Below are 230,686 nucleotides of genomic sequence, written 5' to 3' on the forward strand. Positions count from 1 at the left end.
GCGTGTCGGCGCCGGACCCCAGGCCGTTGGCCGTGGTCGCACGGCCGGCATCGTCGGGCTCCGTCCCGTCGGACGCCTTCGCCTCCGGGTCGCCTGTCGTCGTCGCGTCGGCGGAGTCGGACGACGCCGTGTCGACGGTCTGCGAGCCCGGGCCGGAGGCCTGCGCGGTCGCCCGCACCCCCGTACCGCCGGAAACCGCCGCCAGGGCCGCCATGGCCGTCGTCCCCGTCGTGCTCCCGGTCACCAGCAGCGACGACGGCACCGTCACCTCGGCCGTCACGCCGCCACCCGGTGTGCGCGACAGGACGACCGCGATCTCCCAGCGCCGGGCGAGCGTGCCGACCACGAACAGGCCGAGGACCTTGGTCGGTACGAGGTCCAGTCGCTCGCGGCGGATGAGGCGGGCGTTCTCCTCGTCGAGGCGTTCGGGGCTCATGCCCAGGCCATGGTCGGCGACGACGATCACCGCGCTGCCTTGCTCGCCGTCCGCCACCGTCACCTCGACCGGGCGGCCCTCCGGCGAGAACGACACCGCGTTCTCCAGGAGTTCGGCCACCATCAGCGTCAGGTCGCCGATGACCTCCGGCTCCACCACGACCTCGGTGCGCGCGCGCAGCTCCACCCGCTGGTAGCCCTCGATCTGGCCGAGCGAGGCGCGTACGACGTTGGTGAGCGCGAGGGGTCCAGTGTCCAGGACCGCCTCGTGGATGCCGGCGAGCAGCATCAGACTGTCGGCGTTGCGGCGCAGTCGGACCGCGATGTGGTCGATGGAGTAGAGGCGCTCCAGCAGCGCGGGGTCCGTCTCGCCCCGCTCCACCGCGTCGATCAGCGACAGCTGACGTGACGTCAGGTTGCTGACTCTGCGGCCCACGTTGCCGAACATCTCCGCCGTGTTGCGCCGGCTGAGCACCTGCCGCTCCAGCAGCGCGACCGCCGTGGTCTGCACCTGGTTGAACGCCTCGGCGAGTTCGCCGATCTCGTCGCGCGCCATGACCGGCATCTCGCCCAGCCGCGGCGGACCGTCGTCCTCGGCGTCGTCGTCGGCCACCCGGGCCAGCTCGCGCTCGGCGACCTCGGCGACCTGCCGCGCCGCACCCGTGAGGGCCTGCACCGGGCGAACCACCGAGCGGCGCACCAGCATCGCGAGGACCAGCCAGACGGCGAAGCCGAACAGGGCGAGCCCCAGCAGCGACAGCGCGCGCCACGCCGCCGTCTCGGAGGCGCTGTCCGCCTGGTCGGCGATCTGGTCGATGAGCGAGGTGGTGATCGCCAGCCGGGTCCTGGCCTGGTCGCGGTAGGCGTCGTAGGAGTCGAGCGCCTCCGCGAGCGACTCGCGGACCTCGGCGGGTGACTCGGCCTGCACCGCGCCCGGGTCGATCTGCAGCTCGGCGAACTGCCTGCTGATGGTGGTCTGCGCGCGGGTGTACTTGATCCCGTCGAGCGTGCGGGCCTGGGTCTCGGTGGCGAACCGGGCGAAGCGTTCGGCCTGGTGGGTGTACTCGTCGTAGGCGCCGATCGCGCCGATGAACTCGATGAGCGCGTTGGAGTCACCGGTCGACGCGGAGAAGACGCCGGTCTCGAAGGCGCTGTGCGCGGCGCCCGCGCGCAGCAGCGAGTCGAGCAGGTTGCCGGTGAAGGTGGTCGCCAGATCGGGGTTGCGGTCCAGCCCGAGGCCGTCGATCAGACCCTGTGAGGCATGGGTGTACGCGGGGTCGATGTTGTCGGCGGCCAGATATCCCTGCTCGACGGTGTCACGCAGGCTGCTCAGGCCCTCGACCGTCTTCAGGGCCTGCGCCTCGGTCTCGGGCAACCGGTCCCCGAAGGCGTCGCGCACCCGCCGCACCTGGGCGTTCACCAGGGACTGTGCCGTGCGGTAGGCCGCGGGGGAGGGCGCACTGCCCTTCGCGGCCTCGTGCCGCACGGAGAGCAGGACGGCCTGCTGGTGCTCGGCGGCCAACTGGTCGACGAGCCTCGCGACCTCGACGCTCTCCCGGACCAGCCGGGCGGCGTCCGCGGAGTTGCGCGACTGCGCGGTCTGGTCGGCGATGAGGTAGGCGAGGAGGGCCGCGACCACGGTCAGCGGTACGCCCACGAGAAGGTTGAGTTTGCGCCGGAATGGCCAGCGGACGGCGAACCCGCGCATACGTGCCCCCTTCATGGCGTCACACGGCGCGCGAAGGGTTCACGTGACCGGTGTTGATCAGGTCAATTTTCGGGGAGACTACAGTCTCTTGCTGGTCATGACCGAAACTGGACATCAATAATCCGTTACAACACCCGGTGTCTCAACCGTCCCGCCCGCACATCGGCCCACAACTGCCCGTTCTTCCTGGGCCAATCGTGACCGGGCTGCTCTTGACTGACCAAGACGGGGCTGGATTGGATCAGTGGAGAGCGTTCTCCGCGTACCACAATCCCCTGAATCCGGAACGGGAATCGTGACTCTCACCGCCCCACGCAGCAGGTCCCTCAGGAACCATCCCGGCGCGGCCGCCGTCGCGCTCGCCGCCACGGCGGCGCTGCTGGCGGGATGTTCCTCCTCCGATGACAAGTCCGACCCGCTCGCCGAAGACGCAGCGAGCGGCGACACCGTGGTCGTCGGCTCGAACAACTTCGCCGAGAGCATCCTGCTCGCCGACATCTACGGCGAGGCCCTGAAGGCGAAGGGCATCAAGGTCACCTACAAGCCCAACATCGGCAGCCGCGAGACGACTTACGGCCTGCTGAAGAACGGCTCCGTGACGGTCCTGCCGGAGTACAACGGCTCGCTGCTCGCCTACCTCGACCCGAAGGCGGAGCAGAAGTCGGCCGACGCCGTGAACGCCGCGGTGAAGGCCAAGCTCGATGAGAAGCTGACGCTGCTGGAGTCCTCGCCGGCCGAGGACAAGGACTCCGTCAGCATCAACGCCGAGACGGCGAAGAAGTACAAGCTGACCGCCGAGTCCAGCCTCGAGGACCTCAAGGACATCGCCCCGGAGCTGGTGATCGGCGGTTCGCCCGAGTTCCAGACCCGGCAGCAGGGTCTGAAGGGCCTGGAGTCCGAGTACGGCCTGAAGTTCAAGTCCTTCAAGGCGCTGGACGCGGGCGGCCCGCTGACCCAGGCGGCGCTGACGAAGAACACCGTGCAGGCCGCGGACATCTTCACCACGGACCCGACCATCACCAAGGAGGGCTTCGTCGTCCTCAAGGACCCGAAGAACCTCTTCGGCTTCGCCAACGTGACCCCGCTCGTCTACAAGAGCGGCGTCTCCCAGGAGGGCGTCGACGCGCTCAACGCCGTCTCGGCCAAGCTGGACACCAAGACGCTCCTGGACCTGGACTCCCAGGTCCAGCTGGAGAACAAGGACCCGCTGGACGTGGCCAAGGCCTGGCTGAAGTCGGCCGGTCTGGACTGACCTCCGGCAGGCTCACGCGGGGTTGTGACGAGCTCTCGTCACAACCCCGCTGTGCTGCTCAGTAGCCGACCTGGAAGGTGGCGTCCTGGCGCTCGGTGGCCGTGGAGATCGGGTCGATGCGCAGGGCGAAGTCGGCGTGCCTGATGTAGCGCGTCGGGTTGTTGTACGAGCGGAACGACGCCCACGAGGAGTCGGCGAGCCCGGCCGTCCGGTAGAACGTCGCGTCCGCGGCGAACGTCGACGTGCCGTCGTTCGCGTCGAGGCGCAGGGCGTAGCTGTAGTGCCGCAGATAGCGGGTCGGGTAGTTGACCGACTGGAAGGACACGCCCGAGGAGTCGGCGAGGCCCGGCACCAGCTTCCACTGGGAGTCGGGGAACGGGTCGAAGGGGTACGCGTCGATCCGGCCGGCGAAGCCGCTGTGCCGGACGTAGCGCTCCGGGTAGTTGTACGACTTGAGCCGGTTCCAGGCGGGGGCGCCCCACTTGGCGATCAGGTTGTTGTACTCGGTCGACGTGATCGGGTGGATGCCGCAGTGCTTGGAGTTGAGCGGCTGGGTGTAGAGCTTCTGGTCCAGGGCCGTCCAGGTGCCGGCGGCCAGGTTGCTCGTCTGCCAGACGTAGAAGACGCCGTTCGGCGTGTACGTGTCTCCCCAGAGGTACCAGGTGTTGCCGGTCAGGGACTTGACCACGGTGGGCGCCTCGGTGCCGCCGTGGTTCACGGCCGTGCTGAACGGGGTGAAGCTGCCGGGGTTCAGGCTCGTCGAACGGGCGCCGACCAGGGTGCCGTTCCTCTTGTAGTAGAGGTAGTTGACGCCGTTCACGCCGAGGGTGAGGTTGCCGTCGATGACGTCGTAGCCGGGGTCGAAGAAGACCTGGGGGTTCGTCGTCGTACGGAAGTCGGTCGTGTAGCTGACCATGATGACGTTGTGGCCGCTGCTGTTCACCGAAGAGTAGAGGATGCCGTACTGCCCGCGTGAGGCGTCCCAGAACGCCTCCGGTGCCCAGCTGTGCGTGTTGGTCATGTTGTGCAGCTTCAGCAGGCGGTAGCCGGTGAAGGTGCGCAGGTCGGTGGAGTCCCAGACGTGGATGTAGACGCTGTTGCGGGTCCAGTCCGTGCCGCTCAGGTCGGTCGCGAGGACGACGAACGTGCCGTCCTGCTTGCGCAGCAGGAACGGGTCGCGCAGACCGCCGGCGCCGAGGGTGGGGGTGGCGACGGGTGCGTTCTGGTTGAGCGGCGTCCACCGCAGGCCATCGGTGCTGACGGCCAGATGGAGGTTGTAGTCCGCCTCCAGCATGGTGTTGGACTCGGTGAAGTAGACCATCGCGTACGCCGAGTCGGCGGCGTGGGCGGTTCCGGCACCCAGGGTCAGGGCACCGGTCGCGGCGAGCGGGACGGTGGCGGCCATGCCGAGGAAGTGTCTGCGGGAGGGGTGCGTCATGCGGCTCTCCAGGGAGGTGCGGGGGGCCTTGCCTTACAGCTCTATGGCCGATATCTCGAACGAGGTTCGGCTAATCGACCAGAAGGTAGGAGAGAGTTGGGGGCGCGTCAATCACATGGTCATCCTTGGCGGGTTCTCGCCACCCGGATGCGACCGCTCGCGGCTCAGCTCGCCTTGCGAGCGTCCGCGATCAACTGGTCGATCAGGGCGATCAGGACGTCCCGGCACGACTCGCGCTCCCGCGCGTCGCACAGCATCACCGGCACATGCTCGGGGAGCGCGAGGGCGTCCCGGATGTCCTCGGCGGGATAGGGGTGTTCACCGTGGAAGCCGTTGACGGCGACGACGAAGGGGATGCCCCGGCGCTCGAAGAAGTCGAGCGCCGCGAAGCTGGAATCCGGCCGGCGGACGTCGACCAGGACGACGGCCCCGAGCGCGCCGATCGCCAGGTCGTTCCACATGAACCAGAACCGCTGCTGCCCGGGCGTACCGAACAGATACAGCACCAGCTCCCGGCTGATGGTGATCCGGCCGAAGTCCAGGGCCACGGTGGTGGCCCGCTTCTCCTCGATGCCGTTGAGGTCGTCGATGCCCAGACCGGCCATGGTCAGGGGCTCCTCGGTACGCAGCGGGGCGATCTCGCTGACCGACCCGACCATGGTGGTCTTGCCGACGCCGAAACCGCCGGCGATGAGGATCTTGACCGTGTCGGGCGGCGCGGCCGCCTCCACGGTGGTGTCAGAGCCGGCCAAGGCCGTCCCTCACTTTCTGCAGCAGGTCCAGGTCCGGGGTGCGAGGGGTGACGGGGTGCGGCGGGTGCACGGTGATCAGGCCCGCCTCCAGCAGATCGCAGAGCATGATGGCGACCACGCTCACCGGCAGGTCGAGATGGGCCGCGAGCTCCGCGACGGCGATCGGCCGGGCGCAGCGCCGCAGGATGCGCGCCTGCTCGGGCTGCGGACGGGGCGCCCGCTCCGGTGGCGGATCCACCGCCGTCACCGTCGTGATCAGTGTGAAGTCGGTGCGGCTGGGCCGCGTCCGGCCGCCGGTGAGGGTGAAGGGACGTACCAGCCGGGCCGCCGAATCGTCTGAGCCCACCTCACGCGCCAGGGCCGACATGGGCCCGCGGTGCCGCCGACAGATGCTCGCCGATCTTCTTCACCAGCATGTTCATCTGGTACGCCACCACGCCGACGTCCGCGCCCTGGTTGGTGAGGACGACGAGATGGGCGCCCGGCCCTGCGGAGGTCAGGATCAGAAAGCTGTTGGCCATCTCGATCAGCGCCTGGCGCACCGGCCCGCCCCTGAAGTCCATGCTGACGCCCTTGCTGAGGCTCATCAGGCCGGACGCGGTCGCCGCCAGTCGCTCGGCGTCGTCGCGCAGGAAGCCGGTGGACTTGCTGACCACCAGACCGTCCTCGGAGAGCACGACGGCGTGGTTGACGTCGGCGACCCGCTCCACGAGTCCGGTGAGCAACTGGTCGAGCTGGGTGTCCGTGGCGGGGGTGGGGCGTGTCATGGCGATGTCCTTCATGAACGGTCGGCGGTCGGGGTGGAGGACGTGGGGGAGGAGGCGGAGCGGGCCGAGCCGACCGGCGGCGGCTCCTCGGGGTCGCTTTCGTCGCGGGCCTGGAGGGTCCCCCGCTGGAAGCAGGCGAGCGAGGAGGCGGCTCGTTCCGCGGTGAAGTCGTCGGCGTACTCGTCCTCTTCGGCGGAGGTGGCCTCCTCGCGCAGCTCGGCGGCCAGGCTGGTCTGCGGCACACGCCGGGGAAGCGGGGAGAGGCGGTCACGGCCGGCGGCGGGCGCGGCGGTCCGCTCGGGCGCGGTGCGGGCCGCAACGACCGGGCGGGACTCCCGTACGGGTTCCGCCGGTTCGGCGGCCCCGGCGTGCTCCACCTCGTCCCGGTCCGGCGCGGGCACGTCCCGCACCACGATGTCGTGCGGGATCAGCACGATCGCCGTCGTGCCCCCGTACGGCGAGGAGCGCAGGGTGACGGCGATGCCGTGCCGGCGGGCGAGCTGGGCGATCACGAACATGCCGAGCCGCAGGTCGTCGGCGAGTGCCACCACGTCGAACTGCGGGGGGTCGGCCAACTGGGCGTTGAAGGAGTCGTAGTCCTCCTCGGACATGCCGAGGCCACGGTCCTCGACCTCCACGGCCAGCCCCTTGGCCACCATCGCGGCCCGCACCCCGACCGGGGCCGGCGCGGGGGAGTACAGGGTGGCGTTCTCGATCAGCTCGGCCAGCAGATGGATCACGTCCGCCACCGCGGGCGGCGCGAGATGCACCTCCTCCTCGGTGTGCACCTCCACCCGCTGGTACTCGGCGACCTCGCCGACGGCACTGCGCAGGATGTCGATCAGCGCGACCGGCTCGCTCCAGCTGCGGCCGGGCCGCTCGCCGCTGATGATGACGAGGTTCTCCTCGTAGCGGCGCAACTGGCTGGCGGTGGAGTCCAGTTCGTACAGGCCCTTGAGGATCTCCGGGTCCTGGTGCGCGCGCTCCAGCGCGTCGAGCTTGGTGAGCTGCAGGTTGACCAGGTTCTGGCTCTGCCGGGCGATGCCCAGGATGACCTTCTGGAAGCCGCGCCGAGTGTCGGCGAGTTCGACGGCGGTGTGCACGGCGGTGCGCTGCGCGGTGTTGAACGCCTTGGCCACCTGGCCGAGTTCGTCGTGGCCGTAGTCCAGCGGCGGGGTGGCGAGCTCCACGTCGACCTTCTCACCGCGGTCGAGTCGGGCGACCACGTCCGGCAGCCGCTCCTCCGCCAGGCTGAGGGTGGCCACGCGCAGACCGCGCAGGCGCCGGGACAGCGAGCGCGTGATGCGCCAGGACATCACGGCACACACGAGTACGGCGACGAGGCCACCCACGCTCAGGGAGCCGGCCTTGATGAGCAGGGAGTGCGCCTGGTCGTCGGTGCGGTCGAGCAGGGCCCGGGTCTGCTGCTGGATCAGGGCGGTGTACTGGTCGGAGAGAGTATCGATCGCTCCGGCCCACTGCTTCTGGGCGTCGGGCAGGACGACGCGGACGGCCTCGCCGCTGCCCGACGTGCGTGCCGCCAGCACCTGGTCCTCGATGACCTCCACGGTCTGCCACGCCGACCCTTGGAGAATGTGCTCGGTCTGGGTCTTCACACTGCCGCGCAGGGCGGGGACGACCTGGTCCTTGAGCAGCCACCGGCGCGCGTTGACCAGTTCCGTGAACCGGGCCCTTACGTCCGCGTCGAGCTCCCCGGACGGCCAGGCGAGGGTGAGCAGCGCGTCCTCCTGGGAGACCAGCTCCGCCGCCTGCTCCAGCATGACGAGCGGACCGGCCTGCGAGGTGAGGTTTCCGTCGTCGACCTGGGAGAGCTCCCGGAAGGCGTTGATCTGGTCGTCGATGATCGAGGTGTACTGGTCGAGTGCCTGCTGCGCGGAGATGTCGGTGAGGTCGTCGACCTGGTCCCGGTAGTACTCGAGGCTTCCGACTCCCGCGATGACGGAGTACATCCGGTCGCCGATGCGGTACGGGGCGTCCTCGATCGCCTTCGACCGGCCGACCAGCTTCGCGATCGCCGCGTCCGTCTGCCGCCGCTGTTGGTCCAGGGCGGTCCGGGCACCGCGCTGACCGGCCAGGAACGCGGCCGACAGACCGCGCTCCCGCTGCAGGGCGAGGGTCGCGTCGGTACCCATGGCGCCGCTCGACCTGCTCAGCTCGGTCTGTTCCCGCAGCCGCAGCCCCTCCGAGAACATCTGTGTGGTCGTCACCCCCCACATGGCGGCGAGGGTGATGCTGGGGATCAGTGCCAGGAGGATCAGGGAGAGACGTATGGAGCCGAGGCGGCGCCGGGCACGTGTCTGCGGAGACATCGTCGTCCTAGGGCGATCAGTGGGGGAGCGGGGAGTGAGCGGCGGAGACGGAGCGGCGGGGGGCGGGGAGGCGGGGGACGAGCGCGAGGGGTGACGACGCGTCCGGTACGGCACAAGGGGTGCGCAGGATGTTATCCGCACAAGTGACCGTACAGCCCATGAGTGACCGAATCTTTGGCGACACCGTTGTACGGACCGTCCGCTCAGCGCGTCCCATTGGCCGCGAACCTCGTCACCGAGGCCACATTGGCCTTCGAGACGAGCGCGGGACCGGTGAGCACGGGCGCCTCGCCGCCGCCGAGGGTGTTGCCGTTGGTCTTGTAGAGCCAGAGCGAGTCCACGGCCAGGTAGCCCTGGAGATAGGGCTGCTGGTCCACCGCGAACTGGACCTCGCCGTCCTTGACGGCCTTGACCAGCTCGCTGTTGAGGTCGAAGGTCGCGACCCGGGCGTCGCTGCCCGCCTTCTTGGCCGCGTCGACCGCCGTGAGTGCGAACTGCGCGCCCAGCGTGACCACTTCGTCGATGCTGGAGTCCTGCCGCAGCCGGTCCGTGATGGCGGCGGCCGCCGCGTCCATGTCGGTGCCCTCCACATAGAGCATCTCGGTCTCGCCGCCGAACCCCTTCTTCACCCCGGCGCAGCGCGCCTCCAGGGCGACGTTGCCGCGCTCGTGGATGACACAGAGGGCGTGCTTGGCCTTGAGGCCGTCGAGCCTGTTGCCGACGACCGTGCCCGCGACGCTCTCGTTCTGACCGAAGTACCCCAGCAGTCCCGCGGACTGCCACTGGTCCATACCGGAGTTGAGGCCGACCACGGGGATGCCGGCGGCCCGCGCCTCGGCGACCGGGCCCGCCATCGCCGACGGCTTGGCCAGGGTCACCGCGATGCCGTCGGCCTTCTGCCGGATCGCGTCCCGCATCAGCTCGGCCTGGCCCGCCGGGTCGTCGTCGTGCGCGTAGGTCAGGTCGACGCCGTCCTTGGCGGCCGCCACCTGGGCACCCTTGCGTACGAGTTCCCAGAAGGCGTCACCGTCGCCGCCGTGGGTGATGAGGGTGATCTTCATCCCTGAGGTGCCCGCCGCCTCCGCACCCGACGCGTCGTCGGTCCCGCCGATGGCGGAGCAACCGGCCAGCAGCAGACAGGCGACGGCCGTCAGGGCCGCGATGCGAGCGAAAGCGGAGGAGGGGGGCGGAGTCTTCATGAGGGTGCGGCACCTCGCTGTGCGGCCGAGCCGGAGGAACGAACGAGAGTACGGCCGACGCCGCACGGGAGTGCGCCGACCTGGTGAACTCTCGCTGAGCCGGAGCCAATCGCGTGTGACCACCGGTAGTCAAGTGCGCAACCACTCGGCGTGAGTCGTTGCTGCCACATCGTGATGAACCGCTGGCGGGAGGCGGACCGAGGGCCGGCCCACGCCCGCTGCTCGCGCGAGCGAACCGGGTCAACTCGGCTTGCGTGCCACCGCCCCGTACATCGCGATGTCCTCGTCCCGGATCACCTCGGTGCCCGTTCCGTCCGGTCGCCACCTGTGCACCTGCACGATGCCGGGATCGACAAGGTCCAGACCGGTGAAGAATTCCTCGGCCTCGGCGCGGGTGCGCAACCGCATCGGCATGCCCCGGGCCGCGTACTCCCGGGCGACCCGACCCACCTCCTCCGGCGCGAACTCGGCGGTGCCGATGGACATCGCGAGGCAACTGCCCGCGGGCAAGGGCTCGATCAGCCGCCGCACGATCCCCACCGCGTCGTGCTCGTCCAGCAGGAAGTGCACGATCGCGATGACGGTGAGCGCGACCGGCTCCCCGAGATCGAGGGTCTCGCGGAACGCCGGGGCGTCGAGCACGGCCGCCGGATCGAGCATGTCGGCCTCGAGGTACGCCGTCCTCCCCTCGGGCGTGCTCGACAACGACCCCTGCGACAGCGCGAGTACGAGCGGATCGTTGTCGACGTACACGACCCGCGACTGAGGGGCGACCGACTGGGCGATCTCATGAATGTTGGGCGACGTCGGAATCCCGGACCCGATGTCGAGGAACTGCCGTATCCCCGCCTCCTCGACGAGGTACCGCACGGCCCGATTCATGAAGTCCCGGTTGGCCCGCATATGAACGGGCAACGCGGGCCACTCGCGCGCCATGGCATCACCCGCTTCCCGGTCGGCCGGGTAGTGGTCCTTGCCGCCGAGGATGTAGTCGTAGATGCGGGCGGAGTGGGCGATCTCGGTGTCAATGCGTTCGGCACACATGAGGCCTCCGGGACACGGACGACGGACCGACTCAGTCTGCCAATGTGCTGGCGGGGCAGGGAAGTTGGGCGGGCATGCGTATCGCTGGGGGAGGGCTGGGAAGCTGATGGTTCGGCATGCCAACCCCGGGGGTCCTGGGAGGTCGGTGGTTCGGCACCCCAACCCAGGGCCACTCGCCGGCCGACGGCCGGCATCCCACCCCAGGGGCGCGGGGAACTGCGCGACCAGCCCCCACTCACCCGCACCCGCCAAACCCACTGGCCCCCCACGGTGCTCCGGCGACACAACCACCGCCCACTCGCCCCGGCGGCGGATCGAGAAGCCCGGTTCAGGCGGGCTCCCCAGCCTGTTGAGCGGCCGACACCGCAACGTCATCCCGGCCCCGTCCCCGGCCCCGCCGCCGACGCGGCTCCTGATCCGGCAGCCACCCAAAGGCAAGGGAACTTCCGACGACCCCCAGCAGGAGGCCTACGAAGAACCCGCCCAGATTCGACGTGGGCCAGGTCCCCAGAGCGACCAGAACCCCAGTGATCGAGTAGAAGAGCCGCTGCGCCGGATTGAACAGAATCAGCAGCCCGAGCACCACCATGAGGGCAGGCAGCAGATACCCCGCCAGCCCCTGCATCCCGACATGAAGAACGACCTTCATCGACGCCTTCATGGTCAGCAGAATCTCCGCCCCGCCCAGCGCGAGCAACAGCCCACCCCAGAACGGCCGGTCAGCCCGCCAACGACGGAAGGCCGACCGGAAACCCGCACGCTCCCTCATCAGCAACCCGTACTGCTGAAGCGAAGCTTCAGACCCGGAAGCCTGAAGACAGCCGCCGTCGTCGCATAGTTCGTCTGCCGCAGGTTGGCGATGCGCACGGTGTCCGCCTGCTGACTGAAGACCCCGATCGGCCCCTTCACCCCGGCCTTGGTCAACGTACTCGCGTCGTTGCCGATCTCGATGTTGGTGAACGCCGCGTCACCCGACAGCTCGGTGGAGTCGGTGGTCAGATCGCTCGCCGTCACCTTCTCGGAACCACCGCCCGCGGTGATGAGCAGGTTCGTACCGCCGAGGTCGACGCTCTGGCACAGCTTCGTGAGCGTCGCGTTCTTGATCGCGGACGTGACGACCAGCACCTGCCCGCCGGTGTCCCCCGCGTTGGGACTGCCCGGCGCCATGTTGTCGAGCCCGCCGAACTGCTCGAACCCGGTGCCGTTGAGCTCGGTCGCGGTGACCGTGAAGGGCATGCCGGAGATGGCGAACTGCACGCCCAGCGCGCCTTCGGCGGTGAGGACCGCGAGGGCGCCGGCGACGAGGGTGGCCGGCACCGCCATCACGGCGGCCCGGCGCGCCCGGACCCGCCCGCGTCTGGCGGGGCCGTCGGTGGTGTCGGACGCTTCGGACCCGGAACCGCTTTCCGGGTTCTCGGGGAAGTTGTCGGCGGACGAGGTGACGTCCGAGGACGAGGCCATAACTGCTCCCAGGTGCATGAAAGTGCGGGTAGGGCATCAGCGGCACGTTGTCCTGGCGCGGACAGCGCCCACGGCGCACGCCCCTCGCAACTCCCGGCGGGTGCAAGGGCTTTCTCGTACTCCGCAGTAGCCAGCCGGGAAGTTACCGGTGGTTACAGTCGAGGGTCAAGGCAGTTGTGGAAAAAGGGTGTTGGTTGTGCGTCACCTGTGACTCATGGGCAGCCGGGGACCTCGGGAAGTGTCCGCAGGAACGCCAACTCCCCCGCAACTCCTTGACGTTGACAGACACTCAGGTTTACAACTCTCCCTGAATCCCCCTGGATCCGTGGCGCCGGATCCGTCGCCGCGCGGCCTCTGCCCGCGTTCCCGGACCTGTTGTCCTTCACATTTCCTTTTCGCGAGATCACTCCACGGCGCCGCCACGGTCGCTTCCCCCCTCGGTCCGTGCCGGCCGCCCCCCGCCGTTGCCGGTCCGTGCCGTACGGAGAAGGCGTCACGGACCGGCAACGGCACACACCGACTCGCGCCCCCCACCGACTCCCCGAACCCCCTGGGCCCTCAGGCCGTCAGGGCACACCCCTGCAATGAAAGACGAGGTACACCCGCATGCGCGCACGCACCTTCCTCACCCTCGCCGGCACCGTCGCCGCCCTCACCCTCCCCATGGCCGCCCCCGCGTCCGCGGCCGACGGCACCGTTCTCACCACCGGCTCCGTCGGCGGTACGGCGGTCGCGGTCGGCGAGGTCCTCACCGCGCCGCTGGCGAGCGGCACCGCCGCCACGTTCTACTCCAGCGCGACCGGCACGAGCGGCATCTCCTGCACGTCGTCGCAGTTCACGGCCACTGTGACGGACAACCCCAGCGCGCCCGGGACGGCGACGGAGTCGGTCTCGGCGCACACCTTCGACGCCGCGAGCTGCACCACCAACGTGGTCGGCGTCCTCGGCGTCACCAGCATCACGGTCGACAATCTGCCGTACAGCGCCGCCGTGACCTCCGACGGCACCGTCACCGTCACCCCGACCGAGGGGTCCACCATCCAGACGACGGTCCGCCTGCGGACCCTGCTGGGCAGCATCAACTGCGTCTACCAGGCCCCCAGCCTGTCCGGTACGGCGAGCAACGACGACAACACGATCAACTTCGCCAGTGCGCCGTTCGCCAAGGTCTCCGGCTCGTCCCTCTGCTTCGCCAACGGCTACTTCACCGCCAAGTACGCCCCGGTGACGGGCAGCGGCGAGGCGGTGTACGTCAACTGAGGTACGCAGCGGCGGAGTTCACCTCCGACGCAACCGCAGCGCCAGGGCGGCGCCCCCGGTGAGCACCAGCACCGCGGCGGCGCCGCCCGCCAGTAGAGGCGTAGAGGGTCCCGTGCCCGTGCCGCCGGTGGACGCCACCGGCGTGCTGTCGGGCGTGGCGCCCTCCGGAGTGCCCGGGGTCGCGGGGCCGGACGGGGAGGGAGCCGTCGGGGAAGCGGTCGTACCCGCCTTGCTCGCCGACTCGGTCGCCGGTGAAGGGTCCGCGGACGTACGGCCGTTGCCGCGGTTCGCGTTCGCGGTGGCCGAAGCCGTGCCCCCGCCGCCGCTCTCCTCGCCGGCCCCGCTCTCGCCCCCGCCCCCGCTCCCGCTCTCGCTCGCCGGGAACACCACGTCCGAGCACGAGTAGTACGTGTCCGGCGTGCTGCTGTTCTGCCAGATCGTGTACAGCACATGGCGCCCGGCCCGGTCGGACGGCAGCGTCGCCCTGATCCGGTACGCCCCGTCCGTCAATGCCGGGTCCGACACCTGCGCGAACGGCTTCTCCGGGAGGTCGGACCAGGTCAGCGGCTTCGTCGGGTCGTATCCGGGCTTGGTGAGGTAGAGCTTGAAGGTGCCGGTGTGCGGGATCGTCGAGACGTACCGCATCGTCAGGGTGGTGCCGGGCGTCAGCCGGGTCGTCGGCCAGTCGGCGCGGGCGAGGTCGAGGCCCCGGTAGGCCGGCAGTCCGCCGCTGCACAGCTGCCCGTCGGGGACGACCTGCCGGTCCCGTCCGTTCACATTCGCGATCCGAAGGTTGTCCCAGGCCGTGAAGGGTTGGCCGTTCGACGCGACCGCCGCCCGGCAGGCCGCCGACCGGGACGCGCTGCCGCCGTCGGGGGAGCAGCCGTACACCCGACTGACCGGATCGGTCGGCGCACCGTGCGCATGGGCCGGGCCCGTCGCCCACACCGTGAGCAGCAAAGGTGTGACGGCGGTGGCCGCCAGGGCGGTGCGGTGCGATCTCATCCAGGGCATCCGGGGCATCCGGAACGTCTCCTCGGCCGGTGCGGGAAGGGTCCTCGTGCAGTACGGGAAACCGGCCCGGCGCGTTCACTGCGCGACGAGCCGGTCAAAGTCCGGCATTACCGGTCAGCCGTCCTACGTAGAGGGTGGGTTTCCGGCCGGATCGAGGGTTTCCCCTGTATCCCGGTGACCTTTCCTTTGCCTATTGTTCGACCACAGCTGACCCACAGGTAACCCCGAACGGGTCGTAGCTCGCGCCAGGCCGGCCGCCGCGCCCCCGCACTTCGCACCACCCCCACCTGCACTGCGCACCACCCCACCCGCCTTCCGGCGTACCCCCCGCCGCTTCGACGACGAAGCGAAATCGACCGCCGCTCCGCGCTGCCCGGAGTACGGCCGGCCACGAAAGGCAAGCCCCTTGCGTACCTCTGCATCCATGAGACGGAAGCTGATATCCGTCGCCGCCGTCTCCGCCGCGCTGTTCACGGCCGCCACCACCGTCGCCGTGGCCCAGGACACCGCAGCCCCGCAGGCCACCGCCCCCGTCCCGGCGGCCCAGACCGAGGCCGCCCCCGGCACCCCGGCCGAGCGCCTCATCGTCGGCTACAAGTCCGGCGCCAGCGAGGCCAAGTCGAACAAGGCCGCCGAGGCGGACGCCGCCGCCAAGGGCAAGGAGGCCGGCGAGGACCTCGACTTCCAGCGCCGCCTCGGCTCCGGCGCCGCCCTCGTCGACCTGGGCGAGAACCTCACCAAGGCCGATGTCGCCGACGTCGTCGCCGAGTACCGGGCCGACCCGCAGGTCGCCTACGTCGTACCGGACCGGCTGAACAAGCCGCTGGCCACCCCCAACGACACCGAGTACAGCAAGCAGTGGGACCTGTTCGAGACGACCGCGGGCATGAACGTGCCGGGAGCCTGGGACGTCGCCACCGGCAGCGGGGTCACCGTCGCCGTCATCGACACCGGTTACGTCTCCCACTCCGACCTCGGCGCCAACATCGTCGCGGGCTACGACTTCATCTCCGACGCCAAGGTCGGCAACGACGGCAACGGCCGCGACAGCAACCCGGCCGACACGGGCGACTGGACCGCCGCCAACGAGTGCCAGGCGGGCGACCCGGCCTCCGACTCCTCCTGGCACGGCACCCACGTCGCGGGCACCATCGCCGCCGTCACCAACAACAGCAAGGGCGTCGCGGGCATCGCGCACGGCGCGAAGGTCTCCCCGCTGCGTGTCCTCGGCAAGTGCGGCGGCTTCGACTCCGACATCATCGACGCCATCACCTGGGCGTCCGGCGGCACGGTCTCCGGCGTCCCGGCGAACACCAACGTCGCCAAGGTCATCAACATGAGCCTCGGCGGTGGCGGTGCCTGCACGACCGCCACCCAGAGCGCCATCAACGCGGCCGTGAACCGTGGCACGACGGTCGTCGTCGCGGCGGGCAACAGCAACGCGAACGCCGCCAACTACTCGCCGGCCAGCTGCAGCAACGTCATCAGCGTGGCCGCCTCCGACCGCCAGGGGAACCGCTCCTACTACTCCAACTTCGGAACGGTCGTGGACATCGCGGCCCCGGGCGGCGAGACCAACTCGGTGACCTCCAGTGGCATCCTGTCCACGCTGAACTCCGGCACGCAGGGCCCGTCCTCCGAGAGCTACGACTACTACCAGGGCACCAGCATGGCGGCCCCGCACATCGCGGGCCTGGCCGCAGTGATGAAGTCGGCCAACGCGTCGCTGACCCCGGCGCAGATCGAGTCCGCGATCAAGACCAACTCGCGTGCGCTGCCGGGTACCTGCTCGGGCGGCTGCGGCGCGGGTCTGGCGGACGCGGCCAAGACGGTGCAGGCGGTGAGCGGCAGCTCCGGCGGCTCCACGGGGGGCACCACCTTCACCAGCACCTCCGCCGTCTCCGTCCCGGACAACGGCTCCGCGATCGAGTCCTCCATCGCCGTCAGCGGCCGCAGCGGCAACGCCCCGTCGGCCCTCCAGGTCGGCGTGGACATCACCCACACCTACCGCGGTGACCTGGTCATCGACCTGGTGGCGCCGGACGGTACGGCCTACCGTCTGAAGTCCGCCAGCTCCTCGGACTCCGCGGACAACGTCAAGACCACCTACACGGTCAACGCCTCCAGCGAGACCGCCAACGGCACCTGGAAGCTGCGCGTCCAGGACACGGCGGCCCAGGACACGGGCACGCTCAACAGCTGGAAGCTGACCTTCTGACGACAGTCGTGACGACCGACGACTGAACGCGTGCCCTGAGCGGGCGCGTACCACAAGCGGGCGGGCCGGCCGGTGCGGATGGGGCATCGGCCGGCCCGTCGTATGTCGAGAGCTTTTCGGCCACCGGCCGGCCCGGCGGAAACCGTCGGTCCGGTCGGTGTCGTGTACTCAGCGTGCGGACAGATCCATGGCGACCGGTTCGAACTCCGCGGCGTCGAGGGCGGCCAGCACGCGCGCCCCGCGATCGGGCTCCCGGTCGATGCCGGTCAGCAGGCCGGGGAGCGCGATGCTCGGCAGGAGGTGTCCCCACAGGACCGATATCCGCTCCGCGAGATCGTCGCGGTCGTTCAGCGCCCGGGACATCAGCTGGATGCCCGCGAACGCGCCGACCACCAGCTCCACCGTCTGCCGGGGCTGCACCGTGGGCAGCAACTCGCCCTGGGCGCGGGCGCGTTCGAGTATCCCGAGCAGATGGTCCGCCCACTGCCGGAACGGCCCGGAGTGATCGACGCCGGGCGGTCCGCTCTGGTCCACCGCCAGCCGCACACTTCCCTTGAGCAGCGAGTTGCTGAGCAGCCGCTGCCCGAACACGAAGGTGATGTCGACGAGTTCCTGCAGCTTGCACGGCTGCGGTGGCACCGCGCCGAGCGACAGCTGCTCGTCCAGCACGGCCTGGGCGAGGGATTCCTTCGAGGGGAAGTGGAAATACAGGGCGCCCTTGGTCACCTCGGCCCGCTCCAGGACCATCGCGATGGTCGTCGCGGTGTACCCGTGCTCGTCGAAGACCGCGCCCGCGGCCTCCAGGATGACCTTCCGCGTTCTGATGGCGCGCTCCTGCCTCGCCATAACAGCCCCTCCGCTGCACCGAGTTGACCTCTGCGTCCGGCGTGCGCCGGAGCGGTTCGGGCACGGTCGGGCGACCCGAGGCCGCATTGAAAACAAACCGGTCGCCTCGTACTCTAACGCTCGCGGCACGGGCACCTCGCCGTCTGTTCACGCACATACGGGGGACCCAAGGAGGGGACATGCCTCATCCGCGGCAATTCGCCACGATCCCGCTCACCGAGACGCCGAGGGCGACGGACGGCCTGACCGCCACCGTACCCCGTCAGCTGGTCCACCGAGCCTCCGTCGCCGAAACGTTTCTCACCGGCGCGACCAGCACCGGCACCGACCGGTTCGCCGTCTTCGCCCAGTGGCCGCGAGCTCATCAGTTACACGTGTCGCCGGACCGGTCGGCGTATGAGCCGCTCCTGGTCGCGGAGACCGTCCGCCAGACCGCCGCGCTCCTCGCGCACACCGCCTACGACGTCCCCCTGGGCCACCAGTTCGTGCTCAGGGAACTGAGGATCAGCACCCGCCCGGAGTGTCTGGCCGTCGGCGCCGTGCCCGCCGAACCCGTCCTCCACATCGCCGTCTCCGACGTCGACCACCGCGCCGGCCGCCCGGCCGGATTCCGCTGCGACGCGGACATACGGCTCGGTGGTGAACGCGTCGCGACCGGGCACCTGGCCGTCACCTGGACGAACGAAGCGGTCTACCGCCGGCTGCGCGGCGGGCGCACCGCGACCACCGTGTCCGCGCTGCCCATCCCGCCCGGTCTGCCACCCGCCGCGGTGGACCGCGCCCTCCCCGCGGACGTCGTCCTCGCCCCGACCGGCCGACCGGGCCGCTGGCAGCTGCGAGTTGATACCGCGCATGCTGTTTTCTTCGACCATCCCCTCGATCATGTGCCCGGAATGCTGCTGCTGGAGGCCGCCCGCCAGGCCGCACGGGCCCGTACGCGGAACGGCCGACGGCGGCCCGCCTCGTTCCATGCCGTCTTCCATCAGTACGCCGAACTCGACCAGCTCACCTGGATAGAGGCGGTCGACGGGGAGAGTGCGAACGGCGACGGCGTCCAAGTCCTGGGACGGCAGGGAGAGTCGACGGTTTTCGAGTGCGAGGTGGGAACCGAGGGGTGGTGAGATATCGTGTGCGGAGAGTGAGAAACAAACGGCATGACCCGTTCCTTTCCGTCCCAGGAGAGTCCAGCCGATGGTGAGGCAGTTACGCGCCGAACAGACCCGCACCACGATCCTCACAGCCGCCGCCGAACTGTTCGACCGTCACGGCTATGAATCGACCAGCCTCAGCGACATCGTCGAGCAGGCCCAAGTCACCAAGGGCGCCCTGTACTTCCACTTCGCGGCGAAGGAGGACCTCGCCCAGGCCATCCTGGAGCTCCAGTCCAGAGCCTCCCGTCAGGTGGCGACCGAGATGGACGCCAGGGGCTACTCCTCGCTGGAGGCCCTGATACGCACGACGTTCGGCATCACGCGTCTGTCCGTAGAAGGGCCGATACCCCGGGCCGGCCTGCGCCTGGCCACAGGGGGAGTGGTGATACGGCCGCCCCTGCGGCACCCCTACACCGAGCTGCTGGACATCACCACCCGCAAACTCCTGGGCGCCGCCAAGGAGTCCGACATCCATCCGGACGTCGACGCCGAGGCCGCGGCGCACTCCCTCGTCTGCTTCTTCGTCGGCACCCGCGTCGTCGGCCGCTCCCTCGAACCCGTCGCACGCCAGCCCCGCAGGGTGGCCGAGATGTGGCACCTCATGATCCGCGGCTTGGTCCCGGTACCCCGCCGGGCCCGCTATCTCGCGCTCGCGACGCAGCTGGAGCGGGAGATCAGAGCCGTATGACAGGCGCGATACGGTGAGCCGTATGCCCGACAGGTCCGACACCCCGCTCGCACCCGTACTCCTCGGCAACGAACCCGGCTCGTTCCCGCACAGCGTGCTCGCCGAGCGGCATCCCGCGATCATCCGGCAGGTACGGGACTCGTTCCCGTACGACCCCGAGCGGCACCGCGCGCTGGACGCGCTCCTCGCGAACTGCACCAAGGGCGTGATCGAACCGCTCCCCGCCGACGCGCACGACGGGGGCCGCTGGGCGTCCTGGGGCGCCGGCACCTGCACCGGCCGGTCCTGGTTCGACGTACCGTGGCTGTGGTCGGAGAGCTACTTCTACCGCCAACTCCTCGAATCCGTCGGCTACTTCACTCCGGGCCCCTGGCAGGGCATCGACCCCTTCCGGCCCTCCAAGCTGGCCGAACTCGACGCCCCCGAGACGGACGAGGAACTCGCCGCCCTGGACACCCTCGTGGACCTGCCCGCCGACGAGCAGGACCGGGCGCTGCTGCACGGGTCGCTGTGGGGCAACCGCGCGGACCTCGGATTCCGTCTGTCGGCCGCGCAGCACCAGGCTTCCTCGGACACCCCGCCCCTGGTGGCGGACGACAGCGAGACCCTGTGGTCCCTGCTCCCGCCCTCGGGCTCGGCCACCCTGTGCCTGATCGCCGACAACGCGGGCCGTGAACTCGTCCCCGACCTGCTCCTCATCGCCCACCTCCTCACCCAGGGGCGCGTCGGACGGGCCGTCCTCCATGTCAAGCCGTACCCCTACTACGTCTCCGACGCCACCCACGCCGACGTGCTCGACGCCCTGCGCCGACTGACTCAGTCACCGGGCGCGGCCGCGACGTACGGCCGCGTACTCTGGACGGCCATGACGGACGGCCGCCTCACCGTCCGCGCCCACCCCTTCGCCGCCGCCCCCCTGCCGTACGCGGCGATGCCCGATGACCTCCGCGAGGAGCTCGCCGCGGCCACCCTCACCATCGTCAAGGGTGACCTCAACTACCGCCGCCTCGTCGGCGACCGACTGTGGCCGCCGACGACGCCGTTCACCGAGGTGACCGCCCACTTCCCGGGCCCGGTCGCCGCCCTGCGCACCCTGAAGTCCGACGTGATCACCGGCCTGGACACCCGCACGCAGGCGGCGCTGGTGGCGGCGGAGGGGCAGAAGTGGCGGACCGGCGGGACACATGCGCTGATCCAGGTACGGACGTGACGACCGCACCGGCTCACCGGGCCGCGCTCAAGTGATCCGCACGGGCAGCGACTTGAGTCCGTTGATGAAGTTCGACACCAGCCGCCTCGGCGGACCCGCCGTCCGTAGAACCGGCAGCACCCGCAGGGCCTCCCGGTAGAGCATCCGCAGCTGCAGCCGCGCGAAGTGCGCGCCCAGGCAGACGTGCGGGCCGTCACCGAACGACACGTGCGGGTTCGGGGCTCGGGACGGATCCAGCCGGTCCGGGGCGGCGAAGACCCGTTCGTCGCGGTTGGCGGAGGCGTGGAAGACGACCACCTTCTCGCCCGCGCGGATGCGTCGGCCCGCCAGTTCGGTGTCCTCGACGGTGGTGCGGCGGAAGGTGAGGACGGGCGGGTGCCAGCGGAGCAACTCATCGACGGCCGAGGGCAGTTCGGCGTGTCCGGCGCGTAGTCGCTCGTACGCCTCCGGGTGCTCGGCCAGTGCCAGCAGGCCGCCGGGGGCCGCGCTGCGGACGGTGTCGTTGCCCGCGACCGTGAGCAGGAAGAAGAACATCTCCAGCTCAGGTCGCGAGAGTTCGGCGTCGTGGGCGAGGGTGGTCATGACGTCGTCGTCGGGGTATCGCCGCTTGTGCGCGGCCAGTTGCCGGGCATACCCGAACATGTCCGCCAGCATCGCGGGCGAGCGCGGATTGACCGGCCTGCCCGCCGCGTCCAGCACCGGGGCACCCGCCTCGTCCGGGTCCTGATAGCCGATCACCCGCTGCGTCCAGTGCAGCAGCAGCTTGCGATCGGCCTCCGGCACGCCGAGCAGGTCGGCGAGGTTGAGCAGGGCGTAGTCGTCGGTGACGGCGGTGACCAGGTCGACGGTGCCGTCCGAGGCACGGGCCTCGTCCAGGGCGCGCGCGAGGAGCGATCGGGCCCGTTCCCGCGCGACCTCGGTGAAACGGTCGATGCGGCCGGGGGTGAAGGCCCGACTGACCAGCCGCCGCAGGCGCCCGTGCCCCGGCGGATCCTGATTGAGCATCATGCGGCGGATGAACGGCAGGTCGTCCGGGTCGGGGTCCCGGATCTGCGTGGCCCCGATGTACGAGGAGTACGTCGCCGAGTCCTTGAGCACGCGCACCACGTCCGCGTGCCGGGTCACCGCCCAGAACCCGGGCCCGGCCGGCCAGCCCAGCACCTCGGGCTCGTCCTGCCGGGCCACCGGATGGTGGTCGCGCAGGATGCGATAGGCGTCGTAGGGCACGCCGGTGGCGTACTGCCGGGGGTCGAAGACGTCGGGGACGGGCGCCGCGTCGTGGACGGTCACACCCGCTCGCCTTCGTCCGCGCGGTCCGAGCCGTCCGCGCCGTCGTCCGCGCGCAGGAAGTCCTCGACCACCCGGATCAGCTCCAGCGGCGTCTCGTCCATCGGATAGTGGCCCGCGGCGGGGAGTTCGTGCAGCTCGGCACGCGGATACCAGGTCATCCACGTCCGGCGGAGGAGGTCGGCGGACAAGGCCGGGTCGAGGGCGCCGGCCACGGCGAGCGCGGGTACCGGGGAGCCCTCGACCTGGGTGTGGAAGTCCTCTCCGGCCCAGGAGTCCAGCCAGGCACGGAACGCCTTCTGGTCGCTGACCGCGAGCGAACGGGCGACCATACGGTCGAGCCAGGCGGCAGGTCGGTGACCACCGGTGGTGATGTCGATGATGGCGCGCCGGTTCTCCGGCTTGTGCGCCGCGTCCGCGAACAGCCCCCACTGCTCCGGCGGCAACGCCAGTCCCGAGGCCGGCACCGGCGAGACCCCGACCAGCCTGCGCAGCCGGTGCGGGGCGACGGTGAGGAGACGCTGTCCGACCGCTCCGCCCATCGAATGACCGACCACCGAGAAGCGCTCCCAGCCGAGCCGGTCCGCGAGTTCCACCAGGTCGAGGGCGGCCTCCGCGGTCGTACACGAACCGACGGCGTCCTTGGCGCCGCCGTAGCCGCGCAGATCGACCAGGGCGTAGGTGAAGGTCGTGCGGTCGAGGTCCGGCAGGACGGGCGCGTAGGCGGACCGGTCGGCGAACCAGCCGTGCACGGCGAACACCTTGTGGGTGCCGTCGCCGTGCAGCTCGTGCGGGAGTGTGAAGGAGGTCATGGGACCAAGGTGGCGCATATCGGCGGAGACCGGCAGATTGACGGGACGTCATTCACGTGCTGTATGTGGTGATCATGACAAAAGCTTGGTAGTCATGTCGACATGCCGTTACGCCAATTGCGCTCGGGAACGAGGACAGCGGCCGCCGCTGCGGCCACCCTCATGCTGGTGGCACTCACGGCCTGTGGCGACGACGGGGACTCCTCGTCCGGGGCCGAGGGGCGGAAGACCGTCAGGGTGGCCGCCCTGCCGCTGATCGACTGCGTCGCCCTCTACATCGCGAGCGATCGCGGGCTGTTCGAGAAGGAGGGCCTCGACGTCCGCATCCAGCAGGTCCAGCAGAGCCTCCAGGCGCTGCCGGCCCTGGCCAAGGGGCAGATCGACATGGTCGCGAGCGCGAACTACGTCACCTATCTGCAGGCTCATGAGCAGGGCACCCTCGACGCCCGCATCGTCGCGGAGGCGATCAGGGCGGCCCCGCGCATGATGGAGGTCCTGGTGCCCGAGGACTCGGACATCAAGACCGTCGCCGACCTCGAGGGCAAGAAGCTCGCGGTCAACACCCTGAACAACGTCCAGTCGCTTACCTTCAACGAGATCCTGGACCAACAGGGCGTCGGGCACCCCGTCTACCGGGCGATTCCCTTCCCGCAGATGGGGGCCGCCCTCGACAAGGGGCAGGTCGACGCCGTGCACGCGGTGGAGCCCTACGACAGTTCCATCCAGGACGAGTTGAAGGCCAGGGTGCTCGTCGACGGCTCGTCCGCGCCTGTGGAGGCCCTTCCCCTCAGCGGGTACATCAGCACGAGCAAGTACGCCGAGGGGAACGGTAAGACGCTGGCCGCGTTCCAGCGGGCCATCAAGGCGGCCGTGCAGATCGCGGCCGAGGACCCGTCCGTCGTACGCGACACCTTGCCGACGTACACCAAGGTGACCGAGCAGCAGGCCGAGTCGATCGACCTGCCCGTCTTTCCGCCCACCATGGACGCCGCGCAGCTCACCCGGCTCACCGACCTCATGGAAAAGCAGGGGATGCTGAAGAAGCCGATCGATCCGGCGACGTTGATGGTCAAGTGACGTGGTGACGTGAAGGGCAGCCGTCAGGAGCAGCTTCTGCTGGGCGCTTTGGGTGTGCTGCTGGCCTTCGGTGCCTGCGAGGCCGTCTCCCGCGCCGGTCTCGTACGGCGCAGCTATCTCCCGCCCGCCTCCGAAGTCGTCGCCCGCGCGGTGGAGTTGGCGGGCGACGCGCTCTTCCTGGAGGGCATCGCCGCGACGCTCCGTGCCTGGGCGCTCGGTCTCGCCCTGGCCTGTGCCATCGCCGTCCCGGTCGGCCTGGTCCTCGGCAGTGTGCCGGTCGTCGACGCCGCCGTGCGCGCGATCGTCGAGTTCCTGCGTCCGCTGCCGTCCGTCGCGCTGATCCCCCTGGTCTCCCTCCTCCTCGGCTCGGGCACCGAGACCAAGGTCGCGCTGGTGACGTACGCGTCGGTCTGGCCGATCCTCTTCAACACCATCTACGGCCTCGGCGAGACCGACCCCCTGGCCAAGGACACCCTCCGCGCCTTCGGCTTCGGCCGCCTGGCCGTCCTCCTGCGCGTCGAACTGCCGGGCACAGCCCCCTTCATCGCGGCCGGCATCCGTATCTCGGCGGCGGTCGCTCTCATCCTCGCCGTGGCCACGGAGATCCTCTCCGGTTTCGGAGAGGGCCTCGGCATCTTCATCGCCCAGGCGGGCCTGGCCACGGACGGGACGCGGGATGTGCTGGCGGGGGTGGTGTGGGCGGGGGTACTGGGGCTGGTCATCAACGGGGTGCTGGTGTGGGGGGAGCGGAGGTTGTTTCCGTGGACGCCGGGGCGGCGGGGTGTCGGGTAGGCGAGGGGGTGGGGTGCCAGGGGGTGCGGTGCGGCGGTGGGGTGGTGATCGGCGGGCCCTGTGGGGGTGCCGTGGCCGGGAGGGGCGGTGTCGGAGGGGGTGGGGTGACGTGAGCCGGGGTGGGGTGGGTGGCCTGGGCGCGGTGGGCGTTGTTCGGGGTGGATGGCTTGGCGGGGGCGCGGGCTTGGGCGCGTGGGGTGCCGTGCGGGGTGAGCCGTTTGGCGTGGACTCGGGCGCTCGGGTTGCTGTGCCGATGGGAGCGCTCGGCACAGGCGCGAGGCGGGCGATCGCGTGCAGAACCCATGGTCTGGGCGCTCGGCCTTCGCTGCCGGGCGCGTCGAGTGAAGCGGGCGCGTGGCCTGAGCCGGCCCCGGCGGTCGCGATGCCCGGCAGCCGTCCCGGCGCCGCGCCCATGACCCGCCCGCCGGCTCCCGGACCGATGCGCACCGAGCACTCCCGGCACTCCCCGCCTCGCGCGGCGAGGAGCCCCGAGTGAACCAGCCTCGCGCCACCGCATCCGAATCCGCAGGGTCCCCCGACCGACGGCCGGCCGCCGCACGCCATTCCTTAGGCCACTCCTTGCTCCCGCCCGCCATCCGCCGCACCCTGGCCCCCGCCCCCGTACGCCACGCCCTGCTCCGCTGGCTCGTCCTCGCTCTCGCCGTGGCCGTCTGGCAGGTGGTCGCCCGGGCCCACGGCAGTGTCTACTTCCCGCCGCCCGCCGAGATCGCCCGGCACGCGCGCGACCTCTGGTTCTCCGGCCCCGTACGGCACGCCTTCCTCACCGAGGACGCCGTGGCCGACATCCTGCCCAGCCTCGGCCGGATGGCGGCCGGGTTCGGGATCGCCGCCGTCGCCGGGATCGCTCTCGGCATCGCGGTCGGCCGCTCGCGGCGCGTGTACGCCCTGTGCAACCCCGTCCTGCAGTTCGCGCGCGCCGTCCCGCCGCCCGCCCTGGTCCCCGTCTTCGTCGTGCTCCTCGACTTCGGTACGCCGATGCAGATCGCGTCGATCGTCTTCAGCGCCGTCTGGCCGGTACTGATCAACACGGCCGAAGGGGCCCGCGACACCGACCCGCTGCGCATCGAGGTCGCCGCCGTGCTGCGCCTCACCCCGACCGAACGGCTCCGCTTCCTGATCCTGCCCTCCGCGCTGCCCCGCATCTTCGCCGGCCTGCGCCTGAGCCTCTCCCTCTCTCTCATCCTCATGGTGTTCTCGGAACTGCTGCCGGGCACCGCCAACGGCATCGGCTTCACGCTCACCGACGCCCAGTCCCGCTCCGACCTGCTCACCGTCTGGGCGGCGCTGGCCCTGCTCGGCGCCCTCGGCCACCTGCTCAACACCGGTCTGCTGGCGGTCGAGAAGCGGCTCGTCGGCAGGGGGAGGACAACGACCGTATGACCCGTACGCCCGCCACCACCTCCGCCCAGGGACAGCCATGCTCCGCCTAGACGCGGTCGGTCAGCACTACGGCGACCACCAGATCCTGCACGACATCACCCTCACCGTGCCGGACGGCCAACTCCTGTGCGTCGTGGGCCCGTCCGGCTGCGGCAAGTCCACGCTCCTGCGCACCATCGCGGGCCTGCTGCCGACGTACGACGGCACGATCGCGCTGGACGGCACACCCGTGCGCGGCGTCCCCGACAACCTGGCCGTGGTCTTCCAGGACTACGCCCGCTCCCTCTACCCCTGGCTCACGGTCCGCGAGAACGTGGCGCTCCCGCTGCGCCGCCGGGGCCTGCCGAGAGCCGAACGCCGGGCCGAGGCCGACCGCATCCTGGCCCGCGTCGGCCTCACCGACGCGGCCCGCCGCCACCCCTGGCAGCTCTCCGGCGGAATGCAGCAACGGGTGGCGATCGCCCGCGCCCTGGTCTGCCGCCCCTCCCTCCTCCTCATGGACGAACCCTTCGGCTCCCTGGACGCCCAGACCCGCGAGGACCTGGAGGACCTCCTCCTGGAGGTCCACCGCACGGACGGCGCGACGATCGTCTTCGTCACCCACGACATCGACGAGAGCGTGTACCTGGGCGACCGAGTCGTCGTTCTGTCCCCGGGACCCGGCGCCAAGGTCGTCCTGGACCTGCTGGTCGAACTCCCCGGCACCCGGGACCAGATCACCACCCGGGGCCTGGCGGAGTTCGTCACCCTGAGGTCGGAGGTGGGGCGGGCGGTTCGCAACAGATAGCACGAGTCACTTCTCGTGCCAGTCCGCATCTCTTGGCGGGGTGGAAGGGACGGAGCGCCTTCAGGACGGGACGGGTAGGGGCGGCGAGGGCGAGAAACCGCCCCGCCCCTCGCCGTCGCCCCGCCGCTCAGCCCAGGCGCACGTCCTGCCACACCAGCCGGTGATCGGACGTCGGCACGGTCGTCCCGTTCCCCACCAGCCGGTACAGCGGGTCGTCGGACGTCGGCCAGAACACGCCGTTCGCTCCCGGTATCAGGCCCCTGGACGGCAGGACGTAGTCGACGCGCAGATTCCCGGGAGCGGTGTCGCCGAAGTCCGCGGTGTCGTACGCCGCGTCGCCGGTGTGCGAGGCGTTGGCGCCGCCCTGGAGCTCGGCGGCCTCTACGGCGCCCGCGCTGGCCGGGGGAGTGGCCGGGAGGTTCACCGCCGGGTGGTCGAGCAGCTGCCGTATGGCGTGGTCGTAGCTGTCGCCGTCGTACGGATCGGCGTTGTTGTCGCCCGCGATCACGAACCGCGCCCCGGGCCGCAACCCGCCGCGCACGCCCTTGTCGTCGTACAGGTAGGCGCTGCGCCCGCGCCCGCCGATGTAGTCGGCCCACAGCCGGATCTCGTCGTGGTTGCGGCGGCCGTTGCGGTCTTCGGTGCCGTCGAAGGTGGGCGGGGTCGGGTGCGAGACCAGGAAGTGCACGGTGGAGCGGCCGATGCACACCGGCACGTCCCAGTGGCTCTTCGACGACAGCCGCAGGATCGCGCGGGCCTCGTCGCTGTAGTAGCCCGGAGGCATGAGGTGGCCCGGCATGTCCTTCCACAGGAAGCGCTGGAAGGTCCGCACCGCGCGCGTGTCGATCGGGTACTTCGACAGCACGACCATGCCGTACTGCCCGGGGAACCAGCCGTAGCCGTACGCGTCCTGCCCGTACGCGTCCGAACCGGGCGTCGTGACCGCGCCGTTCTTCCCGTCGAGGTCCACGCCCGTGGCGACGCCCGTGTTCACCGGGCCGGTGAAGTGGTACGGGAAGCGGACCGGCTTCGCTCCGCCCTGGCCGACGGACAGGTAGTTGCGCAGGAACAGGCGGACCGCCCGGCCCTGGTCGTCGTAGTCGAACTCGTTGATCAGCAGGATGTCCGGGTCGACCCGCTGGATGGTCTCGGCGGCGTTGCGCGCCTGGATGTTGTCCGGCTTGGACAGGTCGGTGACCAGCGCGCCCTGGGCCGAGCGGTTCAGGGAGGCGTTGAAGGTGGCGAACCGTACGGACCGGCGGCCGTGCCGCTCGGCCGCCGATGCCGGGAACGCCGCGGTCGTGGCCAGTGCCGCCCCGGCGAGGGAGGCGAGCGCCGTGCGGCGGGAGAGAGATCCGGTGTGGTTCATCGAGGCTCCGAAGAGGGAGGGGGAGGGACACAGGGACTCAGGGGGGACACATGAGGCTCGAAAATTCTGCGCGCGTAGAGGTGAACGCCACAAGGCCCGGCGAGAGCTCCCGGATTCACCCGTGATTCACGCGATGGTGTGATCATGTCCCCTGCGGTGGATGCCCGTTGGGGCCCCGGGGTAGGGCCCGGCCATGACGCAGCAGCCCTTCGAACTCCCGCACTTCTACATGCCGTATCCCGCGCGGCTGAACCCGCACCTCGACGAGGCGCGCGCCCATTCGACCGCGTGGGCGCGCGAGATGGGCATGCTGGAGGGATCCGGGGTCTGGGAGCAGTCCGACCTGGAAGCGCACGACTACGGCCTGCTCTGCGCCTACACCCACCCCGAGTGCGACGGCCCCGCCCTCTCCCTCATCACCGACTGGTACGTGTGGGTCTTCTTCTTCGACGACCACTTCCTGGAGATCTTCAAGCGCACCCAGGACCGCGCCGGCGGCAAGGCCTACCTGGACCGGCTGCCGCTGTTCATGCCGATGGACCTGTCGACCCCGATGCCCGAGCCGCAGAACCCGGTCGAGGCGGGCCTCGCCGACCTGTGGAAGCGCACGGTGCCCTCGATGTCGGCCGGCTGGCGCCGCCGTTTCGCCGTCGCGACCGAGCACCTTCTCAACGAGTCCCTGTGGGAGCTGTCCAACATCAACGAGGGGCGCGTCGCCAACCCCGTCGAGTACATCGAGATGCGCCGCAAGGTGGGCGGCGCCCCCTGGTCCTCGGGCCTCGTGGAGTACGCGACGGCCGAAGTTCCCGCGTCCGTCGCCGAGTCGAGGCCGCTGAGGGTCCTGATGGAGACCTTCTCGGACGCCGTGCACCTGCGCAACGACCTGTTCTCCTACCAGCGCGAGGTCGAGGACGAGGGCGAACTCAGCAACGGTGTCCTGGTGCTGGAGACCTTCTTCGGCTGCACCACCCAGGAGGCCGCCGACACCGTCAACGACGTCCTCACCTCCAGGCTCCACCAGTTCGAGCACACCGCCCTCACCGAAGTCCCCGCCCTGGCACTGGAGAAGGGCCTCACTCCTGCGGAGGTCGCCGCGGTCGCGGCGTACACCCAGGGGCTGCAGGACTGGCAGTCCGGCGGCCACGAATGGCACATGCGCTCCAGCCGGTACATGAACGAGCGCGCCGAATCCACCGCGCCCTGGAAGGGCCCGACCGGCCCCGGCACCTCCGCCGCCGACATCGGCGCGCTGCTCGCGGCGGCCGGCGCCGAACGCCTGCGTGCCTACACGCACGTGCCCTTCCAGAAGGTCGGCCCGTCCCGACTGCCCGACTTCTACATGCCCTTCCAGGTGGCGCTCAGCCCGCATCTGAGCGCCACCCGACCTCGCCTCACCGAGTGGATGCACCGCATGGGCATGCTCCAGGAGGGCGTCTGGGACGAGGACAAGCTCGCCGCCTACGACCTCCCGCTGTGCTCGGCGGGCCTCGACCCGGACGCCACCCCCGAGGCCCTGAACCTCAGCGCCCAGTGGCTCGCCTGGGGCACCTACGGGGACGACTACTACCCCCTCGTCTTCGGCCACCGCCGTGACCTGGCCGCCGCCCGGCTGACCACACAACGCCTGTCGGCCTGCATGCCCCTCGACGGCGAGGAGGCCACCGTCCCGCTCAACGGCATGGAGCGCGGACTGATCGACCTGTGGGCGCGCACCACGGCGGACATGCCCCCCGAGGCACGGCGTGTCCTCAAGGACGCGGTGAACGTCATGACCGAGAGCTGGGTGTGGGAGCTGTCCAACCAGCTCCAGAACCGCATCCCCGACCCGGTCGACTACCTGGAGATGCGCCGCGCCACCTTCGGCGCCGACCTCACCCTCGGCCTCTGCCGGATGGGCAACGGCCCCGCCGTCCCGCCGGAGGTGTACCGCAGCGGCCCCGTCCGCTCGCTGGAGAACGCCGCCGTCGACTACGCGTGCCTCCTCAACGACGTCTTCTCCTACCAGAAGGAGATCGAGTACGAGGGCGAGATCCACAACGCGATCCTCGTCGTCCAGAACTTCTTCGGCATCGACTACCCGACCGCGCTCGCCGTCGTCCACGATCTGATGACCCAGCGCATGCAGCAGTTCGAGCATGTGGCCACGCACGAACTTCCCATTGTCTACGAGGACTTCGGGCTCTCGGACGAGGCGCGGGAGGCCATGGGGAACTATGTGGTCGACCTGCAGAACTGGCTGGCGGGCATCCTGAACTGGCACCGCGAGGTCGACCGCTACAAGGCCGAGTACCTGGCCCGCCGCGCCCACGGCTTCCTGCCGGACCGCCCGCCGGCCGTACCCGTCCTCAGCTGACCTCCCCGACCCGCGCGGCGGTCTCCTCGGCGAGCTCTGGTACACCGTTCGCGGCGTTCTCCGAGGGGGCGCCGACCATCGCCTCGGCGGCCGCGAGAAGCGCACGGGCCTCCTCCGGGAGCTCCGCGTCGGCCAGGGCGCGGGTGAGCCGGTAGTGCTCCTCGGCGATGAAGCGCCCGAAGTTCACCCGCTGCCAGTCACGCGGGGAGTGCCCGACACCCACCCGCTCGCCCGGCGCACGGGCCTGCGTCTCGGCGACCCGGCCGACGCCCGCCGGCTCGACGCCCCCGACGCGGGCCCTTGCCGCTCGCGCACCCCGCGGTGCGAACGGCGGCCACGGTTTCCGCTGCGCCCTGCGCCGGACCGAACTGGTGTGCGCGGGGTGGGTGCGCCCAGGGGAGCGGCGGCGGCCGCAGCCGTCGGGGAGGCCGTGCTCGAACGGTCCTGAAACGGGTCCGTGAACGCGTCGGCAACCGGGCGGTGAGCGCGTCGGCAAACGGGCGGGCAGACGGGTCGGTGGCCTTCCTGACGTCGTGCTCACGCCCTGACGCGGATGGCTTCCCGCTCCTGACCACTGGTCAGTCTCACTCGATCGTGTCTCGTTGTGCGCCGGTGCGCAGGGTAGTCACCAGCCGGAGGCGATCCGATGGAACAGACTGCGTTGCGACCCAAGCCCATGCCAGGTCAGGGGCCCGGCGACGGTGCCAAGTCCGGCCCCGGCGCACGGCGCCCGCACGCCGGGCCCGGCCGATGCGGCCGACGGCTCACGCCCCTCCTGGTCGCCCTGCTCGTCGGGACGGTCCTGGTCCTGTCCGGGGTCGGACTCGGCACGGTGGGGGCCACGGTGATCGGCATGAGCAAGCTCGCCGAGCTGCAGCGGCAGGCAGGGCAGGGCGCCCCCGGAGTCCCGTCCCTCTCGGCGGACCCGGGTGTCTCGGCCCCGCCGTCGTCGGCGCCGCCCTCGCCGCAGGCCCCCGCCGCCCTCGCGACCCTCGGGGTGGAGGCGGTGGACGCCCAGAAGGTGGGCGCCCTGGTCGTCGGCGTCCACGTGCCCGGACCGGGATACGCGGCCGGCCTGATCCGGGGCGACGTGATCCTCGCGTTCGACGAGACCCGCGTCGACTCCGCCGCCGACCTCGCGCGAGCCGTCGCCGAAGCCCGCCCGGGCAGGCAGGTCACCCTGACAGTGCGTCACCGCAGCGGCGGCTTCCAACAGCTGACGGCGGTCCCGGGCGTCGTGACCTGACCACCTCGCATCCCTCGGGGAGTAGCGAAAACCACTGGTCACCTTCCTCCGACAGGGCCACGATGACACCATGCCGACCACCCTCGTCGCCTTCCTGGGGGCGTGCACCCTCGTCGCCGCCTCGCCCGGCCCCAGCACCGTCCTGATCATCAAGCAGTCGCTGCACAGCAGGCGCTCCGGATTCCTGACCGTGCTCGGCAACGAGACCGGCGTCTTCATCTGGGGTGTGGTCGCCGCATTCGGCCTGACCGCGCTGCTGACGGCCTCCGAGATGGCCTACGACGTGATGCGGATCGTCGGCGCGGTCGTGCTCGTCGGCTTCGGCGTCCAGGCGCTGCGGCAGGCGCGCCGCGCCAAGGGGGCACCCGAGGACGCCTGGGAGGGCACGCCGAAGAGCGGCTGGGCCTCCTACCGCGGCGGACTGCTGCTCAACCTCGCCAACCCCAAGGCGGCCGTCTTCGCGATGTCCTTCCTCCCGCAGTTCGTGCCGGAGGGCGCCCCGCACCTGCCGGCCATGGTGGGGCTCGCCGCACTCTGGGCGGTCTACGAAGTCGGCTACTACGGCCTGTACGTGTGGTTCGTCGGCCGGATGAAGACCGTGCTGTCCCGCGCGGGTGTGCGCCGTCGCCTGGAGCAGGTCTCCGGAGGCGTGCTGCTGCTCCTGGGTGTCCGCATGGCACTGGACAGCTGACGCCATGGCCGACCAGCCGCGGGAAACCCCCGCCGACCGGCTCGCGCCGCCCCCTGCGTCCGGGCAGGATGCTGACCGTAGTCCTTTCACGCGCCCAGGGAGGCCCGGATGACCGGCACCGCACCCGCGCCCTTCACCGCCGACGACTACCGGGCCCGCAGGGAACGGGCCGCGCGGGCGGCCGCGGACGCCGGACTGGCCGGCCTCCTGGTGGCCCCCGGCCCGGACCTGGTGTGGCTCACCGGCTACGCGCCCACCGCGGAGACCGAGCGGCTCACCCTGCTGGTCCTCGTCCCGGGCCAGGACCCCGTCCTCGTGGTCCCCGCCCTGGAGGCCCCGGACGCCGCGAAGGCGGCCGGCGTGCCCGGCCTGGCCCTGCGCGACTGGACCGACGGCAAGGACCCCTACGCCGCCACCGCGGCCCTTCTCGACGCGAGCGGCCGGTTCGGCATCAGCGACAACGCCTGGGCGTTGCATCTGCTGGCCCTGCAGAAGGCGCTGCCCGGCACCTCCTACGCCTCCCTCACCGACGCCCTGCCGATGCTGCGGGCCGTCAAGGACACGGCCGAGCTGGAGCTGTTGGCGGCCGCGGGTGCGGCCGCGGACGCAACGTTCGAGGAGATCCGGAAGGTTCCCTTCGGCGGCCGCCGCGAGTCCGAGGTCGCCGCCGACCTCGCCCATCTGCTGCGCCGCTTCGGACACTCCCAGGTCGACTTCACCATCGTCGCCTCCGGCCCGAACGGCGCCAACCCGCACCACGAGGTGGGCGACCGCGTGATCGAACGCGGCGACATGGTCGTCCTCGACTTCGGCGGCCTGAAGGACGGCTACGGCTCCGACACCTCCCGCACCGTCCACGTCGGCGAACCCACCGACGAGGAGCGCCGGGTGCACGACCTGGTGCGCGAGGCCCAGGAGGCGGGCTACCGCGCCGTACGGCCAGGCGTTGCCTGCCAGGAGGTCGACCGGGCCGCCCGCGCGGTCATCGCGGACGCCGGCTACGGCGAGTACTTCATCCACCGCACCGGGCACGGCATCGGCGTCACCACGCACGAGCCGCCGTACATGATCGAGGGCGAGGAGCAGCCCCTGGTGCCCGGCATGTGCTTCTCCGTGGAGCCCGGCGTCTATCTGCCCGGCCGCTTCGGGGTGCGCATCGAGGACATCGTGACGGTCACCGAGGACGGCGGACGGCGGCTCAACGACACGACCCGCGAGATGGTCATAGTGGACTGATCCGGTGACCGGACCCGGCCCAAGGAGCCCCCGTAGACCCTCGAGCGACAACGGCGCGACCATGACCCAGGCACCGACACCCACCGCGGACACCGTCCGCCGACTGGTCCGTTCCCTGCTCAAGGACGGCGCGGACGACTCGGCCGGCCCCGAGGTCCGGCCCGCCGCCGAGGGCGCCGCGCCCGCCACCTGGTGGGTCGGCACCCGGCATGTGCTGCGCCTCGCCCCCGACCGGGAGGCCGCCGCCCGCCAGCGCCGCGAACTGCGTCTGCGTGACCTCGTCCGCCCGCACGTCCCGGTCGCGGTGCCGACGAGCGTCGCGCACGGGGAGTGGGCGCCGGGGCTGACCTACACCCTGGACACCAAGGTCCCCGGCGGGGCGGGTGGCCGGCACGATGTCTCCGCCCTCGGGGAGGCCGACCTGGCCGGGCTGCTCACGGGGCTGCGCGAGGTCCCGGCGCGGCAGGCCGAGACGCTCGGCGTGCCGCGCGCCGCGCCGCGCTCCCTGGAGGCCCTGCGCCGCGCCGCCGAACGGGCCACCGCGCGCCTCGCCGACGCCGACGAGTTCGACGCCGCCCGACTGCGCCAGCTCACCCAGCCGGCCGCCGTCCAGCTCGCGGCCCAGTCCGGTACCGCGGTCCTCGTCCACCACGCCCTCACCGGCGACCACCTCGTCCTCAGCGCCGACGGCCGGGTGCGCGGCATCCTCGGCTGGGCCGACACCGTCCTCGGCGACCCCGCGGAGGACATCGCCGGCCTCGCCCTCGCTGTCGGCTCCCCGGCCGCCGTCCGCGCCGCCACCCTGGCCGGCTACGGCGCCCGCCCGTGCCTGCGCGGCCTCTGGCTCGCCCGCTGCGACGCGCTCGTCCGGCTCGCGGACCGCCTCGACGGCAAGGGCGAGACGCCCCTCCCGCTGCTGAGGGCGCAGCTCCGGCAGGCGTGGGAGGCGATCCTGCTGGAGCGCGTGACGGAGTTCCGGGAGGACGAGGGGGAGGAGGGGGACGAGGAGCTGTAGGGGCGGGCATCTCCTCCGGCCAGAGGCGCATGCGCGGACGCTCACACCCCACCCCTGCTCCTCTCACCCCTGCAACAGCACCACGCCCGACTCCCCGGGCACATGCAGCACCCCGTCCGCGCCCGGCGCCTGCACGGGCTCCCACGCGGCCAGTACGGCTGCCTGGCGGGGCCCCAGGGGGATCGCCGCCGGTTCCTTGGCGAGGTTGACGACCACGCGTACGTCGCCGCGCCGGAAGGCGAGCCAGCGCTCCCGCTCGTCGTAGGCCACCTTGGTGTCGGCGAGGTCGGGATCCGTGAGGTCGGGCTGCTCGTGGCGCAGGGCGATGAGACGCCGGTACCAGGCCAGCACGCGCGCGTGGGACTCGTCGTCGAGCTCGGACCAGTCGAGGCAGGAGCGGTCCCGGGTCGCCGGGTCCTGCGGGTCGGGCACGTCCTCCTCGGCCCAGCCATGCGCCGCGAACTCTCGCCGCCGCCCGCTCCGTACCGCTTCGGCCAGCTCCGGATCGGTGTGGTCGGTGAAGAACTGCCAGGGCGTGCCCGCGGCCCACTCCTCGCCCATGAACAGCATCGGCGTGAACGGCGCGGTCAGCGTCAGCGTGGCCGCGCAGGCCAGCAGGCCGGGGGAGAGGGATGCCGCGAGCCGGTCGCCCTGGGCGCGGTTGCCGACCTGGTCGTGGGTCTGGCTGTAGCCGAGGAGGCGGTGCGCGGCCACGCGCGCGCGGTCCAGGGGGCGCCCGTGACTGCGGCCCCGGAAGCTCGAGTACGTCCCGTCGTGGAAGTAGCCGCCGGTGAGGGTCTTGGCGAGGGCCGCCATGGGGGCGCGGGCGAAGTCGGCGTAGTAGCCCTGGGACTCGCCGGTCAGCGCGGCGTGCAGGGTGTGGTGGAAGTCGTCGTTCCACTGGGCGTGCAGACCGAGACCGCCCTCCTCGCGCGAGGTGATGAGCCGAGGATCGTTGAGGTCGGATTCGGCGATCAGGCACAGCGGCCGACCGAGGTCGGCGGAGAGGGCGTCGACGGCTGTCGACAGCTCCTCCAGGAAGTGGCACGCGCGCGTGTCCACCAGCGCGTGCACCGCGTCCAGGCGCAGCCCGTCGATCCGGTAGTCCCGCAGCCAGGCCAGCGAGCTCTCCACGAGATACGCACGCACCTCGTCCGAGCCGGGCGCGTCCAGGTTGACGGCGGAACCCCAGGGCGTGTGATGCGTGTCCGTGAGGTAGGGGCCGAAGGCGGGCAGGTAGTTGCCGGACGGGCCGAAGTGGTTGTGCACGACGTCGAGGACCACGCCCAGGCCCAGCTCATGCGCCCGGTCGACGAAGCGTTTCAGCGCCTCCGGCCCGCCGTACGGCTCGTGCACGGCCCAGAGAGAGACGCCCTCGTATCCCCAGCCGTGTCGCCCGGGGAAGGGACACAGAGGCATCAACTCGACGTGGGTGACGCCCAGTTCCGCGAGGTGCCCGAGCCGCTCGGCGGCCGCGTCCAGCGTGCCCTCGCGCGTGTACGTGCCCACATGCAGCTCGTACAGGACCGCACCGGGCAGGGGCCGCCCCGCCCACTCGGTACGCCACTCGTACCGCCCGTGGTCGACGACCGCGCTCAGCCCGTCCGGGCCGTCCGGCTGCCGACGCGAGCGCGGATCGGGCAGCACGGGGCCGTCGTCGAGCGCGAAGCCGTACCGCGTGCCGTCCCGCGCCTCGGCCTCCCCCCACCACCATCCCGGGCGATCGGGATCGCGCTCCAACGCGCGCGTGGCGCCCTCGCACTGGAGCGTCACACGGTCGGCCTGCGGTGCCCACACCTCGAACTGCACGGACGGTTCCCCTTCGTCTGCTCACCGTGATGTAGCCCGTCCATGGTGCTTCAAACGAGATCAATCCGCTTTTGAATCTTCCCTTTTGCGGCAGGTGTCGTACCGTTCTCGCCGATCACGCGCGCGGGGTGGCCGTTTCCCCGTTTTCTGGACACCCGGGGTTCACTGACCGACAATCAGCACCGTGACGTCGTCCTTCGAGTTCAATACCTACCCCGCGCGGCTCTCCGACGCGGAGCGCGACAAGGCGCTGAAGGTGCTCCGTGACGGCGTCGCCATGGGCCGGCTGTCGCACGACACGTTCGTGCGGCGCATGGAACTGGCCCTCGCCGCCCGCCGCGCGGACGAGCTCGCCGTGCTCACCGCCGACCTGCCCGTCGAGAGCCGCATCTCGCGCCTGGTGTTCGGCTCGGTCGAGGCGATCTCCGGCTTCACCGTACGGCTGCGCAGGGCCTGGCAGGCCGAGCGGCTGCCCAAGCTGCTGCTGCCCCACCCCGCGGCCGGTCATCCGCTGCGCATCGGCCGTGACCCCGCCAACGGGCTGCGGCTGACCCACGAGACGGTGTCCCGGGTGCACGCCGAACTGAGCCACCAGGCCGGCCTGTGGGTCCTGCGCGACCTCGGCTCCACCAACGGCACGACGGTGAACGGCCGGCGCGTCATCGGGGCCGTCGTGGTCCGTGAGGGCGACCAGGTGGGTTTCGGTCGGATGTCGTTCCGGCTCGCCGCGCACTGACCCGAACCTCGGCTCCGGCCTTGGCTTTACGTGACGCTTGACTCAAGTCGCTTTGCCCTCTGTGGTGTTGACGTACTCGTCAACTCGTGACTGACTGTGCGTACACCATGCACACCAGGTGAATCGACGGCACCGCATTGTGGAGGTGTGCCCTGCCGCCACTCCTCCGCTACCCGACCGTCGACGAGCTGGGCGCCCGGGCGGCCGCGCTCGTCGCCCGCCGCCCCCGTGACGCACGGCTGCGCCGCGTGGGGACGTCCCGCGCGGGCACACCCCTGTGGCTGCTGTCCGTCGGCCACGGCAGCCGCCAGGCCCTCGTGGTGGCCGGCCCGCACGCCAACGAACCGGTGGGCGGCGCCACCGTGCTGCGGCTGGCCGAACGGGTGATGGCCGACCCCCGTCTGCACGAGGGCGCCGACGCCACGTGGAACCTGCTGTTGTGCCTGGACCCCGACGGCCTGCGCCGCAACGAGGGCTGGCTGCAGGGCCCGTACGCCCTCGGCGGCTACTTCCGGCACTTTTTCCGGCCCGGCTTCCTGGAGCAGCCCGAATGGCTGCCGGATGGCGCGGACGCCGCCACGCTGCCCGAGACCCGCACCCTGCTCGATCTCCAGGACGAACTGCGGCCCTTCCTCCAGTGCTCCCTGCACGGCGTCGACGTCGGCGGCGGCTTCGTCGAGCTGACCCACGACCTGCCCGGCCTCGCCCAGCGCGTCGCGCACACCGCCGCCCGCCTCGGCATCCCGCGCGAGCTCGGCCCCTACGACACCCTGTACTGGCCGGCACTGGGACCCGCCGTCTACCGGATCCCCAGGCCCCGCCGGGGCGATCTGGCCGCCGCCATCACCGAGGCGGCCGTCGAGTCGACCTGGTTCCATCCGCATCGGCACGGCACCGTCACGGCGGTCGTCGAGGCCCCCATGTGGGGTGTCGCCGCGGTGGAGGACGGTACTCCGCCCGCAGATGAGGAAACGGTCCTGCGCAGGGTGAGTCACACCTTGCGCCACGACGCTCGCCTCCTGCAGCGGCTGCTGGAGCGCCTGCGGCCCCACCTTCCCGCCGGACCGGAGACGGCCCGGCTGCTCGCCCCGGTCGACGACTATTTACTGGTCTGCCCCGGGCTCGCCGACACCTGGGACCCCGACGTCGAGGACCCTGGCGGCGCACGGCCCCTTCCGTCGCTCAGCACCGCCCACCTGGCCGCCCTGCGCATCGCCGGGCGGCGCCTCGCCCTGCGGACGGCCGGGCTGCTGCACCAGCTCGTGACCGGCGCCGGCCGCGACCCGGCCCGGGTGCTGCCGGAACTGGACCGGCTCCTCGACGAGTGGTGCGACGACTACCGCGACGGCTGCGGAGCGCGCTGGATACCGGTCGCGCGCCAGGTGGAGTACCAGGCGCGGGTGGTGCTCGCCGCGTTCGAACTCGCCACGCGGCACGCGCCCGCGTGCTCTCGTTCGGGTGAGTCGGGGTGGAATGCCGGAGCCGCCGTGCCGATGCATCAGGAATGACGCGATGCATCACAGCCGTACGAGGCACTCTGCTCACGGCAGCCGCCACCCTCGCCCTCGGCGCCGCCGCGCCCCAGGCCACGGCCCAGGCTTCCGACCCCGTCAACTGGCTCTTCGTCACGGTCACCCGTGGCGACGCCCCCCACGGTGAGGTGCCCGGCAGGCTGCTGCTGTGCGATCCGCCGCGGGGCCACGGCAAGGCGGCCGAGGCCTGCGAGCAGCTCAACAGGGTGGGCGGCGACATCGGCCGACTCCAGAGCAAGGACGCGTTCTGCCCGATGATCTACGCGCCGGTGACCGCCCAGGCGCGCGGGGAGTGGAACGGACGCCCGGTCGAGTACCGGGAGACGTTCTCGAACGGATGCGGGATGTCCGCCCGGACGGGCGCGGTGTTCGCCCTGGACGACTGACGCCGTACCGCACGGCACTGCACGCGCGCGTGCCGTCGGCGTGGCTCACACCGCCCGGTCGCGTGCGTGCAGCGCGGCCGCGACGACCGTCCGGGACTGGTGCTCGACCTGGTGCTCCAGCGGCACCCAGCGGGCGCGGAAGCGTTCGGCGAAGGCGTCGCTCCAGGTCGCCACGAGCCGTTCGAGCGGCGGTGCCGCACGGTCGCCGGTCTCCCGCAGGACCCGCAGCAGCATGGCCGCCGCCCGCAGTGGCAGCCGCCGGCCGAAGGCGTCCACGCTTCCGACGTAGGCCATGGTGTCGTCGGCGGGCGGCGTGTGCATCCAGTCGGCGGCCAGCCCCGGCACCAGCTCCAGCGACCACTTCGCGGCCCGCAACAGGGGCCCGTCGACGCCGTCGAGGCGGGGGAGCGCCTCGGCGAGCACCCGCTCCACCTCCAGCGCGTCCCGCCGCAGTCGGGCGGCCAGCCGCCGCATCGCCCCGGCCGGGTCCGGATGCGGCGCCGGATCGTCCACCAGGTCGCTCGCCCACATCGGCACCTCGACGACCGCGGTCAGGCCGCCGTACCGGTGCACGTGATACCAGGTGCTGCTGCGCGCGTCGTCCGGCATGCTCGGATACGCCGCGCCCGCGCCCGGCGCCGGCATCACGTGCACCCCGGGTCCGGCCGCGGGCCAGCCCGCCGCGTCCGAGGCGCCGGTCTCCACCGGGATGTGCAGCTGGGCCGCGGACTTCGCGAACGGCTCGGCGAGACCGGGGACGTCCTTCGTCAGCTGCACCCAGCTGCCGCCCAGGTCGGTGCCGTGCAGGGTCACCTGAAGGTAGGGGCGCAGCTCGTCGATGACCCGGGTCAGCGCGCGTGTCTCGGGCGGCAGCCGGTCGGGAGGCAGCGCGGCCGGCGCCCACTCCGGCTGCTCCGGGGCCGCGGGCCGGTAGAAGCCGAGGTGGTAGTCGAACAGGCTGCGGGGCGCCGGCGTGATGTGCAGGCTCGCCCCGTCGGGATCCGCGCACAGCAGGAAGTGCCAGGAGGTGTCGGCCCGCAACTCCCGCTCGTGCAGGACCCGTTCGGCGACCGCCAGCAGGGTGGAGCTGCCGGTCGGTTCGTTGGAGTGCGCGCCCGCCACCACCAGTACGGCGCGTCGCGCGTGACCTATGGACAGCAGATGGAGGGGTCTGCCCGCCCGGGAGGCCCCCACCTGTCTGAGTACGCACAGGTCGGGCCGGTGGGCGGCCAACGCTCGGGCGGACAGGACCAGTTCGGTCAGAGTTGGGTAGCGCAGCTCCGGCAGGAGACTCACCCCCGTCACGTCCGCCCTGCTTCGCAATCCGCAGTACCCCATGGTCTGGTTTACGTGTCAAGGAGTTCACGGGGGAGGCTCCTGGGGGCGCCCAGGAGCATTTGCCGCCGACACGTAGGTGCGGTCGGCGTCAGCGGAAGCACGAGGCCCGTCCTTGGGAGTACGAGGCCCGTCCTGCCGGAGATCGCGAGCCCCGTTTCCACCCGTTCGCGCCATGTGCGAATGCCAGGGCGGCCGTCGAGAGCCCGGGCGCGAAGAGGGCGTCGTCGCTCGTCACCACGCGCCGGTCGGCGTGCCCGAGCCCCGGGAGCGTGCGCGGGCCCGAGCCGGTCGCCGGCAGGACACCACGGCGCGCGGGACAGCCGTACGCGCCCGAGAGTGTGCTCCCTGGGCACGTCGTACGGCAGTACGTCCGCTCAGCCCGCTCACCCCGCCTCCTCCACGCCGACCCGCTCCAGCAACGCCACGGGCAGCCGCTCGAACAGCTCCGCCACGCGCGCGTGCCCGCTGAACTCCCGCTCCGGAGCCAGCGCGTCGGCCCATCGCCCCGGCGGCAGCGCCAGCACCGTGTCGCGCCAGCCACCCGACCGCGCCAGCCGCAGCGACAGCCGCGTCACGGCGGTGACCACCTCACGGGAGCGCACGAAGGCCACACAGTGCGCGGCCGACGGTCCCACGACGGTCAAGGGCGTGTACGACGCCGAGTCACCGAACACATCGGGGCGCCGCCTGCGCAGCCGTAGCACCGACGCCGTCAACGCACCCTTCTCGCCCGGATCCTCGTGCGGGAACCGTACGGCCCGCCGGTTGTCGGGGTCGACCAGGGCCCGGTACTCGCCCTCGGTTCCCTGGTAGACATCGGGGACGCCCGGCATCGTCAGCTGGGCCAGGGCCACGCCCAGCATGTTCGCCCGGATGTGCGGCTCCAAACCGTCCCGGAAGGCGGCCACGCGCGCGTACGGCGCCCCGCACGGCCCCGCCGCGACGAACTCCGCCACCGCCTCCTCGTACGGCGGCTCCTGCTCCGTCCAGCTCGTGAACAGCCCCGCCTCGCGCACATGCTTCAACAGGGCCCCCTGCACGCGGTCGACGGCCGCGTCGCCCAGCCCGAACACCGTCTGCCACGCCGCCCACGCCAGTTGCGCGTCCGGTACGCCCTCGCCGTCGCGCGTCACCTCGGCCAGCACGTCCGCCCAGCGCTCCGGGCACTCGGTGAGCACGGCCAGCGCGGCCCGTACGTCGGCACTGCGCTTGGTGTCGTGCGTCGAGGCGACCGTCCCGGTGAGGGGCCAGTCGCGCTGCACGCGCGCGCAGTACGCGTGGAACTCGTCGGGCGAGACGGCAGGACTCCCCGGATTGCCGCCCACCTCGGTCGCCGACAGCAGCGGCACATAACGGTAGAACGCCGTGTCCTCCACGGACTTGGCCCGCAACGCCGACGCCGTCTGCGCGAACCGCGTCCGGAACTCCAGGTGCTCCGGCCCGTCACCGGCCCGCCCGAGCACCAGGTCGCGCACGACGTCGACCGCGCCGGCCTCCTCGGGCACGACGAAGGCGAGCCGGGCCTCGGCAGCGGCCTCCTCGGTGACGACACGGGCCGCGTCACCGGAGACGTACGGCCGGTAGACCTCCAGCCGGACGAGGAGCTCCTGCAGCGCGGTGCGCAGCGCCCAGGGCGCGCGGTCGCGCAGGGCGGGCTCCGGGGACGTGGCGCACACGCGGTGCGCCACCCGCGTCAGCCGGTCGACCTCGGTGGCCAGCTCGTGCGTGAGCACCTTGTACGCCGCCCGCCGCACCGTCGCCTCCCAGTCGCCGCCCCGGTCCGTCTGCGGGGCCGCGAACCGCCGGTACTGGCCGAGGAGTTCCCCGAACCCCGCCGGGTCGGTGAACAGGCCGTCGATGTGCCGCAGGGCGTCGTAGCCGGTGGTGCCCGCGACGGGCCAGGAGGCCGGCAGATGCTCCCCGTCCGACAGGATCTTCTCCACCACGGTCCAGCGCCCGCCGGTCGCCTCGTGCAGGCGCTGAAGATAGCCGTCGGGATCGGCGAGGCCGTCGGGATGGTCGATGCGCAGCCCGTCGATCACGCCCTCGTGCAGGAGCTGGAGGATCTTGGCATGGGTGGCCTCGAAGACCTCCGGGTCCTCGACCCGCACCCCGATCAGCTCCGAGATGCTGAAGAACCGCCGGTAGTTGAGCTCCGTACGGGCCAGCCGCCACCACACCGGCCGGTACCACTGCGCGTCCAGGAGCTGCGGCAGCGGCAGTTCCTCGGTGCCCTCGCGCAGCGGGAACGCCTGGTCGTAGTAGCGCAGGACGTCGCCGTCCACCTCCATGCTGCCGAGCTCCTCGCCCAGCGGGTGCCCCAGCACCGGCAGCAGCACCTGGCCGCCCTGCGCCTCCCAGTCGATGTCGAACCACCGCGCGTACGGCGACTTGGGGCCCTCGCGCAGCACCTCCCACAGCGCGCGGTTGTGCCGCGGGGCCATGGCCATGTGGTTCGGCACGATGTCCACCACCAGGCCCAGGCCGTGCTCGCGCGCGGTACGCGCCAGCGCGCGCAGCCCCTCCTCGCCACCCAGTTCCTCGCGCACGCGCGCGTGGTCCACGACGTCGTAGCCGTGCCCCGACCCCGGGACCGCCTCCAGGACGGGGGACAGGTGCAGGTGCGAGACGCCGAGCGAGGCCACATACGGCACGGCCGCCGCCGCGGCCCCGAAGGGAAACGCGGGCTGCAGCTGCAGCCGGTAGGTGGCGGTGGGCACCATCGGGTCGGGTCGCTCAGGTGTCATGGAAAGCTACGTACCCGCCAGGACGCCGTTCGTGTCATCGGCGCCCCCACGTGGGCCACTGCCGGAACGACGAACCGGTACCGTCCCGACGTGAATCCGCCCCCGCGCGGACGGCGCGTCCGGCGTCGTACACCGGACGCGCCGACGCGCCGACGCACCGTCCTAGACCGGCCGCTGCAACACCGTCAGGCTCCGGTCCACCAGCGTCAACCGGTCCCCGGCCTGCACCTTCGCTCCCGTCCCCGGCGGCACCCCGTCCGTGCGGGCGGTGTCGACGACCACCTGCCACTGGCGGCCGTGGTTGACCGGCACGACGAAGTCGAGGGTCTTGGGGGAGGCGTTGAACATCAGCAGGAACGAGTCGTCGGTGATGCGCTCCCCGCGCGCCCCCGGCTCCGAGATCGCGTTGCCGTTGAGGAACACCGTCAGCGCCGACGCCTGCGCCCGGTCCCAGTCCCGCTGGGTCATCTCCTTGCCCTGCGGTGTGAACCAGGCGATGTCCGACAGGTCGTCGTGCGTGCCCTCCACGGACCGACCGTGGAAGAAGCGTCGCCTGCGGAAGACCGGATGGTCCCGCCGTAGCCACACCATCGCGCGCGTGAAGGCGAGCAGCTCACGGGGCAGCCCGTGCGCGCCCTCGCCGACCGAGCCGTCCTCATCGTGCTCGCCGCCCTCCTGCGGCCACTCGATCCACGCCAGCTCACTGTCCTGGCAGTAGGCGTTGTTGTTCCCGCGCTGCGTACGCGCGAACTCATCCCCGTGGCTGAGCATCGGCACGCCCTGGGACAGCATCAGCGTGGCGATGAAGTTGCGCATCTGGCGGGCGCGCAGCTCCAGGACGGCCGGGTCGTCGGTCTCGCCCTCCGCGCCGCAGTTCCAGGACCGGTTGTGGCTCTCGCCGTCCCGGTTGTCCTCGCCGTTGGCGTGGTTGTGCTTGTCGTTGTACGAGACGAGGTCGTGCAGCGTGAACCCGTCGTGGCAGGTCACGAAGTTGATGGAGGCCAGCGGGCGCCGCCCGTCGTCCTGGTACAGGTCCGAGGAGCCCGTCAGCCGGGACGCGAACTCCGCCAGCGTCCGCGGCTCACCGCGCCACAGGTCCCGTACGGTGTCGCGGTACTTGCCGTTCCACTCGGTCCACAGGGGCGGGAAGTTGCCCACCTGGTAGCCGCCCTCGCCGACGTCCCACGGCTCGGCGATCAGCTTCACCTGGGAGACCACCGGGTCCTGCTGTACCAGGTCGAAGAACGACGACAGCCGGTCCACCTCGTGGAACTGTCGCGCCAGGGTGGCCGCGAGGTCGAAGCGGAAGCCGTCGACGTGCATCTCGGTGACCCAGTAGCGCAGCGAGTCCATGATCAGCTGCAGGACGTGCGGGGACCGCATGAGCAGGGAGTTCCCGGTGCCCGTGGTGTCCATGTAGTAGCGCGGGTCGTCCGTCAGGCGGTAGTACTGCGGGTTGTCCAGGCCCCGGAAGGACAGCGTGGGCCCCAGGTGGTTGCCCTCGGCGGTGTGGTTGTAGACCACGTCGAGGATGACCTCGATGCCGGCCTCGTGCAGCGCCCGCACCGCCGACTTGAACTCCAGGACCTGCTGGCCGCGGTCGCCCCATGAGGCGTACGCGTTGTGCGGGGCGAAGAAGCCGATCGTGTTGTAGCCCCAGTAGTTGTTCAGGCCCATGTCGACCAGACGGTGGTCGTTCACGAACTGGTGGACCGGCATCAGCTCCAGCGCCGTCACACCCAGCTCGGTGAGGTGCTCGATGATCGCCGGGTGCGCGAGGGCGGCGTAGGTGCCGCGCAGTTCCTCGGGCAGGCCCGGGTGGCGCATCGTGAGGCCCTTCACATGAGCCTCGTAGATCACCGTGTGGTGGTACTCGGTGCGCGGCCGCCGGTCGTCGCCCCAGTCGAAGTACGGGTTGACCACGACCGACGACATCGTGTGCGGCGCCGAGTCCAGGTCGTTGCGTTTGTCGGGTTTATCGAAGTGGTAGCCGTACACCTCCTCGCCCCAGCGGATCGCGCCGCTGATCGCCTTGGCGTACGGGTCGAGCAGCAGCTTCGCGGAGTTGCAGCGCAGGCCGCGCTCGGGGGCGTACGGGCCGTGCACCCGGAACCCGTACCGCTGACCCGGCATGACGCCCGGCACGTACGCGTGCCGCACGAACGCGTCGCTCTCCCGCAGTTCCACCGCCGTCTCCGAGCCGTCGTCGTGCAGCAGACACAGCTCTACTCGGTCCGCGGCCTCCGTGAAGACCGCGAAGTTGGTGCCGGCGCCGTCGTAGGTGGCACCGAGTGGATATGCCTCTCCAGGCCAGACCTGCATGGACACGACTCTTTCAGCTCGGGCCCGCCGTCGGGGGCGCCTTGACTTCGAGTCTCCCCGAAAGTGATGGAACCACCCATGACTTACGTCCCTCTTACCGGTCGACCAGTGCATACGCGGTATGCCGAACCAGTGGGGCAATCACGTACTCCCGAGGACGTAGGGGGAGTAGGGGGAAGATGTGCGCAAGATAGTGCACCGCCATCTGGGCAAGGTGGTGGCCGGTGCGGCCATCGCGGTGGCGGGAACCGCCGTGATGGTCGGAATCACCCTGCCGGGGACGGCGGGGGCCGACACGGCGGGAGGGACCGACAGCAGCGCCCAGTCGGCCCAGCAGGCGGGCCAGGGACAGGGCCCCGGCGCGGTGGCGCCGGGCGTCGTCGAGGAGGCGCCGAGCGAGGGGGAGACGGGCAAGGGCAGCGATCCGCTGACCGACGACGAGATCGACCGGGTCGCGAGCATCGCGGCCGACCGGCAGCTGCGCAACGCCGGCGAGAACGTCGAAGGTGACCGAGGCGCGCAGCGGCTGAGTGTCGGCCTCGCCGACCCGGAGGCCGACGAACTGGACTCCTCGAACGTGCCGCGCCGGGCCGAGGTGACGTTCTACGACTACAAGAACGACTCCCTCGTGACGAAGACCGTCAATCTGGACACGGGGAAGGTCGAGAAGTCCTACACCGCGCAGGGCGTCCAGCCGCCCCCGAGTCCCGCCGAGGGCATCGAGGCGGCCAGGCTCCTGATCGCCGACCCGCTGGGCGCGGACCTGAAGGCCGACTACAAGGACGCCATCGGCAAGGAGCTCACCTCCCCGGACCAGCTCCAGCTCAGCGCCGGCATCTACCGGGCCGATCCGGGCGCCCAGTCCGCCGCGCTCGACAAGTGCGGTGAGCACCGCTGCGTGCGGCTGTTCGTGAAGGTCAAGAACGGCCCGTGGATCGACACCCGGGCTCTCGTGATCGACCTGAGCGCCCGCAAGGTCGCCAAGCTCGACTGAGCGGCTCTCCGTTCACTTTTCCAACTCGCACCCAGTACTTGCACCTCCTGTAAGGGAGTCATTTCTTCATGCGCGTGAACAGAATGAGCCGTGCCCGCAGGCGGGCGGCGGCCGTGGGCCTGACCGTGGCCACTCTGGCCGCCGGCGTGACGACCGCCGCCGGACCGGCCACCGCCCAGCCGAAAGCCGCCCCCGCGGCGGCCGCCGACTGCAGCGCCGCCTACCGCATCGAGCAGAAGCTCTCCGGCGGCACGACCTGGCGGATGTGCTGGCGCTACGACGGCAAGGCCGGACTCGTCCTGGACCACATCTCCTACCAGCCCAAGGGGGAGACCAAGCCGATCAAGGTCCTCAACAGCGCCCGGCTCGGACAGATCCACGTCCCGTACGACGACGGGAAGAACGAGTTCGACGACCTGACGGGGCAGCCCTTCGCCCAGGGCCTGATGGCACTGTCGCCGGGCGAGTGCCCCGGCGGCACCATCAAGACGGTCAAGGTCCCCGACGCCTGGACCGAGGACCCCAACGTCAAGGGCCTGTGCACCACCACCCGCTCCCGGGGCCACGCCTACCGTATGAACGACGGGAACAAGACCTACCAGGCCCAGGGCAAGGACCTGCTCGTCTACACGGTCAACCAGGTCGGCTGGTACGAGTACATCACCGAGTGGCGCTTCCAGGACGACGGCGCCATCAACATGAACGTCGGCGCGACCGGCAGCCTCTCCTACGACGACTACGACGCCGGCGACGGCCGTGGCTGGCCGATCGGCAAGGGTGCCCGGGCGAAGGCCACCAGCCACAGCCACAACGTCTTCTGGCGGCTGGACTTCGCGCTCGACGGCTCCACCAAGAACCGCGTCGAGCAGTACGACTCGGCCGTCACCACCGGGCAGGGCCGCCCGAAGACCAAGACCACCGCCACCAAGGTCACCAAGGAGCTGACGGGCGACGCCAAGAACTACCGCTGGTGGCGTGTGGTCAGCGCGACCGGCAAGAACAAGGACGGACACGCCCGGTCCTACGAGATCGTCCCCGGCATCAGCACGAAGTTCCCGGGGCGCAGCTTCACCAAGCACGACTTCTACTTCACGCAGTACAACAGCTGCGAGAAGTTCGCCAGCCACAACCCGGCGTGCGCGGGCAGCCACCCCAAGTCCGTCGACAAGTGGGTCAACGGCCAGAACCTCACGCGCCCGGTCGTCTGGGCCAACGTGGGCTTCCACCACATCGTGCGGGACGAGGACCAGCAGCCCATGCCGGTCCACTGGCAGGGATTCTCCGTCGTCCCGAGGGACGTCACGGCTATGAATCCGCTCACTCCCGCCGACGTCGCCTGGCAGAACGGCAACTGGGGATTCCCTCGTTGAGAATGACCCTGCCCATCCGGCTGCACCGCCGACCGCTCCCGGAGTACCCTTCCTTGATCGTTGGGACGGGGAGTGCTCGGGGGAGCGGAAGGCGGTGCGCGGGTGGGCTCGGGAGGGCTGGAGTTGCCCCCTGGTGACGAGGGTCACGAGGGGAACTCCACAGACGTCCCGCCCGGCACGGTGTCCCTGGCCAGGCCGATGGAGACCAACTCCATCGGCCCGGAGCTGGACTGGGACACCGACGCCTGGCGCGAGGTGCGGACACGCGCCCAGCGCGCCGGCCGGGCCTACATCTGGCTGAACCTCGTAGAACAGCGGTTGCGCGCGGTCGTGGCCGCTGTTCTGCGCCCCATCTACGAACCCGTCCACGGCCAGGACGACTGGGTGGTCGCGGCGGCCGGGCCGGCCGGCCAGGAGTGGGTTCAGCGTGCGGTCGCGGTACGCGAAGTCAGCCGCCGCAAGGGCTACTTGCTCGACCCGGCCGACGACAACGTCCTCAGCTTCCTCACGCTGCCGCAGCTGCGCGAGCTGATGGTGCAGCACTGGCCGTGCTTCGAGCCGTACGTCGACGACCGCCGGGACGTCGAACTCGCCCTGGACGAACTGGAAGTGACCCGGAACGTCGTCTCGCGCAACCGCGCCCTGTCCGAGGCGGTCCTGAACCAGGCCGAGCGGGCCTCGGCACGTCTGCTCGAGATCCTCGGCGCGGGCGGCGACGTACCCTCCGCGCGCCGGCTGCCCGTCGACGCGGTCGAGGACCTGGTCGGCGACCGGTACGCCGACGTGGTCGCCGTGCACCCCGACCGGGTACGGCTGCTGCGCCAGTTCCCGGCCGAGGACATCTTCGGCGGCGCGCGCCGGCTCGACGCCATCGGCATCGGCCTCAACCTGCTCGTCCAGAACTTCTCCGGGCGGCGCCTGGTGCGCCTGGCCGAGTCCGGCTGTCGGGTGCGGCTGCTGTTCCTGAACCCGGCCTCCAGCGCGGTGAAGCGGCGCGAGCGCGAACTCGGCATCAAGCGGGGCGAGTTGAGCCGGGCGGTCGAGATGAACATCCTGCACATGCGCCGGGTGCGGTCCCGGCTGCGGGACCCGGGCGCCTTCGAGATCCAGGTCTTCGACGAGACGCCCCGCTTCACGGCGTACCTCGTGGACGGTGACGGCACCGACGGCATCGCGGTGGTGCAGTCCTATCTGCGGCGCACACGGGGGCTGGAAGCGCCGGCCCTGGTACTGCGCAACGGCAGCAGGGTGGTCAAGTCGGACGAGATCGACCCAGGTGGGCTTTTTCCGACGTATCGCGAGGAGTTCGAGCTCATGTGGGCGGATTCGCGCCCGGTGTCCTGAACTGTCGCACTGCGGAAGCGCCGTCTCACCGCGGAAGCGCCGTCTCACACCGCATAAGCGGAATGCGGTCCTCTGATTGTCAGTGGCGCATGGGAGGGTGGAGACCACTGGGGGAAAGCACCACCAAGAAGGGGGACCGCCCATGGGCTGGCACCGGGAGCTGCTGATCGGCTTCGACCTGGAGACGACCGGGACCGATCCGCGTGAGGCGCGCATCGTCACGGGGGCCGTGATCGAGGTCAGGGACGGACAGGCCCTGGGGCACAGGGAGTGGCTGGCGGATCCGGGCGTGGAGATCCCGGCGGACGCGGTCGCGGTCCACGGCATCAGCAATGAGCGTGCGGCCGCCGAGGGCAGCCCGGCCGACCAGGTGGCGGATGCCATCGCCGACGTCCTGGTGACCTACTGGAAGACAGGCGTACCGGTCGTCGCCTACAACGCGGCCTTCGATCTGAGCCTGCTCTCCGCCGAACTGCGGCGGTACGGACTGCCGTCCCTGCGCGACCGGCTGGGCGGCCCGGATCCCGCACCGGTCATCGACCCATACACGATCGACCGCTGGGCCGACCGCTACCGCCGGGGCAAGCGCAACCTGGAAGCGGTCTGCCGGGAGTACGGCATCTCCCTCGACGCCGCGCACGACGCCTCCGCCGACGCCCTCGCCGCGGCCCGGCTGGCCTGCGCGATAGCCACCCGCCACCCCAAGATCGCGGCCCTCGGGCCGGCGGAGCTGCACCGCCGCCAGATCGAGTGGTACGCCGAGTGGGCGGCGGACTTCCAGAAGTTCCTGCGCCGCAAGGGCGACGCGACCGCGGTGGTCGACGGGACGTGGCCGCTGAGGGAGCCGGCGGGGGAGACGGTCTGAGAACAGGACGCCGCGTGCTGTCCTGATGCCTGGCGCAGCGCCCTCCGTCAGAGCTGTGGCGAGGCGACCGCCTGTGTCGCCGGCGCTGCGATGCGCTCGATGCGGGGCTTGGCCAGCCGTGCGTAGTCCGCTCCCGAGATGAGCAGGGAGCGATCGAGCCGGGCCGCGTTGAAATACAGCCTCGGCTGGGCCACCACGTCCGGGTCGGCGACCAGTTCGAGGTCGGGATCGAAGCTGAACGGCAGGACGGTGCCGGGAACGGCGCGGGCCAGCCGCTCGGCCGTCTCCGGCTCGCTGAACCCGACGTAGCGCGCGGCGAACAGCGCCTTGACGGCGTCCAGGTCGACCCGTCGGTCTCCGGGGACGACCGCGAGGACATGACGTGTGGTGCGCCGGTCCACCTTGACCCGCAGCACGATGCACTTCGCGGCCTCGGAGGCCGGGTGGCCGCGCAGCGCGCAGACGGCCTCGGTGGCGCCCTCGGGCTCGTGGTCGAGGAGGCGGTAGCCGACGGAGGAGGAGTCGAGCAGGGAGATCAGGTGGTCGTAAGTGTCGTGCTGGGTGGGGCCGTCGTGGGCGCCGTCGTAGCTGCGGTTGTCGTAGGTGGGGTCGGGCATGCGGAGTCCTTGTCTGCGGGGTCGGGGTCCCTGTCGAGGGGGTGCGTCGAGGTGTGGCGTGCGGGGTGGCGGGGTTCCGGTGCGCCGCGGTGCGCCCGTTCCACCGCCTGCCCCCAGTACGTGCCGGCGAGCATCAGGGCCGCCCCGAGACCGGTGAGCGCGGTGAGGTGCTCACCGCCGAGCGCGATGCCCACCGCGACGGCCCAGACCGGCTCCGTGCCCAGCAGCAGGCTGGCCCGGCTGGCGGAGGTGCGCTGCACGGCCCAGGTCTGCGCGAGGAAGGCGAACACACTGCAGAACAGGGCGAGATAGACCAGCTGGGCCCAGGTGGCCGGGGCCGCGTGAGCGAGCGTCGGCAGGTCGTGGGCGGCGGCCGGCAGGAACAGGGCCGTGCCGACGAGGGTCTGCACGGTCGTCAGGTGCAGTGGGCGGATCGCCCGCCCGGTGGTGAAGCGGCCGACCAGTGCGACATGCCCGGCCCGGACCAGTGCGGCGCCGAGCATCAGTAGGTCGCCGAGACGGGGCGCGTGGAAGCCGTTGCCGGACATCAGCAGCCCGACGGCCAGGACGCACACGCCGGTCGCGGCGAAGAAGGAGACGGGCAACGCGCCGCGGCGGCCGCCGCGGTCGAGGAGCGGGGTGAGGACGATGGTCAGGCTGATGATGAGCCCGGCGTTGGCGGCGCTGGTGTGGGCGACGCCGTACGTCTCCACGAGCAGCACCGCGGCCTGGGTCACCCCCAGGGGCACACCGGCCCGTAGTTCGGCACGCGTCCACCGGCGCGCCTCGCGCCCGCGGGAGGCGACGACGCCGAGGCAGGCGAGCGCGGACAGGGCGTAGCGGGCGAAGAGCACCAGCAGGACGGGGAGCGCGGCAGTGGCCGTCTGGGCCGAGAGATAGCTGGAGCCCCAGACGAGCGCGACAAGGAGGAGTACCGCATCGGTACGGCGGACGTCGGACACCCGCATACGGTGCACCGACGGCGACCCTGAAGCCCAGTACCAGTCTCTAAAACGATCTTTTAGAAGCCCTACATCGTCCCTACACTGAGGCGATGGACGAACGGCAGCTGAGGATCCTGCGGGAGCTCGGCGAACTGGGCAGTGTCACGGCGGTCGCCGAGGCGCTGCTGGTGACGCCGTCGGCGATCTCCCAGCAGCTACGGCTGCTGCAGCGCGCGATCCCGGTGCCGCTCACCGAGCGGCAGGGGCGCCGGCTGGTGCTCACCGACGCAGGACAGGCGCTGGCCGGAGCGGCCGTCGAGGTGGAGACGGCGCTCGCGCGGGCGCGGCACACGGTCGAGGAGTTCGTCGAGCGGCCGGACGGGGAGGTGTCGGTGGCGGCGTTCCACAGCGCGGCCACGGCGTTCTTCCCGCTGCTGATCCGCGCGCTGGCCGGGCCGGGCAAGCCGGTGCCGAGGCTGGCCGACGAGGATGTACCGCAGGAGGACTTCCCCCGGCTCACCCGGGAATACGACATCGTCCTGGCCCACCGCCTGGACCACGCCCCGCCGTGGCCGGACACGGTGACCGCGACGACGTTGCTGCGCGAGCCACTGGACGTGGCGATGCCCGTCGATCACCCGCTCGCCGCCAAGCGTCGCGTCACCCCACGCGACGTGGCCGAGGAGCAGTGGATCACCGTGCACGACGGCTTCCCGGTCCTGGCGGTCATCGAAGCCGTCGCCGCCGCGGCCGGACGCCGACTCCATCTGGCCCACCGCATCAACGAGTTCGCGGTGGTGGCCGAGGCCGTCGCGGCCGGCGGGGGCCTGGCCCTGATGCCCCGCTGGACGATGCGCCCACACCCGGCGCTGGTCCTGCGCCCCCTCAGCGGCGTGCAGGCGCGACGCCATATCGACGCCCTCTACCGCCCCGAGCGGACGGCCAGGTCGGCGGTCCGCACCGTATTGACCGAACTGGGCCGCGCGGCGCGCAGGATCCAGAGCCGGGACAGTGACGGCAGGGCGACGCCCTGAATGCTGCCCCGGCCCGGGCGCTCCGGCCCGGCCGCCCCGGCCGCCTGGCACGACAAGATCGATTGTCAGTGGTGGGTGAGAACATCGAAGCATCGAGTCGAAAGCATCGAGTCGAAAAGAGGGGGAGCCGTCATGTCCGTAAGCCAGAACTACATCAATCACGTCGCTCTCGTGCTGGATGCCAGTTCGTCCATGTCGCACCTGAGCCGCAAGGTCGTCGAAGTCGCCGACCAGCAGATCGCGTACCTGGCCCGCCGATCGCAGGAGTTGGACCAGGAAACCCGCGTCACGGTGTACGTCTTCGCGGACACGGTGGAGTGCGTCATCTACGACAAGGACGTGCTGCGGATGCCGTCCCTGAAGCAGCTGTACCGGGTCGGTGGAATGACGGCGTTGCTGTCGGCCACGCTCAAATCGCAGCGGGAGCTGGCGCAGACGGCTCAACTGTACGGCGACCACAGCTTCCTGACGTTCGTGCTCACCGACGGGCAGGAGAACGCAAGTCATCGCTGCCCGGACGCCCGTAGCAGGGATCCGCGTGAACTGGTCAACGGCGTGGCCAAGTTGATCGCGACACAGGAGGACAACTGGACGCTGGCCGTCCTCGTGCCGGACCAGATGGGCAAGCGCGAGGCCATGCAGTGCGGGTTCCCGAAGGACAACATCGCCATCTGGGACGCCACGAGCACCCAGGGTCTGGAGGAGGCCGGGCAGGTCATCCAGCAGGCCACCGAGAAGTTCATGATGGGCCGCGCCCAGGGCATCCGCGGATCACGGGCGGTGTTCTCCACAGGTGCGGACGTGGTCAACAAGGACACCATCAAGGCAGCCGGACTCACCCCGGTGGATCCGTCGGAGTACCAGCTGATCCCCGTGGCTCGTGACGCCGGGATCCGGGACTGGGTCATCGAATGCGGGCACACCTACCGCACCGGTGGGGCGTTCTACCAGCTGAGCAAGTCGGAGAAGATCCAGGCGCAGAAGCAGATCGCAGTGCTGGAGAAGAAGACGGACCGGGTGTACACGGGGCCCGAGGCCCGAGCCCTGCTCGGCCTGCCGGACGTGGAAGTCCGCGTCAAGCCCGACCACAACGACGACTTCACGATATTCGTGCAGAGCACCAGCGTGAACCGCAAGCTCGTACCGAACACGCGGCTGCTGCTGATGCTCGCGTAAAGCATCCGGGCGACCACCGGAACCGGGGCGAGGGTGCCGACGGTGCGGGTGGCCGTGTCCTGACGCGCTGTTTCGCGGTCAGAAACAGGCGTTCAGAACGAATGCCACCGCACCGTCTCATCGCCCTCTCTCAGCGAAGCCACCCGGCGACGGAACTCCGCCAACGCCTTCGGATTGCTCGGCGCATGCTGGGCCACCCACGCACAACTGGCCGTCTCCCGAGCCCCCCGCAACACCGAGCAGCCCTCCCACTCCCGCACATCCCAGCCGTACGTCTCGACGAACGAGTCGTAAACCGCCGCAGTCAACCCGTACCGAACCCGTGAGAGCGCCATGACCACCAGGTCGTGCTCCCGCAGATCCGCCGAGAAGGTCTCCAGGTCGACGAGAACCGGCCCGTCCGGGCCGACATGGACGTTGCGAGGGAGGGCGTCACCGTGAATCGGCCCCGGCGGCAGATGCGGCGTCAGCGCAGCCGCGGCCGCGGCGAACCCGTCCCGCCGCTCCCGCAGATACGCCGCGTCGGCCGGATCGATCGCGTCGCCTGCCAGCCGCAGCCACCGTTCCACGCCGCCCAACAACTCACGGGGCGGCAGTTCGAAGGACGGCATGGGCAACGCGTGCACGAACCGCAGCAGTTCGGCCAAATCCCGTGGCTCGGCGGGCCGTACCGGATCGGGCAGCCGGTGCCACACGGTCACCGGGTGTCCCTCCACCAGCAGCTCCTTGGGCTCGGCCGCCCGGACCGCCGGCACGCCCGCCTCGGCCAGCCACTCCGCGACGTCCAGTTCGCGCCGTGCCCGGCCCAGGAGTTCGGCGTCGCGGCCCACCTTGACGACCAGGTCACCGGCGGCGAACACCGCGTTCTCGCCCAGGGCGAGCAGTCGCGCGTCCCGCGCCGGGACGGGTCCCACCCCCGCCGCGGCCAGTACGTCCCGCGCCCGTGCCTCGTCCATCGCCCGCCTCCGTGTGGTCGTACGCCTCCAGGAACAGCGTCGGATTCCCGCCATCCCTCGCTCAGTCTCGCATTCGCACAGGTCGGAGCGCGTGCGCGCTGCCTTGACGGGGCAGAGCGCCTTCACGACCATGACGGGGCCCATCCCGAGCGGCGCAAAGGGGCTGATTCCGTGACGACGGTGACGGAGGCGGAGAGGCCGGTGAGACGCCCGCCGGGTGGCACGAGGCGGCGGCGCGTCACGGATCACGGCGCCTGGTTCCTCGTACTCCCCGCGCTGATCCCCATCCTGATCCTGAGCGTAGGGCCCCTGCTCTACGGCATCATGCTCGCCTTCACCGACGCGCAGTCCGGGCGGACCCAGCCCACCCAGTGGATCGGCGGTCTCAACTTCCGGGATCTGCTGCACGACACGCTGTTCTGGGAGTCGTTCCGGATCGGCCTGGTGTGGGCCGTCGGCGTCACCGTGCCCCAGTTCCTGCTGGCGCTCGGGCTCGCCCTCCTCCTCAACCAGGACCTGCGTCTGCGCTGGCTGGCCCGCGCTCTGGCGATCGTCCCGTGGGCCATGCCCGAGGTCGTCGTCGGTGTCATGTGGCGGCTGGTCTACAACCCCGACGCGGGCATCCTCAACGAGACGCTCCGCGACCTGGGCCTCGGCGACGGCCGCGACTGGCTCAGCGGGCTCGGCACCGCGCTCCCCGCCGTCATCGTCGTGGGCGTCTGGGCGGGCATGCCGACCACGACGGTCGCTCTGCTCGCCGGTCTGCAGAACACCCCGCGCGAGCTGCACGAGGCGGCAGCCGTGGACGGCGCCGGCGCCTGGCGCCGCTTCCGCACGGTCACCTGGCCCGCCCTCAAACCCGTCGCCCTGTCCATCACGGCACTCAACCTGATCTGGAACTTCAACTCCTTCGCCCTGGTCTACGTGCTCACCAGCGGCGGGCCCGGCGGCCGCACCCGGCTGCCCATGTTCTTCGCCTACGAAGAGGCCTTCCGCTACGGGCAGTTCGGCTATGCGGCGGCGATGGGATGCGTGATGGTCGCGGTGATCTCGGTCCTCCTCGCCATCTTCCTCGTCGGCCGGCTCAGGGGAGGTGACGAGTCATGAGGACCAGCACCACGGGCCGTATCGGCCAGTACGCCGCCCTGCTCGCCTACCTCGTCTTCCTCGCCTTCCCCTTCCTCTGGCTGATCTCCACCGCCTTCAAGCCCCCGCGCGAGCTCGGCAGCCTGCACCCCACCTGGATCCCGAAGGACCCCACCCTCGCCAACTTCCGGCAGGCCTTCGACGAACAGCCCCTGCTGCACGCCGCCCTCAACTCCCTTGTCGCCGCGCTCGGCGCGGCCCTGATCGCCGTACTGCTCGCGACCCCGATGGCCTACGTCATGGCCCGCCGCCGCACCCCGCTCGCGCGAGCGGCGACCGGCTGGGTGATCGTCAGCCAGGCGTTCCCGCTGGTGCTGTTGATCATTCCGCTGTTCCTGGTGCTGAAGAACCTGCGGCTGATCAACTCGGTGCCGGGGCTGGTCATGGTCTACGTGGTGTGGGCGCTGCCGTTCGCGCTGTGGATGCTCGTCGGGTACGTCCGCGCCGTGCCGCCCGAGTTGGAGGAGGCGGCGGCGGTCGACGGGGCCGGGCGGGTGCGGACGCTGGTGTCGGTGACCGCGCCCCTGCTCGCGCCGGGGATCGTGGCGACGGGGCTGTTCGCGTTCGTCACGGCGTGGAACGAGTTCTTCTTCGCGCTGGTGCTGCTGAAGACGCCCGAGAAGCAGACCCTCCCGGTCGTCCTCACTCACTTCATCGGCGCGGAGGGCGTAGCGGACCTCGGCCCGCTGGCGGCGGCCGCCTTCCTGGCGACCCTTCCCTCACTGGTCGTCTTCGCGATCATCCAACGCCGCATCACGGGCGGCATGCTCGCCGGGGCGGTGAAGAACTGATGCGTACGAGAGTGCTGTTGCCCCTGGTCGTCCTGGCTCTGCTGCTCGCCGGATGCAGTGGCGACGACGGTGGCGGTTCCGACGGCCGTGTCACCCTGCGCTTCCAGTCCCTGGCCTGGCAGGAGGAGTCCGTCGAGGTCAACAAGGAGCTGGTGAAGGAGTGGAACGCCCGCCATCGCGACGTCAAGGTCGAGTATGTGCAGGGGAGTTGGGACAGCGTCCACGACCAGCTCCTGACCTCCTTCGAGGGCGGTGAGGCGCCCGACATCATCCACGACGCCTCGGACGACCTCGCGGACTTCGCGTACGGCGGCTACCTCACCGATCTCACCCACCTGTTGCCCGAGCGGCTCAAGTCCGATATCCCGCAGCACAGTTGGGACACGACGACCTTCGGCGACGGGATCTACGGCGTCCCCTTCCTCCAGGAGCCGCGCGTCCTCATCGCCAACGAGAAGTGGCTGAAGGAGTCCGGCGTACGGGTCCCGACCACCCAACGCCCATGGAGCTGGCCCGAGTTCCGAAGGGTCACCGAACGGCTCAGCGGCGACGGCAAGTACGGCGTCGCCTGGCCGCTGAAGGAACCCGTCTCCGCCACGCTCAACCTGTCACTGTCGACGGGCGGACAGCTCTTCCACCGGGGCGCGGACGGCAAGGTCACCATCCGGTTCGGCGAGGGGGACGAGGTCGTGCCGCGCACGATCCACGACCAGGCCGACACCGACCGCAGCGCCTCGCCCACCACCCTCGGCAGCGGCGGCTCGGACACCCTGCCCGGCTTCTTCGGCGGCAAGTACGCGATGGTGCCGCTCGGGTTCTCGTACCGTCAGCAGATCGTCCAGCAGGCGCCGCAGGGCTTCCAGTGGCAGGTGCTGCCCGCCCCGGCCGGCGCCGACGGGCTCACCCAGGGCGTCAGCCCGCAGACCCTGTCCGTCGCCGAGGACAGCCCGCACAAGAAGGAGGCCGCCGAGTTCATCGACTTCCTGCTCCAGCCCCGGAACATGGTCCGGCTCGCCCTCGGCGACTGGATGCTGCCCACCGGCACCCAGGCGCTGAAGGACCCCGCCCTGCACACCACGGAGAACGGCTGGGCGACCGGCACCGCCCTCGCCGCCCACCTGCGCTCGGCACCCGCGCAGTCCGTGCGGGGCTACCCGGAGTGGAAGGACAAGGTCGCCACCCCCGCGTTCCAGGAGTACTACAGCGGCGCCATCGACCTCGGTGAACTGCGCGAACGCCTGGAGGAGGACGGCAACTTGGTGCTCGCCCGCTATCAGCGCTGAGCCGTCCGCCCGCTCGCCCGCCCGCAGTCCTGCACGCCCGCAGTCCTGCACGCCCGCAGTCCCGCCCGCCCGCGAGCCCGCAGGCCCGCCTGCCCTCACGGCGCGGCGGGCCCGGTGATGTACCGCCCGTCCTCGTCGTACGGCCAGACATTGGGCACGCAGCCGTGCATGCCCTCGGGCATGCCGACGCTCGCGCCGGACCCGCGAGCCACCCCGGCGGCCACCTACGGTCCCCCGCCGGAGGAGTCCTCCACGGACGGCCCCGTCGAGGTGACCACCAGCGACAAGGGTGTGTCCATCGAACTGGCCGCCGAAGCAGGTGAGTTGTCCGGCCTTGAGGTGGACCAGCTGACCTGCACGACCCTCGGGGTCCAGCGCCTCGCGGACCCGGTGCCGAGCCCTCACCGAATGACCGTCACGGGGCCGGACGGCCGACAGATGGAGGGGAGCGGCGCGAGCTGTCCCGAGCGGTGACGTCGGCGCTTCCCGGGGAACGGAGTCGCACCATCCGCGGAATCAAGGCGCACCAGCCGCGGAATCCAGTTGCACGAGACGTCTCGTCTCGCCTACGGTGGGGCCCATGACCAGTCGCCCCGCCCACATCGCCATGTTCTCCATCGCCGCCCACGGCCACGTGAACCCCAGCCTCGAAGTGATCCGCGAGCTGGTGGCGCGCGGGCACCGGGTCACCTACGCCATTCCGCCGCTGTTCGCCGAGAAGGTCGCCGAGACCGGTGCCGAGCCGAAGCTCTGGAACTCGACGCTGCCCGGACCCGACGACGACCCCGAGGCATGGGGGAGCACGCTCCTCGACAACGTGGAGCCGTTCCTCGACGACGCGATCCAGGCCCTGCCGCAGCTCATCGAGGCATACGAGGGGGACGAACCGGACCTTGTGCTGCACGACACCGCCTCCTACCCGGCCCGTATCCTCGCCCACCGCTGGGGTGTCAGGGCGATCACGCTCTCCCCGCACATGGTCGCCTGGGACGGCTACGAGGAGGAGGTCCTCGAACCCATGTGGGCCGAGCCGAAGAAGACCGAGCGCGGCCAGGCGTACTACGCCCGCTTCCAGGCCTGGCTGGACGAGAACGGGATCGACCTGGACCCTGACTCCTTCGGTGGCCGACCCGACCGCTCGCTCGTCCTCATCCCCAAGGCGCTCCAGTGGAACGCCGATCGGGTCGACGAGAGCCGCTACACCTTCGTCGGCGCCTGCCAGGGCGACCGCTCGGCGCAGGGCGACTGGCAGCGGCCGGCGGGCGCGGAGAAGGTCCTCCTCGTCTCCCTCGGCTCCGCCTTCACCAAGCAGCCCGGCTTCTACCGCGAGTGCGTCAAGGCCTTCGGTGATCTGCCCGGCTGGCACATGGTGCTCCAGATCGGCAGGCACGTCGACCCGGCCGAGCTGGGCGCTGTCCCGGCCAACGTGGAAGTGCGGGACTGGGTACCGCAGTTGGCCATCCTGAAGCAGGCCGACGCCTTCATCACGCACGCGGGCGCCGGCGGCAGCCAGGAGGGACTCGCGACCGCCACGCCGATGGTCGCCGTACCGCAGGCCGCCGACCAGTTCGGCAATGCCGATGTGCTCCAGTCCGCCGGCGTCGCCCGCCATGTCCCGACGGAGGAGGCCACCGCTGAAACCCTCCGCGAGGCCGTACTCGCGCTCGTCGACGACCCCGAGGTGGCCCGGCGTCTGAAGGACATCCAGGCCGAGATGGCCCAGGAGGGCGGTACCCGGCGAGCCGCCGACCTCATCGAGGCCGAACTGCCCGCCCGCCGGGCCGAGTAGGCGACGTACGAGGGCCCGTTGACTCCCCCGGAGTCAACGGGCCCTGCTCGTCGGGCGGGTGGGGTCAGACCGGCACCCGCTCGCCCTCGTCGTCCCGAGCCGCGCTCCGCGTCACGGCCTCGGGCGCCTCGTCGTGCGTCAGGTCGGGCAGCCGGTTCAGCCACTTCGGCAGGTACCAGTTGCGCTCGCCCAGCAGCGCCATGACCGCCGGGAGCAGTACACCCCGGATGATGGTCGCGTCGATGAGGACCGCGGCCGCGAGGCCCACACCCATCTGCTTCATGGATTGCATGGACAGCGTGCCGAAGATCGCGAACACGGCGACCATGATGACCGCGGCGCTGGTGACGACCCCGGCCGTGGTGACCACCCCGTGCTGGATCGCCTCCTTCGTCGTACGGCCGCGCAGACGAGCCTCGCGGATCCGCGAGACCACGAACACGTGGTAGTCCATCGACAGACCGAACAGGATCACGAACAGGAACAGCGGCAGCCAGGTGATGATGGCGCCGACACCCTCCGCGCCCACCAGGGACGCGCCCCAGCCGTGCTGGAAGACGGCGACGAGAATGCCGTACGCCGCGCCCACCGACAGCAGGTTCAGCACGATCGACGTGACCGCGACCGTCAGCGAGCGGAACGACAGCAGCATCAGCACGAAGGCGAAGACCACGACGAAGGCGAAGACCGGGATGACGGCTCCGGCCAGCTGGTCGTTGAAGTCCTTCGAGCCGGCGACCTGTCCGGTGATCGGTGCCTCGACGCCGTCCACCTTGCCGAGCGTGGCGGGCCGTACGTCGTCGCGCAGCTTGTCCAGGCTCGCGCCCGCCTTGTCGAGGTCGGAGCCGCCGACCAGCGGGACGTACACGAAGGCGACGTTCTGGTCGTCGTGCAGCTTGATCTCGACCGGGCCGCGCGAGGCGCCCGAACTGACCGCCCGCTCACGGAAGTCGGCGAGCGCGGACTGCACCTCGGGGGCGTTGATGTCGTCGGCCTTGACGACGACCTCGGCCGGGTCGGAACCGCCCGGGAAGGCCTCGTTGAGCCGGTTGTACGTCTGCACGATCGGCAGCGAGTCGCCGAACTCCTGGTCCAGGGTGAGGTTCTGGGTCTTCATGCCCAGCGCGGGAGCCGCTACGGCGAGCAGCGCACCGGCCGCGACGACGACCGAGATGACCGGCCGTGCGAGCACTCCCTTCAGTACGGCCGTCCAGAACCGGCTCTCGCGGTTGCCGCGTCCGCGGTTGCGGCGGAGCTTGCTCTCCGGGTGCAGGAAGGGAATCTTGCCCTTCTCGACCCGCTCGCCCAGCAGCGACAGCAGCGCGGGCAGGACCGTCACCGACCCGACCATGGCGACCGCGACGACCATCAGCGAGGCCAGGCCCATCGCCTCGAACTCGGCGAGACCGGTGAACAGCATGCCCGCCATCGCCACGCACACCGTGACACCGGAGACGATGATCGCGCGGCCACTGGTGGCGGCGGCGACCCTGAGGGCGGTCTGCGCGTCCCGGCCGGCCTCGCGCTCCTCGCGCTCACGGCGCAGGTAGAACAGGCAATAGTCGACGCCGACGGCCAGACCGACCAGCAGCATCACGGAGTTCGCGGTCTCGCTCATCGGCATCACATGGCTCACGATGCCCATCAGGCCCATCGTCGCCATGATCGCGGTGATCGCCAGCAGCACCGGCAGCAGGGCCGCCACCACCGCGCCGAAGGCGATGAGCAGAATGCCGAGGGCCACCGGCACCGCGGAGTACTCGGCCTTCTGGAAGTCGTCCCCGAACGCGTCGTCGAACGTCTTCATCATGCTGGCGCCGCCGATCTCCTCGATCCGCAGCGACTCATGGTCCTTCTGGACGTCCTCGACGGCCTTCAGCACCGGCTCCACGCGCTCGCCCGCGGTGTCCGACTCACCGCGCATGTCGAACTGCACCAGCGCGCTGCGGCCGTCCTTCGAGATCGTCTGCGTGTCGTACGGCGATGTCACGTCCGTGACCTTGCCGGTGCCCTCGACCGCCTTCACGACCGCGGTGACCGCCGACCTGAACTCGGCGTCCGTGGCCTTGAGGCCGGCTTCCTTCGCCTGGATCAGGACGGTCTCACTGGCCGGCTCCTCGATGCCCGCGTCCTCGATGATCTTGGCTGCGGTGTGCGTCTCGCCCTTCAGCTGGTCGCTGTCCTTGACGTCGACCCGGCCCGCCGCCGAACCGAGCCCCATCGCCAGGACGACGAACAGCACCCAGATGCCGACGGCAGCCCATCGATGGCGGGCGCTCCAGCCGCCGGCGCGGGCGGCGAGTCCCCGCACGCGTGTGTCTCCGTTCCCCATGACGGGCTTGCCCCCTTGATTGCGGTGGCGGCCCCCTGCCGCCCCCTTTCGTTTCGAAGGTATGGGCCGGATAAAGCCATCTCGTCGTGCTGCCCGGTGAAGTACGGCGGCCGAAAGTCATCCGCTCGGCCCCGGGCCCTCCCCACTGGGGAGGATGGGGGTCCCTTACATCTATCGGGGCGGGTCGGGGACGCGGCTCAGGGGTGGGGTCGAGGCGGGGATCGGGGAGGGGCGCGGGAAGCGGATCAGCCGAATGAGGTTGTGCTTCATGCTGACCGGTAAGTAACTTACGGATCTGCGCGGCCGTCGTGCCCACCCCCACGGGGCACGACGGCCGCGTCGGTGTCCGTGTCAGTGGGCCGCCTTATGGTGGCCGAATGACGACGACGTATGCGGCGCTGCTGCGCGGGATCAATGTGGGCGGCAGCAGAAAAGTCCCGATGGCCGACCTGCGCACCCTGATGACCGGCCTCGGTCACGACGGCGTACGCACCTACCTGCAGAGCGGTCAGGCGGTCTTCGCCGCAGACCACGGCGACGAGGAGTCCCTGGCCACGGAGCTCGCGTCGGCGATCGAGAAGCACTTCGGCTTCGCCGTGGACGTGATCGTGCGCGACCACGCCTACCTCAAGGCGATCGCCGACAACTGCCCCTTTCCCGCAGCGGAGTTGGAGCCCAAACAGCTCCATGTCACCTACTACTCCGCCCCGGTCGACGCCGAGCGCTTCGCGGAGATCGACCCGGCCGCCTACCTCCCGGAGGAGTTCCGGCTCGGCGACCGGGCGCTGTACCTGTACGCCCCGAACGGCCTCGGGCGGTCCAAGCTCGCCGAAATTCTGTCGCGGCCCCGGCTCAACAAGGGTTTGATCGCCACCAGCCGCAACTGGAACACCGTCGTGAAACTCGTGGAGATGACCGGTGACTGACGTCCGTACGCCTGCCGTGGAGGCCGCCATCGAGGGCGAACTGCGCCTTCTCCAGCCGGAGGTCCGGTCCTCACCGGAACTGCTCGGGGAGCTGCTGCACCCGGAGTTCCGGGAGTTCGGCGCGTCGGGGCGGGACTGGGACCGGACGTCGATCATCGAGTCGCTGCTCGCGGGCACCGACCCGGGGCCCCGGCCCGTCGTCGTCTCGCGGATGGAGGGCGTCCAGCTCGCGCCCGATGTCGTCCACCTCACCTTCGACACCGAGGACAACGGCCGTCGGGTACACCGCAGTTCGCTGTGGCGGCGGACGGGGGACGGGTGGCGCATGTACTTCCACCAGGGGACGCTGTTCAGCGGAGAGTGACCGCGGAGCCGGCCGCGAGGACCGCGACGACCGCGTCGACCAGCGTGAGGGTCCTCCTTCGTGAGCGACGCGGCGTCGGCGATCTCCGGACCCAGTTGGGTCGAAGGCCAGGTTGTACGAGGCGTGCAGGACCTGCGGGTCGATCAGCCGCCAACTCCCGTCCGGCAGGCGGTACTCGGTGACCCAATGGTCCTCGTACCAGTCGTCGAGGAAGTACGTGGCGAAGCCGCAGCGGATCCGTGCCGGAGTGCTGGGTGTGCGAGGCTCGGCCCATGCGTTACATCATCATCGGGGCAGGGGCGGTCGGCGGTGTCATCGGCGGACGGCTCGCGGGCTCGGGACATGAGGTCGTTCTGGTCGCGCGGGGTGCGCACTTCGAGGCACTGCGGGACCACGGACTGCGGCTCAGGGTGCCGGAGGGCGAGCTGACCCACCGACTGCCGGTCGTCGACGGGCCCGCCGCGCTCGGAGAGCTCCGCACCGACGACGTCCTCGTCCTCGCCGTCAAGACGCAGGACAGCACGGCCGCGCTCCAGACGTGGGGCCCGGCCCCGGTCGCGGGCGGCGGTACGGCCGCCGAGCGCCTGCCGTTGGTCTGCGCCCAGAACGGTGTGGAGAGCCGGCGCCTCGCCCTGCGGCTCTTCCGGCGGGTGTACGGCGTCTGCGTCTGGCTGCCGTCGACCTACGTCGAACCCGGCGTCGTCTCCGCCGCCGGCAGCCCCCTCACCGGCATGCTGCACCTCGGCCGCTACCCCCACGGCACCGACGAGACCGCCCGCCTCATCGCCGCCGACCTGGAGAAGTCGCACTTCGAGGCGCCGGTCGTGGCCGACGTGGCCCGCTGGCAGTACGCCAAGCTGTTGAGCAACCTGGGCAACTCCCTGGAGGCGGTGACCGGGCCCGTCGACACCGAGGAGGCCACGGCACTGTTCCGGCGCGTACGGGCCGAGGGCGCGGCCGTGCTCGACGCCGCCGGGATCGCGTACGTGAGCGCCGAGGAGCAGCAGGCCGTACGGGCCGACAAGATCACCCTCGTATCCCTCGACGGCACCCCGCGCGGTGGCGGCTCCTCCTGGCAGTCCCTCACCCGCGGCACCGGCACCATCGAGGCCGACTATCTCAACGGCGAGATCGTCCTCCTCGGCCGCCTGCACGGCGTACCGACCCCGCTGAACGAGCTCCTCCAACGCCTCGCCAACACCTTCGCGAGGGAGCGGCGGGCGGCGGGCTCGATGCCGGTGGCGGAGCTGGTGCGGCTGGCCGACGAAGCGGGCGGCCCCGCGGACACCGCGTAGCAGCGGACCGTCGCTCTCAGGCGCCCACGGCCGCCAGCACCGGCACCCCGGCCGCGTCGTACCGCTCCAGCAGCACCCGCGCCACCTCGGGCGCGGCCCCGAGCACGTCCGCCAGTACGTCCGCCTCGGCCGCTCCCCGCGCGATGCGGTCCGGGAGAAAGCCCGGGGCCAGGACGTACGGGGCCACGGCCACACGCGCGCAGCCGAGGGCCCGCAGTTCGCGGACGGCTTCCTCGGTGCGGGGGAACCCCGCGGGAGAACCAGCGGAGGCGAACGCAGGCCGCACGGCGCACCAACCGGTGTGCCGCCACTCCCGCGCGATTTCTGCGATCACTGCGATCGCCTCCGGGTCGGTGGACCCCGCCGAGGCCAGCACGACCCCGGTCGAGGACTTGTCGGCGGGCGTCAGTCCCGCCTCGTACAGCCGCCGCTCCAGGGCCGCCAGGAGCAGCGGCGACGGCCCCAGCACCTCGGCCTGCCGGATCCGCAGCTGCGGCGGCGCGTCCCGCAGGACCGCAGGGATGTCGGCCTTCGCGTGGAACGCCCTGGTCAGGAGCAGCGGCAGCGCCACGACGTCGCGGACGCCCTGCGCCGCCAAGGACTCCAGCACCCCTTGCACCGACGGGATGTTGAAGTCCAGGAAGCCGGTCTCCACCCGTACGTCCGGGCGCAGCGAGCGCACCCGGCGTACCAGGGCATGCACCGCCGCGGCATGCCGCGGGTCACGGCTGCCGTGGGCGATGACGAGAAGAACCGGCTTGTTGAACACAGGACTTCAGCTCCTTGCCAGCAGACCGCGGCTGCGCAGCACCCACCGCTCCAGCGGACTGAAGATCAGCAGGTCGATGGCGATGCCGACGACGAGGATGAGCAGGATCGCGAAGAACACCATGGACATGGAACTGTTGTTGCGGCCGTTCTCCAGGAGCTGGCCCAGGCCCACGCCCAGGTCGGGGTGGGAGGCGATGATCTCGGCGGCCATCAGCGAGCGCCAGGAGAAGGCCCAGCCCTGCTTCAGGCCCGCCAGATAGCCGGGCAGCGCGGCCGGCATCACGATGTGCCAGGTGCCCTTCAGACCCGTCGCGCCCAGCGTGCGGCCCGCTCGCAGGAACAGCGGCGGCACCTGGTCGACGCCGGAGACCAGGCCGTTGGCGATGGAGGGGACCGCGCCGAGCAGGATGACGGCGTACATCATCGAGTTGTTCAGGCCGAGCCAGAGCACGGCGGGTGCCACCCAGGCCACCGACGGCAGGGACTGCAGGCCGGACAGGATGGGGCCGATGGCCGCCCGGACGAACTTCACCCGGGCGACGAGCAGTCCGAGCGGGGTTCCGATGGCGAGTGCCATGAGGAAGCCGAGCAGGCCGCGTGAGACGGACGTCCAGATGTAGTCGAAGAGCGTGCCCTGGAGCCAGGACTCGCGGACCTCGCCCCAGACGTCGGACGGCGAGGGCAGCTTGTAGGCGGGGGCGACCTCGGCCCACACCAGCAGCTGCCACACCACCAGGACCAGCGCGATCGCCGTGACGGGCGGCAGCACCTTGCGGGTCAGCGTCTCACGCAGCGGCGTACGGCTCGTCTGGACCGTCTCCAGGGCGTCCAGGCCTGCCTCGACTCCGTCGAGATCCTTGCCGTCCTTGACGGCGGTCGACTCAGTGCTGGCCATGACGGCGGATCTCCCCACGCAGTTCTTCCGTGATCTCCCGGGACAGCTCCGCGACGGCGCTGTCCTCGATGCGGCGCGGCTGCGGGATGCCCACCGTCCACTCGCGCGCGACCCGGCCCGGCCGGGAGGACAGCAGGACGACGCGCTGGGCGAGGCGCACCGCCTCGCGCACGTTGTGCGTGACGAACAGGACCGATACCCCTGTCTCGCGCCAGATGCGGGTCAGCTCGTCGTGCAGCACGTCACGGGTGATGGCGTCGAGCGCCGCGAACGGCTCGTCCATCAGCAGCAGCTTGCTGTCCTGGGCGAGCGCCCGCGCCATGGCGACGCGCTGGCGCATACCGCCGGACAGCTCGTGCACCCGCTTGCCGTACGCGCCCTTCAGCCGCACCAGTTCGAGGAGCTCCTCGGCCCGCTCGCGCCGCTCGGCCTTGGGCACGCCCCTGAGCTTGAGGGCGAGTTCGATGTTCTTGCCCGCGGTCAGCCACGGGAACAGGGCGTGCTCCTGGAACATCAGCGCCGGGCGGCCGTCGGTGCTGATGCTGCCCGCGCTGGGCTCGTCCAGCCCGGCCACCAGGTTCAGCAGCGTCGACTTGCCGCAGCCGGACGCACCGAGGAGGGTGACGAACTCGCCGGGCGCGACATCGAGCGTGATGTCGTCGAGGACGAGCTGCTGCCCGGCCGGGCCGGCGAACGACTTCGAGACGTGGTCGATACGCGCGGCGTGCTCCACGGACACATCCGTGTCGGCGGCCTTGGCGAGGGCGGTTGCCATGGTCGTCACCTCCTGGGAACTCATCGGGATCAGTGCCTTGCTCACGACTTCACGCCGAGACCGGCGTCGTCGACCTCGGGTTCGCCCTCGGCCTTGAGGACCTTGTTCAGCGGCGCCAGGTCGTAGATGCCGGTCAGGTCCGGCTTCTGCAGCAGCCCCGCCTTGACCGCGTGCTCCGCCTCGGTCTCGAGCGTGGCCGCCAGCGGGTCGTCGGTGACGTGGATGGACTGCCACGCCGGGTCGAGCACGTCGGCCGGCAGCGCCTTGCCGGTGTCGGCCTTGAGCTGGGCGTTCGCCGCGGCCTTCGCCTTCTCCGGGTTGGCGTCGATCCACTTGTTGATCTTCACGGAGGCGCGCAGTACGGCTTCCACGGCCTTCGGGTGCTTTTTCAGGAAGCTCTGCGACACGATGACGTTCGTGATGACGAACTTCTTGTCCGGCCACAGGTCGGCCTCGTCGAGGAGCACCTTGCCGCCCTCGGCGACCAGCTTGGACGCGGTCGGCTCGGGCACCCAGGCACCGTCGATGGAGCCGGACCGGTAGGCGTCCGGGACGACCTTGTTGTCGGTGCGGACGACGGAGACGTCACCCTCGCCGCTCTCCGCGTCGACCTTCCAGCCCTGCTCGGAGGCCCAGTTGAGGAACGCCACGTCCTGCGTGTTGCCGAGCTGCGGCGTGGCGATCCTCTTGCCCTTGACGTCCTTCAGGGACTTGATCTTCTCCGGGTTGACGACGAACTTCACGCCGCCCGACGCCGAACCGGAGATGATGCGCAGGTTCTTGCCGTCCGCCTTGATGTAGCCGTTGACGGCGGGGGAGGGGCCGATCCAGCCGATGTCGATGGACTTGGAGTTCAGCGCCTCGATCTCCGAGGGACCCGCGTTGAACGGGACGTACTCCGCCGTCGTGCCGCCCAGTTCCTTCTGGAACAGCCCCTCCTGCCGGCCGACCAGCGCGGTGGCATGGGTGAGGTTCCCGAAGTAGCCGATCCGCACCGAGTCCAGGCCGTCGACCTTGGGCGCCCCCGCGATGGCCTGCTCGGTGTTCTCCTTGGCCTGCGAGCCGTAGCCGCAGGCCGCCAGGGCGAGCAGCGGCAGCGCGGCCAGGACCGCGAGGGTCCGGCGCAGGGCGGGGGTGGCAGGCACGGGAGGGTTTCCTCTCGGTGGCCCGGCGCTCACGCCCTTACCAGGTCGCGGCCGGGAGGTCGGCGGGTTCGTCCGGAGCGGCACGCATGTGGTGCGCGCGGGTCAGCGCACACATCGCGACACTCCGCCCTGCCCGCTGCCGAGGGCGCCGCTGCCGATGCGGCCGCCCTCCTTGGCGAACGTGGAGTAGTAGTCCAGGGCCTTCATGTCAGAAGTCCCACCCGTCGTCCTCGGCCTCGTCCTTGACCGGCTCCGGCGAGGCGAACGACTCGCCGACCATGCCCGCGGTGAGCGTGGTGCCGTCGTTCGGGTCGATCAGGATGAACGAGCCGGTGCGGCGCGAGTCGGCGTAGGAGTCGACCGGCAGCGGCTCGGCGGTGCGGATCTTCACCCGGCCGATGTCGTTGGCGACGAGCTGTCCCGGGTGCGGGTGCAGGGACAGGTCGTCGAGCGTGAGCCGGGACGGGATGTCCTTGACGATCGCCTTGACCGTGCGGGTGCCGTGCTTGAGCAGCACACGGTGGCCGACGGTCAGCGGGGCGTCTGCGACATGGCAGACCGTGGCCTCGATGTCCTGGGTGGTCGCGGGCGCGTCCTTGGTCGGCACGAGCAGGTCGCCGCGCGAGATGTCGATGTCGTCCTCCAGGAGGACCGTCACCGACTGAGTCGTCCAGGCGATGTCGACCGGCTCACCCAGCAGGTCGATGCCGGAGATCTTCGACGTACGGCCCGACGGCAGCACGGTCACCGATTCGCCGACGCGGAAGGAACCGGCGGCGATCTGACCGGCGTAACCCCGGTAGTCGGGGTGCTCGGCGGTCTGCGGACGGATCACGTACTGCACGGGCAGGCGCGCGTGGCAGTGGCTCAGGTCGTGGGTGACCGGGACCGTCTCCAGGTGCTCCAGGAAGGTCGGCCCGCCGTACCAGTCCATGTTCGCGGACGGGTCCACCACGTTGTCGCCGGCCAGCGCGGAGATCGGGATCGCGGTGATCTCCGGGACGCCCAGTTCGAGCGCGTACGCCGTGAACTCCTCGGCGATCGCGGCGAAGACGGACTCCTGGTAGTCGACCAGGTCCATCTTGTTCACGGCGAGCACGACGTGCGGCACCCGCAGCAGAGCCGCGATCGCGGCGTGCCGGCGGGTCTGCTCGACGACGCCGTTGCGGGCGTCGACCAGGATCACCGTCAGCTCGGCCGTCGACGCGCCGGTGACCATGTTGCGCGTGTACTGCACATGGCCGGGCGTGTCGGCGAGGATGAACCGGCGCCGGGGCGTGGCGAAGTAACGGTACGCCACGTCGATCGTGATGCCCTGCTCGCGCTCGGCCCGCAGGCCGTCCGTCAGCAGCGCGAGGTCCGGGGCGTCCTGGCCGCGGCTAGCGGAGGCGCGCTCGACGGCCTCCAGCTGGTCCGTGAGGATCGACTTGGAGTCGTGCAGCAGCCGCCCGACGAGGGTGGACTTGCCGTCGTCGACGGAGCCCGCGGTGGCGAACCGCAGCAGGGTCGTGGCCGAGAGCTCCTCGGTCGTCGTCGTGCTCATGCTTAGAAGTACCCCTCGCGCTTACGGTCTTCCATCGCGGCCTCGGAGAGCTTGTCGTCGGCGCGGGTGGCGCCGCGCTCGGTGAGCCGGGAGGCGGCGATCTCGGTGATGACCTGCTCCAGGCTCACCGCGTCCGAGTCGACGGCACCGGTGCAGGACATGTCGCCCACGGTCCGGTAGCGGACGAGCCGCTTCTCGACCGTCTCGCCGTCCTTCGGCCCGCCCCACTCACCGGCGGTCAGCCACATGCCGGCCCGCTTGAAGACCTCGCGCTCGTGCGCGAAGTAGATCTCCGGCAGCTCGATGCCCTCGCGGGCGATGTACTGCCAGACGTCCAGCTCGGTCCAGTTGGACAGCGGGAACACGCGGACGTGCTCGCCGGGCGCGTGGCGGCCGTTGTAGAGATTCCACAGCTCGGGCCGCTGCCGGCGCGGGTCCCACTGGGAGAACTCGTCCCGCAGCGAGAACACGCGCTCCTTGGCCCGCGCCTTCTCCTCGTCCCGGCGCCCGCCGCCGAACACCGCGTCGAACTTCTCGCTCTGGATCTTCTCCGTCAGCGGCAGCGTCTGCAGCGGGTTACGGGTGCCGTCCGGGCGCTCCTTGAGCACCCCGCGGTCGATGTAGTCCTGCACCGACGCGACATGCAGTCGCAGACCGTGCTTGGCGACCGTGCGGTCCCGGTACTCGAGGACCTCGGGGAAGTTGTGCCCGGTGTCCACGTGCAGCAGGGAGAAGGGGATCGCGGCGGGGGCGAACGCCTTCAGCGCCAGGTGCAGCATGACGATGGAGTCCTTGCCGCCGGAGAACAGGATCACCGGCCGCTCGAACTCACCCGCCACCTCGCGGAAGATGTGCACCGCCTCCGACTCCAGCGCGTCCAGGTGCGAGAGGGCGTACGGGGAGTCCGTACCCTCCTCGACCGTGGCGACGGTCGTCGTCATGCCAGTCCCCTTTCGCTGAGCAGGGCGTACACCGACGCCGCGGACTCCTGCACGGTCTGGTTCTGGGACTCGATACGCAGGTCGGGCGACTCGGGCTCCTCGTACGGGTCGTCGACGCCGGTCAGGCCCGTCAGCTCGCCCGCGGCCTGCTTGGCGTACAGACCCTTCACATCGCGTACGGAGCACACGTCGACCGGAGTGGCCACATGGATCTCCAGGTACGCCGCCCCGCTCTCCTGGTGGCGCTTGCGCACCGCGTCACGGCTGTCGGCGTAGGGCGCGATCACGGGGACGAGCGCCTTGACGCCGTTACGGGCGAGCAGTTCGGCGAGGAAGCCGATGCGCTGCACGTTGGTGTGCCGGTCCTCGCGGCTGAAGCCGAGGCCCGCCGAGATGAACTCGCGGATCTCGTCGCCGTCGAGCACCTCGACGCGGTGGCCCTCCTCGCGGAGCCGGCCGGCCAGCTCGTAGGCGATGGTGGTCTTGCCGGCGCTCGGCAGACCCGTGAGCCAGACGGTGGCTCCGCTCGTCACGTGGTTCTCCAAATTCGTAGCAAGCTCGGTCATGGTCAGCCGTGCAGCCCGCACTCGGTCTTGGCGCTGCCCGCCCAACGGCCGGCGCGCGCGTCCTCGCCCTCCAGGACCCGACGGGTGCAGGGCGCGCAGCCGACGGAGGCGTAACCGTCCATCAGCAGCGGGTTGGTGAGGACGCCGTGCTCGGTGACGTAGGCGTCCACGTCGTCCTGGGTCCAGCGGGCGATCGGGGAGATCTTGACCTTCTGCCGCTTCTCGTCCCAGCCGACGACCGGGGTGTTCGCCCGGGTCGGGGACTCGTCGCGGCGCAGCCCGGTCGCCCAGGCCACATAGTCCTTGAGGCCCCGCTCCAGCGGCTCGACCTTGCGCAGCTTGCAGCACAGGTCGGGGTCGCGGTCGTGCAGCTTGGGGCCGTACTCGGCGTCCTGCTCGGCGACGGTCTGGCGCGGGGTGAGGGTGATGACGTTGACGTCCATCACGGCCTCGACCGCGTCGCGGGTGCCGATGGTCTCCTCGAAGTGGTAGCCGGTGTCGAGGAACACGACGTCGACGCCGGGCATCGCCCGGGAGGCGAGGTGGGCGACCACCGCGTCCTCCATCGACGAGGTCACACAGAAGCGCTTGCCGAACGTGTCGGTCGCCCACTGGAGGATCTCCAGCGCGGAGGCGTCCTCCAGGTCACGGCCCGCCTGCTCGGCGAGCGCCTTGAGATCGTCTGTCGTGCGCTCTTCCTGAATCGCCGTCATATCTCGTCTCCCCCTGCGTCATGGTGCCGAAGGCCCCGGGCGAGCAGCCCGAGGAACTTCAGCTGGAATGCGCGGTTGCACGCCGCGCATTCCCACGCACCGTGGCCGCCTTCCAGGGCTTCGCTCGGCCGGAGGTCCTCGTCGCCGCAGTAGGGGCAGTAGAAGGGGGCGGCCCGCTCGCTCATGAGAGGGCCTCCTCGGAGGCGCGCGCGGCCCAGGTGGCGAACCGCTCGCCGTCCTCGCGCTCGTCCTGGAAGCGCTTGAGGACCCGCTCGACGTAGTCGGGCAGCTCGTCGGAGGTGACCTTCAGGCCACGCACCTTGCGCCCGAACCCGGCCTCCAGGCCGAGCGCGCCGCCCAGGTGTACCTGGTAGCCCTCGACCTGCTCGCCGTTGTCGTCGAGGACGAGCTGGCCCTTGAGACCGATGTCCGCGACCTGGATACGGGCGCAGGCGTTCGGGCAGCCGTTGATGTTGATGGTGATCGGCTCGTCGAAGTCCGGGATCCGGCGCTCCAGTTCGTCGATCAGCTGGGAGCCGCGCGCCTTGGTCTCGACGATGGCGAGCTTGCAGTACTCGATGCCGGTGCAGGCCATGGTGCCGCGCCGGAACGGGGAGGGCCTGGTGGTCAGGTCCAGGGCCTCCAGGGCCTCGGACAGCGACTCGACCTGCGCCTCCTCGACATCGAGGATGATCATCTTCTGTTCGACGGTGGTACGGACCCGGCCCGAGCCGTGCGCCTCGGCCAGCTCGGCGATCTTCGTGAGCGTGGCGCCGTCGACGCGGCCGACGCGCGGGGCGAAGCCGACGTAGAAGCGGCCGTCCTTCTGCCGGTGCACACCGACGTGGTCGCGCCAGCGCTCCACGGGCTGGGCGGGGGCGGGACCGTCGACGAGCGTGCGCTTGAGGTACTCGTCCTCCAGCACCTGACGGAACTTCTCCGCCCCCCAGTCGGCGACCAGGAACTTCAGCCGGGCGCGGGTGCGCAGCCGCCGGTAGCCGTAGTCGCGGAAGATCGAGATGACGCCCTCGTAGACCTCCGGCACCTCGTCCAGCGGCACCCAGGCGCCCAGCCGGACGCCGATCTTCGGGTTGGTGGACAGGCCGCCGCCGACCCACAGGTCGAAGCCGGGGCCGTGCTCGGGGTGGTTCACGCCGACGAAGGCGACGTCGTTGATCTCGTGCGCCACGTCCAGCAGCGGCGAACCGGAGATCGCGGACTTGAACTTGCGGGGCAGGTTCGAGAACGCCTTGTTGCCGATGATGCGGCGCTGGATCTCGTCGATGGCCGGGCTGCCGTCGATGATCTCGTCCGCGGCGATCCCGGCGACCGGCGAGCCGATGACGACGCGGGGCGTGTCACCGCAGGCCTCGGTGGTGGACAGGCCGACGGCCTCCAGGCGGTTCCAGATCTCGGGCACGTCCTCGATCCGGATCCAGTGGTACTGGACGTTCTGCCGGTCGGTGATGTCCGCGGTGCCGCGCGCGAACTCCTGCGAGATCTCGCCGATGACGCGCAGCTGCTGCGTGGTCAGCCGGCCGCCGTCGATCCGCACCCGCAGCATGAAGTAGGAGTCGTCGAGCTCCTCCGGCTCCAGGATGGCGGTCTTGCCGCCGTCGATCCCGGGCTTGCGCTGGGTGTACAGCCCCCACCAGCGCATACGGCCACGCAGATCGTTCGGGTCGATGGAGTCGAAGCCGCGCTTGGAGTAGATCGTCTCAATGCGTGTCCGCACATTGAGACCGTCGTCGTCCTTCTTGAACTGTTCGTTGCCGTTGAGCGGGGTGAAGTGCCCCGCGGCCCACTGACCCTCACCGCGGTGACGGCTCACCTTGCGGCGGGGAGTCGCGGCGGCAGGTTTCTGCGGGGTGGCGGCCATGGTTGTTACGTCCTTCGGGACAGGCGGGAAAGCGGCTCTGACCTGCGCGTGCGGGCGCGTGGGCATGCGTGCGCGGCATTGCGCAGGGAGGAAAGCGAAAAAGAGGGAGTGTCGGGCGCTGCGGGGCTGTCAGCGCGCCGGACAGATGGCGCTGGACATGCGGCCGAGGTCGACGTGGCGTCGACTCACCAAGGCAATTCCAGTTCCAGACATGACGGAAGCGTGGCACGGCAATCTGGACACAGTCCAGCTTCGTCCATTATGCGGACACCCTTGTCTCGGAGAGCGAGACAAGGGTGGTCTCGGTCACATGGCCCATTTGGGCCGTTTCTGGCCAGGTCAGCTGGGGTAGGCCCCCGGCCACGGGCCGGTCGGCGCGGCCTCGGCCTCCTCCTCGACCTTGGTGTCGAAGAGCTTGAAGCCACGGCGCAGGTAGTTGGCCATGGCGTGCTCCCCGTCCTTGCTGCACGTATGCAGCCACACCCGCTTCGTCGGCGCCAGCCCCGGCCAGCGCTCCGCGAGGTCCCAGGCGCGGGCGACGCCGTACGACAGCAGGTGGCCGCCGATCCGGCGTCCGCGGAAGGCCGGAATCAGGCCGAAGTGGATGATCTCCACGACCCCGTCGTCCTGCGGCTCCAGCTCCACATAGCCCGCCGGCGTCCCCCGGTCGTAGGCGACCCACGTCTCGACACCGGGACGCGCCAGATGCTCCTGCCACTGCGCGTACGTCCAGCCGAGCTGGTCCAGCCAGAGGACGTCCCCGCCCACCGACACGTACAGAAACCGGCTGAACTCGGGCGAGGGCACCTCGGCCCGCACGATCTGCACGTCGCCCTGCGGGGCTTGGGCCGGGAGGAGGTCGGTGGGTGCGGTCTGTTCCAGGGACCAGGTGGTCACGGGGATGTTGGTCATGACGGCCAGGGAATCATCCGGTCGGCCGATCTGTCGATCGGCGTCCGTGACCGCAGGGTCCCGCGACGCAGGGATGATCCAACGGCAGGTGGCTAGCCCAGCGCCCTGTCGATCGACTCCAGCGGCACGGCGAACAGCACCTGACCCGACTGGGACCAGACCTCGCCGGTCGCCTCCCAGTACGACAGGGGTCCGGCCTGGACGCCCCAGCAGCGCGGGGCGTCCGCCGAGCCGCAGCGGGTCGCCTCGGCGCCCTCGGTGTCCTGGCGCCAGAGGCTGCCCTGCCGGTCCGTGGCGCCCGGGGCGCGGCCCAGGTACCAGTCGGAGCGGTCCGCCCCGGCCGCCCGGTGCGACAGCAGGCCCCTGATGCCGGACGCCTTCGTCTCGTACGCCTCGACGGCGTGCGCGGATCCGGTGGCGTCGGTGGCCAGCAGGCCGGGGCGCGCCGGGTCCGTGCTGAAGTCGTAGCGCCACAGCCGGGCGGGCCGTTCGCTGTCGGCGGCGGTCCGTTCGCTCGCCACCAGGCTGTCGGGTGCCGTGCTGCGGTCGAGGGAGATGGCGCCGATGCGGGGAGCGGCGCTCCCGCCGGTCAGGCGGTACGAGCCGACGGCGGGCAGGACGAAGCGGTTGCCGTGCGCCGACCAGCCGCCCTCGACGCGGCCCACCGCGGCGCTGTCGACGGTGGTGCGCTGGACGCGGTTCATGTCGTAGACGTACAGGCCGTCGGCGGTCGTGATCAGCAGCTTGTCCTGGTACCAGACCATGCCGGACAGGCGGGAGGTCAGGGCGCGGTAGTCGCGCCCGCCGTCCACCGGGACGACGAGGAGGGCCGAGGCGTACCTGAGGCGGGCCAGGTCGTTCGCGTCGACGAAGGAGACCCGGGCGAGGCGCCGGTCGGCGCTGCCCTGGCTCCAGCCGGCCAGGAGCACCCGGTTGTCGTTCCACCAGCCGTCGTCGTCGGCGTCGCCCGAGGTGGTGACCGCCCCTGCCCGCCAGGCCCGGGTCTCGGCGGCGTCCCAGCAGTACGCGCGCGTGGCGGCCGGCGCGACCGGCAGCGCGGTGCGCTCGTCGGCCGTACAGCCGGACGCGGTGCGCAGGCTGCGGTCGGCGCTCTCCAGGACGGCACGGACACCGACCGGCTTGCCCATCCGGGAGGCGAGTTCGTCGAGCGTGGCCTGCGGGGCCAGTTGCTCGTGGAGGCTGAGTGCGCCGGTCTCGGCGGCCCTGGTGAGCGGCTCCAGCGCCCCGGGGTTGTCGCCGACCGTGGCCTGTGAGGCGCTGATCATCGTGGCGACCGCGGTGAGCGCGAGGGCGGTTCCGGCCAGGAACGCGCGCACGGCACGGCCCTGCTTGCGTCGACGGTGTCTGCCGCGGTGCTTCATCAAACCTCCCGAGGCGAGCCAACTGCGGCCATTGGTCTGTGTGTTGACCAAAAGAGCAGGTGGGGTGGCTCGTAGAGGGATGCTACGGCAGTGGGGCACGCTTGCGGACTAAGACCCTGCAAATATGCGGAAGATGCCACTCGGGCACACGGCTCATTCAGGGCATATCGGCCTAGACCCGCCCCCGTGCCACGGCGGGCGCCGTCGAGTGCGGCAGCAGATCGCGCGGGTCGTCCGGCAGCAGCACCTCGACCTCCGCGTCCTCGCGGAAGCGGTAGGGCCGATGCTCCAGGAACGCCCCGAGATAGCGCCGTACCCGCGACATCTCGGCGCGCACCGTCACCGTACGGCCCGCGGCGCCGAACATGTCCTCGGCCAGCCCCGCCGCGCTGCGGCCGGTGCGGTGCAGGGCCAGCAGGTACAGCAACTCGGCGTGCCGGGGGCTCAGTTCATGGCTCCAGGAGCCCGCACCGCCGGACACCGTCACCGACCAGCGGCGCGCCTGCGTCAGGTCCAGGGTGATCCGTGTCGCCCCGGGCGGCACCGGCTCATCGGAGGCCCGCAGCAGCCAACCGCCGGCCAGCGGCTCCACCGCGCACACGCCGAGCGGCGGCAGCCACCGTCGGCCCGGCGACAGGGACTTGGGCAGCGCGATCCGGTGCGCGTACGGCATCCCGGTCACCGCGGCCGTCCAGCCGTCCCGGTCCACCACCAGGGCCCGCCCCGGCAGCCGGGCCAGCACCGGCGCCGCCACCGCGCGCAGCCGCTCCAGCGAGGTCAGATGCACCTCGCGCAGCCGGGCCTCGGCGAGCTTGGCCACCGAGTCGACCCAGGCGAGCGTGGCCGGGTGCATGGTCTCCAGCGGCCCGCTGACGTCCACCACGCCGATCAGCCGGCCGTCCCGCGGATCCGTGATGGGGGCGCCGGTGCAGGTCCAGGAGGTCTGCGAGCGCTGGAAGTGCTCGGAGGCGAAGACCTGCACGGGCCTGCGCACCACCGCCGGAGTGCCGACCCCGTTCGTGCCGACGACGCTTTCCCGCCAGTCGGCGCCGAGTTCGAAGCCGAGGCCGTCGGCCTTGCGCAGCACGGACGAGTTGCCCTCCCGCCACAGCACCCGGCCCTCGTCGTCGGCGACGACCATGATGTGGTGGGCGATGTCCGCGACCGACAGCAGCCCCTCGCGCAGCACCGGCAGTACATGCTTGAGCGCGGTGGTCTCCCGGCGCCGCTGCACCTCCTCGCGGGACAGCAGCCCGGACCGGAAGTCGTGGTCGGGATCGACACCGCTGCGCAGCATGCGTTCCCAGGACCGCTCGATCACCGGGCGCGGCGCGACGGGCGCGCGCTGTCCGGAGAGCGTGGCGGAGCGGACCTCGCTGAGTACTCGCGCCGCCCGCGCCGCATCCACGGCGGCGAGTTGCGTCAGGTCCGTCGGCGAGAGCGCCACGGGTCCCTCCCGGTTCGACTCATACTGACTGTGCGTTTCATAGTGCCGTCCGATGCTCGCGGAGGGACGCACTCCGCACTCGGACGCCAACAAGTTGCAACCCCTTGCAACCCTGGTGGACCGTCCTGGCCTGATTGAAACTTGAGCAACGCCGTCCCGAGCGGCGTTCGCGGCCTCGAACGGGCCATGGCGGGGGTGGTGCCGTGTCGGCGCAGCACCACCCCTTGCCTCCGGCGGTTCAGCCGCTTCGCGACGGGGGTGCCGCTGCCTGTTGCGTTGGCGGCTGCGGGTCCGTCGTGGCTTGTCGCGCCCACGCGGCGGAGCCGCATATCAATACAGCCCCGCGCCCCTGGGTCGGCCGGTGTGCCGGACGTGTCAGGGCACCGGGCGGGCCCGGACCACGATCGACGCCAGATCCAGGCTGTGGGGCAGCGTGCCGAAGGCCATGCCTCCGTCGGCGCCCAGCCGGGAGGCGCAGAAGGCGTCCGCGACCTCCGGCGGCGCGAAGCGGACCAGCAGTGAACCCTGGAGGACGAGTGCCAGCCGCTCGGTCAGGCGGCGGGCGCGGGCCTCGATGCCCTCCAAGTCGGCCAGTTCCGTCAGTAGGCCCTTGATCGCCGTGTCCAGGCGGTGGTCGGCGCCGCGGGCCTTGCCCACCTCCTGCAGGTAGGCGTTGAGCGCCGCCGGCTCCCGTTGCAGCACCCGCAGGACGTCCAGTGCCTGGACGTTGCCCGCGCCCTCCCAGATCGAGTTCAGCGGCGACTCGCGCACCAGCCGGGGCATCCCGGACTCCTCGACGTACCCGTTGCCGCCCAGGCACTCGGACGCCTCGACCGTCACCGGCGTACACCGCTTGGTCACCCAGTACTTGGCGGCCGGCACCGCGATCCTGAGCAGCGCCCGCTCCTGCTCGCCGCCGTCGTCGTAGGCGGCCGCGAGCCGCAGCGCGAGGGTGGTCGCCGCCTCGGACTCGACGGCGAGGTCGGCGAGGACGTTGCGCATGAGCGGCTTGTCGGCGAGTTTCCCGCCGAACGCCTCGCGGTGGTCGCAGTGGTGGATCGCCTGCGCGACGGCCTGCCGCATCAGCCCCGCCGAGCCCAGCACACAGTCGAGCCGGGTCGCGGCCACCATCTCGATGATGGTGCGCACCCCGCGCCCCTCGTCACCGACCCGGCGCGCCCACGTCCCGTCGAACTCGACCTCGCCGGAGGCGTTCGAGCGGTTGCCCAGCTTGTCCTTGAGCCGCTGGATGAGGAACACGTTGTGGCTGCCGTCCTCCAGCACGCGCGGCACGAGGAAGCAGGTGAGCCCGCCCGGAGCCTGCGCCAGCACCAGGAACCCGTCCGACATGGGTGCCGAGCAGAACCACTTGTGCCCGGTCAGCTCGTACGACTCACCGTCGGGAAGCGGGCGCGCGGCCGTCGCGTTGGCGCGTACGTCGCTGCCGCCCTGCTTCTCCGTCATGCCCATCCCGAACAGGGACCCGGCCTTGAGCCGGGCGGGCCGCAGCTCACGGTCGTAGATCATGGACGTCAGCCGCGGCTCCCACTCGGCGGCGAGGTCGGGGTCCGTACGCAGCACCGGGACCGCCGCGTGGGTCATGGACAGCGGGCAGCCGTTGCCGGCCTCGACCTGCGACCACATGACGAAGGCCGCGGCCCGCCGCACATGCCCGCCCGGTCGGACCCAGGCCGCGGTCATCCCCGCCGCGACGCCCTTGCCGAGCAGCCGGTGCCAGGACGGATGGAACTCGACCTCGTCGATACGGTGGCCGTAGCGGTCATGCGTGTGCAGCCGCGGTGGATTGTCGTTGGCCAGCACCCCCCACTCCTGCACCTGGGGAGATCCACACGTCCGCCCGAGCGCCGCCAGCTCGCTGCGGACCTCGTCCAGCAGCTCCGGGGCGAGGTGGCGTTCGACGGACGCGGTCAGGGCCCGGTCGGCGGTGTAGACGTCGTATCCGACCAGGGGCGGGGGCTGGTTGGTCACGGTGTGCGTGCTGCCTGCCATACCTGTGAACCTATCCCTGAGTGGGGCGGTGGTCTCCAGCCTGACACGACACCGGCGTGGGGATCGGGCAGGTGGCGAGGGTGCGCACCCGGCGCCGTGATGAGTGCGCTCCCGTACGGCGGATACCTTTAGGTCGTGCAGCCAGCAAGTGAATCCCCCCAGCGGACCTCCGGTCGTCTCCACCGGGCGCGCGTCCTCTACCGGAACGTCTCGAAGCGCAGGACCGCCTGGCTGTTGATCAAGGACACCGTCAACTCCTGCATCGAGTACCGCATCCTGGGCCTCGCCGCCGAGGCCGCGTTCTTCACGCTGCTGTCCGTTCCGCCGCTGCTGCTCAGCATGATCGGCCTCCTCGGCTACGTCGACGACTGGACCGGCACCGACACCATCAGCAGCCTGGAGGCCAACCTCATCGAGGCTTCACGCACCGTCCTGTCCGACAAGGGCGTGCGCCAGATCGCCCAGCCGATCCTGGACGACGTGATGCACGGCGGCCGCCCCGACGTCATCTCCGTCGGCTTCCTGTTCGCCCTGTGGTCGGGGTCGCGTGCGGTGAACGTCTTCATAGACACCATCACCGTGATGTACGGCCTCGACGGCGTCCGGGGCATCGTCAAGACCCGGCTGGTGGCGTTCCTGCTGTTCATCGCGGCCCTGCTGATCGGCTCGGTGGCGCTGCCGCTGATGGTGGCGGGGCCGGACGCGGTGGTGCGGATCGTGCCGTGGTCGGAGACCGTGGTGCAGGTCCTGTACTGGCCCGTCGTGATCGTCCTGTCGATCGCGTTCCTGACGACGCTGTACCACGTGTCAGTGCCGGTCCGCTCACCCTGGATCGAGGACGTGCCCGGCGCGCTGGTCGCCCTCGGCATGTGGGTCCTGGGCAGCTTCCTGCTGCGCATCTACCTGACGAACACGATCGAGGGCGCGTCGATCTACGGGTCCCTCGCCGCCGCCGTCGCCGTGATGCTGTGGATCGGCGTGTCCGCGTTCGCCGTGCTCGTCGGGGCCGCGGTCAACGCCGCGATCGACCGGGTCTGGCCGGCCGCCGCGACGGCCGCGGCCCGCGCCGCCAACGAGCGGCTGCGCGAGGCCCAGGTCGCCGAGTACGTCGCCCGCCACGCCGCCGGCCGCGAGCCCGGGCTCGACGACCCCGACGACCCCGACATGCCGTCGGAGTTCCCCGAGCGCTGGTCCCGCTTCCTGCCGCCGGAGGACGTGTCGTCCCGGCTGCGGACCCATGTGAAGAGCACCCACACGCATCCGCCGCACAAGCCGGAGGACCAGGGCGGGGCCTGAGGGGGCTGGTCGCGCCCCCGCGGCGGAGCCGCATATCGACACAGCCCCGCGCCCCTGGAGGAGCGAGTCGTAGGCTGGCGTACGTGTATACGGAACGGGCGTCTCGGCTCTTGGGCGCCGTCGTCTGGACGAACACTCCGTCCGGCACGAGCGTGGGGCCTGTCCTGCCCGACGGGTGCATGGATCTGCTCTGGAACGAGGGGCGGCTGCTCGTCGCGGGGCCCGACACGCGTGCGTACGTCACCGAAGGCCCTCCCAGTACCTGGGTCGGCGTCCGTTTCCACCCCGGTACCGCGCCCGGCCTGCTAGGCGTGCCGGCGCATGAGCTGCGCGACCGGCGGGTCGAGCTCGCGGACCTGTGGCCGGCCGCGGAGGTACGACGGCTGTGCGGACGTGTCGGGGCCGCCACCCACCCCGTGACCGCGCTCGAAGACGTGGCGCTGGAGCGGGCCGCCGACGCCGAGCCGCCCGACCCGCTGCTGCTACGGGTCGTCACCGCCCTCGACGCGGGTCGCCCCGTCGCCGCCACCGCCGACGAACTCGGCCTCGGCGCCCGGCAGTTGCACCGACGCTGCCTGACCGCCTTCGGCTACGGCCCCAAGACGCTGGCCCGGATCCTGCGGCTGCGACGGGCCCTCGCCCTGGCACGGGACGGCGTGGCCTTCGCGGACACGGCCGTGCGGGCCGGGTTCGCCGATCAGGCCCATCTCGCGCGGGACGTCAAGGAGCTGGCGGGCATGCCGCTCGGCGAGCTACTCGGCCGGCGCGGCGGCCAGGGGCCCTTCTGACGGATCTCCGCGGAGATCCGTCAGAAGGGCCCCAGCGGCGCGAACAGGTCGACGCCGTTTCCGTCCGGGTCCTGGACGGAGGCGTACCGCTGGCCCCAGAAGGCGTCCCACGGCTTGAGCTCGCCGTGGTAGCCGGCGCCGACCAGTTCCCCGTACACCGCGTCCACCTCACCCGGGTCCGCGCACCGCAACGCCAGCGAGTGCCGACCGCCCCCCGTGGGCGGCTGCCACTCGGGGTGGAAGGAGCGCACGGTCGCCTCCGTGTCGAGCAACAACCGCAGACCGCCCGGCAGTTCAGCCTCGGCGTGCGGCTCGTTCTCGGCGCCGTCGGGGAAGGCGAAGCCGAGGCGGCGGTAGAAGACGACGGAGGCGGCCATGTCGGAGACGACGAGGCCGATGGCATCGAATCGTGGAGTCATGCGGCCACCGTAGGCAGCCCGGTGACGGCCGGTCTTGAAGGAATCGGACACACAGGCGTGGGATAAGTTGCCTGCCATGACTGAACTCGGAGCCGTCGCGTGGCCACCTGCGCCGATCAGGACCGAGCGGCTCGTGCTCCGCGAGTCCGAGGCCCGGGACCGTGCGGCGTTCATCGAACTGTTCGCCTCGCCGGAGGTGGGCACCTACCTGGGCGGCCCTCGACCGCGTGCTGAGCTCGAAGGCGCGGTGCCCGAGGTGCCCGGGCGGCGCCCCGGCCTGTTCGTGATCGATCTCGACGGAGCGATGATCGGCATGATCACGCTCGACCGGCGCGAGGCGGAGCGTCCGGGGCACATCCGTCCGGATGCCGGGGAGACCGAACTCGGCTACATGTTCCTGCCGCGGGCGTGGGGATACGGGTACGCCGCCGAGGCGTGCACGGCGGCACTCGACTGGTTCGCCGACGCGCTTCCCGGCGAGCCGGTGGTGCTCTGCACCCAGAGTGCCAACGACCGCGCGATGCGCCTCGCGGCGAAACTGGGGTTCACCGAGGTGGAGCGGTTCGAGGAGTACGGCGCCGAGCAGTGGTTCGGCGTGCGGTCGTGGGTCACGCCGTCCGGTTGAGCTCGGCCGCTGACCGCCAGAATGCCCCTCGTACCGTGTTCCCCGTGCCGTCCACCCACCTCCATCGCGTCGCCGTCCTTGTGCTCGAGGGTGCGAAGCCGCTCGACGTCGGCATTCCCGCGCAGGTGTTCACGACCCGGGCGAGCATGCCGTACGAGGTGCGGGTCTGCGGTGCGCAGACCGGTCTCGTGACCGGCGGCGACGGCCTGTCGTACCACGTCGCCCACGGCCTCGACGCGCTGGCGTGGGCCGATATCGTCTTCATCCCCGGTTACCGGTCTCCGGACCGCGACGATCCTCCGTCGGCCGTCGTCGACGCGCTGCTCGCCGCCCACGATCGGGGCGCGCGGCTCGCCGCCATCTCCACGGGCGCCTTCGCGCTCGCCGCCACGGGTCTGCTCGACGGCAGGCGCGCCACGACGCACTGGCATTACTCACAGGCGCTCAAGGCGAAGCATCCACTCGTCAGAGTCGACGAGAACGTGCTGTTCGTCGACGAGGGCAGCGTGCTCACGTCGGCCGGCGCCGCTTCCGGCATCGACCTGTGCCTGCATGTGCTGCGCCGAGACCTCGGGGTGGCCGCATCGAATCACGCGGCCCGGCGGCTGGTCGCGGCCCCCTACCGCAGCGGCGGTCAGGCACAGTACGTGCCGCGCAGCCTGCCCGAGCCGCTCGGCGAGCGGTTCGCCACCACCCGCGAGTGGGCCCTGCACCGGCTCGGCGATCCCCTCACCCTCGATGTGCTCGCCCGGCACGCGGCGGTCTCGCCGCGCACCTTCTCCAGGCGCTTCGTCGAGGACACCGGGTACACGCCGATGCAGTGGGTCATGCGCGCCCGCATCGACATGGCCCGTGAGCTGCTGGAGCGCTCGGAGCGGAGCGTCGAACAGATCGCCGCCGACGTCGGTCTGGGCACCGGCACGAATCTGCGGCTGCACTTCCACCGCATCCTCGGCACCACGCCGAGCGAGTACCGGCGTACGTTCGCCCAGGGCGAGTAGCCGGCCGCCTGGCGAGATCCTTTCGAACCGTGGCGCTCACGCCGCGGTCATGGGCGAACCCCTTACGCGACGCTGGTGACGAACCGAAGGGAGAGCTCTCATGACTCGTATCGCCATCAACGGATTCGGCCGCATCGGACGCAATGTGCTGCGCGCGCTGCTCGAACGCACCAGTGACCTCGAGGTCGTCGCCGTCAACGACCTCACGGAGCCCGCCACCCTTGCGCGGCTGCTCGCCTACGACTCGACGGCCGGTCGGCTCGGTCGCCCGGTGACCGCCGACGGGGACGCCCTCGTCGTCGACGGCCGACGCATCAGGGTGCTCGCCGAGCGCGAGCCGGCGCAGCTGCCGTGGGCCGAACTCGGCGTGGACATCGTGCTGGAGGCGACCGGCCGCTTCACCTCCGCCAAGGCCGCCCGGGCCCACCTCGACGCGGGCGCGAGGAAGGTGCTCGTCAGCGCGCCCTCGGACGGCGCCGACGTCACGCTCGCGTTCGGGGTCAACACCGACGCCTACGACCCGGCCGTGCACACGATCGTCTCGAACGCCTCCTGCACGACCAACGCGCTCGCGCCGCTGGCCTCGGTGCTGGACGAACTCGCCGGCATCGAGCACGGCTTCATGACGACGGTGCACGCCTACACGCAGGAGCAGAACCTGCAGGACGGTCCGCACCGCGACGCCCGCCGCGCCCGTGCCGCGGCCGTCAACATCGTGCCGACCACGACGGGCGCCGCCAAGGCGATCGGCCTCGTGCTGCCGAACCTCGACGGAAAGCTGTCGGGCGACTCGATCCGCGTGCCGGTTCCGGTGGGCTCGATCGTCGAACTCAACACGACCGTCGCCCGCGACGTGACGCGCGACGACGTGCTGGCGGCGTACCGCGCCGCGGCGCAGGGACCGCTCGCCGGCATCCTCGAGTACTCGGACGACCCACTCGTGTCGTCCGACATCATGGGCAATCCGGCCTCGTCCATCTTCGACTCGGCCCTCACCCGCGTCGACGGACGGCACGTCAAGGTGGTCGCCTGGTACGACAACGAGTGGGGCTTCTCGAACCGCGTGATCGACACGCTCGAACTCCTCGCCACCGGTTGATCAAATGCCGCGGCGACGGCTCGCCGCGGTGGTGGTGTCGCTCATGGTGACCACGATGAATCGCCCATGTCGTGGAATTACGATGAAGATCATGACAATGTGGTCGAGGTCTGCCAGGAGTACTTGTGAGTGAGCGGTGAGGTGGCCGGGCCGTCGTGGAGCCGAGGGCCGCCGTGCGGCGCAGGCGAACGGCACGGGTCCGCAGGTGCCTGCCCCGCCGGCATGGATGCGCTGGCTGCCGGCCTTCTACGTCGCGGGCATCCTGGTGCTCGAGCCGCTCACTCCGGTGCAGTGGCCGGTGAGCTTCCTGCTCATCGCGCTCCCCGTGGTCGCCGCCTACGCCCACCCACCTGTCGGTGTCGCAGCCATCGCGGCGTTCGCCGTCGTGTTCGAAGGCGTCCTGGCCGGCACCCCGTGTTGTGCGGGGCGCATGGTGGGGCACCTGTGGGACCGCCACTATGTGGGCGCCTACGTCTGCACCGCCCTGGTCGGCGTCCTCGGCACGATCATGGCCGCCCACCGAACGCGCCGCGAGCGCACGCTGGCGAGCGTGCGCTCCGTGGCCGAGACCGCGCAGCGCGTGCTGCTGCGCCCGGTGCCCCGCCGCCTCGGCCGGGTCTCGCTGGAGGCCCTCTACCTGTCTGCTGCCGCCGAGGCACGCATCGGCGGTGATCTGTACGAGGCGGTGCCCACCGCGCACGGAGTCCGACTGCTCATCGGCGATGTCCGGGGCAAGGGTCTGCTCGCGGTGGAAACGGCCGCCACGATGCTCGGCGCCTTCCGTGAGGCCGCCTACGACGAACCCGATCTGGCCGGGGTGGCGCATCGTGTCGAGCAGAGCATGAGCCGCAGGGCCGCACTGCTACCGGGCAGCGAAGCGGCGGAGCGCTTCGTCACCGCCGTGTTCGCCGAGGTTCCCGATGATGAACCCTTGGTCCGCATCGTCAACTGCGGCCACCCGCCACCCCTGCGGTTGGGCCCCGACGGGGTCACCGAACTGGACTCGGCCGACCCGGCTCTCCCCATCAACCTCGGCATTCTGCTCGGCGACGGCTATCGCGTGGACGTCGCGCCCTTCCACCCCGGCGACCGGCTGCTGCTGTACACCGACGGCGTGACCGAGACGCGCGACCCCACCGGATCCTTCTACCCGCTCACCGAGCGCATCCGGGCCTGGGTCACCCTCCCTCCCCGCGAACTCCTGGACCGCCTGCACCAGGACCTGCTCGCCTACAGCGGCGGGAGCCTCGACGACGACATTGCGGCCCTCGCCGCATACCGCCTTCCCGATGAGCCCTGCGGCTAGTGGAACGTCACCGGCCCCAGCGGCGTGTCCACCGTGAACGACATCCCCACCGGGCCCGCCGTGAGGTCGAGGTCCGTGCCGAGTGCCGCGAGCAGGGGCCGGATCTCGTCCGGCTCGGGGGCGCTCGCGGACAGGGACAGCAGCGGTGTGGTGGGCAGGTCCGAGGTGGTGGGGTGGACCGTGGCGCTCCAGTCGATGAGGAAGGGGACCAGGCCGGAGGGGTGGGCGTCGTCGCCGTCGGTGAGCCGCCATTCCAGCAGGGTGCCGTCGGGTCTGCGGCGGCTCATCGACTGTGCCGGGCCCGGGTCGTACCCCTGAGCCCGGGCGGCCGCGATGGCCGCGTCCAGGTCGGGCGGGCTGATCGCCCAGGTGACCGTGCGCGCTGTGGTGAGGCCGTCCACCTCGAAGGGGCGGGGCCGGCCGGGCGCGGACCGATCGGGGTCCGGGCCGATGATCTCCAGGTAGCTGGTGCCGCCCAGGGACACCAGATGGTTACGGGTGCCGAGCCCGACGTGCACGCCGCCGGGGGCCGGGGTCACGCCGGTGCGTCGGGCGAAGTCGGCGACCGTGGCGGTCAGGTCCGGGGTCGCGAGGACGAGATGGTCCAGGAGCGCGGGGATGGCGTTCATCGCAGCCGAGGCTACGCAGAGCGGCCCGCGTTATGGAACACCTGTGCGCCAGGACGGGTCGGTGGTCCGTGGTCTCACTCGTCGAAGACGACCGTGCCGTCCAGCAGCAGCGTCGGATGGATCTTCATCGGGCCGTACTCGTCGATGTCCGACGGGCGCGGGGTCTCCGGACCGTCGGGGCCCATGCGCAGCAGGCGCTCGACACGGCAGATCCGGAACACCCGGCCCGCCACCCGGGCCTCGTCGGCGCGTTCGAGCGCCCGGAACTCCTCGGCCGCCTTCTCGTACACGGCCTTCTTCTCGTCGTCGAACTTGTACAGCATGGGCCACATCTCGATCATCGCGTCGTGCAGCACGCGCCGGGCGTCGTGCGGGGTGGACTGGAGGGCGAGGGACGGCTCCCAGCCGGTCCGTTCCCGCTCGACCACGGCGAAGCAGGTGGGCAACAGCACGACCTGCGGGTGCGAGCGCACCGCCCGCTCCGAGTCCCTGCGCAGGTTCACGGGGAACCGCACGCCCCGGTAGGCGAAGTCCCGCAGCGCCCCCAGCAGAGCGCCCGTCATCGGGCCACCGTCCACGCGATCCGGATCGAGGACGAAGTCCAGGTCGGGGGAGGGGGTGTGGTCGGCGCGCAGGTCCCAGGTCCGCTCGGCGGGCTCCGGGTCGGTGGGACGAGGCGGCTCCAGCCGGTTGCTGCCGTCGCAGCGCGAGAACTCGTCCCCGCGTACGATCCGGTACCGCGCCCCGCACGCCTCCACCTCGTTGACCGGCTCCCGCTCCAACACCTCCACGGCGGCGAGCAGTTCACGCCGTACGGCCGGATCGTCGGTGTCGTCCTTGGCGCGGAACCACAGATGGGTGTTCAGCGAGTCCCGGCACATCTGCGGCATCCCGTTCACGACCGGCTTGAGCACCCGCCACTCGGGCCCCACCGCCGGATCCTGCACGGCGACCCCGAACACCGGCCCACGCAGGGCGAACCCGGGATAGAGCAGAGAGGCGTCCACCGCGTCGGCCTCCCGCACCCAGGCGGCGGGGTCGTCGCGGCGGACCAACTCGTCGTGGAGGGCGTGGATCTGTCGCTGCCAGTCATGGGTCATGTACACATTGTTTCCGGAGTGGGGCTGCACGCGCGGGTGAACCGACCCAACAACCCGGGTTGTTGGAGTGACCCGGGGAGCCGAAGATTTCGGGTCACCGGCACCGGTGGGACCGAACCGCACGGCCGTCGTCCTCCTCTCCACCAGCGGCGAGGTGCTCACCCCCGGCCTGCACCGAGTACGACCGGCCGTACTACGGCGAGCTGCTGGGCGCCCGGCTCCACCGGCACCCCGAGTACCCAGCCCGGCAAGGTGACAGGCCCAGGACGCACGACGGAGGGCCACCCCCCTAAGTGGCCCTCCGTCATTCCCCCGTCCCCAGGTTGGTCGGATGACGAGTACGCATCCCGGCTCCTTTGCCCTGGCCACCACCCTGGCCGGGCGACCCTGTCCACACCTTGAAAAGTGCTGGAATTAGCTGGTCAGAGCCGCTTGCTTCGGCCCTAGGATCCTGCCTCGGGGGTGGTTCATGTGGCCGTGGAGTTCCGTGTGCTGGGCGGGGTCGAGGTCCTGGTCGACGGCCACCGGCTGGATCAGGGTCCGGCGCGGCAGCAGTGCGTGCTCGCGGTACTGGTGTGCGAGGCCAACCACGTGGTCACGGTGGACCGACTCGTCGACCGGGTGTGGGGGGAGAGGCCGCCGCAGCGCGCCCGGGAGACGCTGTACAGCTACCTCTCCAGGCTGCGCCGGGCGTTGCGGCCCGTGGCCGAGGAGGCGCGGATCGCGCGGCGGTCGGGAGGGTACGAGCTGGTCGTCGCGCCCTCGGCCGCCGACCTGCACCGCTTCCGGGCCCTCGCCGCCCGGGCGCGCACCGCCGCGCACGCGGGGGAGGAGGACGAGGCGGCACGACTGTTCGAGGAGGCCCTCGCGCTGTGGCGGGGTGAGATGTGTCCCGGCATGGACAGCCCCTGGTTCACCGCCCAGCGCGAAACAGCGCGGGTGGAACGGCTCGCCGCCGTCCTGGACCGGGCCGACGTCCAGTTGCGTCGCGGCCACCACGGCGACCTGCTGGCCACCTTGCCGGCCCTCGCCGACAGCCACCCGCTGGACGAGCGGCTCGCCGCCCAGCTGATGCTCGCCCTCTACCGCGGCGGGCGCCCCGCCGACGCCCTCGGGCACTATCAGGTCGTACGGCGTCGTCTCGCCGACGAGCTGGGCATCGACCCGGGGCCCCCGCTGCAGGAGCTGTACCAGCGGATCCTGATCTCGGATCCGCGGCTCGCGCCGCCGGCCAGAGGCGACAAGCCGAACTCCGCCCGCGCCGCCACCGAGGCGCGCCCCCGCCAACTACCGGCGCGGCCGCCCCTGTTCACCGGACGCGGCAGCGAACTCGCCCGCCTGGACAAGCTGTTGGCCCCACAGGTCAAGCCGGACGGCGGCAGCGTCCCGACCGTCGCGATCTGCGGCACCGGCGGCGTCGGCAAGACCTGGCTGGCGCTGCGCTGGGCCCACGACCAGCAAGACCTCTTCCCCGACGGCCAGTTGTACGCCGATCTGCGCGGCTTCACCCCGTCCGGCGAGCCGACGGACCCGTACGCGGTCATGCGGGGTTTCCTGGAGGCCCTCGGCACCGACCCCGCCGGCCTGCCCACCGCCCCGCAGTCCCAGGCCGCGCTGTACCGCAGCCTCACCGCGGACCGGCGCTTACTGGTCGTGCTCGACAACGCCCGCGACAGCGACCAGGTGCTGCCCCTGCTGCCGGGCAGCCCCACCTGCACGGTCCTCATCACCAGCCGACACCAGCTGCCGGGACTCGCCGCCTCCCACGGCGTCGGCCGGCTCACCCTGGACACGCTCGACGGCACCGAGGCACGCGAGTTGCTGGTCCGCCGCATCGGCGCCGACCGGCTCGCCGCCGAACCCGAAGCGGCGGCGGAACTCCTCCACCACTGTGCCGGGCTCCCGCTGGCCGTCAGCCTCCTCGCCGCCCGCGTCACCACCAACCCGGTCCTCACCCTCACCGCCCTGGCCGCCGAACTGCGCGACACGGCAACCCGGCTCGACGCTCTGGAGACCGGCGAGACGAGCGGTGACGTACGCACCGTCTTCGCCTCCTCCTACCTGGCCCTGGACCCCGACACCGCCCGGGTCTTCCGCCGGCTCGCCCAGGCACCCGGCACCGACGTCGGCCTGCCGGCCGCCGCGAGCCTCACCGCCCTGCCGCCCGCCCGGCTCCGCACCCGGCTGCGCCGCCTCCAGGCCCACCACCTCGTGCAGGAACACATCCCCGGCCGCTTCACCTGCCACGACCTGCTGCGTGCGTACGCCCTCGAACTGGCCGAGAAGGAGACGCCCGCGACCGAAGCGGCCCTGGCACTCACCCGCGTACTCGACCACTACGCGCACACCGCATACGCCGCCGACCGTCTCCTGCTGCCCCACCGCGACCCGCTCCCGCCGGCCCCGACGGCGGACGGCACCCGCCCCGAGGAACTCACCACGCACGACCAGGCCATGGCCTGGTTCACCCGCGAGCACACCGTCCTCACGGCGGCCGTCGAGCACGCCGTACGCACCGGACACGACGCCCAGGCATGGCGGCTGGCCTGGGCTCTCACCACCTTCCTCGCCCGCCGGGGACGCTGGGCCGACGTCACCGCCGTCCACACCACCGCGCTCGCCGCCGCCGTCCGTCTCGGGGACCCGGCCGCCCGGGCCGAGTCGCACCGGGCCCTCGCCTGGGCGTGCACGGAGACCGCCCGCTTCACCGAGGCCCACCGGGAACTGGCCCACGCGCTCGCCTTGTCGGAGGCCGACGGCGACCTCCGCTCGGCCGCCCACACCCACCTCGCCCTGGGCTGGCTGTACGAACGGCAGGACGACAAGCCCGCCGCACTCAGGCACGACCAGCGCGCCGTGGACCTGTTCACCTCGCTCGGGAACCTCCCGGGACGGGCCCGCGCCCTGAACGCGGTGGCCTGGGACCACGCCCGGCTCGGCGACCACGCCGCAGCGGTACGCCACGGTCGGCAGGCCCTGGCCATCCAGCGCGAAGTGGGCGACGAACGAGGCCAGGCCGGCACCTGGGACACCCTTGGCTACGCCTACCACCAGCTCGGCGACCACCCGAACGCCGTCGACTGCTACGAGCACAGCCTGGCCCTCAACCGCGCCCTGGGCCACCGCTACAACGAGGCCGAGACCCTGGTCCACCTGAGCGAGACCCACCGCGCGACAGGCGCCGTGGAATCGGCCCGTCAGGCTCTGCAGGAGGCCCTCGGCATCTACCTCGACATCAACGCGCCCGAAGCGGACGTGGCCGAGCTGCGCACACTCCTGCGGGAACTCGACGGCCCGACGGCGGGTTAGGGCCGAGGCACAGTGCCGATCTCGGTGCCTGGTCCCGGGCCACGGCGTGACGGCGTCATGAGTCGCGGCGCAGCTTGCGCAGTGCGCGGAACTGGGGGCCGTAGGTGCCCGGGGCGTAGCGGAGCGGGGTTTCCATCAGTTCCACGGCCGGGTCCTCCAGGCCGCGCATGGCGTGGATGGCGGCGCCCAGGCTGCGGTGGCCGCCGCCCGCCCAGGCCGCGTCAAGGGTGTCGAGCACCGTGCTGTAGGTCGCGTCGAAACGGAACAGGAGCCGTCCGACGTGGACCGGCGGGTGGGGCCAGCCGCCGACCGGGATCCGGGCCATGGGACGCACCTCGGGGAAGGGGACGGGCCCGCCCACGTACTTCCAGCCGTCGTCGGTCTCGCGCAGCTCCCGGCCGTAGTAGATCTCGCCGAAGGCGTAGTAGTGCGCCGGGTGGTCGTCCTCGAAGGAATCGGACGGGGAACTGGAGGTGCCCTCGCCCTGCTCCCTGATGATCCCGATGGCGCTCTCGACATCGTCGAGGGTCTCGATCGGATACAGGTCGTCGGAGAAGACGTACTGGGACAACTGCCCCCGCACCGACAGTTCCGGCTGCACCACCCGGAACGCATTCAGCACGTCGGCGTAGAACTCACCGACGGTGGGCGAGGGGCGCGCGCTGCGGACGAGCGACTCTTCGGGGGCCTCGATCGCCATCATCACGTCACGCACGAACGGCTTGGTCAGGCCCGACAGATAGACCGTCACGCCGGCCCGCACACCGCCGGGCAGCGGGCCGGGGAAGACGGGCGCGGCGGCCTTGATCTGCGGCCGCCCGCCCACGGCCACGAGCAGGTTGCAGACGATGCCCAGGTGGTACATCTCGTCGCCGACGATGCGCTGGATGAGCCGCGCGACCTCGCTGCCGCGGTCCTTGACGGACCACAAGCCGCACAAGTAGGGCGGGATGGTGGCGAGTTCGAGTCCCACGGCGACCTGAAGGGCCGACCTGAGCCAGGCGACCCCGCGGCCCTCCTGGGGCACGGCCAGCAGACGCGCCACGGACCCGAGGCCGGGCGCGGCGAGCGGCCCGCTCTCCGGCAGCCCGGCAGCCTGCGCGGAACCGGCGACCGCCCCCGGCGCGCCTGCCGCCAGAGCGGCCGATGCCAGGAAACTCCTGCGCCTGAACGGAGAAACCGCCGGCTCGTCCGGCTCTTCGCCCATACCCGTCACCCTCGCCTCGCCTCAGCTCATGGCCATGGTCCCGCTCTGCTCGACGCACTCGGGACCCCCTTGACAGCTCGCGAAGCTAGCAGCCATCACCGCCGCCACCAGGGCAGACGAGCCGTGCGGCGCATCGACCACCCTGTCGGTCCAACGCGCGCGGTCCTGCTGCGGACGCCCGCCGCAGTCGAGGGCAGCGGGGAGGACACCGAGCGCAACAGGGTGCTGGACATCGCCCGCGGCTCACGGTGGCCGGCGCGGTACACCGCACGCACCCTGGGCCATCCCTTCCTCGACGAGTGGCGGGACCGCGAGGAAGAACTCACCGCCGACCCGCGTGTCCGGCAGGAGTACCAGGGCGCCGTGGCACGGGGCAGGATCCCCGCACTGCCGCGCTGGGGCCGGCGAGGGCATCGACCTCATCGACGACGTGCCGTCCGCAGCCGACCTGGTCGGCAGCCTGGCAGCCCAGGCCGAGGAGGCACTGAACCGGGCCGGCGGGCGCTGATCCCCGGCGGTGGGGGGCGTATCCGGCAAGCCGCGTAAGGCGGCCCAACTCACGGACTCAGCAAGGAGATCGATCGCGCGGTCCGGCCGTGCTCGACCGCTGCACCAACCGCGTCGACAACTCCGTCCGCGTACTCTCCGGCCGGTCCCCGTCCATTATCCGCACCAGCAGCCGCAGCGCCGTCGCCGCCATCTCCGACAGCGGCTGGCGGACCGTGGTGAGGGCCGGGGCGATCCAGCGGGCCTCCGGCAGGTCGTCGAAGCCAACGACGCTCAGGTCGTCCGGCACGCTCAACCCCCGTTCCGCCAGCGCCTCGTAGACCCCGAGGGCCATCCGGTCCGAGCAGACGAAGACGGCCGTCGGCGGTTCGGGCAGGTCGAGGAGGTCCAGCATCCGGCGGCGGGCGACACCCTCGTCGAAGCCTGCGTGCCGGACGTACTCGGGGCGGTGCCGTACCCCGGCCGAGGCGAGCGCGGAGCGGTAGCCGGCCACCCGGGCGGTGCTGCACATCTTGCGCTGGTGACCGGCGATGACGGCGATGCGCTCATGGCCGAGCGCCAGGAGGTGCTCGGTCGCGATGACGCCGCCGTGCCAGTTCGCCGCGCCCACCGACACCACGCCCGGCGGCGGTTCCAGCACCGGGTCGATCATCACGAACGGGATGCGGTGCTGCTCCAGCCACGCGTACTGCGACGCCGTCAGCTCGGCCAGGTTGAACAGCACCCCCGACGAGCCGCGCGCGATGAGCTTGTCCAGCCAGCCGCGCTCCGGGCGGCCGCCCCGCGTGCGGGTCAGCCCGGCCGAGACCACCACCTCCAGGCCCGCGTCATGGGCCGCCGCCTCCACACCGTGCAGCACCGCGCCCGACCACGAGGTGTCCAGGGAGTGCACGACGAGGTCGACCAGGCCCGGTGTCTTCGCCGCGTCGAAGCGGGGTCTGCGGACATAGCCGAGCCGGTCCAGCGCCTCGGTGACCCGGCGGCGGGTCTCGGGGGCCACGTCCTCCCGGCCGTTGACCACCTTGGACGCGGTCGGCACGGACACCCCGGCCTCGCGGGCCACGACGGCCAGGGTCGGCCCGGCCGCCATGCTCGCGCTGCCCGTACGGACCATCGGGAACCACCTCTCCGGCCCGCCCGAGGGCCTTGAAAAGTTTCGACCAGCCGGAAACAGTAAGCGCTTCCTACCCTAGATACGCCGCGAGGACTCCGAAAGAGGCCGGAGTTCGCAGGAATGCATGCGGTCACGGCTTTCGAAACTTCGAACAGGCTCAACGGCGGCCCGGGGCTACCAGCAGGTGAGGCGGAATCCCGTGAAGTCGGCCGTGAAGGCCGAGTCGACCAGGTCCACGGCGTGGACGCCGGCCAGCGCACCGGTGAAGCGCAACTTGGAGCCGTAGTCGTCGGAGAGCTTGGTGAAGTCCAGCGGCGGGCCGACCGGCGTGCGGACGCCCCCGCGGACGTACCAGAACCGTGCTTCGCCCCCATCCACCGTCACCCCCAGGGTCAACGGCGCGCTCGCGTCCACCTCCACGACGGCCGCCTGCCGGGTGCCGAACTCCTCACGCTCCACCAGGCTGAGCACCGTACGGCCCTCACCTCGCCACTGCTGCCCGTGCTGTCCCTCACCCTCGGGCTCCGTCCAGGTGAGGTCGAGGCTCAGATACGCCTCCGCGCTGTATCGCAGGACCAGCCCGGCGGCCTGCGTGAACGTGCGCGGCCGCGCCTCGACGGTGACCTCGGCCTCCGCACGGTGCTCGGTGATGCGCTGCGCCAGCAGACTGTGCGCCCACCGCGACTCGGGACCGTGCCGGCCGCGCAGCCGGATCCAGCCGGGGCGGGTGGTCGCGTCGGCCCAGCTCGGGTCGGCGTAGCCGCGCAGGGTGCTCCAGGGCCAGCCCAACGGGTCGCCGGTGTCGGTGGGTCGGGGCTCCGGCTCGGCGGGAGATGTCGGTACGTCGACCTCGACCGCCGGGTGCCAGCCCCCGTGCCGCAGCCGGGGCCAGCCCGCGTCGTCCCAGGTCAGCGCCTGGATCGCGGTCTCCCGGCCGAGGGGGCAGCGCGGGCCGTCCGGCGTCTGCAAGGGCCGTGCGGTGAGGTGGCTCATCACCCACTCGCCGTCCGGCGTCTCGACCAGCTCGGCGTGCCCGGCCTTCTGCAGCGGCACCGACGGATCGTCGCGTGTCGTCAACAGCGGTTGGCTGTCGAGCTCGTACGGGCCGGTGATCGCCCGACTGCGCGCCACCAGCACTCCGTGCTCGACCCCCGTGCCGCCCTCGGCGAGCACGAGGTGGAACCAGCCGTCGCGCTTGAGCAACTTCGGTCCCTCGATGAGCCGTTCGTGCTGAAGCAGCAGGTGCGTGTCACCGACCGGGGCCAGGGTCTCGCGGTCCAGTTCCGTCAGGACGATCCCGGCGAAACGCTGCCCGCTCGGGCGGTGGTCGCTCTGCATGTTGAGCAGCCACAGCCGGCCCTCGTGAGGGAAGAGCGCGGGGTCGAAGCCGTGGCTCGCGATGCGACGCGGGGCGCTCCACTTGCCGTCGACGTCCGTGGCCGTGGAGACGTACGTGTCCAGGTCGAAGTACGGCGTCCCCACCGAGCGCACGACCGAGTACACCACCCAGAACCGCTCCCCGTCCCAGCTCAGCGACGGCGCCCAGATGCCACCCGAGTCGGGTACACCGGCCAGGGAGTCACCGGGGGCCGCGCCCCGGACATGGCCCGCGTACTCCCAGTGGGCCAGGTCCCGGGAACGGTGGATCGGGATCGTCGGGAACCACTCGAAGGAGCTCGTGGCCACGTAGTACCAGTCGCCGACCCGGACCAGGGAGGGGTCGGGGGCGAAACCGCGGATGACGGGGTTGTGCAGGAGGGTCACGGGAGGACTCCAGGGGCGTCGGTCACCTGGGGGCCGCGGGGAGTCAGGGTTACCCGCGGCCCCCAGGGAGTCATGTGCGGATCCCGGGCAGTGGGCTCACTTCAGGGCGCCGAGCGTCACGCCGGTCCGCCAGTAGCGCCGCATCGCGACCATCATGATCGCCATCGGGATGATGGACAGCAGTGCGCCGGTCAGGACGAGGCTGGTGACGTCGATGCCCGACTCCAGGCGTTTGCCGGTCCAGTTGTACAGACCCAGGTTGAGCGTCCAGTTCTCCTCCCCGCGCAGCACGGTGAGGGGGAGGAAGAAGGCGTTCCAGGTGTTGACGAAGGCGAGCAGGAAGACGGTCGCACCGCCCGTCGTCATCATCCGCAGCACGATGCTGAAGAAGATCCGCAGCTCACCGGCGCCGTCGATCCGGGCCGCCTCGAGGAGCTCGAACGGGATCGTGGCCTCGGTGTACACCTTGGCCAGATACACGCTGAACGGGTTGATCAGGCAGGGGATCAGCATCGCCCAGGGGGTGTCGACCAGCCCGATCGCCGAGAACAGCAGGTACAGCGGCAGCGTGAGCAGCGCGAGCGGGATCAGGAACGAGCCCACCACGCACGCGAACACCGCGCCCCGCCCGGGAAAGTCGAAGCGGGCGAGGCCGTAGCCCGTGGCCAGCGCGATGAGGGTGCCGCCGAGCGAGCCGACGCCCGCGTACAGGAACGAGTTGGCGGTCCAGCGCAGGAAGATGCCGTCGTCGTAGGTGAAGACCTGCTGGATGTTGTCCCACAGGTGCCAGCCGGAGAACCACAGCCCGTTGCTCTGGTACAGCCCCACGCGGTCCTTCGTCGAGGCGATCATCAGCCAGTACACGGGGAAGAGGCTGTAGACGCTGGCCAGGACCAGACCGAGCAGCATGAAGCGCTGGCCGCCCTTGGAACGCGAGGCCGCGTCCGGGCTGGTGAGTCGTCGCACGGTGCGCCGGCGGGGTGGCACGGCGGCCGTTTCCGCGCCGCTTTCCTTGCGGTCTTCCGTCAGCGCCATCAGTCCGCCTCCCTCGAGGTCAGCCGGTAGAAGAGGAAGGACGCCACACCGAGGATCAGGGCGAGCAGCACCGACAGGGCCGCGGCGTAGTGGTAGTTGGCGGCGTTGAACGCCTGGTTGTAGATGATCATGATCGGCGTGAAGCTGTCGCTGACCGTCTCCGGAGTCACGTTCCGGAACAGCGCGGGCTCGTTGAAGATCTGCAGCATCTGGATGATCGACAGCAGCGCGGTCAGCACGAGCGCCCCGCGCACGAACGGGATCTTGATGCTCAGCGCGATCCGCAGCTCCGAGGCGCCGTCCAGCCGTGCCGCCTCGAACAGCTCACGGGGCACGCCCTGGAGCGCGGCGTAGATGATCACCATGTTGTAGCCGATGCCGTGCCAGGTCAGCAGGTTGCCGATGGCCGGCCACACCATCGAGGGCGCGAAGAAGTTCCAGTCGAAGCCGAACAGCTCGCCGAGCGGCGTGAGCGGGCCCACCTCGGGGCTGTACAGGTTGACCCACACGACGGCCGCGACCACGCCGGGAATCATGTACGGCACCAGCAGCAGGATCCGGAACCGGCCGGCCGCCTTCGCCGTGACCGCGTCCAGGAAGAGCGCCAGCAGCAGGCTGATGAGCAGCATGAACGGGATCTGGACGCAGGCGAACAGCACCACCCGGAGGATGGAGGTCATGAACGCCGAGTCGGTCAGGCCCTTGGCGTAGTTGTCCAGGCCGACGAACTCCGTGGTCGCGCCGCCGAGTCCGAGCCCGGACTGCTTCTCCAGGAACAGGGACTGGTAGACGGCGTAGCCGATCGGAAGCAGATAGAGGAAGACGAAGCCGAGCTGGAAGGGCACCGTGAAGGCGGCACCCTTCCAGCGCTGGGAGCGAATCATCGAGTCTGCCTCAGCCCTTGACGCTGATGCCGCGCTGCTTCAGGTCGTTGACCGTCCACTCCTGCATGTGCGCCAGGAGGTCGGTGACCTTCTGCTCCTTGCTGACGACCTTGGCCCACTCGGCCTGCATCTCGGTGAACATCGCGGTCCAGTTCGGGCCGAAGGTCCAGCCGGTCCGGACGGTTCCCAGGCTGTCCGTGACGATCTTCTTGGCCGGCTCGTAGTTCTTGCCGAGCAGCTTCTCGGAGATCGCCTCGGAGACGTACGACTCGCTGTCGGCCAGCGCCGGCATCACACCGCTGCCGGTCTCCGGGCTCGCCATGGACTTGACCGCACCGGTGTCGGTGGACATCCACAGCGCCGCCTCGGCGGCCTGCTCCTGGTTCTTGCACTGCTCGCTGACCAGCGTCAGGTTGCCGCTCTGGTTGGTGCCGGCCGGCGTCTGGGCCGCCTCGCCCTTGAAGGTCGGCCACGGGGCGAGCGCCCAGTCGCCGAAGGACTTGGTGAAGTTCTGCACCATGCCGGACATCTGCCAGGTGGAGATCTGCCGGGTCGCGGTGGCGCCGGTGTCGAAGCTGCGCTGCACGGCCGCGTAGTCGGCGAAGGACAGCTTGGCGTTCAGGTCGTTGTCGATGATCTCCTGGATCACCTTGGCGGCCTTCAGGGTGCCCGCGTCCTGGAAGTCGACCTTCCAGGAGTCGCCGTCGATGCTGTACCAGTTCGCCCCGGCCTGCATGGCGAGCACCTCCAGGGTGCTCGGGTCCTCACCGGCGTAGTTTGTGATCTTGATGTCGTGCTTCTTCAGCACCTTGCCCGCGGCGATGAAGTCGTCCCAGGTCGCCGGGGCCTTCAGGCCGTACTTCTCGAAGATGTCGGTGCGGTAGATGGTGAACGCGGGGGCCGAGGCGGTCGGGACGCCGTAGACCTTGCCCTGGACCTGGCCGACCGCCCATGAGCCGGGGTTGAACTTGTCCTTGTCGGCCTCGACATACTTCGTGATGTCGGCGAGCGCACCCTGCGAGACCCAGCTGGTCACGTACTCACCGGTGTTCTGCAGCAGACAGGGCGCGTTGCCCGCCTTGACGGCGTTGGTCAGCTGCTTCTGCATGGTCAGCTGGTCGGTGACCTTCGTGTACTTGAGCTGGACGTCCTTGTGGCTGGCGTTGAACGCCTTGACGACGGCCTCCTGGCCGTTGGCCCAGCCCCAGAAGTCGAGGGTGACGGGGCCGGAGGCCTTGGAACCGGAGTCCGAGTCTCCGGAGCCGGATCCGCCACAGGCGGCGAGCAGACCTGTCAGAGCGATTCCCGCGACGGCGGTGGAGGCGAACCTTCTCCGGGGGCTGGTGAAGTTCATCTGACCGTGATCCTTCGGAATGAGAGCGTTCTATCGGAACGCGGCGGCTCGGTGGTGCCGGCCAGAACGGCGGCCGGAAGTCGTCGGCTCGCGGTTGCGGGGGGTCGGCCAAGCGGAAGCTGTAGTAAGCGGTTGCAGGGACGGTAGGCCGACGTCTCCGCTCATAGCAAGAGGTGCGCGGAAATTTGTTACGCCGGGTTGTCCGCCCGGTCATCTGTGGGCGCGCGTCGGCCACGCCCCTGCTGGAGTGCGTAAGCGCAGGTAGGAGGCTGTTCGGTGAGGGGTTCCGCGCGGATGGGGAGCGCTCCCGAGGGGCCTGGCGAGGACCGGCGAGGCAGCGGGAAAACGCTTACGAAACATTTGCTGGGCGTTACTTCCGTCCGCCCCGCCGGGCAGGCGGCTGCACGGAGTTGCGTACGACGACATGGGTGCCCAGCACGAGGTGGTCGCCGTCACCGCCCTTGCGGCGGCCGGTACCGCCCTCGCGCCGATCCGCCACCGCGCGCAGCGCGACACGGCCCATCTCCTCGTACGGCACGTGGACGGTGGTGAGTTGGGGGGTGAGCTGGGAGGCGAGCGGAATGTCGTCGTAGCCGACGATCGACACGTCCTCCGGCACCCGCAGCCCGGCCGCGCGCAACGCCTGCATGGCACCGGCGGCGACCACGTCGGTCCCGGCGAGCACGGCGGTGAAGTCCAGCCCTTGCCCGAGGGCGTCCTCGACGGCCTCGTATCCGTGCTCGTAGTCGTACGGCCCGTGCCGCACCATGCCCGGATCGAACGGCACACCGTACGCGTCGAAAGCCCGCCGGGCGCCCTTCAGCCGGCCCTGGGCGGTCGTGAGTTCGGCATGCCCCGGCAGCACGAGGACCTTGCGATGCCCGGCGGACAACAGATGGCTGGCCATGGCGTAGGCGCCGCCCTCGTTGTCGTAGTCGACCGTCGTGGCCGGCACGTCGCCCTCCAGCGGCGGCCTGCCCACGAGCACGAGATGGGAGCCGGCCGCGTCGAGGGAACGGGCGAAGCGGGCCATGCGCAGCTGGTACTCGTCGTAGTCGTAGGCGCCGCCCAGCAGCACCACGGCGGCGACGCCCTGCTGTCGCATGAGGTTGACCAGCGCGAGCTCCCGCTCGGGGTCGTCCCCCGTGGTCCCCACCAGCGAAAGCCAGCCGCGCAGCGTGGCGGCGCCCTCAACCCCCTTCGCCACATGGGCGAACGCGGCGCCGGTGATGTTGTTGATGAGGATCGCCACCGTCGGCGTTCCGCCGCCGGCCAGCGAGCGGGCGTGGGCGTTGGTGACGTAGTCCAGATCCCCGACGACCTTCATCACCCGTCGGCGCAGATCGTCCGACACCGGGTAGTTGCCGGACAGGACGCGCGACACGCTGGCGACGGAGACGCCCGCGCGTTCCGCCACGTCCCTGATGGTGGCCCGACCGGCGTCGTTCGACGCCTTGCGCTGACTCACCCTTGCGGCTCCTTCACCGTCGCGCCTGCCTTGCCGGACGCCCGGGCGTCGCGCCCCGCGCCGGATGGCCAGAGGCCTCGTCTCTCGCCGTACGACAGGGAAACCGGCCCCCCGCCGATGCGGAAACCGTATCCCATGGTTTCCGCGCGGGCGCCTCGTGCGCCGGCCGCCGCCTCATGCGACCCGGGCCAGGTCCGCGTGGTGCACCTCGTGGACCGGCGGCAGGCCCGCGACCATGCGTTCCAGCTCCTCCACGACGGTGCGGCCGAGGCGCTCCAGCTCGTTGCCGAGCGATCCGGCGATGTGCGGGGTGAGGAAGACGTTGGACAGGTGGTAGAGCGGGGAGCCGGCGGGCAGCGGTTCGGGCTCGGTGACGTCGAGGATCGCGTGCAGCCGTCCGGAGACCAGCTCGTCGGTGAGCGCGTCGGGGTCGATCAGGGCACCGCGCGAGGTGTTGATCAGTACGCCGCCGTCCCGGATGAGGGCGAGGCGGTCGCCGTCGAGCATGCGGTAGGTCTCGGGGATGTCGGGGGCGTGCAGGCTGACGATGTCGCTGTGCCGGAGCAGGTCCTCCAAGGACATCGACTCGGCACCGAGTTCGGCGGCCTCGGCGGGGCTGACGTACGGGTCGTGCAGCAGCACCGTGAAGTCGAAGGGCCGCAGCAGCTCCAGCAGCCGTCTGCCCACGCGCGAGGCGCCGATGACGCCGACACGGCGGCCGACGTTGCCCGTGGGGGCGGTCTCGGCGGGGGTCGGATAGGCGCGGGTGGTGCGGAAGCGCTCGCGGTGGGTGAAGGTGTCCTTTCCGGCGAGCAGGATCATGGCCAGCGTGTACTCCGCGACCGGCAGCGCGTTGGCGGTCACCGCGCTGGAGACGGTGACGCCGTGCTTCCAGAGGGCCTCGCCGACCAGCGAGCGGACCGAGCCCGCGGCGTGCAGGACGGCGCGCAGCTTGGGGGCGGCGGCGAGGACGTCGGCGTCCAGGTGGGGGCAGCCCCAGCCGGTGATGAGCACCTCGGCCTCGGCCAGGGCGGCCGCGGACGCCGGGTCGGCGAAGTTACGCACGACGACCTCTGGGTCGATGTCGGAGGCCTTCCTCAGCCTGGCCATGAGCGGCGAGGGGAAGAGCAGCGGGAGGTGCACCGGGTCCATGGCGAACACGGCCCTCGGTGGCTGGGGGCTGGGCATGAGTCTCCTGACGGACTGTGATGGAAACATTTTCAGAAAGCGCCTTCTACCGTAGATCTGCCAAGAAGGGCCGGTCAATCAATTGGGCTGAGAGTGAGTGCGCGGGTTTCTTCGAACTCATTTGCACCGCGTACAGGCTTGCTTGGGGGAGAGAGGTGTCAGGAGCGACACATGAGGCCACGGCAAGGCTGTCCCGGCAGGGTTGAGCCGCTGGTCGGCCCGGGACGTTCGGTTCCGTGCTGTCGCGAAATCGGTTACTTCGTTTTCTCCGGTGCCAGTGCGATGCGGACGGCCGTGAACGAGTGCGGCGGCAGAGGGCAGTCGAAGGCGTCGGACGCGGGGAGCGGCGAACTGTGCGGGACGGCCTGTTCGGCGGCGGACTCGCCGGCCAGGACGGTCCGCGTGGCCCGGACGGCGGGTTGCCGCGCCCCGAGGAGGCGGATGTCCGCTTTGATCTCGTCCGGCGTCAGGTTCACGACCTTGACGATGACGTCACCCGTCGCCGAGTCCCGGACGGTGGAGACCGAGAACGTCCGCAGCGGACGCCGGTCGTCCTCGACGTCGTGGATCACGGCGCCGTCCAGCAGACAGCGGATCAGGGAGCCGGTGACCTCGACCCGGATGTCGTACCACCGCCCGGTCTCGACGGTGCCGGGCACCCACTCCACGTCCTCGGTCCATCCGTCGCAGACACGCTGCAGCGGCATCCCCTTGTTCTGCCATCCGCCGATCGTCCAGAGGTAGTGGTCATCGGTGGTCACCGCTCCGAAGGCGAGGCGGAAGCCCTCCTCGCCGCCGGTCTTCCGCGCCCGCACATCGATCGTGTAGTCGGCCTCCCCGCAGCTCACGCGCAGGTCCGCGTACTCCGCCACCGTGTTCACGGTGTCGAGCCGGACCCCTCCGCCCCGCAGGCCGTCCGGCGGGTCGGCCGCGGCCGGGGCGCCGGTCAGCGTGTGCGGCAGGCACAGGTCCCCGTGGTGCACGGAGTGCATGCGGTGCGCGTGGTAGTTCACCGTGAGCCGGACGGAGGTGTTGTCGAAGTGGATCAGGTCCGGCGTCCACTGCGTATGACCCGACTTGGCGAGCAGCGGGGCGTAGGAGGACAGGGCGACGATGTCCCCGTTGCGCTCAAGGGCGTTCATGTACGCCGCCTCGGCGAGCGCGTTGTACAGCGTGCTGCCCATCGACGCCCACTCGCCGAGGTACACCTTCGGGCCGGTGCGGTCGTAGCCGTCGTAGCGGTCGGTGTTCTGCAGGAACCAGCGCGGTGAGAGATACCCGTGCTCGTCGACCATCGCGAGGCCGGTCTTGCGGGCGAACTCCCAGCCCGCCTCGAAGTCCCGTCCCCTGGGGGCGGGCCCCGAGGTGCCGATGACCGTGATCTCGGGGTGCCGCTCGGCCAGCGCCTGGTGGATGAGGGCGAACCGCTCCCGGAACGCCGGGGTGATCTCGTCCTCGTTGCCCACGCCGAGGTACTCCAGGCCGAACGGCTCCGGGTGCCCGGCCTCGGCCCGCCGGGCACCCCAGGGTGAGTCGGCGGGGCCGTTGGCGTACTCGACGAGGTCCAGGATCTCCTGGATGTAGGCGGGCATCTCGTCGAGGGGGACGGCGTGCTGGCCGCCCGGGGTGTTCTGGCAGCAGACCCCGGCGGCCACCACGGGCAGCGGTTTGGCCCCGATGTCCGCGCAGAACTGGAAGTACTCGAAGTAGCCCAGGCCGGCGGACTGGTGGTAGCCCCACAGGTTGCGCTGCGGGCGGCGGCCTTCGAGTGGTCCGATGGTGTCCTTCCAGCGGTACATGTTGCCGAGCCCGAGGCCGTGGGCGACACAACCGCCGGGAAAGCGCAGGAACTTGGGCTTCAGATCGGCGATCGCCTGGGCCAGGTCCGCGCGCAGGCCGCCCGGCCGGCCGCGGAAGGTGGCTGTGGGGAAGAGGGACACCAGGTCCAGGTGGACGGTGCCGGGGGTGGTGGCGAGGACGAGCAGCCGGGCGTCGGGGTCGGTCGCGGCGGAGACCAGCACCGTTTCGTGCCGGGTCCAGGAGCCCGTCACCTCGTCGAGCACGGCTTCGGCGTACGTGCCTCGCGATCCGGCCAACCGGACGGTCAGCGGGGCGTGTTCACCCTCCGGGCGGCGGGCGTACAGGCTCAGCCGGTACGACGCCCCCGCCTCGACCGGAATGCCGTCGAACCCGTGGTTCACCAGGCCCACGCCCTCGCCCGGAGCCGTCACCTCCAGCACCGCGTGGCGCGGGTTGGCCGGGTGCAGCGGGGCGGCGGTGTCCGTGCGCAGGCCGCCGCGTCCGCCGCCCAGCTCCACCAGCTCCCAGGCGGTGAGCGCGTGCCACTCGGGACGGTCGTCACGGCTGTAGGCGAAGGAGCGGTTCTGGACGAGTTCGGCGTACAGCCCGCCGTCGGCCGCGTGGTTGATGTCCTCGAAGAAGGCGCCGAAGACGTCCGGGCTGATCGGGTGCCCCGCGTCGGCGCTCATGTCGACGCGGATCGTCGTACGGCGGGTGGGGCGTGTGGGGTGGGGAGGACGGGGCATGCTGGGCTCCGTTCACGGTCGTGTGGTCGAGGGCTTGCGACGACTGGGCCACGCGGCGCGATGGGCGGCAACCGGTTTCCGGCCAGGCCGTCAAGATGGCCTGCTGTCCGCTCCTCGACGGTGATGATCAAGCCGGTCTCGTCGTGCTGCCCCCGGTCGGCGTCGGAGCGCGCGGCGCGGGACGCTCCCGTTCGTCGTGCCAACTCGGTCGGAATGGCGGTGCGCATGGGAAGCAGGCCTCTGACCTGCAATTTCCTGAGCTTTCGTGGGTTCCGCGGCGAGCCTGGAGCCGACTTGCTCATGTCGCCGAGGTTACACAGTCTTTTCGAAAATTCGTCAAGGCTCTTGACGTGGTTTCCGGACAGGAAGAAGCTCTGCCCCACTGCTCGACAACCGGTTGTCTAAATCGGGCTGGTCGTGCATTCGATCTACGGTCGAAATATCGAACGAGCAAGCAAAGGGGTGGTGGGTTCATGCGCCCACATGCCGGTGCCTCGCTGAGCCGCCGCCGATTCCTCAGCCTCTCCGCGGGCGGCGCCGCGGCCGGCGCGGCGGCGCTGAGCGGCTGCGCGATGCAGGTCTCCACAGGGGTCAGCAGTGGCTCGGGCGAGACCATCACGATGATGGTCAAGGGCGACGACATCAGTCCGGAGCTGGTCAAGCAGGCTCAGAAGGACACCGGCATCACGATCAGGCGAGTGGAATACGACATCACCAAGCTGATCGCGATGCTCACCAGCGGTAACCCGCCGGACCTGGTTCGCGCCGTCGGAGCCACGGACGCCGCGTACTTCGCGGCACGGGACGTGATGCAGGAGCTCGACCCCTACTTCGCTAGGAGCAGCGTCCTCAGGCTCGACGACCTGGACCCGGTCAACGACCTGTGGCGCTACGACGGCAAGACCCAGGGCAAGGGCCCCCGCTACGGGATGGCCAAGGACTTCTCCCAGGACTCCATGTACTGGTACAACACGGCGGCCTTCGACAAGAAGGGCGTCGACTACCCGTCGGAGACCGAGCCCGTCACGTACGAGCAGTGGCTGGAGAACGCCCAGCGCCTCGCGCAGCGCTCGAAGGGCCAGACGACCGTCTTCGGCGGCAGCTACAACGGACTGACGAAGCTCACGCTCATGGCGACCATGACGGCCTCGGCCGGCGGCAGCCTGTTCAACGACGACTTCTCCCGCGTCGACTTCACCACCCCCGAGGCCCGCAAGGCGCTGGCCTGGTACATCGACTACTGCAAGCTCAAGGTCGGGCCGAGCCCGATCCTGCCCGACCCCAATGGCTGGGACGGGCCGACCTATCAGGCCGGACGGCTGGCCATGTCGAACGCCGGCTACTGGATGGGCGGCATGATCGGCAGCGACAAGAAGCTGGCGGAGGTCTCGCGCCTCGCTCCCGCCCCGGTCTTCGCGGGCGGCCCGCGTATCAGCGCCTGCCAGGGCGGCACCGGCCTGTGGATGCCGCGGAAGGCGAAGAACAAGGACGCCGCGTGGCGGATCTTCGAGTGGTACTTCGGTGAGGCACCGGCCAAGGCGCGCGCCTCCGGCGGCTGGGGCATCCCCACCCTGAAGTCGCTGCGGCAGCTGATGCCCCAGCAGGAGGATTACCAGAAGCGGACGTTGAAGGCGCAGGAGAACGAGCTCGAGCACTTCTCGGTGGTCTCCCTCACCCCCTACATCACGGGGGACGCCTTCGAGTCCCTCTACAACCAGGTCACCCCGGCCGCGATGAAGGGCGAGATGTCCGTCGACACCCTCGCGGGACGCCTGAACTCGGTCATCAACGAGCAGCTGAACCGCGGTAAGGAGCAGGTGGGATGACGGTCGATCAGGTCACATCCGTCGCGGACCGGTCCGACTCGACCGCGCACACCGGCCGGACCCGGTCGACAGAGCGCACCGGGCCCTCGATGACCGCGCGCAGGCACCGCGCCTTCTACATGTTCGCCTCGCCGTGGATCATCGGGTTCGCCCTGCTGACGATCGCGCCGATGGCGTACGCGCTGTGGCTGAGCTTCACCACGTACGACGGCATCTCACCGAACTGGCACTACGTGGGCCTCGGCAACTACCGCGAGCTGCTGAACGACTCGCAGACCTGGGACTCCCTGGGTCGCGCGGGCCTGTTCGCGGTGCTCTCGGTGCCGCTGTCGATCATCGCCGGGCTCGCGCTCGCCGTGCTGATCAACCGGCCGGTCAAAGGGCGCGGTCTCTTCCGTACCCTGCTCTATCTGCCGGCCGTGGTGCCGCCGGTCGGCGCGGGCATCGCCTTCAAGAACCTCTTCGACCAGAACTCCGGTGCCGCCAACGGCGCCCTGACGTTCTTCGGCTTCGACGCGATCGGCTGGCTGGCCGACCCCTACGCCCGCTACGTGCTCATCATGACGGTGCTCTGGGCCGCCGGAAACGTCATGATCATCTCGCTGGCCGGGCTCCAGGACGTGCCCCGTGAACTCCACGAGGCCGCCCGGATCGACGGCGCGAGCGCCTGGCGGACCTTCCGCAGCATCACCGTGCCGCTGCTGTCGCCGGTGCTGCTGTTCCAGACCGTGACCGGGGTGATCGCCTCGGTGCAGACCATCATGCCGATGCTGCTGGCCCCCCTCAACACCACGGGCGGCCTCACCACGATTCCGCAGTCCAACTACACGTACATGATCCACGTGTTCTCGGAGTACTTCGCGCTCGGCCGCTACGGATACGCCTCCGCACTGTTGTGGGTGCTCTTCGTCCTGATCCTCATCGCGACCGGACTCATCTTCAAGTTCACGTCCGGCGTGGTGTTCTACAACGTCGACCCGGAGGCGAAGAAGTGACTGCCACCAGCCTGAATCCCAAGTCTCCGGTCCGCGTGCGGATACGCGTCAACCGCCTCGTCCTCTACACCGTGCTCGTCGCCGTCACCGGTCTCTTCCTCGGCCCCTTCGGATGGCTGATCCTCACCGGCCTGAAGACCCCGGCCGAAGTGGCCGCCGCGCCCGTGCACTGGCTGCCTACCGACTTCCAGTGGCACAACTTCGCCGACGCCTTCAACCTCATCGACTTCCTCGGCTACGCCCGCAACTCCCTGATCGTCGCGACCATCTACGCCGCGCTGGTCACCCTCAGCTCCGCCTGGGTCGGGTTCGGCTTCGCCCGGCTGACCGCACCCGGCAAGAAGACGCTGTTCGGCATCCTCATCGGCTCGATGATGCTGCCCCAGATGATCACCCTGCTGCCGACGTACCTGATCTTCGCCAAGCTCGGCATGGTCGACACGTACTGGCCGTGGGTGCTGTGGGGCCTGTCGTCCGCGCCGTACCTGGTCTTCCTCTTCCGGCAGTTCTTCGCGGGTCTGCCCCGCGAGCTGGAGGAGGCGGCGATCGTCGACGGCTGCGGATACGGCGCGATCTTCTGGCGGATCTTCCTGCCGCAGTCCTGGCCGGTGATGTCGGCGAGCTTCATCATCGCCTTCACCTGGACCTGGGGTGACTACATCGCCCCGCAGCTGCTGCTGTCCACGGACAAGAGCACGCTCGCCGTCGCCGTGATGACCACCTATGTCACGTCCGCGGGCCAACCGCTCACCACCCTCCAGGCCGCCGCCTCCGTGATGTACGTCGTCCCCATCCTGCTGATCTTCCTCATCGCCCAGCGCGGCTTCGTCGCCGGGATGTCGACCTCCGGTCTCAAGTGACCAGCGCCCCCTGACCTTCCGTATCTCTCCTCCCCCTTCTACTGAAGGACCTGCTCCATGAACGACACAGAGAGCACTGGCCTGTCCCGGCGCACCCTTCTCCAGGCCGCGGGTGCCGCCGGCGCCGCGTACTCACTGATCGGTGCCGCGGCCGGTACCGCGAGAGCGGACGACACGCCCGCATCCGCCGACAAGCTGCTGGTGTACCCCATCCCGAGCGGGGTCCCGACCAACTCGAGCTTCTCCGTCAAGGCCCGTACGCCGGGCGGCGAATGGCAGACGGTGCCCGTCCACCGCGCCCGGGCGAAGCAGATCGACGCGAACACGGGCAGCGGCCCGGTCTTCAACTCCTCCGTCGCCACCTTCGACTTCAGCGGCACCGTCGAGGTCGCCGTCACCTCGTCCAAGGGCGCCATCGGCTCCGCGCGGATCCGCCCCCTGTCGTACGACACCCAGTTCACGGTGGACGGCGCCACGGTGAGCTTCACCCTCACCGAGCCGCGCAACCTCTCCCTCGAGATCGACGGGGAGATCTTCAACAACCTGCAGCTGCACGCCAACCCGATCGAGACGAACGTCCCCGACCCGGACGACCCCGACGTCATCTACTTCGGCCCCGGCCTGCACAAGACCACCGACAACGTGGTGAAGGTGCCCAGCGGCAAGACGCTGTACCTGGCGGGCGGCGCCGTGCTGACCTCCCGGGTGGAGTTCCAGAACGTCGAGAACTCCCGGCTGATCGGCCGCGGTGTGCTGTACAACTCGCAGAACGGCGTCCTGGTGAACTACTCCAGGAACATCGAGATCGACGGCGTCATGGTGCTCAACCCGAGCAGCGGCTACTCGGTCACCGTCGGCCAGTCGAAGCAGGTCACCGTCCGCAACCTGCACTCCTACAGCCACGGCCAGTGGGGCGACGGCATCGACGTCTTCTCCAGCGAGGACGTCCTCATCGAGGGCGTCTGGATGCGCAACTCCGACGACTGCATCGCGATCTACGCCCACCGCTGGGACTACTACGGCGACTGCCGCAACATCACCGTCCGCGACTCCACCCTCTGGGCGGACGTCGCGCACCCGATCAACGTCGGCACGCACGGCAACACCGACAAGCCGGAGACCATCGAGAACCTCGTCTTCAGCAACATCGACATCCTCGACCACCGCGAACCGCAGATGGACTACCAGGGCTGCATCGCGCTCAACCCCGGCGACAGCAACCTGCTGCGCAACGTCCGCGCCCAGGACATCCGGGTGGAGGACTTCCGCTGGGGCCAGCTGATCAACATGCGGGTCATGTACAACAAGAGTTACAACACTTCCGTCGGACGGGGCATCGACGGAGTGTTCATACGGAACCTGACGTACACCGGCACGCACGCCAACCCGTCCGTCATGGTCGGCTACGACGCGGACCACGCCATCAAGAACGTGACGTTCCAGAACCTCGTCATCAACGGCAAGTTCATCGGCAACGGGATGAAGAAGCCCGGCTGGTACAAGTTCACGGACATGATGCCGGCGTACGCCAACGAGCATGTGATCAACCCGCGGTTCCTGAACTCCACCGAGGCCACGTCGAGCGACGCGCCCAAGGTCACCAGCCCGGAAACGGCCACGGCCACCAAGAACCAGGTCTTCAACCACCTCATCACGGCCAGCGGACTGCCGACGAAGTTCGGCGCCGAGGGCCTGCCGAAGGGCCTGGACATCGACACCGACACCGGCCTCATCTCCGGAACCGCCGAGGACAACGTCGGGACCTTCACGGTCACCGTCTCGGCCACCAACAGCGTGGGCACCGCGACGCAGACCGTCACGTTCACCATCGAGCACGCGTGATGCGGCCCCACTGAACCAGGAGACACCCGTGCATTCCCTCAGCCGACGGTCGTTCCTCGGCGCGGCGGGGCTCACGGCCGTGGCAGGAGCCGGACTGCTGTCCGCCTCCGCCACAGCCGCCTGGGCCCAGACCGCCGAAGCGGCGTTCACATTCAGACACCCCGGTCTCCTCCACTCCCGGGAGGACCTGGCCCGTATGAAGGCCGCGGTCGCCGCGAAGGAGTCCCCGGTCTACGACGGCTACCTCGCGTTCGCGGCCCACGCCCGCTCGAAGTCGACGTACACCGTCCAGAACACCGGCCAGATCACCTCCTGGGGCCGTGGTCCCGCGAACTTCCAGAACCAGGCTCCCGCCGACGCGGCCGCCGCCTACCAGAACGCCCTGATGTGGTGCGTCACCGGCAACCGCGCCCACGCCGACAAGGCCCGCGACATCCTCAACGCCTGGTCGGCCTCCCTGACGATGGTCACGGGTGCCGACGGGCCGCTCGGCGCGGGCCTGCAGGCCTTCAAGTTCGTCAACGCGGCCGAACTGCTGCGCCACAGCGACTACGACGGCTGGACGGCGCAGGACATCGCCCGCTGTGAGCGGTCCTTCCTGGACGTCTGGTATCCGGCGATCTCCGGCTACATGCTCTATGCCAACGGCAACTGGGACCTGACGGCCATTCAGTCCATCCTGGCCATCGGCGTGTTCTGCGAGGAGCGCACCCTCTTCGAGGACGCCCTGCGCTTCGCCGCGGCCGGCGCCGGCAACGGCAGCGTCCGCAACCGGGTCGTCACCGATGCCGGCCAGGGGCAGGAGAGCGGCCGCGACCAGGGGCACGAGCAGCTCGCCGTCGGCCTGATGGGCGACGCGGCGCAGGTCGCCTGGAACCAGGGCGTCGACCTGTGGGGTTACGATGCCCACCGCATCCTCGCCAATGCCGAATACGCCGCCCGGTACAACCTCGGCGGCGACGTCCCCTTCACCCCCGACCTCGACCGCACCGGCAAGTACATCAAGACGACCGTCTCCGACAAGGTCCGCGGCACGCTGCCGCCGATCTACGAGATGTACTACGCCCACTACGCCGGCGTCCGAGGCCTCGACACCCCGTACACCAAGGCGGCCGTCTTCCGCGGCACCGGCGGGACCCGCATCGTCGAGGGCAGCAATGACGACCTGCCGAGCTTCGGCACCTTCACCTACGCCGGGACGAAGGCACCGTCGCCGACCGCACCGACCGCCCCGGCGGGCGTGACCGCCCTCGGCGACTCCGATGCCGTGACCGTGGCCTGGCTGCCGTCCGCGTGGGCGACGACGTACACCGTCCGCCGGGCGAGCAGCCCCGAGGGGCCGTACGAGGAGATCGCCTCCGCCATCGACAAGCCGACGTACACGGACGGCGACGTACGCGCCGGACGGACGTACCACTACACCGTCATCGCCACCAACTCACAAGGCAGCAGCGGGAGTTCGAGCCCGGCCACCGCCACGGCCGGTCTCCCCGAGCCCTGGTCGGGCCAGGACATCGGCCAGGTGCGCATCCCCGGCTCCGCCGCCTTCGACGGCGAGCGGTTCGTGCTGGAGGCGTCCGGCACCGCCGACACCTACCGCTGCGTCCACCTCCCGCTGACCGGCGACGGCACGATCACCGCACGGATCGTGTTCCCGCTCAGCTCCCAGTACGCCAAGATCGGCGTCACACTGCGCGACTCCCTCGACGCGGACGCCGCGCACGCCTCGATGCTGATCCAGGGGCTGCCGCTGCACACCTGGAGCGGCGTGTGGACCGTACGCCCCGAGGCGGGCGCCGAGATCTCGGCGACCGGCAGCACCCCCGTGCCGCCCACCCAGCAGCAGGCGATCACCACCTCCGCCGCTTTCCCGATCTCCGGCCTCGGCACCCTTCCCGAGTCGGCGACACCGCTTCAGGCCCCGTACGTCGAGGGCGCGGGCGACGGCTACCGGCTGCGGGCGCCCTACTGGGTACGGGTCACCCGCAGGGGCCGCCGCTGCACCGGGGCGATCTCCCCGGACGGCATCCGCTGGACCGAAGTCGGCTCCAGCGAGGTCGAGTTGGGCCGCACCGCCTACGCCGGCCTGGTCCTCACCTCCTGCCTCGGTGTCGACGCGGAGTACGCCGAGACCGGCACCGGCGCCTTCGACAACGTCACCGTCACCTCGGCCACGCTCGGCGAGGTCTGGTCCGTGCCCCGCCCCGCCCGCACCGCCACCGGTCTGACGGCGTCCACCGGCGCCGACGCCGTGGAGCTGGCCTGGACCGACCCGGACCTCTCCGCCCGCTACAAGGTGCTGCGCTCCACCGGCGCCGACGGCCGCTACGAGTCGATCGCGAACGGCATCGGCCCCGTCGGCTTCGGCACCCGCATCCGGTACGCGGACGCCACCGGCACGCCAGGGACGACGTACCACTACGTCGTCGCGAAGACGAGCCACGGCGGCCGAGGCCCGCTCTCCGAGCCGGTCTCCGCACCGATGCCGACCCCGACCGTGCCCCAACTCGTCTCCGCCGACCGGGCGTTCGGCAACCAGGGCGTCCCCTTCCGGCACCTCCTGCGTGGCTCGCACGAGCCCGTACGCTTCACCGCGGCCGGACTCCCCGACGGACTCCGCCTCGACCGGTGCACCGGCCTGGTCTCCGGAACGCCCACCGAGAGCGGCGAGTTCACCGTCACCACCACCGCGGGCAACGCGGCGGGCGACGGCACCGGCACGCTGACCCTCACCGTCGGCACACCCCCGCCCGCTCCCTGGACATACGGCGACCTGGGGGACCCGGTGCTCGACGAGCGCGCCTTCGGGACGCTGGGTGTGGTCGCGATCCGCACCCCGGGCAGTACGTCGTACGCCGACGGCACCTTCACCGTGCGCGGTGCGGGCGTCGATCTGAGCACCAACAACCAGGGAATGACCGGGCAATTCGTGCGACGCCCCGTCACCGGCGACTGCGAGATCACCGCCCGGCTCGGCTCCCGCACGGGCGCGAGCGCCGACCAGGTGGGACTGCTGATGGCCAAGTCGCTGTCGCCGTTCGACCAGGCCGCCGGGGCCGTCGTCACCGGCGGGACCACCGCGCAGCTCATGCTGCGCACGACCGTGGCCGGAAAGTCGGCCTTCACCGGGAACACACCCGCCACCCTCCCCGCCCTGCTGCGGCTGAAGCGCGTCGGGACCGCCTTCACCGCAGCCCTGTCCACCGATGACGGCGCCACCTGGACCACCCTCGCCACCGGCGAGATCCCCGGGTTCGGTGACGCCCCCTACTACGTGGGCCTCGTGGTCTGCTCCCGCAGCCAACTGGCCCGCTGCACCACCGAGTTCGACGAGGTGAGCATTACCACCGACTGATCCCCCCACGGATTGGAGTGCACCACAATGAGCCGCACTTCCCCCCACCAGCCCCAACCCACAGGTGAGTTGAGCCGTCGCGGTCTGCTCAAGACCGCGGGCGGTCTCACCGCCGCCCTCGCTCTGGGCAGCGCGTCCGTCGCCACCACGGCGGACGCGGCCCCCGCGACCTTCACCCACCCCGGCATGCTGCACAATGCCGGCGACATCAACCGGGCCAAGGTCAGGGTCGCCGCGGGCACCGACCCCTGGCTGTCCGGCTGGAACCGGCTGACCGCCAACTCCCACTCGCAGTCCACCTGGACGCCCCGCCCCACGGCCACGATCATCCGCGGCGGCGACGGCCAGAACTACCCCCAGCTCTACAACGACATCCACGCCGCCTACCAGAACGCGCTGCGCTGGCACGTGTCCGGCACCGCCGCGCACGGCGACTGCGCCGTGCGCATCCTCAACGCCTGGTCGTCCACGCTCACCGAGATCACCGGCAATGCCGACCGGTACCTCGCCGCCGGCCTCTACGGCTGGCAGTTCGCGAACGCCGCCGAGCTGATGCGCGGGTACGCCGGGTTCGACCTCAACCGGTTCAAGACGATGATGCTCAACGTCTTCTACCCGCTCAACGACCGGTTCCTCCGCGAGCACAACGACGCCTGCATCACCAACTACTGGGCCAACTGGGACCTGTGCAACATGGCCTCGATCATGGCCATCGGGATCCTGTGCGACGACGGCGCCAAGTACGACCAGGCCGTCAACTACTTCAAGAACGGCGGCGGCAACGGCCAGATCCGGCGCGCGGTGCCGTTCCTGTACCCCGGCGTCGAGGGCTACGACCTCGGCCAGTGGCAGGAGTCCGGCCGCGACCAGGGCCACACCGTCATGGGCATGGGCCAGATGGGCGCCCTCTGCGAGATGGCCTGGAACCAGGGCGACGACCTGTACTCCTACGACGGCCGGCGCTTCATGAAAGCCGCACAGTACGTCGCCAAGTACAACCTGAACATGAATGTGCCCTACACCACCTACACCTGGGGCACCGGCCAGAACTGCGCCCAGCAGTCACAGACGGTGATCGGCTCCGGCAGCCGGGGCCAGGTCCGTCCGGTGTGGGCGATGCTCCACTACCACTACGGCCGACGCCTGCTCCTCGACGACAAGTACATCGCCCAGATGTGCTTCTCGGTCGCCCCCGAGGGCGGAGGAGGTGACTACGGCACCGCCAGCGGAGGCTTCGACCAGCTCGGCTTCGGCACCCTGATGTACGCCAAGTAGCGACGTACGCCAAGGAGCCGGGTACGCCGAATAGCCCTCTCACCCGCTCGTGCACCGGAATATCGGGCCACAATGAGTTGCTCTGATCTTCACGGTGCACGAGCGCGGTGAGGAGGCTGGTGGACGTATGACAGCAGTCCAGACGGATTCCGTGGCAGACCCCGTGGTGAGCACGCCTTACGGGGCCGTACGGGGCCGGTACGAACACGGCGTCGCGGTGTTCCGGGGCATCCCCTACGCGGCGCCCCCGTTCGGCCCGCGCCGGTTCCGGCCGCCCGAGCCACCCGAACCCTGGGACGGTGTGCGCGACGCCGGCGCCTTCGGGCCGACCGCGCCGAAACCGCCGTACTCCGAGGCCTTCGCGCAGTACCTGTCCGACCCCGTCGTGCCCGGCGACGACTGCCTCAACCTCAACGTCTGGACCCCCGAGCCGGGCCCGGGCGCCCGGCTCCCGGTCATGGTGTGGGTGCACGGCGGCGCCCTGACGCGCGGCTCCTCGGGTGTGCCGGTGTACGACGGCCGGCCCTTCGCGCGCGACGGTGTCGTCCTCGTCTCCGTCAACTACCGGCTGGGCATCGAGGGCTACGGCTACTTCCCGGACGCCCCCGCCAACGCCGGCCTGCGCGACCAGCTCGCCGCCCTGCAGTGGGTGCACGAGTCGATCGCGGCCTTCGGCGGCGACCCCGACCGCATCACCCTGTGCGGCCAGTCCGCCGGCGCCATCAGCATCGGCGCGCTGCTCGCCGCCCCCCAGGCCCAGGGCCTGGTCCGGCGGGCCGTCCTGCAGAGCGGGCCGCCCGAGGCGGCCGAGCGGGACAAGGTACGGCGGATGGTGCGCCGGATGGCCAACCGGCTGAGGATCCCCGCGACCGCCGCCGCGTTCGCCGAGGTCGACCGCGAACTGCTCCTGCGCACCCAGGCCGAGGTGGGCAGACTGAGCAGCCCCGTGCTCGGCGGGCCCGCCTTCGGGATCGTCATCGACGGCGACATCGTCCCCCGTGACCCCCTGAAGGCGCTCACGGAGGGTGACGCCGCCGTCGGCGTCGACCTGATGACCGGCTGGACCCGCGACGAGTACCGGCTCTGGCTGGTGCCCGGCGGCCTCCTGGAGCGCCTCGACCGGCTCGGCGCGGTCGCCCTGGCCGGCGCCATGGCCCGCTGCCACGTGGGCGCCGACGTGCCCCGCGGCTACCGTGCCCTGCACCCGGAGGCCGGCACCGCCGAGATCGTCGGCCAGATGGTCACCGACCACCTGCTGCGCGTCCCCCTGCACCGCCTGGCCGACGCCCGCCCCGGGTCGACGTACGTGTACGAGTTCGCCTGGCCCTCCAGCCTCCCCTACCTCGGCGCCTGCCACGCCCTGGAGCTCGGCTTCGTCTTCGACACCGGAGACGTCCCCGAGTCCCGCAAGCTGGCCGGCGAGGGCGCCCCGCAGGAGCTGGCGGACGAGATGCACGGGGCGTGGCTGCGGTTCGTGGTGGACGGCGATCCGGGATGGCAGGCGTGGGACGACTCGCATCCGGTGCGCGTCTTCGGCGACGGCGACACCCACACCGCGTACGGCCGGCGCGACGCCGAGCTCGCCCTGTGGGCCGCCGCCGTCACGCCCCCGGAACCCACACCGGCATCGGCCCTTGCCGACGGTTCGCCCATGCGCAGTACGGAACTGCGGTCAGTGGTACGGCGGCTGCGCCTCCCCGGCGCCGTCCGTCGGCACTGACGACGGTCGTCCCGCTTAGGGGGCGCTGGGGGGCACCCTGGGCCGTGTCCTAGGCCTGGCCGATCCGGCCCACCGAGTCCCGCACCACCACATGCGTCCCCAGCAGCAGATGCTCGTCCGGATTCTCCGGGGTGCGGCCGAGCGCGGTGCGTACGGCGAGGCGGCCCAGCTCCTCGTAGGGGACGTGGACCGTCGTGAGCGCCGGGTGCAGGTCACGGGCGAAGGGGATGTCGTCGTAGCCGGCCAGGGAGACGTCGCCGGGTACGTCCAGGCCGGCCTCGTGCAGGGCGGTGAGCGCGCCGGCGGCGACCATGTCGGTGGCGGCGACGACGGCCGTGAACTCCAGCCCCTGCTTGAGGGCCTCCCGCATCAGACGGTGCCCGGCGTCGCGGGTGAAGTCGCCGTGCAGGAGCAGCGCCGGGTCGGGGTCCAGGCCGCGGGCGCGGTGAGCGGCGAGATAACCGCGCTCACGGCCCTGCGCGGTGGTGTGGTCGGACGCGCCGCCGAGGAACAGCACCCGCTGGTGGCCCTGGGAGAGGACATGGGCGACCAGGGCGTAGGCGCCGCCTTCGTTGTCGTACTCGATGACGGTCACGGGCGCCCCCGGTCCGAGCGGCGGCCGCCCGCACAGCACCAGCCGGGAGCCCGCCGACGCCAGCGAGTCGGCCATACGGCGGGTGCGCTCGCGGTACTCGGGCGTGTCGGCGGAGCCGCCGACCAGGATCACGGCGGCGGCACGCTGGGCGCGCATCATCTCGACGAACTCCACCTCGTGCTGGACGTCACCCTCCGTCGTGCACACCAGGCAGAGGTGGCCGAGCCGCCTCGCCTCCCGCTCCACCCCGTACGCCATGTGCGCGAACGACGGCCCCGTGATGTCCTCCAGCACGAACGCCAGCGTGGGCGTGCCGACCCCCGCGACCGCCTTGGCGCGCGCGTCGGCGACGTAGTCCAGCTCGCGGACCGCCCGCATCACGCGGGTGCGCGTCGCCGAACTCACCGGATACACCCCGCCGAGGACGCGCGAGACGGTCGACGCGGACACCCCCGCGCGCGCCGCCACGTCCCGGATGGTGCTGCGCCCCGCGTCCTCGCTCTTCCTGGTCATCTCTGCCTCGCCCCTTTCCCGGGCACCTTCGCCCACCCCCTGGGAACCTGCGGCAACACGATGGCAACCGGTTCCCATGCGGAGGCTAGCAGCGGGTCGCGGGCGGGGACGAGTCCTGTGCGGCGGGGTGGCGGCGCATCGCGTGCCGGGATGCCCGGGGTGCCGGGATACCGGGCCGGGCGGGCCTTCGGCCGCGCCCGCGGGTACGTCGCCGCGATCGCTACCGCGCCGCGGCCACCGTGTCCGCGATGGAGCCGATCGCCTCCGGACCCACCCGGCAGCATCCGCCGATCAGCCGCGCCCCGGACTCCCGCCACCCCCGCACCTGCTCGGGCGCGAAGGTGGAGCGGCCGTCCCAGGTGCGGGACTCGGCGTTCCAGGCCTCACCGCTGTTGGGGTAGACGACCACGGGCTTGCCCGTCACACGGGCGGCGGTCTCGACGGCGCCCTCGACGTCCTCCGGCACGCAGCAGTTCACGCCGACCGCGATCACCTCGTCGGCGTCGGCGGCCAGGGCGAAGGCGTCCTCCAGCGGCTGCCCGGCGCGGGTGCGGTCACCGGCGACCGAGTACGACAGCCAGGCCGGGACACCCAGCCCGCGCACCGCCCGCAGCAGTGCCTCGGCCTCGTCGGCGTCCGGGACGGTCTCCAGGGCCAGCACGTCGGGCCGGGCCCCGGCCAGCACCTCGAGGCGGGGCCGGTGGAAGCGCTCCAACTCGTCGACGCTCAGCCCGTACCGCCCCCGGTACTCGGAGCCGTCGGCCAGCATCGCCCCGTAGGGCCCGACGGACGCGGCCACCCACAGCGGCCGCGCGACGCCCCTGCCCTGCGCCTGCCGGGCCGCCTCGCGCGCCAACTCCACGCTCAGCGCGAGGAGTTCGGCTGCCCCCTCGTGACCGATCCCGCGCTTCGCGAAGCCCTCGAACGTGGCCTGGTAGCTGGACGTGATCGCCACGTCCGCCCCCGCCTCGAAATAGGCGAGATGCGCCTCGGTGATCGCCTCGGGCCGCTCCGCGAGCAGCCGTGCCGACCACAGCTCGTCGCTCAGATCGTGCCCGGCCGACTCGAGCTGGTTGGACATGCCGCCGTCGAGCACGACGGTCCCGGCGGCGAGGGCTTCGGCGAGGGTGATGGTGCTGGTCATGGTGACGACGGTAGTCGAGGCGGGGTGGGTGTCCGGCATGTGGGACATCCGTGGGGGATCGCGAGTGCGGGGGAGGGGGACGACCACGCTGGAGAAGCGAGTGCCGGGCCCGCGCCGCCCTGATCCGGAAGGGGCCACCTACGCCGCGTGCCGCCCTCCCCGGCGCCGTCCGCCGCCCCGCCCCCACCTCGTCGCCGGTAGCGCGAGACCGACGAGCAGACCCGCCGCCAGGACGTACGGCCACCAGCCGAGGCCGCTGCTCGCGGTGCGGGTGCCGGGGGAGGCGACCGTGTCGGCTGCCGTGCGGGGGGTGTCGGCGCCGGGGGAGGGGGTCGTGGTGACGGCGGTGAGGACCACGTCGTTGCCGTCGCCGCCCCGGTAGCTGATCCGGTAGGTGGTGTCGCCCAGCCGGAGCTTCTTGCCCTCCTTGAGACCGGCGAAGGCGCCGGTCGTCTTCGCGCGGCCTCGGTGGTCGAGGACGGTGATCTTCCCGGCGGGCTTGGTCGTGGTGGCGGCGGCCGCGAGGTCAAGATCGCCGGCCAGGCGGACCGCGCCGGTCACCTTCAACGGGCCGGCGCGCAGGACGAGTTCGCCCTTCGCCGACTGGGTGTATCCGCCGGAGACGGTCAGGCCGCTCGCGACCACGCCGTCGTTGGTCACCGCTCCCTTCACTGTGCCCTTGCCGGTCAGCGTCTTCGCCCGGCCCACGCGCAGCCCCGAAGTCCCCGTGTCCAGGCGGGACTTCGCCGAGGTGAGCCGGATCGCCTTGCTGCGGGCGAGCGTCGCGCCGCCGCGCAGGGCGAGGGTGCCCTTCTTGACCGTCGTCGTGCCGGTGTACGTGACCGCGCTCCCCGTCAGCGTCGTCGTCGCGGCCCCCGACTGGGTGAGCGACCCGCTGCCGCTGATCCGGGACAGGGACAGCGCCTTGCTCGTGTTGTTCAGCACCAGCGAGCCGTTGTTGACGACCTTGTAGAGGCCCCCCTTCGTGTAGAGCCCGCCGTCACCGCCCGACCTGCCGCTGCCCAGCCGCAGCACGGCGCCCTTCTCCACGGTCGTCGAGCCGTCGTAGTACTGCACGGCGGCGAAGGTGACGTCGTTGCCCTTCGTCCCCTTGATGACGATGTCACCGGCGCCGGGCGCGGCCAGCGTGTCGTGGAACCTGCCGCCGCCGATGGGGGCGCCCAGCGTCACCGGTCCGTTGTAGTCGAAGGTGAGGAGCGAACGGGAGCGTGCCGCCAGCAGGTTGATGTAGACGGTCTCCGCGGTCCCGGGCATGAAGATCTTGTTCGTCGTCCCGTCGCCCCACTGGACGTTCGCGCCCTTGATGTTGGTGCCGCGCTTGTTGACGTTCTTGCGCGCGGGCGTCCAGTTCAGGGACGGGTCGCTGAGCGAGGGGTTGGTGTCACCGCCCTGGTCCGACCAGCTGTACTGGCCGGTCAGGACGACCTTGCTGCCCGGCCGGGACTGGACGTTGATGTCGCTGCCGTACTCCCGCTGGTAGAAGTCCATGCCCATGGTGACGGTCTGGCCCAGCGGGGTGTCCACGGTGTACGTGCCCTGGTTGAGGATCTTGCGCACGTTCGGCAGCGAGGTCGCGAACTCCGGGCTGCCGGCGTTGAGCTGCGTGCCGTTGTCGATCACCCCGGAGAAGGAGTGGGTGCCCGACAGGTCCCAGGTGCCCCACAGGAAGCGCGGCTGGGTGATGAGCCCGGAGCCGCTGATCGTGCCGAGGTTGTAGGCGCTCTTCAGGGAGAGCCGCAGGGTGCCGTCGACCCGGATGTTGTCCTGGTTGAGCCGGAACGCCGGGGTGTTGTACGGGAAGTGACCGACCAGCCCGGTCGTACCGCCGTTGCCGTACTGCAGGGTCGCCCCGCGCTCCACCGTGATCGCCGGCGGGTCCGCGTCGGTCGTGGTGACGTACGGGTGGTTGCCGCCGAGGACGCTCACCTTCTGCCGCTGCCGGGACTTCGGCAGCGTGAAGTCGCTGTCCTTGGTCAGGATCAGCGTCCCACTGCCGCGCACGGTGAGCGTGCCCTCGCCGCGGAAGACGCCGTCGTACGTCGTCGTCCCGGCCGGCACGGTGACGACCGTGTCACCGCTGAGCGTGACATCCCGGCCCCCGAGAACGTCCGCGGTGACGTCCCGGGGGCCGGCGGCCACCGCGGGGGGAGCGGTGACGGTGAGGGCGGCGACCACGGCGAGGGCGCCGAGGGCCGCTGCTGTCTTGGGGGTATGGCTGCGCACGTCATAGGAGACGTGGCGGGAGAGGGGCGATAACAAAAAATGGCGCTCGACTGGAAAGCGCTCTCTCCGTCACGTCGAACCCGTTGACCTCCTGGTTGCACACCTCTACCTTTTCGGCGTTCGGTATGGCAGATGCTGTCCGCTATTTCGAACCAGTTCCCCCCTCAGAGCCCCGAGAGGCAGTCCGCATGAGCCGCGCAGACGACCTGCCCCAAGCACTCCGATCCCCCCAATCCCCCAGCCGCAGACTGCTGCTGAAGGGCGCCGCAGCCGCCGGCGCCCTGACCGCCGCCGCTGCCGTCCCCGGCGTCGACGCCGCCGCAGCCCCTGCCGCATCCCCGAAGGCGGCCCCCTACGTGAACCCCCTGGTCCAGCAGCGCGCCGACCCGCACATCCACCGGCACACCGACGGCTTCTACTACTTCACGGCCACCGCCCCCGAGTACGACCGCATCATCCTGCGCCGCTCCCGCACCCTGAACGGGCTGACCACGGCCGCCGAGTCGGTCATCTGGCGGGCCCACACCACCGGCGACATGGGCGCCCACATCTGGGCGCCGGAGATGCACCGCATCGGCGGCAAGTGGTACATCTACTTCGCCGCCGCGCCCGCCGAGGACGTGTGGAAGATCCGCATCTGGGTCCTGGAGAACTCCCACCCCAACCCCTTCAAGGGCACCTGGGTGGAGAAGGGCCAGGTCAAGACGGCCTGGGAGACCTTCTCCCTCGACGCCACCACCTTCACCCACCGTGGTACCCGCTACCTGTGCTGGGCGCAGCACGAACCCGGGATGGACAACAACACCGGTCTGTTCCTCTCCGAGATGGCGAACCCATGGACCCTGACGGGACCTCAGGTGCGCCTGTCGACACCGGAGTTCGACTGGGAGTGCATCGGCTTCAAGGTGAATGAAGGCCCCTACGCCCTCAAGCGCAACGGCCGGATCTTCCTCACCTACTCGGCCTCCGCCACCGACCACCACTACTGCGTGGGCATGCTGACCATCGACGCGGACGCCAACCTGATGGACCCGGCCAGCTGGTCCAAGTCCCCCACCCCGGTCTTCACCAGCAACGACACCACCCAGCAGTACGGCCCGGGCCACAACTGCTTCACCGTCGCCGAGGACGGCCGCAGTGACGTCCTCGTCTACCACGCCCGCCAGTACAAGGAGATCGTCGGCGACCCGCTGAACGACCCCAACCGCCACACCCGCATCCAGAAACTCGGCTGGAACCCCGACGGCACCCCGAACTTCGGCATACCCGTGGCCGACACGGCGACGGGCACGACCGCCGAGCCGGCTGCCGCGACCGTGAAGGAGAGTGCGTGAGATGAGACGTGCGTACGCGGTTCTGCTCGCCCTCTGTCTGGCCCTGGCCGGCGCCCTGGCCACCGCAGCACCGGCCCAAGCTGCACCCCGGACCGTCACCAACGGCACCCAGTTCACCGACCCCTCGGGCAACCCCGTGCACGCGCACGGCGGCGGGGTCATCAAGGTCGGCACCTACTACTACTGGTTCGGCGAGCACCGCAACGCCGACAACACCTTCCGGTACGTGGACTCCTACCGCTCCACCGACCTGAAGAACTGGGAGTTCAGGAACCACGTCCTGACCCAGTCGAGCGCCTCGGAGCTGGCCACCGCCAACATCGAGCGCCCGAAGGTCATGTACAACGCCTCCACCGGCAAGTTCGTCATGTGGATGCACAAGGAGAACGGCACCGACTACAGCGAGGCCCGCGCCGCCGTCGCCGTCTCCGACACCGTGGACGGCAACTACACCTGGCAGGGCAGCTTCCGCCCCCTCGGCCAGCACATGTCCCGTGACATCACGGTCTTCGTCGACACCGACGGCACCGGCTACATGGCCTCCGCCGCCCGCGAGAACTACGACCTGCACATCTACCGCCTGACCAGCGACTACACGGGCATCGCCGCCCTGGTCGCCGACCCCTGGCACGGCGGCCACCGCGAGGCCCCCGCCCTGTTCAAGCGGAACGGCGTCTACTTCATGCTGACGTCGGGCGCGACCGGCTGGAACCCCAACCAGCAGCAGTACGCCACGGCCACCAACATCGCGGGTCCCTGGACGGCCATGGCGAACATCGGCGACGCCACGACCTACGGCTCGCAGACCGCGTACGTCCTCCCGGTACAGGGCACTTCGACCACCTCGTACCTCTACCTGGGCGACCGCTGGGGCAACTCCTTCGGCGGCACCGTCAACGACTCCCGCTATGTCTGGCTGCCGCTGACCTTCCCCTCCTCGACCTCGATGTCCATGTCCTGGTCCCCGGAGGTCACCATCGACACGGCCACCGGCTCGGTCAGCGGCACGAGCGCCACGTACAACACACTGATCGCCCGGCACTCGTCCAGGTGCGCCGACGTCACCAGCCAGTCGCTGTGGCAGGGCGCCCAGCTCAAGCAGTACGACTGCAACGGCGGCAACAACCAGAAGCACTGGTTCAAGTCGGTGGGCAGCGGCTACTACCAGCTGATGGTCAGGAACAGCTCGCTGTGCGTGCAGGAGAACGCGAACACGGTGACGCAGGAGAACTGCAACGCCTCCTCGACCAGCCAGCAGTGGTCGCTCACCACCACCGGTTCCTACGTGAACGTCAAGTCCCGTGCGACCGGCAAGTGCCTGGACGTGAACGGCGCGTCCACCGCCAACTCCGCCGCGATCATCACGTACACGTGCAACGGAGGCACGAACCAGCAGTGGACACGCGGAACATGAGATGCCCTCAGGCGAGCAGGTCGATCGCGTCGATCGCCGTGCCCGCGCTGAGATAGCCCGTCAGCCCCGAACCGCTCACCACGTCGATCTTCAGCACGTTGTACTGGCTGGTGTCCGTCTGCCAGGCGGACGCCGGCACGCTGTACGTGAACGTGTGGTTGTTGCCCCGGTACGAACCGTTGGTCAGCGACCGGGTGTCCGGCTGGGTGGGCGGGGAGGGGATGGCGGACGTCCAGGCGCCGTTGACCGACACCTGGGGCCGGCCGTTGGCGTACGCCGTCGTCACCCCGATCCGCAGCGTGTGCGCGGCCGCCGCCTGGGCCGCCGTCAGCCGGAAGTACACCAGGATCCCGCTGTTGACGTCCTTCCAGAGGTAGCAGGGGAAGGACGCCGTCTCGTTGTTGCCGATGACCACGTTGCCGGTCCACGAGGCGGCCCGGACGTCGGAGGGGTGCGCGTACGTCATCAGGTCGGCGTTCTTGAACCCGCTCGGCGTGCCGTTCCAGTCGCCGATCCGCCAGATCGCCGTGGCGTTGCTCGGGTCGTTCGAGGACGGGATCGCGATGGTGTTGAGGGTGGTCGTGCCGCCCGCGGTGACCGACACCGAGGTGGTGTACACGGCGAGTTCGCCCTTGAAGACGGTCAGCGTGTACGTCCCCGGCAGCACACCCCCGATCGAGAAGTAGCCGTCCGACGACCGCGCCGAACCCCAGTACTGCGCGGCCGAGTTGGCGAGCCCGACCGTGTACGCGTGCGCCGTGTTCCGCCCGGACATCCCGACCCCGGCCACCCGGCCGCGCCCGCTCGCGCCGACGTACCCGGACATGCCGAGCGAGTCCGCCCACGACGTGGTGAGCGTGCCCGGGAACAGCGACGACGAGGGCGCCCCGCCGTCCGTGAAGGCGATGACGTACGGCCCCTGGAGGCCGAAGCGCTGGGCCTCGGTCTGGTTCTGGCCGTAGTACAGGATCTCGTACAGGCCGCCGCCGTCCGCGCTCTGGTGGCGCAGGAGAGAGCGGTAGAAGGGGCCGCCGGACGCCTTCTCGTGGTTGCTGCGCACGATCCACAGGCCGACGCCGCCGCTGGACCAGCCGACGTAGTTGTAGTCCATCACCCGCAGCTTCGAGTAGTGCTTCGAGCGGGTCTGGCCGTCGGACTTCGCGAAGACGTCCGAGGCCTCGATGGTGGTGGGCGCGTAGGTGTAGGAGTCGGGCTCGTCGTTGAGGAAGAGGCCCTTCTTCACGCGCAGGATGTACCGGGTCGCGGAGACCGACGTGTCGGCCTTGTTGGTCCACAGGTAGATGTTGTTCTCGCCGCTGCGGGCCGCGTAGTAGTGCCGCAGCGTGCCGTACGCCACCGAGATCAGGATCGTCGAACCCGACTGCCGGATCGACACGGTGGAGGTGCCGAGGCCGGACTCGATGTGCGAGTTCATGCCGCCGTAGCCCTGGTACTCCGTGCCGCGGTAGACCAGCGAGGTCAGGTCGCCGTTGGACTTGCTGACCTTGAAGACGAGGTTGGCGCCGGTGTCGACGACGTAGTGCGAGCCGTCGTCGCTCCAGCCGAAGGCGGCGGCGGAAGCGGTGCCGCTCAGTGCGGCCGTGCCTGCCGCGGCCGCGGTGCCGAGCACGAAGGTGCGGCGTCGGACCGGTCTGTTGGTGGATCCGGACATGGGGGTGCCTCCTTCGAGGTGCGTTCGAGGTGTGGGGGTGGTGCGGGTGAGAGCGAGGGTGACAGTTGAATCGATTTCGCGAAAGGGCTTTCGTCGCGGAGAAGTTGGCAGTCATGTGAAATCGACCTGAGGTCTAGAAAGCGCTTGCAGAAACGGGTACGGTCCAGCGCCAGGCCTTGTCGTCCGTGGAGGAGCCGACGAATGAGACGTTTCAACCGTGCCGTCCTGGCGGCGGTGACGCTGAGCACCGGCCTGTCGGTCCTGTCGGCCGTACCGGCCCAGGCGTACGGCGCTCAGCGTCCCCTCGGCATCGAGAACTGCACCGCCGGGGCCTGCCACTTCGAGGTTCCGCCCGGCACGTACGACGTGCGGGTCCTCCTCGGCGGCGAGGCCGCGTCGAGCACCAGCGTCACCGGTGAGACCCGCCGCTCCCTGCTCCCCGAGACGGCCGCCCCGGCGGGTGAGCGCGTCGCCCGCAGCTTCACCGTGAACGTCCGCACGCCCGAGGGCGAGCCGACGGGCCCCGAAGGCACTCCCGGCCTGGACCTGCTGCTCGGCGGCTCGGCGCCCGCCCTCGCCGACATCAAGGTCACCCCGGCCCGGCACGCCCGCCAGATCTTCCTCGTCGGCGACTCCACGGTCTGCGACCAGCCCGGCGACCCCTACTCCGGCTGGGGCCAGCAGCTGCCGCAGTACCTCCGCAAGGGCGTGTCCGTCGCCAACTACGCCGACTCCGGCGAGAGCACGGTCACCTATCTCGCCGACTCGCGCCTCTGGGCCACCGTCCAGCCACGGATCCGCCCCGGCGACCTGGTCCTGATCCAGCTCGCCCACAACGACAAGACGACCGACGAGGCGACCTACCGGGCGAATCTGGAGGCCCTGGTGGCGGGCGTGCGCGAGAAGGGCGGCGAGCCGGTCCTCGTCACCCCGATCGTGCGCCGCTGGTTCAGCGCCGACGGCACGCTGAACAACAACACGGCCCTGCTCGTGAACGGCCTGGGCGTGGACCACCCCGCGGTCATCCGCTCGGTCGCCGCCGCCGAGGACGTCCCGCTGATCGACCTGACGGCGAAGACGAAGGCGCTGGTGGAGTCCCTGGGCGTGGAGGCCTCCAAGGCGCTGTACCTCTACAACGAGAAGCGGGACAACACCCACACCTCGGTGCACGGCGCCACGGTGTACGCGAACCTGGTCCGCGAGGAACTCGTAGCCCAGCATCTGGTGCCGGAGGGCAAGGTGCGGGTGGGATGAGCCCCTGGGGCGCCTCGACCGGAACCGGGGCGCCCCAGGTCTGAACCGAGCCGGCGAGAAAGAGATCCGATGCACCTGCCCCCCGACGACCGCACCCGCAGCCCGCACACCGGCTACACCCGCGCCCACTGGAAGGCGGCCGCCGACGCACTGCTCGCCGCGGTCGAGCCGTACGCCACCGAGGACCGCGCCCTGTACCACTTCCCGGGCGACCGAGCGAGCTGGTCGGGCCACCTCTCCGACGGCCTGGAGGGCTACGCCCGTACCCTGCTCCTGGCGGCCTTCCGCCGGGACGAGACGGCGTTGGAGCGCTACGCCGACGGACTCGCGGCCGGCGTATCGAGGGTCTGGCCCCGCATCGAGGACCGCAGCCAGCCCCTGGTCGAGGCGGCGTCGATCGCCCTCGCGCTGCGGCTGACGCGGCCGTTGCTGTGGGACCGGCTGGACGAGGGGGTACGGCAGCGGGCGGCGGCCTGGCTCGGGGACGCGGTGACGGCCGAAGCCTGGCCCTGCAACTGGGAGTTGTTCCCGGTGACGGTGGGCGGCTTCCTCCAGGAGATCGGATACGAGGCGGAGGAGTCCCGCAAGGCGATCGACCGCGGCCTGGAGCGCATCGAGGACTGGTACGTCGGCGGCGGCTGGTACACGGACGGCGACGGCCGGAAGTTCGACTACTACAACGGCTGGGCGATGCACCTGTACCCGGTGCTGCACGCCTGGCTGGCGCAGGACGAACGGCTGCTGGAGCTGTACGGCGGCCGGCTCGCCCGTCACCTGGAGGACTACGCCCGCCTGTTCGGTGCCGACGGCGCCCCCATGCACCAGGGCCGCTCCCTGACCTACCGTTTCGCGACCACGGCCCCGCTCTGGCTCGGCGCCCTGACGGGCCGTACGCCCCTCACGCCGGGGGAGACCAGGCGGCTGGCCTCCGGCGCGCTGAAGTACTTCCTGGAGCGGGGTGCGGTGAACGCGGACGGTCTGCTGACCCTCGGCTGGCACGGCCCCGACGAGACGGTCCTGCAAGGCTATTCGGGCCCGGCGTCCCCGTACTGGGCGAGCAAGGCCTTCCTCGGCCTGCTCCTGCCGCCGGACCACGAGGTCTGGACGGCGACGGAGGAACCCGCCCCGTCCGAGCGTGCGAACGCGCTCACGGCGATCGCCGCCCCCAACTGGCTGCTCCAGTCGACGAGTTCGGACGGCCTGGTCCGCCTCCACAACCACGGCAGCGAGGACGTCCGCTACGACCCGTACTACACGCGCCTCGCCTACTCGACGGTCACGGCGCCCTCGTCGTCGTACGACAACAGTGTGATCGTCGGCGACGATCCGAGCCGTACCGACATCGTGCCGCTGGGGGTGGGGGAGGGCTGGGCGGCCTCCCGGCACTCGGTCGGCGACGGGATCCGGGTGAGCAGTGTGGTGCTGGCCGAGGGCGCGGTGGAGGTCCGTATCCATCGCGTCGTGGGCGCGGCTGCCGGGACGGCGGTGCGGGTGACGGGGTGGGCGGCGGGGGAGGGCGTCGAGGCGGAACTCGTACCCGTATCCGGCCTGTTGAGCCACTCCGAGCGGACGGGATCGATGGGTTCGACGACTCAGACGACTCAGACGACTCGGACGGCTCAGACGGCTCAGACGGCTGAGACGGCTGAGACGGATTTGCCGGGACTGACAGGAGTGACGGGGGACGGCCCCACTGTGTTCGTCGCCCTCGCCCGCCTCACCGCCGAGCCGGACCCCGTGCCGCTTCAGGAGCTGGTGTCCGTACAGGTGGCGGAGACGGGCGAGATCCGCGTCCGCTGGAGCGCGGGGCGCGAGGTGCGGGTCCGGCTGGATGAGAACGGGGTGGCTGTCACACCCTGCTGAGGCTGCCGGGGCGATTGTCAGTGGTGGCTGGCAGCATGGTGATCATGAGCCGGATCATCTCGTACAGCACCGCTGACAAAGCCGACGTCCTGGGGTTTCTCGGAGCCGCCGGGAAGCTCACCGCCGACCAGGAGCGCATTCTCGGCATGATGCGCGAGAGGGCGAGGAAGAGCCAACTCGACCTCGACCACCAGGGCATCGACTGGGGCCTGTCCATCCCCGACGCGCTCGAGCACCTGGTGGCCGGTCACGCGAGTTCGGACGCGGAGTACGCGGCCGGCGCCTACTACCGCGCCCTCCAGCACATCATCGACTGCAATGCGTCCGACCCGTCCGACCTGGGCGTGTACTCCAAGCCGTCGACCTTCTTCGGCCTGCTCGACGACGAACTGCGCCGCCTGGACGTGAGCGGGGATCTGCTGCTGCACGACCACCTGTTCGCCGGTCCACCGCAGGAGATCCCCTTTCACATCCCGTATCCCGTGGATGGCCCGCACATAGGCATGTTCCCCTTGGCCAAGGCCAAGCCGGCCGCCGACGCCTACCGCGCCGTGCTGGACCGGATGGACGCGGACTTCCGGTACGACGTCCAGGAGATCATCGACAAGCTCGAGTTCGAGCACACCGAGTGGGAGTACGCGACGAAGAACATCGACTGGTACACCCAGGACACGATCTTCTTCTCCATTACGGGCTGACCTGGCGCCGCTCAGGGCTTCAGGGCTTGAGGCGCGCGATCCGCAGTGTCGTGGAGGTGGGGGAGGCACCGGTGAGCGGCGACGCGTACGACGGCGTGACCGGGACGTACGCCCACGCCAGCGTGCCGTCCTTCTGGACCGCGATGTCGCCGGTGATCCGGGTGCCGACGACCTTCGTGGCGCTCTGGAACTTGCCGTTCCAGTCGATGAGCCGGAAGGACGTGCCCGCGAAGGTGCCGGTGCAGGTGCCGTTCGCGCACTTGGCGTTCTTCAGGGACTCCCAGGAAAGCAGCAGGCGGTCCTTGCCGTACGGGGCGATGCGGACGTTGACGTGCTCGACGCCCTTGGTGTTCGACAGCTGGATCGCCTTGCCCGCGGGGGCGTTGCGGTTCTTGAGGAAGGCGACGGCCACCTGGTGGGTGCTGGTCTTGGGCGTGACCGTCCAGCCGCGTCCGCTGGAGTCATCGGGGTTCTTCTTGGCCGACGCGGCGCCGCGGGAGGCGAAGGCGGTGGCGTAGCGACCGGTGGCCGACTTCACGAGGTCACCGGTACGGCCCGGGAACGTGCCGCCGCAGTAGCCCGCCCAGCACTGTTCGCGCTGCACGACCGGGGCGTTGTCGGGTGCGCCGATCCCCGTCGACACGAACAGTCCCGAGCGCCAGTCGTCGAAGCAGAGGGAGGTGAAGGCACCCGTCTTCTCGGCGGCGAGGGCGATGCCCTCGTTGTGGCTGCACCCCCAGCTCCAGCCACCGCTGAGCTTGGCCCCCTTGGCGCCGACGTACGACAGCTTGTCGCCGAAGTGCCCGTCGGCGAAGCCGCCCGCACCGTGCACGACGAAGTAGGCGCCGTACTTGGTGCCGTTCCAGGTGAGCTGGCCGTCGAGGGTCGGGGACGTGTCGTTGGAGGAGGTGCCGGTCAGCTTGGTGCGGAAGGTCTGCTCGCCGTTCGTGTAGCGGATCAGTGCGGCCGCCGTCTCCTTCCACTTGTTGGTGTCGGCGACCCTGGTCAGCAGCGCGAAGCCGTCGTTGTGCGCGACCAGGCCGCCGACCTCCTTGGCGCCCTTGACGATCGTGTCCGCGCCCGAGCGCTTGCCGGCGGCGGTCAGCGGCGTGACGTGGATGCCGTCCGAGGCGGGCCAGGCCACCCGCAGGGTGCCGTTCGGGGCCACCGCCGTCGCCGTGCGGGTCCACTCGCGGGTGTTGTTGTAACCGGCCGACAGGTAGGGGAACTTGGCCGGCAGATTCACCGCGGTGGTCGTCGGGGTGAGAGCGGGGGCCGTGGTCGTGGCGGCGCCGGCGGTGGCGTACCAGGCCCCGACCAACGCGGCGGTGGCGGCGAGGCCGGCGATCAGGGGCCTGCGGGCGGCGTGCGCGCGGCGATGGCCGGGCGCGCCGGACGCGGACACGGCCGTGGTGCGTCTTGCGGAAGTCATGTACCCCGGTCGCCGCCCGAGCCGGCGAGGTTGCTGAAGTTTCACAGAGTGTGGTCCGGATCACTTCGGCCGGTACCGAAACGACCGGCGCCTAGCGTGCGGAGCATGACCGAAACCGCCCGTCGGGCCCCCTCCACACCCGTCATCGCCATGGTCGACCACGTCCTCACCGTGGCCGCGACCTGGCCGAACTGGGACGGTGCGCCCAAGCACGTCGACGATCGCGTCTACACCCCGCACAAGGCGATCCGCCGTGTCGCCGACCACCTGATCGACCACCTCGCCGAACTGGAAGCCCGGCTCGCGGTCGAGGAGCCCCTGCCCGACCACTGGCACGCCTCCGCCCTCACCACCGAGGCGGACCTCGCCCCCTTCACCGCCAAGGACCTGGAGGAGGCCCGCAGCCGGCTGACCCGCCTCGCCCGCATCTGGGCGAACCGACTCGACGCCCTGAGCGACGACCAGCTCGACCACTCGCCCGGCGAGGGCTGGTGCTTCCGCGAACTCGCCCGGCACCTCGGGGAATCGACGTATTACGCCGATGCCGTGGGCGATCTGTCGTGAGTGTGTTCGCCGACCTCCACCGGGGAGACGAGCCCCTCCTCCTCCCCAACGCCTGGGACCACGCCTCCGCGACGGCCCTCGCCGCCCAGGGCTTCCGGGCGATCGGGACGACGAGCCTCGGCGTGGCTGCGGCCGCCGGCCTGGCCGACGGGGCGTCGGCGACCCGCGACGAGACCCTCCGGCTCGCCCTGGCCCTCGGCTCGGAGCCGTACCTGCTCTCCGTCGACGCGGAGGACGGATACAGCGAGGACCCCGACGTGGTGGCGGAGTTCGCCCGGGAACTGGCGTGCGTCGGAGCCGTCGGCATCAACCTGGAGGACCACCTGGGCTCCGTCGCGCTGCACGCCGCGAAGATCGCGGCCGTCAAGTCGGCGGCACCGGACCTCTTCGTCAACGCCCGCACGGACACCTACTGGCTGGGCGACGGCGACGGCGAAGAGACGACGGCCCGTGTCGTCGCCTACCAACGGGCCGGGGCGGACGGTGTGTTCGTCCCCGGACTCACCGACCCCGCGGGCATCGCCGCCCTGGTCGAGCGCCTCCACGTCCCCCTCAACATCCTCTACGCCCCGACCGGCCCCACCGTCCCTCACCTCGCCGACCTCGGCGTCCGGCGCGTCAGCCTCGGCTCGCTGCTCTACCGGCGGGCGCTGGGCGCGGCGGTTGAGGCGGCTGCGGACATCAGGGCGGGTCGCACGCCGCGGGGGGCCACCCCGTCGTACGACGAAGTGGACTCGCTCAGCCGCCGGGGCGACCTGACTCACAGCGACGGACCGTAGGTTCCTGTTAGCGTTGACTCTTTCCCGGGTATCAGACCCTTTGGACTCATCACCGGCGAGGGACCGAGGAACCATGACCATGGACATCCCCGGCGACAGGCGACTGGCGGCCGCCGTCGTGATGGACGACAAGCAGCGGGTGCTTCTGGTGCGCCGCAGCGAGAAGGAGCGGTTCCTGCCTCGGGTGTGGGGTGTCCCCTGCGGGAAGCTGGAGCCGGGTGAGAGTCCCGAGGACGGCGCCCTGCGGGAGCTGAAGGAAGAGACCGGACTCCTCGGCGAGATCGTCCGCAAGGTCGGCGAGTCGTCCTTCCTCAGCGACTACCGGGGGCACGAGATCAAGAACTGGCAGGACAACTTCCTGGTCAGGCCGTTGTCCGCGAGCGTCACCCTCCCCGAGCCGGATCAGGACGCGCGCTGGCTCGGCCGGTCCGAGCTGACCTGCGTGGAGATCGACGCGTACAACCTCGACATCGTGCGCCAGGCCTTCACCGAGTCCTGAGCCACCGGGGCCACTAGGCGACTTCGGGCACTTCCGCACGGCGAGCCGATCACACAGGGAACGCATAGGGAAAACCCTGCGGGAGCGAGCACGCTCTTGTCGCAGCCGCCCCCAGGCGTTTCACTTGGCGCACCCCCCCACAGGAGAACACCCGATCTCACCTGCAGAAGGGTCAGTTCTTTTGTCAGCGATACGCGCCTCCGCCGTCACCGCGGCGGCCTGTGCGGCCGTGCTCGCCACGGCGCTGCCGTCCTCGGCCATCAACTCGTACAACGCGACGCCCGCCCCCGAACGCACCGAGGTCGGCGCGCTCGTGGCCACCTGGGACAACGACGGCGACCCCGCGACCCCGGACCGGGTCGACTGGGTCTGCTCCGGCACCATGATCGACGCGGACACCTTCCTGACCGCCGCGCACTGCACCACCGACTGGCCGGACAACGTGAAGTTCTACGTCTCGTTGGACCAGGACGTGCAGGCCGGCCTCGACGCCGCCGCCAAGAAGTACCCCGGCGACCCGGCCGCCCAGGCGAGGTCCGTCGCCGTCCAGGGCACCGCCCACAGTCACCCCGACTACCCGGGGCCCGCGTCCGACACCCATGACATCTCGGTGATCGAACTGCCCGGCGCGTTGGTCAAGGCCCGCTGGACCTTCACCCCGGCCACCCTGCCCACCGCGAACCAACTCGGCGCGCTCGGACCGCAGGGCCTGAACGCCACGGACTGGTTCGTCGCCGGATACGGCACCCAGGAGGCCGTCAACGGCCCCGGCGGACACACCCACCCCGGCGGCGGCGTCCGGATGAAGGCGCCCGTCACCTTCGACGCCCTCAACAACTCCTGGGCACGCCTGGCGATGACCGCGCCGCAGGGCAACGGCGGTGCCTGCTACGGCGACTCCGGCGGCCCCAACTTCGCGGTGATCGGCGGCAGGAACGTCTTGGCCGCCACCACGATCACCGGCGACAGCCCGTGTTACGCGACGAACGTGACGTACCGCCTGGACACACCGGCCGCCCGCGCCTTCCTGTCGCCGTTCGTCAAACTCCCGTAGCCCCTGCCGACCCCGGCCCCGGCCGCCCGGCGCCGAAGCCGACGGGCGGCCGGGGTCACCGCGTGCTCGGGTGCCGTGAGCCGTCACACGGCCCTGAGCCGTTCCGCCAGGTCGCTCAACGCACCCAAGTAGTCCCGCACATTCAACGGAACCTTCTCCACCGCCCCCGGATGCGGGCCCGCCGCCGTGAACACATCGGTGTGGCGCCGCCGCCCCGCGCCCGTCTCCAGGAACAACGTCACCGTCGGCGCGTCCGTGTCGCACCAGGCCCGGTGCAGGGTGTGCGCCGGCAGGGCGTACGAGCTGCCCGCCGCGTACTGGCCCACATGCGTCAGCCGCAGCCGCGCAGCACCGGCCGGCCGCAGCACCCAGTCCGCCGACCCTTCCGCCAGCGACTCCTCGTACCGGGCCGCCGCGACACCACCGACACCACCGACACCACCGACACCGTCATCGGCGTCATCGCCGCTCTCGCCGCAGACCTCGTACAGCTCCATGGCCAGCCGGCCCCGTACGACATAAGAGGCCAGTGGCGAACGGTGGTTGTGGATGTCCTCCTCGCCGATCCCGCCCGCGCCCGGATGCCACACATGCGCGCGCAGCATGTGGCGCGGGCCGCCGTCGATCAGCAGCAGCTTGTCGAAGCCGAGGACATGGCGGTACGACAGTCGCGCGCAGCCCGCCGGATCGCCCTCGCCGGAGGAGAGTTCGGCGATCAGCTCCAGCAGCCGGTCGGGGGAGCCGAGTTCGGCGACGACGGAGCGGGCGGCGGACGCCAGCTCTTGCTCGGCTCGTTCACCGTCCAGTGCCTCGGCCAGCAGCCTTCGCGTCGCCAGGACCTGCCGACCGCCCATGCACCCATCCTCCAACGACCCGCACGTGACCTTCGAGTTCAGCCCCTCGGCTGATACATCCATACGGCATGCGCGCGCAGCGTCGAAAGACCTTGGTAGGTCATCCACATGGGCCGCCGCAGTTCGGTGCTGTCGCCCCGCCCCCAGAACCAGACGCCGTCCGTCTGGCCCGCCCACACCGCGGCGACGGCCCCGTCCAGCCGTACCCGCCACTGCTCCTCCAGTCCGTCGGCGCGGGCGATCTCCACGGCGCCCGGCGAGAGCAGGGCGCGCGCCACCCAGGAGGCGGTGAAGTGCCGTACGTTCAGGACCTCGTGGCGCGATGGGTCGTCCGTGCGCGGCCGGCGTACCTCCTCGTGCAGGTTCCTCAGGTCCGCGCAGGCGTCGTGCGACGCCTCGGGGCAGGTCAGCAGCCAGCGGACGCCGTCCTCGCGGGCGGCGCGCACACCGGCGTTCTCGCCGAGGACCCGGGCGGCCCGGTCGAGGGCGACGACCGCCTGCGCGGTGTGCAGCGGTGACGGCCAGCCGTGCGGGGGGTCGAGGCGGTAGCCCCAGCAGCGCAGATGATCGCGGCGCGGGTCGCTGATCGCGCCGTCCGCGAGGGCCTCGCGCAGCACCGGCAGGACCTCGGAGCGGGGCACGGCACGCAGCAGCCCGCGCAGCACGGTCGTCACGACATGGGTCGACTCCCGCCCGGCGCGGTCGAGTTGCCGGGTGAACCCGCTGGTGCACCGGTCCACCTCGGCGGCCAGCCGCTCGGCGGACGCACCCGCCCGGGCGAGCGCGCCCAGCACCAGCGCGGTGACCTCCGGACGTGGCTCGGACCCCTGCGAGCGCGCCGACCAGCCGCCGTCCGGCAGCCGCAGCCGCCACAGCGTGTCCACCAGGTCGCCGGTGCTCAGCCGTCCGTCGGGTACGCCGAGGTCGAGCATGATGTGCAGGCCGTACGCGGTGCCGACGGGGGTGGGGCGTGAGGGCGAGACCTCACCGAGGGAGTGCGGCCAGCCGGTGAGCCGCCCGAGCTCCGGGTCGTCCACGACGGACACCTGGTCGATGAGGGACTCGTAGGCTGAGGCGAAGGCCCGGGGGAGCGGGCCGGGCGCCCCCGGCGCCATGGCGGCGGGCCCCACGGCGGCGCCCGGTGCTCGCTCGCCGGCCGCCGCCCGGGCTCGCAGCAGCGCCGCCGCCAGCCAGGCCGCGACCGAGGTGCCGAGTCCGCTGATGCCGGCGATCAGATAGCGGGCGGCCGAACCTTCGAGGGAGCCGGGCAGCACACTGAACAGGAACTGGAACACGCCGTACCCGGCGGCCACACACCCGAGGCCACCGAGCCAGCCGACGAAACGCGCCGGGGGCGAGCTGTCCGGGGTTTCCCCGTCCGGAGCGGGAGGCGCGGGACGGGTCTGCCGGGACCTCAGGGGGCCGCGTCCGAGCTGCTGTTGGGACAAGACGCACTCCCTCCCCCGTGGCGCGACGTGTGACCTCCGCGAAGCTTCCAGTCTAAGTGGTCAGGGTGACGACTGGGGCGGCCGTCGGTCGCGCTCGTGCCGCGGCCAGTTCACGAGCGCCACGTGCAGGGCGTCGACGGCGCGCTCCCAGGACTCCTGGACGGCCCGGGGGGCGCCGAACGCGCCGGTGGACTCCAGGGCGCAGTAGCCGTGGAAGGTGCTGCGCAGCAGGCGCACGGCGTCGGTGAGGTCCGGTTCATCGAGGCCGTAGGCGCGGAGCATGCCGTAGGTGATCTCGGCGGTGCGGCGCATGGCGGGGGAGTCGGCGACGAGGGCCTGGTCGATCTGGATGTGGGTGGCGGCGTATCGGCCCGGGTGCTGGAGCGCGTACTCCCGGTAGGCGTCCGCGAAGGCGGCGAGCGCGTCCTTGCCGGCGCGTCCGGCGACGGCGGTGGCGATCCGGTCGATCATCTCGCCGCCGGCCAGCAACGCGACCCGCGTACGCAGGTCCTGGAGATTCTTGACATGCGAGTACAGGCTCGCGTCCTTCACCCCGAAGTGCCGGGCCAGCGCGGACAGGCTGACCTTCTCGAACCCGACCTCGTCGGCGAGGTCGGCCGCGGCCGCGGCGAGTCGGTCGGCGGTGAGTCCTGCGCGGGCCATGGGCTGGCTGACCTCCGGATATGTGACCTGGCCCAAGGCCCCGAGGGTCCCTGGAGCCCCTAGGAGACATCCTAGTGAGGTCAGGGAGGTCGGTCTTCCAAGAGCAACTTCCGTTCATGCAGAACGACGCCCCTGTGGTCGCAGCCCACTGGCCCACGCCGACGTCCCTGGCCCCGCGCGAGAGGCCCATCAGCTACCACGGCGAACTCCGCGACGGCCCCGACAGTGTTGCGGAGCGAGTGAGCGGGTGCCGATCGGGACGCGCTGAGGCCGACTGACTACCGTTGCGCCGCATGACCCACACAGAGATCGAGATCACCGCGGAGTTGGTCCGGGACCTGCTGCAGGACCAGCACCCCGACCTCGCCGACCGCCCCGTGCGGCTCGGGGCGCGCGGGTGGGACAACCAGCTGTGGCGGCTCGGCGACGACCTCGCCGTCCGGTTGCCCTGGGCGACGCGGTCCGCGGACGCGTTGCTGCGCAAGGAATACGCCTTCCTCCCCGCCCTCGCCCCGCACCTGCCGCTGCCGGTCCCCGTCCCGCAGCGCCTCGGCGAGCCCTCCGAGCGGTTTCCGCGGCCCTGGATCGTCACCACCTGGGTACCGGGCTCGCCCGCCGACCGGGCGCCCGTCACCCGCGGCGCGGAGGCGGCCGACGCCCTGGCGGCCTTTCTGACGGCTCTTCACCGGCCCGCACCCGACGGGGCGCCCGTCGGCCGTGACCGCGGGGGGCCGCTGGCCGACCACGCCGAGGGATTCGCCAAGGGACTGGACTCCGCGATCGAGTTGGGGCTGATCGCCGACCCGGATGCCGTCCGCGCGGTCTGGGAGGACGCCGTCGCCGCACCCGAGTGGGCGGGTCCGGCTCTGTGGCTCCACGGCGACCTGCATCCGGCCAACGTCCTCACCGCGGACGGCACTTTCTGCGGCGTGATCGACTTCGGCGACCTCTTCGCGGGCGATCCGGCCTGCGATCTCGCCGCCTCCTGGTCATTGCTGCCGGACGGCGCCGCCGACCGCTTCCACGCCGCCTACCAGCCGGCTCCGGACACCGCGACCCTGCGCCGCGCCCGCGGCTGGGCCGTGCGGCAGGCGCTCGGCGGCATCCTCATCGGCGAGGCGGGTGTCCGGGGCCGGCCCGGAGGCAAGGCCGGCTGGGGCCCACCCGCCCAGGCCGCACTGCGACGCCTCACCGCGGCGGCCGGCGGTTAAGCGGGTGCCTGCACCGGCGCGAGGCGGGTCAGCGTCGGGCAGTGTCACGAACCGACGAGCAGACGGACAAGGGCCGGTCGGACAGGGGCCGTTGACATTGTGCCGTGCCGCCCACCCCCACGTACGGCTGCGGGGGCGGGCGGCCTCGCACTGGCCCGTCAGCCGATCGGCGCGTACAGCACGCCCAGCTTGTCGATCTCGTCACCCGACCGACCCGTGAACCCGACGATCTGCCAACCGGCGGGTGCCGTGAAGGTCTTGCTGTCCGATGCCGCCGTCCCGGCGGACAGCGTCCGGCCCTTGTCCGTCGTGAACGACGCCGAGAAGATCCGCGTACGGCCGTCCTTCCGACCCTGCGTCAGCTTTACGGCGGTGAGGTGCTCGCCGGAGGCCAGCGTCAGGGACGTCGCCGTGCCGCCCGTGCCGCCGTGGGTGAGGGCCGTGCCGCCGTCGTGCGTCAGGGCCACCGCGTCCAGGCGGGAGCTGCCGCGCAGGGTCAGGGTGCGCGGGGACACCGACGTCGGCAGGTTGTCCGCGTCGTTGAAGGCCGTGCCGTGCGGGCCGCCGAAGAAGTCGCTCGCCTTCAGGCCGGAGTTGAGGGTGTAGGAGAAGTCGACCGTGTGCGGGAAGTGGTCGGACAGGTTGCCGCCCGCGGAGTCCAGGAACGACGCCCACTCGTTGTTGTAGCGGGTGGCGTCGAGCGTCAGGAGCCTGCTGCCGCGGTAGAGGACCTTGTCGACGACCTCGCAGCCGTTCGGCGGAGCCGTCGTCGGGCACACCAGCGCGTCCGCGCCCTGCGTCGGCCGGACGCCGCCCTTGGCCAGCTGTACCCACGCGTCCGTCAGGCCGTTCTCGTCGGCGAGGGTGCGGATGTTGTCGCCGCTGCGGGTGTACCGGGTGTTGGTGTCACCCATGACGATGACGGCGTTGCCGGACGAGTTCGTCTGGATGAAGTCCGACAGCTGCTCGATGTTGGCGCGGCGGGCGGCCAGGGCGTCGGCCGTGTCGTCGGCGTTGGCGTGGACGTTGTAGAGGTCCACGAAGACGCCCTCGGCGAGCCGTACGCGCGCCAGCGAGAAGCCCTTCGGGGTGAGGCAGTTGGTGCCGGTGCACTTGTTCCACTTCACCCGCTCGAAGTCCTCGAAGGGGTGGTCCGAGAGGGTGTTGAGGCCGTCGCCGAAGGGCACGCCGCCGCTGGTCGCGGTGCGGTACGGGTGGTTGTCGCCCGCGTACAGGGCCGCGTGGTAGTTGAAGTCCTCCTGCACGTTGACGATGTCGTACGCCCCGAGGCGCGGGGAGATCAACGGGGTGTTCTTCTCCGGGTGGCCGGAGCTCAGGCCCTCCGGGAGTCCCGCGACGTTGTACGTGAGGACGTTGAAGGAGCCGGTGGTGGCGGCCGCGGCGGGCGTCGCGGTGGTGGCGGTGAGGCCGGTGAGGGCCAGGGTGGCGGCAGCGAGGGTGCCGAGGAGTCTTCTCATGGTGGGGGTGTCTCCGGGGGGTGACAGACGGGCTAGACGCTGAGCACTGAAGGTGAGCGCTGTTCAGATTCCGTGTCAACCAGGGTGACGTACAAGGGGCGTTGGGGAAACAGTGAGAGGCGTGGCGTTCCGTCGTGTCCGGGGAACCCGGCGGCCACTCGCTGATCCTTCAACGTTCATGTTTCGCCTTGATCCTTCACAGGCGGCGCAGCGGCGCTGCAGGAGGCAGCCGCAGACGGCGGTCGTAGAAGGCAGTCGCAGAAGGCAGCGGCAAGGGAGGCGTTCATGGGACACGGGCACGCGCACGGCCATCACCACCATCACGGACACGGGCACGACCACGCGCACGACGCGGCGGCATCCGGCCCCCTGCCCGCCGCCTTCGACACCTCCGTCCCCGACGAGGCCCTGACGCCCGAGCAGCAGTCGCGCCGGACGCTGCTGCGCCGTGCGGGTCTGCTCGGCGCCGGGCTGACGGCTGCGGGCGTCCTCGCCCCGACCCCGGCCGCCGCCTCCGCGACCGGCGGTGCCGCCGGGGGCCGTAGGACGAACGGCTTCCTGTGGCTGGCCGGCGACCACCACATCCACACCCAGTACAGCAACGACGGCAAGTACCGCGTCGTCGACCAGGTCCGCCAGGGCGCCAGGCACGGCATGGACTGGCTGGTCATCACCGACCACGGCAACGAGACGCACGCCAAGATCGGTGTGGAGAAGGTCAACCCGGACATCAGAGAAGCCCGGGACGCGTACGAGGACACTCTCGTCTTCCAGGGTCTGGAGTGGAACATCCCGGCAGCCGAACACGGCACGGTCTTCGTGCACCCCGGCAAGAACGAGGTCTCCGTCCTCAAGCAGTTCGAGACCGACTACGACGGCGGCGTGAAGAAGGCGACCGACTCCACGCCCGCCAACGAGGCCCTCGCCATCGCGGGCCTCAACTTCCTTGCGGAGCAGGTCCGGCGGCGCAAGGTCAAGGACATCCTGATGCTCGCCAACCATCCGGCGCGCAAGGGCATCGACTCGCCGCACGAGATCCGCGCCTGGCGCGACGCCACGTCCGCGCGCCACCGGATAGCCGTCGGCATGGAGGGCGCGCCCGGCCACCAGGCCGCCGGCATCGAGAAGTCCGTCGGCATGGGCCGCGCCCGCGGTCTCTACGACGGCAGCCCGAGCGCCAACTCCTTCGCCGGTTACCCCCTGGAGAGCTACCGCACCTGGGGCGGCTTCGACTGGATGACCGCCACCGTCGGCGGCCTGTGGGACAGCCTCCTCGCCGAGGGCAAGCCCTGGTGGATCACCGCCAACTCCGACTCCCACAACGTCCACACGGACACCGCGAAGCGCGGCGGCCCGGACAGCGACTACCTGGCCAACGGCAAGCACACGGACCCCGTCTACAGCGGCAGGATCGACCTCACCGAGGGCGACTACTGGCCCGGCCAGTACAGCCGGACGCACGTCGGCGCCGACGGCTTCTCCTACGCCGCCGTGATGGACGGCATCCGTGCGGGCCGCGTCTGGGTCGACCACGGCCAGCTGATCAGCGCCCTCGACGTCCGTGTGACCGGCGGCCGCCGCTGGGCCACGCTCGGTGGCGCCCTGCACGTCAGGAAGGGCACGAACGTCACGCTTACCGTTGACGTGGCGCCAGCCGGAGGCCCCAACTGGGCTGGATTCGTCCCGAAGTTGGCCCGCGTGGACGTCATCCAGGGCGATGTGACCGGCCCGGTCGCCGACAAGGACACCTTCACCGCGCCGACGGCCAAGGTGGTCAAGTCGTACGAGGTGAACAAGTCCACCGGCACCGTCCGCCTCACCTACGACCTCGGCAAGGTCGACCACCCCGTCTACGTCCGCCTGCGCGGCACCGACGGCAACCGCGGCGCCGTCGGCCCGATGGGCGCCGCCGTCGATCCGGCAGGTCCGGCCATCGACGTCGTCGGCGACGCCGACCCGTGGCGCGACCTGTGGTTCTACTCCAACCCGGTGTGGGTCCTGCCCTCGTGACGCCGTACGTCCTGACCGTGGACGCGGACGTCCGGGACCTCCGCGCGGCCGACCACCTGCTCCACACCCTGGCGGCCGAACTCGCCCTCCCCGAGGGCACGTTCGGCTGCACCCACTTGGTGCGGGGAGAGCGCCCACACGTGGCCCTCTCGCTCACCTTCCCGTCCGAGCCGCTCCTGCGTACCGCCCAGGAGCGGCTCACCGCCCGGGGATACGAGGTGTCGCACGGGTCGCCGGACGCGGTGGGCCGGGCGGTCATCTATCCGGGGGTCGCCTCCCTCACCGGCACGCTGATGATCGCGGAGGTGCTGTCGCGTTCCGCGATCGACCGAGTGACGGTCCTGGGCCGGCCGCGCGGCCGACCCACCCCGGATGCACAGCTGGTGACCTGGGATCACGTCCGCCCGCAATGGCAGAACGGCGAACTCGTCCTGACCGCCATGCCGGCCGTGGGCGGCACGCTCGTCCCCTTCGAGGTGCCGGATCCGACGCCGTGCTGTGCGGACCACTGAGGGCTGTGGCGGGAGCCGGATCGAGGCCGGTGTGGGCGGGGAAGGGCCCGTCTCCGGATCCCGCCCCGGGCGAGCCGCAACTCCCGTACGCACCGGCATCCGGGTGAGCTGGGGGACCACATCCGATGCCGGACGAAGATGGCGTTTCGCGGACTCGGGCAGACGGACATCCTTCCTGAGGTCCTCACATCAGGCTGACGCGAGCCGGGGACGCAAGTCGGAGGGGACCGCCGTCCCCGTCATCCGTTCACCCCCGTGTAGTGCCTCAGGCTCCAGCGCCACACCAGTCGCGCCGCCAGATACCCGGCGATCCCGAGCAGCGGAGACGCCGCCGCCAGCCAGTACGGCACCCCGATGTCGTGGTCGTGGCCGGTCAGGACGGCCGTCGGGAGGTAGGCGACGAACGCGAGCGGAAGGGCGTACGTCAGGAAGCCGCCCACCGCTCGCGGGAGGACGTTGAGCGGGTAGCTGCCGAACGTGCCGAGCAACTCCTCCAGCCAGCGGCTCCAGTAGTCCGCGGCCGGGAAGCGCAGGCAGGCACTCGCCACCACCGTGAACAGGGCCGCCTCCAGCAGCATCCCGCCGACGATCGCGGCGATCAGGTACGACACCCGGCCCGCCGTCCAGTCCAGGTCGCTGCGGCTGAGCGCGCCCACCATCAGGCCCGCCGCGACCGTGAGGTCGCCGATCGCGTTGGTCGGGAAGTAGGCGAGCTGGACCTGGCGGTGCACCGGCATCGGGCGGAGGAGATAGACGTCGATCTTCCCCTCCTGGATCTGCCGGCCGATGAAGTGCACACGCCCCAGCAGGAGCACGAACAACCCGTGCGCGAGCATCCGGATCGCCGGGATCAGCAGCACGTCCGAACTGTCCCAGCCGCCCATCCCGGTGAACCGCGCCAGCAGCACCGTCGCGAACACGATCACCGACACCTGCCAGATCGCGCCGATCGCGATGTTCAGCAGGAACTCGGTGCGGTACTCCATCGCGGCACGGATGTTGAGCAGCGTGATGCGCCACACGATGCGCACGGACTTCACAGCCTTCACCGACACATCAGCCTCCCTGCGAGATCACGCGCCGCGCGGCCCGCCGCCACACCCACCGGGTGAACAACGCCAGCACCACCACCCAGGCGGCCTGAATGGCCAACTGCGCGCCCGCGTCGGCCAGTTCGATACGGCCGACATAGATCGACAGCGGCACGCTCAGCGTCGCCTGGAACGGCAGGAAGCCGCTCAGCGTGATGAACCAGTCCGGGAAGAACCACAGCGGGGCGTACACCCCGGACAGCAGGTTCTGCGCGAAGATCAGGATCAGCATCGCGGAGTTGTTGCGGATGGTGAAGAAGCACAGCTGGTCCAGGACGAGCATCACGTAGTACAGGACCCACTGGCCGAGCAGCATGCTCACCACGAACACCCCCGCCACGGCCGCGGACTCGGGGGGCTCGACGACTCCGGCGGCCAGGCAGACCAGGTATCCGGCCAGCGCCCATGCCAGCCCGTAGAGCTGCTCGCCGAGGGCGCGCACGGCGTAGTAGCGCTGGGGCGGCAGCGGGCGCAGGTACCAGTAGACGATCGTGCCGAAGTGCATGTGCTGCAGCACGGTGTCCCGGCTCGCCGACTGGTCCAACTCCCGTAGCCGCGAGGCGAGTACGGCCATGACGGCGTACGTGACCGCCTGCTCGCGGCTCAGGCCGGCGGTGGTGCCGGTCTGCGCGTACAGGCCGCGCCACAGCGACGCCACCAGGACCACCTGGACGGTCAGCCGGAGCAGGACGGCGGTCATCCGGGGCGGCGTGTGCAGCTCGCCGAGGGGGGTGACGCGGGCGGCGCGCCAGCCGTGCAGTACGGCGGCCATCTCAGGCTCCTTCTGCGACGGACTCGGCATGCACGTACGCGGCCCGCATCACGTCCTCGAGGTCCGCCTCGTCGAGGGCCAGGTCCGTCACCTCGTACCGCTCGATGACCTGCTTCAGCGCCTGGTGCACGGTCGGTGCGTCGGGGCCGTCGGGGCCGAAGACCGCCTGGGGGCCGTCGTGCCGCAGCAGCGCGATGCCCGGCAGGGAGCCGACCTCGGTGTGCGGGTCGGCGAGCGTCACCCGCACCTGCCAGGTCGAGCCGAACTTGCGGCGGATCTCGTCGAGGGTGCCGTCCAGGACCAGCCGCCCGTGGTTGATCAGCACGACCCGCTCGGCGAGCCGCTCGACCTCCGTCATGTCATGGGTGGTGAGCAGGACCGTACGGCCGCGCTCCTCCACCTGGTGCCGCAGGAACTCGCGCACCTGCTCCTTCACCACCACGTCCATGCCGATGGTCGGTTCGTCGAGGAAGACCACCGGCGGGTCGTGCAGCAGGGCGGCGGCCAGGTCGGAGCGTACGCGCTGGCCGAGGGAGAGGTGGCGGACCCGGGTGTCCCAGAAGGAGGAGAGGTCGAGGAGCTCGTCGAACTCCTTCAGTCGGGCCGTGTGTTCGACTTTCGGCACCTCGTAGATGTCGCGCAGGATCGCGAACGACTCGCGCACCGGGAGGTCCCACCACAGCTGGGTGCGCTGCCCGAACACCGTGCCGATGTTACGGGCGTTGCGCTCACGTTCCTCGTACGGCACCACGCCCGCGACCCGGGCCTCGCCGGAGGTGGGGGTGAGGATGCCGGTGAGCATCTTGATGGTGGTGGACTTGCCGGCGCCGTTCGGGCCCAGCAGGGCGAGGAGTTCACCGGCGGCGACGGAGAAGGTCACATCGAAGACGGCGTGCTTGGCGACCTTCTGTGGATTGACCAGAGAGCGCAGCGCGCCCGCGAAACCGGGGCGGCGGACGGTGGTGTGGAAGGTTCGGGAGAGACCGCGAACCTCGATGGCGCCACTCAATGGACATCAACTCCCTTGTCATGAAAGCAAATTGCGGCCGGTCGGCATAAGCGCCGACCGGCCGCCGGCGACTTTCCGACACTGTCGGAAAGTCGATCAATCGGTCAATCGATTAATGGTCTTCTTACCTGGAGTTCGAGAACACGAACGAGAACTCCGTCGGCTCCGCCCGCAGGAAGTACTGCGGCAGCGGGCCCGGGCCGCAGGACTGGGAGCCGATGCCGTGCTGGCCGTGGTCGAGGTTGACCCACACGGTGTCCCCCGGCGCCAGATCGGTGAGGTGCCGCGCGGCGTCCAACTGCTCGCTGGTCCAGCGGCGGGCGGTGAACCAGAACTCCGGGTCGCCCTCGATCCGCAGCCCGCCGAGCTCCACCCAGCGCACGTCGGCACGGGCGCCGTTCTCCTGCGGGCGGACGTACGGCGTCTGCAGCTCGTCGACGGTGGAGTGCCAACGGCCGACCATCGACGCCGTCCTGCTGTCCGGGTACGCCTCACCGGGACCGCCGCCGAACCACCGCACGGCGTCCGCCTGCGCCAGCCCGAACCGGATGCCCAGCCGGGGCAGCGGCACCTTCCACTCGCCCTCGGGCGTCACGGACACGCTCAGCTTCAGCCGGGTGCCGTCGGAGGTCCACCGGTACACCGTGGCGAGGCCAACCTCCCAGGCGGCGGGCGCCACCCGGGTCCGTACGGTCAGCGCGTCCTCGCTCAACTCGACGGCGTCCAGCCGGTGCCGCATGCGATGCAGGCCGTACTTGCGCCACAGCATCCCGTAGCGGGTGTCGGTCTGCCACTCGGCGCCGTCGTCGTTGTCGGTGGGCGCCCGCCACAGGTCCAGACGCGGAGCCGTCACCTCGACGCCGCCGATGGTCTTCAGCGCGCCGGTGCGGGCGTCGAAGGAGGCCGGGCCGAGGGTGATCAGCCGGTCGCTCGCGGCGGGCCGGTCGCTCGCGGAGATCGCCGGCAACTGCCGGGCGGCCAACGGGAACTGGCCCCACGCGACCACGTGGTCCTTCGGTGCCCACGCCGTGTCGGCCGCCAGCAGCGCCCGCACGGTCCACTGGCTCTCGCCGCTCGGCTCGTGCGCGGGCGGCTCCGGCAGCTTGACGTCGGCCGACTCGCCGGGGGCGAGGTTCGGCACCGATAGGCTGCCCGCCTCGACCGTCTCGCCGTCCACCTGGTACGACCACTCGAAGGCGAGCCCCGACAGATCGGCGAAGTCGTACTTGTTCGTCACCCGTACGGTGCCGTCGGCGCCGTCGCTCTCGATGCGGACCGGCTCGATGACCTTCTTGTACTCGACGAGCCCGGGGGAGGGCGTGCGGTCCGGGAAGATCAGGCCGTCGCAGACGAAGTTGCCGTCGTGCAGCTCCTCGCCGAAGTCACCGCCGTAGGCGTAGCCCAGCTCGGGGTGCTTGATGCCGTGGTCGATCCACTCCCAGATGAAGCCGCCCTGGAGCCGGTCGTACCTCTCGAAGAGCTCCTGGTAGTCGGCGAGTCCGCCGGGGCCGTTGCCCATGGCGTGCCCGTACTCGCACTGGAGGAAAGGCAGTTCGCGACGCTTGTGCGTACCGCCGTCCAGGCGCTGCCCGATCTTCTCGACCTCGTCGTGGAAGGCGTACATCCGCGAGTACACATCCGTGTCCCGGCAGTCCCAGTCGCCCTCGTAGTGCACGAGCCTTTCCGGGTCCCGGCCGTGGATCCACTCGGCCATGGCGGTCAGGCCGCGTCCGGTGCCGGCCTCGTTGCCGAGGGACCAGAAGACGATCGACGGGTGGTTCTTGTCCCGCTCGACCATGCGGGCCGCGCGGTCCAGCAGGGCCGGGGTCCAGCGGTCGTCGTCGACGGGGTTGTCCCGCCAGGCCTGCTCGGTGAAGCCGTGCGTTTCCAGGTCGCACTCGTCGATGACCCACAGGCCCAGCTCGTCGCACAGGTCGAGGAAGGCCGGGTGCGGCGGGTAGTGCGAGGTGCGCACCGCGTTGAGGTTGTGCCGCTTCATCAGCAGCACGTCCTCGCGCATGGTCTCCAGGTCGAGGGCGCGGCCCTTCTCCGGGTGCCACTCGTGGCGGTTGACGCCCTTGAAGAGGATCGCCTTGCCGTTGACCTTGATCAGGCCGTCCTCGAGAACGACCGTACGGAAGCCGATGCGCAGCGGCACCCGCTCGCCCGCCGTGACCAGCTCGCCGTCGTACAGCCTCGGCGTCTCCGCCGACCACGGCTCGACCGGGACCGTCACCGGCTCGCCGGTCGCGACATCGATGTCCAGGGCGGGCACGGACACCCGCCCGTCGACGTCGGAGTCGACGCGCAGGGTGCCCTCGCCCGTGGTGTGGTCGTAGGAGGCGTGCACGAAGAAGTCGCCCACGCTGCCCGCCGGGCGGTGCAGCAGGGTGACGTCACGGAAGATGCCGGGCAGCCACCACTGGTCCTGATCCTCCAGGTACGAGCCCGCCGACCACTGGTGCACACGGACGGCGAGCACGTTGCCGGTCGGCTTCAGCAGCTGCCCGACCGCGAACTCGTGCGGCAGGCGGGAGCCCTTGAACTCACCGATGTCCGTGCCGTTCAGCCACACCCGGGCGCAGGACTCGACGCCGTCGAAGCGCAGCACGGCGTCGCCGTCGGCCGGCCAGTCCGCCGGCAGGTCGAAGACTCGCAGGTGGTCGCCGGTCGGGTTCTCCGTCGGGACGTGCGGCGGGTCCACCGGGAAGGGGTACAGGTGGTTGGTGTAGATGGGCGACCCGAAGGCCCCGTCGCCCTGCAGGACCCAGTGTCCGGGGACCGTGACCTCTGCCCAGTCCCCGGCGTCGTACCCCTCCTCGGCGAACGAGTCGTCCTCGGCGTCGGCGGTCGGCGACACGCGCAAGCGCCAATTACCGTTCAAAGACAGCGACTTGGCGTCCGAGGACGCGTACCAGGCGCGGGGCGGGAGGGCCCCGCGGCCCGGGGAGACGTCCTCGACGTAGTCGACAAGCGTGGTGGTGCGGAACTGCATCAGTCTCCTCAACGGATTTCGGCGAAACCTGGTGTGGGCTCGCGCCCCGTCAGGGGCGCGGGGAACGGCGCGACCAGCCCACCACGGCCCGCAGACTTCGCACGGTACTTCGCGGAGCGCACGGTTCAGCCCTTGATGCCGGTCTGCGCGATCCCCTGCACCAGCCAGCGCTGGAGGAAGAGGAACACGAACACCAGGGGCAGGATGGAAATGGCCGTGGCCATGAAGATCAGGTGGTAGTTGACGGTCTGGTTCGTCATGTACGACGACAGCGCGACCTGAACCGTCCAGGCGCTCGGGTCCTGGCCGATGACCAGCGGCCACAGGAAGGCGTTCCAGCCGTTGATGAAGGTGATCGTGGCGATCGCCGCGAAGAAGTTCAGCGAGTTCGGCACGACGACACGCCAGTACGCGCCCCAGTAGCCGAGCCCGTCCACGCGTGCCGCCTCCTCCAGCTCTTTGGGGAACCCGAGGAAGTACTGCCGGAAGAGGAAGCAGGTGAAACCACTGAACAGGCCCGGGATGATGAGACCTCGGTAACTGTCCACCCAGCCGAGGGACGAGACCAGCACGAAGCTCGGCACGAAGGTGACGGCCGTGGGAACCATCAGGGTCACCAGGACCGCGTAGAACACCTTGTTCGCGTGCTTGTACGGGATGCGGGCGAGGCCGTATCCCGCCATCGAGCAGATCAGCAGGATGCCCACCGTGTGGAGGACGGCGACGACCACGGAGTTCCACAGGGACTGCGCGAAGTCGACGGTGACGTCGTCGAACGGCTCGGTGATGTTGCCCCACTGGATGGAGGTGGGAAACCACTTCCAGTTCTCGCCCGTGATCTCCGGGTCCGTCATCAGCGCGTTGCGGACGATCAGATAGAAGGGGATCAGGAAGAGAAGGGCCGCGATGCCGGTCGCGATGTACAGGCCGGTGTTGCCCATGACGCCGCCGCCGCGCCTGACCTTGGCCGGCTTGGTGACTTTCCTGACGTCGGGTGCTGTGGTGGTCACTTGGACTCCTCACCCCTTCCGAAGCCCATGATCTTGCCCTGGAGCAGCGTCACGATGCAGATGAGCAGGGTCAGCACGACCGCGCCCGCGCTGCCCGCGCCGTAGTTCTGGTTCTGGCCGAGGGCCACCTTGTACAGCTCGACCAGCGGGGGCTGGCCCCAGGTGGCCTTGGGGAGCAGGTTGAAGAACTCGTCGAATGCCTGGTAGGCGGCGACGAGCAGGAGCAGGATCACCGCGGTGGACGTGGCCCGCAGCTGGGGCAGGGTGATGTGCCGGAAGGTCTGCCAGCCCGGCTTGGCGCCGTCGATGGCGGCGGCCTCGTACAGCTCCCGCGGGATGTTCTGGAGTGCCGCGAGGAACAGGATCATGTAGAAGCCCGACTGGAGCCACAGCCGGACGGTCACGATGACCAGCCAGTACCAGGGCGGATCGGGGTTGGCCAGCCAGGCGATGTTGTCGATGCCGAACCAGCCGATGACCGTGTTCATCAGGCCGAAGCGGACGCCGTTGAAGATGGACATCTTCCAGATCAGCGCGGCGGCGACATAGCTGACGGCGGTCGGCAGGAAGAACACCGACCGGAAGAACGCCCGCATGAACCGCAGCCGGTTCACCAGCAGCGCCAGGCCCAGCGAGAGGGCCCAGGTGGCCGGCACGATGAACGCGGCGAACACGGTGAAGGTGACGAGGGAGTTCCTGAAGTTCGTGTCCGTCAGGATCTGCTGGTAGTTGTCGAAGCCGATGAACTCGCTCGGCGTGACGGTGAAGCGTGCCTCGAAGAAGCTGAGGTAGATGCTCCAGCCGATCGGCACGAAGACGAAGATCACCAGGCCGATCAGGAAGGGCCCGGTGAAGAGCCAGAAGTTGAAGGTGCTGTTCGCCTTGAGGCCCCGCCGCGGCCGGCCCTTGGAGACCTTGGCCGGGGCGGGGCTCTTGGCGACCCCGCGCGTGGTGGTGGTCGACATGTCGAGATCCGTCCGGCGGCCTATCCGAAGAGCTTCTTGAGCTCGGCGTTGACCTTCTTCTCCGCAGCGTCGAGCTGGGCCTTGGGGTCACCGTCCTTGCGGACGGAGTTGGCGATCACGTCCCAGAACGCGGCGATCATGGCCTGGGTCCAGCCGATGTTGTCGAAGTGACCGAACTCGTTGAACAGCTTGACGCCCTCGGCCGGCAGACCGGACTTCAGCTTCGTCGCGGACTCGGCGAGGGAGGTGCGCGGCGGGATGTGGAAGCCGTAGGAGGTGGCGAAGTCCTCCTGGTACTCCTTCTGGTCGATCCACAGCCACTTCACGTATTCCTTGGCCGCCTCGACGTTCTTGCCCTTGGCGTTGACGAACATCGACCAGCCGCCGTTGTAGACCGACTGCTTGCCGCTGGATCCGACCTTCGGGAAGGGGAAGATGCCGATGTCGTCGCCGAGCGCCTTCTGCATGGCCGGCATGGCCCACATACCGCACCACTGGATCGCGGTCAGGCCCTGGATCAAGGCCGACGGGTCCCACGAGTCGGCGGGGGCGTCCAGGAGCAGGTTGCCGCTGGTGAAGAGGCCACGCAGTTGCTTCAGACCGTCGGCGACGGCGTCGGTGTTGAACGCGGGCTGGTTGTCCGCGGTGAGGGTGTCGGCGCCGGCCGACCAGATCAGCGGGCGGTCGATCGAGGTCAGGTCGTTGCCGAGGAAGATGCCCTTGACCTTGCTGGTGGTCAGCTTGTCGGCGGCCTCGATCAGCTCCTCCAGCGTGGTCGGCACCTCGATCTTCGCCTTCTCGAACAGCGAGGGCCGGTAGAAGAGGAACTGCGGGTCGTCGATCATCCGGACGCCGTATATCTTGCCGTCGACCGTGTGCGACTTGATGTCGGCCGCGTTGAAGTCGTCCTTGACCGGCTCGATGATGTCGGTCAGGTCCGCCACCTGACCGCTCTTGACGAGCTGGATCTGCGGGTGGAACTCGAACACGTCCGGCGCGTTCTTGGTGAGCAGCGCGGCGAACAGCTTCTGCTCGAAGTTGTTGCCGGTGATCCACTGCGTGGTCACGTCGGTCTTGTCGTAGGCCTTCGCGTACCGCTTGACGGCCTGCTCGACGCCCGCCTCGCCGTAGGCGTGGAAGTACTGCACGAGACCGTCGCCCGAGCCGCCGCTGCCGCGCCCGGTGTTGCTGCCGCACGCGGCCAGTCCTCCGGCGGCGGCCAGGCCCATCGCGGCTCGCAGTACGTTTCGGCGGTCCCAGTTGGTGTTGCTCAATGCCGACATGCTGACGTCCTTGTCTCGAGTGCGGCTGCGGCCCTGTGCCCGTGCCTGTGGCTGGAGCGGCTCAGCGCCAGTTGGCTCAATTGGGGTTGCGGTGCGGGACGTTAACCTTCGACTAAGGCTTCGGCAAGGGGTTGGACGAAGTCTGCACGAAGCGTTGTGCAACGTTCGGAATACCGGACGTGAGGGGGTTGCGGGACGCCGCACCAGCGACCGGCAACTCCCTTTCGGGAAGAAGGAATCACGCCCTTTCAGGAGGGGGGATCACATCCCTCATGAAGGCGGTACGGTACGGCTCCTCACAGGTGTGCCGCGTTGTGCGGCGGGCTGCGTCCTCTTCTGCGGGGCCGACTGCAACGCACCCTCGAGTGCGAACGTCGCCGCGCCCAGACACACCGGGTCGGTGGGGATGGCGGACAGGACGATCCGGGTGGCGGCCAGCGGACGCCGGAGCGCGTGCCGGGCCACGGCCTCGCGCACCTCGTGCAGCAGCGGTTCGCCCAGGGTGGCGGCGACCCAGCTGCTGAGCACGACGACTTCGGGGTTGAACAGATTCACCAGGTCGGCGATCCCGGCGCCCAGGTAACGGGCGGTGTCCCGGACCACCTTGAGCGCCACCGGATCGTGCGCGCCGACCCCACGGGCGAGCGCGTCGATCGTGGCCGTCTGGTCCTCGGGGTGGAGCAGCGCGCTGTCGGCGGCCAGCTCCCGCAGGTTCACCATGATCCCGGGCGCGCCGACATACGTCTCGACGCAGCCGTGGTTGCCGCAGTGGCACAGCCGTCCGTCCAGCACGAGCGTCGTATGGCCCCACTCGCCGGCGCTGTTGCTCACGCCCCGGTGCAGCCCGCCACCGAGCACGAGCCCGGCGCCCACGCCGGTTCCGAGGTTGACCACCACGGCGTCCCCGCTGCCGCGCGCGGCACCGAACCACAGCTCGGCCACCGCGCAGGCGCGCAACGGGTTGTCCAGGTACAGCGGGTAGGCGATCTGCTCGGCGAGCAGGTCGAGCAGGGGCACGTCGTGCCAGTCCCAGTTCGGGGCGTACTCGGCGACGCCGGTGGCCCGGTCCACCTGCCCCGGCACGCTCACCCCGACGCCGAGCACCCGCGCGCCCTCCACGCCGGCCTGCGCGACCACCGAGCCGACGGCCGCGGCGACATGGCCGACGACCTGCTCGGGGCGGCTCTCGCCGGGGCGCATGTCCTCGTCGGCGCGGGCCAGCACGTTCAGCCCGAGATCGAACAGCTCGACCCGTACGTACGTCTCCGCGATGTCGACGCCGATCAGCGCGCCGCCGGACGCGTGGACGGCCACGAGCCCGCGGGGGCGGCCGCCGGCCGAGTCCTCGAACCCGACCTCCGTGATCATCCGGAGGTCGAGCAGCTCGCCCACGAGGGTGGCGACCGTGGCGAGACTGAGACCGGTGGCGGCCGCCAGCTCCTGCCGGGAGGTGGGCGACGCGGCGATGATCTGGCGCAGCACCTCGTAGCGGTTCGCGGTACGGATGTCGCGTGATGTGCGCTTCACCGGTGGCGCCCCCGTCCCTTCGTTCAGGCCGGGTCGTCGTCGGCACCGGCGCGGCGCAAGGCTATGACGTGCGCCGCCTTTCGACAAGGGGTTAGGAAAGGGGGTTTATAAAGTCTCCCGGGAGTCAGTCTCCCAGTATGTCCTGCACGAAGGCGTTGGCGAATTTCCGACCCGCGTCCAGTTCCCGCGCCAGGGCCCGGAAGTCCCCCAGCCGCGGGTAGCGCCCGCCCAGCACCCGCGCCGGCACCGTGAACACCTTCCCCCAGTGCGGCCGGGGGTCGACGGCGTCCAGCGCCTCCTCCAGTCGCCGCACCACCGGCACCACGGCCGCGGTGTCCTCGATCCAGGTGAAGTGCAGCGCCACCGTGTCCCGTCCGTAGGAGGGGCTGAGCCACTGGTCGTCGGCGGCGACGGTCCGCACCTCGCAGGTCTGCAGCACGGGGCCGACCGTCTCCCGTATCCCGTCGAGCGCGTGCAGCGCGTCGAGGGCGTACTCGCGCGGCAGCAGGTACTCCGACTGCAGCTCGGCCCCGCTGCTCGGCGTGAACTCCGCCCGGAAGTGCGGCAGCCGCTGATGCCACGGCCCCGGCACCCCGAACTGCTCCGTGCAGTTGACCGCGGGCATCCCCGGCACCGGGTGCAGCTTCTCGGTGGCGGGCGCCGCCCACGGGAAGCCGGGCAGCGGCTGGTCGGTGCGCCGCTTGAGCCACACCTGCCGGAACCCCGGCTCCCGCCAGTCGGTGAACAGGCTCACGCTGTACGCCGACGACATCACCGTCTCGAACGCCGCCAAGTCCAGCCCGTCCAGCGGCAGTTCGGTGAAGACATGCTGCTCGACGTCGAAGGACGGCTCCAGGTCGAGGGTGAGCGCCGTGACGACACCGAGGGCGCCCAGCGAGGTGACGGCACCGCCGAACCGCTGCTCTCCCCGTCCGACGGTCACCACCGACCCGTCCGCCGTGACCAGCTCCACCTCCCGCACGGACGCGGCCAGCGAGCCGTTGCCGATCCCCGACCCGTGCGTGCCGGTGGCGACCGAGCCGGCCACCGAGATGTGCGGCAGGGACGCCATGTTGGGCAGCGCGAGCCCGTGCGCGTACACCGCGCGGGCGAGCTCGGCGTACCGTACGCCGCCCGAGACGCGCACCGTACGGGCCGCGCGGTCCACGTCGATCACCGGCGGCAGACCGGCGATCGACAGCAGGACGCCCTCGGGGCCCGGCTCGGCGATCTCGTTGAAGGAGTGCCCGCTGCCCAGCACCCGCACCCGCTCGCTCCCCGCCACCAAGGCGCTGACCGCGTCGATCGAGTGCGGCCGGTGCAGCTCCTTGGCGGTGTAGGTGATGTTGCCCGCCCAGTTGGTGATCGTCTCCGTCATCCCTGCCGTCCTTCGAGGTGGGTGCTTGTGCGTTGACCCTCTCATTCGCGCCTGCCTACGGTAGAGAGCGTTTTCCCACTCCACTTCGCCGAGCCGGAGGCCACGTCCTTGACCCAGCGGCCGTACGCCATGTTCGCCATGTCCGCCGAGAACGTGCCGCAGGTCTTCCCGCCGGAGGTGCTTCAGCGGCTGCGGGAGTCGGTGGACATCGATCCCGCCCTGGTGGCCGAGGACCACGAGGACTTCACGGACCCGCGCCTCAAGGACGCGCTCGCCCGCACCGAGATCCTCGTCACCGGCTGGGGCTGCCCCCGCCTGGACGCGGTCGTGCTCGACGCCGCGCCGAAGCTGCGCGCGGTGCTGCACTCGGCCGGCTCGGTCAAGAGCCTCGCCACGCCCGAGCTGTGGCGGCGGGGCATCGCGGTGAGCTCGGCGGCCGCCGCCAACGCCGTGCCGGTCGCCGAGTACACGCTCGCCATGATCCTGCTCGCCGGCAAGGACATCTTCGCCGCCCGCGACCGCCTGCGCACCGAGCGCGCCTTCCCCGGCTGGGGGCTCGTCCCCGGCATCGGCAACCGCGGCCGCCGGGTCGGCGTCATCGGGGCGTCGCGCATCGGACGCAAGGTGATCGAGTTGCTGCGCCCCTTCGACCTGCGGGTGAGCCTCACCGATCCGTACGTCGACGAGGCCGGGGCAGCGGCGCTGGGCGTGCCCCTGCTTGCCCTGGACGACCTGCTGCGCACGTCGGACGTCGTGACCGTGCACGCCCCCGAGACGCCGGAGACCCACCACCTCGTCGGCCGCCGCGAGCTGGCCCTGATGCCCGACGGGGCGGTACTGCTCAACACCGCGCGGGGCGGTCTGGTCGACCACGACGCCCTGCTGGCCGAACTCCGTACCGGCCGCCTCAGCGCCATCCTCGACGTGACCGACCCGGAGCCCCTGCCTGCGGACTCACCCCTCTACGACCTCCCGAACGCCTTCATCACCCCGCACCTGGCCGGTTCGCAGGGCAACGAGGTGGCGCGGCTCGGCATCGCGGTGGCGGAGGAGGCGGAACGGTGGAGGGCGGGAGGGGAGTTGGCGCATCCGGTGGATCCGGTGGCGTTGCAGAAGGAGGCATGAGCCCTCGGGAGGTGCCGGGCCCCGGCGTGCAGGGCGGAGCCCCTTCCAGGGGCCCCGATGCTGCTCGCACCCAGGCAGGGGCATACCGTGAGGAGTCGAACGCCTGAGCCGGGAGGAGATTACGGATGGGCAGCCGCACCGCACTGGTCGAGGATCTGATGGAGCGATTCCCGCACGTTCCGCGGGAAGCCGTCTTCAAGGAGGATCTGCTCCGGGGCGGAGTGGCCTTCGACCCATCCGCCCTCAGCGACAACGAGGACGGCGAGGTCAAGCCGAAGTCGTACTTCATCTTCTCCTTCGACCACGGCACCCTGCCCGAGCTCGGTGAGGCCGCGCTGCGCCGCCCGCCGGAGGAGATCATCCTGACCGGCGGCCCGTACGACCTGCGGCGCACCGTCGTCTCGGTGCGTGTGAACCCGTCCTCGCCGTACCGGGTCGCCGCCGACGAGGAGGGCATGCTCGGGCTCTACCTCGACGGCAAGCGGATCGCCGACGTCGGTGTGCCGCCGATGCCGGAGTACTACCGGCACACCCTCGCCAGCGGGAAGTCGGTGATGGAGGTCGCCCCGACCATCCAGTGGGGCTACCTGATCTACCTCACCGTCTTCCGGGTCTGCCAGTACTTCGGCGCCAAGGAGGAGTGCCAGTACTGCGACATCAACCACAACTGGCGCCAGCACAAGGCGGCCGGGCGCCCGTACACGGGCGTGAAGGACGTCGAGGAGGTGCTGGAGGCCCTCGAGATCATCGACCGGTACGACACCGCCAAGGCGTCCACCGCCTACACCCTCACCGGCGGCGCGATCACCAAGACGGTCTCCGGCCGTGACGAGGCCGACTTCTACGGCCACTACGCCAAGGCCATCGAGGAGCGCTTCCCGGGGCGGTGGATCGGCAAGGTCGTCGCCCAGGCGCTGCCGCGCGACGACGTGCAGCGCTTCAAGGACTACGGCGTGCAGATCTACCACCCCAACTACGAGGTGTGGGACGAGTACCTCTTCAAGATGTACTGCCCGGGCAAGGAGCGCTACGTCGGCCGCGACGAGTGGCACAAGCGCATCCTCGACTCGGCCGACATCTTCGGCGCCCGCAACGTCATCCCCAACTTCGTGGCCGGCGTGGAGATGGCGGAGCCCTTCGGCTTCGGATCCGTCGACGAGGCCATCGCCTCGACGACGGAAGGGCTGCGGTTCTTCATGTCCCACGGGATCACGCCCCGGTTCACCACGTGGTGTCCCGAGCCGACGACCCCGCTCGGCAAGGCCAACCCGCAGGGCGCGCCGCTGGAGTACCACATCCGGCTGCTGCAGGCCTATCGCCAGACGATGGACGACTTTGGCCTGTCCTCGCCCCCCGGCTACGGCCCGCCCGGTCCCGGCCGCGCGGTGTTCTCGGTGAGCTCCTTCATGGACAGCCTGCCGGCGCAGGATTCCGCGACGGCGGAGGGTTCCACCACCGCGGAGGATTCCACGCCGGTGTAGGTGAGACAGACGGGGCCCGCGTCCGTACAAGTGGCTGGAGTTGTAGGGGCGCGCGGCCTGTCATGACATTTGAACACGGCGCTTGTCAGTTGTGTCGGAAGCGTGAAAGGCTCATGTCCTGCCGCGAGGTTCCCCCCAACTCCACTGCCAATATGGTGAGTTGACCTCGCATGTGGATGCAGGAGACCCATGCCCGACCTGCCGACCCCCCAGGACGCCACCGAGGCCGCGCTGTTCTCCGAGTGCTGGGACGCCGTGCTGTCGTACGCCGACCTGTGCACGGCCGGTTCCGCCGCCGCCAAACAGCTGGCGACCGAGGCGTTTTCGACCGGCATACGCGAGGCCCGTGAGGCCCATGCCGGGACCTTCAGGAGTGCGGGCCGCCGCCCGGCCCGCCTGCCCCGAATCCCCCTGCTGCTGACCGCCGTACGCTCCACGGCGGCCGCCTGGGAGGAGAGCGGGCAGGGCCACAAGCTCGACCCCGATCTGCGCCTGTGGCTCAACTCCGACAAGGCCGCCCGCTACACCGGACCCCCGCTGCAGCGCCCGATCGCGCTGCGCGGACTGCGTGACATGCAGGAACCCGACGCCGCCCTGCTGTGGCTGGCCGAGGTGGAGGCGCTTCCACTGCACGTGGTGGCCCGTCGGCTCGGTCTCGACCCGGCCGCCGTCTCCGAGGAACTCACCCAGGTCCGGGGCCTGTTCAGGGACCGCTGCCACCGCAACCACCTCGACACGCCGATGGACGCGCAGTGCCGCAGCTACGCCCGCCTCCTCGACGCCGTCACCCGCTCGACCGCCGCCGACACCCCGGACGACCTCTCCCGCCATCTCGCCACGTGTGTGCAGTGCGCCGAGGCCGCCGCCTGTCTGCGGCTGCACGGCGGCGGACTGCCCAGCGCCCTCGCCGGCGGTGTGATCGGCTGGGGCGGCCTCGCCTACCTGGAGCGGCGCCGCCGAGCCGCCGAAGTGCGCCTCGGCGCCGGACGCCCCGACCCCGTGGACGCAGGCCCGCCGAACTCCGGTGCGCACAAGGCGCGCGTCGTACGCAACGGCCTCCTCGTCGCCGCCGTCCTCGTCTCCGCGCTCGCCCTCGCGGTGTCGATGATGCCCGCAGGCTCCACCGGCGACGGCGACACCGCGGGCGGCGACCCGTCCGACCGCCGGCCGGTCGCCGACCCCGGCTTCTCCGTGCCGGTCACGTCCGCCAGGCAGCCCTCCTCGAACTCCCCGGAGCCGTCGGAGAGCGGCACGAAAGGGGACGACGCGCCCGGACCGAAGAACCCCGACCCGGGACCGCAGGGCACCACGTCCACCAAGGCCGGCGAGGACGATCCGGACCCGTCCCCGAGTGAACCGGCGACCTGCAGCGTCGAGTACGACCTCGTCAACGAATGGCCCGACGGCTTCCAGGCCACCGTCACCGTCACCACCGAACGGGCCCTCGACGACTGGCGCGTCGCCTGGTCCTTCCGGGACGGCCAGAAGGTCGGCCAGATGTGGGACGCGAGCTTCGCCCAGAACGGCTCCCGCGTCACGGCCGAGGCCGCCGACTACAACAAGACGGTTCCCGGCGACGGCGAGCTGGCCTTCGGATTCCTCGCGTCGCGGGAGGGCGAGAACTCGCCGGGGTACGACTTCACGTTGAACGGGCACGCCTGCACCAGGGCGGACTGACCGGGCCGGCCGCCCGTCACGGTCCGACGTGCAGATAGGCCGCCCACCGCAGCGGATCCGTCGGGTCCTGCACGCGCTGCGCGGCGACCGCGGCGTGCAGCGCGCGGGCGGCGCCGGCGGCGTCCGGCAGACCGGTGCCGGTCAGCGTGGCATAGACCCGCGTGGCCACGTCCGCGGCCGAGCCGTCCTGTACCTCCCACATCGTCGCGATGGCATGCCGGTAACCCGCCGCCTGCAGGGTCGAGGCGAGATGCATCACCTCATCGGGCAGGTTCACCGCACCGAAGGCCGTCTCGCATGCCGACAGGTAGGCCAACTCCGCCTGTGGAAGCTCCAGTTCCAGCAGCTCGGCCGCGGTGAGCCGCCCGTCGTGCAGCGCGAGCGCACTGGCCGCCGGATCCATGTCGTCCTGCTCCGCGTGACAGGCGAAGTGCACCCAGGCGTGCTCGTGCAGAGCCTGCCGCACGGCCGCACGGGTCGCGTCCCGCCCGAGCAGTCCGCCGGCCCGCGCACCCGCCGGGAGGCCGGCCAGCAGCTGCGCGCACTCCCGCTCCACGCCCGGCAACCCGGGCAGGCCCGGCGCCTGCGGCACACCCACCACCAGCAGCCCGCCGAAGGAGCCGTCGCTCCCGCCGCCCAGCCGGGCGCGGCGCAGTGCCGTGAGCGTCGAGGCATACGAGGAGACCACACGGTCCGGCACGGAGCGGGCGCCGCTCGTGTCCGTGGCGCCGCGATGGCGCGGATACCGGCCGGCGGCGTGCAGGGGCAGCAACGCCAGCCGCCCCGTCGGACACCACCACAGCCGAGGCGGCTCCCGGTCCGTCGCGCCGTCGATGCCGAGGCGGTCCAGCACGGGCCCGGCGATGCTGTCCCACAACCACTCCAGCAGGTCGTACACGGCGTGCCGGTCCTCCTCCCGGCGCAGGAAGGGCCGTTCCGGCCGACGACGTCTCGCCAGGACGTTGAGGAACGTGAGGACCCGCCGGGTGACCGCCTCGTCCGTCAGGTCGGGCAGCTCGACCACCTCGACGGGTGCCGGGGCGCCGCGCACCACAAGGGCGTGGCAGGCGACCGGGCTGACATTGACCACGACGACCGGCCCGCCGTCCGCCGCCATGCGTAGTTCCTCGTACGGGACGGGCGCGAGGAACCGCTCGAAGCCGTCCAACCCGCGTGCCTCGGCGAGCAGTTCGTCCCACTCGCGGCACAGCTCGGCCCGCTCCCGCGCCAGCCGCTCCCGCGCGAGGGGAGACACCAGGACGGCCTCGGACATCTCCGCCGGATCGGCGTCCACGCCCAGCCGGCCGGTGTCGAGGCGCTCACGCACCCGGCGCATACGGTCCGCCAGTGCCGGGTCCCGTTCGGCGAGCCGTGACAGATCGCTTCGCGTGCGCAGAAGCTGGCTGTGGACGACCGTCCGGCCCTGTTCGAGCAGTTCCAGCGCCCGCTCGGGTGCCCCGGCCAGGATGTGGCAGGCGGCGGCCGTGGAGGCGATCCCGGACCAGTCGGTCAGATGCCGCTCACGCGCCGTTCTGGGCAGCCCGTGCCAGGCCAGTTCGGGCAGCAGGAGCAGCGCACGGTCGTATCCGTCGGTGGCCAGGGCGAAGTCGCCGAGTTCGACGCCGGCCCGTCCCCAGTTGGAGCGGCACTCCATACGGAGTTGCTGTGTGGCGTAGGGCATCGCGTCGGCCCGACGCCAGCACTCGACGGCCTCGTGCAGGTCGGCCCGGTCGCCGGTGTGCTGGTAGCGCCGCCGCAGCAGATCGCCGAGGCGCCGCCAGGCCCGGGGCAGGAAGACGTCGTCCGCACGCGCCGTCGCCACGGCCTGCCGGGCGAGGGCCACGGGGCGGTCGAGCGCGTCCGGCTGCCTGCCGTGACCGGCGGCCAGAGCCACGGCCAGACTGCCGAGGAGCGAGCTGTACGAATGGTGGGCGGGGGACGTGACGGCCACCGCCCGCTCGGCGGTCGCGATCGCTTCCTCCACGTCCGCGTGGGTTCCCGTCTGCTCGAAACGGTGGAGGAGCACGCGGCCGAGCACGGACAGGAAGTCGCCGAAACGCTCGTGGCTACGGGGGACCGTCCTCGTGGCCTCTCGCTGCCATTTCACGGCCTCGTCGAGGACCGCCGGATCGAAGGTGTTGTTGTACCGCTCCCGCAACGCTTCGGCGAGGTCCGCCATGGCCACGGCGCGGTCGGTATCGGGGGAGGCGGCCGGCGGCACGTCGATCGCCCGGGTCAGCAGGCGGACCGCACGGTCCAGGTCCGCCTGCTCGAAGGTGCGGCGGTACCTGAGCAGATAGCTCTGGCCGAGGCCCTGCAGGGCGACCACGTCCTCCGCTGTGGCGGACACGGCCTGTGTCCCCAGCCGGATCGCCTCCTGGAGGTCCTCGGCCGAATCCAGCCGTTCGTAGCGGATTCGGTAGGCGTTGGCGTGCTCGGCGAGCAGACGCCCTCGGGTGGGGGCGGTCGGGGCCGTCGCGTCCAGGGCCTGACGCCAGAGGAGGATCGCGCTCTCCAGATCCGCGAGTTCGCCCGTGCGTTCGTGCCTCCAGAACAGCGCCCAGGCAAGCTTTGCCCGCGACTTCGCGCGCTGTGCCTCGGGCGCGGTGGCCAGCAGGGAGCGCAGCAGCTGGAGGGGAGAGTCGAGGTCCGCCGGGTCGCCCAGCCGGTCGTAGCGGGCGCCGAGCCGGTGGGTGAGACCCGCCGCGAAGTCGAGCCGGTCGGGGTCGTCGGGCCAGGCGGTCTCCACCGCCTCCCGAGCATGGCCGACCGCCTCCTGGAGGTCGGCGAGATCGTAGGTGCGCTCGTACCGGCGATGCAGGGCGAACGCCAGATGATGGAGGCGACGCGCGCGGGCGTGGCTGTCGACCGGCGTCACTCGCACCGCCTCGCGTCCCACCGACACGGCCCGCTCCAGATCGGCCGGCTGTCCGGTGCGCTCGTGGCGCGTGGTCAGCAAGGTCGACAACAGCATGAGGCGCCGGGACAGTTCGGGATTGTCCTCGGCCGTGGCCTCGATCGACGCCTCCCGCAGCCTGATCGCCTCGTCGAGGTCGGCGGTTCGGCCGCCGAGCCGGAACCGGTAGAACAGCGCCGTGGAGAGCTGGGACATGGGCAGCCCGGGTACGTCGGGCCCGCCCAGGGCCAGCCCGAGCGCCACCCGGTAGTGGCTCACGGCCTCGTCCAGGGCCGCGGCGTCCGGGTGCGCGGTGTCCATGGTCCGCTCGTACCCCTCGATCAGCGCGCGGGCCTTCCCATGGGCCTCGTATGCGCGTCGGCCGGCCTCGTCGACCGCCTCCCGGAACGTCTCCGGCACGCCGCCGGGCAGCAGCCGAGCCCGTAACAGCAGCAGCCGCAGCGCCTCGCCGTAGTCCGCGTATCCGTTGTCACCCGGCCGGGCCCGATGCCGCGTCATGTGGAACGTGACCAGGGCGTCCAGGGCCTCGATGGCGACGGCGCCGTCGTCCCGCACCATGAGCGCCCGCAGCCGGGCGGCTTGGGGCAGGGCCGTCTCTTCGAACAGCGCGGACGGGTCGCCCTCGTCCTGGTGCCGCGCCACCCGGTCCAACAGCGCGGTGATGAGGGGACGGAGCATCGTGTCACTCTAGTGGCGCAACTCACCGATACGGCAGGGCAGTACGGCAGAGGGGAACGACCGGACCATGGCGGCACCGGAACACCGAACCGGCGAACGCTGGGAACCCACCTCGGAGTTCGGCTGGACCAGCAAGGCCTACGACCTGCTGGAGCAGGATCTGCTGCGGGCCGAGGTCGCCGTCGTCGACGGCGTGGTGACCACCCGGGTGTGGGGATGCTGCCCGCGCTGCGCCGGGCGGATCGACGACCGGCAAGTCCCCACCGTCGTAGGCGACTTCACCAGCCCCAGGGGGATCGCCGACGTGGACGCGACCGAGGTCCTGCCGCCCGTGGTGGTCGTCGACGTCACCTGCGGTTGCGGTGCGGCACACGTCGACTCCCCGGAAGGCACCACCGGTTGCGGGGTCAGCTTCCGGGTGGAACTCGTGGCCGACAGCGCCTCGGGGCCGGGAACGCCGTGACCGGGTACCGGCCGCGGCGGCCGACCAGCGCCCCCTCGGCCTTCGACATCGCCGAGCGGGACGCCTTCGGCGAGATGTCGGCCGCCTCCCTGGACGCCGTCCGCTCCAGCGCCGAGACCTGGCGCAACGGCCTGACCGCCTTCCTCACCCTGGTCACCACCGGCGTGGTGATCAAGGGACGGGACACCACCAGCGTCCTGACCACCGGATGGAAGACGGCACTCACCCTGCTCATCGGCGGCGGTCTGCTCGCCGCGCTCATGGGGCTCTGGCAGGCCCTCGCGGCGCAGGCCGGCACCCGCCCCCGGGCGACCACTCTCAGTGCGGTGCACGACCGGTACGGATCGGTCGCGGCCTACAAGGTCGCTTTGGCCGTCGCCGCGGCACAACGGCTCAGGCGGGCCCAGTATCTCGTCGCGCTCGCGCTGACCCTGCTGCTCGCGGGCATCGTCGTCACCTGGTGGGCGCCGGCCGAGGCGGGCAAGGCCAAGCCGGTCTACCTGAAGGTGACCCACCCCGGCGGACCCAGCTGCGGAACACTGCGCTCCGCCGACGGAGGCAAGCTCCGGCTGCAGAGCCCGGGGCGGCACGACCCCGTCGTGGTGCCGCTGAGCGACGTGGCCAACATGACCGTGGTCAGCCGCTGCCCATGAGCTCCGGATCCGGCCGAGGAGGGCCCTCGGAAAATCAGTGGCGGGGCCTGGCCGGCCGGTACTAAAGTCACGGGCGTTCCCGCGGCGGCCGATGGCCGCCGCTGCCGAGCGTGTGAAGTGCCGAGTGTGTGGAGTGAGGAGGTGTCGACCGATGGCTGTCTTTGCGACGAGCGCTGCCCGCATTCAGGAATCCATCAAGTCCACCTCCGTGGCCACCGGCTGACACACCCACTCCTTCCGCGCCCGTGCGCGCGACGGCCGGGGCGCCGCCCTTGTGAAGGGTCACCCTTGACTTCCAGCTCCGCTGCTTCATCCGTTTTCTCCGCTCTCGCTCCCTACGGCTGGGACGAGGCATGGGCGGACGAGTTCGCCCCCTACGAGCCCGAGGGGCTCCTTCCCGGACGTGTGATCCGGGTCGACCGCGGGCAGTGCGACGTCGTCACCGCCGAGGGCGTCGTACGGGCCGACACGGCGTTCGTCACTCCGCACGATCCGATGCGGGTCGTGTGCACGGGCGACTGGGCCGTCGTCGAACCCGCCGGGAACCCGCGCTATGTACGGACGTATCTGCCACGCCGTACGGCCTTCGTGCGCTCCACCTCCTCCGAGCGGTCCGAAGGGCAGATCCTGGCCGCCAACATCGACCACGCGATCGTCGCCGTCTCGCTGGCCGTCGAACTCGATCTCGGCCGTATCGAGCGCTTCCTCGCCCTGGCGTGGGAGTCGGGCGCCCAGCCGGTCGTGGTCCTCACCAAGGCCGACCTCGTGCCGGACGCGGTGACGCTCTCGCATCTCGTCCAGGACGTGGAGACGACGGCGCCGGGTGTGCCGGTGCTGACCGTCAGCGCGACGCTGGGGGAGGGGCTCGATGTCCTCGCCGCGGTCGTGGGCGGGGGCACGTCCGTGCTGCTCGGGCAGTCCGGCGCGGGCAAGTCGACGCTCGCGAACGCGCTGCTCGGCGAGGAGGTGATGGAGGTCCAGGCTGCCCGCGACGTCGACGGCAAGGGCCGCCACACGACCACCACACGCAATCTCCTCGCCCTGCCGGGCGGCGGCGTACTGATCGACACACCGGGGCTGCGCGGTGTCGGGCTCTGGGACGCCGGGACCGGGGTCGGGCAGGTCTTCGCCGAGATCGAGGCGCTGGCCGAGCGGTGCCGCTTCCACGACTGCGCGCACGAGAGCGAGCCGGGGTGCGCGGTGCTCGATGCCATCGACGCCGGTGAGCTGCCCGAGCGGCGGCTGGAGAGCTATCGGAAGCTGCTGCGGGAGAACCAGCGGATCGTGGCCAAGACCGACGCGCGGCTTCGGGCCGAGATCCGCAAGGACTGGAAGCGCAAGGGCGCCGAGGGGCGGGCGGCGATGGAGGCCAAGCGGGGCGCGGCCGGCCGTCGGCGGTAGCGCAGCGTCACGTCCGATTTCCGCCAGCCGCACCCCCGCGGCCGGCGGAGACTGGAGGGCGTGATGGACGAGGACACCAGGTACGAAGCGGTCCGCAGCAGGGACGCCCGGTTCGACGGCGAGTTCTTCTTCGCCGTCGAGACCACCGGCATCTACTGCCGTCCCAGCTGCCCGGCCATCACGCCGAAGCGGCGCAATGTGCGGTTCTTCGCGACGGCCGCCGCCGCGCAGGGCTCGGGCTTCCGGGCCTGCCGGCGGTGCCGGCCGGACGCCGTGCCGGGGTCCGCCGAGTGGAACGTGCGGGCCGATGTCGTCGGCCGGGCCATGCGGCTCATCGGCGACGGCATCGTCGACCGTGAGGGCGTCGCCGGGCTTGCCGCGCGGCTGGGATACAGCGCGCGGCAGGTCCAGCGGCAGCTCACCGCCGAGCTCGGTGCGGGGCCGGTCGCGCTGGCCCGGGCCCAGCGCGCGCACACCGCGCGGGTGCTCCTGCAGACCACCGAGCTGGCGATCACCGAGATCGCGTTCGCGTCCGGGTTCGCCAGCGTGCGGCAGTTCAACGACACCATCCGGGAGGTGTACGCCTCCACGCCGAGCGAGCTACGGGCCGCCGCCGCACCGAGGGCAGGGCGCGGCGCCCGGCGTGCCGGCACACCGTCGGCCGGGATACCGCTACGCCTCGCGTACCGGGGTCCGTACCAGGCCGGCCCCGTCTTCGACCTGCTGGAGCGACAGGCCGTGCCCGGCGTCGAGGATCTCGACGGGCCGCCGGGGCGGCGGACGTACCGCCGCACCCTCCGGCTGCCGCACGGCAGCGCCATCGTGGCGGTGCAGGAGCGGCTGGGCGGCGGCGGGAGGCAGGCGTCCGCGGCCCGCCGTGGGGGACCGACGGTGGCATCGGCGCCGGACGCCGTGCCGGGCACCGCCGCCTCCCCCACCCACCCCGGCGGCTGGCTCGACGCCCGTCTCCACCTCACCGACCCGCGCGACCTGACCACGGCCGTGCAGCGGCTGCGGCGCCTGTTCGACCTCGACGCCGATCCGTACGCCGTCGACGAGCGGCTCGGCACCGATCCCCGGCTCGCCGCGCCGGTCGCCGCCCGGCCGGGGCTGCGGTCACCCGGTGCCGCCGACGCGGAGGAGCTGGCGGTGCGTGCGCTCGTCGGGCCGGGGGAGGCCGAGCGGCTGGTGCGACGGTACGGCAAGGCGCTCGACGCGCCCTGCGGCAGCCTCACCCACCTGTTCCCCGAGGCAGCCGTCCTCGCCGAGGCCGAGCCCGACGGACCCCTCGGCGCGCTCACCACCGCCCTCGCCGACGGCGCCGTACGACTGGACCCGGGCGCCGACCGGGACGAGGCCCACGACGCGCTGCTCGGCCTGCCCGGCCTGGACGCCCGTACCGTCGCCGTCATCCGCACCCGCGCCCTCGGCGACCCGGACGTCGCACCGCCCGGCATCGACGCCCCCGACAGCTGGCGCCCCTGGCGCTCCTACGCCTCACAACACCTGCGTGCAGCAGGGGAGTTGGAGTAACCATGACCACCTCGACCGCGACCACCACCCCCACCCACTTCACCGAGCTCGACAGTCCGCTCGGCCCGCTGCTCCTCACCGCCGACCCCGCGACCGGCGCCCTGACCTCCCTCTCCGTGCCCGGCCAGAAGGGCGGCCGTACCGTCCGGGAGGGCTGGCGGCGCGACCCCGCGCTCTTCCGAGCGGCCGAGGAACAGCTCGCCGCCTACTTCGCGGGTGAGCTCAAGGAGTTCCAGTTGGAGCTGCGTACGGCCGGCAGCGAGTTCCGGGAGCGGGTCTGGGCCGCCCTCGACGATGTTCCCTACGGGTCTACGACGACGTACGGCGAGATCGCGGCGCGGATCGGAGCCTCCCGAGCCGCCGTACGGGCCGTCGGCGGCGCGATCGGCGCCAACCCGTTGCTGGTCGTCCGCCCGTGCCACCGCGTGATCGGGGCCGACGGCTCGCTGACCGGGTACGCGGGCGGCCTCGAACGCAAGATGCGGCTGCTCACGCTGGAGGGCAGGCTCTAGCGGTCCTCCGGGCTCCGGGGGCCTGCCATACGGGCTCAGCCCCAGATCACGGCCCCCACCCACGCCCCCGCGATCAGCTGGCACGTGAACAGCTCTGCCAGCACACTCGACCCGCCCGACCGCATCGCTGTCCGCAGCGCCGCCATCGCCTCGCCGTGGCGGCCGAGACGGAACCGTTCCTCGAGGTAGATGCCGGCCATGAAGCCGGGGATCGCGCCGATCACGGGGAGCAGGAGGAAGCCCAGGAACGACCCCGCTCCCGCGTACACCGCCATGTGACGGCCGGCCCAGCTCGGACGCAGTCGGCGCGGTGGCAGTGCCCAGCGCACCACCTGGGAGACGAACAACGCGACGGTGGCCCCGACGAGCACCCACCACGCGACCGGCTGGGGATCCTGCAGCGCCCACCACATGACGGCGGCCCACACCAGCCAGGACCCCGGCACCCCGGGCACCAGCACTCCGCAGAGGCCGAGCAGGAGGACCAGTCCGACCAGCGCGAGGTCCGACACTCCCATCTGACCAGAGTGCCGGAGCTCACGAGAACGCGCAGATCAGCCTTGTCGCCGGGGGTGCGCCACCGTCACCCCTACCGTTCCCGCGCCACCCAGCCCCGCTCGTACGCGTGCCACCCCAGCTGCAGCCGGGTCGTCACCCCGGTCAGCTCCATCAGCCGCTTCACCCGGCGCTGCACGGTCCTGAGGCCCAGGTCCAGCTGCTTGGCCACGCTCGCGTCGGTCAGGCCGGCCAGCAGCAGGGACAGCACCTCCAGGTCGGTGCCGTCGGGCCCGTCCGGCTGCTCCTCGGTGACGCCGGACGGGCCGAGGCGTACCGGCAGCGCCTCCCGCCACACCGACTCGAACAGGCCGGAGAGCAGTTCCAGGAGCCCGCTCGCGTGGACGACCAGGGCGGCCGGCTCCGACGTGTGCGAGGTGAGCGGTACGAGGGCCAGGGTCCGGTCGGCGATCACCAGCTTGGTCGGGACCTGGTCCATGACCCGCACCTGCTCCTCGCGGCCGAGGGCGGCGGCCAGCTCGGTGACGCCGTGCGGCTGGTCCAGGACCGAGCGCTCCAGGACCACCCGGTAGCGGACGCCCCGGTCGGCGGCCTGCTCCTCCGCGTCGTTCTCGATGCCGGTGACGGCGACGGGACTGCCGGTGACCAGCGCGCACACCTCCTTGCTCGCCCCGAGCTGGAGCTGCAGGAAGCGCTGCGAGACCGCGGCCGCGCCGATCACCACCTCGACCAGGTCGTGCACGGCGGGCTCGGCGGCTCCCGCCCGGTACTCCTCGGCGAGCATCGCGGCCGCCAGCTCGGCCTTCTCCAGCTCGTGCCGCTGCTGGGTGAGCAGCGCGCCCAGCGCCACCCCGGGCGGCGCGGCGACCCAGCGGCCGGGCCGGGCCGAGGACTGCGCCGCGAGTCCGTGCCGCTCCAGACGGCGCAGGGCGCGCTCCGTGTCGTACTCGCCGAGCGTCAGCCGTCGCGCGAGATCCGGTACGTCGGCGGCGCCCACCGACACCAGGGCCCGGTACGCCGACTCATGCGTCTCGTCGAGACCAATCACTCCCAGCATCGGGCCGCGCCCCTCCCCAGAGAACACCGGTGTCCGTTCCGTGGCGGAAAACGGCCACGGCGTAAAACCGCCTCGTCACATCATCGCCGCACCACCCGTCACTCTGCCAAGGTGTCGCCACCGCAGCATCAACCACCACCCGCTTTGCCCCACTTGGGCTGCCGGCGATCGCCGCCCCGGGCGCGGGCATACCGCTGCCGTTCTCGCGGTACACGTTGCCGGAGGACGGACTCGTACGACGGCGGTCGCGAACCACAGCGGAACGACAGGGGAGCAGGCCACACTCGAGGCCGTCCTGACCGGCGCGAGCGACGCTTCGGTCACCGAGATCGTGACCCGGGCCCAGGACGTGCGTTGACGCGTGCGAAGGGGATCCGGGCCCGGGTCACCCGGCAGTCGCCGGGCGGTTCTCCCGTGGGGGGTGGGACCGCCCGGCGACGTCGTCTCCTGTGCGGCCCGGTGTATCGCAAGGCTGTTCAACACCTCACTCCCACAACGCCTTTCGTGTCGGTCCACCGGGTCGGATTTTCCGGATGCCCCGTTTTCATCCGGCCCGTGCGGTGGACAATTAGGGGCATGAGTCAGCAGGGGGGAAGGCCCACCGGTCACGAGGACGACTGGTGGGGGCAGCTGTACGGTGACGCCACCGAGGACACGGGCCCGACAGCGGCGCCCGACTCACTGGACGACCGGTTCGCCTCGGCGGCGGGGGCCGTGAACCACCGGTCGGACTCGGAGGCGGGGGCGTCAGGGGCCGTGGCGTCCGGGACGGGCGGCACCGTTTTACCGCCGCCGAGGGCCGGTACGGATACCGCGGCGGGTCCGTCCACCTTCCCGGCGGGCCTGCCGAAGCCGCCGGGATTCACCGTGGAGGAGCCCGAAGAGCCCGAGAAGCCCGAGGAGCGCCCGACGCCTGCGCGTGACGACGAGCCCCGGACGGCGATCCACGCGGACCTCCCCACCTTTCCCCCGGAGCCCCTCGACTACGTCGGCAACGGCCCGCCCACCTACGCCGCCGAACCCACCGCCCTCCCGGCCGCGGACCCCGACGACCTCGACGACCTGGTCGCCGACACAGTCCTGGACGGTGCCCACTACGGCGCCTGCACCCTCCGGGCCGTCTCCCTGCGCGGGGACTCCGCCCGCTACCGGGGCGAACCGCGCCGCGACTCCCTCCTCACCGCCCGCTTCGGCACCGGCGACCACGCCCTGGTCCTGGTGGCGATGGCAACCGGCGCCCGGGCCACTCCGGGCGCCCACCGCGCCGCCGCCGAGGCCTGCCACTGGATCGGCCGGGCCGTCGGCCGCAGTCACCCGAGGCTCGCGGAGGACATCAGGGCCGCACGGCGCGGCGACCTGAAGTCCGGCCTGCACCGCCTCACCGACCGCAGCCTCGGCAAGCTCCGCGCCAGCGCCGCCGAACAGGGCATCGAACCGGAGGAGTACGCGGCGACCCTGCGCTGCCTCCTCCTCCCCGCCGACCCCGCGTGCCGTACCCGCGTCTTCTTCGGCGTCGGCGGAGGCGGACTCTTCCGGCTGCGGGACGGCGAGTGGCAGGACATAGAGCCCCGCGTCACCGACGCCACCGGCGAACCCGTCGTCGGCTTCGGCTCATTGCCGGCCGAGACGCCCGAGGGCGACCGCCTCACCATGGACCTCGGCATCCCCACACCCCCGAGCCCCTACGACCCGGCCCCCGAGCCGCCCCGCGAACCCTTCCGCTTCCGCGCCTCGGTGGCCCGCCCGGGAGACACGCTCCTGATGTGCACCGGCGGCCTCGCCGACCCCCTGCGCGGCGAACCCGAACTAGCCGCCCACCTGACCGCCCGCTGGTCCGGCCCCGAGCCGCCCGGCCTCGCCGCCTTCCTCGCCGACACCCAGGTCCGGGTCAAGGGATACGCCGACGACCGTACGGCCGCCGGAGTGTGGGAGACGTAGCCCTGCCCTCGGAGGTATGGCTCAGGTGTACGGCACCCACTTGCGGGCCGAGGTGTCGTACCCGTAACTCGGCAGGCCCTTGACGCTCGTCGTACGGAACGGGCGGCCGTGGTCGTCGATGCGGATGGTGCCCGTACGGCCCTGGGAGGACCAGTCCAGTTCGAGGTACCAGCCGCAGTCGCAGCTCTCCGTCCGCGCGTCGACCAGCAGCACCTCCGGGTCCTCGGCGGACACCCGGTACGGCAGCTTCATCGCCGGGATGGGGGTGCCGGTGTCGTTGCCGTCGGCGGGGCGGGCGATGGGCCGGTCCTTGTCCAGGTCGACATCGAAGTAACGGGGCGTCAGCGCGCCGCCGCAGCCGTTGTCCATGGCGTATGAGGTGCCCTCGAGGGGTGCCGAGCGGCCGACGACGCGCACCCGGAGCGCCTCCAGGACGACGGCCGTCGACGTCCGCCCCTGCACGGCGATCTCCACCATGGTCTGCCCCCCGTGCACGGCGTTCTCGGCCGCCGCCCAGGTCCCGGCGTCCTGCGGGGCCGGAGGCGGGGGCACCTGCTCCGGGGGCGTGGCGAGGACGTAGTCGTGGCCGCAGCCGCCCTGCCAGACATGGGAGTTGGCGCTCCAGGTGAGCGGGACGCCGCCCGGGGACTGCGGCCGGCCGGCTCCCTCAGAGGGCTCGGCGGCGGACTCGGCGGGCTTGGTGGGCTTGGCGGAGGGCTTCTTCGACGCGCCGGCCGAGGGCGACGCGGTGGTGGGGGTGGGGCTCGCCGACTTGGTGGACTTGGGGCGCCCAGTGCCCGCGTCGGTCGTACCGGTCGGATCGGCGCCCTGGACGGAGTCGCTCGCCCGGGGCGGGTTGTCGTCCGGCAGGGCGGAGAGGCTGCCCAGCGTGGCGAGGAGCGCCGTCGCCACGGCCGCGGAGACCAGGAGGCGTCGGCGGCGGTACCAGGGGCGGCGGGGAGGCTGGGCCGGTGCCGGCTCTTCGGGCGCCGCCGGGGGAGTCGCCGTCCGGGCCCGCTGTCGTGCCGCCACCGCCAGGATCCACCGCCGGTGCAGCTCCAGCCGCTCCTCCGGCGTCGCCTCGCACAGCGCGGCGAAGCGTTCCACGGGTGCGAAGTCGAGGGGGACCGCGTCGCCGGCGCAGTAGCGGTGCAGCGTGGAGGTGTTCATGGTCAAGCGGCGGGCCAGCTGACCGTAGCTGCGGTCGGTGCGTTCCTTGAGGCTTCTGAGTAACGCCGCGAACTCCTGGACGTCGTCGTCCTGCGCTTCCGACACTGTGCCCCCGCATCCTCCCCGTCCCGGGACGGCATCCCAGGCACTCCATATACCTGCACGTCAGAAGGGCTGGGATGGTTCCACCGTCGCGGATCGGTCGTCGACGGTTGCGCCCGCCGACTGTGACGGCTGATGCTTCTGGTGTCGCACCGACCAGGCCGACTGGGGCCCGGGGCGCCGGACGGACCATCCGGCGTCGGTGACGGCCGACTTCCTGATCGTTCACGAATCTCATCTCACTCACGGGGGACACCCATGCCCAAGCGCACCCGAGCCGGCGTACTCGCCGCACTCGCCGTCGCGGGCCTCGCCGCAGGCACCGCACTCACCGCCGCACCGGCCGGAGCCGCGACGAAGACGCCCGCACCCAAGTTCCTGTCGGCGTCCCAACTCCCGCCGCACCCCTCCTCCGCCTGGACCGCGGACAAGGTCGCCGACGGCGTCCCGGAGGAGATGCAGGGCTGTCTCGGCGACGCGCTGCTCGCCTACGACGCCCGCCACCGCACGTTCCGCACCGACCTGGAGACCAATGCCCAGCAGCTCAACGTCGTCGTCGGCGACAACGCCAAGGCCAAGGCCCTCGCCACGCGTCTGAACAAGGAGATCCGGTCCTGCGCCCTGCGCAGCGACGCCGACCCGGAGATCGAGGCCGAGTACAAGAGCTACGGCAGCCTGCCGGTCGAGGAGGGCGCCCGCGTCCACGGCGTGCACACCCGTGCCTCGTGGGGCGCCATGGACATCAACCTCCTCTCCGTCGGCCGGGACGGCGGCACCGTCACCGTCGTGAAGTGGGGGCAGATGGGCGACTTCACGGACGCGCCGGTGAAGGCCTTCAAGAAGACGACCACCACCGCGGTCGACAAGCTCTACTGACCACCCCGCCAGCGGGGCCGCCCTCCCGGACGGGGGTCGGGCGGGCGGCCCCGCACTCACTACGGCTGAACAAGCGAATTCCGGCCAGATTCGTCGGCCGCGGGCTCCGCAGGGGGCGTCGGCGTCGACGGCGCCTCGACGCCGAGCCCTCAACTGCCCCATGCCTGCGTCACATACGGCCGGATCGGCAGCGGGGAATCGGCCGCCGGGCCGATCCCCTTCGCGCCCGACGCCCGTGCGCACATCGGCTCGAAGCCGTGCGGGACTGCCCTGGTCGGCCGCCCCCGACCGGAGCGGATGAACCGCCTCGCCTCCCCTCGCCGGAAGCCCCGCCATCGGCCCGGAAGCACGGCCGTGGCCGGTGGCCGACTCGGACCGGTCGTCGCGTACGGCGCCTCCCGGGCGTCCGGTGGGTGACGTTCCGGGTTTCATGCACCCGGCGTGCGCCGCCCCCACCGTGGCCGAACACCTGGTTGTCGACGATTCGACATGACTGGCACCGGTCCCTATGGGAAATGGTTCCCGTGAACGTGTTCGAGCCAGGAGGGGAACCGACATCGGCACGCGGGCGGGGGTCATGAAGAGGCAGGCACGAGGAGGCGGTCCCATAGCGTACGGGGCCTCCGCGGTGGAGACGGTGGAGGACCAGGCCGCGAGTGCGGGGGAGCTCACGCGGACGCCCCAGCTCAGGCGCAGACTCGGGAGGGCGGACCTGCGGGCCGTACCGGAGGCACGCAGGGCGCTGCGCGAGCTGTTACGGCACTGGGGCCGGCCCGGACGATCGGACATAGCCGAACTGCTCACCAGCGAGCTCGTCACCAACGCGCTCGTCCACACCGATCGTGAAGCGGTCCTGACGGCCACCGTAGGACCAGGCGGACTCAGAGTGGAGGTGCGGGACTTCGTGGCCCGCAGGCCCACACCGCGCGTACCGAACGCCGACCACGGTACGAACGGCAGAGGCCTGATCCTGGTCCAGTCCCTCGCGGACGCCTGGGGTGTGCGGTCACATGGCGTGGGGAAGGCGGTGTGGTTCGAACTCGACGCGGGCGCCGTATGACAGCGGGAAGGTGCCGTATGGCAGCGGGAAGGGGCGCGACCCGAACCGCGGGTCGCGCCCCTTCCCGGCGATGAGAGGCGTTCTCAGCCGAACTGCTGCTCAAGGTCCTTGAGCTTGCGCTCCAGGGAGTCGAGTCGCGGCAGTGCCATGGTGTCGTCCTCCGCGGTGAGGTCGACGGTCACCGGATCAGAACCGGTGCGGACGGGCTGCAGTGAGGGACGCGTGCGCACGGGAGGCAGCTGCTCCGGCGTGGATATGGCAGGCTCCGCGGAGACTTGGGCCGAGGCGCGCTCCAAGGCCGCCGGCTGCTCCGCCTGCCGTCCGCCGCCGCGGCCGACGAAGCCGCGGTGGCCCCGGCTGATGGCCTTCAGCTGGGCACGCTCCATGCGCTGCTGCTCGCGCCGGCGCAGGCGGGCCTCCTCCTTCTGCCGCTTGTCCTCGCGGACCTCGTCGACCGCCTCGTCCAGGCTGCGCACGCCCTCCAGGAGCATCAGCGACCAGGCCTTGTAGGTCTCACGGGGAGCCCGCAGCCAGCGGACGATCCGGATCTGCGGGAGAGGCCTGGGCACCAGACCCTGCTCGCGCAGCGCGGCCCGGCGGGTCTGCTTCAGGGCCCGGTCGAACAGCACGGCCGCGGAGAGGGACATGCCGGCGAAGAAGTGCGGGGCGCCGTCGTGGCCGATGCCCCTGGGTGCGTGCACCCAGTTGAACCAGGCCGCGGCGGCCGCGAACGTCCACACGAGTATCCGGGAGCCGAGCGCCGCGTCACCGTGGCTGGCCTCGCGCACCGCGAGGACGGAACAGAACATCGCGGCGCCGTCCAGACCGAACGGTACGAGGTACTGCCAGCCGTTGTGGAGGCCGAGGTTCTGTTCGCCGAAGCCGACCAGGCCGTGGAAGGAGAGCGCGGCGGCCACGGCCGCGCAGCAGAACAGCAGCACATAGGAGGCGGTGCCGTATATGGCCTCCTTGCGCCTACGGCGCTCCTCGCTGCGCTCCCACGAGTCGTCCGCGTTCGCGTCCTTCCCCGAGGTCTTCCCGCGCCGAAGCACCGCTATCGCCGCCAGCAGGCCCAGGAGCAGGACGGCGCCAGGAAGCAGCCAGTTCAGCGATATCTCGGTCAATCTCATCTGGGGTCCCTTGCATTGGGATAGGGCGTAACGCCCGCCATAGTGGCCCAATCCCAACGGCCCTCAGGGGGTTTCGGGGCAAGAGGCCGCCAAGGAAGTGCAAGGGGATGCCCCAGGGCGGCGTTCTGCTCGAACTGCCGCTTGAGGGGCGGGAGTTGAGTTCGAACAAGACTACCCGTACGGGTGGTTCCACGGAAAGTTCCTGTGCTAAGTGAGGAATTTGTGAAACGCCTGTAACCGTGACGAGGTTCCTGCTCGCGGGTGATCTTACGACACGGGGCCGTGCGCCCCGGTCTGAGGGGGCATCAACTGGCGGCGGTCAGAAGCTTGGTGACGCGGTCCGCGTCGCAGGTGCGCGGGCAGGTGGGGCAGGTGTCCTCGGGGCGCAGTGTGTAGAACATGCAGCAACTCGCCCGGTCCCGGGTGGGCAGTGACTCGCCGTCCGGTCCGGTGAGTTCACGAAAGGCCGCCGAGCCGACGTACGGCTGTGTCGCGCCCGGCAGCAGCAGCTCCAGCTCGCGCCGCGCCCGGTCCTGCTCGCCGTCGCCGAGCAGGTGGGCGACGTACCACAGGCCCTCGACGACCTCGTCGGTCACCATGCCCCACAGTGCGCGTCCGCGTCGCCGCATACGCGGTCCGAAGCCGGTGAGTACGGGTTCCAGGTGTTCGGCCACGGCGGTCCGCACCTCTGCGCGCAGTGCCTCCTCGTCGGGGACGACCCTGGCGCCGGGCAGGGTGGTCGCCGGGTCGCCGGGCAGGCAGGCGAAGGTGGAGGGGCGGGCGGCCAGGCGGCCTGTCGCGAGGCCGGGGGCCGTGCGGTCGTACGAGACATGCGTCACGGGGAAGCGGGGGACGCGGCGGAGCAGGAACCATGGCACGGTGATCAGCAGGCAGACGGGCCAGGCGTACCGGTGCAGGCCGAAACTGGCGACGACGTCGGGGCGTGCGGGCACTCCGTAGTCGCGTAGTACCTGTGCGTCGTCCCAGGCCAGGAATGTGTCGAGGCCGGTGGCGCCCTCTGTGAGTGAGGCGGCGGTGATCCAGCCGTCGTGGCTGGGGAGCTGCTCGTCGGAGGGTGGCTGGGTGATGTCGAGCCCCGGGAAGACCTCGGTGAGACGGGTGTAGGCATCCGCGAGGGCTATGGGGGGCACGGACATGGGGGCCGCCGATCCGTGAGACTTTGAAGGTAAGGCTTACCTTACCGAAGATCGCTGCGGTTTGAACTGTCGAGTTCTGCGCCTATGGTGCTTGACGGGCGGGTAGCAACCCGCCGTAATGACCCCAAGTACTGACACGTCCGGAGGAGGACCCGTGAAGCAGGGCGCGCAGGGCTCCGCGGCTACGGGGATTCCGCAGGTCTCGGAGGCCGGGGCGCCGCGGGTGCCGCGGGTGCCGCCGCAGGGGCGGGCTGCGGGGGTGGGCGTGGGCGTGGGCGTTGGTGTGGACATGGACCGGGCGCGGGGTGCCGGGGCCTCGGCGCCGGCGGCTCGTGGTGAGCACACGCACAGTGAGCCGCCGATCCCGCGGCCGCGTCCGGTCGTTCAGCGGGCCTCGGTGCGGGGGCAGATCCTCGACGCCCTGCGTACCGCGCTCGTCGCCGGTGAGCTGACTCCCGGCGCGGTCTACTCGGCCCCCGCCCTCGGCGAACGCTTCGGTGTCTCCGCCACGCCGGTCCGGGAGGCCATGCAGCAGCTCGCGTTGGAGGGGGCCGTCGAGGTCGTTCCCAACCGGGGGTTCCGGGTGGTCGAGCGTGGCGCCCGGGAGCTGGCCGAGCTGGCCGAGGTCCGTGCGCTGATCGAGGTTCCGGTGATGCTCCGGCTCGCGCGTACTGTTCCTGCCGAACGCTGGGCGGACCTACGGCCGTTGGCGGAGGCGACGGTTCGGGCGGCGTCGACCGGCTGCCGGGCTACGTACGCGGAGGCCGACCGCACCTTCCACCGGGCCGTGCTCTCCCTCTGCGGCAACGAACAACTCGTCCAGATCGCCGACGACCTCCACCGCCGCGCCCAGTGGCCTCTGGTGAGTGCCGTCCTCCCGTCCGGCCGGGGCCCGGGTGACCTCATCGCCGACGCGGCGGAACACGTGGCGCTGCTGGACGCGTTGATCGCTGGGGAGCTGGATGTGGTGCGGGTGCTGGTGGGGGAGCACTTCGCGGGGTAGCGGGCGGGGGTGCCTGCGGCGGCCTGTTGCTGTTCGGTGGGGGTGCGTGTAGCGCCTGCGGGTGGGTTGTGGGTCGGGGCCGTGCCGGGGGGTGTCCGTCCTCGGTCCGGTGGTGGGCGTTGGGCGAGAGGTGCCGTTTGTTGACACCGGACTCTGCGGGCGGACACCCCCCGGCACGTCCCCTTCCCGCCGTGGGCGACTGCGGGCCCGCGGGGCTACGCGTTCGTCGCCTGACGGTCCTTCGGCAGCCCCCAGGGGCGGGGTGAAGAGGCGGCAGCCCCTGGGGGATGAGGTGGGTAGGGGCGGCGGGGTCGCCCTGTTGTCACGCCGTGGCTGTTTCCGCGGGTGGTGGGGTGGGGGCCAGTTGGCGGGCCAGCCAGGTCGGTACGCCGCCCAGGAGGCGGAACAGGCGGCGGGCCTCGTCGCGCAGACGTGAGGCCTCCGGTTCGGTCTCCGCGTCGGCGAGGGATGCCAGCGCGGGGGCCGTGCCCACCAGGTAGCCCAACTCCTCGCGGATGCGGAGGGATTCGGCGAAGCCGTGCCGGGCCTCCGCCAACTCGCCGTCCCGCAGGGCGAGTCCGGCCAGGTGGCGCCAGGTGAAGGAGAGGAGCAGCGGGTCGGCGTGGGCCGTCGCGCCGGCGTGTGCGCGGCGGTAGGCCGCGCGGGCCGCCTGGGGCGAGCGCGCCAGGTTCTCCGCCAGGAGCCCCCGGCGGAAGTCGAGCAGAGCCCTGCCCGCCGCCCCCGGAGGGATCAGTGCTGCCGCCCGGCCGAGGGCGGCACGGGCCTCGTCGGCCCGGTCGCGCACTCCGTGCAGTGTGGACGCGTACGCAAGTTGCCCGCGTTCACAAGCGGCCGCGCCCCGCTCGTCGTCACCGTGCGCGAGCGCCTCGGCCGTGCGCAGCGCGTCCTCGGCCTCCTCCCAGCCCTGCTCGGTGTAGAGACAGCGCTCCACCAGCAGCGACGCCCGCTGCAGCGCGGTCTGCGCGGTTACCGGCTGTAGCAGGGCCGCCGCGTCCGACCAGCAAGCGCGTGAGCGCAGCCGCCATACCGCGGTCTGGAGTGGATCGTCGTCGGCGGTCGTTCCGTTACCAGACATGGCGGTATACGCCACCTCGCCCTCCCCGAGCACGCCATCGAGCTGTTGAGTGGTGGCGGCATCTCAGCACGGATCGCCGGGTTCGGCCAAGAGGGTGGGTGAAGGATTTCACAAAGTCGTGGGACAGCGGCGGCACTTGGTGCCGTCGGTTGCCGTCCGCGCGCGGGCTCGCGCGGGCTCAACTCATCCGCAATGCCAAGAAGAAATCCAGCTTGTCCTCCAGACGGGACAGGTCCCGGCCCGTCAACTGCTCGATCCGCCCCACTCGGTAGCGCAGCGTGTTGACGTGCAGGTGGAGACGGGTCGCGCAGCGGGTCCAGGAACCGTCGCAGTCGAGGAACGCTTCCAGGGTGGGGATCAGTTCGGCGCGGTGGCGGCGGTCGTAGTCGCGCAGCGGGTCCAGGAGGCGGGCCGTGAAGGCTCGGCGGACGTCGTCCGGCACGAAGGGGAGCAGGAGGACGTGGGAGGCCAGCTCCTGGTGGCCCGCCGCGCAGACCCGGCCCGTGCGGGCCGCCGCCACCCGGCGGGCGTGCCGGGCCTCCTCCAGGGCGCCGCGCAGGCCCTCCGCCGAGTGCACCGGGGCGCTCACGCCGAGCGTGACCCGGCCGTCGCCGTCCAGGCCCGCCGACAGCGCGTCCCGGATCGAGTCGAGGAGCGTGTCCGCGTGGATGCCGGCTTCGGAGCCGTCGTGCTCCGAGGAGACCGCGGGGAGGGGGACGAGGGCGATGGCCTCGTCGCCGGTGTGGGCCACGGCTATGCGGTCGGAGGGTTCGGGGCCGGTCGCGAGCGGGTCGACCAGGATCTCCTCCAGGAGGGATTGGGCGATCGGGCCGGGCTCGGTGTCGCCGCCCTCCCACTCGACCCGGGCCACCACCACCTGCCAGTGCGGGGCCGCGCCGAGACCGGGCAGCAGGACGGGGGCCGCGACGCGCAGGCGGGCGGCGATCTCGGCGGGTGCCGCGCCCGTCTGGACCAGTTCGAGGACCTCCTGGGCGAGGCGGCGGCGGACCGTGCGTGCCGCGTCGCGCCGGTCGCGTTCCACCGCGATCAGCTGGGTGACGCCCTGGAGGAGGTCCAGGCGCTCCTCGGGCCAGTCGCTCGCGTCCGCCTCCACGGCCAGCAGCCAGTCCGACAGCACCGTCTCGCGCACGTCCCGCGCCGCCCGTGGGGAGCGGCCGCTGCTGCGGATGGGGAAGAGCGAGTACGGCGTGCCGCCGATGGTCGTGCGGTGCGGGCCCCGACGGGCTGTGCGGGCGGCCGACAGGTGTTCCGCCGCCAGCTTCGCGCACATGTCGGCGGGCAGCGCCGGGCCTCCCACCTTCGAGCCCGCGATGAGCCGCCCCGTCGGCGCCAGTACCCACGCCCGCAGGTCCAGGTCCGAGCCCAGGAGGTCGAGGACGACGTCCGGGCCGCCGCCCGCCGGGCCCGACGTCATCATCCGGCGGTGGCGGTCCACGACCGCCGCGAGGTCCCCGGCCCGCTCGCCGCTGACCTGCCGTACGACATGCTCGGTGATCGTCGCGAACGCCACCGACTCGTGCACCGCGAAGAGCGGCAGGCGGTGCCGGGTGCAGGCCAGCACCAGGTCGTCGGGGATGTCGCCCAGCTCGGCCTCGCCGGCCGCCAGGGCGGCCACACCGGCCTGCACCAGGATGCGCACGAAAGGCTCGGAGTCCGCGGCGTTCCTGCGCCAGGCCAGCCCGGTGAGCACCAGCTCACCGCCCGAGAGATAGCGGCTGGGGTCCCTGAGGTCGGTGGTCATCACACCGCGCACGGTGCGGTCCAGCTCTTCCTCGCCGCCGAGCAGCTTGAGGCCCAGCGCGTCGGTGTCCAGCAGTGCGCGCAGCCGCATTCTCGTCGCCGCCGTTCTTTGTCTCGAAATCTACGATGGATCCAGGAGGGTCGTGTGGTGAGTGGCCCGTCCGGCGGGCCGGTTCATGGTGACCGGCGTCTGCGGAGGTGTGTCCCGGCTGTGTCCCTGGTCACAAGGGCTGTGTCTCACGTTTCCACGGAAAAACGAGGAGGTTACTGATGACCTCCGTTCATACGAATCTACAAGATGCCCGGCCTGGCCAGCCAACTCCTTCATGGTTTCCGTGACTGACCCCGGTGGAGCACGGCGCTGTGTACTGACGTCAATGCGCGTTAACAGCACATGAACGAGCCGGGCCTGCCGCACCTGATCTGGCTCAAACCGTACGACCCACGAGACGAAGAAGAGAGCCGGTCATGGACTTCCTTCGCCCCGCCAGCTGGGAGGAGGCGCTCGCCGCGAAGGCCGAGCACCCCACCGCTGTGCCGATTGCGGGTGGCACCGATGTGATGGTCGAGATCAACTTCGACCACCGCCGGCCCGAGTACCTCCTCGACCTGAACCGCATCGGCGACCTCTACGAGTGGGAGGTCGGCGAGGACAGCGTGCGGCTCGGTGCCTCCGTCCCGTACAGCAGGATCATGGAGAGCCTGCGCGCCGAGCTGCCGGGCCTCGCCCTCGCCTCGCACACGGTCGCCTCCCCGCAGATCCGCAACCGCGGCGGCGTCGGCGGCAACCTCGGCACCGCCTCCCCGGCCGGCGATGCCCACCCCGCCCTTCTCGCGGCAGGCGCCGAGGTGGAGGTCGAGTCGGTGCGCGGCAGCCGCCGTATCCCGATCGACGAGTTCTACACCGGTGTGAAGCGCAACGCGCTGGCAGCGGACGAGCTCATCCGGGCCGTGCACATCAAGAAGGCCGACGGGCCGCAGCAGTACTCCAAGGTGGGGACCAGGAACGCCATGGTCATCGCCGTGTGCGCCTTCGGGCTCGCGCTGCACCCCGAGACGCGGACCGTGCGTACGGGGATCGGTTCCGCCGCTCCTACGCCCGTCCGGGCCAAGGCCGCCGAGGAGTTCCTGAACGCGGCGCTCGAAGAGGGCGGCTTCTGGGACAACGGCAAGATCATCACCCCGTCGGTCGCCAAGCAGTTCGCGGAGCTGTGCTCCGGCGCCTGCAACCCGATCGACGACGTCCGGGGCACGGCGAGCTACCGCCGCCACGCGGTCGGCATCATGGCCCGCCGCACGCTGACCTGGACCTGGGAGTCGTACCGCGGCACTGACGGCCGTGCCAATCAGAAGGGGAGTGTCGCCTGATGCGCGTCAACTTCACTGTCAATGGACGTCCGCAGGAAGCCGACGACGTCTGGGAGGGCGAGAGCCTTCTGTACGTGCTGCGCGAGCGGCTCGGTCTGCCGGGGTCGAAGAACGCCTGTGAGCAGGGTGAGTGCGGGTCCTGCACGGTCCGGCTGGATGGTGTGCCGGTGTGTTCGTGTCTGGTCGCCGCCGGGCAGGTCGAGGGCCGTGAGGTCGTGACCGTCGAGGGGCTGGCCGACTTCGCCAAGCAGCGTGCCGAGCACGGGGGTTGTGCGACCGGAGCCTGCGGCAGCGCGGAGGGGAAGGCGGGCACCTCGCTCCAGGACGCTCAGCAGTGGGCCGCCAAGGGGCAGGACTCGCAGACCGGCGAGGGCACCGAACTCTCCCCGATCCAGCAGGCGTTCATCGACGCCGGCGCCGTCCAGTGCGGCTTCTGCACCCCGGGTCTGCTGGTCGCCGCCGACGAGATGCTGGAGCGCAACCCGAACCCGACCGACGCGGACATCCGCGAGGCCCTGTCGGGCAACCTGTGCCGCTGCACGGGCTACGAGAAGATCATGGACGCGGTCCGCCTGGCGGCCGCCCGGCAGGGAGAGGCGGTCTGAGCATGCCCACCAACGGCGCTCCTACGAAGATCACGCAGGGCTCCCAGACCAAGGGCGGCATCGGTGAGTCGACGCTCCGCCCGGACGGCACCCTCAAGGTCACCGGCGAGTTCGCGTACTCGTCCGACATGTGGCACGAGGACATGCTCTGGGGTCAGATCCTGCGCTCCACCGTCGCCCACGCCGAGATCGTGTCCATCGACACGAGCGAGGCGCTGGCCATGGCGGGCGTCTACGCCGTCATGACGTACGACGACCTGCCGACCGAGGTGAAGAACTACGGCCTGGAGATTCAGGACACCCCGGTCCTCGCGCACGGCAAGGTCCGCCACCACGGGGAGCCGGTCGCGATCGTCGCCGCCGACCACCCGGAGACCGCGCGCCGCGCCGCCGCCAAGATCAAGGTGGAGTACCGCGAGCTGCCCGTCATCACCGACGAGGCCTCCGCGACCGCCCCGGACGCGATTCTCATCCACGAGAACCGCGACGACCACCACAGCGGCCACGTCCCGCACCCGAACATCGTGCACCGCCAGCCGATCATCCGCGGCAACGCGGAGGAGGCCGCCAAGAAGGCGGACGTGATCGTCAAGGGCGAGTACACCTTCGGCATGCAGGACCAGGCCTTCCTCGGCCCGGAGTCCGGCCTCGCCGTGCCGGACGAGGACGGCGGCGTCCACCTCTACATCGCCACCCAGTGGCTGCACTCCGACCTGCGCCAGATCGCGCCCGTGCTCGGCCTGCCCGAGAAGAAGGTGCGGATGACGCTGGCCGGCGTCGGCGGCGCCTTCGGCGGTCGCGAGGACCTGTCGATGCAGATCCACGCCTGTCTGCTGGCGCTGCGGACCGGGAAGCCCGTAAAGATCGTTTACAACCGCTTCGAGTCCTTCTTCGGGCACGTCCACCGTCACCCCGCCAAGCTCCACTACGAGCACGGCGCCACGAAGGACGGCAAGCTCACCCATGTGAAGTGCCGGATCGTGCTCGACGGTGGCGCGTACGCCTCCGCGTCGCCCGCGGTCGTCGGTAACGCCTCCTCGCTCAGCATCGGCCCGTACGTGGTCGACGACGTCGACATCGAGGCCATCGCCCTCTACACCAACAACCCGCCCTGCGGCGCCATGCGCGGCTTCGGCGCGGTCCAGGCGTGCTTCGCGTACGAGGCGCAGATGGACAAGGTGGCGAAGAAGCTGGGCATGGACCCGGTGGAGTTCCGGCAGCTGAACGCGATGGAACAGGGGACGATCATGCCGACCGGGCAGCCGGTCGACTCCCCGGCGCCGGTCGCCGAACTGCTGCGCCGCGTCAAGACGATGCCGATGCCGCCCGAGCGCCAGTGGGAGAGCAGCGAGGGCGCGGACGTACGACAGCTGCCGGGCGGGCTCTCCAACACCACGCACGGTGAAGGCGTCGTACGCGGTGTCGGCTACGCGGTCGGCATCAAGAACGTCGGCTTCTCCGAAGGCTTCGACGACTACTCCACCGCCAAGGTGCGCATGGAGGTCGTCGGCGGGGAGCCGGTGGCCACCGTGCACACGGCCATGGCTGAGGTCGGCCAGGGCGGTGTCACCGTCCACGCGCAGATCGCCCGCACCGAGCTGGGCGTCACGCAGGTGACGATCCACCCGGCGGACACGCAGGTGGGCAGCGCCGGTTCGACGTCGGCCTCGCGGCAGACGTACGTCACCGGTGGTGCCGTGAAGAACTCCTGCGAGCTGGTCCGCGAGAAGGTGCTGGAGATCGGGCGCCGCAAGTTCGGCTCCTACCACCCGGCTTGGGCGACGGCGGAGCTGCTGCTGGAGGGCGGCAAGGTCGTCACCGACGGCGGCGAGGTCCTCGCCGACCTGGTGGACGTGCTGGAGGGCGAGGCCGTCGAGGTCGAGGCCGAGTGGCGGCACCGCCCCACCGAGGCCTTCGACCTGCGCACCGGCCAGGGCAACGGCCACGTCCAGTACTCCTTCGCCGCGCACCGCGCCGTCGTCGAGGTCGACACCGAGCTCGGCCTGGTGAAGGTCATCGAGCTGGCCTGCGCCCAGGACGTCGGCAAGGCGCTCAACCCGCTGTCCGTCCTCGGCCAGATCCAGGGCGGCACCCTCCAGGGCATGGGCATCGCGGTGATGGAGGAGATCGTCGTCGATCCCAAGACCGCGAAGGTCAGGAACCCGTCCTTCACCGACTACCTGCTCCCGACCATCCTCGACACGCCGATCATCCCGGTCGACGTGCTCGAACTCGCCGACGAGCACGCCCCGTACGGGCTGCGCGGCATCGGCGAGGCCCCCACCCTGTCGTCGACCCCGGCCGTCCTCGCGGCGATCCGGAACGCGACCGGGCTGGAGCTCAACCGCACGCCGGTACGGCCCGAACACCTCACGGGCACGGCGTAAGTCACCAGTCTCTCCGGGCGGCACCGGGAACGTCACACTTCGCCGCGCCGCCCGGAGTACCCAGATCGTTCGTCTCGGGCCGTCCCCCGGGTCGTGCGGCCGAAGCACCTTCCCAAATCCCGCAGCCGCCACGGCGGTTGGAGATGCGGGTGTCCCTATGAACCTTGGGAGTAGGCCCACATGACCCAGCAGTCACTGGAGCCGGCGACGACAGCCGAAGACGCGGGAGAAGGCACCCGCGTCCCGGCCGGCAGGTCCTGGCTCGACCGGTACTTTCACATATCCAAGAGAGAGTCCACGATCGCGCGCGAGGTGCGCGGCGGCATCACCACCTTCATGGCGATGGCGTACATCCTCCTGCTCAACCCGCTGATCCTGTCCGGCAAGGACGCGGCGGGGGACACCCTCGCCCAGAAGGCCCTGATCACCGCGACCGCGTTCGCGGCGGCCTTCACCACGCTGCTGATGGGCTTCTTCGGCAAGGTGCCCCTGGCCCTCGCCGCCGGCCTCTCCGTCTCCGGTGTCCTGGCCTCGCAGGTCGCCCCGCAGATGACCTGGCCGCAGGCCATGGGCATGTGTGTGATGTACGGCGTGGTCATCATGCTGCTGGTCGTCACCGGCCTGCGCGAGATGATCATGAACTCGATCCCGCTCGCGCTGAAGCACGCGATCACCATGGGCATCGGCCTGTTCGTCGCCCTGATCGGCTTCTACAAGGCGGGCTTCGTGCACCAGGGCGAGGCGACCCCGGTCACCCTCGGCCCGGCCGGTGAACTGGCCGGCTGGCCCGTCCTGCTCTTCGCGGTCACCCTTCTCGCGATCTTCATGCTCCAGGCGCGCGGCATCCCCGGCGCGATCCTGATCGGCATCGTCGGCGGCACCGTCCTCGCCGTCGCCCTCAACGCACTCGACGTCATCGACCCCAAGCAGTGGGCCAGCGGCGCACCCGAACTGCACGGCAGCGCCGTCTCCATGCCCGACTTCTCGATCTTCGGCAACGTCGAGTTCGGCGGCTGGGGCGAGGTCGGCGCGATGACGGTCGGCATGATCGTGTTCACGCTCGTCCTCGCCGGGTTCTTCGACGCGATGGCGACGATCATCGGCGTAGGCACCGAGGCCAAGCTCGCCGACGACAAGGGCCGGATGCCGGGCCTGTCCAAGGCGCTGTTCATCGACGGCGCGGGCGGCGCGATCGGCGGCGTGTCCGGCGCGTCCGGCCAGACCGTGTTCGTCGAGTCGGCGACCGGCGTGGGCGAGGGTGCCCGTACGGGCCTGTCCTCGGTCGTCACCGGCCTGTTCTTCGCGGCCTGCCTCTTCTTCACCCCGCTGACGGCGATCGTGCCGGGCGAGGTCGCGGCCGCCGCCCTGGTGGTCATCGGCGCCATGATGATGATGAACGCGCGGCACGTGGACTGGTCCGACCGGGCCACCGCGATCCCGGTGTTCCTCACCGTCGTGATCATGCCGTTCACGTACTCGATCACGGCCGGTGTCGCCGCCGGTGTCATCTCGTACGTCGCCATCAAGGCCGCGCAGGGCAAGGCTCGGGAGATCGGGGCGTTCATGTGGGCCCTGACAGGCATCTTCCTGGTCTATTTCGCCCTCAATCCCATTGAGAGCTGGATGGGCGTGCACTAGCCAGTCACTGGACCGCCCTCCGCACAACCGCTGTTAAGGAGACCGACAGATGCTGGACATCGCCGAAGAGCTGCACCGGTGGGTCGAGCAGGGACGTGACTTCGCCGTGGCCACCGTGGTGGCGGTCGGCGGCAGCGCGCCCCGCCAACCCGGCGCCGCGCTCGCGGTGGACGCCGACGGCACGGCCATCGGCTCGGTCTCCGGCGGCTGTGTGGAGGGCGCGGTGTACGAGCTGTGCCAACAGGCGTTGCAGGACGGCGAGACGGTCCTGGAGCGCTTCGGCTACAGCGACGAGGATGCCTTCGCCGTCGGCCTGACCTGCGGGGGCGTCATCGACATCCTCGTCACGCCGGTACGGGCCGCCGACCCGGCCCGCCCGGTGCTCGCGGCCGCGCTGCGGGCGGCCGCGGGCGGCGAGGCGGCGGCGGTGGCACGGATCGTGTCGGGGCCGGGCGAGCTGATGGGCCGGGCGCTGCTGGTCCGGCCCGACGGCTCCTGCGAGGGCGGCTTCGGCGCCCACCCCGAGCTGGACCGCACGATCGCGGCGGAGGCGGGCGCGTTCCTGGACGCGGGCCGCACCGGCACCCTGGAGATCGGCGAGCAGGGCTCGCGCTGCGGCGCCCCGCTCACGGTCCTGGTGGAGTCCTCGGTCCCGCCGCCCCGAATGATCGTCTTCGGCGCGATCGACTTCGCGTCGGCGCTGGTACGGATCGGCAAGTTCCTGAACTACCACGTGACGGTGTGCGACGCCCGCCCCGTCTTCGCGACCAAGGCCCGCTTCCCGGAGGCCGACGAGATCGTCGTGGAGTGGCCGCACCAGTACCTGGAACGGACCTCCGTGGACGCCCGTACCGTCCTGTGCGTCCTCACCCACGACGCCAAGTTCGACGTACCGCTGCTGCGGCTGGCGCTGCGCCTGCCGGTGGCGTACGTCGGCGCGATGGGCTCCCGCCGCACCCACCTGGACCGCAATGAGAGGCTGCGCGAAGTCGGCGTCACCGACCTGGAGTTGGCACGGCTCCGGTCGCCCATCGGGCTGGATCTCGGCGCCCGTACGCCCGAGGAGACGGCCCTGTCGATCGCCGCGGAGATCGTCGCCAACCGGCGGGGCGGGAGCGGGGTCTCACTGACGGGCGCGCACACGCCGATCCATCACGACGCGGTGTCCTCGTCGACGCCGGCGGGGCGGATCGGGTCGGTGGCCTGAGCCCGGGGTGCCGGCTGGTCGGGCCAGGCGAAGGCGTAGGCCGGGTCGCCGCCCCGGCCGATCCTGACGTAACGAAGGAGCTCGCGGACGATGCCCGCGTTGCCCATCGCCCACCCGGTCTCCGCTTCGAGGTCGCTCGGGGTGGCCCGGTGCTCGACGTTGGACCAGCGGACGCCGTCGGCGTCCCGGGTGGCGCGGGCGGCGAGGTCGGCGACGAGGAGCTGGGCGAAGCCGTGGCCGTCTCCCTGCTCGGCGATCCGGTCGCAGGCCAGCGCCAGCACGCCCGCCGTGCCGCAGCAGCGGCCGTTGTTGTCCCAGAAACCGGGGCGCAGACGGCGGGGCACACCGGAGTGCGTGACGGTGTGCCAGCAGCGGTCGGTGAGGGACGACCAGGGGGTGGGGTCGCCGAGCAGGTCCCTCAGCAACCGGAAGACCTGGGCGTCACCGGTCGGGCCATGGCACCAGCCGTAGTTGTACCGCTCGACCACATCGGGGCGGTGGTGCGGGTCGGAGTGGGGGACGAGGAAGCCGTCGGGCCCGTCCTCGTTGCGCGACACGACGTCCGCGGCACCGGCCAGGGCGAGTTCGACCAAATCCTTTCGGCCGGTCGCGTGGCCCACCGCGGCCAGGCCGTACACGATGCCGAGCGTGCCGTGTGAGATGTGATGCATGCGGGCGGGCGCGCCGGGCCGATGCTGCCACTGGATCCCGGCCGGGGTCTGCTCGGCTGTGCGGGCATAGGGCTCCATCGCCTGCACGGCCAGGTCCTCCTGCCCGGTGAGGAGCGCACCGAGGCCGATGCCCGCGTTGCCGCCCATCAGCTCGAACAGCTCGCCCCAGCGTGTCCCGTCGAAGCGTGAGCGCACCAAATCCAGGGCCCGGTCCGCGGCGGCGCCGGCGGCGGTGTCACCGAGGTCGTCGTGGACGGCCCGCAGCGCGAGGGCCATTCCTGTGCGGCCGAAGTACAGGGAGTCGTGCTCGTAGGTCTCGACGGAGTCCGCCAGACCGCGGGCCGCTCGGAGGGCGGCGTCCGCGTAGGAGTCGTCGCCGAAGTGCCGCCATGCTTCCAGGAGCACCGGGACGACTCCCGCCGTACCGCCGTAGAGCAGGGGATCGGGCTCGTCGTCGGAGGGCCTCCTCGGCCATACGAGGCCGCCGCCCCCGCTGTCACGCGCGACGGACAGCAGCCACCGCAGACCGTCCACCGCCAATGCCTCAACTTCGTCCGGCGCCACGCTCGTTGCCCCTGTCTCGGTCATGGCACCAATCTGTCAGGCGCGCCGCGCGGGACTCAGCCCCGCAGCACGAAGCACCGCACCCCGCCCGCATCGAGGTCGTACCACTCCCCGCGCCCCCACCCCTGCGTCACGGCCGCCACGTCCTCGGCCGTCACCCCGATGTACCGGCGCTCCCGCGGCAGCCGCTCCGCCAGCGGTGTCGTCACCACCCAGGCCCCGCCCGGCGCCAGCAGCCCCCGCACCCGTTCCGCGACCGCCGTCTTGTCCGCCATGAAGGCCAGGACGAGTCGCATGGTCACGAGGTCGAATCCCGCCCGTGGCAGGGCCGCCGCGACCTCGTCCGCGTCCTCGAAGTCCAGGCGGCGCACGCGCAGGCGCGGCTCCAGATCCGCGTACCGGTCGCGGGTCGCCGAGACCGCCGCGTCCGCCCAGTCGACGGCGAGCGTGTCGTAGCCGAGGCCCGCGAGCGCGGCGGCGTAGGTGCCGAGCCCGCAGCCGATGTCCAGGGCCCGGGCGCCGGCGCGGGGCCGTACCGCCTCGCCGAGCAGCCGAAGTTCCTGTTCCCTGACGCCCCGAAAGCCCCGTCCCCGCGCGAAGTGGTCCTCCCAGAGGGCCTGCGTGACCGGCGTCATGGCTGCCTCAGCAGCCGGTTCACCGCGCGCCCGAACACATACCGCGCCGCCCGCTCCAGTACGCCGTCGAACAGCCCCGGCAGCGGGCGCACCCGCAGTTCCTCGCGCCACACCACGCGCGCGCGTCCGCCCGGCCCGGGCCGTACCTCGATCTCGGCCCAGCCCGTCACCACCTTGCCCCGCTTCTCCAGCCGGCACAGACCAGGAGCGTTCTCACCCGGCGGCTCCCACGTCGTGACCTCCATGGGGTCGTCGAACGCGAGCGGGCCGATTCCCGAGCGGGCCACGAAACGGGAGCCCACGCGGGTCGGCGGGGGCGTGGTGACCGTGACACGGGTCAGCGGGACCACCTCGCCGTGCCGGGGCCACTCCGTCAGGCGGCGCCACGCCTCGTCGAGGGGGAGGGGAACCGTGCGTTCGAGGAGGAAGGTGACCACGGAGCGATCCTAGGGAATCGGAACTGGTCATCGGCATGGTCATCTACGTGTCATACGGCCGTACAGGCTGTGCCTCACCTGGTGAGGCACAGCCTGAGACGCCTCACTGGGCGTAGAACGTGGCGTCCGCCCTGCTCGTCGCCGTGCTCACGGCCTGCACCTGCAACAGGTACTCGTAGTGCCGGATGTAACGGCCGGCGTAGTTGTACGACTCGTAGGAGACGCCTGCCGAGTCGGACAGCCCGGCTCGCTTGTAGAAGGTCGCGTCGGACGCGAACTGCGTCGTGCCGTCGTTCTTCTCCAGCCATACCTCGAAGTTCTTGTGCCGCAGGTAGTAGCCGGGGAAGTTGGCCGACTCCAGGGAGACGGTGCCGCTGCCGGTCAGGCCGGTGACCACGCGGAACTGCGAGTCGGCGAGCGGGGAGACGTTGGCCTCGATGCGGGCGCGGTACTCCCAGTGCCGGATGAAGCGGTCCGCGAAGTTGTACGACGACAAGCGCTGCGGCGTGGCCCCGTCGGCCACCGGGATGCCGAAGTCGGGGGTGCCGTCGGCCTTCCAGTACAGCTTCTGGACGCGGGTGCGGCGGTTGGGGTCGTTGAGCGGGTCGCCGCTGATGTCCTTGTAGCTGCGGTCGTGGTAGACGAGGATGTCGCTCTTGCCGTCCTCGGAGACGGTGAAGGAGTTGTGGCCCGGGCCGTACTGGCTGGTGGCGGCGTTGCTGGTGAACACCGGCGTGGAACTCTTGGTCCAGTTCGCCGCGTTGAGCAGGTCGGCGCTCGCGGAGGCGGACAGCAGCCCCAGGCAGTAGTTGCTGTCGGTGGCGCTGGCGGAGTACGACATGAACACCTTGCCGCCGCGCTGGATCACCGCCGGACCCTCGTTGACCTTGTAGCCGACCGTCTCCCAGGAGTAGGTGGGCCGCGACAGCATCACCGGCGTGCCGGTGATGGTCCAGGGGTTGGCCATCTTCGCGAGGTAGATGTCCGTGTTGTTGTTCACGGAAGGGTCGCGCTGGGCCCAGGACAGATAGCGCACGCCGTTCACGACGAAGGTGGTGGCGTCCAGCGAGAAGCTCTCCCACTGGGTCTTGATCTGCCCCTTCTCCGTCCAGGCGGCGGTCAGCGGGTTGGCGCCGGTGCCCTCCAGGACGTACATCCGGATCGCCCAGATGTCGTTGGTGGCGCCGGCGGCGAAGTAGACGTACCACTTGCCGTCGATGAAGTGGATCTCCGGCGCCCAGATGTGCGCGCCCATCACACCGCTGGCGTGCTTGGTCCAGATGGTGACCTCCTGGGCCGTGGACAGGCCCTGGATGGTCGTCGCCCGGCGCAGCACGATGCGGTCGTACTCGGGGACGGACGCGGTGAAGTAGTAGTAGCCGTCGGTGTGTTTGAAGATGTGCGGGTCGGCCCGCTTCTCCGCGATCGGGTTGGTGTAGGTCACGGCGGGGGAGTCGGGCACGGCGGCCTGGGCGGCGGGGGCCGGGCCGACGAGGCAGGCCGCCAGGGCGACCAGGACGGCCATGAGCAGCCGTACGGCTATGCGTCTCAAGGGAGTTCTCCGGATCGGAAAGGGCGCTCAGAGGGGGGATCGGAGCGGGTGATCAGCGGCGGGATCAGGTGGTGGGGACGAGCTTCCACTGCTGGCAGTTGTTGTTCAGCCACGTCCACTGCCGTACGTCGGTGCCGTTCGCGGTGCCGCAGTCGGCGACGTCGGCGACCTTGCCGGTGGACTCGTTGACGATGCGGACGTAGTCGCCGCTCGCGGTGAAGACGAGGCGGTAGCGCTGGCACTTGTTGTTCAGCCAGGACCACTGCCGGATGTCGGCGCCGTCGGTCGCGGAGCACCCGGCGGTGTCCATCACCTTGCCGGTCGCCACGTTGACCAGCCGGTTGGTGTCGTCGCCCAGGTCCTCCAGCTTCCACTTCTGGTTGGCGCCGCCGGTGCAGCTCCACTGGAAGATGTTGGTGCCGTCGGCGGTGTTGCCGCCGTTCACGTCGAGGCACTTGCCGCTGTTGCGGTTGACCAGGGTGTACGACGTCGGCGTCGCCGCCGTCTCGCCGGACGGGCCGGGCAGGGTGGTGCCGAGGGCGACGGGGGTGCCGAAGTTCGGGGTGCCGTCGGCGTTCCAGGTGAACTCCTGGGCGCGGGTGGTGCGTCCGTTGCCGCAGCCGCCGTTCGACGCGGAGTTGGCGTGGTAGACGATCCAGTTCTCGGTGCCGTCGGGCGAGGTGAAGAAGCCGTTGTGGCCGGGGCCGTAGACGCTGTTCGCGTCACTGCGCTGGAAGACCGGCGTCTGCTTCTTGGTCCAGGAGGCAGGGTCGAGCGGATCGGAGCCGGTCAGCTCCAGCTGCCCGAGTTTGTAGTCGGCGGTCTGGCAGGAACTCGCGGAGTACGTGAGGAAGGTGCGGCCGTTGCGGTAGAGCGGCTCGGGGCCCTCGTTGACGGGGCTGCCGGAGCGCTCCCAGTCCAGGGTCGGGCTGGAGATGATCGTGAAGGTGTTGCTCGCGAGGGTGTACGGATTGCTCAGCGGGGCGATGACCAGGCTCTGCGTACTGCCGTTGATGAACCCGCTGCCCATGAGATACAGCTTGTTGTTCGCCTGGAGCACACTCGCGTCGATCAGCCAGCCGCCCGGCGTGAGGTTGGACCCGGTGAGCGAGCCCTTGTAGGTGTACGGCCCCATCGGGTCGGTGCCGGCGCTCTCCAGGACATGGGTCCGCTGCGAGTCACAGCAGGCGACGCCGCTCTGCCCGGCCGAGTAGTACACGTACCAGTGGCCGTTGAAGAGGTGCATCTCCGGCGCCCAGAAGTTGGTGTTCCGGGTCGACGTGGTCTCCGCGTACACCTGCACGTTGGGCGCGGTGGCGAGGCCCGCGAGGGTCGGCGACTTGCGGATGCCGAGGATGCCGGTGAACGTCGTGGTGATCAAGTAGTAGTTGCCGTCGTGGTACTGCAGCCAGGGGTCGGCGCCCTTGAACGACTTCAGCGGGTTCGTGTACGGGCGGCCGTCCGCCGCGGACGCCGGTTGCGTGGTCGCCACCAGGGCCAAGAGCGCCGCGAGTACGCAGAGGATCAGTGATCTGCGGCGCTTCCTGAACGGCGGGTGAGACATCCGGGGCATACGACACCGTCCCTGTCTGGTATATCGAACGGAGTTCGTCATTCCGATCGTGATTGAGATCAGAAGATAAGAGTGGGTGGTGCTCCCGTCAACGGTTTCGTCATGTGCGCTTTACAAACCCGCGTGCGGACGCACGCCCGGCGTGGGTGCGCGATCATGCGCTTGCCCGTTCAGGTGATGAAGGGACGGATGGGCTGCCCGCCCCCCGCCCGCCCCGTATCCAGGGCCCATGGACAATCACCGCGCACCTGTCGGCCCCGCTCCCTTCTCCCGGAGGCAGTTCACGACTGCGTCCGCCACGACGGCCGCCCTGGCCGCGTTAACCCCGACCGCGGCCGCGGCTGCCGCCGCACCCGCCGCACCCGCCGTCCCCCACCAGGCCCCCAGCCGGCCGCGCTCCACCGCCGACTGGGACACCTGTCTGGCGGTCGCCCGCGCCCTGCTGGTGGTCGACGACCACGACCGGCCGCTCGTACCGACCTACCGGAAGATCCTCGACTCCGGGCTCCCGCGTGCGAAGACGACGACCGCGAAGAGAATCCTCGTCGTCGGCGCCGGACCCGCCGGCCTGGTCGCCGCCTGGCTGCTGAAGCGGGCCGGGCACCATGTCACGCTCGTCGAGGCCAACGGCAACCGCGTCGGCGGCCGCATCAAGACCTTCCGCACCGGCGGGCACGAGCAGGCGGCGCAGGCCTTCGCCGACCCGGCCCAGTACGCGGAGGCCGGTGCCATGCGCATCCCCGGCAGCCATCCGCTGGTGATGAGCCTCATCGACCAACTCGGCGTCAAACGCCGCCGGTTCCACCTCGTCGACGTCGACGGCGAGGGCAAACCCGTCAACAACGCCTGGCTGCACGTCAACGGCGTCCGCGTGCGCCGCTCCGCGTACGCGAAGTCGCCCCGCGCCATCAACCGCTCCTTCGGCGTCCCCCGCGAGCACTGGGACACCCCCTCGTCGACCATCCTGCGCCGCGCACTGGACCCGGTACGCGACGAGTTCAGCACCGTCGGACCGGACGGCAAGCGTGTCGACAAGCCGATGCCCGAGCGGGTCAAGGGCTGGGCGCGGGTCGTGCAGAAGTACGGCGACTGGTCGATGTACCGGTTCCTCACCGAGGAGGCGGGCTTCGACGAGCGGACCATCGACCTGATCGGCACCCTGGAGAACCTCACCTCACGGCTGCCGCTCTCCTTCATCCACAGCTTCATCAGCCAGTCGCTGATCAGCCCCGACACCGCGTTCTGGGAGCTGGTCGGCGGTACGGCGACGCTTCCGGACGCGCTGCTCAAGGAGGTCGCCGACGTCCTGCGTCTCGACCGGCGCGCGACCCACATCGAGTACTGGGCCCCCGGCCGGCCCGGCGCCGACGACACCTCCCACGTCGGCGCCAAGGGCCCGCACGTCTGGATCGACACCGTCTCCGAGGGACGCGACGGCAAGGTCGTGCGCGAGCAGTTCACCGGTGACCTGGCGATCGTCACCGTGCCCTTCTCGGGGCTGCGGCAGGTGCAGGTCAGCCCGCTGATGTCGTACAAGAAGCGGCGCGCGGTGGCCGAGCTGCACTACGACAGCGCTACCAAGGTGCTGCTCGAATTCGGCCTGCGTTGGTGGGAGTTCACCGAGGCCGACTGGAAGCGGGAGCTCGACGCCGTACGCGCCGGGCTCTACGACGACTACCGCAAGGGCAAGGCCCCCGCCGACGGCAGTCTCCTCGGCGCCCATCCCTCCGTCCCGGACGGCCACATCAGCGACGCCCAGCGCGCCCACTACGCCGCCAACCGCTGGGCCACCCGTGACCAGCCCGAGGCGGCGCACATCATCGGCGGCGGGTCGGTCTCCGACAACTCCAACCGTTTCATGATCAACCCGTCCCATCCGGTCGAGGGCAGCAAGGGCGGCGTCGTCCTCGCCTCCTACAGCTGGGCCGACGACGCCTCCCGCTGGGACTCCCTCGACGAGGACGCCCGCTACCCGCACGCGCTCCGGGGGCTGCAACAGGTCTACGGCCAGCGCGTCGAGGTCTTCTACACCGGCGCCGGGCGGACGCAGAGCTGGCTGCGCGACCCGTACGCGTACGGAGAGGCGTCCGTCCTCCTCCCCGGTCAGCACACGGAGTTGCTGGAAGCCATCCGCAGCCCCGAGGGCCCGCTGTACTTCGCCGGGGACCACACGTCGGTGAAGCCGTCGTGGATCGAGGGGGCCCTCGAATCAGGGGTGCGGGCGGCCCTGGAGGCGCACGGGGACTGAGGCGCCGTACGACTCAGTTGCTCTGCGGCAGGGGCTGTTCCGTCCAGATGACCTTGCCGTGAGCCGTGTACCGCGTCCCCCACCGGTCGGCGAACTGCGCCACCAGGAACAGGCCGCGGCCACCCTCGTCCGTCGTGGCCGCGCTGCGCAGATGCGGGGCGGTGCTGCTGGCGTCGGAGACCTCGCAGATCAGGGCGCGGTCGCGGATCAGGCGGACGTGGATGGGGCCGGTGGCGTGGCGGAGGGCGTTCGTGACCAGTTCGCTGAGGATCAGCTCGGTCGTGAACGCCTCCTCCGCCAGCCCCCAGTCCTCCAGGGTCCTGGTGGCCGCCGCCCGGACCCGGGCCACCGCCGAGGGGTCGTCCGGGACGTCCCAGGCCGCCGTGCGGTCGGCGGGGAGCAGTCGCGTCCGGGCGACGACGAGGGCGACGTCGTCGCGCGGACGCTCGGGCAGCAGGGTCTCCAGTACCGCCTTGCACGTCTCCTCCGGCGTCCGGCCGTGCGTCGGCGGGGCCGCGGCGAGCGCCCCGCGCAGCAACTCCAGTCCCTCGTCGATGTCCCGCCCCTGCTGCTCCACCAGCCCGTCCGTGTACAGGACGAGACCGCTGCCCTCCGGCAGTCGCAGCTCGGTCGCCTCGAAGGGCAGGCTGCCGCCCAGGCCCAGCGGCGGGCCGCCGGGGACGGCGGGGAACTCGACGCGGCCGTCGGGGTGGACGAGGGCCGGTTCGAGGTGGCCGGCGCGGGAGAGGGTGCACAGCCCGGAGGACGGGTCGTACACGGCGTACAGGCAGGTGGCCCCGGTGACCGGCGCGGCCTCGCCGTCGCCCTCGTCCTGGTCGATCCGGACCACCAACTCGTCCAGATGGCCGAGGAGTTCGTCGGGCGGCAGGTCCAGGGTGGAGAAGTTGTGGACCGCGGTGCGCAGCCGTCCCATCGTGGCCGCCGCGTGCAGCCCGTGTCCCACGACGTCCCCGACGACCAGCGCCACCCGCGCGCCCGGCAGCGGGATGATGTCGAACCAGTCCCCGCCGACCCCGCCCTGCGCCGCGTGCGCGGGCAGATAGCGGTAGGCGACGTCGAGGGCGCTCTGCGCGGGCAGGGCCCGGGGCAGCAGGCTGCGCTGGAGCGTGACCGACAGGGTGTGCTCGCGGGTGTAGCGGCGGGCGTTGTCGATGCTGACGGCCGCGCGGGCCACCAGCTCCTCGGCCAGCGAGACGTCGTCCGGCTCGAACGGCTCGGGCCGGTCGGCGCGCCAGAAGGTGGCCATGCCCATGATCACGCCGCGGGCGCGCAGCGGGACCGTGAGCATTGAATGGATCCCGAAGTCGACGAGTCTGCGGGCGTTCTCGGGATCCTGCTCCTGCCAGCCCGAGAAGGCGGGCATGTCCGCCTCCAGCACGGTCTGGCCCGTGCCGAAGCCGAAGGCCTGCGGGGTGGCCGGGGCGAAGTGGATCAGCTTGCCGATCGGATAGAGCGGGCTGCCCTCCCGCACCCCCCGGAACGCGACCCGGCGCATGTCGGTTCGGCCCAGCTTCGGCTCCCCGCCGCGCAGCACCGGGTCCGCCAGGTCGATGCTGACGAAGTCGGCGAACCGCGGCACCGCGAAGTCGGCCAGCTCCTGCGAGGTGCGCGTGACATCGAGGGTGGTGCCGATCTCCAGCCCCGCGTCGTACAGCAGCTTCAGCCGCTCCTGCGCCACGTCCGCCCTGCCGGTCATCGTGCGCAGCTCGGTGGTGTCCCGCAGCGTGGCCACGCTGCCGGGCGGCCCGCCGGCCCGGTCGGTCGAGCGCTGGCTGACGGCCAGCAGCCGGCCCCGCGCCAGGTGCACCTCGTCGGTGGCGTCCCGCCCGGAGGCGAACAACCCGGCCAGGTCGCGTCCGAGGCCGAGGTCGCGGCAGGGCCGTCCCTCCGCGTCCGCGGGCAGCCCGAGCAGCCGGCGCGCCTCGTCGTTCGCCAGCGCCAGCCGCCGTCGGCCGTCCAGGATCAGCACACCTTCCCGTACGGCGTGCAGGACGGCGTCGTGATGCTCGTACATCCGCGTCATCTCGGCCGGCCCCAGCCCGTGCGTCTGGCGCAGCAGCCGCCGGCTGACCAGCGCGGTCCCGCCGGTGGCGAGGGCGAACGCGGCCGCCGCCGAGACGAGCAGCACCGGCAGCTGGTGGTCCACGATCCCGCCGACGCTGGCCAGCGTCACCCCGGCGGCCACCAGACCGACGACCTTGCCGTCTCCGTCGGTCACCGGGACCACGGCCCGTACCGACGGGCCCAGGGTTCCGGTGTATGTCTCCCGTACGACCCCGCCCGCCGCGGCCGGTGCGATGGTGCCGATGAAGTGCTCGCCGATGCGGTCGGGGTCGGGGTGCGTGTAGCGGATGCCGTCCCTGGTCATCACGACGACGAAGTCCACGTCGGTCGCCTCGCGCGCCGCCTCGGCACGCGGCTGGAGCAGCGCCGTCGGGTTCGGATCGGCCAGGGCCTCGACGACGCCCGGCGCGTTCGCGAAGACCTCGGCCACGGCGAGGGACCGGTTGCGGGCCTCCCGCTCGCTGTCATTGCGGACCTGCAGCACCAGGGCAGCCACCGCGGCGGCGACGAGGAGCAGCACGATCGCCGCCTGCAACATGAAGACCTGCCGGGCGACGGTGCGCGCGCTCAACAGGGAGCGCAGGCGGCCGAGGAATCCGGCCATGGTTCTTTTCTAGCATGGGGCGCTCCGCGGGGAGAGCCGTGAGGGGGTGCCGTGACAGGCCGTCGGTTGCCTGCGGGCTCGTTGTGGCTGGTCGCGCAGTTCCCCGCGCCCCTTTGGGGCGCTACGGCGAGCACGATTCGATGCGCCCGGCGTCTGACGTCGCCCCGGTCACCGGTGTTTCCGCGGTGGCCGGTTTGCGGAGCAGGAGGAGGGCCGCGTCGTCGTGCAAGCGGCCGCCCACGTGGGTCAGCAGTTCGTCGTGGAGTGCGGTGACCGTGTCGGCCGGTTCCTCGGACGTGTGTCGTGCCAGGCCCTCGGCGAGCGGGTAGAACTCACGGGCGTGGTTGCGGGCCTCGGTGACGCCGTCGGTGTAGAGCAGCAGCTGGTCGCCGTCGGCGAAGGGCAGCACCTGCAGTGCGGGGGTCTCGCCGGAGAGGGTACGCAGCCCGAGGGGCGGTGCCGGCAGGTCCGGATCGATCGGCACGACGACGCCGTCGCGTACCAGCAGTGGCGGCGCGTGACCGCAGTTCACCACCTCCAGCTGCCCGGGCCGCGGGTACCCGGCGACCACGGCGGTGACGAAGTCGTCGCTGCCCAGGTTGCGGGCCAGGCTCCGCTCGATCCGCGCGACGACGGCGAGGAGATCGGGCTCGTCGTAGGCGGCCTCGCGGAAGACACCGAGCACCAGAGCGGCCGTTCCCACGGCCGGCAGCCCCTTGCCGCGCACATCGCCGACGATCAGCCTGACCCCGTACGGCGTGGACACCAGCGCGTAGAGGTCGCCGCCGATCCGGGCCTCCGCCGCGGCCGCGCTGTAGCGGACGGCCACCTGGAACGGCCCCACCTTCGCCGGTACGGGCTGCAGCAGCGCGTGCTGGGCGGCCTCGGCGACGGAGCGGACGGCGGCCAGCACCCGTTCGCGCCGCCCGCGCAGCGCACTGGCCAGGCCGCTCGCCAGGGTGACGGCCATCAGGGCGGTCACCACGACCGCCAACTCGTGGCCCTGTCCGCCGTCACGGATCCCGAGGGTCGCGCCCAGGGCCGCGGCGAGGAGCCCCACACACAGGACTCCGCGCGGCCCGTTCGTGGTCGCGGCGAGCGCGGGGCCCACGGCGAGCAGCGGCACCGAAGTCATCCCCGAGCCGCAGACGAGGTCGACGACCACGATGACGAAGACGATCAGGATGGGCAGTACGGGCATAGCGGCGATCAAGCGCCTCGGCCAGTGGTCACGACCGTGGTGTGGGGCCTGGGCCTGGCTCATGTCTTGTCGGCTGTCCTCACCTGTGTGCGCGGGCATGCCCCCGGTGGAGAGGCCTACGCCCATGAAATGTCCGTTTCGTCTAGGAAATAGGTTCGGCGCGGGCGGGACAAGGACAGCGTTTTCAGATAGTGAGCGAGAGCCCTCTCGTCACCCGGCTCGCGGCCGGGAGCAGCCGTTCCGTGATCTCCTCCAGACGGGAGCGCCGGTCGGCCCGCAGCGAGACGCCGAGCGAGCCGAGGGTGTTCCCGCTGTACACGGGCACCGCGACGCAGACCGTGCCGAGGGAGTACTCCTCCAGGTCCGTGACCGCCGGGGCCATGGGCGAGGAGTCGAGCCGCCGCAGCAGCTCCGGCGTGTCGGTGATCGTCCGGGGGGTGAGGTCGGCGAGCGAATGCCGGGACAGGTAGTCCTTGCGCGCCTCGTCGTCCAGCTCGCGCAGTACGGACTTGCCCAGCGCCGTGGCGTGCCCGGCGTCCTCGAATCCCACCCACAGATCGACGCGGGGAGTGCGCGGACCGTCGACGATCTCGGCGACCCGGATCTCGCCGTCCTCGTAGAAGGTGAGGTAGGCGGCGGTCGACAGCTCGTCCCGCAGCGCGGCGAGCGTGGGGCGGATCCGGCTGAGCAGCGCCTGCGCCCGGCCCGTCGAGTGCAGCGTCTGGAGCCGGTCGCCCAGGATGAACCCGCCGTCGTCGAGCTTGCGTACGTATCCGTCGTGGACCAGGGTCCGCAGCAGGTGGTACGCGGTGGCCAGGGGCAGGCCCGTCTCGCGTGCCAGCTGCTTCGCCGGCGCGCCGTTCTCGTGCGCGCTGACCGCCTCCAGCAGGCGGAAGGCTCGCTGGACGGAGTTGATCAGCGTCGGGCCCTCACGAGCACCCATACGAACAGCGTGCGCCGGGCGTACCGCGTGGGCAAGGCGGACGGGCGTGGAGGGACGGATCGCCGGGTCTACAGCACGCGGGTCTACAGCACGCGCGCGACGAGCAGGGCGACGTCGTCGTGGTCGTCGGGATGGCGCAGGCCGTACAGCAGGAGGTCGCAGGTCTCCTCAAGGGGCCGGTGAGGTTCGTCGAGGAAGCCGAGCATGACGTTCAGGCGGTCGTCGATGGGGTGCAGGCGGGTCTCGACGAGGCCGTCGGTGTACAGCACCAGCACATCGCCGGGGCCGAGGTCGACCGTGGTGGTCCCGAAGGGGATGCTGCCGACGCCGAGGGGGGCTCCCGCGGGCAGTTCGAGCAGTTCGGGGGTGTGGCCGGGGCGGGTCAGCGCGGGTGGCATGTGCCCGGCGTTGGCGATGTGGCACTGCCTCGTGCGGGGGTCGTACACCGCGTACAGGCAGGTGACGATGTAGTGCTCCAGATCGCAGGTGATCTTGTCCAGGTGCTGGAGCACGGAGCCCGGATCGAGGTCGAGGTCCGCGTAGGCGACGGTGGCGGTGCGCAGCCGGCCCATGGTGGCGGCGGCGTCGATGCCGTTGCCCATGACGTCGCCGACGACCAGGGCGGTCCTGTCGTCGGTCAGCGGCAGGACGTCGTACCAGTCCCCGCCGACCTCGCTGGTCGCCTGGGCGGGCTGGTAGCGGGAGGCGAGCTCCAGGCCCGGGTGGTGCGGCGGGTGGTCGGGCAGCAGGCTGCGCTGGAGGGTGAGGGCGGTGTTGCGCACGCTCTGGAACCAGCGGGCGTTGTCGATGGCCACGGCGGCACGGCTGGCCAGCTCACCGGCGAGGACGACGTCGTCCTCGTCGAACGGCACCGGATTGCGGGTGCGCTTGAGGTCGAGGGCGCCCAGCACCTCGCCGTGGGCGATCAACGGCACGGCGAGATAGGAGTGCACGCCGGCGCGGGCCAGCAGGGAGGTGGCCTCGTCGTCCCGGGCGATGCGCCGCAGATCGTGCTCGCTGACATGGCGCACCAGCACCGGGCGAGCGGTGTGGACGCACAGCGTGACGAGGCGGTCGCCGTCGTAGGCGGCGAGGTCACCGGGCGGGTCGGCGGCACGCAGGGCCACGCTGGGGTAGGCCGCCTTCAGGGCGAGGGCGCGGAACAGCTCCGGGCCGTTGTCCGGTTTGCGCATACGGCGGCAGGCCAGGGCGGAGTCCAGGACGTCCACGGCGACCACGTCGGCCAGCTCGGGGGCGGCGATGTCGGCCAGTTCGCGGGCGGTCTGCTCCACCTCCAGCGTGGTGCCGACCCGGGTCGAGGCATCGGCGACCAGGGCCAGGCGCCGCCGGGCACGGTCGGCCTCGGCGGCCGCGCGGTGCCGCTCGGTGACGTCGACGAACGAGATGGCCGCGCCCAGCACCCGCCCGCTGGAGTCGTCCAGCCGGTAGAAGGACAGGGACCAGGCGTGCTCGTGGTCGGGGTCGGCCGGCGGGCGGCCCACGTGGTATTGGTCGAGCAGCGGCGTGCCCGTGGTGAGCACCTGACGCAGGGCGGACTCGATGGTGTCGATGTCGGGCAGCGGCAGGGTCTCCCGCAGCCGCCGGCCGATGTGGTCCTCGGCCGGTGTGGCGTCGATGCGCTCCAGTGCCGGGTTGACCAGCAGATAGCGCAGGCCGGGGTCGAGGAGGGCGATGCCGATCGGGGACTGGTTGATCAGCCGCTCGCACAGCGCCAGGTCGGTCTCGACGCGCTGGAGCAGCGAGTGGTCGGCCGCTATGCCCAGGGCGTACACGTCCCCCAGGTCGTCCAGCAGCCGCATGTTGCGGAACTCCGTGAGGACGGTGCTGCCGTCCTTGTGCCGCACGGGGAAGGCGCCGGCCCAGCTCCGGCCGGTCTCCAGCACCTCGGCGAACAGCTTCGCGACGGCCGGCAGGTGCTCGGGGTGGATGAACAGCCGCGCCGCGTGCGTGCCGAGAGCCTCCTCGGAGGTGTAGCCGAAGAGATCCTCGGCCTGCGGGGTCCAGAACACGATGCGCCCCTCGGCGTCGACCACCACCGCGGCCACGCTCAGGACGTCCAGCAGGCCGGTCGGCCGGGGTGGCTCGGAGCCGTACCCGCCGCCGTCGGACTCGAAGGATTCGGCTGTCATCCCAGCTCCCGCGCCACGGCCGGCAGAGACTGCCGGCCTTTCGTCCCCGCCGGGTACCACGGCTGAGACGACCGTCACCTCCATGCTCCCTCCACCCCGCGGGCCTTGCCCAGTCCGGGCGCGCCGAGCGGCCCTCGAGGCGGGGGCAGGTGTCGTCGGCCCGTGCACATCCGGCGGACAAGCAGGAACATGGTCGTGTGAGGACGGGACCCATGGACGCTGCGTGAGGACCCATGGATGCTCCGCGCGAAGAGCCCGACGCGCGCACGCCCACGGGAGCGCGCGCCCTCCTTGACGCGTCCTCCGACGCGGCGGCGGTGGTGTCCGGACGCGGTGTGGTGCTCGGCTGGACCCGGGCCGCCGAGGAACTCCTCGGCCACCCCGCGGCGGAGGTCGTCGGCGGCCCGGCCGCACGGCTGCTGGCGATGCCGGACGATCCGATGCGGGTGGCCGGGATCGTGGAGCGCTGCCGGGCCGGCATGGGATGGAGCGGCCTCATCCCGGTACGGCATCGTGACGGCCGCCGTATCGACGTGGACCTGCGGGTCTCCGCGTCCTTCCGGATCGGCGCGGACGAGTGCTTTCTGCTCTCGGCGCGGGAGCGGCGGCAGCAGTGGGAGGTGGGCCAGTCCGTCCTCGACGGTTTCCTGACCCGCTCGCCGGTCGGCATGGCCGTGATGGACACGCAGCTGCGCTATGTCTGGCTGAACGACACCCTGGAACGCTTCGGCGGTGTGCCCCGTGAGCAACGGCTCGGCCGTCGGCTGAGCGAACTGCTGCCCGGGCTGCAGGCGGAGACCATCGAGGGCCTGATGCGCAAGGTCCTCGACACCGGCGTCCCGGTCACGGACTACGAGTACGTCGGCTGGAGTTGGGCCGATCCGCACCGCCGGCGCGCCTACTCGACCTCCTTCTTCCCCCTCGTGGACGCCGACGACTCGATCACCGGGGTCTGCTACATGGTCTCGGACGTCACCGAGCGGTGGACCGCCCGCCAGCTGTTGTCGCTGGTCAACGAGGCCGGAACGCGTATCGGTACGACGTTGGACGTGCTGCGGACGGCTCAGGAGCTCGCCGACTTCGCCGTTCCCCGCTTCGCGGACTTCGTCGTCGTGGACCTGCTGGAGCCCGTGTTCAGCTCCGAGGGGCACGGGGCCTGGCTCACCGACGCGGGACCGGCACCCGCCAAGCCGGTCATGCGCCGGGCCGGAATGAACTCGGTGCGCGAGGGCTGCCCCGAGGCCGTGTCGCGGATCGGGGACCGGGTCGACTTCGTGCCCCCGCCGCACGACGCGCATCTGATCGTCGACGGCGATCCGATCCTCATCCCGGTCCTCGACCCGTCCGACGAGCTGTGGGCCGTCGAACAGCCCGAGCGGGCGGCCAGCATGCGCGAGTTCGGCCTGCACTCCCTCATCTCCGTGCCGATGCGGGCGCGCAACACCGCCCTGGGCCTCGCCACGTTCATCCGCTCGGTCAACCCCGTCTCCTTCCAGACCGACGACGTCCTGGTCGCCCGGGAGCTGGTGGCCCGGGCGGCGCTGTGCGTCGACAACGCCCGCCGCTACACCCGGGAACACACGGCGGCGGTCACTTTGCAGCGCAGTCTGCTGCCCCAGGCCCTGACGGGCGGTACGGCGCTGGAGGTGGCCTCCTCCTATCTGCCGGCGGACCCGTCGGGCGGAGTCGGCGGTGACTGGTTCGACGTGCTCCCGCTGTCCGGCGCCCGGGTCGGCCTCGTCGTCGGCGACGTCGTCGGCCACGGCATCACCGCGGCGGCCACCATGGGCCGGCTGCGCACCGCCGTACAGACCCTCGCCGACATGGAGATGCCGCCCGACGAACTGCTGGCCCACCTCGACGACCTCGTGCTGCGTCTGAGCGAGGAGCCTCCCGACGGGGGTGCCGTCGAGACGGCCGGTGCGGCCGAGGCGGCCCGGCGGAGCACGACCGCCTTCCTCGGCGCGACGTGTCTGTACGCCGTCTACGACCCGGTCACCAGGCGCTGCACGATGGCCCGCGCCGGGCATCCGCCCCCGGTCGTCGTCGCACCCGACGGGCAGGTCTCCTTCCCCGAACCCCCTGCCGGGCCGCCGCTCGGGCTCGGCGGCATCGGGTTCGAGTCGTGCGAGATCGAGCTCGCCGAGAACAGTCTGCTCGGCCTCTACACCGACGGCCTCGTCCAGGCGGCCGACCGCGACATGGAACGGGGCATGTCCCGGCTCGGCGACCTGTTGTCCCGGCGCGATCTCGACCTCGGCACCCTGTGCTCGTCCGCGGTGCGCCGGCTCGTGCCCGGGCCGCAACCCGACGACATCGCCCTTCTCCTGGCGCGCACCCACGCCCTCGGTGCCGAGCACGTCGTCTCCTGGGACGTGCCCGTGGACCCGGCCGCCGTCGCCGACATCCGCGCGCGGGCGACCCGGCAGGTGGAGGCGTGGGGCTTCGAGGAACTGGCCATGACGACGGAGCTGATCGTGAGCGAGCTGGTCACCAACGCGATTCGCTATGCCGAACCGCCCATTCGCCTACGCCTGCTCCGCGACTGCCGCCTGACCTGCGAGGTCTCCGACGCGAGCCACACCGCTCCGCGGTTGCGGCACGCTCGGAGCATGGATGAGGGCGGGCGTGGGCTGTTCCTGGTGGCTCAGCTTGCTCATCGCTGGGGGGCTCGCTATACGGGTGACGGGAAGATCATCTGGGCGGAGCAGGAGATCGCCTGAGAGGTCGGATGGTTTGGCTTGTTCGGCGGGTGCGGGTTGTGTGGGGTCGATCGGGCCCACGCGGCGGGCCGCATATCGAGTCAGCCCCCCGCCCCTTGAGGTTGGCTGCCGCCAGAGTTGGCTCGTACGCCGACCACCGCCACCGCCACTGCCGCGCCGACGACGCACAGCACGCCGGCCACCAGCACCGAGGTGTGCAGCCGCGTGACGGGCTGACGGGGTGACGGCGTGACCGGGTGACGGCTCAGGAACGCAGCGCGTCCGACAGGGACTTGACGCCGCCGTGCGCGGTGAGACCCCCGTCCACGGGGATCTCGGCGCCGGTGATGAAGGACGCCTCGTCGCAGAGCAGGAACACCACGAGCGGGGTGATCTCGTCCACGGTGCCGGTGCGGCCGAGCGGTGTCTCGCGGAGGTTCGCCTCGCGGAAGGCGGGGGCCGCGGAGGCGGTCATCTCGGTCTCGATGTAGCCGGGGTGGATGGTGTTGACGCGGATGCCGCGCGGGCCGAGCTCCAGGGCGGCCGCCTTCGACAGGCCCCGCAGCGCCCACTTGCTGGCCGTGTAGGCGACCGGGTAGTGGCCGGTGAGCGCGGCCGTCGAGCCGACGTTGACGATGGCCGAGCCCGGCCGCATCAGCGGGGCTAGGTGCTGGATCCCGAGCAGCGGGCCGGTGACGTTGACGGCGTGGACACGGTCGAAGTCCTCCGGGCGTACGTCGCCGAGGCGGGCGCGCCACGTGATGCCCGCGTTGTTCACCAGCCCGTGGACACTGCCGTACGACTCCCTCAGCTCGGCGGCGAGTTCTGACCACTCCCGGTCGCTGGTGACGTCGAGGCGGCGGCAGCCGGGGGCGTCCGTCACGTCGGTGGCGATCACCCGGGCGCCCTCGCGGGTCAGTGCCTCGGCCTCGGCGGCGCCCTGGCCGCGGGCGGCTCCCGTCACCACGACGATCTTGCCGAGGAGCCTCATGGTGTGCAGGTCGCTCACGGCCGCTCCCGGGGCCGACGCCGAGCGACCGGCACCGGCACCGGATCGGGGCCGGCCACCACTGTGTTGGACACGGAGCCGATGCCCTGCACGGTGAGCGTCACCGTGTCGCCGGGCTTCAGCGGCGGCGGGTCCTGCCGGCCGCGCACGCCCCACAGCTCGGCCAGGCAGCCGCCGTTGCCGCAGGTGCCGGAACCGAGCACGTCCCCGGGACGCACCCACGTCCCGCGTGAGGCGTAGGCGACCATCTCCTCGAAGGTCCAGCTCATGTTGGACAGCAGGTCCTCGCCGACCACCTCGCCGTTCACCGCGGCGGTGAGCGCCAGCCGCAGGAAACCGTCGGCGTCCCGGTACGGCTCCAGCTCGTCGGCGGTGACGAGGTACGGCCCGATAGTGGTGGCGGTGTCCTTGCCCTTGCAGGGGCCCAGGCCCACCTTCATCTCCGCCGACTGCAGGTCACGCGCGGACCAGTCGTTGAAGACCGTGTAGCCGACGATGTGGTCGCGGGCCTGCTCGGGGGTGAGGTCGCGGCCCTCGCGGCCGATCACGCAGGCCACCTCGAGCTCGAAGTCGAGCACGGCCGACCCCGGCGGCACGGGGATGTCGTGGTGCGGGCCGTACACCGCGTAGGGGTTGGTGAAGTAGAACGTCGGGGCCGCATACCACCGCTGCGGCACTCCGGCGGCCCCGTCCACCGAGCGCCCTACGCCCTCCACGTGCTCCTCGAAGGTGACGAAGTCACGCACGGTGGGCGGCTGGAGCGGCGGCAGCAGCCGTACTTCGGAGACATGCGGACCGGCCGGCACGTCGAGGGTCGCGGCGCCCGCTTCGAGCAGGGCGGGCAGACCGCCGCCCGCGGCCAGCAGGCCGGCCAGGGAGCGGACCGCGGGCAGCGGGTGGAGCGTGCCGTCCTCGTCGACGACGGCCACCTGGGTTCGGTCGCGGTACTCGTACGTGGCGAAGCGCATGGGAGGGATCCGGTCCTGTCGACGGGGCGGCGGATGGGCGGGTACGGCGGGCCCGGGAGCGCGGCGGGCAGTCAGGGCAGTGACAGGTAGTCGCCGCGCCCCCGGAGCTGTGGTGGTCCGCAGGGGTGGGGGATCAGACCGGCGGGGCGACGAAGACGCCGCGGTCGACGTCGTTGAACGACTCCTTGGCGATCAGCTCGTTCATCGGGTTCGCCGTGCCCCACTGGTCGGTGACCTCGGGCTGGGAGAAGTCGTAGACGTGGGGGTGCCAGGTGTCCTCGTCCAGCTCCTCCAGCTCGGTGGTGTACTCCACGGTGTTGCCGTGCGGGTCGAGGAAGTACGTGAAGGTGTTGTCGCCCGCCATGTGCCGGCCCGGGCCCCAGATCTTGCGGATCCCGGCCCGCATCACCCGGCCGGAGCCGCGCATGTACTCGTCCAGGCCGCGCATCTCGAAGGAGACGTGGTGCAGCGAGGTGTGCGGGCCCTTCGCGAGTGCCATCGAGTGGTGCTGGTTGCTGATCCGCATGAAGTGCATGACCTCGCCCATGTGGGGCGAGCTGAGCGTGTCGCTCAGCCGGAAGCCGAGGTGGCGCTCGTACCACTCGCGCGTCCTGTCCAGGTCCGGGGAGTTGAGGACCACGTGCGACAGGCGGACCGGGATCGCCTCCTTCTCCTCGATCCTGCGGTGCTGCCGCGCCTGGACGTCGGCGGAGACCTCGATGGTGCGGCCGTCGACATCGAAGAAGCGGAAGCCGTACCCGCCGCCGGGGGTGTCGAGCTTGCCCGGCTGGGAGATCAACCGCACACCGGCCGCGAGCAGTTGCCCGGCGAGGGTGTCGACGTCGGCCGGGCTGTCCGCCCCGTAGGAGACGAGGTCGAGGCGCTTCTCGTCGGCCTTGCGCAGCCGTACGACGTACTGCTCGGGGCTGCCCTCTGCGGCCAGGAAGGAGATCCCGGAGTCCTCGGCGACCTTGGTCAGGCCCCAGACGCCGGCGTAGAAGTCGAGTTGTTTGTCGTAGTCGGGTACGGCGAGGTCGACGTGCCGCAGGTGGGTGAGCAGACGGTTGCTCATGGGGGGTTCCTCCTCAGGCCTCAGGCGAGGTTGAGCAGAGCGGCGGCGTTGCCGCCCCGCACCGCGTGGAAGTCGTGGTCGGGCAGGCCGGCTGCGCGCAGGGCGTCCAGCGGGTCGTCGGTGCCCATGTCGAAGGGGAAGTCGGAGCCGAGCAGCACACGGTCGGAGCCGACGGCGCGGATCAACTCCCGCAGGACGTGCGGGTCGTGGACGAGCGAGTCGAAGTACAGCTGCTTCAGGTAGCTGCTCGGCTCCCGGGAGCAGGACCGGGCGTCGGGGCGCACCCGCCAGGCGTGGTCGGAGCGGCCGATATGGGTGGGGAGGTAGCCGCCCCCGTGCGCGGCTATCAGCTTCAGTCCGGGGTGCCGGTCCAGGGCTCCGGAGAAGATCAGATGGGAGAGCGCGACGGCGTTCTCGGTGGGCTGGCCGACCGTGTTGGACAGATACCACTGAGCCAGGCGCTCGTCGAGCGTGCAGCCGAACGGGTGCAGGAAGACGACGGCGCCGGTCTCCTCCGCGCGTGCCCAGAAGGGCGCGAGCCGCCGGTCGGACAGCTCCACTTCCCGTGCCCCGCCCGGCCCCGGGGCGTGCGAGGAGATCTCCACGCCCCTCAGCCCCTGGTCCAGCGCGTGGTCGAGCAGGGCAACGGCGAGGCCGGGGTGCTGGAGGGGGACCATGCCGAGGCCGTGCAGCCGGTCGGGGGCCTGGGCGCAGTGTGCGGCGGTGCCCTCGTTGGCCAACCGGCATACCCTGTCGGCCAGTTGAGTATCGGCCCAGTAGTGGTAGTGGCCCGGCGAGGGGCTCACCAGCTGCACGTCCACGCCGGCCTCGTCCATCGCCGCCAGGCGCACGTCGACGTCCGTCAGCTTCGGCACCCGGGCGCCCACCATGGGGCCGTTCACCGCGAGGGCCGCCGACCCGTTGCGGCGGGCGTCGAGGCTGCGGGCCGCCGCGAGGGCGGGGTGACCGGCGACGGCCTCCTCGATCTCCGGCAGCAGGACGTGCGCATGCACGTCGACGGTGGGTGCCGTCACGGCAGCTCCTTGAGGATGTTCATCGTGCGGCCCATCAGCCCGGGGACGTCGGCGTCGCGCACGCAGTCCAGCTGCCACTGGCCGATCTGCACGGACGCCTCGACGACGGCCCGGACGCGGGGGATGCGGCGCTCGTAGTAGGCCTGGAACAGCGCGTCATCCCAGTCCCGTCCGCTGGTGAGCAGCTCGGCGAGCACGAGCGCGTCCTCCAGGGACATGGCCGCGCCCTGGGCAAGGGTGGGCGGGCAGCAGTGGGCGGCGTCGCCGACGAGGACGACCCGGCCGTGGTGCCAGGAACCCTCGACCAGCATCCGGGTGAACCAGGTGTAGTTGACCTGCTTCGGGTCGGTGATGTGCCGGGTGATCTCCGGCCAGGCCCCGCCGTACGCCTGCGCCAGGCGGCGCATCTCGTCGGCGTGGTCGGACGTGTCGACGGACGCGCGGTCACGGCACCCTTCGACGAGGAACGCGTAGAGGGTGTCCTCGCCGGTGGGGGTGTAGCCCGCGATGTAGGCCGGTCCGCCATAGGCGAGATCGGAGCGCGTCACGCTCTCCGGCCGCGGAGCGGCGATGCGCCAGATGCCCATGCCGGTGGGTTCGGGCTTGTCGGTGATGCCGATCGCGGCGCGGGTGGTGGAGTTGAGGCCGTCGGCGGCGACGACCAGGTCGTAGCGGCCCTCACTGCCGTCGCTGAAGCGGACGCGGACGCCGTCGCTGTCCTGTTCCAGGGACTCGGCGGTGGTACCCAGGCGCACCGTGGCGCCGGAGGCGCGCACGGCGTCGATGAGGATCCGCTGGAGCTGGGGGCGCTGCATGCCGAGGGTGGCGGGCAGGTCGTCGCCGCCGGTCCTGATGTCCTCGGCGATGTGCAGCACCGTGCCGTCGGGGGCGGTGATACCGAGCGTGCCGAAGGAGAATCCGGAGGCCTCCGCCTGTTCCCACAGGCCCAGTTCGCGCAGCACCCGCAGCGCGTTGCCCTGGAGGGTGATGCCGGAGCCGGTGGTGGCGTTCCAGTCGGGCCTGGCCTCGATCAGGTCGACGGTGATGCCGGCGCGGCGCAGCAGGATGGTGACGGCGTTGCCGGCGGCGCCCCCGCCGATGACGAGGACGGTAGGAGTGGGGCGGTCAGCCATGTCGGGGTACCTCCCGAGGTTGGGCCGCGCGGCTTCGAGCGGCGGGGGTGCGGCTCGCCCGCTGGGACGGCGGGTCAGAGGTGGGAACGGGGTGCGGGCCGGGGTGCGGATGGGGTGCGGGCCAGATGCGCCGCTGCTGTCCGGGGAGGTCGGCGCATCCGGCGACCGAGCGGCTACTTGACGGCGACGGGGTTGACGGGGGAGCCGACGGCCCCGGTGATGGGCAGCGGCGCGGCGGTCAGCCAGAACTCGTGCACGCCGTCCGCCGCACAGTCCTCGGCGAGCGCCTCCAGGTCCCACATCTCGCCGATCAGCAGCCCCATGTTGGGGATGACGACCTGGTGCAGCGGCTGGAAGGCGTTCTCGAATTCATTGGGCCGCACCTCGAAACCCCAGGTGTCGGTGGCGACCGCGGCGATCTCGGTACGGTGCAGCCAGCCGGCCGTGGTGAACGACAGCCCCGGCGCGCGCCCACCCGCGTACTCGCCCCACCCGTCACGGCGCACGCGGGCCAGCTGCCCGGTCCGTACGACGACGATGTCACCGCGCCCGACGGTCACGCCGTGCGCCTCGGCGGTCGCGGCGAGATGCTCCTCGGTGATCGCGAACCCGTCGGGCAGCTCGCCGCCCTCGCCGACGACCCGGCCCACGTCCAGCAGCACGCCACGCCCGGCGACATACGGCGCCATGTGCTCGATGCCGGTGACGAGGTCGCCGTCGGAGGTGACCACCTTCTCGGCCGGCCGCCCGTTCCAGGCGTTGCCATGGTCGAAGATGTGCCCGAGCCCGTCCCACTGCGTGGAGCACTGCAGAGGCATCGCGATCACGTCGTCGGCGCCGCCGATGCCGTGCGGGAAGCCCTGGTTGCCGAGGGCCGCGTCGGTGCCGGTGTCGAGCATCGTGTGCACGGGGTTGGTGCGCCGGCGCCAGCCCTTCTGCGGCCCGTTCATGTCGAACCGCTGCGACAGCGAGAAGCTCACACCCCGCCGTACCAGCGCGGCGCCCTCCCGGCGCTTGGCCTCGTCGAGGAAGTTGAGGGTGCCGAGCACGTCGTCCTCGCCCCAGCGCCCCCAGTTGGAGTACGCCTTGGCGGCCTCGGCTATCGCGCCCTCGGGGTCGTGCCGGTCCAGGCTCATGACGTCTCCTCCACGCACCGCGTGCGCTGCACGCCCAGACCGGTGATCGAGCCCTCCATGACGTCGCCGTCGCGCAGCAGCCGTCCCCAGTGGATGCCGTTGCCGGCCGGGCTGCCGGTCAACACGAGGTCTCCCGGCAGGAGTCGGGCGGTCTGCGAGATGTACGACACCAGCCGCGCGATGCCGAAGAGCATGTCCTTGGTGGACTCGTCCTGCATGGTGTCGCCGTTGAGCCTGAGGGTGACCCGCAGATCACCGGGGTCGGCGATCGACTCGGCCGGCACCAGCCACGGACCGAGCGGGGTGAAGCCCGGCGCGTTCTTGCAGCGCAGCCAGTCGGTGCCGATGGCCTTCATGTCCCGGCGGAAGACGGTGGCGCGATCGGTGAGGTCGTTGGCGATCGTGTACCCGGCGACGTACGCCATGGCCTCCTCGACGGAGACCCGGTAGGCGGGCCTGGCGATGACAACCGCCAACTCCAGCTCCCAGTCCGGCTGTTCGGCCCAGGAGGGGAGCACGACGTCGTCGTACGGACCCGTGATGGTGGTGGGCAGCCCGATGAACACGTACGGCAGGTCCTCGGCGGCCCGTCGGTCCATGACCGCGGCGATCTCGGCCCGCGCCTCCTCCACCGTGCGCGGGTCGTCGGGGGAGCGGTGGGCGACCTCCAGGTCGATCACGTGCTGCCGGTAGTTGGCGCCGGACTGGAAGATCTGCCGGGGCTCGACGGGGGCGTGCACCCGCAGCCCCTCCAGCGCCTGCCACTCCTGGGCGTCGTCGTCCGCGAGGGCGCGCAGCAGGGGGAGCGTCTCCTCCCACCGTTCCAGTACGGCACGTACGTCGGAGGGCGCCGAGTCCAGGGCGCCGCCCAGGTCGAGCACCCGGCCCTTGGCCAGGAGACCGGGGAACGGCTCCCCGTCCGGCGTGGAGAACATGCCGAGCGCGAACGGGCCGGCAGGTTGCGCGAGCGTTGCCATCAGATTTCCTCCTGCTGGGTTGCGGTCTACTGTGGGCCCGATCGATGAATCATGGAAATCAATCTTTTGGATGAGCCATATCCACAACATGGATGGCTCCGGCTGCCAGGTGGTGCCCGGTGAACCTGTCCCGACTCGACCTCAACCTGGTCGTCGCCCTGCGCGCGCTACTGGAGGAGCGCAACGTCACCAGAGCCGGCGAGCGCATCGGACTGAGCCAGCCGGCGATGAGCGCGGCGCTGTCCCGGCTGCGCCGCCATTTCGACGACGAATTGCTCGCCCGGACCGGGAACTCCTACGAACTGACGCCGCTCGGCGCCGCGTTGCGGGACCGCAGCGCCACCGCGTGCGACCTGCTGGAGCGCGTCTTCGCCAGCCAGGCCGAGTTCGACCCGACCGCCGAGGCCCGCGAGTTCACGCTGCTCGCCTCGGACTACGGCGCGGCCGTGTTCGGCGCCGCGCTCGCCCGCGCCGTGCACCACGAGGCGCCCGGCATCCGGCTCACCTTCCAGCACCCGGCGCCCTCCGTCCAGGAGAACACCGGGGCGCTGCTGAGCACCGTCGACGGACTGCTGATGCCGCACGGCGTCATCGACGGCTTCCCCGCCGTCGACCTCTACCAGGACCGCTGGCTGTGCATGATCGCCGACGACCACCCCGAGGTGGGTGACGCACTCACCCTCGACCACCTGGCCCGCCTGCCCTGGGCCGTCTACCAGCGGCCCTACGACGCCCCGGCCGCCCGCCAGTTGAGCATGCTCGGCATCAGCCCTCATGTGGAGGTCTCCGTCCAGACCTTCCAGCTGCTGCCGCACATGATCGAGGGCACCCGCAGGGTCGCGATGATCCAGGAACGGCTGGCCCGCAGGGCGGTGCGCTCGGCAGGGGTACGGGTTCTGCCCTGTCCCTTCGAGGCCGTACCGGTGCAGGTGGCGCTGTGGTGGCATCCGCTGCACGCGCAGGACGCGGCACATATCTGGCTGCGGCAGAAGGCGGCGGAGGTGGGGGCGACGCTGACGGAGGGGAGCTGAGGTCGACCTTGACCTCCTGTGAGTGCCACGATCAGCCGCCCTTGGGCTGCGGCCGCGTGGTGGCTGGTCGCGCCCACGCGGCGGAGCCGCATATCGATACCGCCCGCGCCCCTTGGGGGTTGTCGGACCGTCAGACCAATTGTTCCGGCAATGGCCGCGGATCAACGGCCGTCGACCGACGCCTCGCGGCCGCCCACAACCCCGCCGCCACCAACGCCGCGGCCACCCCCAGCACCCCCACCGCTCCCGCGAGGCTCCCCACCGCCGACTCCCCGGCGAGCAGCACCAGCGGGCAGACGAACTCGCCGCCGAAGAAGGCGGCCATCCACAGTCCCGTGCCGCGGCCGCGGTCCTCGAAGGCCAGCCGGGACATGGCACTGGTGAGGAGGGCCGGCAGCAGCATCCCCGTACCCAGGCAGTTGATCACCGCTCCGACGACCAGCAGCGGCGCGTCGCCCGCCAGGAACATCACCCCGAAACCGGCGGCGCAGACCGCGAAGACGGCGGGCAGCATGGGATCGGGGGCCCGCTTCAGCCGGGCGAACGTGATCGCGCCGCCCACGGTCGCGGCACTCGCGATCGCGGTGGCCAGGCCGATCACACCGGAGCTTTCCACGCCGAGGTCGTCGAGCAGGTACGCCATCTCCACCGGGACGGTGTAGAAGACCATCGCGCCGAAGAAGGTGAGGGCGCAGATGCCCGCCAGCTGTCGCCGGGGGAAGGGTCGGCGGACCTCGGGGCTCGTGGCCCCGGCCGGGGTCTCGTCAGCGGTCGCGCGGACCGCCGGGCTGGGCAGGGCGGACGCCATCAGCGGGGCGAGGACCAGGCTCACGGCGTAGACCCAGAAGGGCATCTTCCAGGCCGCCGCGCCCACGGCACCGCCGAGCACGAAGAAGACGGTGGCCGACGCCGAGGCGCACATGGTCTGCAGCGCGAGGTACTTCACCCGTTGGTGACCGCTGTAGTAGTCGCCGATCAGGGTGGTGCAGCAGGTCATGATCGCGGCCTCGGCGACGCCGACCAGGGCGCGGCTCGCGATGATGGCGCCCAGCGAGTCCAGCCAGAGCGGTGCCGTGCCGAACACGGCGTACAGCACGGTCGTGACGATCAGCAGACGCTTGCGGCCCAGCCGGTCCACGATCACCCCGGCGAACGGGGCCAGCAGCGCCAGCGACAGCGCCGGAACGGTCAGCGCGAGCGGGACGAGCGCCTTGGCGCCCGGCGTCGAGGCGAAGTGGTCCTGCATCTTCGGCAGCACGGGGGCGATCAGCACCGCCCCCAGGATCGGCAGACAGCTGCCCGCCATCAGCAGGGTCACCCGCAACAGGTGGGCCGGGCCGGAGACGGGCACGGGCGACGCGGCGGCGTCCTCGACATCGGCCGTGGTGGGAGGCGGGGCGGAACCGGGCATGGCGACTCCAGGCAAGGGCGGAGGACAGGGGAGCGGGCATGCCTGTCACGGGCGCCCAGGGCGCACGGCATGCGGGGGAGGGCCGCACGTGGCGGCTGGTCCGGACAGCGGCGTGCGGGTAGGACGACTATGAGCCGTCAGGGTTCCTGCCGCCATCCTCCGGGCGATCCGAATCCCGTATCCGCCTCATCCATGCGATGGATGGGGCTGCCCGCCCGCGCCTGCCTCCGGCTGCTCACGGGTCAGTCGGCACGGGGGGCCCGTGGCTTGTGGAGGACGGGACCAGGACGGGACCGGCCCCGGACAGCGTCATGGCCAGGGGCTTGAGGACGTTGCCGGCGAGGCCGGTCCGCCAGGGGCTCCCGACGCCGGAAGGACTGGTGTCGGTATCGATATCGGTACATGTGTCGGTAGCGGTAGTGATCTGGGTGCCGGGGGTGCCGGGGGTGCGGTGGGGCAGCCGGCGCCCAGGAGCTTGACGGCCAGGTACGCCCTGGGTGAGGCGGCCAGTACGGCCGCGAGTCCGGCCACCAACCCCGTCGCCATCCCGCCCACGGTACGCAGCGCGTCCCTGGGCCCGGCAATGAGGGCACGGCGGGTCACCACCGCCCCGTCCGGCCCCGGCACGACGGTCAGCAGGCCGAGCACACCGATCGCGGCCGCGAGATGGGCCGGCATGCGGTGGAGTGCGGGGCGCCGGTCGGGCCCTCGGTGCTCAGCAGGACGACCACCGAGTACGCGTCGAGCCAAAGTGCCGTACGGCGCTCTGCAGAGCCCGGGCCGCTCAGCACCGCGCCACGTGACTTCTACCTGGTCCTCACCGAGGAGCACCCCGGCAATCCCAACCCGCGCCCGCCGAACTCGAACGGGAGGACCTGCTCGACGACCCCCTGCGCCTCAACCGGTCATGGAACCGGAGGGCGCAGCCGCCCGGCACTGGGCGACGACCCTGTGCCGCAATGCCGGCTTCGAACTCGACGTACGGTTCGAGACCACCGACCTGCTGCTCCACGTCCGCCTCATGGAGCAGAACCAGGCCGTCGCGCTCCTCTCCGACCTCGTCCGGAACGGGCAGTCCCCGGCGGTCGCTGTGCGGCAACTTCCGTGCGGCGGGCGCACCCGCCGTGTCTTCACCGTCGTACGCCGTGGCGGGGGCGGACACCCCGCCATCCTGGTCTGCCGGGACGCGTTCTACGGGGCGTTCCACGACTGACCACAGGGGCGTGCCGGGCCTGGATGCTTCCAGGCCCGGCATCGTGACTGCCCCTGAGGTCAGCTTCTCCTTGTCCTTGTCACCCGTGCTGCTTCTTCGAGTGGTCAGAGTGCTCGGAGTGCTTCGAGTGCTCAGAGTGCTTCGAGTGCTTGGGGTGGTCGGGCTTCTTGGGATGGGAGGGGTAGTGAGGCTTGGCCGGGAGCTTTGGCTTGGCGGGGATTGCGGGCTTGGCCGGGAGCTTTGGCTTCGCGGGGAGTGCGGGCTTGGCGGGGAGTGCGGGCTTGGCCGGGAGCTTTGGCTTCGCGGGGAGTGCGGGCTTGGCGGGGAGTGCGGGCTTGGCCGGGAGCTTTGGCTTCGCGGGGAGTGCGGGCTTGGCGGGGAGTGCGGGCTTGGCCGGGAGCTTTGGCTTCGCCGGGATTGCGGGCTTGGCCGGGAGCTTTGGCTTCGCCGGGATTGCGGGCTTCGCCGGGAGTGCGGGCTTCGCCGGGAGTGCGGGCTTCGCGGGGAGTGCGGGCTTGGCGGGGAGTGCGGGCTTGGCCGGGAGCTTCGGCTTGGCCGGGAGGGCCGGCTTCGCGGGGAGGGCCGGTTTGGCGGGGAGTGCGGGCTTGGCGGGGAGTGCGGGCTTGGCCGGGAGCTTCGGCTTGGCCGGGAGGGCCGGCTTCGCGGGGAGGGCCGGTTTGGCGGGGAGTGCGGGCTTGGCGGGGAGTGCGGGCTTGGCCGGGAGCTTCGGCTTGGCCGGGAGGGCCGGCTTCGCGGGGAGGGCCGGTTTGGCGGGGAGTGCGGGCTTGGCGGGGAGTGCGGGCTTGGCCGGGAGCTTCGGCTTGGCCGGGAGGGCCGGCTTCGCGGGGAGCGCGGGCTTGGCGGGGAGCGCGGGCTTGGCCGGGAGGGCCGGCTTCGCGGGGAGCGCAGGCTTGGCCGGGAGCTTCGGCTTGACCGGGTGGGCGGGCTTCGCCGGGAGCGCGGGCTTCGCGGGCAGTGCCGGCTTGGCCGGGAGCGCAGGCTTCGCCGGAAGCTCGGGCTTGACCGGGTGCACGGGGTGGTCGGGCTTGGTCGGAAGCTCGGGCTTGACCGGGTACACCGGCTTGACGGGGTGGTCGGGCTTGGCCGGGAGTTCGGGCTTGACCGGGTGTACCGGGTACACGGGCTTGACCGGGTGGGCAGGCTTCTCGGGCTTGACCGGGTGCACCGGGTGGGCGGGCTTCTCGTGCTTGGCCGGGTGGGCGGGCTTGATCGCGTGCACCGGGTGGTGGGCGGGCTTCGCCGGGTACGGCGGATGCGGGGTCTTGTGGTTGTCGTGGGCGTAGGCGGTTCCCGCGCTCGTCAGCGCGGCTGCGGCGAGCGCCGTAGCCATGGCGGCCGACGCCAGAACGGATCGCCATCTCGGCGATGTCGTCATCTTCTCCACTCTCCTCGACTTGGTTCAGGGCCTCGTGACGGCTGGTCAGCACCAAGAGCCGGACAGTGGATGGATAGGAAATCGGTAGATATGCATAACACTGCGACGGCCATTAGTCACCGGATGGTGTAGCGCGGCACACCAGTTGGCCCGTGCGATGGGCCAACTGCCGGGACCGGGACCGAGGCCCCCTTCATCAGGGACTAGGGACCAGGGACCAGGGACCAGGGACCGGGACCTGCGAGCCTCTTTGGTTCTGACGGACCGTCATGGGACCGATGTGCGAGGATCGCCCGGGTGAATGATCTACGTATCCGCCCGGCGACGGACGCCGATCCGCCGACCCTCGTCCGCCTCCGCGACGACGCGGCCCGCTGGATGGCGGCCTGGGGTATCACCGGTCAGTGGCGGCCGGGAGAACTGGCCGAGGACCATTTCCGCCAGGTCATGGAGCATGGTGAGGTCTGGCTCGCGGAGGCCGGCGGGCGTGTCGTCGGTGCCTGGGAGTTGTGGTGGGAGGATGAGGCCGCATGGGGCGCGCGGCCGCCCGTCGCCGGATACGTGCACCGGCTCATGGTCGACCGTTCCACCGCCGCCCCCGGGACGGGGCTGCGGCTGCTGAGGGCCGCGGAACGCCGAGTGGCTGAGGCGGGACGGACGTGCGTGCGCCTGGACTGCTTGGCCGGCAACGCACAGCTCAACGCCTACTACCGGGACGCCGGTTACCGCGTGGTGGGTCACAAGGAGGGCAAGCCGCAGCCGGGCGGGGCGCCCAAGTCCTTCACGCTGCTGGAGAAGGTACTCGGGTAGCTGTCAGGCGGCCGACCGTCGACGTGCTTCTTCATCGTGGACTCGGTGCGGACGAGCCGCTCGGCGATCTCCGCGTTCGTCCAGCCCCGGCCGATGGCGACCAAGACCTCTGGGCACCCTCGGCAGCGGCCCGGCCGCCGACGAGGAGGAACTGGAACTGGAACTGGTCGAGGTGACCGGCGATCCGCACCGGCTGAGGCAGGTCGCGGCCAACCTGCTGTCCAGCGCGCTGACGCACACCCCGCCCGGTACGCGGGTGGAGGTACGCGTGGGAACCGGGCCGGCCGGCCCCACCGCCGGACGCACGAACCGGCCCGGCCGGACGAGCCCCTCGCCACCGCTGCCCGAAGGGACGCGATCTGCCTGCTGGAGGTCACGGACCAGGGACCCGGCCTCTCCCGTAAGCGGCCGAGCGGGTCTTCGAACGCTTCCGCCGGGCCGACCCGTCCCGCTCCGCCGACCACGGCGGCTCCGGCCTCGGCCTCGCCATCGCGAGCGCGATCGCCCAGGGCCACGGCGGCCGACTGGAACCGGAGACGGTCACCGGGCAGGGAAGCGTCTTCCGGCTGGTGCCGCCGGCCTCGCACCGCTCGGCGTAGGGCTGTGACCTCGAAGATCTCGTGGCGGTACAGTCTGCGCAGGCCCGCCCGTCGTTTCCGACCCCCGATGTTCGAGGTTTCTCCGTGACCAAGCCCATGGCTCGCGTTCCCCAACGACGCAACGCGCGCTCCAACCGGGCGCGCATCCTGGCCACGGCACGCCAGGAGCTCGGCCGGAACCCGGACATCACACTGGAGGAACTGGCGCGGGCCTCCGGTGTCGTACGGCGCACCCTGTTCGGTCACTTCCCCGGGCGCGCGGCGCTGCTGGAGGCGCTCGCCGAGGAGGCTTCCGAATCCCTTCGGAGCGTGCTGGCGGCCGGGGCGACGCACTTCGGGCCGGGCGAGCCGGCCGAGCGGGCGCTCGCGTACTTCGTGTTCTCGATGTGGCCCGTGGGTGACCGCTACCGGTTGTTGCTGGCGCTGGCCCGCCGCGACCTGGGCACCGAACGCGTGGCTGAGATCCTGGCGCCGGCCCGCGCCGAGACCACGGCCATCCTGGACCGAGGCCAGCGGGACGGCGTCTTCCACTCGCACCTCCCCCCGGCCGTGCTGAGCGCCGGTCTGGAGGCGATGACGGTCGCCCTGCTGGAGGAGGTCAACACCGGGGCACTGGAGGACGACGGCACCCACACCGCCGTCGCCACGCTCATCGCGGCCGGCGTACCGGAGCAGAAGGCACGCGCCACGGTCGACGCCGTCGCCTCGACGATGGCCGCGCAGGCCACGGAGATCGCGGCCGACGACTGAGCGGGGATCAGCGGGTCCGGCGAAGTCGGCTGCGGTTCGGCAGCGCTCCAGAGGGATGCGGGGCGGTATCGATCTGGGGCTCAGCCGCGGGGCGCGACCAGCCACGACGGTGCCGCGGACGAACGACGGCACATCGCGGCCCGCGCCTGCACCGGCTGCCCGTGCCGACCCTGGTGCTGTGGGACGCGCCCGACAAGGTCAACCGGCCCAGCGGCGGGCGCATGCCGGCCGAGGCCATGCCCAACTTCGATCTCTGCGAGGTCGCCAACACGGTCCACTGGGTCCAGTTCGAATGCGCAAGGGTGAGCCCCGGCCGCATCGGCCGGGGCTCACCGCTGCTGTGCCGTCCCGGGGATCGTGGTCTGACCGCTGCCGGTGACCATGTTGACGTTCGGGGCGTTGAGATGGGCGTCGCCGTTGACCGGCGGGACGACGTACGGGCCGAGGGCGGCCGGGGTGAGGTCGACCAGGGTGCGGCCCAGGGGCCGTAGCACCTCGTCGTGGTGGCGGTGGGCGCCGGCCGATGTGGCGTCGAAGACGATGTCGACTTCGGCGAACTCACTCAGCCCGATCAGCCCCTCGACTCCCTCGTGGGTGGCGGCGACCTTCAGGCGGCGGGCGCGGGCCAGACCGTCGGAGTCCGGGTCGATCCCGGCCATCGCGGCGATCTCCAAGCTCTCGGACAGCCGCAGGACCTTGATCATGAGTTCGGTGCCGATGTTGCCGGAGCCGATGATGGCGACCTTGGTGCTCATGCCCGGTCTTTTTCCGTTGCCGTGTCCGTGGCGAAGCCGACCCGCACGGAGCCGAGGCCCGAGATGTGCGCCTCGAAGACGTCGCCGGGCGAGGCGGGGGCCATCGGGCCCAGGGCGCCGGTCAGGACGAGGTCGCCCGCCCGCAGTGGGTCCCCCCGCTCGGCCAGCGCCGAGGTCAGCCAGACCGCCGCGTTGAGCGGACTGCCGAGGCAGGCGGCGCCCGTCCCCTCCGAGACGGTCTCGCCGCCCCGGGTCATGGTCATCGTCACGGTGCGCAGGTCCACGGCCGTGAGCGGTACGGGGGTGGCGCCGAGGACGTAGAGACCGCAGGAGGCGTTGTCGGCGACGGTGTCGACGAGGGAGATGTCCCAGCCCGCGATACGGCTGTCCACGATCTCCAGTGCGGGCAGCGCGAAGTCGACCGCGCGCAGCACGTCGACGACCGTGCAGTCACGCTCCGGCAGATCGCGGCCGAGGACGAGCGCGACCTCCGCCTCCACCTTGGGCTGCAGCAGCCGCCGCACCGCCACCTCACCCCCGTCCGGCACCGCCATGTCCGCGAACAGCACGCCGAAGTCCGGCTGGTCCACGCCGAGTTGGCGCTGGACGGCCACGGAGGTCAGACCGATCTTGCGGCCCACGATCCGGCGACCGGTGTCCAGAGCGCGCCGGACGTTCAGCTGCTGCACGGCGTACGCGGCCTCCAGATCGCCGCCGCCGTCGATCAGATCACGCACGGGTGCGCAGGCTGCCCCGGTGCGGGTGGCCTCCGCCAGCAGGTCGGCGGCTTTGACCACCGTCGGTGGAACGGCGTCCGGACGGACGCCGTCGAGCGTGGTCGACATCGGGGATACCTCCAGGGGGAGCGGTGCGGGGGCGGCCCGCGGTGCCTCCGGTATAGACAGCGCCGTACCGTGGGGCAATGTTTGTTCCGTGACACGGAACAGCGCAGGCGGCAGCATGCTGGAGAAAGCCGCGGTCATCCTTGAATGCTTCAGCCCGAGTGGAGGTCCGTACCGCCTGTCGGAACTTTCCGAGCGCACCGGTCTGCCCAAGCCGACGGTGCACCGGCTGGCCGCGGACCTGGTCCGGCTGGGCTGGCTGGAGCGGTCGGGGCCGCAATACCGGCTCGGCGCGAAGCTGTTCGAGCTCGGCTCGCTGGTTCCGCACCGGCTCGATCTGCGGGAGACGGCGCTGCCGTTCCTGCAGGACTTGTTCGAGGCCACCCGAGAGACGGTCCATCTCGGTGTCCGGGAGGGCGCGGAGGTGGTCTACCTCGAACGCATCCACGGCCACGAGGCCCTGCGGCTGCCCTCCCGCATCGGCGGCAGCCTGCCGCTGACCTGCACCGGTGTGGGCAAGGCCCTGCTGGCCTTCTCCGGCGCCGAGTTGATGGAGGAGGTGCTGTCCCGGCCGCTGCCGAGCCTCACCCCGTACTCGATCACCGACCCGGCCCGCCTGCGCATGGCCCTGGAGAAGGTCCAGGTGTCGGGCCTCGCCTACGAGGAGCAGGAGGCCGCGCCGGGCGTGAGCTGCATCGCGGCCCCCGTCTTCGCCGGCGGCACCGCGGTGGCCGCCCTTTCCGTGGCCGTCCCCCGCTCACGTTTCAGCCCCGCCCAACTGGCCCCCGCCGTGCGCACCGCGGCGCTGGGGCTGTCGCGGGTGCTGCGGGGCGGCGGCTGACGCCCCGGGCGCACTCCCCAACGGCTCCTACCGGGTGACCGTCTGACGGGCGGGGCGGGGCTCGGTCGGGGTGAGGAGGTCGGAGTGCAGGGGATCGAGGCCGGTCGAGCACAGCTCGTCGCGGGTTCGTGAGCGCTGGATCTTGCCGCTGGTGGTTCGGGGCACGCTCATCGGCCCCACGATGACGACCTGGACGGCCAGCCGCAGTTCCTGGGCCAGGCGCCTCCTGATGAGGGCGGCTAGGGCTGCGGGAGTGCGGCCGTCGAGATGGACGGGGCGGATTTCCTGGACCAGGACGATCTGCTCGTGGCCGGAGGCGTCGGGCAGGGCGAAGGCGGCGCAGGGGCCGGTCGCGGGGTCGGTGGTTTCGCTGACACGTTCGATGTCCTGGGGGAGGATGTTGCGGCCGTTGACGATGATCAGGTCCTTGGCGCGACCGGTGACGTAGAGCTCGCCGTCCTGGAGGAAGCCGAGGTCTCCGGTGCGCAGATACGGGCCGTCGCCGTCGGCGGTGACGGCGGCGAAGTGGTCGGCGGTGCCCTGCGGGTCGTTGAGGTAGCCGTCGGCGACGCTGTCGCCGCACACCCAGATCTCGCCTACCCGCCCGTCCTCCAGCGGACTTGAGGTCGCGGAGTCGACGATCCGGACGACGGCACCGGCGGGACGGCCACAGCCGACCAGGTCGACCCCGTCCGGGGCCGGCACGGCCTGGCCGGCCTCCAGCGCGTCCCGGTCGAAGCGCCCCACGGTCGGGCCGGTCCCGCAGGACGTGCCGGTCACCATGAGGGTGGCCTCGGCCAGGCCGTAGCTGGGCGCCCAGATGTCCGGGCGGAAGCCGATCGGGGCGAGTCGGCGGGCGACCGCGCTCAGGACCTCGGCGTGGACGGGCTCGGCGCCGCTCAGCGCGAAGCGGAGGCAGTCCAGGCTCAAGTGCCGGTCGTCGTCCGTGAGTTGACCGTCCCTGAGGCTCCTCAGCAGCCAGTCGTAGCCGAAATTCGGGGCGAACGTGTAGAAGGCCCGGTACCGGCTGATCATCTGGAGCCACAGCAGCGGATGGGCGATGAAGGACACCGGGGAGCAGAAGACGAGGTTGCCACAGCTCGCGAGCGGGCTGAGCAGCATGCCGACCAGACCCATGTCGTGGTAGTGCGGGAGCCAACCGGCGCCGGTCGGAGACGGATCGTGGCGCAGCTCGTCCAGGACTTCCTCGGGGAGGAGTTTCTCCCTGATCGACAGCAGGTTGTGCAGCAGGTTCCGGTGGGTGATGACGACACCGCGCGGCTCGCTCGTCGACCCGGAGGTGTACTGGATGTAGGCGGTCGCGGAGAGCTCCAGGGCGACGGGGGACCAGGTGCCGGGGTGCGGCAATACGGTCCCGTCAGTCCCGTGAGTCCCGTCGCTCCCGTCCGTCCTGTGGGTCCCGTCGGTCGCGACGCACTCGGCCCGCGAGGCCACGCCCGGTCCCGCCAGCCAGGAGGCGAGCACCGGCTGGTGCGCGGCGTCGCTGAGGACCAGCCCGACGTCCGCGTCGCGGATGATGCCCTCGGCGCGTTCCAGGGCCCGGCGGTCGGTGGCCGGCAGCGGGGCGGGGATCGCGACCCGCCCGGCGTACAGGCAGCCGAGGAAGACCGCCAAGAACTCCAGGCCCGCCGGATACATCAGCAGCACGCGCGCGCCGGGAGGCGTCCGGTCGGCCAGCCACGCCCCCACCGCTCGGGCCCGGGCGTCGAGTTGGGCGTACCCGAGCCGCTCCACCTCGACCAGCTCGCCCCGGACGCTGTCCACCCGCGCGTACCAGCGGGTGTCCCCGAGGAGCCACATCTTCTCGCGCAGGAACCGGACGAGTTCACTCACCGCCGGCTCCGATCCGGCCGGCCAGGGCCTCCTCCACATAGCCGACCACGGCACCGACCGTGTGCAGCTCCCAGGCGACCTCGTCGGGGATGCGCACGCCGAACCGCTCCTCGGCGACGACGGTCATCCGTACCAGGACGAGCGAGTCGAGGGCGAGGTCCGCGATGAACGCGGTCTGTTCGTCGACGTGTTCGGGGTCGACGTCGCCGAACTCGGCGAGCATGGCCTTCAGTTCGGCGAGGATCTCGGCGCGGTTCACCGAACGGCCCCCTTCTGGGGCTTCTGCAGCTTCGGCAACTTGTGCGGCTTCTGGGACTTACGCGGCTTCTGAACCTTCTGAACCTTCCGCGGCAGGTCCCAGGCGACGGGCAGGGCACTGAGCCCGCGCTCGAACATGCTGGGCCGCCACCGTGGCGTGCCGTCCAGCCGCAGGCCGGGCAGCCGGCGCAGGACGGTGGTGACGGCGGCCTCGGCTGTCATCCGGCCGATGTGGGCGCCCAGGCAGTAGTGGGCGCCGTGCCCGAACGCCAGATGGCCGGGGGTGGGCCGGTGCAGGTCGAGCCGGTCGGGGTCGGGGAAGCGGGCGGGGTCCCGGTTGGCCGCGCCGAGGCACAGGAACAGGGACTCGTTCGCCGGGACGGTCACGTCGCCGAACTCGACGGGTTCGAGGGTGCCCCGCCAGCTGGTGAAGGGCAACGGGCTCTCGTAGCGGAGGAGTTCGCCGATGCCGGTCTCCAGCAGGGCCGGGTCGCCGCGGAGTTCGGCGAGCTGGCCGGGATGGGTGAGCAGGGCGTGCAGGCTGTTGCCGACGCTGTTGATACTGGGGTCCTGGCCCGCCACCAGCATCATCATGACCTGGCCGTGCAGTTCGTCCTCGCCGATCAGACCGTCCTCGTCGCGGGCCCGGACCAGCAGCGAGATCAGGTCGTCGCCGGGGGCGCGGCGCTTCTCGGCGACGGCCCTGCGGACGAACCCGTCGATCTCGTGGGCGAGGGCCGCCACGTAAGGGACGTCGTTGTTCCATTCGGCGGTACGCCAGATCATCGCCCGCAGATGGTTCATCCGGGGCGGGGTGGCGCCGAGGACGGAGAACAGGACGTTGCCGCCGAGCGGGTAGGCGACGGCCGCCATGAGGTCGGCGCGGCCCCGGTCCACGATCTGGTCGATCCGGGTGTCGACGACGCGCTGCACCCGGGAGCGCCACTGTTCCTGGCGTGCGGGCGTGAAGAACGGCCGCATGATCGCGCGCAGTTCGGCATGGCGCGGGTCGTCGCTGTCCAGCAGGTGGGTGAAGAGCCGCTCCCGCAGCTCGGACGGCCAGTGCCGCAGCCACATACGGCCGGCGGTGACGCGTTTGCTGTCGCAGCTCACCCGCGGGTCGGTGTGGGCCCGGCGGACGCCGTCGTAGCGGGTCAGCAGCCAGCCCGGACCGTCCGGCGACATGACGCGGCTCACCGGCCGGTGCTCGCGCAGCCAGTGCAGCGTCGGGTACGGGTCGTGCTGGAACGCCTCGGTGAACGGGGCCGGCAGCCCGCCCGGCAGCTCCTCGGGCGGCCAGCCGGGCGGGTACTCCCGGACCGCCTCGACCCGGGGCCTGCGCCGCGCCGGGACATAGGGGGCGGCGCCGTCGGACGGCGCGGGCGGGGACTGTGCCACGGACACGCCCTGGAGGCGACTGGTGCGCAGCATCGGATAGTTGAGCTCGCCGAACCGGTCGCCGCTCAGCCCCGGGCCGCCATGATTGGACAGGTATGGAACGCCCGCCAGGTGCGAGTCGTTCACCCGGAGCTGGCCGCAGGAGCGGACGTCCCGGACGAACCGGTCGATGACCTCCGGGTCCTGGGCCCACAGGGAGTTGCGCAGGCCGTAGGGGCCCGCGGCGACGAACGACACCGTCTCGGCGAGGAGTTCGTCGTCACCGGCGGGCTCGGGCACGACGACGGTCAGCATCGGGAAGAACGTCTCGTGCCGGACCGACCGCAGCTCCCGCGCCCGGGCGAGCCCGTCGACCCGGATGAGCGCCGGCTCCGCGAACACGGCGACGTCGCTCTCCCGGCCGCCCACGTCCAGGTGGCGCCCGCCGGTCAGCACCCGGGCGCCCGCCCGCCGGGCGTCGGCGAGCGCGGCGTCGTATCCGGCGGTGTTGGGTGTGGCGGCCAGCACCACTTCGGGATCGTCGGGGAAGCCGGGCCGCAACGCCCGCACGCGTGCGGCGAGTTGGTCGGTGAGCCGGTCGGCGATCTCCGGGTGGACGAGCGCGATGTTGGGCGCACAGCAGATCTGGCCGCTTCCGTGGTACGACTCCAGCAGCGCGTCCACGGCCTGGTCGAGGGGGGCGTCACGCCACACCACGACCATGTCGTTGCCGCCGAGTTCCAGGATCGGCTTCTTGCCCGCGACGAGGCAGGCCTTCTCGATCTGTTCGCCGCGGATCGAGTCGCCGAAGTACAGCACGTCGTCCACCTGCGGACTGTCCAGCCAGGCGTCCAGTGCCTGGGCCGGGTCGGTGCACAGTGCCGACAGGACACCGGGCGGGGCACCGGCGTCGCCGAGCGCCGGCACGGCGATCCGCTCCAGCAGATACATCGCCGCGATCGGCGCCTGCCGGGACAGCCGCACCACCAGCGCGTTGCCCGCCAGCACGGACTGGAAGGCCGCGCCGACGCTCAGCGCCGGGGTGTTCTGCGGCGGCTGCACGCAGACGACGCCGTCCGGCACCCGGCGCAGCGACACCGTCCGGCCACCGGTGGTGTGCCGTGTCTCCAGCTGCCGCAGACACCAGTCAGTGGTCTCGGGGTCGAAGAAGGTGACCAGGTCGGCGACCTCCATCCGGGCCAGCCGGACCGGGTGCCCTTCCTCGACCAGGAGGTCGGTCAGCGTGTCCGCGTGTTCTCGCAGCCGTGCCCGGAACGCCTCGGCGACGGCGGCGCGTCGGGGCCGCGGACTGCCGCCCCATTCGTCCGCGGCGTGCCGCGCGGTGCGCAGCGCGGTCTCCATGAGGTCGGGCCCGGCGACGGCGCAGCGGCCCAGGATCGTTTCCGGGTGGGCGTCGGGGCCCATGTGCCCGGCATTGAGTGCGTTGCGGTAGCAGGTGGCGCCGATGGGGTCGTCGATGAGCGCGCCGGCGCGGATCGCGTAGACCCACTCGGTCGGGCCGGGGGGCGTGGCGCCGCCGATGAGAGGGCCGAAGCTGAGAAAGCTGTCGGCGCGGTGCGCCGCCCGGGTCTCGGGTTCCTGACAGGTCACCATGACGGGCCTCCCTTTCAGCAGTTGGCGGTGTCGGTGGTGCGCACGCCCAGGCGCAGCAGCACATGGCGGGCGAGGTCGGTGACGGTGACGCCGCCCTGGAGGAGTTCCAGGGGCGGGATCTCCACATCGAGGCGTTGCCGCAGTGTGGTCAGCAGTTCGGCGGCCATCAGGGAGTCGACGCCGTAGTCCTGAAGCGGCAGTTTCGGGTCGAGGCGGGCGGCGTCGGTTTGCAGGATCTGGGCCAGGTACTCGGCGAGTGTGCCGCTTACGGTCTTCAGCGCTTCCTCGACGCTGAGGCCGGCCAGCGCCGCCACGAGGTCCTGGCGGGTGTGGCCGCCGAGGTCGCCGTCGGCGGGCAGCAGTGCCGCGAAGCGGGGCGTGGTCAGGGCCGGCAGGAAGGTGCGCAGCCGGGCCCAGTCGTATCGGCCGACCCCGGCGACACACGCGCCGGACGCCGCCGGTGTCTCCAGGGCGTCCAGCGCCTCGCGCGAGCCGAGCGGGAACGTGCCGAGCGTTTCCAAGGACGGTACGAGGCCCTCGCGGGCGACATGGCCGCAGTCCCCGAGCGCACCCCAGGCGACGGCGAGAGCCGGCCGTGCGCCGTGGTGCCGTCGTCGGGCCAGCGCTTCGGTGAACAGGTTCCCGGCGACGTAGGCGGACTGCTTGACGTTGCCGACGGCCGCGGCGAAGGAGGAGTACAGCCAGAACAACCGCAGGTCGTGGTCGCGGGTCAGCGCGTCGAGTACTGCCGCCCCGGCCATCTTGGGGGCCAGGACCGCGCGGATCCGCTCGTCGGTCAGTTCGGTGAGCGGGGCGTCGTCGAGCGTCATGGCCGCGTGCACCACACCGGTGAGCCGGTGCCCGGTGGCGTCGACGCGGCCGATCACCTCGGCCATGGCGGCGGCGTCGGTGACGTCGGCGGCGTACGGCGTGACGGTCACATCCAGCGCGGCCAGGTCGGACAGTACGTCGGTCGCCTCCGGCCCGTCGGCGCCGCGCCGGGAGACCAGGGCCAGATGGCGGGCGCCGCGCTCGGCGAGCCGCCGGGCGGTCGCGGCGCCGAATCCGCTCAGCCCACCGGTGACCAGATAGGTGCCGTCGGGGTCGAGGCGGGGCGGCTCGGGCCGGGTGCGGACAGGTACCGGGCCGTCCTGGGGGTCGAGGCTCACGACGACCTTGCCGATGTGCCGCGAGTGCTGCAGCAGCGCGAACGCCTCGCCGACCCGCGCGGCCGGGTAGAGGGTGTGCGGCAGCGGCCGGTAGCGGCCGTCCGCCACCCGTTCGGCGACCTCGGCCAGCAGACGCCGCCCGTGTTCGAGCCCGGCCTCGTCGCCCAGCAGGGCGGTGACGTCGACGCCGAAGAAGGCGATGTTGCGGCTGAACGGCCGCATGAGGAGGGGCTTGTTGGCGTAGATGTCACGCTTGCCGAGCTCGACGAACCGGCCGCCCGGCCGCAGCGTCTCCAGACCCCGGTCGATGGCCTGCCCCGCCAGCGAGTTGAGCACCACGTCGACCCCGCGCCCACCGGTGATCCGCAGCGCCTGACCGGCGAAGTCCAGGCTCCGGGAATCCAGTACGTGCTCGACGCCCAGCGCGCGCAGCAGGTCACGCTTGGCCGGGTTGCCCGCGGTGGCGATCACCGTGGCCCCCACCAGACGGGCGTACTGGACGGCGGCCAGCCCCACTCCGCCGGCGGCGCCGTGCACCAGCACGGTCTCCCCGGCCGCGAGCCGCGCCAGGTCGTGCAGCGCGTAGTGCACCGTCAGGAAGGCCACCGGCAGAGTCGCGGCTGCCGCGAAACCGAGCCCGTCGGGGATCTTCACCACGGCCGCCGCGGGGGCCACCGTGTGCGAGGCCAGACAGGCCGGGACGACCGCGCACACCCGGTCCCCGACGGCCAGGCCGCCCACGCCCTCGCCCACGGCCGTGACGATCCCGGCGCATTCGAGGCCGGGACCGTCCGCCCCGAACCCCCCTTCGCCGGCCTCCGGGGGCAGCAGCCCCGTCGCCTGCATGATGTCGCGGTAGTTGAGCGCGGCGGCGCGCACCGCGATCACCACCTCACCGGCCCCGGGAGCGAGGGGGCGGGTCCGGGTCCAGACCGGCTCGTACGACAGTCCGGGTGTGCGGATCCGAAGGGCGAAGGGTGCGTCGCCGCTCTGCTCGACGTGCTCGCCGGAGGGGAGTGCGCGTTCCCGGGGCAGGAAGCGGCCGCCCGATGTGATGACGATCTCGTCCTCACGCGCTGCGGCCGCCTCCCCGTCGTCACCGAAGGGCACGGCGGGTGCCAGCAGCTCGCGGGCCAGCCGGTGCGCGTCGGCGGCGGGGTCGCCGAGGCGTTCCAGCGACAGCCGGGTCACCCGCAGGTCGGGGTGCTCGTTGGCGAGGGTGCGGGCCATGCCCCAGGCGGCGGCGTCCTGCGGGTGGGCGGCACGTTCGGGTGCGGGCAGCGCGCCGCTGGGCCGGGTCACCAGCCACAGGGCGGGCCGGGCATCGCCTGGGAGGTTCCGGCAGGCCGTGGCCAGGGCGCGCAGCGTGGCGGCACGCCGTACGGTCTGGTCGAGCATCGCCTGCGGGGCGGCGGGGGAGTCGGAGGCGGAGTCGGCGGGGGAGTCGCCGAGCACGAGCACCACGGCCGGGTCGCCGTCACCGGTGAGCGAGGCCGTCCAGGCCGCCGGGGCGACGGGAGCGGGCATCACCGGGACGGACCGTGTTCCGCCGTCGGCCAGGAGGGCGGCGAGGTGCTCGGCCAGTGGGGTCTCGGATCCGCTTTCCGTGGCCACGATCCAACGGGTGCCGTCGACCGGCTGGGGCAGCGCGGGCTGGGCGGTCTCGGGTGAGGGAGCCGAGGCCAGCAGCACCGAGACGCCGTCCCGGGAGGGTGACTCGATGTCGCCACCGAGGCAGACGACGTCGGCGAGGCCGCATGCGGGCAGCGCGTCCATCCACTGGCCCCGGCTCAACAGGGGGGAGTCCGGCCGCAGTTCGTCGTCGTGCCGCCAGAAGCTGTCCAGCGTGCCGAAGAGCGGCAGCAGGTAGTCCGTGTCGTGTGTCTCGATGGCCAGCAGCCGGCCCTCAGGGGCCAGCAGGCCCCGCACCCGGCGCAGGGCGGCCCTCAAGTCCGTCGCGGTATGGAGGGAGTTGGCCGCGACGACAAGGTCGTAAGCGCCGTCGGCGAAGCCCTGCTCGGCCGGGTCGGCGTTCAGGTCGAACGGGCGGTAGTCGACGAAGTCGTGGTCGCCGAAACGGTGCCGGGCGCGGGCGAAGAAGGCCGCGGAGACGTCGGTGAAGTGGTAGACGGTCCGCTCGGGCGGCAGCAGCGGCAGTACCGCGGCGGCGGTACCGCCCGTGCCCCCGCCGATCTCCAGGATCCGCAGGGGCCGGTCCTCGGGCCAGGCCCGGGCGATCTCCGCCGCGAGCGAGGCGATGACCCGGTTGTGGAAACGGCAGGACGGCGCCACGTCGTAGAACTGCTCCAGCGCTTCCTGGGAGCCCTGGCCGGTCAGCAGTTGCAGTGCGTCGCGTTCGCCGCGCAGAGCCTGCGGCAGATGCGACAACTGGCGGACCGCCAGCTGCACTTCGGCACCGCACGCCGGGAAGTCCGACGCCAGCCCGGCCAGGAGGGGCCCCGGGTCCGCGGCGCCGGTCAGCCGCCACCGTCCCTCGCCGGCGGCGGCCAGACCGTGACCGGCCATCAGGCTCAGCAGGGCCCGCGCCAGCCGCTCGTATCCGGGGAGCATCCCCTGTCGCACCAGGTCGGCGGGGGTGAACTCGGCCACGTCCGCGGGCAGCAGGTCCCCGAACGCGGCGGCGGCCACATGGGCGGTCACCAGCTTCAGCCGGGCGGTGAAGTCCGCGAAGCGCGTGGCACGCCAGCCGGCCTCCAGCGCGTCGACGCTCCCCGCGGCGGCCGCGGCGAGCTCATGGTTGGCGGGCAGCGGCGAGGGCGCGGCCGGCAGGTGGGGATGCGGCGCGGCCCGCAGCACGGTCTCGTATCGCAGGGGCGCCCGGTCGGCCGGGCCGGGCACCCGCCGCATGCGTACGCCGTCCAGTTCGGCGGTGACGCTGCCGTCCGGGTCGGTGACGGTGATGTCGAAGCAGAGTTCGGCGGTGCCACGCGTGCGGTCGCGGACGTGCAGCATCCCCGTCGCGGACGGGCTCCGCCAGACGCGTACGGCCCCGATCGCGGCCGGCAGCCAGCACTGCCCGGCCCCGGCCCGGGCGGCCACGAGCGGCACACAGGCCTGGAGCGCGCCGTCCAGCAGCGCCGGATGCGCCACGTACCGCGCGGTGTCGGCCGCGTCCGTGGTGTGCCGGTAGGCCGCCAGCACCTCGCCGTCCCCGAGGTGCAGTCGGGCGAGTTGCCGGAAAGCGGGCCCGTAGTCCAGGCCGCTGGCGGCCAGTTGGGGATACAGGGTGTCGACGTCGCCCCGGCGGGCGCAGCGGGCGCGCACCGCGGTCAGGTCGATCCGGGCGGGCGGTCGGCCGATCAGCTCGCGGACCCGGCAGCGGGCGTGCGGGCGGGGCCGCGTGCCGTCGGTATCGGTGCCGTCGGCGGCCTCGGTGCTGGTGATGGACACCATGCCGTCGTCGGATGAGAACCCGAGCTGCACGTGGACGTCCCCGGCCCGGTCCCACGGGACGACCAGCGGGCGGCTCACCTCCAGCCACGCCAGTTCCACCGGACCGTCCAGCACCCGCCGCCCGGCGGACAGGGCCATCTCGACGTAGCCCGTCGCGGGGAGGACCACCGACCCGGCCACCTTGTGGTCGGCCAGCCAGGGCACCAGCACCGGTTCGACCGGCCCGTGCCAGGAAGGCTCCGCCGTCGGCAGCCGCTCGCCCAGCAGAGGGTGGTCCAGGCGTCCCGATCCGCTGCTGACGATCCACTGCTGCGGGGTGCCGCTCCAGTGCCGTTCCCGCTGCCACGGGTACGCCGGGAGCTCCGCCACCCGGGCAGGGCGCGGGAACCAGCGCGTCCAGTCCGTCCGGGCCCCGGCGGCGATCAGCGCTTCCACCGACCGGCGCAGCGCGGCCGG

At 71.2% G+C, this 230,686-nt stretch carries 182 protein-coding genes and 6 pseudogenes (2 of these 188 running past the window's edge); 85 read left to right on the forward strand and 103 right to left on the reverse strand.

What is annotated here, in order from left to right; translation table 11 throughout:
• Window positions 1–2,143: the 5' portion of an ATP-binding protein gene (locus ACTMVF_RS12580; RefSeq protein WP_441271059.1), read on the reverse strand. The gene continues 641 nt to the left of window position 1, outside the view; the window shows 2,143 of its 2,784 coding nt (coding positions 1–2,143); the start codon lies at window positions 2,141–2,143; its stop codon lies beyond the left edge, outside the window.
• A gap of 295 nt (window positions 2,144–2,438) precedes the next feature.
• Between ACTMVF_RS12580 and ACTMVF_RS12585 the strand changes: the two genes are divergently transcribed.
• Window positions 2,439–3,395, forward strand: a complete 957-nt coding sequence (locus ACTMVF_RS12585; RefSeq protein WP_441271060.1) for an ABC transporter substrate-binding protein — start codon at window positions 2,439–2,441, stop codon at window positions 3,393–3,395.
• A gap of 58 nt (window positions 3,396–3,453) precedes the next feature.
• Here the strand turns inward: ACTMVF_RS12585 and ACTMVF_RS12590 are convergent, their stop codons facing one another.
• The 9 genes from ACTMVF_RS12590 to ACTMVF_RS12630 all read right to left on the reverse strand — a co-directional run bounded on the left by ACTMVF_RS12590 (window position 3,454) and on the right by ACTMVF_RS12630 (window position 12,386).
• Window positions 3,454–4,833 carry a glycoside hydrolase family 43 protein gene (locus tag ACTMVF_RS12590; protein WP_441271061.1) on the reverse strand — a complete coding sequence of 460 codons (1,380 nt, stop codon included), beginning with the start codon at window positions 4,831–4,833 and terminating at the stop codon, window positions 3,454–3,456.
• Between the two features lie 164 nt (window positions 4,834–4,997).
• Window positions 4,998–5,585 carry a GTP-binding protein gene (locus ACTMVF_RS12595; protein ID WP_441271062.1) on the reverse strand — a complete coding sequence of 196 codons (588 nt, stop codon included), beginning with the start codon at window positions 5,583–5,585 and terminating at the stop codon, window positions 4,998–5,000.
• Window positions 5,572–5,952, reverse strand: coding sequence for a DUF742 domain-containing protein (locus tag ACTMVF_RS12600; protein WP_441271063.1), 381 nt, complete (start codon window positions 5,950–5,952; stop codon window positions 5,572–5,574). Before ACTMVF_RS12600 ends, ACTMVF_RS12595 begins: the two co-directional genes overlap by 14 nt.
• Entirely contained in the window at window positions 5,933–6,352 is a 420-nt protein-coding gene (locus tag ACTMVF_RS12605) for a roadblock/LC7 domain-containing protein (protein WP_403448167.1), read from the reverse strand. Before ACTMVF_RS12605 ends, ACTMVF_RS12600 begins: the two co-directional genes overlap by 20 nt.
• Before the next feature lie 11 nt (window positions 6,353–6,363).
• Window positions 6,364–8,682, reverse strand: a complete 2,319-nt coding sequence (locus tag ACTMVF_RS12610) for a nitrate- and nitrite sensing domain-containing protein (RefSeq protein WP_441271064.1) — start codon at window positions 8,680–8,682, stop codon at window positions 6,364–6,366.
• Between the two features lie 203 nt (window positions 8,683–8,885).
• Complete coding sequence (locus ACTMVF_RS12615) at window positions 8,886–9,881, reverse strand: substrate-binding domain-containing protein (RefSeq protein WP_441271065.1); 996 nt, start codon at window positions 9,879–9,881, stop codon at window positions 8,886–8,888.
• Between the two features lie 240 nt (window positions 9,882–10,121).
• Entirely contained in the window at window positions 10,122–10,925 is an 804-nt protein-coding gene (locus tag ACTMVF_RS12620) for an SAM-dependent methyltransferase (RefSeq protein ID WP_441271066.1), read from the reverse strand.
• 328 nt (window positions 10,926–11,253) lie between these two features.
• A complete protein-coding gene (locus ACTMVF_RS12625) occupies window positions 11,254–11,694 on the reverse strand; it encodes a DUF6114 domain-containing protein (protein ID WP_441271067.1) in 441 nt (146 codons plus the stop codon).
• Entirely contained in the window at window positions 11,694–12,386 is a 693-nt protein-coding gene (locus tag ACTMVF_RS12630; RefSeq protein WP_441271068.1) for a DUF6230 family protein, read from the reverse strand. Before ACTMVF_RS12630 ends, ACTMVF_RS12625 begins: the two co-directional genes overlap by 1 nt.
• Before the next feature lie 606 nt (window positions 12,387–12,992).
• Here ACTMVF_RS12630 and ACTMVF_RS12635 point away from each other — a divergent pair.
• Window positions 12,993–13,646 carry a Tat pathway signal sequence domain protein gene (locus ACTMVF_RS12635; RefSeq protein ID WP_441271069.1) on the forward strand — a complete coding sequence of 218 codons (654 nt, stop codon included), beginning with the start codon at window positions 12,993–12,995 and terminating at the stop codon, window positions 13,644–13,646.
• Between the two features lie 18 nt (window positions 13,647–13,664).
• Here ACTMVF_RS12635 and ACTMVF_RS12640 read toward each other — a convergent pair whose 3' ends face one another.
• On the reverse strand, window positions 13,665–14,660 hold the full coding sequence (locus ACTMVF_RS12640) for a lytic polysaccharide monooxygenase auxiliary activity family 9 protein (protein ID WP_441271070.1): 996 nt from the start codon (window positions 14,658–14,660) through the stop codon (window positions 13,665–13,667).
• A 424-nt stretch (window positions 14,661–15,084) separates the two neighbouring features.
• On the opposite strand from ACTMVF_RS12640, the gene ACTMVF_RS12645 reads away from it, so the two are divergent.
• Window positions 15,085–16,878: a S8 family peptidase gene (locus ACTMVF_RS12645; RefSeq protein ID WP_441271071.1), complete on the forward strand. Its 1,794-nt coding sequence runs from the start codon at window positions 15,085–15,087 to the stop codon at window positions 16,876–16,878.
• A gap of 168 nt (window positions 16,879–17,046) precedes the next feature.
• Here the strand turns inward: ACTMVF_RS12645 and ACTMVF_RS12650 are convergent, their stop codons facing one another.
• Window positions 17,047–17,724 carry a ScbR family autoregulator-binding transcription factor gene (locus ACTMVF_RS12650; RefSeq protein ID WP_441271072.1) on the reverse strand — a complete coding sequence of 226 codons (678 nt, stop codon included), beginning with the start codon at window positions 17,722–17,724 and terminating at the stop codon, window positions 17,047–17,049.
• 179 nt (window positions 17,725–17,903) lie between these two features.
• On the opposite strand from ACTMVF_RS12650, the gene ACTMVF_RS12655 reads away from it, so the two are divergent.
• The 3 genes from ACTMVF_RS12655 to ACTMVF_RS12665 all read left to right on the forward strand — a co-directional run bounded on the left by ACTMVF_RS12655 (window position 17,904) and on the right by ACTMVF_RS12665 (window position 20,773).
• Window positions 17,904–18,845, forward strand: coding sequence for a ScbA/BarX family gamma-butyrolactone biosynthesis protein (locus ACTMVF_RS12655; RefSeq protein ID WP_441271073.1), 942 nt, complete (start codon window positions 17,904–17,906; stop codon window positions 18,843–18,845).
• Between the two features lie 70 nt (window positions 18,846–18,915).
• Entirely contained in the window at window positions 18,916–19,563 is a 648-nt protein-coding gene (locus ACTMVF_RS12660; RefSeq protein WP_441271074.1) for a ScbR family autoregulator-binding transcription factor, read from the forward strand.
• 22 nt (window positions 19,564–19,585) lie between these two features.
• The gene (locus ACTMVF_RS12665) at window positions 19,586–20,773 is read left to right on the forward strand and encodes a damage-control phosphatase ARMT1 family protein (RefSeq protein WP_441271075.1); all 1,188 of its coding nucleotides are present in this window, start codon (window positions 19,586–19,588) and stop codon (window positions 20,771–20,773) included.
• A 27-nt stretch (window positions 20,774–20,800) separates the two neighbouring features.
• On the opposite strand, the gene ACTMVF_RS12670 is transcribed toward ACTMVF_RS12665, so the two are convergent.
• Both ACTMVF_RS12670 and ACTMVF_RS12675 read right to left on the reverse strand, forming a co-directional pair.
• A complete protein-coding gene (locus ACTMVF_RS12670) occupies window positions 20,801–22,063 on the reverse strand; it encodes a cytochrome P450 (RefSeq protein WP_441271076.1) in 1,263 nt (420 codons plus the stop codon).
• Window positions 22,060–22,872, reverse strand: coding sequence for an alpha/beta fold hydrolase (locus ACTMVF_RS12675; RefSeq protein ID WP_441271077.1), 813 nt, complete (start codon window positions 22,870–22,872; stop codon window positions 22,060–22,062). Before ACTMVF_RS12675 ends, ACTMVF_RS12670 begins: the two co-directional genes overlap by 4 nt.
• A 162-nt stretch (window positions 22,873–23,034) precedes the next feature.
• On the opposite strand from ACTMVF_RS12675, the gene ACTMVF_RS12680 reads away from it, so the two are divergent.
• The 4 genes from ACTMVF_RS12680 to ACTMVF_RS12695 all read left to right on the forward strand — a co-directional run bounded on the left by ACTMVF_RS12680 (window position 23,035) and on the right by ACTMVF_RS12695 (window position 26,929).
• Window positions 23,035–23,949 (forward strand): ABC transporter substrate-binding protein, encoded by a 915-nt coding sequence (locus ACTMVF_RS12680; RefSeq protein ID WP_441271349.1) that lies wholly within the window; start codon window positions 23,035–23,037, stop codon window positions 23,947–23,949.
• 9 nt (window positions 23,950–23,958) lie between these two features.
• Complete coding sequence (locus ACTMVF_RS12685; RefSeq protein ID WP_441271078.1) at window positions 23,959–24,741, forward strand: ABC transporter permease; 783 nt, start codon at window positions 23,959–23,961, stop codon at window positions 24,739–24,741.
• A 579-nt stretch (window positions 24,742–25,320) separates the two neighbouring features.
• On the forward strand, window positions 25,321–26,142 hold the full coding sequence (locus ACTMVF_RS12690) for an ABC transporter permease (RefSeq protein WP_441271079.1): 822 nt from the start codon (window positions 25,321–25,323) through the stop codon (window positions 26,140–26,142).
• Window positions 26,143–26,179: 37 nt separating this feature from the next.
• Entirely contained in the window at window positions 26,180–26,929 is a 750-nt protein-coding gene (locus ACTMVF_RS12695; RefSeq protein WP_441271080.1) for an ABC transporter ATP-binding protein, read from the forward strand.
• Window positions 26,930–27,056: 127 nt separating this feature from the next.
• Here ACTMVF_RS12695 and ACTMVF_RS12700 read toward each other — a convergent pair whose 3' ends face one another.
• On the reverse strand, window positions 27,057–28,298 hold the full coding sequence (locus ACTMVF_RS12700) for an endonuclease/exonuclease/phosphatase family protein (RefSeq protein WP_441271081.1): 1,242 nt from the start codon (window positions 28,296–28,298) through the stop codon (window positions 27,057–27,059).
• Window positions 28,299–28,491: 193 nt separating this feature from the next.
• Between ACTMVF_RS12700 and cyc2 the strand changes: the two genes are divergently transcribed.
• A complete protein-coding gene (gene cyc2, locus ACTMVF_RS12705) occupies window positions 28,492–30,651 on the forward strand; it encodes a germacradienol/geosmin synthase Cyc2 (RefSeq protein WP_441271082.1) in 2,160 nt (719 codons plus the stop codon).
• Here cyc2 and ACTMVF_RS12710 read toward each other — a convergent pair.
• Window positions 30,644–30,874, reverse strand: a complete 231-nt coding sequence (locus tag ACTMVF_RS12710; protein ID WP_441271083.1) for a hypothetical protein — start codon at window positions 30,872–30,874, stop codon at window positions 30,644–30,646. The two genes, cyc2 and ACTMVF_RS12710, sit on opposite strands and share 8 nt — an antisense overlap.
• Window positions 30,875–31,297: 423 nt before the next feature.
• Between ACTMVF_RS12710 and ACTMVF_RS12715 the strand changes: the two genes are divergently transcribed.
• From ACTMVF_RS12715 to ACTMVF_RS12730, 4 genes are all read left to right on the forward strand, one after another.
• Window positions 31,298–31,897 (forward strand): PDZ domain-containing protein, encoded by a 600-nt coding sequence (locus ACTMVF_RS12715; RefSeq protein ID WP_441271084.1) that lies wholly within the window; start codon window positions 31,298–31,300, stop codon window positions 31,895–31,897.
• Between the two features lie 70 nt (window positions 31,898–31,967).
• Entirely contained in the window at window positions 31,968–32,588 is a 621-nt protein-coding gene (locus ACTMVF_RS12720; protein ID WP_441271085.1) for a LysE family translocator, read from the forward strand.
• A gap of 108 nt (window positions 32,589–32,696) precedes the next feature.
• Entirely contained in the window at window positions 32,697–33,824 is a 1,128-nt protein-coding gene (locus ACTMVF_RS12725) for an aminopeptidase P family protein (protein WP_441271086.1), read from the forward strand.
• Between the two features lie 61 nt (window positions 33,825–33,885).
• Window positions 33,886–34,839: an aminoglycoside phosphotransferase family protein gene (locus ACTMVF_RS12730; protein WP_441271087.1), complete on the forward strand. Its 954-nt coding sequence runs from the start codon at window positions 33,886–33,888 to the stop codon at window positions 34,837–34,839.
• A gap of 63 nt (window positions 34,840–34,902) precedes the next feature.
• Here the strand turns inward: ACTMVF_RS12730 and treZ are convergent, their stop codons facing one another.
• Window positions 34,903–36,648, reverse strand: a complete 1,746-nt coding sequence (gene treZ / locus ACTMVF_RS12735) for a malto-oligosyltrehalose trehalohydrolase (protein WP_441271088.1) — start codon at window positions 36,646–36,648, stop codon at window positions 34,903–34,905.
• A 184-nt stretch (window positions 36,649–36,832) separates the two neighbouring features.
• Between treZ and ACTMVF_RS12740 the strand changes: the two genes are divergently transcribed.
• The 3 genes from ACTMVF_RS12740 (at window position 36,833) to ACTMVF_RS12750 (ending at window position 39,302) form a co-directional block, all read left to right on the forward strand.
• On the forward strand, window positions 36,833–37,384 hold the full coding sequence (locus tag ACTMVF_RS12740; protein WP_441271089.1) for an FHA domain-containing protein: 552 nt from the start codon (window positions 36,833–36,835) through the stop codon (window positions 37,382–37,384).
• 137 nt (window positions 37,385–37,521) lie between these two features.
• Complete coding sequence (locus ACTMVF_RS12745) at window positions 37,522–38,892, forward strand: M14 family zinc carboxypeptidase (RefSeq protein ID WP_441271090.1); 1,371 nt, start codon at window positions 37,522–37,524, stop codon at window positions 38,890–38,892.
• Window positions 38,889–39,302, forward strand: a complete 414-nt coding sequence (locus ACTMVF_RS12750; protein WP_441271091.1) for an SSI family serine proteinase inhibitor — start codon at window positions 38,889–38,891, stop codon at window positions 39,300–39,302. The genes ACTMVF_RS12745 and ACTMVF_RS12750 overlap by 4 nt, the downstream gene beginning before the upstream one ends.
• Window positions 39,303–39,347: 45 nt before the next feature.
• On the opposite strand, the gene ACTMVF_RS12755 is transcribed toward ACTMVF_RS12750, so the two are convergent.
• From ACTMVF_RS12755 to glgX, 3 genes are all read right to left on the reverse strand, one after another.
• A complete protein-coding gene (locus ACTMVF_RS12755) occupies window positions 39,348–40,598 on the reverse strand; it encodes a M14 family zinc carboxypeptidase (protein ID WP_441271350.1) in 1,251 nt (416 codons plus the stop codon).
• Between the two features lie 425 nt (window positions 40,599–41,023).
• The gene (gene treY / locus ACTMVF_RS12760; protein WP_441271092.1) at window positions 41,024–43,387 is read right to left on the reverse strand and encodes a malto-oligosyltrehalose synthase; all 2,364 of its coding nucleotides are present in this window, start codon (window positions 43,385–43,387) and stop codon (window positions 41,024–41,026) included.
• A 162-nt stretch (window positions 43,388–43,549) separates the two neighbouring features.
• Entirely contained in the window at window positions 43,550–45,709 is a 2,160-nt protein-coding gene (gene glgX, locus ACTMVF_RS12765; protein ID WP_441271093.1) for a glycogen debranching protein GlgX, read from the reverse strand.
• A gap of 181 nt (window positions 45,710–45,890) precedes the next feature.
• On the opposite strand from glgX, the gene ACTMVF_RS12770 reads away from it, so the two are divergent.
• The 4 genes from ACTMVF_RS12770 (at window position 45,891) to ACTMVF_RS12785 (ending at window position 50,282) form a co-directional block, all read left to right on the forward strand.
• Window positions 45,891–46,703: a Tat pathway signal sequence domain protein gene (locus tag ACTMVF_RS12770; protein ID WP_441271094.1), complete on the forward strand. Its 813-nt coding sequence runs from the start codon at window positions 45,891–45,893 to the stop codon at window positions 46,701–46,703.
• A gap of 68 nt (window positions 46,704–46,771) precedes the next feature.
• Complete coding sequence (locus ACTMVF_RS12775; RefSeq protein WP_441271095.1) at window positions 46,772–48,073, forward strand: copper amine oxidase; 1,302 nt, start codon at window positions 46,772–46,774, stop codon at window positions 48,071–48,073.
• Window positions 48,074–48,145: 72 nt separating this feature from the next.
• Window positions 48,146–49,417, forward strand: coding sequence for an SAV2148 family HEPN domain-containing protein (locus ACTMVF_RS12780; protein ID WP_441271351.1), 1,272 nt, complete (start codon window positions 48,146–48,148; stop codon window positions 49,415–49,417).
• 142 nt (window positions 49,418–49,559) lie between these two features.
• Window positions 49,560–50,282, forward strand: coding sequence for a 3'-5' exonuclease (locus tag ACTMVF_RS12785; protein ID WP_441271096.1), 723 nt, complete (start codon window positions 49,560–49,562; stop codon window positions 50,280–50,282).
• Window positions 50,283–50,329: 47 nt separating this feature from the next.
• On the opposite strand, the gene ACTMVF_RS12790 is transcribed toward ACTMVF_RS12785, so the two are convergent.
• The gene (locus ACTMVF_RS12790) at window positions 50,330–50,899 is read right to left on the reverse strand and encodes a YbaK/EbsC family protein (protein ID WP_441271097.1); all 570 of its coding nucleotides are present in this window, start codon (window positions 50,897–50,899) and stop codon (window positions 50,330–50,332) included.
• Window positions 50,818–51,861, reverse strand: coding sequence for a DMT family transporter (locus ACTMVF_RS12795; RefSeq protein WP_441271098.1), 1,044 nt, complete (start codon window positions 51,859–51,861; stop codon window positions 50,818–50,820). The genes ACTMVF_RS12790 and ACTMVF_RS12795 overlap by 82 nt, the downstream gene beginning before the upstream one ends.
• A 92-nt stretch (window positions 51,862–51,953) precedes the next feature.
• On the opposite strand from ACTMVF_RS12795, the gene ACTMVF_RS12800 reads away from it, so the two are divergent.
• A complete protein-coding gene (locus ACTMVF_RS12800) occupies window positions 51,954–52,877 on the forward strand; it encodes a LysR family transcriptional regulator (protein ID WP_441271099.1) in 924 nt (307 codons plus the stop codon).
• Between the two features lie 132 nt (window positions 52,878–53,009).
• Window positions 53,010–54,053 carry a vWA domain-containing protein gene (locus tag ACTMVF_RS12805; RefSeq protein ID WP_441271100.1) on the forward strand — a complete coding sequence of 348 codons (1,044 nt, stop codon included), beginning with the start codon at window positions 53,010–53,012 and terminating at the stop codon, window positions 54,051–54,053.
• Between the two features lie 92 nt (window positions 54,054–54,145).
• Here ACTMVF_RS12805 and ACTMVF_RS12810 read toward each other — a convergent pair whose 3' ends face one another.
• Entirely contained in the window at window positions 54,146–55,009 is an 864-nt protein-coding gene (locus tag ACTMVF_RS12810) for a phosphotransferase enzyme family protein (RefSeq protein ID WP_441271101.1), read from the reverse strand.
• A gap of 171 nt (window positions 55,010–55,180) precedes the next feature.
• On the opposite strand from ACTMVF_RS12810, the gene ACTMVF_RS12815 reads away from it, so the two are divergent.
• The 5 genes and pseudogenes from ACTMVF_RS12815 to ACTMVF_RS12835 all read left to right on the forward strand — a co-directional run bounded on the left by ACTMVF_RS12815 (window position 55,181) and on the right by ACTMVF_RS12835 (window position 60,018).
• Window positions 55,181–56,116 (forward strand): carbohydrate ABC transporter permease, encoded by a 936-nt coding sequence (locus ACTMVF_RS12815; RefSeq protein WP_441271102.1) that lies wholly within the window; start codon window positions 55,181–55,183, stop codon window positions 56,114–56,116.
• Entirely contained in the window at window positions 56,113–56,946 is an 834-nt protein-coding gene (locus tag ACTMVF_RS12820) for a carbohydrate ABC transporter permease (protein ID WP_441271103.1), read from the forward strand. Before ACTMVF_RS12815 ends, ACTMVF_RS12820 begins: the two co-directional genes overlap by 4 nt.
• Window positions 56,946–58,229, forward strand: a complete 1,284-nt coding sequence (locus ACTMVF_RS12825) for an ABC transporter substrate-binding protein (RefSeq protein WP_441271104.1) — start codon at window positions 56,946–56,948, stop codon at window positions 58,227–58,229. Before ACTMVF_RS12820 ends, ACTMVF_RS12825 begins: the two co-directional genes overlap by 1 nt.
• Before the next feature lie 180 nt (window positions 58,230–58,409).
• Window positions 58,410–58,703 (forward strand): hypothetical protein, encoded by a 294-nt coding sequence (locus ACTMVF_RS12830; RefSeq protein ID WP_441271105.1) that lies wholly within the window; start codon window positions 58,410–58,412, stop codon window positions 58,701–58,703.
• 63 nt (window positions 58,704–58,766) lie between these two features.
• A pseudogene (locus tag ACTMVF_RS12835) lies at window positions 58,767–60,018 on the forward strand (glycosyltransferase).
• A gap of 64 nt (window positions 60,019–60,082) precedes the next feature.
• Here the strand turns inward: ACTMVF_RS12835 and ACTMVF_RS12840 are convergent.
• Complete coding sequence (locus tag ACTMVF_RS12840; protein ID WP_441271106.1) at window positions 60,083–62,350, reverse strand: MMPL family transporter; 2,268 nt, start codon at window positions 62,348–62,350, stop codon at window positions 60,083–60,085.
• A gap of 377 nt (window positions 62,351–62,727) precedes the next feature.
• On the opposite strand from ACTMVF_RS12840, the gene ACTMVF_RS12845 reads away from it, so the two are divergent.
• From ACTMVF_RS12845 to ACTMVF_RS12855, 3 genes are all read left to right on the forward strand, one after another.
• Complete coding sequence (locus tag ACTMVF_RS12845; protein ID WP_441271107.1) at window positions 62,728–63,276, forward strand: DUF1697 domain-containing protein; 549 nt, start codon at window positions 62,728–62,730, stop codon at window positions 63,274–63,276.
• Window positions 63,269–63,640 carry a nuclear transport factor 2 family protein gene (locus ACTMVF_RS12850; RefSeq protein ID WP_441271108.1) on the forward strand — a complete coding sequence of 124 codons (372 nt, stop codon included), beginning with the start codon at window positions 63,269–63,271 and terminating at the stop codon, window positions 63,638–63,640. Before ACTMVF_RS12845 ends, ACTMVF_RS12850 begins: the two co-directional genes overlap by 8 nt.
• 272 nt (window positions 63,641–63,912) lie before the next feature.
• The gene (locus ACTMVF_RS12855; RefSeq protein WP_441271109.1) at window positions 63,913–64,935 is read left to right on the forward strand and encodes a ketopantoate reductase family protein; all 1,023 of its coding nucleotides are present in this window, start codon (window positions 63,913–63,915) and stop codon (window positions 64,933–64,935) included.
• Window positions 64,936–64,951: 16 nt separating this feature from the next.
• Here ACTMVF_RS12855 and ACTMVF_RS12860 read toward each other — a convergent pair whose 3' ends face one another.
• From ACTMVF_RS12860 to ACTMVF_RS12930, 15 genes are all read right to left on the reverse strand, one after another.
• Window positions 64,952–65,704 (reverse strand): sirohydrochlorin chelatase, encoded by a 753-nt coding sequence (locus tag ACTMVF_RS12860; protein ID WP_441271110.1) that lies wholly within the window; start codon window positions 65,702–65,704, stop codon window positions 64,952–64,954.
• Between the two features lie 6 nt (window positions 65,705–65,710).
• Window positions 65,711–66,601 carry an ABC transporter permease gene (locus ACTMVF_RS12865; protein WP_441271111.1) on the reverse strand — a complete coding sequence of 297 codons (891 nt, stop codon included), beginning with the start codon at window positions 66,599–66,601 and terminating at the stop codon, window positions 65,711–65,713.
• Window positions 66,588–67,376 (reverse strand): ABC transporter ATP-binding protein, encoded by a 789-nt coding sequence (locus ACTMVF_RS12870; RefSeq protein WP_441271112.1) that lies wholly within the window; start codon window positions 67,374–67,376, stop codon window positions 66,588–66,590. Before ACTMVF_RS12870 ends, ACTMVF_RS12865 begins: the two co-directional genes overlap by 14 nt.
• Window positions 67,377–67,417: 41 nt before the next feature.
• Complete coding sequence (locus tag ACTMVF_RS12875; RefSeq protein ID WP_441271113.1) at window positions 67,418–68,521, reverse strand: aliphatic sulfonate ABC transporter substrate-binding protein; 1,104 nt, start codon at window positions 68,519–68,521, stop codon at window positions 67,418–67,420.
• Between the two features lie 208 nt (window positions 68,522–68,729).
• Window positions 68,730–70,064: a sulfate adenylyltransferase subunit 1 gene (locus tag ACTMVF_RS12880; RefSeq protein WP_441271114.1), complete on the reverse strand. Its 1,335-nt coding sequence runs from the start codon at window positions 70,062–70,064 to the stop codon at window positions 68,730–68,732.
• Window positions 70,065–70,066: 2 nt separating this feature from the next.
• A complete protein-coding gene (gene cysD, locus ACTMVF_RS12885) occupies window positions 70,067–71,005 on the reverse strand; it encodes a sulfate adenylyltransferase subunit CysD (protein ID WP_403345347.1) in 939 nt (312 codons plus the stop codon).
• On the reverse strand, window positions 71,002–71,538 hold the full coding sequence (gene cysC, locus ACTMVF_RS12890) for an adenylyl-sulfate kinase (protein WP_441271115.1): 537 nt from the start codon (window positions 71,536–71,538) through the stop codon (window positions 71,002–71,004). Before cysC ends, cysD begins: the two co-directional genes overlap by 4 nt.
• A gap of 35 nt (window positions 71,539–71,573) precedes the next feature.
• Window positions 71,574–72,284: a phosphoadenylyl-sulfate reductase gene (locus tag ACTMVF_RS12895; protein WP_441271116.1), complete on the reverse strand. Its 711-nt coding sequence runs from the start codon at window positions 72,282–72,284 to the stop codon at window positions 71,574–71,576.
• Entirely contained in the window at window positions 72,281–72,469 is a 189-nt protein-coding gene (locus ACTMVF_RS12900; RefSeq protein ID WP_441271117.1) for a hypothetical protein, read from the reverse strand. Before ACTMVF_RS12900 ends, ACTMVF_RS12895 begins: the two co-directional genes overlap by 4 nt.
• A complete protein-coding gene (locus ACTMVF_RS12905; RefSeq protein ID WP_441271118.1) occupies window positions 72,466–74,163 on the reverse strand; it encodes a nitrite/sulfite reductase in 1,698 nt (565 codons plus the stop codon). The genes ACTMVF_RS12900 and ACTMVF_RS12905 overlap by 4 nt, the downstream gene beginning before the upstream one ends.
• A gap of 129 nt (window positions 74,164–74,292) precedes the next feature.
• Complete coding sequence (locus tag ACTMVF_RS12910; protein ID WP_310591794.1) at window positions 74,293–74,376, reverse strand: putative leader peptide; 84 nt, start codon at window positions 74,374–74,376, stop codon at window positions 74,293–74,295.
• Window positions 74,377–74,502: 126 nt separating this feature from the next.
• On the reverse strand, window positions 74,503–75,075 hold the full coding sequence (locus ACTMVF_RS12915) for a GNAT family N-acetyltransferase (protein ID WP_441271119.1): 573 nt from the start codon (window positions 75,073–75,075) through the stop codon (window positions 74,503–74,505).
• Between the two features lie 92 nt (window positions 75,076–75,167).
• Entirely contained in the window at window positions 75,168–76,457 is a 1,290-nt protein-coding gene (locus tag ACTMVF_RS12920; RefSeq protein ID WP_441271120.1) for a hypothetical protein, read from the reverse strand.
• Between the two features lie 172 nt (window positions 76,458–76,629).
• Window positions 76,630–77,904 carry a GAF domain-containing protein gene (locus ACTMVF_RS12925; protein WP_441271121.1) on the reverse strand — a complete coding sequence of 425 codons (1,275 nt, stop codon included), beginning with the start codon at window positions 77,902–77,904 and terminating at the stop codon, window positions 76,630–76,632.
• A 375-nt stretch (window positions 77,905–78,279) separates the two neighbouring features.
• Window positions 78,280–79,914 (reverse strand): acyl-CoA dehydrogenase family protein, encoded by a 1,635-nt coding sequence (locus ACTMVF_RS12930; RefSeq protein WP_441271122.1) that lies wholly within the window; start codon window positions 79,912–79,914, stop codon window positions 78,280–78,282.
• Between the two features lie 135 nt (window positions 79,915–80,049).
• Here ACTMVF_RS12930 and ACTMVF_RS12935 point away from each other — a divergent pair, with 135 nt between their 5' ends.
• A complete protein-coding gene (locus tag ACTMVF_RS12935) occupies window positions 80,050–81,210 on the forward strand; it encodes a YihY/virulence factor BrkB family protein (RefSeq protein ID WP_441271123.1) in 1,161 nt (386 codons plus the stop codon).
• Between the two features lie 83 nt (window positions 81,211–81,293).
• Complete coding sequence (locus ACTMVF_RS12940) at window positions 81,294–81,998, forward strand: helix-turn-helix domain-containing protein (protein WP_441271124.1); 705 nt, start codon at window positions 81,294–81,296, stop codon at window positions 81,996–81,998.
• Window positions 81,999–82,018: 20 nt separating this feature from the next.
• Here the strand turns inward: ACTMVF_RS12940 and ACTMVF_RS12945 are convergent, their stop codons facing one another.
• Window positions 82,019–82,417 (reverse strand): VOC family protein, encoded by a 399-nt coding sequence (locus ACTMVF_RS12945; RefSeq protein ID WP_441271125.1) that lies wholly within the window; start codon window positions 82,415–82,417, stop codon window positions 82,019–82,021.
• Window positions 82,418–82,493: 76 nt separating this feature from the next.
• On the opposite strand from ACTMVF_RS12945, the gene ACTMVF_RS12950 reads away from it, so the two are divergent.
• From ACTMVF_RS12950 to ACTMVF_RS12965, 4 genes are all read left to right on the forward strand, one after another.
• Window positions 82,494–83,042: a GNAT family N-acetyltransferase gene (locus tag ACTMVF_RS12950; RefSeq protein WP_441271126.1), complete on the forward strand. Its 549-nt coding sequence runs from the start codon at window positions 82,494–82,496 to the stop codon at window positions 83,040–83,042.
• A gap of 44 nt (window positions 83,043–83,086) precedes the next feature.
• Window positions 83,087–84,043, forward strand: coding sequence for a GlxA family transcriptional regulator (locus ACTMVF_RS12955; RefSeq protein WP_441271127.1), 957 nt, complete (start codon window positions 83,087–83,089; stop codon window positions 84,041–84,043).
• 100 nt (window positions 84,044–84,143) lie between these two features.
• Entirely contained in the window at window positions 84,144–85,142 is a 999-nt protein-coding gene (gene gap / locus ACTMVF_RS12960; RefSeq protein ID WP_441271128.1) for a type I glyceraldehyde-3-phosphate dehydrogenase, read from the forward strand.
• A 205-nt stretch (window positions 85,143–85,347) separates the two neighbouring features.
• Window positions 85,348–86,448 (forward strand): PP2C family protein-serine/threonine phosphatase, encoded by a 1,101-nt coding sequence (locus tag ACTMVF_RS12965; RefSeq protein WP_441271129.1) that lies wholly within the window; start codon window positions 85,348–85,350, stop codon window positions 86,446–86,448.
• Here the strand turns inward: ACTMVF_RS12965 and ACTMVF_RS12970 are convergent.
• Together ACTMVF_RS12970 and ACTMVF_RS12975 are read right to left on the reverse strand one after the other, a co-directional pair.
• Entirely contained in the window at window positions 86,445–87,077 is a 633-nt protein-coding gene (locus ACTMVF_RS12970) for a VOC family protein (protein WP_441271130.1), read from the reverse strand. The two genes, ACTMVF_RS12965 and ACTMVF_RS12970, sit on opposite strands and share 4 nt — an antisense overlap.
• 74 nt (window positions 87,078–87,151) lie before the next feature.
• Window positions 87,152–88,177: a DUF5954 family protein gene (locus ACTMVF_RS12975; RefSeq protein ID WP_441271131.1), complete on the reverse strand. Its 1,026-nt coding sequence runs from the start codon at window positions 88,175–88,177 to the stop codon at window positions 87,152–87,154.
• Between the two features lie 471 nt (window positions 88,178–88,648).
• On the opposite strand from ACTMVF_RS12975, the gene ACTMVF_RS12980 reads away from it, so the two are divergent.
• Window positions 88,649–91,486 carry a BTAD domain-containing putative transcriptional regulator gene (locus ACTMVF_RS12980; RefSeq protein ID WP_441271132.1) on the forward strand — a complete coding sequence of 946 codons (2,838 nt, stop codon included), beginning with the start codon at window positions 88,649–88,651 and terminating at the stop codon, window positions 91,484–91,486.
• A 55-nt stretch (window positions 91,487–91,541) separates the two neighbouring features.
• On the opposite strand, the gene ACTMVF_RS12985 is transcribed toward ACTMVF_RS12980, so the two are convergent.
• Window positions 91,542–92,693, reverse strand: a complete 1,152-nt coding sequence (locus ACTMVF_RS12985) for a ferritin-like domain-containing protein (RefSeq protein ID WP_441271133.1) — start codon at window positions 92,691–92,693, stop codon at window positions 91,542–91,544.
• A 337-nt stretch (window positions 92,694–93,030) separates the two neighbouring features.
• On the opposite strand from ACTMVF_RS12985, the gene ACTMVF_RS12990 reads away from it, so the two are divergent.
• Window positions 93,031–93,201: a hypothetical protein gene (locus tag ACTMVF_RS12990; RefSeq protein ID WP_441271134.1), complete on the forward strand. Its 171-nt coding sequence runs from the start codon at window positions 93,031–93,033 to the stop codon at window positions 93,199–93,201.
• Between the two features lie 57 nt (window positions 93,202–93,258).
• Here ACTMVF_RS12990 and ACTMVF_RS12995 read toward each other — a convergent pair whose 3' ends face one another.
• The 8 genes from ACTMVF_RS12995 to ACTMVF_RS13030 form a co-directional block, all read right to left on the reverse strand.
• A complete protein-coding gene (locus tag ACTMVF_RS12995) occupies window positions 93,259–94,314 on the reverse strand; it encodes a LacI family DNA-binding transcriptional regulator (protein ID WP_441271135.1) in 1,056 nt (351 codons plus the stop codon).
• Window positions 94,315–94,488: 174 nt separating this feature from the next.
• Window positions 94,489–96,078: a family 43 glycosylhydrolase gene (locus tag ACTMVF_RS13000; RefSeq protein ID WP_441271136.1), complete on the reverse strand. Its 1,590-nt coding sequence runs from the start codon at window positions 96,076–96,078 to the stop codon at window positions 94,489–94,491.
• Between the two features lie 96 nt (window positions 96,079–96,174).
• The gene (locus ACTMVF_RS13005; protein WP_441271137.1) at window positions 96,175–97,113 is read right to left on the reverse strand and encodes a carbohydrate ABC transporter permease; all 939 of its coding nucleotides are present in this window, start codon (window positions 97,111–97,113) and stop codon (window positions 96,175–96,177) included.
• Window positions 97,113–97,997, reverse strand: a complete 885-nt coding sequence (locus tag ACTMVF_RS13010; RefSeq protein WP_441271138.1) for a carbohydrate ABC transporter permease — start codon at window positions 97,995–97,997, stop codon at window positions 97,113–97,115. The genes ACTMVF_RS13005 and ACTMVF_RS13010 overlap by 1 nt, the downstream gene beginning before the upstream one ends.
• Before the next feature lie 10 nt (window positions 97,998–98,007).
• Entirely contained in the window at window positions 98,008–99,351 is a 1,344-nt protein-coding gene (locus tag ACTMVF_RS13015; RefSeq protein WP_441271139.1) for an ABC transporter substrate-binding protein, read from the reverse strand.
• 370 nt (window positions 99,352–99,721) lie between these two features.
• Window positions 99,722–100,819: a LacI family DNA-binding transcriptional regulator gene (locus ACTMVF_RS13020; protein ID WP_441271140.1), complete on the reverse strand. Its 1,098-nt coding sequence runs from the start codon at window positions 100,817–100,819 to the stop codon at window positions 99,722–99,724.
• A 174-nt stretch (window positions 100,820–100,993) separates the two neighbouring features.
• A complete protein-coding gene (locus ACTMVF_RS13025) occupies window positions 100,994–102,007 on the reverse strand; it encodes a hydroxyacid dehydrogenase (RefSeq protein WP_441271141.1) in 1,014 nt (337 codons plus the stop codon).
• Between the two features lie 254 nt (window positions 102,008–102,261).
• Window positions 102,262–104,553, reverse strand: a complete 2,292-nt coding sequence (locus ACTMVF_RS13030; protein ID WP_441271142.1) for an alpha-L-arabinofuranosidase C-terminal domain-containing protein — start codon at window positions 104,551–104,553, stop codon at window positions 102,262–102,264.
• Window positions 104,554–105,026: 473 nt separating this feature from the next.
• On the opposite strand from ACTMVF_RS13030, the gene ACTMVF_RS13035 reads away from it, so the two are divergent.
• The 7 genes and pseudogenes from ACTMVF_RS13035 to ACTMVF_RS13065 form a co-directional block, all read left to right on the forward strand.
• Entirely contained in the window at window positions 105,027–106,379 is a 1,353-nt protein-coding gene (locus ACTMVF_RS13035) for an extracellular solute-binding protein (RefSeq protein ID WP_441271143.1), read from the forward strand.
• Complete coding sequence (locus tag ACTMVF_RS13040; protein WP_441271144.1) at window positions 106,376–107,374, forward strand: carbohydrate ABC transporter permease; 999 nt, start codon at window positions 106,376–106,378, stop codon at window positions 107,372–107,374. The genes ACTMVF_RS13035 and ACTMVF_RS13040 overlap by 4 nt, the downstream gene beginning before the upstream one ends.
• Window positions 107,371–108,234 (forward strand): carbohydrate ABC transporter permease, encoded by an 864-nt coding sequence (locus ACTMVF_RS13045; protein WP_441271145.1) that lies wholly within the window; start codon window positions 107,371–107,373, stop codon window positions 108,232–108,234. Before ACTMVF_RS13040 ends, ACTMVF_RS13045 begins: the two co-directional genes overlap by 4 nt.
• A gap of 57 nt (window positions 108,235–108,291) precedes the next feature.
• Window positions 108,292–110,076 carry a glycosyl hydrolase family 28 protein gene (locus ACTMVF_RS13050; protein WP_441271146.1) on the forward strand — a complete coding sequence of 595 codons (1,785 nt, stop codon included), beginning with the start codon at window positions 108,292–108,294 and terminating at the stop codon, window positions 110,074–110,076.
• A gap of 28 nt (window positions 110,077–110,104) precedes the next feature.
• A complete protein-coding gene (locus ACTMVF_RS13055) occupies window positions 110,105–113,431 on the forward strand; it encodes an alginate lyase family protein (protein WP_441271147.1) in 3,327 nt (1,108 codons plus the stop codon).
• A gap of 27 nt (window positions 113,432–113,458) precedes the next feature.
• The gene (locus tag ACTMVF_RS13060; RefSeq protein ID WP_441271148.1) at window positions 113,459–114,706 is read left to right on the forward strand and encodes an alginate lyase family protein; all 1,248 of its coding nucleotides are present in this window, start codon (window positions 113,459–113,461) and stop codon (window positions 114,704–114,706) included.
• A 127-nt stretch (window positions 114,707–114,833) separates the two neighbouring features.
• A pseudogene (locus ACTMVF_RS13065) lies at window positions 114,834–116,192 on the forward strand (carboxylesterase/lipase family protein); the annotation flags it as partial.
• A 115-nt stretch (window positions 116,193–116,307) separates the two neighbouring features.
• Here the strand turns inward: ACTMVF_RS13065 and ACTMVF_RS13070 are convergent.
• The 4 genes from ACTMVF_RS13070 to ACTMVF_RS13085 form a co-directional block, all read right to left on the reverse strand.
• A complete protein-coding gene (locus ACTMVF_RS13070; protein ID WP_441271352.1) occupies window positions 116,308–116,382 on the reverse strand; it encodes a hypothetical protein in 75 nt (24 codons plus the stop codon).
• Window positions 116,383–116,475: 93 nt separating this feature from the next.
• Window positions 116,476–117,534, reverse strand: a complete 1,059-nt coding sequence (locus ACTMVF_RS13075) for a LacI family DNA-binding transcriptional regulator (RefSeq protein ID WP_441271149.1) — start codon at window positions 117,532–117,534, stop codon at window positions 116,476–116,478.
• Window positions 117,535–117,754: 220 nt separating this feature from the next.
• Window positions 117,755–118,678, reverse strand: coding sequence for a homocysteine S-methyltransferase (mmuM, locus tag ACTMVF_RS13080; protein WP_441271150.1), 924 nt, complete (start codon window positions 118,676–118,678; stop codon window positions 117,755–117,757).
• Between the two features lie 138 nt (window positions 118,679–118,816).
• Window positions 118,817–120,922, reverse strand: coding sequence for an autotransporter (locus ACTMVF_RS13085; protein WP_441271151.1), 2,106 nt, complete (start codon window positions 120,920–120,922; stop codon window positions 118,817–118,819).
• Window positions 120,923–121,110: 188 nt separating this feature from the next.
• Between ACTMVF_RS13085 and ACTMVF_RS13090 the strand changes: the two genes are divergently transcribed.
• Window positions 121,111–122,256, forward strand: a complete 1,146-nt coding sequence (locus tag ACTMVF_RS13090) for a glycoside hydrolase family 43 protein (RefSeq protein ID WP_441271152.1) — start codon at window positions 121,111–121,113, stop codon at window positions 122,254–122,256.
• Between the two features lies 1 nt (window position 122,257).
• Entirely contained in the window at window positions 122,258–123,670 is a 1,413-nt protein-coding gene (locus ACTMVF_RS13095) for an RICIN domain-containing protein (RefSeq protein WP_441271153.1), read from the forward strand.
• A 7-nt stretch (window positions 123,671–123,677) separates the two neighbouring features.
• Here the strand turns inward: ACTMVF_RS13095 and ACTMVF_RS13100 are convergent, their stop codons facing one another.
• Window positions 123,678–125,342 carry a rhamnogalacturonan lyase B N-terminal domain-containing protein gene (locus ACTMVF_RS13100; RefSeq protein WP_441271154.1) on the reverse strand — a complete coding sequence of 555 codons (1,665 nt, stop codon included), beginning with the start codon at window positions 125,340–125,342 and terminating at the stop codon, window positions 123,678–123,680.
• Between the two features lie 201 nt (window positions 125,343–125,543).
• Between ACTMVF_RS13100 and ACTMVF_RS13105 the strand changes: the two genes are divergently transcribed.
• The 3 genes from ACTMVF_RS13105 to ACTMVF_RS13115 all read left to right on the forward strand — a co-directional run bounded on the left by ACTMVF_RS13105 (window position 125,544) and on the right by ACTMVF_RS13115 (window position 129,157).
• Window positions 125,544–126,596 carry a rhamnogalacturonan acetylesterase gene (locus tag ACTMVF_RS13105; protein WP_441271155.1) on the forward strand — a complete coding sequence of 351 codons (1,053 nt, stop codon included), beginning with the start codon at window positions 125,544–125,546 and terminating at the stop codon, window positions 126,594–126,596.
• A 69-nt stretch (window positions 126,597–126,665) separates the two neighbouring features.
• Window positions 126,666–128,459, forward strand: coding sequence for a DUF2264 domain-containing protein (locus tag ACTMVF_RS13110; protein WP_441271156.1), 1,794 nt, complete (start codon window positions 126,666–126,668; stop codon window positions 128,457–128,459).
• Window positions 128,460–128,503: 44 nt separating this feature from the next.
• Entirely contained in the window at window positions 128,504–129,157 is a 654-nt protein-coding gene (locus ACTMVF_RS13115; RefSeq protein WP_441271157.1) for a DUF7691 family protein, read from the forward strand.
• A gap of 19 nt (window positions 129,158–129,176) precedes the next feature.
• On the opposite strand, the gene ACTMVF_RS13120 is transcribed toward ACTMVF_RS13115, so the two are convergent.
• Window positions 129,177–130,589 carry a hypothetical protein gene (locus ACTMVF_RS13120; protein ID WP_441271158.1) on the reverse strand — a complete coding sequence of 471 codons (1,413 nt, stop codon included), beginning with the start codon at window positions 130,587–130,589 and terminating at the stop codon, window positions 129,177–129,179.
• A gap of 105 nt (window positions 130,590–130,694) precedes the next feature.
• Between ACTMVF_RS13120 and ACTMVF_RS13125 the strand changes: the two genes are divergently transcribed.
• From ACTMVF_RS13125 to ACTMVF_RS13140, 4 genes are all read left to right on the forward strand, one after another.
• Window positions 130,695–131,153: a hypothetical protein gene (locus tag ACTMVF_RS13125; RefSeq protein ID WP_441271159.1), complete on the forward strand. Its 459-nt coding sequence runs from the start codon at window positions 130,695–130,697 to the stop codon at window positions 131,151–131,153.
• Window positions 131,150–131,932, forward strand: a complete 783-nt coding sequence (locus ACTMVF_RS13130) for an isocitrate lyase/PEP mutase family protein (protein WP_441271160.1) — start codon at window positions 131,150–131,152, stop codon at window positions 131,930–131,932. Before ACTMVF_RS13125 ends, ACTMVF_RS13130 begins: the two co-directional genes overlap by 4 nt.
• 73 nt (window positions 131,933–132,005) lie before the next feature.
• Window positions 132,006–132,431, forward strand: coding sequence for an NUDIX hydrolase (locus ACTMVF_RS13135; RefSeq protein ID WP_441271161.1), 426 nt, complete (start codon window positions 132,006–132,008; stop codon window positions 132,429–132,431).
• A gap of 181 nt (window positions 132,432–132,612) precedes the next feature.
• Window positions 132,613–133,485 carry a trypsin-like serine protease gene (locus ACTMVF_RS13140; protein ID WP_441271162.1) on the forward strand — a complete coding sequence of 291 codons (873 nt, stop codon included), beginning with the start codon at window positions 132,613–132,615 and terminating at the stop codon, window positions 133,483–133,485.
• Window positions 133,486–133,568: 83 nt separating this feature from the next.
• On the opposite strand, the gene ACTMVF_RS13145 is transcribed toward ACTMVF_RS13140, so the two are convergent.
• The 3 genes from ACTMVF_RS13145 to ACTMVF_RS13155 are packed head-to-tail and all read right to left on the reverse strand — an operon-like array spanning window position 133,569 to window position 136,450.
• Window positions 133,569–134,339 (reverse strand): hypothetical protein, encoded by a 771-nt coding sequence (locus ACTMVF_RS13145; protein WP_441271163.1) that lies wholly within the window; start codon window positions 134,337–134,339, stop codon window positions 133,569–133,571.
• Between the two features lie 38 nt (window positions 134,340–134,377).
• Window positions 134,378–135,787 (reverse strand): hypothetical protein, encoded by a 1,410-nt coding sequence (locus ACTMVF_RS13150; protein ID WP_441271164.1) that lies wholly within the window; start codon window positions 135,785–135,787, stop codon window positions 134,378–134,380.
• A gap of 60 nt (window positions 135,788–135,847) precedes the next feature.
• Window positions 135,848–136,450, reverse strand: a complete 603-nt coding sequence (locus ACTMVF_RS13155; protein WP_441271353.1) for a TetR-like C-terminal domain-containing protein — start codon at window positions 136,448–136,450, stop codon at window positions 135,848–135,850.
• Between the two features lie 293 nt (window positions 136,451–136,743).
• On the opposite strand from ACTMVF_RS13155, the gene ACTMVF_RS13160 reads away from it, so the two are divergent.
• A complete protein-coding gene (locus ACTMVF_RS13160) occupies window positions 136,744–137,661 on the forward strand; it encodes an aminoglycoside phosphotransferase family protein (protein WP_441271165.1) in 918 nt (305 codons plus the stop codon).
• Window positions 137,662–137,819: 158 nt separating this feature from the next.
• Here the strand turns inward: ACTMVF_RS13160 and ACTMVF_RS13165 are convergent, their stop codons facing one another.
• A complete protein-coding gene (locus ACTMVF_RS13165) occupies window positions 137,820–139,139 on the reverse strand; it encodes a jacalin-like lectin (RefSeq protein ID WP_441271166.1) in 1,320 nt (439 codons plus the stop codon).
• A gap of 285 nt (window positions 139,140–139,424) precedes the next feature.
• On the opposite strand from ACTMVF_RS13165, the gene ACTMVF_RS13170 reads away from it, so the two are divergent.
• The gene (locus ACTMVF_RS13170; RefSeq protein ID WP_441271167.1) at window positions 139,425–141,149 is read left to right on the forward strand and encodes a PHP domain-containing protein; all 1,725 of its coding nucleotides are present in this window, start codon (window positions 139,425–139,427) and stop codon (window positions 141,147–141,149) included.
• On the forward strand, window positions 141,146–141,661 hold the full coding sequence (locus ACTMVF_RS13175) for a hypothetical protein (protein WP_441271168.1): 516 nt from the start codon (window positions 141,146–141,148) through the stop codon (window positions 141,659–141,661). The genes ACTMVF_RS13170 and ACTMVF_RS13175 overlap by 4 nt, the downstream gene beginning before the upstream one ends.
• A gap of 239 nt (window positions 141,662–141,900) precedes the next feature.
• Here the strand turns inward: ACTMVF_RS13175 and ACTMVF_RS13180 are convergent, their stop codons facing one another.
• The 9 genes from ACTMVF_RS13180 to ACTMVF_RS13220 form a co-directional block, all read right to left on the reverse strand.
• Window positions 141,901–142,647 (reverse strand): ABC transporter permease, encoded by a 747-nt coding sequence (locus tag ACTMVF_RS13180; RefSeq protein WP_441271354.1) that lies wholly within the window; start codon window positions 142,645–142,647, stop codon window positions 141,901–141,903.
• Between the two features lie 70 nt (window positions 142,648–142,717).
• Window positions 142,718–143,524: an ABC-2 family transporter protein gene (locus ACTMVF_RS13185; protein ID WP_441271169.1), complete on the reverse strand. Its 807-nt coding sequence runs from the start codon at window positions 143,522–143,524 to the stop codon at window positions 142,718–142,720.
• Window position 143,525: 1 nt separating this feature from the next.
• The gene (locus ACTMVF_RS13190) at window positions 143,526–144,533 is read right to left on the reverse strand and encodes an ABC transporter ATP-binding protein (RefSeq protein ID WP_441271170.1); all 1,008 of its coding nucleotides are present in this window, start codon (window positions 144,531–144,533) and stop codon (window positions 143,526–143,528) included.
• Window positions 144,534–144,657: 124 nt separating this feature from the next.
• On the reverse strand, window positions 144,658–147,528 hold the full coding sequence (locus ACTMVF_RS13195; protein WP_441271171.1) for a glycoside hydrolase family 2 TIM barrel-domain containing protein: 2,871 nt from the start codon (window positions 147,526–147,528) through the stop codon (window positions 144,658–144,660).
• Between the two features lie 125 nt (window positions 147,529–147,653).
• Window positions 147,654–148,538 carry a carbohydrate ABC transporter permease gene (locus ACTMVF_RS13200; protein WP_441271172.1) on the reverse strand — a complete coding sequence of 295 codons (885 nt, stop codon included), beginning with the start codon at window positions 148,536–148,538 and terminating at the stop codon, window positions 147,654–147,656.
• Window positions 148,535–149,503 carry a carbohydrate ABC transporter permease gene (locus ACTMVF_RS13205; RefSeq protein WP_441271173.1) on the reverse strand — a complete coding sequence of 323 codons (969 nt, stop codon included), beginning with the start codon at window positions 149,501–149,503 and terminating at the stop codon, window positions 148,535–148,537. The genes ACTMVF_RS13200 and ACTMVF_RS13205 overlap by 4 nt, the downstream gene beginning before the upstream one ends.
• A 20-nt stretch (window positions 149,504–149,523) precedes the next feature.
• Window positions 149,524–150,786, reverse strand: coding sequence for an ABC transporter substrate-binding protein (locus ACTMVF_RS13210; protein WP_441271174.1), 1,263 nt, complete (start codon window positions 150,784–150,786; stop codon window positions 149,524–149,526).
• A gap of 270 nt (window positions 150,787–151,056) precedes the next feature.
• Complete coding sequence (locus ACTMVF_RS13215; protein WP_441271175.1) at window positions 151,057–152,313, reverse strand: ROK family transcriptional regulator; 1,257 nt, start codon at window positions 152,311–152,313, stop codon at window positions 151,057–151,059.
• A gap of 124 nt (window positions 152,314–152,437) precedes the next feature.
• Complete coding sequence (locus ACTMVF_RS13220) at window positions 152,438–153,691, reverse strand: FAD-binding protein (protein WP_441271176.1); 1,254 nt, start codon at window positions 153,689–153,691, stop codon at window positions 152,438–152,440.
• Between the two features lie 108 nt (window positions 153,692–153,799).
• Between ACTMVF_RS13220 and ACTMVF_RS13225 the strand changes: the two genes are divergently transcribed.
• From ACTMVF_RS13225 to ACTMVF_RS13235, 3 genes are all read left to right on the forward strand, one after another.
• Window positions 153,800–154,816: a hydroxyacid dehydrogenase gene (locus tag ACTMVF_RS13225; RefSeq protein ID WP_441271177.1), complete on the forward strand. Its 1,017-nt coding sequence runs from the start codon at window positions 153,800–153,802 to the stop codon at window positions 154,814–154,816.
• Between the two features lie 125 nt (window positions 154,817–154,941).
• Window positions 154,942–156,297: a radical SAM protein gene (locus ACTMVF_RS13230; RefSeq protein ID WP_441271178.1), complete on the forward strand. Its 1,356-nt coding sequence runs from the start codon at window positions 154,942–154,944 to the stop codon at window positions 156,295–156,297.
• A 189-nt stretch (window positions 156,298–156,486) separates the two neighbouring features.
• Entirely contained in the window at window positions 156,487–157,974 is a 1,488-nt protein-coding gene (locus ACTMVF_RS13235) for a cellulose binding domain-containing protein (RefSeq protein ID WP_441271179.1), read from the forward strand.
• A gap of 16 nt (window positions 157,975–157,990) precedes the next feature.
• Here ACTMVF_RS13235 and ACTMVF_RS13240 read toward each other — a convergent pair whose 3' ends face one another.
• Window positions 157,991–161,569, reverse strand: coding sequence for a CHAT domain-containing protein (locus tag ACTMVF_RS13240; RefSeq protein ID WP_441271180.1), 3,579 nt, complete (start codon window positions 161,567–161,569; stop codon window positions 157,991–157,993).
• 67 nt (window positions 161,570–161,636) lie between these two features.
• Here ACTMVF_RS13240 and ACTMVF_RS13245 point away from each other — a divergent pair, with 67 nt between their 5' ends.
• From ACTMVF_RS13245 to ACTMVF_RS13265, 5 genes are all read left to right on the forward strand, one after another.
• Entirely contained in the window at window positions 161,637–162,032 is a 396-nt protein-coding gene (locus ACTMVF_RS13245; RefSeq protein ID WP_441271181.1) for a hypothetical protein, read from the forward strand.
• Window positions 162,029–162,685: a hypothetical protein gene (locus ACTMVF_RS13250; protein WP_441271182.1), complete on the forward strand. Its 657-nt coding sequence runs from the start codon at window positions 162,029–162,031 to the stop codon at window positions 162,683–162,685. The genes ACTMVF_RS13245 and ACTMVF_RS13250 overlap by 4 nt, the downstream gene beginning before the upstream one ends.
• A 288-nt stretch (window positions 162,686–162,973) precedes the next feature.
• A complete protein-coding gene (rsgA, locus tag ACTMVF_RS13255; protein WP_441271183.1) occupies window positions 162,974–164,086 on the forward strand; it encodes a ribosome small subunit-dependent GTPase A in 1,113 nt (370 codons plus the stop codon).
• Window positions 164,087–164,149: 63 nt separating this feature from the next.
• Window positions 164,150–165,619, forward strand: coding sequence for a DNA-3-methyladenine glycosylase 2 family protein (locus ACTMVF_RS13260; RefSeq protein WP_441271184.1), 1,470 nt, complete (start codon window positions 164,150–164,152; stop codon window positions 165,617–165,619).
• A gap of 2 nt (window positions 165,620–165,621) precedes the next feature.
• Window positions 165,622–166,131, forward strand: a complete 510-nt coding sequence (locus tag ACTMVF_RS13265; protein ID WP_441271185.1) for a methylated-DNA--[protein]-cysteine S-methyltransferase — start codon at window positions 165,622–165,624, stop codon at window positions 166,129–166,131.
• Between the two features lie 35 nt (window positions 166,132–166,166).
• Here the strand turns inward: ACTMVF_RS13265 and ACTMVF_RS13270 are convergent, their stop codons facing one another.
• The gene (locus tag ACTMVF_RS13270; RefSeq protein WP_441271186.1) at window positions 166,167–166,649 is read right to left on the reverse strand and encodes a DUF456 domain-containing protein; all 483 of its coding nucleotides are present in this window, start codon (window positions 166,647–166,649) and stop codon (window positions 166,167–166,169) included.
• A 71-nt stretch (window positions 166,650–166,720) separates the two neighbouring features.
• Window positions 166,721–167,704 carry a helix-turn-helix transcriptional regulator gene (locus ACTMVF_RS13275; RefSeq protein ID WP_441271187.1) on the reverse strand — a complete coding sequence of 328 codons (984 nt, stop codon included), beginning with the start codon at window positions 167,702–167,704 and terminating at the stop codon, window positions 166,721–166,723.
• A gap of 576 nt (window positions 167,705–168,280) precedes the next feature.
• Between ACTMVF_RS13275 and ACTMVF_RS13280 the strand changes: the two genes are divergently transcribed.
• Window positions 168,281–169,642, forward strand: a complete 1,362-nt coding sequence (locus ACTMVF_RS13280) for a protein phosphatase 2C domain-containing protein (protein ID WP_441271188.1) — start codon at window positions 168,281–168,283, stop codon at window positions 169,640–169,642.
• Window positions 169,643–169,663: 21 nt separating this feature from the next.
• On the opposite strand, the gene ACTMVF_RS13285 is transcribed toward ACTMVF_RS13280, so the two are convergent.
• Entirely contained in the window at window positions 169,664–170,917 is a 1,254-nt protein-coding gene (locus tag ACTMVF_RS13285) for a helix-turn-helix domain-containing protein (RefSeq protein WP_441271189.1), read from the reverse strand.
• 255 nt (window positions 170,918–171,172) lie between these two features.
• Here ACTMVF_RS13285 and ACTMVF_RS13290 point away from each other — a divergent pair, with 255 nt between their 5' ends.
• Together ACTMVF_RS13290 and ACTMVF_RS13295 are read left to right on the forward strand one after the other, a co-directional pair.
• Window positions 171,173–171,790, forward strand: coding sequence for a hypothetical protein (locus ACTMVF_RS13290; protein ID WP_441271190.1), 618 nt, complete (start codon window positions 171,173–171,175; stop codon window positions 171,788–171,790).
• Window positions 171,791–172,367: 577 nt separating this feature from the next.
• The gene (locus tag ACTMVF_RS13295) at window positions 172,368–172,850 is read left to right on the forward strand and encodes an ATP-binding protein (protein ID WP_441271191.1); all 483 of its coding nucleotides are present in this window, start codon (window positions 172,368–172,370) and stop codon (window positions 172,848–172,850) included.
• Between the two features lie 83 nt (window positions 172,851–172,933).
• Here ACTMVF_RS13295 and ACTMVF_RS13300 read toward each other — a convergent pair whose 3' ends face one another.
• Window positions 172,934–173,980, reverse strand: coding sequence for a DUF2637 domain-containing protein (locus ACTMVF_RS13300; RefSeq protein WP_441271192.1), 1,047 nt, complete (start codon window positions 173,978–173,980; stop codon window positions 172,934–172,936).
• Between the two features lie 305 nt (window positions 173,981–174,285).
• The gene (locus ACTMVF_RS13305) at window positions 174,286–175,137 is read right to left on the reverse strand and encodes a (2Fe-2S)-binding protein (protein ID WP_441271193.1); all 852 of its coding nucleotides are present in this window, start codon (window positions 175,135–175,137) and stop codon (window positions 174,286–174,288) included.
• A gap of 154 nt (window positions 175,138–175,291) precedes the next feature.
• Between ACTMVF_RS13305 and ACTMVF_RS13310 the strand changes: the two genes are divergently transcribed.
• The gene (locus tag ACTMVF_RS13310; protein WP_441271194.1) at window positions 175,292–176,140 is read left to right on the forward strand and encodes a GntR family transcriptional regulator; all 849 of its coding nucleotides are present in this window, start codon (window positions 175,292–175,294) and stop codon (window positions 176,138–176,140) included.
• A gap of 322 nt (window positions 176,141–176,462) precedes the next feature.
• Here the strand turns inward: ACTMVF_RS13310 and ACTMVF_RS13315 are convergent, their stop codons facing one another.
• Together ACTMVF_RS13315 and ACTMVF_RS13320 are read right to left on the reverse strand one after the other, a co-directional pair.
• Window positions 176,463–177,236: a hypothetical protein gene (locus ACTMVF_RS13315; RefSeq protein ID WP_441271195.1), complete on the reverse strand. Its 774-nt coding sequence runs from the start codon at window positions 177,234–177,236 to the stop codon at window positions 176,463–176,465.
• Between the two features lie 178 nt (window positions 177,237–177,414).
• On the reverse strand, window positions 177,415–179,088 hold the full coding sequence (locus tag ACTMVF_RS13320; protein WP_441271196.1) for a PucR family transcriptional regulator: 1,674 nt from the start codon (window positions 179,086–179,088) through the stop codon (window positions 177,415–177,417).
• 377 nt (window positions 179,089–179,465) lie between these two features.
• Here ACTMVF_RS13320 and ACTMVF_RS13325 point away from each other — a divergent pair, with 377 nt between their 5' ends.
• The 5 genes from ACTMVF_RS13325 (at window position 179,466) to ACTMVF_RS13345 (ending at window position 186,202) form a co-directional block, all read left to right on the forward strand.
• Complete coding sequence (locus ACTMVF_RS13325) at window positions 179,466–180,365, forward strand: FAD binding domain-containing protein (RefSeq protein ID WP_441271197.1); 900 nt, start codon at window positions 179,466–179,468, stop codon at window positions 180,363–180,365.
• A complete protein-coding gene (locus tag ACTMVF_RS13330) occupies window positions 180,365–180,970 on the forward strand; it encodes a (2Fe-2S)-binding protein (protein ID WP_441271198.1) in 606 nt (201 codons plus the stop codon). Before ACTMVF_RS13325 ends, ACTMVF_RS13330 begins: the two co-directional genes overlap by 1 nt.
• Before the next feature lie 2 nt (window positions 180,971–180,972).
• Entirely contained in the window at window positions 180,973–183,357 is a 2,385-nt protein-coding gene (locus ACTMVF_RS13335) for a xanthine dehydrogenase family protein molybdopterin-binding subunit (RefSeq protein ID WP_441271199.1), read from the forward strand.
• A 180-nt stretch (window positions 183,358–183,537) separates the two neighbouring features.
• Entirely contained in the window at window positions 183,538–184,995 is a 1,458-nt protein-coding gene (locus tag ACTMVF_RS13340) for an NCS2 family permease (protein WP_441271200.1), read from the forward strand.
• Between the two features lie 49 nt (window positions 184,996–185,044).
• Window positions 185,045–186,202, forward strand: coding sequence for an XdhC family protein (locus ACTMVF_RS13345; RefSeq protein ID WP_441271201.1), 1,158 nt, complete (start codon window positions 185,045–185,047; stop codon window positions 186,200–186,202).
• On the opposite strand, the gene ACTMVF_RS13350 is transcribed toward ACTMVF_RS13345, so the two are convergent.
• From ACTMVF_RS13350 to ACTMVF_RS13370, 5 genes are all read right to left on the reverse strand, one after another.
• On the reverse strand, window positions 186,148–187,461 hold the full coding sequence (locus tag ACTMVF_RS13350; RefSeq protein ID WP_441271202.1) for a lanthionine synthetase LanC family protein: 1,314 nt from the start codon (window positions 187,459–187,461) through the stop codon (window positions 186,148–186,150). The two genes, ACTMVF_RS13345 and ACTMVF_RS13350, sit on opposite strands and share 55 nt — an antisense overlap.
• Before the next feature lie 32 nt (window positions 187,462–187,493).
• Window positions 187,494–188,072, reverse strand: coding sequence for a class I SAM-dependent methyltransferase (locus tag ACTMVF_RS13355; protein ID WP_441271203.1), 579 nt, complete (start codon window positions 188,070–188,072; stop codon window positions 187,494–187,496).
• Entirely contained in the window at window positions 188,069–188,509 is a 441-nt protein-coding gene (locus ACTMVF_RS13360) for an SRPBCC family protein (protein ID WP_441271204.1), read from the reverse strand. Before ACTMVF_RS13360 ends, ACTMVF_RS13355 begins: the two co-directional genes overlap by 4 nt.
• Before the next feature lie 103 nt (window positions 188,510–188,612).
• Window positions 188,613–190,034, reverse strand: coding sequence for a family 43 glycosylhydrolase (locus tag ACTMVF_RS13365; RefSeq protein ID WP_441271355.1), 1,422 nt, complete (start codon window positions 190,032–190,034; stop codon window positions 188,613–188,615).
• A gap of 91 nt (window positions 190,035–190,125) precedes the next feature.
• Window positions 190,126–191,625 carry a family 43 glycosylhydrolase gene (locus ACTMVF_RS13370; protein WP_441271205.1) on the reverse strand — a complete coding sequence of 500 codons (1,500 nt, stop codon included), beginning with the start codon at window positions 191,623–191,625 and terminating at the stop codon, window positions 190,126–190,128.
• 238 nt (window positions 191,626–191,863) lie between these two features.
• On the opposite strand from ACTMVF_RS13370, the gene ACTMVF_RS13375 reads away from it, so the two are divergent.
• On the forward strand, window positions 191,864–193,882 hold the full coding sequence (locus ACTMVF_RS13375; RefSeq protein WP_441271206.1) for a flavin monoamine oxidase family protein: 2,019 nt from the start codon (window positions 191,864–191,866) through the stop codon (window positions 193,880–193,882).
• A gap of 13 nt (window positions 193,883–193,895) precedes the next feature.
• Here the strand turns inward: ACTMVF_RS13375 and ACTMVF_RS13380 are convergent, their stop codons facing one another.
• The 4 genes from ACTMVF_RS13380 to ACTMVF_RS13395 all read right to left on the reverse strand — a co-directional run bounded on the left by ACTMVF_RS13380 (window position 193,896) and on the right by ACTMVF_RS13395 (window position 200,865).
• Window positions 193,896–196,571 carry a SpoIIE family protein phosphatase gene (locus ACTMVF_RS13380; protein WP_441271207.1) on the reverse strand — a complete coding sequence of 892 codons (2,676 nt, stop codon included), beginning with the start codon at window positions 196,569–196,571 and terminating at the stop codon, window positions 193,896–193,898.
• A gap of 121 nt (window positions 196,572–196,692) precedes the next feature.
• A complete protein-coding gene (locus ACTMVF_RS13385) occupies window positions 196,693–197,772 on the reverse strand; it encodes a PP2C family protein-serine/threonine phosphatase (protein ID WP_441271208.1) in 1,080 nt (359 codons plus the stop codon).
• Between the two features lie 184 nt (window positions 197,773–197,956).
• Window positions 197,957–198,715, reverse strand: coding sequence for an IclR family transcriptional regulator (locus tag ACTMVF_RS13390; protein WP_441271209.1), 759 nt, complete (start codon window positions 198,713–198,715; stop codon window positions 197,957–197,959).
• Between the two features lie 83 nt (window positions 198,716–198,798).
• A complete protein-coding gene (locus tag ACTMVF_RS13395; RefSeq protein WP_441271210.1) occupies window positions 198,799–200,865 on the reverse strand; it encodes a SpoIIE family protein phosphatase in 2,067 nt (688 codons plus the stop codon).
• 233 nt (window positions 200,866–201,098) lie between these two features.
• On the opposite strand from ACTMVF_RS13395, the gene ACTMVF_RS13400 reads away from it, so the two are divergent.
• On the forward strand, window positions 201,099–203,588 hold the full coding sequence (locus ACTMVF_RS13400; RefSeq protein ID WP_441271211.1) for a SpoIIE family protein phosphatase: 2,490 nt from the start codon (window positions 201,099–201,101) through the stop codon (window positions 203,586–203,588).
• 244 nt (window positions 203,589–203,832) lie between these two features.
• Here ACTMVF_RS13400 and ACTMVF_RS13405 read toward each other — a convergent pair whose 3' ends face one another.
• From ACTMVF_RS13405 to ACTMVF_RS13435, 7 genes are all read right to left on the reverse strand, one after another.
• Window positions 203,833–204,558: an SDR family NAD(P)-dependent oxidoreductase gene (locus tag ACTMVF_RS13405; protein WP_441271356.1), complete on the reverse strand. Its 726-nt coding sequence runs from the start codon at window positions 204,556–204,558 to the stop codon at window positions 203,833–203,835.
• Window positions 204,559–204,572: 14 nt separating this feature from the next.
• Entirely contained in the window at window positions 204,573–205,544 is a 972-nt protein-coding gene (locus ACTMVF_RS13410) for a fumarylacetoacetate hydrolase family protein (RefSeq protein ID WP_441271212.1), read from the reverse strand.
• A gap of 133 nt (window positions 205,545–205,677) precedes the next feature.
• On the reverse strand, window positions 205,678–206,616 hold the full coding sequence (locus ACTMVF_RS13415) for a VOC family protein (RefSeq protein ID WP_441271213.1): 939 nt from the start codon (window positions 206,614–206,616) through the stop codon (window positions 205,678–205,680).
• 20 nt (window positions 206,617–206,636) lie between these two features.
• A complete protein-coding gene (locus tag ACTMVF_RS13420; protein ID WP_441271214.1) occupies window positions 206,637–207,650 on the reverse strand; it encodes an amidohydrolase family protein in 1,014 nt (337 codons plus the stop codon).
• Entirely contained in the window at window positions 207,647–208,783 is a 1,137-nt protein-coding gene (locus tag ACTMVF_RS13425; protein WP_441271215.1) for an FAD-dependent oxidoreductase, read from the reverse strand. The genes ACTMVF_RS13420 and ACTMVF_RS13425 overlap by 4 nt, the downstream gene beginning before the upstream one ends.
• Before the next feature lie 173 nt (window positions 208,784–208,956).
• Complete coding sequence (locus tag ACTMVF_RS13430; protein ID WP_441271216.1) at window positions 208,957–209,919, reverse strand: cyclase family protein; 963 nt, start codon at window positions 209,917–209,919, stop codon at window positions 208,957–208,959.
• Window positions 209,916–210,896 (reverse strand): fumarylacetoacetate hydrolase family protein, encoded by a 981-nt coding sequence (locus tag ACTMVF_RS13435; RefSeq protein ID WP_441271217.1) that lies wholly within the window; start codon window positions 210,894–210,896, stop codon window positions 209,916–209,918. The genes ACTMVF_RS13430 and ACTMVF_RS13435 overlap by 4 nt, the downstream gene beginning before the upstream one ends.
• Window positions 210,897–211,015: 119 nt before the next feature.
• Here ACTMVF_RS13435 and ACTMVF_RS13440 point away from each other — a divergent pair, with 119 nt between their 5' ends.
• Window positions 211,016–211,927, forward strand: a complete 912-nt coding sequence (locus tag ACTMVF_RS13440; RefSeq protein ID WP_441271218.1) for a LysR family transcriptional regulator — start codon at window positions 211,016–211,018, stop codon at window positions 211,925–211,927.
• Window positions 211,928–212,057: 130 nt separating this feature from the next.
• Here the strand turns inward: ACTMVF_RS13440 and ACTMVF_RS13445 are convergent, their stop codons facing one another.
• Window positions 212,058–213,338, reverse strand: coding sequence for an MFS transporter (locus ACTMVF_RS13445; RefSeq protein ID WP_441271219.1), 1,281 nt, complete (start codon window positions 213,336–213,338; stop codon window positions 212,058–212,060).
• A 907-nt stretch (window positions 213,339–214,245) separates the two neighbouring features.
• Between ACTMVF_RS13445 and ACTMVF_RS13450 the strand changes: the two genes are divergently transcribed.
• Window positions 214,246–214,551: a LysR substrate-binding domain-containing protein gene (locus tag ACTMVF_RS13450; RefSeq protein ID WP_441271220.1), complete on the forward strand. Its 306-nt coding sequence runs from the start codon at window positions 214,246–214,248 to the stop codon at window positions 214,549–214,551.
• Window positions 214,552–214,630: 79 nt separating this feature from the next.
• Here ACTMVF_RS13450 and ACTMVF_RS13455 read toward each other — a convergent pair whose 3' ends face one another.
• Window positions 214,631–215,947 carry a hypothetical protein gene (locus ACTMVF_RS13455; protein WP_441271221.1) on the reverse strand — a complete coding sequence of 439 codons (1,317 nt, stop codon included), beginning with the start codon at window positions 215,945–215,947 and terminating at the stop codon, window positions 214,631–214,633.
• Window positions 215,948–216,244: 297 nt separating this feature from the next.
• On the opposite strand from ACTMVF_RS13455, the gene ACTMVF_RS13460 reads away from it, so the two are divergent.
• Window positions 216,245–216,757: a GNAT family N-acetyltransferase gene (locus tag ACTMVF_RS13460; protein WP_441271222.1), complete on the forward strand. Its 513-nt coding sequence runs from the start codon at window positions 216,245–216,247 to the stop codon at window positions 216,755–216,757.
• 20 nt (window positions 216,758–216,777) lie between these two features.
• On the opposite strand, the pseudogene ACTMVF_RS13465 reads toward ACTMVF_RS13460, so the two are convergent.
• Window positions 216,778–216,867: pseudogene (locus tag ACTMVF_RS13465) on the reverse strand (DNA-binding response regulator); the annotation flags it as partial.
• Between the two features lie 360 nt (window positions 216,868–217,227).
• On the opposite strand from ACTMVF_RS13465, the pseudogene ACTMVF_RS13470 reads away from it, so the two are divergent.
• From ACTMVF_RS13470 to ACTMVF_RS13480, 3 genes and pseudogenes are all read left to right on the forward strand, one after another.
• Window positions 217,228–217,356, forward strand: a pseudogene (locus ACTMVF_RS13470) (hypothetical protein); the annotation flags it as partial.
• Window positions 217,357–217,440: 84 nt separating this feature from the next.
• Window positions 217,441–218,106 (forward strand): TetR family transcriptional regulator, encoded by a 666-nt coding sequence (locus tag ACTMVF_RS13475; RefSeq protein ID WP_441271223.1) that lies wholly within the window; start codon window positions 217,441–217,443, stop codon window positions 218,104–218,106.
• Window positions 218,107–218,240: 134 nt separating this feature from the next.
• Window positions 218,241–218,411: pseudogene (locus ACTMVF_RS13480) on the forward strand (alpha/beta fold hydrolase); the annotation flags it as partial.
• Window positions 218,412–218,447: 36 nt separating this feature from the next.
• On the opposite strand, the pseudogene ACTMVF_RS13485 reads toward ACTMVF_RS13480, so the two are convergent.
• Both ACTMVF_RS13485 and mhpD read right to left on the reverse strand, forming a co-directional pair.
• Window positions 218,448–218,861, reverse strand: a pseudogene (locus ACTMVF_RS13485) (acetaldehyde dehydrogenase (acetylating)); the annotation flags it as partial.
• Complete coding sequence (mhpD, locus tag ACTMVF_RS13490; RefSeq protein WP_441271224.1) at window positions 218,858–219,706, reverse strand: 2-keto-4-pentenoate hydratase; 849 nt, start codon at window positions 219,704–219,706, stop codon at window positions 218,858–218,860. The pseudogene ACTMVF_RS13485 and the gene mhpD, both read right to left, overlap by 4 nt.
• 115 nt (window positions 219,707–219,821) lie before the next feature.
• Between mhpD and ACTMVF_RS13495 the strand changes: the two genes are divergently transcribed.
• Window positions 219,822–220,544 (forward strand): IclR family transcriptional regulator, encoded by a 723-nt coding sequence (locus ACTMVF_RS13495; protein ID WP_441271357.1) that lies wholly within the window; start codon window positions 219,822–219,824, stop codon window positions 220,542–220,544.
• 27 nt (window positions 220,545–220,571) lie between these two features.
• On the opposite strand, the gene ACTMVF_RS13500 is transcribed toward ACTMVF_RS13495, so the two are convergent.
• The 4 genes in view from ACTMVF_RS13500 to ACTMVF_RS13515 are tightly spaced (at most 14 nt apart) and all read right to left on the reverse strand, a layout consistent with a single transcriptional unit that may run on beyond the window.
• Complete coding sequence (locus ACTMVF_RS13500) at window positions 220,572–222,398, reverse strand: fatty acyl-AMP ligase (RefSeq protein ID WP_441271225.1); 1,827 nt, start codon at window positions 222,396–222,398, stop codon at window positions 220,572–220,574.
• The gene (locus ACTMVF_RS13505; protein WP_301995776.1) at window positions 222,391–222,657 is read right to left on the reverse strand and encodes an acyl carrier protein; all 267 of its coding nucleotides are present in this window, start codon (window positions 222,655–222,657) and stop codon (window positions 222,391–222,393) included. The genes ACTMVF_RS13500 and ACTMVF_RS13505 overlap by 8 nt, the downstream gene beginning before the upstream one ends.
• Entirely contained in the window at window positions 222,654–225,647 is a 2,994-nt protein-coding gene (locus ACTMVF_RS13510) for an aldehyde dehydrogenase family protein (RefSeq protein ID WP_441271226.1), read from the reverse strand. The genes ACTMVF_RS13505 and ACTMVF_RS13510 overlap by 4 nt, the downstream gene beginning before the upstream one ends.
• Before the next feature lie 14 nt (window positions 225,648–225,661).
• Window positions 225,662–230,686 carry the 3' portion of an SDR family NAD(P)-dependent oxidoreductase gene (locus ACTMVF_RS13515; protein WP_441271227.1) on the reverse strand. The gene runs 2,601 nt beyond the window's last position, so the window shows 5,025 of its 7,626 coding nt (coding positions 2,602–7,626); its start codon lies off the right edge, out of view — the gene reads right to left on this strand; it ends in the stop codon at window positions 225,662–225,664.

This window comes from Streptomyces sp. SD31 (assembly GCF_052068475.1).
Classification (GTDB): domain Bacteria; phylum Actinomycetota; class Actinomycetes; order Streptomycetales; family Streptomycetaceae; genus Streptomyces.

What these genes read in the sequence shown, in the direction of transcription:
- ACTMVF_RS12865 (WP_441271111.1), bottom strand. Translation starts at nt 66,601, where the DNA reads ATGGCCAGCACTGAGTCGACCGCCGTCAAGGACGGCAAGGATCTCGAC.
- ACTMVF_RS13305 (WP_441271193.1), bottom strand. Translation starts at nt 175,137, where the DNA reads ATGTCCGTGCCCCCCATAGCCCTCGCGGATGCCTACACCCGTCTCACC.
- ACTMVF_RS13400 (WP_441271211.1), top strand. Translation starts at nt 201,099, where the DNA reads ATGGATGCTCCGCGCGAAGAGCCCGACGCGCGCACGCCCACGGGAGCG.
- ACTMVF_RS13195 (WP_441271171.1), bottom strand. Translation starts at nt 147,528, where the DNA reads ATGCAGTTCCGCACCACCACGCTTGTCGACTACGTCGAGGACGTCTCC.
- ACTMVF_RS12665 (WP_441271075.1), top strand. Translation starts at nt 19,586, where the DNA reads ATGCCCGACAGGTCCGACACCCCGCTCGCACCCGTACTCCTCGGCAAC.
- ACTMVF_RS12805 (WP_441271100.1), top strand. Translation starts at nt 53,010, where the DNA reads ATGTCCGTAAGCCAGAACTACATCAATCACGTCGCTCTCGTGCTGGAT.
- ACTMVF_RS13295 (WP_441271191.1), top strand. Translation starts at nt 172,368, where the DNA reads ATGAAGAGGCAGGCACGAGGAGGCGGTCCCATAGCGTACGGGGCCTCC.
- ACTMVF_RS13315 (WP_441271195.1), bottom strand. Translation starts at nt 177,236, where the DNA reads ATGTCTGGTAACGGAACGACCGCCGACGACGATCCACTCCAGACCGCG.
- ACTMVF_RS13050 (WP_441271146.1), top strand. Translation starts at nt 108,292, where the DNA reads ATGAACGACACAGAGAGCACTGGCCTGTCCCGGCGCACCCTTCTCCAG.
- ACTMVF_RS13495 (WP_441271357.1), top strand. Translation starts at nt 219,822, where the DNA reads ATGCTGGAGAAAGCCGCGGTCATCCTTGAATGCTTCAGCCCGAGTGGA.
- ACTMVF_RS13425 (WP_441271215.1), bottom strand. Translation starts at nt 208,783, where the DNA reads ATGGCTGACCGCCCCACTCCTACCGTCCTCGTCATCGGCGGGGGCGCC.
- ACTMVF_RS13320 (WP_441271196.1), bottom strand. Translation starts at nt 179,088, where the DNA reads ATGCGGCTGCGCGCACTGCTGGACACCGACGCGCTGGGCCTCAAGCTG.
- ACTMVF_RS12605 (WP_403448167.1), bottom strand. Translation starts at nt 6,352, where the DNA reads ATGACACGCCCCACCCCCGCCACGGACACCCAGCTCGACCAGTTGCTC.
- ACTMVF_RS13455 (WP_441271221.1), bottom strand. Translation starts at nt 215,947, where the DNA reads ATGACGACATCGCCGAGATGGCGATCCGTTCTGGCGTCGGCCGCCATG.
- ACTMVF_RS13185 (WP_441271169.1), bottom strand. Translation starts at nt 143,524, where the DNA reads ATGGCCGCCGTACTGCACGGCTGGCGCGCCGCCCGCGTCACCCCCCTC.
- ACTMVF_RS13405 (WP_441271356.1), bottom strand. Translation starts at nt 204,558, where the DNA reads ATGAGGCTCCTCGGCAAGATCGTCGTGGTGACGGGAGCCGCCCGCGGC.
- ACTMVF_RS12630 (WP_441271068.1), bottom strand. Translation starts at nt 12,386, where the DNA reads ATGGCCTCGTCCTCGGACGTCACCTCGTCCGCCGACAACTTCCCCGAG.
- ACTMVF_RS12870 (WP_441271112.1), bottom strand. Translation starts at nt 67,376, where the DNA reads ATGGCAACCGCCCTCGCCAAGGCCGCCGACACGGATGTGTCCGTGGAG.
- ACTMVF_RS13380 (WP_441271207.1), bottom strand. Translation starts at nt 196,571, where the DNA reads ATGGCCGGATTCCTCGGCCGCCTGCGCTCCCTGTTGAGCGCGCGCACC.
- ACTMVF_RS12930 (WP_441271122.1), bottom strand. Translation starts at nt 79,914, where the DNA reads ATGGCAGGCAGCACGCACACCGTGACCAACCAGCCCCCGCCCCTGGTC.
- ACTMVF_RS12810 (WP_441271101.1), bottom strand. Translation starts at nt 55,009, where the DNA reads ATGGACGAGGCACGGGCGCGGGACGTACTGGCCGCGGCGGGGGTGGGA.
- mmuM (WP_441271150.1), bottom strand. Translation starts at nt 118,678, where the DNA reads ATGACCAGCACCATCACCCTCGCCGAAGCCCTCGCCGCCGGGACCGTC.
- ACTMVF_RS13345 (WP_441271201.1), top strand. Translation starts at nt 185,045, where the DNA reads ATGCTGGACATCGCCGAAGAGCTGCACCGGTGGGTCGAGCAGGGACGT.
- ACTMVF_RS12680 (WP_441271349.1), top strand. Translation starts at nt 23,035, where the DNA reads ATGCTGGTGGCACTCACGGCCTGTGGCGACGACGGGGACTCCTCGTCC.
- ACTMVF_RS13265 (WP_441271185.1), top strand. Translation starts at nt 165,622, where the DNA reads ATGACCACCTCGACCGCGACCACCACCCCCACCCACTTCACCGAGCTC.
- ACTMVF_RS12970 (WP_441271130.1), bottom strand. Translation starts at nt 87,077, where the DNA reads ATGAACGCCATCCCCGCGCTCCTGGACCATCTCGTCCTCGCGACCCCG.
- gap (WP_441271128.1), top strand. Translation starts at nt 84,144, where the DNA reads ATGACTCGTATCGCCATCAACGGATTCGGCCGCATCGGACGCAATGTG.
- ACTMVF_RS13390 (WP_441271209.1), bottom strand. Translation starts at nt 198,715, where the DNA reads ATGGGTGCTCGTGAGGGCCCGACGCTGATCAACTCCGTCCAGCGAGCC.
- ACTMVF_RS12730 (WP_441271087.1), top strand. Translation starts at nt 33,886, where the DNA reads ATGACCCAGGCACCGACACCCACCGCGGACACCGTCCGCCGACTGGTC.
- ACTMVF_RS12675 (WP_441271077.1), bottom strand. Translation starts at nt 22,872, where the DNA reads ATGACCTCCTTCACACTCCCGCACGAGCTGCACGGCGACGGCACCCAC.
- ACTMVF_RS13090 (WP_441271152.1), top strand. Translation starts at nt 121,111, where the DNA reads ATGAGCCGCGCAGACGACCTGCCCCAAGCACTCCGATCCCCCCAATCC.
- ACTMVF_RS12945 (WP_441271125.1), bottom strand. Translation starts at nt 82,417, where the DNA reads ATGACTCCACGATTCGATGCCATCGGCCTCGTCGTCTCCGACATGGCC.
- ACTMVF_RS13340 (WP_441271200.1), top strand. Translation starts at nt 183,538, where the DNA reads ATGACCCAGCAGTCACTGGAGCCGGCGACGACAGCCGAAGACGCGGGA.
- ACTMVF_RS13430 (WP_441271216.1), bottom strand. Translation starts at nt 209,919, where the DNA reads ATGAGCCTGGACCGGCACGACCCCGAGGGCGCGATAGCCGAGGCCGCC.
- mhpD (WP_441271224.1), bottom strand. Translation starts at nt 219,706, where the DNA reads ATGTCGACCACGCTCGACGGCGTCCGTCCGGACGCCGTTCCACCGACG.
- ACTMVF_RS12650 (WP_441271072.1), bottom strand. Translation starts at nt 17,724, where the DNA reads ATGGCGAGGCAGGAGCGCGCCATCAGAACGCGGAAGGTCATCCTGGAG.
- glgX (WP_441271093.1), bottom strand. Translation starts at nt 45,709, where the DNA reads ATGCAGGTCTGGCCTGGAGAGGCATATCCACTCGGTGCCACCTACGAC.
- ACTMVF_RS13365 (WP_441271355.1), bottom strand. Translation starts at nt 190,034, where the DNA reads ATGGCCGTCCTGGTCGCCCTGGCGGCCTGCCTCGTCGGCCCGGCCCCC.
- ACTMVF_RS12975 (WP_441271131.1), bottom strand. Translation starts at nt 88,177, where the DNA reads ATGACCCATGACTGGCAGCGACAGATCCACGCCCTCCACGACGAGTTG.
- ACTMVF_RS13155 (WP_441271353.1), bottom strand. Translation starts at nt 136,450, where the DNA reads ATGGCCCGCGCAGGACTCACCGCCGACCGACTCGCCGCGGCCGCGGCC.
- ACTMVF_RS13375 (WP_441271206.1), top strand. Translation starts at nt 191,864, where the DNA reads ATGGACAATCACCGCGCACCTGTCGGCCCCGCTCCCTTCTCCCGGAGG.
- ACTMVF_RS13125 (WP_441271159.1), top strand. Translation starts at nt 130,695, where the DNA reads ATGACCGAAACCGCCCGTCGGGCCCCCTCCACACCCGTCATCGCCATG.
- ACTMVF_RS13035 (WP_441271143.1), top strand. Translation starts at nt 105,027, where the DNA reads ATGCGCCCACATGCCGGTGCCTCGCTGAGCCGCCGCCGATTCCTCAGC.
- ACTMVF_RS12845 (WP_441271107.1), top strand. Translation starts at nt 62,728, where the DNA reads ATGACGACGACGTATGCGGCGCTGCTGCGCGGGATCAATGTGGGCGGC.
- ACTMVF_RS13335 (WP_441271199.1), top strand. Translation starts at nt 180,973, where the DNA reads ATGCCCACCAACGGCGCTCCTACGAAGATCACGCAGGGCTCCCAGACC.
- ACTMVF_RS13450 (WP_441271220.1), top strand. Translation starts at nt 214,246, where the DNA reads ATGGAACCGGAGGGCGCAGCCGCCCGGCACTGGGCGACGACCCTGTGC.
- ACTMVF_RS13040 (WP_441271144.1), top strand. Translation starts at nt 106,376, where the DNA reads ATGACGGTCGATCAGGTCACATCCGTCGCGGACCGGTCCGACTCGACC.
- ACTMVF_RS13290 (WP_441271190.1), top strand. Translation starts at nt 171,173, where the DNA reads ATGCCCAAGCGCACCCGAGCCGGCGTACTCGCCGCACTCGCCGTCGCG.
- ACTMVF_RS12950 (WP_441271126.1), top strand. Translation starts at nt 82,494, where the DNA reads ATGACTGAACTCGGAGCCGTCGCGTGGCCACCTGCGCCGATCAGGACC.
- ACTMVF_RS13105 (WP_441271155.1), top strand. Translation starts at nt 125,544, where the DNA reads ATGAGACGTTTCAACCGTGCCGTCCTGGCGGCGGTGACGCTGAGCACC.
- ACTMVF_RS12775 (WP_441271095.1), top strand. Translation starts at nt 46,772, where the DNA reads ATGCGCGTGAACAGAATGAGCCGTGCCCGCAGGCGGGCGGCGGCCGTG.
- ACTMVF_RS13245 (WP_441271181.1), top strand. Translation starts at nt 161,637, where the DNA reads ATGGCGGCACCGGAACACCGAACCGGCGAACGCTGGGAACCCACCTCG.
- ACTMVF_RS13110 (WP_441271156.1), top strand. Translation starts at nt 126,666, where the DNA reads ATGCACCTGCCCCCCGACGACCGCACCCGCAGCCCGCACACCGGCTAC.
- ACTMVF_RS13205 (WP_441271173.1), bottom strand. Translation starts at nt 149,503, where the DNA reads ATGTCGACCACCACCACGCGCGGGGTCGCCAAGAGCCCCGCCCCGGCC.
- ACTMVF_RS12900 (WP_441271117.1), bottom strand. Translation starts at nt 72,469, where the DNA reads ATGAGCGAGCGGGCCGCCCCCTTCTACTGCCCCTACTGCGGCGACGAG.
- ACTMVF_RS13235 (WP_441271179.1), top strand. Translation starts at nt 156,487, where the DNA reads ATGCCCGACCTGCCGACCCCCCAGGACGCCACCGAGGCCGCGCTGTTC.
- ACTMVF_RS13005 (WP_441271137.1), bottom strand. Translation starts at nt 97,113, where the DNA reads ATGGCGCTGACGGAAGACCGCAAGGAAAGCGGCGCGGAAACGGCCGCC.
- ACTMVF_RS13100 (WP_441271154.1), bottom strand. Translation starts at nt 125,342, where the DNA reads ATGTCCGGATCCACCAACAGACCGGTCCGACGCCGCACCTTCGTGCTC.
- ACTMVF_RS13030 (WP_441271142.1), bottom strand. Translation starts at nt 104,553, where the DNA reads ATGCCCCGTCCTCCCCACCCCACACGCCCCACCCGCCGTACGACGATC.
- ACTMVF_RS12840 (WP_441271106.1), bottom strand. Translation starts at nt 62,350, where the DNA reads ATGGGGAACGGAGACACACGCGTGCGGGGACTCGCCGCCCGCGCCGGC.
- ACTMVF_RS13165 (WP_441271166.1), bottom strand. Translation starts at nt 139,139, where the DNA reads ATGAGAAGACTCCTCGGCACCCTCGCTGCCGCCACCCTGGCCCTCACC.
- ACTMVF_RS13370 (WP_441271205.1), bottom strand. Translation starts at nt 191,625, where the DNA reads ATGTCTCACCCGCCGTTCAGGAAGCGCCGCAGATCACTGATCCTCTGC.
- ACTMVF_RS12720 (WP_441271085.1), top strand. Translation starts at nt 31,968, where the DNA reads ATGCCGACCACCCTCGTCGCCTTCCTGGGGGCGTGCACCCTCGTCGCC.
- ACTMVF_RS13075 (WP_441271149.1), bottom strand. Translation starts at nt 117,534, where the DNA reads ATGACCAGGAAGAGCGAGGACGCGGGGCGCAGCACCATCCGGGACGTG.
- ACTMVF_RS12640 (WP_441271070.1), bottom strand. Translation starts at nt 14,660, where the DNA reads ATGCCCTGGATGAGATCGCACCGCACCGCCCTGGCGGCCACCGCCGTC.
- ACTMVF_RS12625 (WP_441271067.1), bottom strand. Translation starts at nt 11,694, where the DNA reads ATGAGGGAGCGTGCGGGTTTCCGGTCGGCCTTCCGTCGTTGGCGGGCT.
- ACTMVF_RS13275 (WP_441271187.1), bottom strand. Translation starts at nt 167,704, where the DNA reads ATGCTGGGAGTGATTGGTCTCGACGAGACGCATGAGTCGGCGTACCGG.
- ACTMVF_RS13410 (WP_441271212.1), bottom strand. Translation starts at nt 205,544, where the DNA reads ATGCGCTTCGCCACGTACGAGTACCGCGACCGAACCCAGGTGGCCGTC.
- ACTMVF_RS12725 (WP_441271086.1), top strand. Translation starts at nt 32,697, where the DNA reads ATGACCGGCACCGCACCCGCGCCCTTCACCGCCGACGACTACCGGGCC.
- ACTMVF_RS13010 (WP_441271138.1), bottom strand. Translation starts at nt 97,997, where the DNA reads ATGATTCGCTCCCAGCGCTGGAAGGGTGCCGCCTTCACGGTGCCCTTC.
- ACTMVF_RS13240 (WP_441271180.1), bottom strand. Translation starts at nt 161,569, where the DNA reads ATGCTCCGTCCCCTCATCACCGCGCTGTTGGACCGGGTGGCGCGGCAC.
- ACTMVF_RS12895 (WP_441271116.1), bottom strand. Translation starts at nt 72,284, where the DNA reads ATGACGGCGATTCAGGAAGAGCGCACGACAGACGATCTCAAGGCGCTC.
- ACTMVF_RS12800 (WP_441271099.1), top strand. Translation starts at nt 51,954, where the DNA reads ATGGACGAACGGCAGCTGAGGATCCTGCGGGAGCTCGGCGAACTGGGC.
- ACTMVF_RS12610 (WP_441271064.1), bottom strand. Translation starts at nt 8,682, where the DNA reads ATGTCTCCGCAGACACGTGCCCGGCGCCGCCTCGGCTCCATACGTCTC.
- ACTMVF_RS13325 (WP_441271197.1), top strand. Translation starts at nt 179,466, where the DNA reads ATGGACTTCCTTCGCCCCGCCAGCTGGGAGGAGGCGCTCGCCGCGAAG.
- ACTMVF_RS12905 (WP_441271118.1), bottom strand. Translation starts at nt 74,163, where the DNA reads ATGGCCGCCACCCCGCAGAAACCTGCCGCCGCGACTCCCCGCCGCAAG.
- ACTMVF_RS13330 (WP_441271198.1), top strand. Translation starts at nt 180,365, where the DNA reads ATGCGCGTCAACTTCACTGTCAATGGACGTCCGCAGGAAGCCGACGAC.
- cysD (WP_403345347.1), bottom strand. Translation starts at nt 71,005, where the DNA reads ATGACGACGACCGTCGCCACGGTCGAGGAGGGTACGGACTCCCCGTAC.
- ACTMVF_RS12645 (WP_441271071.1), top strand. Translation starts at nt 15,085, where the DNA reads ATGAGACGGAAGCTGATATCCGTCGCCGCCGTCTCCGCCGCGCTGTTC.
- ACTMVF_RS12715 (WP_441271084.1), top strand. Translation starts at nt 31,298, where the DNA reads ATGGAACAGACTGCGTTGCGACCCAAGCCCATGCCAGGTCAGGGGCCC.
- ACTMVF_RS13415 (WP_441271213.1), bottom strand. Translation starts at nt 206,616, where the DNA reads ATGAGCAACCGTCTGCTCACCCACCTGCGGCACGTCGACCTCGCCGTA.
- ACTMVF_RS13120 (WP_441271158.1), bottom strand. Translation starts at nt 130,589, where the DNA reads ATGACTTCCGCAAGACGCACCACGGCCGTGTCCGCGTCCGGCGCGCCC.
- ACTMVF_RS12590 (WP_441271061.1), bottom strand. Translation starts at nt 4,833, where the DNA reads ATGACGCACCCCTCCCGCAGACACTTCCTCGGCATGGCCGCCACCGTC.
- ACTMVF_RS13385 (WP_441271208.1), bottom strand. Translation starts at nt 197,772, where the DNA reads ATGCCCGTACTGCCCATCCTGATCGTCTTCGTCATCGTGGTCGTCGAC.
- treY (WP_441271092.1), bottom strand. Translation starts at nt 43,387, where the DNA reads ATGACACCTGAGCGACCCGACCCGATGGTGCCCACCGCCACCTACCGG.
- ACTMVF_RS13145 (WP_441271163.1), bottom strand. Translation starts at nt 134,339, where the DNA reads ATGGGCGGTCGGCAGGTCCTGGCGACGCGAAGGCTGCTGGCCGAGGCA.
- ACTMVF_RS13115 (WP_441271157.1), top strand. Translation starts at nt 128,504, where the DNA reads ATGAGCCGGATCATCTCGTACAGCACCGCTGACAAAGCCGACGTCCTG.
- ACTMVF_RS12620 (WP_441271066.1), bottom strand. Translation starts at nt 10,925, where the DNA reads ATGTGTGCCGAACGCATTGACACCGAGATCGCCCACTCCGCCCGCATC.
- ACTMVF_RS13300 (WP_441271192.1), bottom strand. Translation starts at nt 173,980, where the DNA reads ATGAGATTGACCGAGATATCGCTGAACTGGCTGCTTCCTGGCGCCGTC.
- ACTMVF_RS13135 (WP_441271161.1), top strand. Translation starts at nt 132,006, where the DNA reads ATGACCATGGACATCCCCGGCGACAGGCGACTGGCGGCCGCCGTCGTG.
- ACTMVF_RS12600 (WP_441271063.1), bottom strand. Translation starts at nt 5,952, where the DNA reads ATGTCGGCCCTGGCGCGTGAGGTGGGCTCAGACGATTCGGCGGCCCGG.
- cyc2 (WP_441271082.1), top strand. Translation starts at nt 28,492, where the DNA reads ATGACGCAGCAGCCCTTCGAACTCCCGCACTTCTACATGCCGTATCCC.
- ACTMVF_RS13180 (WP_441271354.1), bottom strand. Translation starts at nt 142,647, where the DNA reads ATGGAGTACCGCACCGAGTTCCTGCTGAACATCGCGATCGGCGCGATC.
- ACTMVF_RS12750 (WP_441271091.1), top strand. Translation starts at nt 38,889, where the DNA reads ATGACGCGATGCATCACAGCCGTACGAGGCACTCTGCTCACGGCAGCC.
- ACTMVF_RS12615 (WP_441271065.1), bottom strand. Translation starts at nt 9,881, where the DNA reads ATGAAGACTCCGCCCCCCTCCTCCGCTTTCGCTCGCATCGCGGCCCTG.
- ACTMVF_RS12635 (WP_441271069.1), top strand. Translation starts at nt 12,993, where the DNA reads ATGCGCGCACGCACCTTCCTCACCCTCGCCGGCACCGTCGCCGCCCTC.
- ACTMVF_RS13280 (WP_441271188.1), top strand. Translation starts at nt 168,281, where the DNA reads ATGAGTCAGCAGGGGGGAAGGCCCACCGGTCACGAGGACGACTGGTGG.
- ACTMVF_RS13260 (WP_441271184.1), top strand. Translation starts at nt 164,150, where the DNA reads ATGGACGAGGACACCAGGTACGAAGCGGTCCGCAGCAGGGACGCCCGG.
- ACTMVF_RS13350 (WP_441271202.1), bottom strand. Translation starts at nt 187,461, where the DNA reads ATGACCGAGACAGGGGCAACGAGCGTGGCGCCGGACGAAGTTGAGGCA.
- ACTMVF_RS12830 (WP_441271105.1), top strand. Translation starts at nt 58,410, where the DNA reads ATGCCGACGCTCGCGCCGGACCCGCGAGCCACCCCGGCGGCCACCTAC.
- ACTMVF_RS13015 (WP_441271139.1), bottom strand. Translation starts at nt 99,351, where the DNA reads ATGAACTTCACCAGCCCCCGGAGAAGGTTCGCCTCCACCGCCGTCGCG.
- ACTMVF_RS13095 (WP_441271153.1), top strand. Translation starts at nt 122,258, where the DNA reads ATGAGACGTGCGTACGCGGTTCTGCTCGCCCTCTGTCTGGCCCTGGCC.
- ACTMVF_RS13445 (WP_441271219.1), bottom strand. Translation starts at nt 213,338, where the DNA reads ATGCCCGGTTCCGCCCCGCCTCCCACCACGGCCGATGTCGAGGACGCC.
- ACTMVF_RS12785 (WP_441271096.1), top strand. Translation starts at nt 49,560, where the DNA reads ATGGGCTGGCACCGGGAGCTGCTGATCGGCTTCGACCTGGAGACGACC.
- ACTMVF_RS12985 (WP_441271133.1), bottom strand. Translation starts at nt 92,693, where the DNA reads ATGGGCGAAGAGCCGGACGAGCCGGCGGTTTCTCCGTTCAGGCGCAGG.
- ACTMVF_RS12920 (WP_441271120.1), bottom strand. Translation starts at nt 76,457, where the DNA reads ATGAAGCACCGCGGCAGACACCGTCGACGCAAGCAGGGCCGTGCCGTG.
- ACTMVF_RS12910 (WP_310591794.1), bottom strand. Translation starts at nt 74,376, where the DNA reads ATGTCTGGAACTGGAATTGCCTTGGTGAGTCGACGCCACGTCGACCTC.
- ACTMVF_RS13170 (WP_441271167.1), top strand. Translation starts at nt 139,425, where the DNA reads ATGGGACACGGGCACGCGCACGGCCATCACCACCATCACGGACACGGG.
- ACTMVF_RS13160 (WP_441271165.1), top strand. Translation starts at nt 136,744, where the DNA reads ATGACCCACACAGAGATCGAGATCACCGCGGAGTTGGTCCGGGACCTG.
- ACTMVF_RS13230 (WP_441271178.1), top strand. Translation starts at nt 154,942, where the DNA reads ATGGGCAGCCGCACCGCACTGGTCGAGGATCTGATGGAGCGATTCCCG.
- ACTMVF_RS13025 (WP_441271141.1), bottom strand. Translation starts at nt 102,007, where the DNA reads ATGCCCAGCCCCCAGCCACCGAGGGCCGTGTTCGCCATGGACCCGGTG.
- ACTMVF_RS13435 (WP_441271217.1), bottom strand. Translation starts at nt 210,896, where the DNA reads ATGGCAACGCTCGCGCAACCTGCCGGCCCGTTCGCGCTCGGCATGTTC.
- ACTMVF_RS13220 (WP_441271176.1), bottom strand. Translation starts at nt 153,691, where the DNA reads ATGACGGAGACGATCACCAACTGGGCGGGCAACATCACCTACACCGCC.
- ACTMVF_RS12825 (WP_441271104.1), top strand. Translation starts at nt 56,946, where the DNA reads ATGCGTACGAGAGTGCTGTTGCCCCTGGTCGTCCTGGCTCTGCTGCTC.
- ACTMVF_RS12695 (WP_441271080.1), top strand. Translation starts at nt 26,180, where the DNA reads ATGCTCCGCCTAGACGCGGTCGGTCAGCACTACGGCGACCACCAGATC.
- ACTMVF_RS13395 (WP_441271210.1), bottom strand. Translation starts at nt 200,865, where the DNA reads ATGACAGCCGAATCCTTCGAGTCCGACGGCGGCGGGTACGGCTCCGAG.
- ACTMVF_RS13355 (WP_441271203.1), bottom strand. Translation starts at nt 188,072, where the DNA reads ATGACGCCGGTCACGCAGGCCCTCTGGGAGGACCACTTCGCGCGGGGA.
- ACTMVF_RS12855 (WP_441271109.1), top strand. Translation starts at nt 63,913, where the DNA reads ATGCGTTACATCATCATCGGGGCAGGGGCGGTCGGCGGTGTCATCGGC.
- ACTMVF_RS13210 (WP_441271174.1), bottom strand. Translation starts at nt 150,786, where the DNA reads ATGTCGGCATTGAGCAACACCAACTGGGACCGCCGAAACGTACTGCGA.
- ACTMVF_RS12915 (WP_441271119.1), bottom strand. Translation starts at nt 75,075, where the DNA reads ATGACCAACATCCCCGTGACCACCTGGTCCCTGGAACAGACCGCACCC.
- ACTMVF_RS12790 (WP_441271097.1), bottom strand. Translation starts at nt 50,899, where the DNA reads ATGCCCGACCCCACCTACGACAACCGCAGCTACGACGGCGCCCACGAC.
- ACTMVF_RS12655 (WP_441271073.1), top strand. Translation starts at nt 17,904, where the DNA reads ATGCCTCATCCGCGGCAATTCGCCACGATCCCGCTCACCGAGACGCCG.
- ACTMVF_RS13510 (WP_441271226.1), bottom strand. Translation starts at nt 225,647, where the DNA reads ATGGTGACCTGTCAGGAACCCGAGACCCGGGCGGCGCACCGCGCCGAC.
- ACTMVF_RS12880 (WP_441271114.1), bottom strand. Translation starts at nt 70,064, where the DNA reads ATGAGCACGACGACGACCGAGGAGCTCTCGGCCACGACCCTGCTGCGG.
- ACTMVF_RS13060 (WP_441271148.1), top strand. Translation starts at nt 113,459, where the DNA reads ATGAGCCGCACTTCCCCCCACCAGCCCCAACCCACAGGTGAGTTGAGC.
- ACTMVF_RS12660 (WP_441271074.1), top strand. Translation starts at nt 18,916, where the DNA reads ATGGTGAGGCAGTTACGCGCCGAACAGACCCGCACCACGATCCTCACA.
- ACTMVF_RS13270 (WP_441271186.1), bottom strand. Translation starts at nt 166,649, where the DNA reads ATGGGAGTGTCGGACCTCGCGCTGGTCGGACTGGTCCTCCTGCTCGGC.
- ACTMVF_RS12820 (WP_441271103.1), top strand. Translation starts at nt 56,113, where the DNA reads ATGAGGACCAGCACCACGGGCCGTATCGGCCAGTACGCCGCCCTGCTC.
- ACTMVF_RS12700 (WP_441271081.1), bottom strand. Translation starts at nt 28,298, where the DNA reads ATGAACCACACCGGATCTCTCTCCCGCCGCACGGCGCTCGCCTCCCTC.
- ACTMVF_RS12995 (WP_441271135.1), bottom strand. Translation starts at nt 94,314, where the DNA reads ATGGTCCGTACGGGCAGCGCGAGCATGGCGGCCGGGCCGACCCTGGCC.